190 protein-coding genes, 6 tRNA genes, 3 rRNA genes, 1 pseudogene and 1 riboswitch (2 of these 201 only partly in view) are annotated in these 230,686 nt (G+C 72.1%); of the genes and pseudogenes, 147 read left to right on the top strand and 53 right to left on the bottom strand.

The window, feature by feature from the left end; translation table 11 throughout:
- The 5 genes from Sdagh_RS12485 to Sdagh_RS12465 all read left to right on the top strand — a co-directional run.
- On the top strand, window positions 1-571 hold the end of the coding sequence (locus Sdagh_RS12485) for an urease subunit alpha (RefSeq protein WP_189419784.1). Its footprint begins 1,139 nt before the window's first position; 571 of the gene's 1,710 nt are visible here — the last part of the coding sequence; the start codon falls outside the window, past its left edge; it ends in the stop codon at window positions 569-571.
- A gap of 27 nt (window positions 572-598) precedes the next feature.
- Window positions 599-1,618 (top strand): agmatine deiminase family protein, encoded by a 1,020-nt coding sequence (locus Sdagh_RS12480; protein WP_190077434.1) that lies wholly within the window; start codon window positions 599-601, stop codon window positions 1,616-1,618.
- Between the two features lie 20 nt (window positions 1,619-1,638).
- The gene (locus Sdagh_RS12475) at window positions 1,639-2,235 is read left to right on the top strand and encodes a TetR/AcrR family transcriptional regulator (RefSeq protein ID WP_189419779.1); all 597 of its coding nucleotides are present in this window, start codon (window positions 1,639-1,641) and stop codon (window positions 2,233-2,235) included.
- Between the two features lie 282 nt (window positions 2,236-2,517).
- A complete protein-coding gene (gene cimA / locus Sdagh_RS12470) occupies window positions 2,518-4,122 on the top strand; it encodes a citramalate synthase (protein ID WP_190077433.1) in 1,605 nt (534 codons plus the stop codon).
- 70 nt (window positions 4,123-4,192) lie between these two features.
- On the top strand, window positions 4,193-5,557 hold the full coding sequence (locus Sdagh_RS12465; protein WP_190077432.1) for a hypothetical protein: 1,365 nt from the start codon (window positions 4,193-4,195) through the stop codon (window positions 5,555-5,557).
- Window positions 5,558-5,565: 8 nt separating this feature from the next.
- Here Sdagh_RS12465 and Sdagh_RS12460 read toward each other — a convergent pair whose 3' ends face one another.
- Both Sdagh_RS12460 and Sdagh_RS12455 read right to left on the bottom strand, forming a co-directional pair.
- On the bottom strand, window positions 5,566-5,805 hold the full coding sequence (locus Sdagh_RS12460) for a DUF397 domain-containing protein (protein ID WP_190077431.1): 240 nt from the start codon (window positions 5,803-5,805) through the stop codon (window positions 5,566-5,568).
- Window positions 5,802-6,623: a helix-turn-helix domain-containing protein gene (locus Sdagh_RS12455; RefSeq protein ID WP_190077430.1), complete on the bottom strand. Its 822-nt coding sequence runs from the start codon at window positions 6,621-6,623 to the stop codon at window positions 5,802-5,804. The genes Sdagh_RS12460 and Sdagh_RS12455 overlap by 4 nt, the downstream gene beginning before the upstream one ends.
- A 112-nt stretch (window positions 6,624-6,735) precedes the next feature.
- Here Sdagh_RS12455 and Sdagh_RS12450 point away from each other — a divergent pair, with 112 nt between their 5' ends.
- Window positions 6,736-7,158: an ATP-binding protein gene (locus Sdagh_RS12450; RefSeq protein WP_226535075.1), complete on the top strand. Its 423-nt coding sequence runs from the start codon at window positions 6,736-6,738 to the stop codon at window positions 7,156-7,158.
- Here Sdagh_RS12450 and Sdagh_RS12445 read toward each other — a convergent pair.
- On the bottom strand, window positions 7,061-8,005 hold the full coding sequence (locus Sdagh_RS12445; RefSeq protein ID WP_372478443.1) for a DMT family transporter: 945 nt from the start codon (window positions 8,003-8,005) through the stop codon (window positions 7,061-7,063). The genes Sdagh_RS12450 and Sdagh_RS12445 overlap by 98 nt on opposite strands.
- 78 nt (window positions 8,006-8,083) lie before the next feature.
- On the opposite strand from Sdagh_RS12445, the gene Sdagh_RS12440 reads away from it, so the two are divergent.
- Window positions 8,084-8,677, top strand: a complete 594-nt coding sequence (locus Sdagh_RS12440) for a TetR/AcrR family transcriptional regulator (protein WP_226535074.1) — start codon at window positions 8,084-8,086, stop codon at window positions 8,675-8,677.
- Here the strand turns inward: Sdagh_RS12440 and Sdagh_RS12435 are convergent.
- Window positions 8,664-9,227 carry a YceI family protein gene (locus Sdagh_RS12435; protein ID WP_189419766.1) on the bottom strand — a complete coding sequence of 188 codons (564 nt, stop codon included), beginning with the start codon at window positions 9,225-9,227 and terminating at the stop codon, window positions 8,664-8,666. The two genes, Sdagh_RS12440 and Sdagh_RS12435, sit on opposite strands and share 14 nt — an antisense overlap.
- Window positions 9,228-9,487: 260 nt before the next feature.
- Here Sdagh_RS12435 and Sdagh_RS12430 point away from each other — a divergent pair, with 260 nt between their 5' ends.
- The 3 genes from Sdagh_RS12430 (at window position 9,488) to Sdagh_RS12420 (ending at window position 13,784) form a co-directional block, all read left to right on the top strand.
- Window positions 9,488-11,821 carry a polysaccharide lyase 8 family protein gene (locus Sdagh_RS12430; RefSeq protein WP_190077428.1) on the top strand — a complete coding sequence of 778 codons (2,334 nt, stop codon included), beginning with the start codon at window positions 9,488-9,490 and terminating at the stop codon, window positions 11,819-11,821.
- A gap of 154 nt (window positions 11,822-11,975) precedes the next feature.
- A complete protein-coding gene (locus Sdagh_RS12425; protein ID WP_189419762.1) occupies window positions 11,976-13,571 on the top strand; it encodes an acyl-CoA carboxylase subunit beta in 1,596 nt (531 codons plus the stop codon).
- An 18-nt stretch (window positions 13,572-13,589) separates the two neighbouring features.
- Window positions 13,590-13,784 carry an acyl-CoA carboxylase subunit epsilon gene (locus tag Sdagh_RS12420; RefSeq protein ID WP_190011657.1) on the top strand — a complete coding sequence of 65 codons (195 nt, stop codon included), beginning with the start codon at window positions 13,590-13,592 and terminating at the stop codon, window positions 13,782-13,784.
- 115 nt (window positions 13,785-13,899) lie between these two features.
- On the opposite strand, the gene Sdagh_RS12415 is transcribed toward Sdagh_RS12420, so the two are convergent.
- The 8 genes from Sdagh_RS12415 to Sdagh_RS12380 all read right to left on the bottom strand — a co-directional run bounded on the left by Sdagh_RS12415 (window position 13,900) and on the right by Sdagh_RS12380 (window position 24,714).
- Window positions 13,900-14,481, bottom strand: a complete 582-nt coding sequence (locus Sdagh_RS12415) for a GTP-binding protein (protein ID WP_030216560.1) — start codon at window positions 14,479-14,481, stop codon at window positions 13,900-13,902.
- Complete coding sequence (locus Sdagh_RS12410; RefSeq protein WP_189419758.1) at window positions 14,462-15,031, bottom strand: DUF742 domain-containing protein; 570 nt, start codon at window positions 15,029-15,031, stop codon at window positions 14,462-14,464. The genes Sdagh_RS12415 and Sdagh_RS12410 overlap by 20 nt, the downstream gene beginning before the upstream one ends.
- A 94-nt stretch (window positions 15,032-15,125) precedes the next feature.
- Window positions 15,126-15,539 carry a roadblock/LC7 domain-containing protein gene (locus Sdagh_RS12405; RefSeq protein ID WP_189419756.1) on the bottom strand — a complete coding sequence of 138 codons (414 nt, stop codon included), beginning with the start codon at window positions 15,537-15,539 and terminating at the stop codon, window positions 15,126-15,128.
- A 10-nt stretch (window positions 15,540-15,549) separates the two neighbouring features.
- Window positions 15,550-18,801 (bottom strand): sensor histidine kinase, encoded by a 3,252-nt coding sequence (locus Sdagh_RS12400; RefSeq protein WP_190077427.1) that lies wholly within the window; start codon window positions 18,799-18,801, stop codon window positions 15,550-15,552.
- Window positions 18,802-19,196: 395 nt separating this feature from the next.
- Window positions 19,197-19,772, bottom strand: coding sequence for a GTP-binding protein (locus Sdagh_RS12395; RefSeq protein ID WP_189419752.1), 576 nt, complete (start codon window positions 19,770-19,772; stop codon window positions 19,197-19,199).
- On the bottom strand, window positions 19,753-20,151 hold the full coding sequence (locus Sdagh_RS12390; RefSeq protein ID WP_003973454.1) for a DUF742 domain-containing protein: 399 nt from the start codon (window positions 20,149-20,151) through the stop codon (window positions 19,753-19,755). Before Sdagh_RS12390 ends, Sdagh_RS12395 begins: the two co-directional genes overlap by 20 nt.
- A 111-nt stretch (window positions 20,152-20,262) precedes the next feature.
- Window positions 20,263-20,676: a roadblock/LC7 domain-containing protein gene (locus Sdagh_RS12385; RefSeq protein ID WP_003973453.1), complete on the bottom strand. Its 414-nt coding sequence runs from the start codon at window positions 20,674-20,676 to the stop codon at window positions 20,263-20,265.
- 9 nt (window positions 20,677-20,685) lie between these two features.
- Window positions 20,686-24,714, bottom strand: coding sequence for a sensor histidine kinase (locus Sdagh_RS12380; RefSeq protein ID WP_190077426.1), 4,029 nt, complete (start codon window positions 24,712-24,714; stop codon window positions 20,686-20,688).
- 599 nt (window positions 24,715-25,313) lie between these two features.
- Between Sdagh_RS12380 and Sdagh_RS12375 the strand changes: the two genes are divergently transcribed.
- The 9 genes from Sdagh_RS12375 to Sdagh_RS12335 all read left to right on the top strand — a co-directional run bounded on the left by Sdagh_RS12375 (window position 25,314) and on the right by Sdagh_RS12335 (window position 29,267).
- On the top strand, window positions 25,314-25,505 hold the full coding sequence (locus tag Sdagh_RS12375; RefSeq protein WP_189419748.1) for a hypothetical protein: 192 nt from the start codon (window positions 25,314-25,316) through the stop codon (window positions 25,503-25,505).
- 105 nt (window positions 25,506-25,610) lie between these two features.
- Window positions 25,611-26,396, top strand: a complete 786-nt coding sequence (locus Sdagh_RS12370; protein ID WP_189419746.1) for a fumarylacetoacetate hydrolase family protein — start codon at window positions 25,611-25,613, stop codon at window positions 26,394-26,396.
- Complete coding sequence (gltX, locus tag Sdagh_RS12365) at window positions 26,389-27,882, top strand: glutamate--tRNA ligase (RefSeq protein ID WP_189419744.1); 1,494 nt, start codon at window positions 26,389-26,391, stop codon at window positions 27,880-27,882. Before Sdagh_RS12370 ends, gltX begins: the two co-directional genes overlap by 8 nt.
- A 78-nt stretch (window positions 27,883-27,960) precedes the next feature.
- A complete protein-coding gene (locus Sdagh_RS12360) occupies window positions 27,961-28,695 on the top strand; it encodes an HAD family hydrolase (RefSeq protein WP_189419742.1) in 735 nt (244 codons plus the stop codon).
- A 93-nt stretch (window positions 28,696-28,788) separates the two neighbouring features.
- Window positions 28,789-28,860 (top strand) — tRNA-Gln (locus Sdagh_RS12355).
- 39 nt (window positions 28,861-28,899) lie between these two features.
- A tRNA-Glu gene (locus Sdagh_RS12350) sits at window positions 28,900-28,972 on the top strand.
- Between the two features lie 29 nt (window positions 28,973-29,001).
- A tRNA-Glu gene (locus Sdagh_RS12345) sits at window positions 29,002-29,074 on the top strand.
- A 20-nt stretch (window positions 29,075-29,094) separates the two neighbouring features.
- Window positions 29,095-29,166 (top strand) — tRNA-Gln (locus Sdagh_RS12340).
- 28 nt (window positions 29,167-29,194) lie between these two features.
- Window positions 29,195-29,267: transfer RNA gene (locus Sdagh_RS12335), tRNA-Glu, on the top strand.
- Between the two features lie 165 nt (window positions 29,268-29,432).
- Here Sdagh_RS12335 and ndgR read toward each other — a convergent pair.
- Window positions 29,433-30,149 (bottom strand): IclR family transcriptional regulator NdgR, encoded by a 717-nt coding sequence (gene ndgR, locus Sdagh_RS12330; RefSeq protein WP_189419740.1) that lies wholly within the window; start codon window positions 30,147-30,149, stop codon window positions 29,433-29,435.
- A gap of 195 nt (window positions 30,150-30,344) precedes the next feature.
- Here ndgR and leuC point away from each other — a divergent pair, with 195 nt between their 5' ends.
- The 4 genes from leuC (at window position 30,345) to Sdagh_RS12310 (ending at window position 33,670) form a co-directional block, all read left to right on the top strand.
- Window positions 30,345-31,775 (top strand): 3-isopropylmalate dehydratase large subunit, encoded by a 1,431-nt coding sequence (gene leuC, locus Sdagh_RS12325; RefSeq protein WP_190011661.1) that lies wholly within the window; start codon window positions 30,345-30,347, stop codon window positions 31,773-31,775.
- A gap of 6 nt (window positions 31,776-31,781) precedes the next feature.
- The gene (leuD, locus tag Sdagh_RS12320; RefSeq protein ID WP_190077425.1) at window positions 31,782-32,375 is read left to right on the top strand and encodes a 3-isopropylmalate dehydratase small subunit; all 594 of its coding nucleotides are present in this window, start codon (window positions 31,782-31,784) and stop codon (window positions 32,373-32,375) included.
- 277 nt (window positions 32,376-32,652) lie between these two features.
- Window positions 32,653-32,883: an SCO5555 family protein gene (locus Sdagh_RS12315; RefSeq protein ID WP_189419734.1), complete on the top strand. Its 231-nt coding sequence runs from the start codon at window positions 32,653-32,655 to the stop codon at window positions 32,881-32,883.
- A 136-nt stretch (window positions 32,884-33,019) separates the two neighbouring features.
- Entirely contained in the window at window positions 33,020-33,670 is a 651-nt protein-coding gene (locus tag Sdagh_RS12310) for an HU family DNA-binding protein (RefSeq protein ID WP_190077424.1), read from the top strand.
- An 82-nt stretch (window positions 33,671-33,752) separates the two neighbouring features.
- On the opposite strand, the gene Sdagh_RS12305 is transcribed toward Sdagh_RS12310, so the two are convergent.
- On the bottom strand, window positions 33,753-33,965 hold the full coding sequence (locus tag Sdagh_RS12305; RefSeq protein WP_189419730.1) for a hypothetical protein: 213 nt from the start codon (window positions 33,963-33,965) through the stop codon (window positions 33,753-33,755).
- Between the two features lie 9 nt (window positions 33,966-33,974).
- Window positions 33,975-34,613 (bottom strand): 2-phospho-L-lactate guanylyltransferase, encoded by a 639-nt coding sequence (gene cofC, locus Sdagh_RS12300; protein WP_189419728.1) that lies wholly within the window; start codon window positions 34,611-34,613, stop codon window positions 33,975-33,977.
- 155 nt (window positions 34,614-34,768) lie between these two features.
- Between cofC and Sdagh_RS12295 the strand changes: the two genes are divergently transcribed.
- From Sdagh_RS12295 to Sdagh_RS12285, 3 genes are all read left to right on the top strand, one after another.
- Window positions 34,769-35,548: a lysophospholipid acyltransferase family protein gene (locus Sdagh_RS12295; RefSeq protein WP_190077423.1), complete on the top strand. Its 780-nt coding sequence runs from the start codon at window positions 34,769-34,771 to the stop codon at window positions 35,546-35,548.
- Entirely contained in the window at window positions 35,545-36,555 is a 1,011-nt protein-coding gene (locus Sdagh_RS12290; RefSeq protein ID WP_190077422.1) for an NAD(P)H-dependent glycerol-3-phosphate dehydrogenase, read from the top strand. The genes Sdagh_RS12295 and Sdagh_RS12290 overlap by 4 nt, the downstream gene beginning before the upstream one ends.
- 70 nt (window positions 36,556-36,625) lie before the next feature.
- Window positions 36,626-37,783 carry a D-alanine--D-alanine ligase family protein gene (locus tag Sdagh_RS12285; RefSeq protein ID WP_190077421.1) on the top strand — a complete coding sequence of 386 codons (1,158 nt, stop codon included), beginning with the start codon at window positions 36,626-36,628 and terminating at the stop codon, window positions 37,781-37,783.
- A 13-nt stretch (window positions 37,784-37,796) separates the two neighbouring features.
- Here the strand turns inward: Sdagh_RS12285 and Sdagh_RS12280 are convergent, their stop codons facing one another.
- Both Sdagh_RS12280 and Sdagh_RS12275 read right to left on the bottom strand, forming a co-directional pair.
- The gene (locus Sdagh_RS12280) at window positions 37,797-38,297 is read right to left on the bottom strand and encodes a DUF3515 domain-containing protein (RefSeq protein WP_189419722.1); all 501 of its coding nucleotides are present in this window, start codon (window positions 38,295-38,297) and stop codon (window positions 37,797-37,799) included.
- A 20-nt stretch (window positions 38,298-38,317) separates the two neighbouring features.
- Window positions 38,318-38,551, bottom strand: a complete 234-nt coding sequence (locus Sdagh_RS12275; protein WP_189419721.1) for an Lrp/AsnC ligand binding domain-containing protein — start codon at window positions 38,549-38,551, stop codon at window positions 38,318-38,320.
- Window positions 38,552-38,730: 179 nt separating this feature from the next.
- On the opposite strand from Sdagh_RS12275, the gene Sdagh_RS12270 reads away from it, so the two are divergent.
- Window positions 38,731-39,699: a thiamine-phosphate kinase gene (locus Sdagh_RS12270; protein ID WP_190011723.1), complete on the top strand. Its 969-nt coding sequence runs from the start codon at window positions 38,731-38,733 to the stop codon at window positions 39,697-39,699.
- Window positions 39,696-40,493, top strand: coding sequence for a bifunctional hydroxymethylpyrimidine kinase/phosphomethylpyrimidine kinase (gene thiD / locus Sdagh_RS12265; protein WP_190077420.1), 798 nt, complete (start codon window positions 39,696-39,698; stop codon window positions 40,491-40,493). The genes Sdagh_RS12270 and thiD overlap by 4 nt, the downstream gene beginning before the upstream one ends.
- Before the next feature lie 85 nt (window positions 40,494-40,578).
- Here the strand turns inward: thiD and rpmB are convergent, their stop codons facing one another.
- A complete protein-coding gene (rpmB, locus tag Sdagh_RS12260) occupies window positions 40,579-40,764 on the bottom strand; it encodes a 50S ribosomal protein L28 (RefSeq protein ID WP_004924906.1) in 186 nt (61 codons plus the stop codon).
- 286 nt (window positions 40,765-41,050) lie between these two features.
- Here rpmB and Sdagh_RS12255 point away from each other — a divergent pair, with 286 nt between their 5' ends.
- The 9 genes from Sdagh_RS12255 (at window position 41,051) to mutM (ending at window position 50,213) form a co-directional block, all read left to right on the top strand.
- Window positions 41,051-42,727 carry a DAK2 domain-containing protein gene (locus tag Sdagh_RS12255; protein ID WP_226535072.1) on the top strand — a complete coding sequence of 559 codons (1,677 nt, stop codon included), beginning with the start codon at window positions 41,051-41,053 and terminating at the stop codon, window positions 42,725-42,727.
- A gap of 135 nt (window positions 42,728-42,862) precedes the next feature.
- Window positions 42,863-45,076 (top strand): ATP-dependent DNA helicase RecG, encoded by a 2,214-nt coding sequence (gene recG, locus Sdagh_RS12250; RefSeq protein WP_190077418.1) that lies wholly within the window; start codon window positions 42,863-42,865, stop codon window positions 45,074-45,076.
- 44 nt (window positions 45,077-45,120) lie between these two features.
- The gene (rsmD, locus tag Sdagh_RS12245; protein WP_226535336.1) at window positions 45,121-45,741 is read left to right on the top strand and encodes a 16S rRNA (guanine(966)-N(2))-methyltransferase RsmD; all 621 of its coding nucleotides are present in this window, start codon (window positions 45,121-45,123) and stop codon (window positions 45,739-45,741) included.
- Window positions 45,742-45,767: 26 nt separating this feature from the next.
- Window positions 45,768-46,247, top strand: coding sequence for a pantetheine-phosphate adenylyltransferase (gene coaD / locus Sdagh_RS12240; protein WP_189419960.1), 480 nt, complete (start codon window positions 45,768-45,770; stop codon window positions 46,245-46,247).
- Between the two features lie 110 nt (window positions 46,248-46,357).
- A complete protein-coding gene (locus tag Sdagh_RS12235) occupies window positions 46,358-47,467 on the top strand; it encodes a F0F1 ATP synthase subunit B family protein (protein WP_190077417.1) in 1,110 nt (369 codons plus the stop codon).
- A gap of 156 nt (window positions 47,468-47,623) precedes the next feature.
- On the top strand, window positions 47,624-48,274 hold the full coding sequence (locus tag Sdagh_RS12230) for a YceD family protein (protein WP_189419708.1): 651 nt from the start codon (window positions 47,624-47,626) through the stop codon (window positions 48,272-48,274).
- Window positions 48,275-48,276: 2 nt separating this feature from the next.
- Entirely contained in the window at window positions 48,277-48,450 is a 174-nt protein-coding gene (gene rpmF / locus Sdagh_RS12225) for a 50S ribosomal protein L32 (RefSeq protein ID WP_003951102.1), read from the top strand.
- A gap of 7 nt (window positions 48,451-48,457) precedes the next feature.
- Window positions 48,458-49,264 carry a ribonuclease III gene (gene rnc, locus Sdagh_RS12220; RefSeq protein ID WP_370594921.1) on the top strand — a complete coding sequence of 269 codons (807 nt, stop codon included), beginning with the start codon at window positions 48,458-48,460 and terminating at the stop codon, window positions 49,262-49,264.
- Window positions 49,265-49,352: 88 nt separating this feature from the next.
- The gene (gene mutM, locus Sdagh_RS12215; RefSeq protein ID WP_189419706.1) at window positions 49,353-50,213 is read left to right on the top strand and encodes a bifunctional DNA-formamidopyrimidine glycosylase/DNA-(apurinic or apyrimidinic site) lyase; all 861 of its coding nucleotides are present in this window, start codon (window positions 49,353-49,355) and stop codon (window positions 50,211-50,213) included.
- Here the strand turns inward: mutM and Sdagh_RS12210 are convergent.
- Together Sdagh_RS12210 and Sdagh_RS12205 are read right to left on the bottom strand one after the other, a co-directional pair.
- The gene (locus Sdagh_RS12210; protein WP_189419704.1) at window positions 50,203-50,622 is read right to left on the bottom strand and encodes a winged helix-turn-helix transcriptional regulator; all 420 of its coding nucleotides are present in this window, start codon (window positions 50,620-50,622) and stop codon (window positions 50,203-50,205) included. The two genes, mutM and Sdagh_RS12210, sit on opposite strands and share 11 nt — an antisense overlap.
- 68 nt (window positions 50,623-50,690) lie before the next feature.
- Window positions 50,691-51,794: a CAP domain-containing protein gene (locus Sdagh_RS12205; RefSeq protein ID WP_189419702.1), complete on the bottom strand. Its 1,104-nt coding sequence runs from the start codon at window positions 51,792-51,794 to the stop codon at window positions 50,691-50,693.
- Between the two features lie 215 nt (window positions 51,795-52,009).
- Between Sdagh_RS12205 and Sdagh_RS12200 the strand changes: the two genes are divergently transcribed.
- The 4 genes from Sdagh_RS12200 (at window position 52,010) to Sdagh_RS12185 (ending at window position 58,321) form a co-directional block, all read left to right on the top strand.
- On the top strand, window positions 52,010-52,291 hold the full coding sequence (locus tag Sdagh_RS12200) for an acylphosphatase (RefSeq protein ID WP_189419700.1): 282 nt from the start codon (window positions 52,010-52,012) through the stop codon (window positions 52,289-52,291).
- Between the two features lie 378 nt (window positions 52,292-52,669).
- Window positions 52,670-52,873: a hypothetical protein gene (locus tag Sdagh_RS12195; protein ID WP_029384211.1), complete on the top strand. Its 204-nt coding sequence runs from the start codon at window positions 52,670-52,672 to the stop codon at window positions 52,871-52,873.
- Between the two features lie 247 nt (window positions 52,874-53,120).
- Entirely contained in the window at window positions 53,121-56,675 is a 3,555-nt protein-coding gene (gene smc, locus Sdagh_RS12190) for a chromosome segregation protein SMC (protein ID WP_189419698.1), read from the top strand.
- Between the two features lie 227 nt (window positions 56,676-56,902).
- Window positions 56,903-58,321, top strand: a complete 1,419-nt coding sequence (locus Sdagh_RS12185) for a sugar porter family MFS transporter (protein WP_189419695.1) — start codon at window positions 56,903-56,905, stop codon at window positions 58,319-58,321.
- 570 nt (window positions 58,322-58,891) lie between these two features.
- Here Sdagh_RS12185 and Sdagh_RS12180 read toward each other — a convergent pair.
- Window positions 58,892-60,337, bottom strand: coding sequence for a cytosine permease (locus Sdagh_RS12180; RefSeq protein WP_189419693.1), 1,446 nt, complete (start codon window positions 60,335-60,337; stop codon window positions 58,892-58,894).
- Between the two features lie 206 nt (window positions 60,338-60,543).
- Here Sdagh_RS12180 and ftsY point away from each other — a divergent pair, with 206 nt between their 5' ends.
- On the top strand, window positions 60,544-61,752 hold the full coding sequence (ftsY, locus tag Sdagh_RS12175) for a signal recognition particle-docking protein FtsY (protein ID WP_190077416.1): 1,209 nt from the start codon (window positions 60,544-60,546) through the stop codon (window positions 61,750-61,752).
- Window positions 61,753-62,047: 295 nt separating this feature from the next.
- Here the strand turns inward: ftsY and Sdagh_RS12170 are convergent, their stop codons facing one another.
- Window positions 62,048-62,713, bottom strand: coding sequence for a bifunctional DNA primase/polymerase (locus tag Sdagh_RS12170; protein ID WP_189419691.1), 666 nt, complete (start codon window positions 62,711-62,713; stop codon window positions 62,048-62,050).
- Between the two features lie 448 nt (window positions 62,714-63,161).
- Between Sdagh_RS12170 and nsdA the strand changes: the two genes are divergently transcribed.
- From nsdA to ftsH, 6 genes are all read left to right on the top strand, one after another.
- Window positions 63,162-64,661, top strand: a complete 1,500-nt coding sequence (gene nsdA, locus Sdagh_RS12165; RefSeq protein WP_189419690.1) for a transcriptional repressor NsdA — start codon at window positions 63,162-63,164, stop codon at window positions 64,659-64,661.
- A gap of 303 nt (window positions 64,662-64,964) precedes the next feature.
- A complete protein-coding gene (locus Sdagh_RS12160) occupies window positions 64,965-66,311 on the top strand; it encodes an ammonium transporter (protein ID WP_190077415.1) in 1,347 nt (448 codons plus the stop codon).
- The gene (locus Sdagh_RS12155) at window positions 66,308-66,646 is read left to right on the top strand and encodes a P-II family nitrogen regulator (RefSeq protein ID WP_189419686.1); all 339 of its coding nucleotides are present in this window, start codon (window positions 66,308-66,310) and stop codon (window positions 66,644-66,646) included. Before Sdagh_RS12160 ends, Sdagh_RS12155 begins: the two co-directional genes overlap by 4 nt.
- A 26-nt stretch (window positions 66,647-66,672) precedes the next feature.
- Window positions 66,673-69,135: a [protein-PII] uridylyltransferase gene (locus Sdagh_RS12150; protein ID WP_189419684.1), complete on the top strand. Its 2,463-nt coding sequence runs from the start codon at window positions 66,673-66,675 to the stop codon at window positions 69,133-69,135.
- 114 nt (window positions 69,136-69,249) lie between these two features.
- Window positions 69,250-70,800, top strand: a complete 1,551-nt coding sequence (gene ffh, locus Sdagh_RS12145; protein ID WP_189419681.1) for a signal recognition particle protein — start codon at window positions 69,250-69,252, stop codon at window positions 70,798-70,800.
- 104 nt (window positions 70,801-70,904) lie between these two features.
- Window positions 70,905-72,851, top strand: coding sequence for an ATP-dependent zinc metalloprotease FtsH (gene ftsH, locus Sdagh_RS12140; RefSeq protein ID WP_190077414.1), 1,947 nt, complete (start codon window positions 70,905-70,907; stop codon window positions 72,849-72,851).
- Between the two features lie 208 nt (window positions 72,852-73,059).
- Here ftsH and Sdagh_RS12135 read toward each other — a convergent pair whose 3' ends face one another.
- Window positions 73,060-73,914: an SAM-dependent methyltransferase gene (locus tag Sdagh_RS12135; protein WP_190077413.1), complete on the bottom strand. Its 855-nt coding sequence runs from the start codon at window positions 73,912-73,914 to the stop codon at window positions 73,060-73,062.
- Between the two features lie 565 nt (window positions 73,915-74,479).
- On the opposite strand from Sdagh_RS12135, the gene Sdagh_RS12130 reads away from it, so the two are divergent.
- The 17 genes from Sdagh_RS12130 (at window position 74,480) to Sdagh_RS12050 (ending at window position 87,945) form a co-directional block, all read left to right on the top strand.
- Window positions 74,480-75,076, top strand: coding sequence for a hypothetical protein (locus Sdagh_RS12130; protein WP_189419674.1), 597 nt, complete (start codon window positions 74,480-74,482; stop codon window positions 75,074-75,076).
- Between the two features lie 201 nt (window positions 75,077-75,277).
- Window positions 75,278-75,697, top strand: coding sequence for a 30S ribosomal protein S16 (gene rpsP, locus Sdagh_RS12125; RefSeq protein ID WP_189419672.1), 420 nt, complete (start codon window positions 75,278-75,280; stop codon window positions 75,695-75,697).
- 2 nt (window positions 75,698-75,699) lie between these two features.
- A complete protein-coding gene (locus Sdagh_RS12120) occupies window positions 75,700-75,939 on the top strand; it encodes an RNA-binding protein (protein ID WP_189419670.1) in 240 nt (79 codons plus the stop codon).
- A gap of 106 nt (window positions 75,940-76,045) precedes the next feature.
- The gene (rimM, locus tag Sdagh_RS12115) at window positions 76,046-76,591 is read left to right on the top strand and encodes a ribosome maturation factor RimM (RefSeq protein WP_189419668.1); all 546 of its coding nucleotides are present in this window, start codon (window positions 76,046-76,048) and stop codon (window positions 76,589-76,591) included.
- Window positions 76,591-77,424: a tRNA (guanosine(37)-N1)-methyltransferase TrmD gene (trmD, locus tag Sdagh_RS12110; protein ID WP_189419666.1), complete on the top strand. Its 834-nt coding sequence runs from the start codon at window positions 76,591-76,593 to the stop codon at window positions 77,422-77,424. The genes rimM and trmD overlap by 1 nt, the downstream gene beginning before the upstream one ends.
- A gap of 136 nt (window positions 77,425-77,560) precedes the next feature.
- On the top strand, window positions 77,561-77,911 hold the full coding sequence (gene rplS, locus Sdagh_RS12105) for a 50S ribosomal protein L19 (protein WP_020942488.1): 351 nt from the start codon (window positions 77,561-77,563) through the stop codon (window positions 77,909-77,911).
- 71 nt (window positions 77,912-77,982) lie between these two features.
- Window positions 77,983-78,726 carry a signal peptidase I gene (lepB, locus tag Sdagh_RS12100; protein WP_189419664.1) on the top strand — a complete coding sequence of 248 codons (744 nt, stop codon included), beginning with the start codon at window positions 77,983-77,985 and terminating at the stop codon, window positions 78,724-78,726.
- Entirely contained in the window at window positions 78,719-79,822 is a 1,104-nt protein-coding gene (gene lepB / locus Sdagh_RS12095) for a signal peptidase I (RefSeq protein ID WP_189419662.1), read from the top strand. The genes lepB (Sdagh_RS12100) and lepB (Sdagh_RS12095) overlap by 8 nt, the downstream gene beginning before the upstream one ends.
- Window positions 79,710-80,741 (top strand): signal peptidase I, encoded by a 1,032-nt coding sequence (gene lepB / locus Sdagh_RS12090; protein WP_189419660.1) that lies wholly within the window; start codon window positions 79,710-79,712, stop codon window positions 80,739-80,741. The genes lepB (Sdagh_RS12095) and lepB (Sdagh_RS12090) overlap by 113 nt, the downstream gene beginning before the upstream one ends.
- 253 nt (window positions 80,742-80,994) lie before the next feature.
- A complete protein-coding gene (gene lepB, locus Sdagh_RS12085; RefSeq protein WP_190077412.1) occupies window positions 80,995-81,765 on the top strand; it encodes a signal peptidase I in 771 nt (256 codons plus the stop codon).
- On the top strand, window positions 81,755-82,351 hold the full coding sequence (locus tag Sdagh_RS12080) for an NUDIX hydrolase (RefSeq protein WP_226535070.1): 597 nt from the start codon (window positions 81,755-81,757) through the stop codon (window positions 82,349-82,351). The genes lepB (Sdagh_RS12085) and Sdagh_RS12080 overlap by 11 nt, the downstream gene beginning before the upstream one ends.
- Before the next feature lie 56 nt (window positions 82,352-82,407).
- Window positions 82,408-82,716: a DUF2469 domain-containing protein gene (locus Sdagh_RS12075; protein ID WP_069765426.1), complete on the top strand. Its 309-nt coding sequence runs from the start codon at window positions 82,408-82,410 to the stop codon at window positions 82,714-82,716.
- Between the two features lie 133 nt (window positions 82,717-82,849).
- Window positions 82,850-83,212 (top strand): YraN family protein, encoded by a 363-nt coding sequence (locus Sdagh_RS12070; protein WP_189419656.1) that lies wholly within the window; start codon window positions 82,850-82,852, stop codon window positions 83,210-83,212.
- On the top strand, window positions 83,212-84,831 hold the full coding sequence (locus Sdagh_RS12065; RefSeq protein WP_189419653.1) for a YifB family Mg chelatase-like AAA ATPase: 1,620 nt from the start codon (window positions 83,212-83,214) through the stop codon (window positions 84,829-84,831). Before Sdagh_RS12070 ends, Sdagh_RS12065 begins: the two co-directional genes overlap by 1 nt.
- Before the next feature lie 164 nt (window positions 84,832-84,995).
- Window positions 84,996-86,126, top strand: a complete 1,131-nt coding sequence (dprA, locus tag Sdagh_RS12060; protein ID WP_190077467.1) for a DNA-processing protein DprA — start codon at window positions 84,996-84,998, stop codon at window positions 86,124-86,126.
- Between the two features lie 283 nt (window positions 86,127-86,409).
- Complete coding sequence (gene whiG, locus Sdagh_RS12055; RefSeq protein WP_189419651.1) at window positions 86,410-87,255, top strand: RNA polymerase sigma factor WhiG; 846 nt, start codon at window positions 86,410-86,412, stop codon at window positions 87,253-87,255.
- A gap of 132 nt (window positions 87,256-87,387) precedes the next feature.
- On the top strand, window positions 87,388-87,945 hold the full coding sequence (locus tag Sdagh_RS12050; RefSeq protein ID WP_190011762.1) for a TetR/AcrR family transcriptional regulator: 558 nt from the start codon (window positions 87,388-87,390) through the stop codon (window positions 87,943-87,945).
- 261 nt (window positions 87,946-88,206) lie between these two features.
- On the opposite strand, the gene Sdagh_RS12045 is transcribed toward Sdagh_RS12050, so the two are convergent.
- Window positions 88,207-88,779 (bottom strand): murein hydrolase activator EnvC family protein, encoded by a 573-nt coding sequence (locus tag Sdagh_RS12045; protein ID WP_372478442.1) that lies wholly within the window; start codon window positions 88,777-88,779, stop codon window positions 88,207-88,209.
- 353 nt (window positions 88,780-89,132) lie between these two features.
- Between Sdagh_RS12045 and rpsB the strand changes: the two genes are divergently transcribed.
- The 11 genes from rpsB (at window position 89,133) to Sdagh_RS11990 (ending at window position 100,496) form a co-directional block, all read left to right on the top strand.
- Window positions 89,133-90,050, top strand: a complete 918-nt coding sequence (gene rpsB, locus Sdagh_RS12040) for a 30S ribosomal protein S2 (RefSeq protein ID WP_189419647.1) — start codon at window positions 89,133-89,135, stop codon at window positions 90,048-90,050.
- Between the two features lie 96 nt (window positions 90,051-90,146).
- On the top strand, window positions 90,147-90,983 hold the full coding sequence (gene tsf, locus Sdagh_RS12035) for a translation elongation factor Ts (protein ID WP_189419645.1): 837 nt from the start codon (window positions 90,147-90,149) through the stop codon (window positions 90,981-90,983).
- A 177-nt stretch (window positions 90,984-91,160) separates the two neighbouring features.
- On the top strand, window positions 91,161-91,919 hold the full coding sequence (pyrH, locus tag Sdagh_RS12030; protein ID WP_189419643.1) for a UMP kinase: 759 nt from the start codon (window positions 91,161-91,163) through the stop codon (window positions 91,917-91,919).
- Window positions 91,920-92,049: 130 nt separating this feature from the next.
- Window positions 92,050-92,607 carry a ribosome recycling factor gene (gene frr / locus Sdagh_RS12025; RefSeq protein WP_189419641.1) on the top strand — a complete coding sequence of 186 codons (558 nt, stop codon included), beginning with the start codon at window positions 92,050-92,052 and terminating at the stop codon, window positions 92,605-92,607.
- Complete coding sequence (locus Sdagh_RS12020) at window positions 92,607-93,737, top strand: phosphatidate cytidylyltransferase (RefSeq protein WP_189419639.1); 1,131 nt, start codon at window positions 92,607-92,609, stop codon at window positions 93,735-93,737. Before frr ends, Sdagh_RS12020 begins: the two co-directional genes overlap by 1 nt.
- Before the next feature lie 75 nt (window positions 93,738-93,812).
- Window positions 93,813-94,553 carry a hypothetical protein gene (locus Sdagh_RS12015; protein WP_190077410.1) on the top strand — a complete coding sequence of 247 codons (741 nt, stop codon included), beginning with the start codon at window positions 93,813-93,815 and terminating at the stop codon, window positions 94,551-94,553.
- Window positions 94,554-94,573: 20 nt separating this feature from the next.
- Window positions 94,574-95,680 carry a dual-specificity RNA methyltransferase RlmN gene (gene rlmN / locus Sdagh_RS12010; protein ID WP_189419635.1) on the top strand — a complete coding sequence of 369 codons (1,107 nt, stop codon included), beginning with the start codon at window positions 94,574-94,576 and terminating at the stop codon, window positions 95,678-95,680.
- Window positions 95,681-95,706: 26 nt separating this feature from the next.
- Window positions 95,707-95,812, top strand: a riboswitch (TPP riboswitch).
- Window positions 95,813-95,890: 78 nt separating this feature from the next.
- A complete protein-coding gene (locus tag Sdagh_RS12005) occupies window positions 95,891-96,970 on the top strand; it encodes a thiamine ABC transporter substrate-binding protein (RefSeq protein WP_226535067.1) in 1,080 nt (359 codons plus the stop codon).
- The gene (locus Sdagh_RS12000) at window positions 96,946-98,610 is read left to right on the top strand and encodes an ABC transporter permease (protein WP_189419633.1); all 1,665 of its coding nucleotides are present in this window, start codon (window positions 96,946-96,948) and stop codon (window positions 98,608-98,610) included. The genes Sdagh_RS12005 and Sdagh_RS12000 overlap by 25 nt, the downstream gene beginning before the upstream one ends.
- 2 nt (window positions 98,611-98,612) lie before the next feature.
- Window positions 98,613-99,632 (top strand): ABC transporter ATP-binding protein, encoded by a 1,020-nt coding sequence (locus Sdagh_RS11995; protein WP_189419631.1) that lies wholly within the window; start codon window positions 98,613-98,615, stop codon window positions 99,630-99,632.
- 60 nt (window positions 99,633-99,692) lie between these two features.
- The gene (locus tag Sdagh_RS11990; protein WP_189419629.1) at window positions 99,693-100,496 is read left to right on the top strand and encodes a maleylpyruvate isomerase N-terminal domain-containing protein; all 804 of its coding nucleotides are present in this window, start codon (window positions 99,693-99,695) and stop codon (window positions 100,494-100,496) included.
- A gap of 84 nt (window positions 100,497-100,580) precedes the next feature.
- Here the strand turns inward: Sdagh_RS11990 and Sdagh_RS11985 are convergent, their stop codons facing one another.
- From Sdagh_RS11985 to Sdagh_RS11955, 7 genes are all read right to left on the bottom strand, one after another.
- Window positions 100,581-101,294, bottom strand: coding sequence for an LAETG motif-containing sortase-dependent surface protein (locus tag Sdagh_RS11985; RefSeq protein ID WP_306888880.1), 714 nt, complete (start codon window positions 101,292-101,294; stop codon window positions 100,581-100,583).
- A 164-nt stretch (window positions 101,295-101,458) separates the two neighbouring features.
- Window positions 101,459-102,589, bottom strand: coding sequence for an LOG family protein (locus Sdagh_RS11980; protein ID WP_226535064.1), 1,131 nt, complete (start codon window positions 102,587-102,589; stop codon window positions 101,459-101,461).
- 26 nt (window positions 102,590-102,615) lie between these two features.
- Window positions 102,616-103,023, bottom strand: a complete 408-nt coding sequence (locus Sdagh_RS11975) for a VOC family protein (protein WP_189419627.1) — start codon at window positions 103,021-103,023, stop codon at window positions 102,616-102,618.
- 131 nt (window positions 103,024-103,154) lie between these two features.
- The gene (locus tag Sdagh_RS11970) at window positions 103,155-104,600 is read right to left on the bottom strand and encodes a hypothetical protein (RefSeq protein ID WP_190077409.1); all 1,446 of its coding nucleotides are present in this window, start codon (window positions 104,598-104,600) and stop codon (window positions 103,155-103,157) included.
- Window positions 104,582-105,367: an ABC transporter ATP-binding protein gene (locus Sdagh_RS11965; RefSeq protein WP_190077408.1), complete on the bottom strand. Its 786-nt coding sequence runs from the start codon at window positions 105,365-105,367 to the stop codon at window positions 104,582-104,584. The genes Sdagh_RS11970 and Sdagh_RS11965 overlap by 19 nt, the downstream gene beginning before the upstream one ends.
- Window positions 105,368-105,562: 195 nt before the next feature.
- Entirely contained in the window at window positions 105,563-106,948 is a 1,386-nt protein-coding gene (locus tag Sdagh_RS11960; protein ID WP_189419621.1) for an aspartate aminotransferase family protein, read from the bottom strand.
- Window positions 106,933-107,448, bottom strand: coding sequence for an Lrp/AsnC family transcriptional regulator (locus Sdagh_RS11955; RefSeq protein WP_190011745.1), 516 nt, complete (start codon window positions 107,446-107,448; stop codon window positions 106,933-106,935). The genes Sdagh_RS11960 and Sdagh_RS11955 overlap by 16 nt, the downstream gene beginning before the upstream one ends.
- A 166-nt stretch (window positions 107,449-107,614) precedes the next feature.
- Between Sdagh_RS11955 and Sdagh_RS11950 the strand changes: the two genes are divergently transcribed.
- Window positions 107,615-109,054, top strand: a complete 1,440-nt coding sequence (locus Sdagh_RS11950) for a gamma-aminobutyraldehyde dehydrogenase (protein WP_189419617.1) — start codon at window positions 107,615-107,617, stop codon at window positions 109,052-109,054.
- Between the two features lie 164 nt (window positions 109,055-109,218).
- Here the strand turns inward: Sdagh_RS11950 and Sdagh_RS11945 are convergent, their stop codons facing one another.
- Together Sdagh_RS11945 and Sdagh_RS11940 are read right to left on the bottom strand one after the other, a co-directional pair.
- Window positions 109,219-110,001, bottom strand: a complete 783-nt coding sequence (locus Sdagh_RS11945) for a glycerophosphodiester phosphodiesterase (protein ID WP_190077407.1) — start codon at window positions 109,999-110,001, stop codon at window positions 109,219-109,221.
- 37 nt (window positions 110,002-110,038) lie between these two features.
- Window positions 110,039-111,297, bottom strand: a pseudogene (locus Sdagh_RS11940) (adenosine deaminase).
- 490 nt (window positions 111,298-111,787) lie between these two features.
- On the opposite strand from Sdagh_RS11940, the gene Sdagh_RS11935 reads away from it, so the two are divergent.
- Window positions 111,788-112,723: a DUF4190 domain-containing protein gene (locus Sdagh_RS11935; protein ID WP_226535062.1), complete on the top strand. Its 936-nt coding sequence runs from the start codon at window positions 111,788-111,790 to the stop codon at window positions 112,721-112,723.
- 63 nt (window positions 112,724-112,786) lie between these two features.
- Here the strand turns inward: Sdagh_RS11935 and ybiA are convergent, their stop codons facing one another.
- Complete coding sequence (gene ybiA / locus Sdagh_RS11930) at window positions 112,787-113,527, bottom strand: riboflavin biosynthesis intermediates N-glycosidase (protein WP_372478441.1); 741 nt, start codon at window positions 113,525-113,527, stop codon at window positions 112,787-112,789.
- Between the two features lie 172 nt (window positions 113,528-113,699).
- On the opposite strand from ybiA, the gene Sdagh_RS11925 reads away from it, so the two are divergent.
- The 7 genes from Sdagh_RS11925 to Sdagh_RS11895 all read left to right on the top strand — a co-directional run bounded on the left by Sdagh_RS11925 (window position 113,700) and on the right by Sdagh_RS11895 (window position 121,699).
- Window positions 113,700-115,271, top strand: coding sequence for a gamma-aminobutyraldehyde dehydrogenase (locus tag Sdagh_RS11925; protein WP_190077405.1), 1,572 nt, complete (start codon window positions 113,700-113,702; stop codon window positions 115,269-115,271).
- Window positions 115,272-115,335: 64 nt separating this feature from the next.
- Window positions 115,336-116,583 (top strand): polyamine ABC transporter substrate-binding protein, encoded by a 1,248-nt coding sequence (locus Sdagh_RS11920; RefSeq protein ID WP_189419608.1) that lies wholly within the window; start codon window positions 115,336-115,338, stop codon window positions 116,581-116,583.
- A 5-nt stretch (window positions 116,584-116,588) separates the two neighbouring features.
- Window positions 116,589-117,728: an ABC transporter ATP-binding protein gene (locus Sdagh_RS11915; RefSeq protein ID WP_189419937.1), complete on the top strand. Its 1,140-nt coding sequence runs from the start codon at window positions 116,589-116,591 to the stop codon at window positions 117,726-117,728.
- Window positions 117,728-118,651, top strand: coding sequence for an ABC transporter permease (locus Sdagh_RS11910; RefSeq protein WP_189419606.1), 924 nt, complete (start codon window positions 117,728-117,730; stop codon window positions 118,649-118,651). Before Sdagh_RS11915 ends, Sdagh_RS11910 begins: the two co-directional genes overlap by 1 nt.
- Window positions 118,651-119,454 carry an ABC transporter permease gene (locus Sdagh_RS11905; RefSeq protein WP_189419605.1) on the top strand — a complete coding sequence of 268 codons (804 nt, stop codon included), beginning with the start codon at window positions 118,651-118,653 and terminating at the stop codon, window positions 119,452-119,454. Before Sdagh_RS11910 ends, Sdagh_RS11905 begins: the two co-directional genes overlap by 1 nt.
- Before the next feature lie 20 nt (window positions 119,455-119,474).
- Window positions 119,475-120,893, top strand: coding sequence for an NAD(P)/FAD-dependent oxidoreductase (locus Sdagh_RS11900; RefSeq protein ID WP_190077404.1), 1,419 nt, complete (start codon window positions 119,475-119,477; stop codon window positions 120,891-120,893).
- 341 nt (window positions 120,894-121,234) lie between these two features.
- Complete coding sequence (locus Sdagh_RS11895; RefSeq protein ID WP_189419603.1) at window positions 121,235-121,699, top strand: hypothetical protein; 465 nt, start codon at window positions 121,235-121,237, stop codon at window positions 121,697-121,699.
- Between the two features lie 18 nt (window positions 121,700-121,717).
- Here the strand turns inward: Sdagh_RS11895 and Sdagh_RS11890 are convergent, their stop codons facing one another.
- Both Sdagh_RS11890 and gabT read right to left on the bottom strand, forming a co-directional pair.
- On the bottom strand, window positions 121,718-122,305 hold the full coding sequence (locus Sdagh_RS11890; RefSeq protein WP_372478440.1) for a phosphatase PAP2 family protein: 588 nt from the start codon (window positions 122,303-122,305) through the stop codon (window positions 121,718-121,720).
- Window positions 122,306-122,732: 427 nt separating this feature from the next.
- Window positions 122,733-124,067 (bottom strand): 4-aminobutyrate--2-oxoglutarate transaminase, encoded by a 1,335-nt coding sequence (gabT, locus tag Sdagh_RS11885; protein ID WP_189419600.1) that lies wholly within the window; start codon window positions 124,065-124,067, stop codon window positions 122,733-122,735.
- Window positions 124,068-124,304: 237 nt separating this feature from the next.
- On the opposite strand from gabT, the gene Sdagh_RS11880 reads away from it, so the two are divergent.
- From Sdagh_RS11880 to Sdagh_RS11870, 3 genes are all read left to right on the top strand, one after another.
- Window positions 124,305-126,761 carry a type IV secretory system conjugative DNA transfer family protein gene (locus tag Sdagh_RS11880; RefSeq protein ID WP_372478439.1) on the top strand — a complete coding sequence of 819 codons (2,457 nt, stop codon included), beginning with the start codon at window positions 124,305-124,307 and terminating at the stop codon, window positions 126,759-126,761.
- 116 nt (window positions 126,762-126,877) lie between these two features.
- Window positions 126,878-128,449: a PucR family transcriptional regulator gene (locus Sdagh_RS11875; RefSeq protein ID WP_189419595.1), complete on the top strand. Its 1,572-nt coding sequence runs from the start codon at window positions 126,878-126,880 to the stop codon at window positions 128,447-128,449.
- A gap of 436 nt (window positions 128,450-128,885) precedes the next feature.
- Entirely contained in the window at window positions 128,886-130,331 is a 1,446-nt protein-coding gene (locus tag Sdagh_RS11870) for an aldehyde dehydrogenase family protein (RefSeq protein WP_189419593.1), read from the top strand.
- Window positions 130,332-130,398: 67 nt separating this feature from the next.
- Here Sdagh_RS11870 and Sdagh_RS11865 read toward each other — a convergent pair whose 3' ends face one another.
- The gene (locus Sdagh_RS11865; RefSeq protein WP_190077402.1) at window positions 130,399-133,224 is read right to left on the bottom strand and encodes a glycoside hydrolase family 3 C-terminal domain-containing protein; all 2,826 of its coding nucleotides are present in this window, start codon (window positions 133,222-133,224) and stop codon (window positions 130,399-130,401) included.
- Between the two features lie 441 nt (window positions 133,225-133,665).
- Here Sdagh_RS11865 and Sdagh_RS11860 point away from each other — a divergent pair, with 441 nt between their 5' ends.
- Genes Sdagh_RS11860 through Sdagh_RS11835 form a run of 6 tightly spaced genes read left to right on the top strand, consistent with a single transcriptional unit; the run spans window position 133,666 to window position 142,253 of the window.
- Window positions 133,666-135,360, top strand: a complete 1,695-nt coding sequence (locus Sdagh_RS11860) for an extracellular solute-binding protein (RefSeq protein ID WP_189419588.1) — start codon at window positions 133,666-133,668, stop codon at window positions 135,358-135,360.
- Between the two features lie 29 nt (window positions 135,361-135,389).
- A complete protein-coding gene (locus Sdagh_RS11855; RefSeq protein ID WP_189419586.1) occupies window positions 135,390-136,415 on the top strand; it encodes an ABC transporter permease in 1,026 nt (341 codons plus the stop codon).
- Window positions 136,412-137,341 (top strand): carbohydrate ABC transporter permease, encoded by a 930-nt coding sequence (locus tag Sdagh_RS11850; RefSeq protein WP_189419584.1) that lies wholly within the window; start codon window positions 136,412-136,414, stop codon window positions 137,339-137,341. The genes Sdagh_RS11855 and Sdagh_RS11850 overlap by 4 nt, the downstream gene beginning before the upstream one ends.
- On the top strand, window positions 137,338-139,320 hold the full coding sequence (locus Sdagh_RS11845) for a beta-galactosidase (protein WP_189419582.1): 1,983 nt from the start codon (window positions 137,338-137,340) through the stop codon (window positions 139,318-139,320). Before Sdagh_RS11850 ends, Sdagh_RS11845 begins: the two co-directional genes overlap by 4 nt.
- Entirely contained in the window at window positions 139,317-141,506 is a 2,190-nt protein-coding gene (locus Sdagh_RS11840; RefSeq protein ID WP_189419580.1) for a glycosyl hydrolase family 95 catalytic domain-containing protein, read from the top strand. Before Sdagh_RS11845 ends, Sdagh_RS11840 begins: the two co-directional genes overlap by 4 nt.
- Before the next feature lie 33 nt (window positions 141,507-141,539).
- Window positions 141,540-142,253: a glycoside hydrolase family 12 protein gene (locus Sdagh_RS11835; protein WP_189419578.1), complete on the top strand. Its 714-nt coding sequence runs from the start codon at window positions 141,540-141,542 to the stop codon at window positions 142,251-142,253.
- An 18-nt stretch (window positions 142,254-142,271) separates the two neighbouring features.
- Here Sdagh_RS11835 and Sdagh_RS11830 read toward each other — a convergent pair whose 3' ends face one another.
- Entirely contained in the window at window positions 142,272-143,291 is a 1,020-nt protein-coding gene (locus Sdagh_RS11830; RefSeq protein ID WP_189419576.1) for a LacI family DNA-binding transcriptional regulator, read from the bottom strand.
- Window positions 143,292-143,568: 277 nt separating this feature from the next.
- On the opposite strand from Sdagh_RS11830, the gene Sdagh_RS11825 reads away from it, so the two are divergent.
- The 7 genes from Sdagh_RS11825 to Sdagh_RS11795 all read left to right on the top strand — a co-directional run bounded on the left by Sdagh_RS11825 (window position 143,569) and on the right by Sdagh_RS11795 (window position 153,059).
- Entirely contained in the window at window positions 143,569-145,548 is a 1,980-nt protein-coding gene (locus tag Sdagh_RS11825; protein WP_190077401.1) for an acyl-CoA dehydrogenase family protein, read from the top strand.
- Between the two features lie 93 nt (window positions 145,549-145,641).
- Entirely contained in the window at window positions 145,642-146,898 is a 1,257-nt protein-coding gene (dxr, locus tag Sdagh_RS11820) for a 1-deoxy-D-xylulose-5-phosphate reductoisomerase (RefSeq protein ID WP_189419571.1), read from the top strand.
- Window positions 146,895-148,199 (top strand): M50 family metallopeptidase, encoded by a 1,305-nt coding sequence (locus tag Sdagh_RS11815; protein WP_502362250.1) that lies wholly within the window; start codon window positions 146,895-146,897, stop codon window positions 148,197-148,199. Before dxr ends, Sdagh_RS11815 begins: the two co-directional genes overlap by 4 nt.
- Before the next feature lie 170 nt (window positions 148,200-148,369).
- Complete coding sequence (gene ispG, locus Sdagh_RS11810) at window positions 148,370-149,527, top strand: flavodoxin-dependent (E)-4-hydroxy-3-methylbut-2-enyl-diphosphate synthase (RefSeq protein ID WP_226535056.1); 1,158 nt, start codon at window positions 148,370-148,372, stop codon at window positions 149,525-149,527.
- Between the two features lie 232 nt (window positions 149,528-149,759).
- Window positions 149,760-150,608: a GNAT family N-acetyltransferase gene (locus Sdagh_RS11805; protein WP_190078420.1), complete on the top strand. Its 849-nt coding sequence runs from the start codon at window positions 149,760-149,762 to the stop codon at window positions 150,606-150,608.
- A 131-nt stretch (window positions 150,609-150,739) separates the two neighbouring features.
- Window positions 150,740-151,273 (top strand): GNAT family N-acetyltransferase, encoded by a 534-nt coding sequence (locus Sdagh_RS11800; protein WP_189424171.1) that lies wholly within the window; start codon window positions 150,740-150,742, stop codon window positions 151,271-151,273.
- 82 nt (window positions 151,274-151,355) lie between these two features.
- Entirely contained in the window at window positions 151,356-153,059 is a 1,704-nt protein-coding gene (locus Sdagh_RS11795; protein ID WP_189424174.1) for a proline--tRNA ligase, read from the top strand.
- Between the two features lie 13 nt (window positions 153,060-153,072).
- Here Sdagh_RS11795 and Sdagh_RS11790 read toward each other — a convergent pair whose 3' ends face one another.
- The 3 genes from Sdagh_RS11790 to Sdagh_RS11780 are packed head-to-tail and all read right to left on the bottom strand — an operon-like array spanning window position 153,073 to window position 155,033.
- Window positions 153,073-153,972, bottom strand: coding sequence for an aminoglycoside phosphotransferase family protein (locus Sdagh_RS11790; RefSeq protein ID WP_189424176.1), 900 nt, complete (start codon window positions 153,970-153,972; stop codon window positions 153,073-153,075).
- Window positions 153,973-154,014: 42 nt separating this feature from the next.
- Window positions 154,015-154,485, bottom strand: coding sequence for a ferritin-like domain-containing protein (locus Sdagh_RS11785; protein ID WP_189424178.1), 471 nt, complete (start codon window positions 154,483-154,485; stop codon window positions 154,015-154,017).
- Window positions 154,482-155,033 (bottom strand): hypothetical protein, encoded by a 552-nt coding sequence (locus Sdagh_RS11780; RefSeq protein WP_226535054.1) that lies wholly within the window; start codon window positions 155,031-155,033, stop codon window positions 154,482-154,484. The genes Sdagh_RS11785 and Sdagh_RS11780 overlap by 4 nt, the downstream gene beginning before the upstream one ends.
- A 227-nt stretch (window positions 155,034-155,260) precedes the next feature.
- Here Sdagh_RS11780 and rimP point away from each other — a divergent pair, with 227 nt between their 5' ends.
- The 9 genes from rimP to Sdagh_RS11735 all read left to right on the top strand — a co-directional run bounded on the left by rimP (window position 155,261) and on the right by Sdagh_RS11735 (window position 167,376).
- Window positions 155,261-155,797, top strand: coding sequence for a ribosome maturation factor RimP (gene rimP / locus Sdagh_RS11775; RefSeq protein ID WP_190078421.1), 537 nt, complete (start codon window positions 155,261-155,263; stop codon window positions 155,795-155,797).
- 2 nt (window positions 155,798-155,799) lie between these two features.
- Window positions 155,800-156,792, top strand: a complete 993-nt coding sequence (nusA, locus tag Sdagh_RS11770) for a transcription termination factor NusA (RefSeq protein ID WP_189424183.1) — start codon at window positions 155,800-155,802, stop codon at window positions 156,790-156,792.
- 130 nt (window positions 156,793-156,922) lie between these two features.
- Window positions 156,923-157,204, top strand: coding sequence for a YlxR family protein (locus Sdagh_RS11765; RefSeq protein WP_189424185.1), 282 nt, complete (start codon window positions 156,923-156,925; stop codon window positions 157,202-157,204).
- 175 nt (window positions 157,205-157,379) lie between these two features.
- Entirely contained in the window at window positions 157,380-160,457 is a 3,078-nt protein-coding gene (gene infB, locus Sdagh_RS11760) for a translation initiation factor IF-2 (RefSeq protein ID WP_189424187.1), read from the top strand.
- A 152-nt stretch (window positions 160,458-160,609) separates the two neighbouring features.
- Entirely contained in the window at window positions 160,610-160,903 is a 294-nt protein-coding gene (locus tag Sdagh_RS11755) for a DUF503 domain-containing protein (RefSeq protein ID WP_189424190.1), read from the top strand.
- 39 nt (window positions 160,904-160,942) lie between these two features.
- On the top strand, window positions 160,943-161,413 hold the full coding sequence (rbfA, locus tag Sdagh_RS11750) for a 30S ribosome-binding factor RbfA (RefSeq protein WP_189424192.1): 471 nt from the start codon (window positions 160,943-160,945) through the stop codon (window positions 161,411-161,413).
- On the top strand, window positions 161,410-162,315 hold the full coding sequence (gene truB, locus Sdagh_RS11745) for a tRNA pseudouridine(55) synthase TruB (protein WP_190012158.1): 906 nt from the start codon (window positions 161,410-161,412) through the stop codon (window positions 162,313-162,315). The genes rbfA and truB overlap by 4 nt, the downstream gene beginning before the upstream one ends.
- 254 nt (window positions 162,316-162,569) lie before the next feature.
- Window positions 162,570-166,298 carry a trypsin-like peptidase domain-containing protein gene (locus Sdagh_RS11740; RefSeq protein WP_226535052.1) on the top strand — a complete coding sequence of 1,243 codons (3,729 nt, stop codon included), beginning with the start codon at window positions 162,570-162,572 and terminating at the stop codon, window positions 166,296-166,298.
- Window positions 166,299-166,419: 121 nt separating this feature from the next.
- Window positions 166,420-167,376, top strand: a complete 957-nt coding sequence (locus Sdagh_RS11735) for a bifunctional riboflavin kinase/FAD synthetase (RefSeq protein WP_189424196.1) — start codon at window positions 166,420-166,422, stop codon at window positions 167,374-167,376.
- Between the two features lie 65 nt (window positions 167,377-167,441).
- Here the strand turns inward: Sdagh_RS11735 and Sdagh_RS11730 are convergent, their stop codons facing one another.
- The 4 genes from Sdagh_RS11730 to eccE all read right to left on the bottom strand — a co-directional run bounded on the left by Sdagh_RS11730 (window position 167,442) and on the right by eccE (window position 173,478).
- Window positions 167,442-170,507, bottom strand: a complete 3,066-nt coding sequence (locus Sdagh_RS11730) for an SCO5717 family growth-regulating ATPase (RefSeq protein ID WP_373301926.1) — start codon at window positions 170,505-170,507, stop codon at window positions 167,442-167,444.
- Window positions 170,508-170,764: 257 nt separating this feature from the next.
- On the bottom strand, window positions 170,765-171,082 hold the full coding sequence (locus Sdagh_RS11725; RefSeq protein ID WP_189424200.1) for a DUF397 domain-containing protein: 318 nt from the start codon (window positions 171,080-171,082) through the stop codon (window positions 170,765-170,767).
- 216 nt (window positions 171,083-171,298) lie between these two features.
- Window positions 171,299-172,126 (bottom strand): hypothetical protein, encoded by an 828-nt coding sequence (locus Sdagh_RS11720; protein ID WP_189424202.1) that lies wholly within the window; start codon window positions 172,124-172,126, stop codon window positions 171,299-171,301.
- Window positions 172,126-173,478, bottom strand: coding sequence for a type VII secretion protein EccE (gene eccE, locus Sdagh_RS11715; protein WP_190078423.1), 1,353 nt, complete (start codon window positions 173,476-173,478; stop codon window positions 172,126-172,128). Before eccE ends, Sdagh_RS11720 begins: the two co-directional genes overlap by 1 nt.
- Before the next feature lie 193 nt (window positions 173,479-173,671).
- Between eccE and eccB the strand changes: the two genes are divergently transcribed.
- The 20 genes from eccB (at window position 173,672) to Sdagh_RS11615 (ending at window position 194,278) form a co-directional block, all read left to right on the top strand.
- Entirely contained in the window at window positions 173,672-175,231 is a 1,560-nt protein-coding gene (gene eccB, locus Sdagh_RS11710; protein ID WP_190012161.1) for a type VII secretion protein EccB, read from the top strand.
- 351 nt (window positions 175,232-175,582) lie between these two features.
- Complete coding sequence (locus Sdagh_RS11705) at window positions 175,583-175,891, top strand: DUF6317 family protein (protein ID WP_190078424.1); 309 nt, start codon at window positions 175,583-175,585, stop codon at window positions 175,889-175,891.
- Window positions 175,888-176,640 carry a hypothetical protein gene (locus Sdagh_RS11700; protein WP_226535042.1) on the top strand — a complete coding sequence of 251 codons (753 nt, stop codon included), beginning with the start codon at window positions 175,888-175,890 and terminating at the stop codon, window positions 176,638-176,640. Before Sdagh_RS11705 ends, Sdagh_RS11700 begins: the two co-directional genes overlap by 4 nt.
- Before the next feature lie 22 nt (window positions 176,641-176,662).
- Window positions 176,663-178,180 carry a putative T7SS-secreted protein gene (locus tag Sdagh_RS11695; protein WP_190078425.1) on the top strand — a complete coding sequence of 506 codons (1,518 nt, stop codon included), beginning with the start codon at window positions 176,663-176,665 and terminating at the stop codon, window positions 178,178-178,180.
- A 67-nt stretch (window positions 178,181-178,247) separates the two neighbouring features.
- A complete protein-coding gene (locus tag Sdagh_RS11690) occupies window positions 178,248-179,381 on the top strand; it encodes a hypothetical protein (RefSeq protein WP_190012163.1) in 1,134 nt (377 codons plus the stop codon).
- Between the two features lie 235 nt (window positions 179,382-179,616).
- On the top strand, window positions 179,617-179,937 hold the full coding sequence (locus Sdagh_RS11685) for a WXG100 family type VII secretion target (protein ID WP_189424222.1): 321 nt from the start codon (window positions 179,617-179,619) through the stop codon (window positions 179,935-179,937).
- 65 nt (window positions 179,938-180,002) lie between these two features.
- Window positions 180,003-180,296 carry a WXG100 family type VII secretion target gene (locus Sdagh_RS11680; protein WP_189424224.1) on the top strand — a complete coding sequence of 98 codons (294 nt, stop codon included), beginning with the start codon at window positions 180,003-180,005 and terminating at the stop codon, window positions 180,294-180,296.
- 133 nt (window positions 180,297-180,429) lie between these two features.
- Complete coding sequence (mycP, locus tag Sdagh_RS11675) at window positions 180,430-181,722, top strand: type VII secretion-associated serine protease mycosin (RefSeq protein ID WP_372478438.1); 1,293 nt, start codon at window positions 180,430-180,432, stop codon at window positions 181,720-181,722.
- 2 nt (window positions 181,723-181,724) lie between these two features.
- Window positions 181,725-182,039: a DUF2563 family protein gene (locus tag Sdagh_RS11670; RefSeq protein WP_189424226.1), complete on the top strand. Its 315-nt coding sequence runs from the start codon at window positions 181,725-181,727 to the stop codon at window positions 182,037-182,039.
- A gap of 37 nt (window positions 182,040-182,076) precedes the next feature.
- Entirely contained in the window at window positions 182,077-183,486 is a 1,410-nt protein-coding gene (locus Sdagh_RS11665; RefSeq protein ID WP_190078426.1) for a WXG100 family type VII secretion target, read from the top strand.
- A gap of 96 nt (window positions 183,487-183,582) precedes the next feature.
- On the top strand, window positions 183,583-184,890 hold the full coding sequence (gene mycP, locus Sdagh_RS11660; RefSeq protein WP_226535040.1) for a type VII secretion-associated serine protease mycosin: 1,308 nt from the start codon (window positions 183,583-183,585) through the stop codon (window positions 184,888-184,890).
- Window positions 184,891-186,645: 1,755 nt separating this feature from the next.
- Window positions 186,646-186,999: a WXG100 family type VII secretion target gene (locus Sdagh_RS11655; protein ID WP_190078427.1), complete on the top strand. Its 354-nt coding sequence runs from the start codon at window positions 186,646-186,648 to the stop codon at window positions 186,997-186,999.
- Window positions 187,000-187,018: 19 nt separating this feature from the next.
- Window positions 187,019-187,396 carry a hypothetical protein gene (locus Sdagh_RS11650; protein WP_189424232.1) on the top strand — a complete coding sequence of 126 codons (378 nt, stop codon included), beginning with the start codon at window positions 187,019-187,021 and terminating at the stop codon, window positions 187,394-187,396.
- A 76-nt stretch (window positions 187,397-187,472) separates the two neighbouring features.
- Window positions 187,473-189,053: a WXG100 family type VII secretion target gene (locus Sdagh_RS11645; protein WP_189424243.1), complete on the top strand. Its 1,581-nt coding sequence runs from the start codon at window positions 187,473-187,475 to the stop codon at window positions 189,051-189,053.
- 16 nt (window positions 189,054-189,069) lie between these two features.
- On the top strand, window positions 189,070-189,558 hold the full coding sequence (locus Sdagh_RS11640) for a protease inhibitor I42 family protein (protein ID WP_189424245.1): 489 nt from the start codon (window positions 189,070-189,072) through the stop codon (window positions 189,556-189,558).
- A 156-nt stretch (window positions 189,559-189,714) separates the two neighbouring features.
- Window positions 189,715-190,476: a hypothetical protein gene (locus Sdagh_RS11635; RefSeq protein ID WP_226535038.1), complete on the top strand. Its 762-nt coding sequence runs from the start codon at window positions 189,715-189,717 to the stop codon at window positions 190,474-190,476.
- A gap of 126 nt (window positions 190,477-190,602) precedes the next feature.
- Window positions 190,603-190,890 carry a WXG100 family type VII secretion target gene (locus Sdagh_RS11630; protein WP_189424248.1) on the top strand — a complete coding sequence of 96 codons (288 nt, stop codon included), beginning with the start codon at window positions 190,603-190,605 and terminating at the stop codon, window positions 190,888-190,890.
- A 78-nt stretch (window positions 190,891-190,968) separates the two neighbouring features.
- Window positions 190,969-192,246: a putative T7SS-secreted protein gene (locus Sdagh_RS11625; RefSeq protein WP_189424250.1), complete on the top strand. Its 1,278-nt coding sequence runs from the start codon at window positions 190,969-190,971 to the stop codon at window positions 192,244-192,246.
- Window positions 192,247-192,251: 5 nt separating this feature from the next.
- The gene (locus Sdagh_RS11620; protein WP_190078428.1) at window positions 192,252-193,370 is read left to right on the top strand and encodes a hypothetical protein; all 1,119 of its coding nucleotides are present in this window, start codon (window positions 192,252-192,254) and stop codon (window positions 193,368-193,370) included.
- A 23-nt stretch (window positions 193,371-193,393) separates the two neighbouring features.
- Entirely contained in the window at window positions 193,394-194,278 is an 885-nt protein-coding gene (locus Sdagh_RS11615) for a hypothetical protein (protein WP_190078429.1), read from the top strand.
- A 30-nt stretch (window positions 194,279-194,308) separates the two neighbouring features.
- On the opposite strand, the gene Sdagh_RS11610 is transcribed toward Sdagh_RS11615, so the two are convergent.
- The 5 genes from Sdagh_RS11610 to eccCa form a co-directional block, all read right to left on the bottom strand.
- Window positions 194,309-194,911, bottom strand: coding sequence for a hypothetical protein (locus Sdagh_RS11610; RefSeq protein ID WP_190078430.1), 603 nt, complete (start codon window positions 194,909-194,911; stop codon window positions 194,309-194,311).
- A gap of 23 nt (window positions 194,912-194,934) precedes the next feature.
- Window positions 194,935-195,648, bottom strand: a complete 714-nt coding sequence (locus tag Sdagh_RS11605; protein WP_190078431.1) for a hypothetical protein — start codon at window positions 195,646-195,648, stop codon at window positions 194,935-194,937.
- Window positions 195,645-196,940 carry a hypothetical protein gene (locus tag Sdagh_RS11600; RefSeq protein ID WP_190078432.1) on the bottom strand — a complete coding sequence of 432 codons (1,296 nt, stop codon included), beginning with the start codon at window positions 196,938-196,940 and terminating at the stop codon, window positions 195,645-195,647. Before Sdagh_RS11600 ends, Sdagh_RS11605 begins: the two co-directional genes overlap by 4 nt.
- Window positions 196,937-197,248 carry a DUF6317 family protein gene (locus Sdagh_RS11595; protein ID WP_190078433.1) on the bottom strand — a complete coding sequence of 104 codons (312 nt, stop codon included), beginning with the start codon at window positions 197,246-197,248 and terminating at the stop codon, window positions 196,937-196,939. The genes Sdagh_RS11600 and Sdagh_RS11595 overlap by 4 nt, the downstream gene beginning before the upstream one ends.
- Before the next feature lie 76 nt (window positions 197,249-197,324).
- A complete protein-coding gene (gene eccCa, locus Sdagh_RS11590) occupies window positions 197,325-201,263 on the bottom strand; it encodes a type VII secretion protein EccCa (protein ID WP_190078434.1) in 3,939 nt (1,312 codons plus the stop codon).
- Window positions 201,264-201,524: 261 nt separating this feature from the next.
- On the opposite strand from eccCa, the gene eccD reads away from it, so the two are divergent.
- The 6 genes from eccD (at window position 201,525) to Sdagh_RS11560 (ending at window position 208,695) form a co-directional block, all read left to right on the top strand.
- Complete coding sequence (gene eccD, locus Sdagh_RS11585; RefSeq protein WP_264201188.1) at window positions 201,525-202,988, top strand: type VII secretion integral membrane protein EccD; 1,464 nt, start codon at window positions 201,525-201,527, stop codon at window positions 202,986-202,988.
- Between the two features lie 254 nt (window positions 202,989-203,242).
- Window positions 203,243-203,530 (top strand): 30S ribosomal protein S15, encoded by a 288-nt coding sequence (gene rpsO, locus Sdagh_RS11580; protein ID WP_004924725.1) that lies wholly within the window; start codon window positions 203,243-203,245, stop codon window positions 203,528-203,530.
- A 294-nt stretch (window positions 203,531-203,824) separates the two neighbouring features.
- Window positions 203,825-206,044 carry a polyribonucleotide nucleotidyltransferase gene (locus Sdagh_RS11575; RefSeq protein WP_189424269.1) on the top strand — a complete coding sequence of 740 codons (2,220 nt, stop codon included), beginning with the start codon at window positions 203,825-203,827 and terminating at the stop codon, window positions 206,042-206,044.
- Entirely contained in the window at window positions 206,041-207,420 is a 1,380-nt protein-coding gene (locus Sdagh_RS11570; protein ID WP_189424271.1) for a M16 family metallopeptidase, read from the top strand. The genes Sdagh_RS11575 and Sdagh_RS11570 overlap by 4 nt, the downstream gene beginning before the upstream one ends.
- A 32-nt stretch (window positions 207,421-207,452) precedes the next feature.
- The gene (dapB, locus tag Sdagh_RS11565) at window positions 207,453-208,205 is read left to right on the top strand and encodes a 4-hydroxy-tetrahydrodipicolinate reductase (protein ID WP_190012173.1); all 753 of its coding nucleotides are present in this window, start codon (window positions 207,453-207,455) and stop codon (window positions 208,203-208,205) included.
- Between the two features lie 25 nt (window positions 208,206-208,230).
- Complete coding sequence (locus tag Sdagh_RS11560) at window positions 208,231-208,695, top strand: tetratricopeptide repeat protein (RefSeq protein ID WP_189424275.1); 465 nt, start codon at window positions 208,231-208,233, stop codon at window positions 208,693-208,695.
- A gap of 81 nt (window positions 208,696-208,776) precedes the next feature.
- Here Sdagh_RS11560 and Sdagh_RS11555 read toward each other — a convergent pair whose 3' ends face one another.
- Window positions 208,777-209,334 (bottom strand): SCO5741 family PH domain-containing membrane protein, encoded by a 558-nt coding sequence (locus Sdagh_RS11555; protein WP_190078435.1) that lies wholly within the window; start codon window positions 209,332-209,334, stop codon window positions 208,777-208,779.
- A gap of 112 nt (window positions 209,335-209,446) precedes the next feature.
- On the bottom strand, window positions 209,447-209,686 hold the full coding sequence (locus tag Sdagh_RS11550) for a hypothetical protein (RefSeq protein ID WP_189424280.1): 240 nt from the start codon (window positions 209,684-209,686) through the stop codon (window positions 209,447-209,449).
- A 202-nt stretch (window positions 209,687-209,888) separates the two neighbouring features.
- On the opposite strand from Sdagh_RS11550, the gene thyX reads away from it, so the two are divergent.
- The 8 genes from thyX to Sdagh_RS11510 all read left to right on the top strand — a co-directional run bounded on the left by thyX (window position 209,889) and on the right by Sdagh_RS11510 (window position 220,085).
- Window positions 209,889-210,629: an FAD-dependent thymidylate synthase gene (gene thyX / locus Sdagh_RS11545; RefSeq protein ID WP_189424282.1), complete on the top strand. Its 741-nt coding sequence runs from the start codon at window positions 209,889-209,891 to the stop codon at window positions 210,627-210,629.
- A 202-nt stretch (window positions 210,630-210,831) separates the two neighbouring features.
- A complete protein-coding gene (dapA, locus tag Sdagh_RS11540) occupies window positions 210,832-211,731 on the top strand; it encodes a 4-hydroxy-tetrahydrodipicolinate synthase (protein ID WP_189424284.1) in 900 nt (299 codons plus the stop codon).
- 138 nt (window positions 211,732-211,869) lie between these two features.
- Complete coding sequence (locus Sdagh_RS11535; protein ID WP_190012176.1) at window positions 211,870-213,555, top strand: ribonuclease J; 1,686 nt, start codon at window positions 211,870-211,872, stop codon at window positions 213,553-213,555.
- A 487-nt stretch (window positions 213,556-214,042) separates the two neighbouring features.
- A 16S ribosomal RNA gene (locus Sdagh_RS11530) occupies window positions 214,043-215,567 on the top strand.
- Window positions 215,568-215,848: 281 nt separating this feature from the next.
- Window positions 215,849-218,969: ribosomal RNA gene (locus Sdagh_RS11525) — 23S ribosomal RNA — on the top strand.
- 77 nt (window positions 218,970-219,046) lie between these two features.
- A 5S ribosomal RNA gene (gene rrf, locus Sdagh_RS11520) occupies window positions 219,047-219,163 on the top strand.
- Together the 16S, 23S and 5S rRNA genes form the textbook arrangement of a ribosomal RNA operon.
- Before the next feature lie 115 nt (window positions 219,164-219,278).
- Window positions 219,279-219,938, top strand: coding sequence for a DegT/DnrJ/EryC1/StrS family aminotransferase (locus Sdagh_RS11515; RefSeq protein ID WP_190077976.1), 660 nt, complete (start codon window positions 219,279-219,281; stop codon window positions 219,936-219,938).
- A gap of 74 nt (window positions 219,939-220,012) precedes the next feature.
- A tRNA-Thr gene (locus Sdagh_RS11510) sits at window positions 220,013-220,085 on the top strand.
- A 49-nt stretch (window positions 220,086-220,134) separates the two neighbouring features.
- Here the strand turns inward: Sdagh_RS11510 and Sdagh_RS11505 are convergent.
- Window positions 220,135-222,888 carry a SpoIIE family protein phosphatase gene (locus Sdagh_RS11505; protein WP_189420796.1) on the bottom strand — a complete coding sequence of 918 codons (2,754 nt, stop codon included), beginning with the start codon at window positions 222,886-222,888 and terminating at the stop codon, window positions 220,135-220,137.
- Between the two features lie 394 nt (window positions 222,889-223,282).
- Here Sdagh_RS11505 and Sdagh_RS11500 point away from each other — a divergent pair, with 394 nt between their 5' ends.
- From Sdagh_RS11500 to Sdagh_RS11490, 3 genes are all read left to right on the top strand, one after another.
- Window positions 223,283-228,784, top strand: a complete 5,502-nt coding sequence (locus Sdagh_RS11500) for a HAMP domain-containing protein (RefSeq protein WP_190011111.1) — start codon at window positions 223,283-223,285, stop codon at window positions 228,782-228,784.
- A 343-nt stretch (window positions 228,785-229,127) separates the two neighbouring features.
- Entirely contained in the window at window positions 229,128-229,799 is a 672-nt protein-coding gene (locus Sdagh_RS11495) for a response regulator (RefSeq protein WP_190011112.1), read from the top strand.
- A gap of 148 nt (window positions 229,800-229,947) precedes the next feature.
- Window positions 229,948-230,686, top strand: the beginning of a protein-coding gene (locus tag Sdagh_RS11490) for a DNA translocase FtsK (protein ID WP_190077944.1). It continues 1,985 nt past the right edge of the window; 739 of the gene's 2,724 nt are visible here — the first part of the coding sequence; its start codon is at window positions 229,948-229,950; its stop codon lies off the right edge, out of view.

The raw sequence follows: 230,686 nt of genomic DNA, 5'->3' as shown, positions 1-230,686 counted from the left end.
CCGCACCTTCGCCCTGGCCGGGAAGATGAAGGCCGAGACCGGCGCGGACGGCGACGACGACAACGAGCGCGTCCTGCGGTACATCGCCAAGCTGACGATCAACCCGGCGATCGCGCACGGACTCGCCCACGAGGTCGGCTCCGTCGAGGTCGGCAAGCTCGCCGACCTGGTGCTGTGGCGCCCCGAGTACTTCGGCGCCAAACCGCAGCTCGTCCTCAAGTCCGGCTTCCCGGCGTACGGCGTCACCGGTGACCCCAACGCGGCCACCGACACCTGCGAACCCCTCGTCCTCGGACCGCAGTTCGGCGCGCACGGCGCGACGCCCGCCGAGATCTCGGTGGCCTTCGTCGCGCGGGCCGCCCTCGACCGGGGCGGCGACCTGATGCCGACCCGCCGCCGCCGGGTCGCCGTGCGCGGCACCCGGGGGATCGGCCCGGCCGACCTGTGCCGCAACTCCCGTACCGGACAGGTCGACGTCGACCCGCGCACCGGACTGGTCACTCTCGACGGCGAACCGCTCCGCTCGGCGCCGGCCGACTCCGTCTCCCTCAACCGCCTGTACTTCCTCTAGTCCGCCCGTACTTCCCCAGGACCGCCCATGACCTACCGCATGCCCCCCGAGTGGGCCCCGCACGAACGCACCTGGATGGCCTGGCCCGGCCCCAACCCGACCTTCGCGACCGCCGGGGAACTGGCCGCGGCCCGGACCGCCTGGGCGCGGGTCGCCCGTGCCGTGCGCCGCTTCGAGCCGGTGACGGTGGTGCACGGCCCCGGCCAGCGGGACTCCGCGCGCGCCCTGCTCGGCCCGGACATCGACCTGGTGGAGCGCCCGCTCGACGACGCGTGGATGCGGGACACCGGACCGACCTTCGTCACCGACGGCGCGGGCGGACTGGCCGCCGTGGACTGGGTGTTCAACGGCTGGGGCGCGCAGGAGTGGGCCCGCTGGGAGCACGACGCGCAGATCGCCCGGCAGATCGCGGACCTCGCCGGGGCACCGGTGCTGAGCAGCGCACTTGTCAACGAGGGCGGCGGCCTGCACGTCGACGGCGAGGGCACCGTCCTGCTCACCGAGACCGTCCAGCTCGGCTCCGCCCGCAACCCCGGCTGGACCCGCGAGCGCGTCGAGGCGGAGGTCCACGCCCGGCTCGGCACCCGCAAGGCCATCTGGCTCCCGCACGGCCTGACCGGTGACTACGGCACGTACGGCACCCAGGGCCATGTCGACATCGTCGCCGCCTTCGCCCGGCCGGGCACCGTCCTCGTCCACACCCAGCGCGACCCCGCCCACCCCGACCACGCCCGCTCGCTCACCTACCTGGAGATCCTCCGCGCCGAGACGGACGCCGCGGGCCGTCCCCTGGAGGTCGTGGAGGTCCCCGCCCCCACCGTCCTCAAGGACGAGGACGGGGACTGGGTCGACTACTCCTACATCAACCACTACCTCTGCAACGGCGGTGTCGTCCTCTGCGCCTTCGACGACCCGCACGACGAGGTGGCCGCGGACCTCTTCCGCCGGCTCTTCCCCGACCGCGCGGTGGTGCCGGTGGACGCCCGTACGATCTTCGGAAGCGGTGGCGGCATCCACTGCATCACACAGCAGCAGCCCAAGGTGTGAAGGATCTGGAGGAGCCCGGGATGGCTGGTGGGCGCAGACAGGCCCCGCCGCGCGAGGACGTCCTCGCCACCGCCATGGCGATGATCGCCGAACGCGGTCTGGAGCGGCTCACCATGGCGGCGCTCGGCCGCGAGGTCGGCATGAGCAGCGGCCACCTCCTCTACTACTTCCGCACCAAGGACGAGCTGCTGCTGCGCACCCTGGAGTGGAGCGAGAGCCGCCTCGGCGCCGAGCGCGCCCGGCTGCTCGCCGCGCCCGCGCCCGCGCGCGACCGCCTCGACTCCTACGTCTCCCTCTACGTCCCCGGCGGCCACCGCGACCCGCACTGGACGCTGTGGATGGAGGTCTGGAACCGTTCGCGCGACGCCGCCGACGACGCCCGCGACCGGCAGGCCGCCATCGAGGGCGCCTGGCACCGCGACCTGGCCGCCCTGCTCGCGGAGGGCGTCTCCCGCGGCGAGTTCCGGCCCGTCGACCCCGACCGCTTCGCCACCCGGCTGCGCGCCCTGCTCGACGGCTTCTCCGTCAACGTCGCCGTCGGACTGCGCGGCAGCGACCGGGCCACCGCGCTCGGCCACGTACGGGAGTTCCTGGCCGAGACCCTGCTCGCATCCTGAGACGGACGGTGAGCGCGGGGACGCGTTGTGCCAGACTGCCCCCGTGCTCTCGTTCGCCACGATTATTGGCAGCAGGCGCGCCGGTCCGCAGTGACCGCCACGTACGACCACGTACGGGCGGACACCGTCGTCCTCGACCCGCGCGCAGACCTCTCGCACCCGCGAGGGGTTTTTCTGTTTCCTGGCCCACCCCCAGCCGGGAGAGGAGCGCGAGGGATCATAGACGGACGGTGGAGCCGGTCATTCCGGTTGACCGCATCCCCTACAGGAGCCTTGAAGATCATGACCGCATCCAGCGAGCTCGACGATTCGTTCCACGTCTTCGACACCACCCTGCGCGACGGCGCGCAGCGCGAGGGCATCAGCCTGACCGTCGCGGACAAGCTCGCCATCGCGCGCCACCTCGACGACTACGGCGTGGGCTTCATCGAGGGCGGCTGGCCCGGCGCGAACCCGCGGGACACCGAGTTCTTCGTCCGGGCCCGCACGGAGATCGACTTCCGGCACGCCCGGCTCGTCGCCTTCGGCTCCACGCGTCGGGCGGGCGCGAAGGCGGCCGAGGACCCGCAGGTCAAGGCGCTGCTGGACTCGGGTGCCGAGGTGATCTGCCTGGTCGCCAAGTCGCACGACCGGCACGTCGAACTCGCCCTGCGCACCACCCTCGACGAGAACCTGGAGATGATCCGGGACACCGTCTCCCACCTGCGCGAGCAGGGCCGCCGGGTCTTCCTGGACTGCGAGCACTTCTTCGACGGCTACCGCGCCAACCCCGAGTACGCCAAGGCGGTCGTCCGTACGGCCGCCGAGGCCGGCGCCGACGTCGTCATCCTCTGCGACACCAACGGCGGCATGCTGCCCGCGCAGATCGGCGCCGTGGTCGCCACCGTGCTCGCCGACACCGGCGCCCGGCTCGGCATCCACGCCCAGGACGACACCGGCTGCGCGGTCGCCAACACCCTCGCCGCCGTCGACGCGGGCGCCACGCACGTGCAGTGCACCGCCAACGGGTACGGCGAGCGCGTCGGCAACGCCAACCTCTTCCCCGTGGTCGCCGCGCTGGAGCTGAAGTACGGCAAGAAGGTGCTCCCCGAGGGCCGGCTCCGCGAGACCACCCGGATCTCCCACGCCATCGCCGAGGTCGTCAACCTCACCCCCTCCACCCACCAGCCCTACGTCGGTGTCTCCGCGTTCGCGCACAAGGCCGGGCTGCACGCCTCCGCCATCAAGGTCGACCCGGACCTGTACCAGCACACCGACCCCGCGCTGGTCGGCAACACCATGCGGATGCTGGTCTCCGACATGGCCGGCCGGGCCTCCATCGAGCTGAAGGGCAAGGAACTCGGCGTCGACCTCGGCGGCGACCGGGAACTGGTCGGCCGGGTCGTGGAGCGGGTCAAGGAGCGTGAGCTGAAGGGCTACACGTACGAGGCCGCCGACGCCTCCTTCGAGCTGCTGCTGCGGGCCGAGGTAGCGGGGTCCCGGCTGACGTACTTCTCCGTCGAGTCCTGGCGGGCGATCGTCGAGGACCGGCCCGACGGGACCCACGCCAACGAGGCCACGGTGAAGCTGTGGGCCAAGGGCGAGCGGATCGTCGCCACGGCGGAGGGCAACGGCCCCGTCAACGCGCTGGACCGGGCGCTGCGGGTCGCCCTGGAGCGGATCTACCCGCAGCTGGCCAAGCTGGAGCTGGTCGACTACAAGGTCCGCATCCTGGAGGGCGTGCACGGCACGCAGTCCACGACCCGGGTGCTGATCAACACCTCGGACGGCTCGGGCGAGTGGTCGACGGTCGGGGTCGCGGAGAACGTCATCGCGGCGTCGTGGCAGGCGCTGGAGGACGCGTACACGTACGGGCTGCTGCGGGCGGGGGTCGAGCCCGCCGAGTGACTACCGACGGGCGGCCGTTTCTGTTCGACTTCCGTTCGGTTTGGGCTGGTTTTTGAGGTACGTTCGATGTATGAGGACCGCACTGGCGCGCACACTCGTCCGCCTTCTGATCGTGCCGGTCGTCGCCGTACTGGCGGCGCTGACGGTGGGTGCGTCGGGGGCGCACGCGGCCACGGATGTGTCCGAGATCGCCCAGGCCCTGCGGGAGAGCCCTGTCTACGTGGACCCGGCCGCCTCCGACCAGCTCTCCGAGGCGGACGCGGAGGCGCTCGCCGACAAGATCGAGGACGCGGACAAGCCGGTCTTCGTCGCGGTCCTGCCGGCGGACCAGCCGACGACGAATCTGTTCCAGAACCTGCGCACCGAGACCGGGGTGACCGGGCTGTACGGCATCCGGCTCGGTGACCGGTTCGACGCGCGTGCCGACAGCAGTGTCATGAGTCAGCAGGGCGTGGCGAACCTGGTGTCCGCGGTCCAGGGCGCGGGGGACGCGAAGGCGCAGCTCAACGACTTCGTGGACGACGCGCTGCGGAACACGGGCGGGGCCGCGCCGAACGGCTGGAGCGACGGCGGGGGCGGGGGCGGCGTGCCGGTGGGCGGGCTGATCGCCACGGGCGCGGTCGTGGCCGTGGGTGGTGCGGGTGTCTACGCGCTGTCGCGGCGCAACCGGCGGCGGCACGAACAGGAGCAGCGGGCCGCGCTGGAGAAGCTGCGGGTGGTGGTGGACGAGGACATCACCGCGTTCGGTGAGGAACTGGACCGGCTGGACTTCAGCCCCGGCGAGCCGGGCGCGGACGACGCGATGCGGGCCGACTACGAGCGGGCGCTGGACGCCTACGACCGGTCGAAGAGGCTGATGGCGGACGCGCGGCGGCCGGAGGACGTACGGGCGGTGACGCAGGCGGTGGAGGACGGGCGGTTCTCCCTGGCGCTGCTCGCCGCGCGACGGGAGGGCAGGCCGTTGCCGGAGCGCCGGCCGCCGTGCTTCTTCGATCCCCGGCACGGTCCTTCGGTGGCCGACGTGGCCTGGACCCCGGCGGGCGGGGCCACGCGGGAGGTGCCGGTGTGCGCGGCGGACCGGGCGCGGCTGGCGGACGGGCTCGATCCCGTGGTGCGGGAGGTCGACACCGAGTACGGGCGGCGGCCGTACTGGGAGGCGGGTCCGGCGTACGGGCCGTGGGCCGGCGGGTACTTCGGCGGCGGCATCCTGCCCGGCCTGCTGGTCGGGACGATGCTCGGGGGCATGATGGCGGGGCCGGCGTACGGGGCGGACTACGGGTCCGGGTACGGGGACTTCGGCGGCGGCTTCGAGGGCGGTGACGTCTCCGGCGCGGACTTCAACTCCGACGACTTCGGCGGCGGGTTCGGCGGCGGGGACTTCGGCGGGGGCGGCGGGAACATGGGTGGGGGCGGGGACTTCGGCGGAGGCTTCTGAGCCGCCGGTCAGATGAGAGAGAGGAAGCCGGCCCAGGCGGATGTGGAGACGCTGAGTATCGGTCCAGCGGGGTTCTTGGAGTCTCGGACGTGGATGACGGTGGGGGCGGCAGCTACTTCCACGCAGTTGCCACCCTCGTCGCTGCTGTATGTCGACTTGCGCCAGGTGTAGGCGAGTTCCACGCAGTCACCGCCCTCGCTCCCGCTGTAGCTGGACTTGAACCATGTCAGGTCGGCTGCGGTGTTCATGTGACTCCTAGCAGTCCCTTCAGAAGGCGCACGCTCTCGTCCGGGGAGAGAGCCTGTGACCGCAGCATTCCATACTTGTGGTGATAATCGCTGGCCTCCTCCGGGTCATTGATGAGGAAGCTCGCACGCTGCACTTCCAGGTAGACGAGGCGCTCGTGGTCGGGCGTCTCCAACAAGACCATGGGGCCGTCGAGACCGGCATGTGGTGTGCGCTCCATGGGCATCACCTGAAAGCTCATGTGCACCGGCTCGGTGTACTCCAAAATCTGGCGGATCTGCTCCCGCATCACCTCCGGCCCGCCGACTTCCCTGCGCAGGATGCTCTCCTCCAGGATGAAGTGCCCCACGGGCGGCCTGTCCCGCTTCCAGATCAGCTGCCGCTCCATGCGCGCGCTCACCCACTGCTCGGCCGTCTCGCTGCCGAGGGCCGGATACCTGTAGTCGAAGACGGCACGGCAGTAATCCCGCGTCTGCAGCAGCCCCGGAACCACAAGACTCTGGTACGAGAGGATGCTGGTCGCCTCCTGCTCGTGATCGACCAGACCCTGCGCGAACTGGACGATCTTCTCCCGCACCGGCATCTTCTCGACCAGGACCTTCAGGACGCCACCCGTCTCCAGCAGGTCGTCGAACTGCTCGGCCCGGTCCGGCTGGAGGGCCAGACGGCCCTGCTCGATGGAGCGGACCGTGTCCACGTGCAGGCTCGCCAGCTCCGCGAACTGCTCCTGCGTGAGGCCCCGTTGCTTGCGGTAGTGGGCGACCACCGCGCCGACCGCGTGCCACGATCCGACCTTCTTGGGCTTCCTCGCCACCTGCATGGCTGGTCCTTTCCCCCGCGCGTACCCGAAGTCGTCGTACCGAGGTCGTAGTCATCAGAACTACGACCTCACTCACTGCCCCACTCTAGTGACCCACAGTGACACTGGGCTCGTGAACCCGGAATCCCAAGCTCCCCTTGCCCGCTGGGCGTTCTACCGGCGCGACCGCAGGTCGGTCCGGCACGCCCGCGCGTACGCCTCCGCAGCCCTTGATGAGTGGGGCCTGTCCGCCCGGCGGGACGACGTCCTGCTCTGTGTCAGCGAACTGGCCACCAACGCCCTGCTCCACGGCGTCCCCCCGGGCCGGGGCTTCGCGCTGGGGCTGCTGCTCCACCCGGACGGGGTCCTCCGCGTCGAGGTGCATGACAGCGGTGAGGGTGAGGTGCGCCCCCCTGACCCGGCGCCGGAGGGCGAGGGCGGACGGGGGCTGCTGCTCGTCAGCGTGCTCGCGGACAAGTGGGGGGCCGGTCCACGGAACCCCGGGAAGATCGTGTGGGCGGAGTTCGGGACGGGCGGTCCGCGCGGTGGACGATGACGACGGCGGCCAGACCGGCCGCCAGGCCGACCGCGGTGGTGGCGCCGAAGTGCTCGCCGAACATCAGGGCGCCCCAGACGGCCGTCACCGGGGCCATGAGGAACATCAGGGTGTTGACCCGGGTGACCCCGAAGCGGCGCAGGATCAGCCAGTACAGGCCGTACCCGCCGAAGGTCGGCAGCACCACCAGCCAGGCGGTCGCCAGCCAGAAGGACGGGGCGGCGGGCGGGGCCGCGGTGCCGGTGCCGAGGGCCAGGGCGGAGAAGAGGACGGCGCTGGTCAGGCAGTGGACGGTCAGGGCGGCGCGGGGGGCGGGCGGCGTGGGTGAGCGGCGCTCCAGGAAGGTGGCGGTGACCAGGGACAGCATGCCGAGGAAGGGGACGAGGTAGGCCCAGGCGGGCACGCCCCCGCCGGCCGAGCCGGCGTCCGCCAGTGTGACCACGGCGACGCCGGCCAGGCCCAGGCAGAGGCCGAGCCACTGGCGCCGGGAGACGTACTGCCGCAGCAGCGGTCCGGCGAGCGCGCCGGCCACCAGCGGCTGGACCCCGTCGATGAGGGCGGTGGTGCCGCTGGAGACACCGAGCTGGATGGCGTAGTAGACGCTGAGCAGGTAGCCGCTCTGGGAGAGCGCGCCGACGGCCGCCTGGCGGGCGATGTCCCGGACCGTCAGCGCGCGCCACACGGTGCGCGACGCGACGGCCGCGACGACGAGCAGCACCACCGCCAGGGGCAGGAAGCGCCACATCAGGATCGTCGTCGCGGGGGCCGTGTCCGCGCCGAGCCGCGCGCCGATGAAGCCGGAACTCCAGCACAGGACGAAGGCGACCGGGAGAAGGGCGGCGGTCATGCGGATCATCCCCAGAGGAGTAGACAGATCTGTTTACTGGGTCGGGTGTCCACTATACAGATCGGTATACTTGGGGACATGGAGCTGACTGGTGGGCGGGTGCGGATGACGCCGGGGGCGCGGCGGGTGGTCGAGGCCGCCGAGCGGCTGTTCTACGCGCACGGCATCCATGCGGTGGGCGTGGACCTGATCGCGGCCGAGGCCGGGGTGACGAAGAAGACGCTCTACGACCGGTTCGGGTCGAAGGAGCAGATCGTGGTCGAGTACCTCGCCGGGCGGGACGGGCGGTGGCGGGCGTTCCTCGCCGAGCGGCTGGAGCGGCTGGAGCGGCCGGCGGCGGAGGCGCGGGTGCTCGCCGTCTTCGACGCCTCCCGGCAGTGGTCCGGGGAGTTCGGGGCGAAGGGGTGCGCCATGGTCAACGCCCATGCCGAGATCAGCGACCCCGGCCACCCCGCGTACGCGGTCATCGCCGCGCAGAAGACGTGGATGCTGGAGCTGTTCACCGGGCTCGTGCGGGAAGCCGGCGCCGAGGACGCGGACAGCACGGCGCGCGCCCTCATGCTGCTGCACGAGGGCGCGTTGGTGGCGCACGGCCTGGGGATGTTCCCCGACCCGTTCGCAGCCGCCCGCGACCAGGCGCGGGCGCTGCTCGGCGGCGTCAGGCGTTCTTGATCGCGGAGATGTCGAAGACCAGCTTGATCTTGTCGGAGACCAGCACGCCACCCGTCTCCAGGGCCGCGTTCCAGGTCAGGCCCCACTCGGAGCGCTTGATCTCGGCCTTGCCCTCGAAGCCCACGCGGTCGTTGCCGAAGGGGTCCTTGGCGGCGCCGTTGAACTCCAGGTCGATGGAGAGCGGCCGGGTGGTGCCGAGGACCGTCAGGTCGCCGGTGATCCGGTAGTCGTCGCCGCCGAGGGACTCCGCCGAGGTGGAGCGGAAGGTCATCGTCGGGAACTCGTCCGTCTTGAAGAAGTCGGCGCTCTTGAGGTGGCCGTCGCGGTCGGCGTTGCCGGTGTCGATGCTGTCCATCGTCACGTCCAGGGTGGCGGTGGATTTGGCCGGGTCCGAACCGTCCAGGTGCAGCGATCCGCTGAACTCGCGGAACTGCCCCTTCACGTTGGTGACCATGGCGTGCCGCGCGACGAAGCCGATGGTGGTGTGCGCCGGGTCGAGGGTGTAGTCGCCGGTCAGGGCGGCGAGCTGCGGGTTCGTGGGCGTGCTCATGGGAGTCTCCTCGGGGACGGGGGCGGCTCGCGCCGTCCCTTCGTTGAATCTTCAATGACCTCTAACGGTGATGACCGTAGACCTATTCCGCCCCGATTCCAAGACCGGGGGCGGGACATCGCGCCGTGATTCACTCCGGTGGAGTCGGATGTCGCCCGCCGTACCGCCGCCCGGCGCACGCCGGGGCATCCGAGGGTGCCCGTGCACCGGGCCGACGCGTCACCTTCCCCGGCCGCGGGGGAGCTGGTAGACGGCATCCCATGACCCCGCCGTCCGCCCCCTCCCGCCGCGCCCTCCTCCTCGCTGCCGCCCTCACCGCGGTGCCCGCCGCCCGCGCGCGGGCCGCGGACGGCGACCCCTACGACGCCCTGCGCCGGCGCTGGCTCGACCTCGCCCTCGGCACCGGCTACGACCCCGCCGCCGAGCCGTACGCCGGCCGCCTCGCCGAGACCGGCGCCCGCGCCCGCGCGCACCTGGCCGGCATGGCCCCCGGCCCCGCCTCGCTCTGGCCCGGCCACCCCTTCGACCCGCCCGCCGGGATCACCGCGAGCTACGGCCGGCTGTGGACCATGGCCCAGGCGTACGTCCAGCCGGGCACCGGCTCCACCGGCGACGGCACGCTCCTCGCGGGCGTCCTGCGCGGCCTCGACCACCTCGCCGCCACCGTCTACCACCCCGGCACCACCCGGTACGGCAACTGGTGGGAATGGCAGATCGGCAGCCCCCGCCTGCTCACCGACGTCACCGCCGCCCTCCACGACCACCTCGGCGCCGACCGGATCGCCGCCGCCTGCGCGGCCGTCGACCACTTCGTGCCGGACGCCATGCTGGGGGAGTACACCGGCACCTCCACCGGCGCCAACCGCGTCGACCTGTGCCGCTCGGTCGCCCTGCGCGGCATCCTCGGCCGCGCCCCGCAGAAGATCGCCCTGGCCCGCGACGCCCTCTCCCCGGTCTTCCCGTACGTCACCGAGGGCGACGGCCTCCACGCGGACGGCTCGTTCGTGCAGCACACCTGGGTCGCGTACTCGGGGACGTACGGGCAGGTCCTGCTCGACGGGCTCGGCCGGCTGCTCACCCTGCTCGCCGGGTCCGCGTGGGAGGTGCGCGACCCGAACCGGCAGATCGTCCTCGACAGCGTCGAGCACGCCTGGGCGCCGCTGATCCACGACGGACTGGTCGTCGACTGCGTCAGCGGACGGGCCATCAGCCGGGGCCTGTCCACCGGCGACGGGGCCGTCCTGCGCGGCGACCACTACCACGGGCAGCAGCTCATCGCCGCGATCGCCGTCCTCGCGGGCGCCGCGAGCCCGGCCGGGCGGGACCGCTGGCACGCGCTGATCAAGGGCTGGATCGCCCGGGACACCGTCTCCCCGGTCCTCACCGCGCCCCAGTTCACCGTCGCCGACCTGGCCCGGCTGCGCGCCGTCGCGGACACTCCCGGCGACCCCGCGCCCGAACCCCTCGGCCACCGCCTCTTCCCCGGCATGGACCGGGCGGTCCACCGCCGCCCCCGCTTCACCGCCGCGCTCTCCATGGCCAGCGACCGCATCGCCCACTACGAGTGCGGCAACGGCGAGAACCCGCGCGGCTGGCACACCGGCGCCGGCTGGCTCTCCTGGTGGCCCACCGGGCGCCACGGCGGCCAGGCCGCCCAGGCCGCCCAGTACACCGACTGGTACTGGCCCACCGTCGACTGGTACCGCCTCCCCGGCACCACGGTCTCCACCCGCCGCCTCGCCGACCGGGCGGGCGGCGAGTGGGGCGAGCCCAAGCCCGACGTCCGGTGGGTCGGCGGCACCACCGACGGGGAGTACGCGGCCGTCGGGCAGCATCTGAAGGGCCTCGGCTCCACCCTCGACGCCCGCAAGTCCTGGTTCTTCCTGGACGACACCGTGGTCTGCCTCGGCGCCGGGATCACCTGCGCCGACGGCGTCCCCGTCGAGACGGTCGTCGACAACCGCAACCTCGGCGCGGACGGCACCGCCGCCCTCACCCGGGGCCCCGGCTGGGCGCACCTGGAGGGTCACGGCGGCTGGCTCGTCCTGGACGGGGCCGCGCTGCACACCCTGCGCGAGGACCGCACCGGCGCCTGGTCCGACATCGGCACCGGCTCCCCCGAGCGCCGCACCCGCCGCTGGCAGACCCTCTGGCTGGACCACGGCACCGACCCGGCCGGCGCCACCTACGCCTACGTCCTGCTGCCCGGCGCCGGCCGCGCGGACGTCGCCCGCCGCGCCGCCGGCCGGCCCGGCCTGACGGTCCTCGCCAACGACGCCGCCTGCCAGGCCGTGAGCGTCCCCGCGCTGGGCCTGACCGCGGCCACCTTCTGGCGGGCCGGTACGGTGGGACCGCTCACCGCCGGCGCCGGGGCGAGCGTGCTGGTCCGCCGCCGGGGCCGTACGGTCACCTTCCACATCGGCGAACCGACCCGTACGGGCGAACCCCTGGACATCGTCTGGGACCACCCGGTGGGCGCCCCCGTCCGGGCCGACGAGACGGTGGAGATCCTCGCCACGGGCCGCCGTCTGCGGCTGCGCGTCACTCCGGGGACGGTATGCGCACCGCACGGATGTGAGATGACTCTCAGGTGACGCCTTTGTGCGACCCCTACAACAAGGTGCCCCCCTGAGCAGTCGAAACGGCTGCATGCCCTGCCGGTTCTGTTCAAGAGCACCAGGAAAACCCGTCCGAGACTGTGAGGAGTCGACGGCGTGCTTTCCTCGGCGCGCTTCGTAAGGTCACTACATGACCGTTTTGGATGAGGCGCCGGGTGAGTCGACGGGCGAGCCCGCGGACGCGCGCGGCCGGGTGGCGGAGCTGCACGAGATCCGTGCGCGGGCGCTGGCCGGACCGAGCGAGAAGGCCACGGCGGCGCAGCACGCCAAGGGCAAGCTGACGGCACGCGAGCGGATCGACCTGCTGCTGGACCCGGGCACCTTCCGCGAGGTCGAGCAGCTGCGCCGGCACCGGGCGACCGGCTTCGGCCTGGAGGCGAAGCGGCCCCACACGGACGGCGTGATCACCGGCTGGGGGACGGTCGAGGGCCGCACGGTCTTCGTCTACGCGCACGACTTCCGGATCTTCGGCGGCGCGCTCGGCGAGGCTCACGCCACCAAGATCCACAAGATCATGGACATGGCCATCGCGGCCGGCGCGCCCCTGGTCTCCCTGAACGACGGCGCCGGCGCCCGCATCCAGGAGGGCGTCTCCGCCCTCGCCGGGTACGGCGGCATCTTCCAGCGCAACACCAAGGCGTCCGGCGTCATCCCGCAGATCAGCGTGATGCTCGGCCCCTGCGCGGGCGGCGCGGCCTACAGCCCCGCCCTCACCGACTTCGTGTTCATGGTCCGCGACACCTCGCAGATGTTCATCACCGGCCCGGACGTGGTCAAGGCGGTGACGGGCGAGGAGATCACCCAGAACGGCCTGGGCGGCGCGGACGTGCACGCCGAGACCTCGGGCGTCTGCCACTTCGCCTACGACGACGAGGAGACCTGCCTCGCCGAGGTCCGCTACCTCCTCTCCCTCCTCCCGCAGAACAACCGGGAGAACCCGCCGCGCACCGAGTCCGCCGATCCCGTCGACCGGCGCTCCGACGTCCTGCTCGACCTGGTCCCGGCGGACGGCAACCGGCCGTACGACATGACCAAGGTCATCGAGGAGATCGTCGACGACGGCGAGTACCTGGAGGTCCACGAGCGCTGGGCACGCAACATCATCTGCGCGCTGGCCCGCCTCGACGGCCAGGTCGTCGGCATCGTCGCCAACCAGCCGCAGGTGCTGGCCGGCGTCCTGGACATCGAGGCCAGCGAAAAAGCTGCGCGTTTCGTCCAGATGTGTGACGCTTTTAACATCCCGATCGTCACCTTCCTGGACGTCCCCGGCTTCCTTCCGGGCGTCGACCAGGAGCACGGCGGGATCATCCGGCACGGAGCGAAGCTGCTGTACGCGTACTGCAACGCCACCGTGCCGCGGATCTCCCTGATCCTGCGCAAGGCGTACGGAGGTGCCTACATCGTCATGGACTCCCAGTCGATCGGCGCCGACCTGACCTACGCCTGGCCGACCAACGAGATCGCCGTCATGGGCGCGGAGGGCGCCGCGGGCGTCATCTTCCGGCGGCAGATCGCCACGGCGGAGGACCCCGAGGCGATGCGGCAGAAGATGGTCAAGGAGTACAAGTCCGAGTTGATGCATCCGTACTACGCGGCCGAGCGCGGCCTCGTGGACGACGTGATCGACCCCGCGGAGACCCGCGAGGTGCTCGTCAGCTCGCTGGCCATGCTCCAGACCAAGCACGCCGACCTGCCCTCCCGCAAGCACGGCAACCCCCCGCAGTGACCCCGAGGAGCCTGACGTATGTCCATGCCTGACATCCGTGTCGAGAAGGGCCATGCCGGGCCCGAGGAAGTCGCCGCCATCACGGCCGTCCTGATGGCCCGCGCGGCGGCCCACCCCACCGAGAGCGCGCCGTCCCGCGGCGGCAGCGTCCGAGCCCACTGGCGCCGCCTGGAACGAGAGCCGGGCTTCCGCGCCCCGCACAGCTGGCGCTGAGTACGACGAAGGGCCCCTCCGCCGAGGAGGGGCCCTTCGTCATGCCCTCAGGGGAGCGTCCCCAGGGGCGCGGGGGAACTGCGCGACCGGCCACAGCCCACCCGCACCCGGAGACCTACCGCAACCGCGCCATCAGCGCGTGCTCGACCAGGGTGATCAGCGCGGACTTGGCGTCCGCCCGGTGCCGGGCGTCGGTCGTGATGATCGGGGTGTCGGGCCCGATCTGGAGGGCCTCGCGCACCTCGTCGGGCTGGTACGGCTGCTGCCCGTCGAACCCGTTCAGCGCGATCACGAACGGCAGCCCGCTGTTCTCGAAGTAGTCGACCGCCGGGAAGCAGTCCGCCAGCCGCCGCGTGTCGACCAGCACGATCGCGCCGATGGCGCCGCGCACGAGGTCGTCCCACATGAACCAGAAGCGGTCCTGGCCGGGCGTGCCGAAGAGGTAGAGGATCAGGTCCTGGTCGAGGGTGATGCGGCCGAAGTCCATGGCGACCGTGGTGGTCGTCTTGTCCCCGGTGTGGGTGAGGTCGTCGATCCCCGCTGACGCGGATGTCATGACGGCCTCGGTGCGCAGCGGGTTGATCTCCGAGACGGCGCCGACGAACGTGGTCTTGCCCACGCCGAAGCCGCCTGCCACCACGATCTTCGCGGACGTGGTGGAGCGGGAAGGCCCTCCGCTAGAGCTTGCGAAGTCCACTGAGCACCCTTTCGAGCAGTGTCACGTCTGGCTGGCCGCCGGCGCTTTCGTCGCCGCCGGGCTGATGGATGGCGACCAGTCCCGCCTCCGCCAAGTCGGCGACGAGAATCCTGGCCACACCGAGAGGGATGGTCAGCAGGGCCGAGATCTCGGCCACCGACTTGATCTCCCGGCAGAGTTGGCAGATCCGCTGATGCTCGGGCAACTGGCCCTGCATCTGGTGCGGCTGCGCGGTGGTGTGCACCAGCGCCTCGATGGCGAGCTGGTAGCGGGGGCGGGTCCGGCCGCCGGTCATGGCGTACGGACGCACCAGGGGGTTGTTCGCCGCCCCTGCGGGCGCGGGCTCAGGGGCGCGGCGCTGCGGCTGCACGGGCTGGATGCGCGGGGCCTGCGGCTGGTCGTACGGCGAAGGGCCGGGGCCCTGCGGCGCGTACGGCTGCCGGTGGCTGGGCGTGGAGGGGAAGCCGTACGGGTTCGCACCGTCGCCGTGGCCCTGTGCGGGGCCGTACGACCAGTTGCCCGATGACGGACCGCCTGGGGGTGTTGCCACTTTCTCCTCCTCCGACTGTGCCTGGCACCCGACGCTGTGGAGCCGCGTCCCGAAACCTTACGGCCCCGGGACGCCAAAACGCACCGTCTGCCCGTTAGTTGAGAAGGCTCCCCTGAAGCTCGGCGCGCAGGTCCGGTGTCAGGACCGTACCGGCACGGTCGACCAGCAGGGCCATCTCGTACCCAATGAGACCGATGTCCGCTTCGGGGTGTGCGAGAACCGCGAGCGAGGAACCGTCGGAAATGGACATGATGAAGAGGAATCCCCGCTCCATCTCCACAACCGTCTGGTTCACGTGGCCGCCCTCGAAGATGCGCGACGCACCCGCGGTCAGCGAGGTCAGGCCGGAGGCGACGGCCGCGAGCTGGTCGGCGCGGTCGCGCGGGAAGCCTTCGGACATCGCCAGAAGGAGTCCGTCGGCGGAGACCACCACCGTGTGGGACACCCCCGGGGTGTTGTCCACGAAGTTGGTGATCAACCAGTTCAGGTTCTGTGCCGCCTGGCTCATCGGGCTCACACTAACGCTCCTGGTCGTAGGTGCTGTCAGGACCACCGGGACGGGTCCCCGGGGCCTGGCCGTTGTTCGTTTCACTGCCCGCGTTGCGGCCTCGCTCGACGCCGCGCCGCAGGTTGCTCAGCCTGCCCCGGACATCCTCCGGGGCGCGGGAGACCTGGGGGCCTCCCTGAGGGGTGGTCTCGGCGGCTCCCTCGACCAGGTTGGCCTTCGGCACCCGCCGCGGCAGGCCCGAGGAGGTCACCCCGCCCGCCTTCGGCTGCTTCAGCCGCGAAGCCTGCTGCCAGCGCTCGTCGTTGGCCGACCGCCAGCTGCCCTCGCCGCGGCCCTCGCCCTCGGGGGCGGACGCCGGCGACTCCGGGGACGCGCGGTGCGCGCCGCCCGCGGCGGAACCGCGGCGCGGGAGCCCGGCGTCGGTCAGCTCGTGGGCGGCGGACGGAGCCGGCCCCGGACGGTCGAAGCCTACGCGGTCGGCTTCGCCCACGTCGGTGGCCTGCGCGGGCTGCGCATCGGGGGTCTGAGCAGGGTACTGGGCCGGGTAGCCGTTCTGGTAGCCGTCCTGCCGCGGCCAGTCGTCCTGGACCCCGCCGCCGCGCACCGGACGCTCCGGCAGACCGGCCTCCGTGTACCCGGCCTGCGGGTAACCGGCGTCGGGGGAGGTGCCGTAGGCGTCGCCCTGCGGCAGACCGCCGTCCGGCGCGTAGTACCCCTCGCCGTACGCCGCCGGCTGCTGGGCCGGGTCGTACGCGGGCTGCTCCTGGCCGGGGTACGGCGTCTGCTGGGTCTGCTGGCTCTGCTGGTCGTAACCCTGGTCGTACCCCTGCGGGTAGCCCTGGTCGTACCCCTGCCGCGCCCCCGCGTACGGGTCCTGGTACGGCGCCGGCTGGCCGTCGGCGGGCTGCTGCCCGGTGCCGGGCTGGGCCTGGGACTCCCGTGCGGCGCGGCGCTCCTCGCGCATCAGGGAGCGGCCGACCGGGTCCAGGCCGCGGATGTCGTCGGGGACCTCCGCGTACCGGCTGTCGTCGAAGCCCAGCTCGGCGGCGGTGCGCAGCGGCTGTTGCTGCTGCCCGCCGAAGTTCTCGCCCTGGAACTGCTGCTCGGGGATGATCTGCGAGACGGTGAAGTCGTCGCGCTGCACCGGGGTCTCGCCGCCGCCGCCGTGCGTGATGGCGTCCGGGAGCATGACCAGCGAGGTGGTGCCGGCCTGCTCGCCGGAGGGGCGGAGCTGGACCCGGATGCCGTGCCGGTCGGAGAGCCGGCCGACCACGAACAGGCCCATGCGCTGGGAGATCGCGGCGTCCACGGTCGGCGGGTTGGCCAGCTTGTGGTTGATGTCGGCGAAGTCCTCGGCGGTCAGACCGATGCCCTTGTCGTGGATCTCGATCATCACGCGGCCGTCGGGCAGCCGGGTCGCGGTGACCCGGACCTTGGTCTGCGGGGAGGAGAACGTGGTGGCGTTCTCCAGCAGCTCGGCCAGCAGGTGGACGAGGTCGGTGACGGCGCGGCCGTGGATCTCGGCCTCCGGCACCCCGGACAGCTCGATGCGCTCGTACTGCTCCACCTCGGAGGAGGCGGCGCGCAGCACGTCGACCAGCGGGACCGGCTGGTCCCAGCGGCGGCCGGGCTCCTCGCCGGCGAGGACGAGGAGGTTCTCGCCGTTGCGCCGCATGCGGGTCGCCAGGTGGTCCAGGCGGAAGAGGCTCTCCAGCTGGTCCGGGTCGGCCTCGTTGTTCTCCAGGTCGGTGATGAGGGTCAGCTGGCCCTCGATCAGCGACTGGTTGCGGCGCGAGAGGTTGGTGAAGATCGCGTTGATGTTGCCCCGCAGCAGGGCCTGCTCGGAGGCGAGCCGGACCGCCTCGCGGTGCACCTGGTCGAAGGCGCGGGCGACCTCGCCGATCTCGTCGGTGGTGGTGATCGGGATGGGCGTCACACGGGTGTCGACACGGCCGGGGTCGGTACGGGAGAGCTGGTCGACCAGCATCGGCAGCCGCTGCTCGGCGACTCCGAAGGCCGCGTTGCGCAGCTGGCGCATGTTGCGGCTCATCTGCCGGGCGACCATGCCGGCCAGGATGAACGCGGCGAGCAGCGCGATCACCACGATGGCGCCGGTGATGTAGGCGTCCTGCTCGGCGTCGTCGGCGATGGCGGACGCCTCGCTCACGGCCTTGTCGGCCATGTCCGACTCGATCGCGCGGTAGGCGTCGAACTTGAGGGTGTTCACCGCCCACCAGTTGGCCGGCGTGATGCCCTGCTGGGCGAGGGCGGCGCGGGCCGAGGCGTCGGTGGAGTCGAGCTGGGCCAGCTCGGAGACCATCGTGGTCGGGTCGGTCGGCGGTGCCACGTAGTCCGGGTCCTTGGCCGCGGCCTCCTTGGCGAGCGCCGCGCCGTCCGCCGTGATCCGCGCCTCGGCGTCCTCCAGCTTCTTGGCGTCCGCCTCGGTGCCGCCGCCGATGTACTCCTCGACGGCGATCTTCTCCAGGTAGGCGTAGGAGGAGAGCGCGACGCGCTGGCTGGCCAGGTGGCTGGGCTCCGGGCCCGGCTTGGTCAGCATGTGCATACCGATGGAGCGTTCCAGCGAGAGCGACGCCTTGGTCAGGCCGATCGCGTAGACGGTACGGCCGTAGGAGGTGATGTTGCCGGTGCCCAGGCCGAGTTCGTTGGCGAACTCCATCAGCGGGTGGGCGACGGCGACGTAGCCCTCCTCGGTCTGCACGCCCTTGAGCTTGGCGGTGTACGCCGCGGCGCGCAGCGTCTGGAGGTCGGGCTCGACCTCGCGGAACTGCTCCAGCCGGCGTTCGAGCCCCGCCTTGGCCGGCATGTTCCGGGCCGCCGTGTCGAAGGTGTCGGCCGCCCGGTCGGTGGCCTTGCGCGCCTCGGTGACGGCCTCGTCGTCGTCCTTGCCCTGGAGCAGCGGGGCGGCGGAGACGTCCCGCTCGTTGTAGAGGGCGTTGGCGTAGGTGAGGGAGGACTGGACCAGCTTCGCGGTGCTCTCGGCGTCCTCGGCGTCCTGCCAGGTGTCGATCGAGCCCTTCACCTGGAAGCCGCCCATCACGAGGCCGACCAGGACGGGTATGAGCAGGATGGCGTTGAGGCGCGTGCGCACCCGCCAGTTGCGGGGCGAGAGCCGGCCGCCGCTCGGCGCCGGGGCGGGCGTGGGGTGCGGACCGGGCACGGGGGCGGGCGCCGCTGTGCGCGGCGGCGGGGTGAAGTTGCCCCGGGCCGACGACGGCTCGGGACTGTTCTTGCTTCGCCTCACTCGACCAACAACCTCTCGGCGGTCGGCACCTGACTCGTGCCGCATCGTCTCAGAACCCAGTACGTCTCCTACTCATCACGTACGTATTACTGATGAGTACGTCCATGACCATTGGGCAGTTCTGGCATTCCAGCACGACGACCAGCGCTCTTCCAAACAGTGTGACGGGACGATTACCTGTGATGTAAGCCCCAGATAAAACGGTCATAAAGAGCGAGGGGCGTCAAAAGCCGGAACGTTCGTGCGCACAGTGAGACCGGATGTGCGCGACGCGTGGCCGTGTCACCCGATTCCTCTGCCGAAACGTTATGAACGCCGGAGCCGGTCGTGTGCAAGGACACAACCGGCTCCAGCGGGCCTACGGCAACTTCCGTATGCCGTTGTCGACTTGATCGTTACCGCAACCGGGCCATCAGCGCGTGCTCGACCAGGGTGATCAGCGCGGACTTGGCGTCCGCCCGGTGCCGGGCGTCGGTCGTGATGATCGGGGTGTCGGGCCCGATCTGGAGGGCCTCGCGCACCTCGTCGGGCTGGTACGGCTGCTGCCCGTCGAACCCGTTGAGGGCCACGACGAAGGGGAGCCCGCTGTTCTCGAAGTAGTCGACGGCCGGGAAGCAGTCGGCGAGCCGGCGGGTGTCGACCAGCACCACCGCGCCGATGGCGCCGCGCACGAGGTCGTCCCACATGAACCAGAAGCGGTCCTGGCCGGGCGTGCCGAAGAGGTAGAGGATCAGGTCCTGGTCGAGGGTGATGCGGCCGAAGTCCATGGCGACCGTGGTGGTCGTCTTGTCCCCGGTGTGGGTCAGGTCGTCGATGCCCGCGCTGGCGGACGTCATGACGGCCTCGGTGCGCAGCGGGTTGATCTCGGAGACGGCGCCGACGAACGTGGTCTTGCCCACGCCGAAGCCGCCGGCCACCACGATCTTGGCGGAGGTCGTCGCCCGACCCCCGTCAGAGCTTGCGAAGTCCACTGAGCACCCTTTCGAGCAGTGTCACGTCCGGCGCGCCGCCGTTGTTCTCGTCGCCGCCCGGCTGATGGATGGCGACCAGGCCCGCCTCCGCGAGGTCGGCGACCAGGATCCTGGCGACGCCCAGCGGCATGGCCAGCAGGGCCGACACCTCGGCCACCGACTTGACCTCACGGCACAGGTGGCAGATGCGCTGGTGCTCCGGGAGCAGCCCCATCAGCGCTGCCGGGTCGGCCGTCGTGCTGATCAGCGCCTCGATGGCGAGCTGATAGCGGGGCCGGGTCCGGCCGCCGGTCATCGCGTACGGACGTACCAGCGGCTGGTCGCCCTCGTCCTCGTACGGTTCCGCGTACGGATCATGAGAGGCGGTGGGCGGGGTCATGGGTCCTCCGGGCGGGGCGGCATGTCGATAAGTCAAGCCGTCTGGGGTGGCCGGTGGGGGGATTGTGGCGGCCGGACGGTGATTTGGTGAGACGGGTGGTGCCGGGGCCGATCAGTGGAGCAGACTTCCTTGGAGTTCGGCGCGCAGGTCGGGGGTGAGTACCGCGCCCGCGCGGTCGACCAGGAGCGCCATCTCGTAGCCGACCAGGCCGATGTCGCACTCCGGGTGGGCGAGCACCGCCAGGGACGAGCCGTCCGAGACGGACATGAGGAAGAGGAACCCGCGTTCCATCTCCACGACCGTCTGCGCCACGTTGCCGCCCTCGAAGATCCGGGAGGCCCCGGCCGTGAGTGAGGTCAGCCCCGAGGCGACGGCCGCGAGCTGGTCGGCGCGGTCGCGCGGGAAGCCTTCGGACATCGCCAGAAGGAGTCCGTCGGCGGACACGACGACGGTGTGGGACACCCCGGGGGTGTTGTCCACGAAATTCGTGATCAACCAGTTGAGGTTCTGTGCCGCCTGGCTCATCGGGCTCAACTAACGCTCCTGCTGGTGAGTGGGCCTCGGGAAGTTGCCGGTCTGGCCGCTTCCCGCCTGACGGCCCTGTGCGATACCCCGACGGAGATTGGTCAGCCGGCCGCGTACCTCGTCGGGTGCGCGCGAGACCTGCGGACCGCTCTGGTGAGTCTGCTGCTGAGCCGTGCCCGGGACGAGGTTCGCCCGGGGCACCCGGCGCGGCAGGCCGGAGGTGGTGATGCCGCCCGCGGCCGGCTGCCGGACACGCTCGGCCTGCCGGACCAGCTCGTCGTTGGGCGAGCTGCGCCAGGAAGAGGCGACGGGACGCTGGGGGGCCGCGGGCTGCGGCGCCTCCGGGGACTGCCGCTGCTCCGGCGCCTCGGCGGCCTCGGCCCGCAGCCGCTCCCGCCGTTCCCCGCGGAACCAGTTGGTCTCCAGCGTGTCGAACAGCGGCGTACGGCCGTCACCCGGGCCGGTGGCCGGGGGCAGCGCCTCCGGTTCCTGGCGCGCGGCGCGCTGCGGCAGCGGGCCGCCGAAGTCGCCGCCGGGCTGCGGCCGCTCGAACTGGCCGGTCGCGGCCGGGTTCTGGCGGTCGTAGGCGCCGGGACCGGCCTGGCCCTGCTGGTCGTACTGGCCGGCGGGCGCCGGGTACTGACCGGTGCCGGAGGGGTCCCGCTGGTCGTACTGGCCCGGCCGGGACAGGTCCTGGCGGTCGTAGCCCTGGGACGCGTACGCGTCCTCGGGGGCCTGGCCCCGCTGGTCGTACTGGCCGGCGGGGACCGGGTACTGACCGGTGCCGGAGGGGTCGCGCTGGTCGTACCGGCCGGTGCCGGCCTGGCCCTGCTGGTCGTAGTGACCGGGACCCGCCTGGCCCCGCTGGTCGTACCCGGCCGGCTCCTGGGGGCGGCCCGGCAGACCGTGCTGCCCGGTGGAGCCGTCGTCGTAACCCTGCGCCGGGGCGTACCGGCCCTGGTCGGCCGGAGCGGCCGGCGTGCCGAAGACGTCGGACCGGACGAAGCCGCCGTTGTCCTGGGCCCCGTTCTGGCCGCCGGGGCGGCCGAAGCGGTCCCCGGGGGCGTCGAAGTCGGGGCGGGCGAACTCGGAGGTGGTGGCGGGGTTCTCGCGCTCGTCGAACCGGCCGATCACCGGCATCTCGGCGGTCGCCGCCGGGCCCTGCCGGTCGTCGACGCGGGGGACCGGCGCGGTCCGGGCGACGTCCGGCTCCTCGTGGCCGCGCGGGGCGTCCAGCGAGGCGCGGTCCACGGCCGGCCGGGCGTTCTCGTCGCTCCAGCTCGGCACGCGGGGCTGCGGGGTGCCGCCGGGCAGCTCGGCCCGGGGTCCGCCGCGTGGCGGCAGCTGCGGACGACGGCCCTGTCCGGCGTCGCCGCCGGAGCCGCCCTTGCGGTGCCCGCGCTGCGGGGCCGCCGGCCCCTGCTGGCGGTTCTGCCCGTCCTCGGGGGAGGGGCGGCCGCCGCCGAAGACGTCCTGGCCCTGCGGCGCGTCGAGGCCCGCGGCCTGGAGGCCCTGCGGGGCGCCCGGCACCTGGCCGGCACCCGCGCCCGCCGGGGCCGGACGGCCCTGCGGGGACTGGGGCTGCGGGGACTGCTGGGGCTGGGGGGACTGCGGTCCGCGCGCGCCGACCGGAGCGCCGGAGCCGCCCGGCCCGCCGGGGCGTCCGCCGTCCCGGCCGGGGAGCGCGGCCCGCGGGCCCGCTCCGGTGGCGAGCCGTCCGGCACCGGGGGCACCCGCGCCGGGCACGCCGCCGCCGGGACCGCCCTGACCACCGCCCGTCCGCCGGGCCGCCGCGGCACCGGCCGCGGCCTGCGCGGCGGCGGGACCGCCCACGCCGGGCTGACCGGGCTTGCCCTGCGGCTTGCGGCCGCCCTGGGCGACATCGACGGGCAGCATGACCAGCGCGGTCGTACCACCGGAGTCGGACGGGCGGAGCTGGATGCGGATGCCGTGCCGCTGCGACAGCCGGCCGACCACGAACAGGCCCATGCGACGGGAGACGGAGACGTCCACGGTCGGCGGCGAGGCCAGCCGCTCGTTGATCGCCGCGAGGTCCTCGGGGGAGAGGCCGATGCCGGTGTCGTGGATCTCGATCAGGACCCGGCCGTCGGGCAGCGCGTGACCGGTGACCTTGACCTTGGTCTGCGGGGAGGAGAACGAGGTCGCGTTCTCCAGCAGCTCGGCGAGCAGGTGCACGAGGTCGTTGACGACCCGGCCGGCCACCTCGGTGGTCGGCACCGAGGCCAGCTCGATCCGCTCGTACTGCTCCACCTCGGAGGCGGCGGCGCGGAGCACGTCGACCAGCGGGACCGGCCGGGTCCAGCGCCGGCCGGGCTCCTCACCGGCGAGGACGAGGAGGTTCTCACCGTTGCGGCGCATACGCGTCGCCAGGTGGTCCAGCTTGAACAGCGAGGAGAGCTGGTCCGGGTCGGCCTCGCGGGACTCCAGTTCGGAGATGAGCGAGAGCTGACGCTGGATGAGGCCCTGGGAGCGGCGCGAGAGGTTGGTGAACATCGCGTTGACGTTGCCCCGCAGCAGGGCCTGCTCGGCGGCGAGGCGGACCGCCTCGCGGTGCACGTCGTCGAAGGCCGCGGCCACCTTGCCGATCTCGTCCCGGGAGTGCACACCGACCGACTCCACGGAGGTGTCCACGTCCTGGGGGTCCGACTCGGAGAGCTGCTTGACCAGCTCGGGCAGGCGGTCGGAGGCGACTTTGGTGGCGGTCTCCTCCAGGCGGCGCAGCGAGCGGATCATGGAGCGGGCCACGACGAACGCGCCGACCAGCGAGACGCCGAGCACGATCAGGATCAGCGCGCCGGAGAGGATCGCCTCCCGCTCCGACTCGCTGCGCAGCTCGCGCGCCTTCTGCTCCATGTCCTCGAGCAGCGTGTGCTCGATCTTGGTCATCTGCTCGATCTTGGTCGAGCTGTCGTCCAGCCAGTCCTGGTAGGACTGCTTCTCCATCTCCTTGATGGCGTCCTGCTGGGCCAGGACCCGGCCGGCGTACTTGTCCGCCGACTCGATGGTCGGGTTGCCCTCCTGGATGGGCTGGAGCAGCTCGTCCGCGTCGTCCCCGTAGATGCTGGTGAAGCTCAGCAGCTCGGACGCCTGGCTGTCGGACGCCGCCTGGGCGTACAGCCGGTCGTTCTCGGAGAGGTCACCGGGCGTGGTGTTGCTCGCGGGCAGCGCCGCCGCGATCACGGCGCGCTGGACCGAGGCGTACTCCTTGGCGGAGGAGAACGCGGCCAGCGCGCGGGTGCGCTGGATCATGTCGGGGTTGCTGGTCGCCTCGGCCATGTCCTGGGAGAGGTCCAGGAGGCTGGTGATCAGCCGGTGGTAGGCGTCGACGGTCTGCGTCGAGTTGTCCTGCGACTCGTAGGCCGAGTTGCGGATCTTGCTCAGGTTGTTGAGCTGGCTGGCGAGACCGACGACGGTGTCGCGGACGCCCAGCAGGTTGCCGTCCTTGCTCGCCGCGTCGATGTCCTCGGAGCCGTCGAGGAAGGTGGCCAGGGCCCGGTCGGTCTTCTCCCGGTCGCCCTTCACCGCGGTCGCGCTGGAGGTCGAGTGGTGCGCCAGCGGACCGGCGGACTTGTCGCGCTCCTCCTGGAGGGCGGCGGCCAGCTCGGTGGCGCGGGCGGTCATCTCGGTCAGCAGCTTCATGTTGTCGAGCTGCTGGATGTCGTCCATGGACTGGGTGATGCGCAGGGCGCCCAGTGAGGTGGCCGCGACCACCGGGAGCGCCAGCAGCGACACCAGTCGGGTGGAGATCCGCCAGTTGCGCAGCGCCATGCGCGACCCCGGCCCGCTCGGCCCCTTGGGCGGTTTCGCCGCGGGCGCCTGGCTCTCCGCGGCGGGCGCCGCCGACGGTCCGCCGCGGCCGGTGCGCTCGCCGCCGGCACCGGACGCGGCCGGGCCCGGGGCAGCCTTTTGGGCGTGCTGGGCGTGCTGGGGAGAGGAGCTGCCTGTCATGGGGCCAGTCCCACCCTGCGGCTCCGGCTCCGCCGAAGCGCTGCCATCCCTCTTGAAACGTCCCTGCACTAGCGTCGCAACCTCTGGACCAGGCGCCCCACCGCGTGAACGGCGGGGCACGGTGTCGGCGTCTTGGGAGCGCCCTGAATACGCCCCCTGATGGTCGTGAGTAACCGGCGCCGGCTCCCCCTCTCGCCGCCACGCGGCGCTTCGCTGCGCCCCCTGTGCCGGCTCGATCCCGCGGCGGTCCGTGGAATTCCAGCACAGTGCAGGATCTCCAACAAGGGCCATGGGACAGCCCGTGACCGGCGTGACAGCTTGTGAGGGCCGGATCACCGGACGTAGAGAGTGCTCGGTGGCAAAACGGACGTATGGCCACGAGTCATCGGTCCGTGACGGGTGTCCCAGTCGCCATGATCAGGAGCGGAATGGGCGCTTCAAGGGGACAATGTCCGTTTCATGGTCACCGGGTGCCGGCCTGCTTTGACCGCTTTGCCCCTTGCTCAGTGAGCAAACTCACACGGAGATCATGAGTCCTCCACGGCTCCGCCGGGAATGGCGTGCATAGCCTGAGGCTTTACAGAGAAGGCAAATCCGACAACCCGCGCCCCCGTGAGGCCCGTTCGACGGCCCGCCCGGCGCCCGCACCCGACGAGGCTCGTACGACCGTGAAGACGACGATGATGTTCCACAAGATCGCCAACCCGCGCCGCACCACGCTGGTCCACCTGAAGGACGCCGGCGAACTGCAGGCGGCGGAGCGCCCGGAGCACCCCGTCGAGCTGCCGGCCCAGACGGCCAACCCCAAGCGCACGATCCTCATGGAGATCCCCGCCTCGGCCAAGGCGCCCGCCGAGTAGCACGCGCCGCCGCGGCGCGGAAGCGCCGCGCGAGGCGCGGCCCCCTTGCCGCGTTAGCCTGGAGCGTCAGACTCCAGCCGTATCAGTCAAGGGGCCAAGCAACCCGTGCGCATCGCCAGGTTCTCCATCGACGGGAACGTCGCCTTCGGCGCGGTCGAGGGCGACCAGCCGGACCAGCTCGTCCTCGACATCATCAAGGGCATCCCCTTCGCGGACTTCGAGCTGTCCGGCACGAAGGTCCCGCTGAGCAAGGTCCGGCTGCTGCCGCCGGTGCTCCCCAACAAGGTCGTCGCCTTCGGCCGCAACTACGCCGAGCACGCCCGGGAACTGGGCAACGAGGTGCCGGACGCGCCGTTCGCCTTCTTCAAGCCGTCCACCTCGGTCATCGGCTCCGGCGACCAGATCCAGTACCCCTCCTTCTCGCAGGAGCTGCACCACGAGGCCGAACTGGCCGTGGTCATCGGCCGCATGTGCCGCGAGGTCCCGCGCGACCGGGTCGCGGACGTCATCCTCGGCTTCACCTGCGCCAACGACATCACCGCCCGCGACGTCCAGCGCCGCGAGAAGCAGTGGGCCCGCGCCAAGGGCTTCGACACCTCCTGCCCGCTGGGCCCCTGGGTGGAGACGGACATCGACCTCGCCCGCGCCGCCGACCTGACCATCCAGCTCACCGTCAACGGACAGCAGCGTCAGCTCGGCCGCACCAGCGAGATGATCCACTCCATCGAGGACCTGGTCGTCAACGTCACCGAGGCGATGACCCTGCTCCCCGGCGACGTGATCCTCACCGGCACCCCGGCCGGGGTCGGCCCCCTGAACGTCGGCGACGAGGTCGCCGTCACCATCGAAGGCATCGGCACTCTCACCAACAAGGTTGTCAAGCGTGGCTAGCGCACCCGGCTCCCCCGTACGCGTCCGTTTCTGTCCCTCGCCCACCGGTAACCCCCACGTGGGCCTGGTCCGCACCGCCCTGTTCAACTGGGCCTTCGCGCGCCACCACCAGGGCAGCGGTGCTCGTTTCGTGTTCCGCATCGAGGACACCGACGCCGCCCGCGACAGCGAGGAGTCCTACCACCAGCTCCTGGACTCCATGCGCTGGCTCGGCTTCGACTGGGACGAGGGCCCCGAGGTCGGCGGCCCGCACGCCCCGTACCGCCAGTCGCAGCGCATGGACCTCTACAAGGAGATCGCCCAGAAGCTCCTGGACGCCGGCCACGCCTACCGCTGCTACTGCTCCCAGGAGGAGCTGGACACCCGCCGCGAGGCCGCCCGCGCCGCCGGCCGGCCCTCCGGCTACGACGGCCACTGCCGCGACCTCACCGCCGCGCAGATCGAGGAGTACGAGGCCCAGGGCCGCACGCCCATCGTCCGCTTCCGGATGCCGGACGAGACGATCACCTTCACCGACCTGGTCCGCGGCGAGCTGACCTTCACCCCGGAGAACGTCCCGGACTACGGCATCGTCCGCGCCAACGGCGCCCCGCTGTACACGCTGGTCAACCCGGTCGACGACGCCCTGATGGAGATCACCCACGTCCTGCGCGGCGAGGACCTGCTCTCCTCCACCCCGCGCCAGATCGCCCTCTACAAGGCGCTGATCGAGCTGGGCGTCGCCAAGGAGATCCCCGCCTTCGGCCACCTGCCGTACGTGATGGGCGAAGGCAACAAGAAGCTCTCCAAGCGCGACCCGCAGTCCTCCCTGAACCTCTACCGGGAGCGCGGCTTCCTCCCCGAGGGTCTGCTCAACTACCTCTCCCTGCTCGGCTGGTCCCTCTCGGCCGACCAGGACATCTTCACCATCGACGAGATGGTCGCCGCCTTCGACGTCAAGGACGTCAACCCCAACCCGGCGCGCTTCGACCTCAAGAAGTGCGAGGCGATCAACGGCGACCACATCCGCATGCTGGAGGTGAAGGACTTCGCCGAGCGCTGCCGTCCCTGGCTGAAGGCCCCCGTCGCCCCCTGGGCCCCGGAGGACTTCGACGAGACCAAGTGGCAGGCGATCGCCCCGCACGCGCAGACCCGCCTGAAGGTGCTCTCCGAGATCACCGACAACGTCGACTTCCTGTTCCTCCCTGAGCCGGTCTTCGACGAGGCGAGCTGGACCAAGGCGATGAAGGAGGGCTCCGACGCCCTGCTGCGCACCGCCCGCGAGAAGCTGGACGCGGCGGACTGGAGCTCCCCGGAGTCCCTCAAGGAAGCCGTCCTGGCCGCCGGCGAGGCCCACGGTCTCAAGCTCGGCAAGGCCCAGGCGCCGGTCCGCGTCGCCGTCACCGGCCGCACGGTCGGCCTGCCGCTCTTCGAGTCCCTGGAGGTCCTGGGCAAGGAGAAGGCGCTGACCAGGATCGACGCGGCGCTCGCGCGACTGGCCGGGTAGCCCGCCCGGCAAGGGGCAGCCCACCGTGACGTTCCGGTGTGCTGCCCCTTCGCCGTACCCCCGGGTACCGTCGAGGACATGACGATCGAAGCCGTGGTCTGGGACGTCGACGACACCCTCTTCGACTACACCACCGCGGACCGCGAGGGCCTGCGCGCCCATCTCGTGGCCGAGCGGCTGCTCGACCGGCACGGGAGCGCCGAGGAGGCCCTCGCCCACTGGCGGACGATCACCGACGCCCAGTGGGCCCGGTTCGCGGCCGGCGAGGTGGACTTCCTCACCCAGCGGCGCGACCGCACCCGCGTCTTCCTGGACCGCCCGGAGCTGACCGACGCCGAGGCCGACGACTGGTTCGACCGGTACCTCGTCCACTACGAGGCCGCCTGGTCGCTCTTCCCCGACGTCCTGCCCGTGCTGGACACCCTGGCGGCCACCCACCGGCACGCCGTCCTCTCCAACTCCAGCCTCACCGTCCAGGACCGCAAGCTGCGCGTCCTCGGCGTCCACGACCGCTTCGAGGCCGTCCTCTGCGCCGCCGAGCTGGGCGTCTCCAAGCCCGCCGCCGACGCCTTCCTGGCGGCCTGCGACGCCCTCGCCCTCGCCCCGCACCAGGTCGCCTACGTGGGTGACCACCCGGAGATCGACGGCCGGGGTGCCGCCGAGGCCGGACTGCTGTCGGTCTGGATCGACCGGGGCGGCGCGTACGCGACCGTCGACCCGCCGGCCGGCCCGCGCCGCATCGCGTCCCTCGCGGAACTCCCCTCGGTCCTCGGCGCCGATACTCGTTTTGGAGCCCCGTCCACCTTCGGGTAATGTTCTTCCTGCGCCGCCGGGGAACGGGCCGAAAGGCCGGAGCCGGAAGCGTAGAACTAGAACAAGATCCCCGGCACGGGGCTTGCGTTCCAGTGGCCTATGGTGTAATTGGCAGCACGACTGATTCTGGTTCAGTTAGTCTTGGTTCGAGTCCAGGTAGGCCAGCTCGCAGAGCTCATCTGCGTCGCGGAGACCATCCGCAAAGCCCCCGTTGTGTAGCGGCCTAGCACGCTGCCCTCTCAAGGCAGTAGCGCCGGTTCGAATCCGGTCGGGGGTACGGTGATCCACTTCATGGTGATCGCTAGGGCCCCCGTTGTGTAGCGGCCTAGCACGCCGCCCTCTCAAGGCGGTAGCGCCGGTTCGAATCCGGTCGGGGGTACTGTCTGGTCTAAACCACATTGGTCTATGGTGTAATTGGCAGCACGACTGATTCTGGTTCAGTTAGTCTTGGTTCGAGTCCAGGTAGACCAGCTCGGACCTGCGGAAACGCAGGCTCCACGCCCCCGTTGTGTAGCGGCCTAGCACGCCGCCCTCTCAAGGCGGTAGCGCCGGTTCGAATCCGGTCGGGGGTACAGAACGAATGGCTCCCCGCCGCAGCGGAAACGCTGCGGCGGGGAGCCATTTCGCTGTAGCGCGGGTGCGGGTCCGTCGTGGTCGATCGCGCAGTTCCCCGCGCCCCTTTCCGGGGCGTCGCACTCAGGTCGGCCGCGGCGCTGGGGCCGACCTTCGCGGCGTCGTCAGCTGGAGCGGCGCAGGGCCTCCGAGAGGCGGCCGGCGGCGTCGATGACGGCCTGGGCGTGCATCCGGCCCGGGTGGCGGCTGAGGCGCTCGATGGGGCCGGAGACGGAGACGGCGGCCACCACGCGGTTGGACGGGCCGCGCACCGGCGCCGAGACCGAGGCGACACCCGGCTCGCGCTCCCCGATGGACTGGGCCCAGCCCCGGCGTCGTACGCCCGACAGGGCCGTCGCCGTGAAACGGGCGCCCTGGAGGCCGCGGTGCAGGCGCTCCGGCTCCTCCCAGGCCATCAGGATCTGCGCGGAGGACCCCGCCTTCATCGTGAGCGTGGAGCCGACCGGGACCGTGTCCCGCAGGCCGGACAGCCGCTCCGCCGCGGCGACGCAGATGCGCATGTCGCCCTGGCGGCGGTAGAGCTGGGCGCTCTCGCCCGTCACGTCACGGAGGTGGGTGAGCACCGGGCCCGCCGTCGCCAGCAGCCGGTCCTCGCCGGCCGCCGCGGCCAGCTCGGCCAGGCGCGGGCCGAGGATGAAACGACCCTGCATGTCCCGCGCCACCATGCGGTGGTGCTCCAGCGCCACGGCCAGCCGGTGGGCCGTGGGTCGTGCCAGTCCGGTGGCAGCGACCAACCCAGCGAGGGTGGCCGGACCGGACTCCAGAGCGCTCAGGACGAGGGCCGCCTTGTCCAGAACGCCGACGCCGCTACTGTTGTCCATGCAACGATACTCGCGTCTCACTCTGTGAAACGCAAGTTCAATTTTCCGTGGAACGCGCCACTCTGGAAGACACCAAGTCACAACGGCCCGTGACGTAAGGGCCTGGTGGCGGCTGCCCGGAACCGGGGCGTCGGGCGCCGCCTCCTCAAGATCTCTAGTTGGGCCGGCGAGCCGTCGCCGGCCGGAGGGAAAGCGATGGGTAGGACACTCGCGGAGAAGGTCTGGGACGACCATGTCGTCCGGCGCGCCGAGGGCGAGCCCGACCTCCTCTTCATCGATCTGCACCTGCTGCACGAGGTGACCAGCCCACAGGCCTTCGACGGCCTCCGCAAGAGCGGGCGCACGGTGCGCCGGCTCGACCTGACCATCGCCACCGAGGACCACAACACCCCGACCCTCGACATCGACAAGCCCATCGCCGACCCGGTCTCCCGGGTCCAGCTGGAGACGCTGCGCAAGAACGCCGCCGAGTTCGGCGTCCGGCTGCACTCGCTGGGCGACGTCGAGCAGGGCGTCGTGCACGTCGTGGGCCCGCAGCTCGGCCTGACGCAGCCCGGCACCACCGTGGTCTGCGGTGACTCGCACACCTCGACGCACGGCGCGTTCGGCGCGCTGGCGTTCGGCATCGGCACCTCCCAGGTCGAGCACGTGCTGGCCACCCAGACGCTGCCGATGGCCCGCCCCAAGACGATGGCGATCACCGTCAGGGGCGAGCTGCCCGACGGCGTCACCGCCAAGGACCTCATCCTGGCGGTCATCGCGAAGATCGGCACCGGGGGCGGCCAGGGCTACATCCTGGAGTACCGCGGCGAGGCCATCGAGAAGCTCTCGATGGAGGCCCGCATGACCATCTGCAACATGTCGATCGAGGCCGGCGCCCGCGCGGGCATGATCGCCCCCGACGAGACCACGTTCGCCTACCTCAAGGGCCGCCCGCACGCCCCCGAGGGCGCGGACTGGGACGCGGCGGTGGAGTACTGGAAGACGCTGAGGACGGACCCGGACGCCGAGTTCGACGCCGAGGTCGTCATCGAGGCCGCCGAGCTGTCGCCGTTCGTCACCTGGGGCACCAACCCGGGTCAGGGCGCGCCGCTCTCCGCCGCCGTCCCCGACCCGGCCTCCTACGAAGACGCCTCGGAGCGCCTCGCCGCCGAAAAGGCCCTGGAGTACATGGGGTTGGAGGCCGGTCAGCCGCTGCGTTCCATCAAGGTGGACACCGTCTTCGTGGGGTCCTGCACCAACGGCCGCATCGAGGACCTGCGCGCCGCCGCCGAGATCGTCAAGGGCCGCAAAGTCGCCGACGGCGTACGGATGCTGGTCGTCCCCGGCTCCGCGCGGGTCGGTCTCCAGGCCGTCTCCGAGGGCCTGGACGTCGTCTTCAAGGAGGCCGGGGCCGAATGGCGGCACGCGGGCTGCTCGATGTGCCTGGGCATGAACCCCGACCAGCTCGCCCCCGGTGAGCGCTCCGCCTCCACCTCCAACCGCAACTTCGAGGGCCGGCAGGGCAAGGGCGGGCGTACCCACCTGGTGTCCCCGCAGGTCGCCGCCGCGACGGCCGTCACGGGGCACCTGTCCTCCCCGGCCGACCTCGCCGCCGCCGACGCCCTCACGCCCGCTGGAGTCTGATCAGCCATGGAAGCATTCACCATCCACACCGGCCGGGCCGTCCCGCTGCGCCGCAGCAACGTCGACACCGACCAGATCATCCCCGCCCACTGGCTCAAGAAGGTGACCAGGGACGGGTTCGAGGACGGGCTGTTCGAGGCCTGGCGCAAGGACGGGACGTTCATCCTCAACCAGCCCGAGCGCAAGGGCGCCACCGTCCTGGTGGCCGGCCCCGACTTCGGTACCGGCTCCTCCCGCGAGCACGCCGTCTGGGCGCTCCAGAACTACGGCTTCAAGACGGTGATCTCCTCCCGCTTCGCCGACATCTTCCGCGGCAACTCGCTGAAGAACGGCCTGCTCACGGTGGTCATCGACCAGAAGATCGTGGACGCGCTGTGGGAGCTGACGGAGCGGGACCCGCAGGCCGAGATCACGGTCGACCTCCAGGCCCGCGAGGTGCGGGCCGAGGGCATCACCGCCTCCTTCGAGCTGGACGAGAACTCCCGCTGGCGGCTGCTGAACGGGCTGGACGACATCTCCCTCACGCTCCAGAACGAGGAGGACATCGCCGCGTACGAGGCGAAGCGTCCGTCCTTCAAGCCGAGCACCGTCCAGGTCTGACCCCGCCCCGGGCCTCATAGCCCCACGGGCCCGGCACGAGGTCGACTTTCGGCCACCCCCGCACACCCCCCGTACCCCCGATCGGACCGATCGGGGGTACGGCTGTGTCCGGGCCCGGACGGGGCGCGGCGACGCCGTAACTTCCCACGTTACGCAGGTGGTTGACGGGGTAGGTGGGTCGTGGACGCACGGTCGGGAAAGGTGCCGGAAGGGGCGTGGGAGACCACAGTTGCCCCCTGCGCAGGCGACAACTCGCCCCAGATGGCACAATCTGTGCATGGAACACGACGGCCAACTCCAGCTCTATACGGCGGTCGCGTCCCGGCTCAAGGAAGCGCACACAAGGGTGCGCGCACTGCAAGTCCCGGAGGGCGTACGGATGGCGCTGACCCGGAAGCTGCTGGTCATTACGGCCGCGGCCAAACACGATCTCGCCGGTGCGGCAAGGCGTCTGGAGCGGTTCACCGAGGATCTCGACGAAGGTCGGTATCCGGACGGGCGGCGCTGAACAGGCCGGGACAGCCGAGTCCGTTGCGGCACAAGGGTGATTAGCCCGTTTCGTGTTTGATTTGCGGTATATATCTGCCTAACGTGCGAAAAAGCTTGAACATTCTCGTTCTGGCGAGGTCTCCGAAGGGGAAGACGTGAACAAGGCGCAGCTCGTAGAAGCGATTGCCGACAAGATGGGCGGGCGGCAGCAGGCCGCCGACGCCGTCGACGCGGTCCTGGACGCCATCGTCCGCGCGGTCGTCGCGGGCGACCGGGTCTCGGTCACCGGATTCGGTTCCTTCGAGAAGGTCGACCGTCCGGCTCGCTATGCCCGTAACCCCCAGACGGGCGAGCGGGTTCGGGTCAAGAAGACCTCCGTGCCGCGCTTCCGTGCCGGTCAGGGCTTCAAGGACCTGGTCAGCGGGTCCAAGAAGCTGCCGAAGAACGACATCGCGGTCAAGAAGGCCCCCAAGGGCAGCCTCTCGGGCCCGCCGCCCACCATCGCCAAGGCCGCCGGCAAGAAGGCCGCGGCGAAGAAGACCACGGCCGCGGCGACCAAGAAGGCCACCCCCGCCAAGAAGACCACGGGCGCGGCGAAGAAGACGACGGCCGCGGCGACCAAGAAGGCCACCCCCGCGAAGACCGCCGCCAAGAAGGCCCCCGCGAAGAAGGCGACCGCCACCACGGCGAAGAAGGCCACCGCCCAGAAGGCGCCCGCGAAGAAGGCCACCGCCAAGAAGGCCCCGGCCAAGAAGTCCACCGCGCGCAAGACCACCGCCAAGAAGGCCACCGCCCGCAAGAAGTAACAGGCGCCGGCCCCCGGGGGCACTCACACGCCGGGCCGGACTCCCTCGGGAGTCCGGCCCGCGGTCCGTCCCGGGACGCCGGCTACAGCGTCTGCAGCGTCACCAGCGTGATCCGCAGGCCCTCGCTTGCCCCGGCGGCCCCCTCGGTCTCGATCCGCACCCGCTGCCCGGGACGCAGCAGCCGAAGGCCGCCCGCGTCGAACGCCGCCGCGTCGAAGGGCACCGGGGTGCCGTCGTCCAGCAGTACCTGTCCGCTGCGGCTGTCGGGGTCGTACGTGTAAGCGGTCGCCTGCATACGGGCAGCCTACTGCTCCGCGATCAGCAGCCGCGCGACGGCGGCGGCCGTGCGCGGACCCACCCCCAGCGCCAGCGCCGCCCGCAGATCCGCCCCGGTGTCGACGTCCTGCCGTACGGAATCCACCGCCGCGAGACGCAATTCCACCGCGCCCGACGTGCGGTGCGCGCGGCGGGAACCCGGGCCGAAGAAAGGGCGCAGTTCCCGGCCGGGGGCGGCGGCCAGCAGGGTCGTCCCGGTCGCCGCCGCGTCCGGGAGGAAAGCGCGCGGGAATTCCGCGGCGTTTTCCAGGACCCGGGTCAATTCCGTCGGCCGCAGTGCCGGGAGATCGGCGTTCAGCGCCGCCACCGGAGCGTGCGGACGTACGGCCCGTACGGCCGCCACCGCGTGCGCCAGGGCCGCGTTGAGGCCGCCGCCCGGCTCGTCCGCGACGACCCGGGCGCCGAGCGCGGCCAGCTCCCGACCCGCCCGGGGGTCGTCCGTGACGACTGCCACATCGGCCACCGCCGGACCGGCCAGCGCCGCCGCCACGGTGTCCAGGGCGAACGCCAGCGCCAGGTCCGGACGTACCGCGTCGTCCGCCGTGTCCGACAGCCTGCTCTTCGCTCGGGCCAAGGTCTTCACGGGCACGACCAAGCTCCACTGCACAGGCGAACCGTCCCTCTCTTGTCGCGCTCATTGTCACCCGGGGGCTCCGGGCGCCGGATGGGCGGGGCGTACCGTGTCCTCGACAGACCGGCGGCCCGGGGCGACACTTGTGCGGCTCCCCTGGCCCCGCCCAGGCCCTAGAGGAAGGTGTCCGCGTGCCCCGCCGCAGAATCGGCTTCTGGTACCGCTTGGCCGCGGTGATCTGCAAACCGCCGCTGGTGATACTGCTCAAGCGAGACTGGCGGGGAATGGAGAACATTCCGGCCGAGGGTGGATTCATCACCGCCGTGAACCACAATTCGTACATCGATCCCCTCGGATACGCGCACTACCAGTACAACACCGGACGCGTTCCTCGTTTCCTCGCCAAGAGCGGCCTTTTCAGGCAGGGATTCGTCGGGGCCGCCATGCGCGGCACCGGGCAGATCCCCGTCTACCGGGAGAGCACGGACGCGCTCAGCGCCTTCCGGGCCGCCATCGACGCCGTGGAGCGCGGAGAGTGCGTGGCCTTCTACCCCGAGGGCACCCTCACCCGCGACCCCGACGGCTGGCCCATGACCGCCAAGACCGGCGCCGCCCGCGTCGCCCTGCAGACCCGGTGCCCGGTGATCCCGGTCGCCCAGTGGGGCTGCAACGAACTCCTGCCGCCGTACGCCAGGAAGCCGCGCCTCCTGCCCCGCAAGACCCACCGCGTGCAGGCCGGCCCGCCCGTCGACCTCTCCCGGTTCTACGGCAAGGAGATGACCGCGGAGGTGCTGAAGGAGGCCACCGAGGTGATCATGGCCGCCGTCACCCGCCAGCTGGAGGAGATCCGCGGCGAGAAGGCACCCGACACTCCCTACGACCCGCGCCGCGAGCGGATCGAGCAGCGGCTCCGCACCCAGGCGCAGACGCGCCGGACGCTCGGCAAACAGGCAGAAGGACAAGGCACGTGATCAAGCCCGTCAAGGCGGCCGTCTTCGGCACCGGGTCCTGGGGCACCGCGTTCGGCGTCATCCTCGCCGACGCCGGCTGCGACGTCACCCTGTGGGCCCGGCGCCCCGAGCTGGCCGACGCGGTCAACTCCACCCGCGCCAACCCGGACTACCTGCCGGGCGTCGAACTCCCCGAGAACGTCCGGGCCACCGCCGACCCGGCCGAGGCCGCGGTCGGCGCCGACTTCACCGTCCTCGCGATCCCCTCCCAGACGGCCCGCGCCAACCTCGCCGCGTGGCGCCCGCTGCTCGCGCCCGACACCGTGCTGGTCTCCCTGATGAAGGGCGTCGAACTCGGCTCCGCGATGCGGATGAGCGAGGTCATCGAGGACGTCACCGAGGTGGGCGCCGACCGCGTCGCCGTGGTCACCGGACCCAACCTGGCCCGGGAGATCGCCGCGCGGATGCCCGCCGCAGCCGTCGTCGCCTGCACCGACGAGGCCGTCGCCCGGCGGCTCCAGGCCGCCTGCCACACCCCGTACTTCCGCCCGTACACCAACACCGACGTCATCGGCTGCGAACTCGGCGGCGCGGTGAAGAACGTGATCGGGCTGGCCGTCGGCATCGCGGACGGCATGGGCCTCGGCGACAACGCCAAGGGCTCCCTCATCACCCGCGGCCTCGCCGAGACGACCCGGCTCGGCGTCGCGCTCGGCGCCGACCCGCTGACCTTCTCCGGACTCGCGGGCCTCGGCGACCTGGTGGCGACCTGCTCCTCGCCGCTGTCCCGGAACCACACCTTCGGCACCAACCTCGGCAGGGGCATGACCCTGGAGGAGACCATCGCGGCCACCCAGCAGACCGCCGAGGGCGTCAAGTCCTGCGAGTCGGTGCTGGATCTGGCCCGCCGGCACGAGGTCGACATGCCGATCACCGAGACGGTCTTCGAGATCGTGCACGAGGGCAAGCCCCCGGTGGTCGCCGTCAAGGAGCTGATGTCGCGCAGCGCGAAGCCCGAACGACGCTGAGCCACCCTCGCTCGTTTGCCCGGGGCGGACGCTGTGACGCCGCCAGGAGGGCGGGTACTCTCAACGCGATATGAGCACCGAGAACCTCCCCCAGAGCCCCGAGCAGCCGCCGCGCAAGCCGCGGGTGGCCGTCGTGTTCGGCGGGCGCAGCTCCGAACACGGGATCTCCGTGGTGACCGCCGGCGCCGTCCTCGCCGCCATCGACCGGACGAAGTACGACGTCCTGCCGATCGGCATCACCACCGACGGCCGCTGGGCGCTCACCGCGGACGAGCCCGAACGCATGGCGATCACCGGCCGCCGCACCCCCAGCGTGGAGCAGCTCGCCGACTCGGTGGAGGGCGCCGTGGTGCTCTCCGTCGACCCCGCCAACCGTGAGGTCGTCTACAGCGAACCGGGCTCGGTGCCCAAGGTCCTCGGCGAGGTCGATGTCGTCTTCCCCGTCCTGCACGGCCCCTACGGCGAGGACGGCACCCTCCAGGGCCTGCTGGAGCTGTCCGGTGTGCCCTATGTCGGCTCGGGTGTGCTCGCCTCGGCGGTCGGCCAGGACAAGGACTACATGAAGCGGGTGTTCACCTCCTTCGGGCTCAAGGTCGGCCCGTACATGGTGATCCGGCCCCGCGAGTGGGAGCGGGACGCCCCCGCCGCCCGGCAGAGAATCGTCGACTTCGCCGGCGAGCACGGCTGGCCGCTGTTCGTGAAGCCCGCCCGCGCGGGTTCCTCGATCGGCATCACCAAGGTCGACGGCCTCTCCGGGCTCGACGAGGCGATCGCCGAGGCCCGCCGGCACGACCCGAAGATCCTGGTCGAGGCCGCGCTCACGGGCCGCGAGATCGAGTGCGGGGTGCTGGAGTTCGAGGACGGCCCGCGGGCCTCCGTACCCGCCGAGATCCCCCCGCCGAGCGCGCACGCCTACTACGACTTCGAGGCGAAGTACATCGACTCCACGCCCGGTCTGGTGCCCGCGCCGCTCACCGACGAGGAGACGGCCGAGGTGCGGCGGCTCGCGGTCGAGGCGTTCGAGGCGGCGTCCTGCGAGGGACTGGTCCGCGCGGACTTCTTCCTCACCGAGGACGGCGAGTTCGTCATCAACGAGATCAACACCCTGCCCGGCTTCACGCCGATCTCGATGTACCCGCAGATGTGGCAGGCCAGCGGGGTCTCCTACCCCGAACTGGTGGACCGCCTGGTGCAGGCCGCGCTGAACCGGCCGACGGGACTGCGCTGACCGCGGGGGCGGGTCAGAGGGCGATCCCTTCGGGGATCGCCTTTTTCACGGCCGCGGCCAGGTCGATCAGCACGCTGGAGCTGTCCCGGCCCGCGGGCACGGTGACCTCGACGTACGCCTCCCGGTTGGCGGTGGTGAACCGGTACGCCCCGTCGTCCTCCTTCTCCATCAGCCAGTCCACGCCGTTCACCCCGCCGGCCACCGCGTCCGCGTCCCGGCCCTCGGCCACCTCGGGGTCGGCCATCTTCGGCGGCCGTTCGACACCGCAGCGCAGTATGATCAGCGGGTTTCCCCAGCCCGCCGTCAGCTTCGAGGCGGGCTCGGGGTCCTTGCGGCTCAGGCCGTCCACCTTCGGCGGCACGGCCTCGTCCAGGTCCTCGCAGAGCGCGACCACCTTCGCGTCCGGGCTGGGAACCGCCGCCGAGGGCCCGTCGTCCGTCGCGGAGCAGCCCGCGACGGCGGTCAGCAGGACGAGCAGGGGCAGACCGAGGAGCCGGTGACGCGAGGAGTTCACCGGCACAGGGTAGACGGGGACTACAGATGGACGACCGGGCAGGTCAGGGTGCGGGTGATGCCGTCCACTTTCTGGACCTCGGCGACCACCATGCGGCCCAGCTCGTCGACGGTGTCGGCCTGCGCCCGCACGATCACGTCGTACGGCCCGGTCACGTCCTCGGCCTGGATCACCCCCGGCAGTCTGCTGATCGTGCCGGCGACGGACGACGCCTTGCCGACCTCCGTCTGGATCAGGATGTACGCCTGTACCACGGAACCTCCAGGGCGGCCACGAGGATCATGTGGGGAAAAGGAACGCCACGGTATCGCGTCGTCCGGCGCCACGGGGAGACCCGCGTGGCACGGCCCCGCGTGCCGGAGCACCCCGGGCACCCTGGTACACACAGACGACGCGCGACCGGGCACGGACCGGGACGGAAGGGGAGTAGGGCATGAAGGGCACTGTTGGTGAGCTCGGGGAGTTCGGGCTCATCAGGGAGCTCACCTCCCGTCTCACCACCACCCCGGCGGTCCGGATCGGCCCCGGCGACGACGCCGCGGTGGTCGCCGCGCCCGACCGGCGGGTGGTGGCCACCACCGACATACTCGTGGAGGGCCGGCACTTCCGCCGTGACTGGTCCACCGCCTACGACGTCGGCCGCAAGGCCGCCGCCCAGAACCTCGCCGACATCGCCGCCATGGGGGCCGTGCCGACCGCGCTGCTGCTCGGCCTGGTCGTCCCCGCCGAATGCCCCGTGACCTGGCCGACCGAGCTGATGGACGGGCTGCGCGACGAGTGCCAGGTCGCCGGTGCCGCCGTGGTCGGCGGTGACGTGGTGGGCGGCGACACCATCACCGTGTCCATCACCGCCCTCGGCGACCTGCGCGGCCAGGAACCGGTGACCCGGGCCGGCGCCCGCCCCGGCGACCTGGTCGCGGTGATCGGCTGGCTCGGCTGGTCCGCGGCCGGGTTCGCCGTGCTCTCCCGGGGGTTCCGCTCGCCGCGCGCCTTCGTGGAGGCCCACCGGCGGCCGGAGCCGCCGTACCACGCGGGGCCGGCCGCCGCCGGGCTCGGGGCGAGCGCGATGTGCGACGTCAGCGACGGGCTGATCGCGGACCTCGGGCACATCGCGGAGGCCAGCAAGGTCCGCATCGACATCCGCTCCGCGCAGATCGACATCCCGTCCCAGATGAACGACATCGGCCAGGCCGTCGGCGTCGACCCGCTCCAGTGGGTGCTGACCGGGGGAGAGGACCACGCGATCGTGGCGACCTTCCCGCCGGACGTGAAGCTGCCCGCCCGCTGGAAGGTCATCGGCGAGGTCCTGCACCCCTCGGCGCTGCCCCAGGTCACCGTCGACGGGGCGCCCTGGACCAGCAGCGGCGGCTGGGACCACTTCGGCGGGGAGATCGAGGGATGAGCGCGCCGCCCAGGGTCCTCACGGTCGCCGGCTCCGACTCCGGCGGCGGCGCCGGCGTGCAGGCCGACCTGAAGACGATGCTCGCGCTCGGCACCCACGGGATGAGCGTGCTCACCGCGGTGACCGCGCAGAACTCCCTCGGGGTGCAGGGCGCCTGGGAACTGCCCGCCGAGGCGGTCCGGGCGCAGTACCGCAGCGTCGTCGACGACATCGGCGTCCAGGCGGTCAAGACCGGCATGCTGGCCTCGGCGGAACTGGTCGAGACCGTCGCCGAGCTGATCTCCGGCACGGACGCCCCCGCGGTGGTCGACCCGGTCGGCGTCTCCAAGCACGGGGACGCGCTGCTGGCCGCCTCCGCCCTGGACTCCGTACGGACCAGGCTGCTGCCGGTCGCCACCGTCGCCACCCCGAACCTGGACGAGGTGGCGCAGATCACCGGCGTACGGGTCACGGCGGAGGGCGATCTGCGCCGGGCCGCCGGGGCGCTGCTGGAGTTCGGGCCGCGCTGGGCGCTGATCAAGGGCGGGCACCTGCCGGGGGAAGCGGTCGATCTGCTCACCGACGGCTCGGAGGAGCACTGGCTGCGCGCCCCGCGCCACGACAACCGGCACACCCACGGCACCGGCTGCACCCTCGCCTCGGCGATCGCCGCGCACCTGGCGCACGGCCTGTCCGTGCCGGCGGCGGTGACGGCGGCCAAGGAGTACGTCACCGGGGCGATCGCGGCCGGGTTCCCGCTCGGCGGGGGGATCGGGCCGGTGGATCACGGGTGGGCGCTGCGGCGCCGGACCTGAGGGCGTACGGCGAAAAGCCGGCCCACCGTGAGGTGGACCGGCTTTTCGCAGCGAACCGACAGTGGCCGCGCGCTGGTGCTGAGCGTCAGCGCGAGACCTTGCCGGCCTTGATGCACGAGGTGCAAGCGTTCACGCGCTTCGGCGTCCCGCCGACCACGGTACGCACACGCTGGATGTTCGGGTTCCAGCGACGGGGCGTACGGCGGTGCGAGTGCGAGATGTTGTTGCCGAAGCCCGGCCCCTTGCCGCAGACGTCGCAGTTGGCAGCCACGGGTCACTCCAAAGACTTCAGATGCACTTACGGTTGACCCCGGCATGCCGGGGTCGAGAACTCGGGGCTTCCGGGGAAGCGGCCGCGATCTGAGTGGCGTTGCCAGGGGGGAATGGCCCGATCAGGATCGGGCAACCGGAGCAGCATACAACGACTGCGTCCGTACAACGAAACTACCATGGCAGCTCAGGGGCCCTGTCCCCGGCTCCGTCCCGGCCCTCTTCCGGTGGGCGCCACGCCCGGGGTCTACGCTGCGTGCCACGTCCAGCAGCTCAGGGAGGCGCAGGTGCCGCAGAGGTTCTTCGACGCCCCGGCGGTGCGCGTCTGGTGCGGTCGGGCGCTGAGCGCGCTGGGACGGGCGCGCGAGGAGATCGACGCGATCAACGTCTATCCGGTCGCGGACGGGGACACCGGCACCAATCTGTACCTGACGCTGGAATCGGCGGCGGCGGCCGTGGAGGCCGTCTTCTCGGGGCACGAGGCCGGCCGCACCGGCACCGCCCCCTCGCTCGCCGAGGCGATACGGGCGATGGCGCACGGCGCGCTGATCGGCGCGCGCGGCAACTCGGGGACGATCCTGGCGCAGCTGCTGCGCGGCATGGCCCAGGTGCTGGCGGCGGAGGAGCGGGGCGAGCGGGACACCGGGGGACCGGGGCTGCGGCGCGCCCTGCGGCACGCGGCCGACTCCGCCCGGCAGGCCGTCGCCCACCCCGTCGAGGGCACCGTCCTCACCGTGGCCTCGGCCGCCGCCGACGCGGCCGGCCGCGTCGAGGGCGGCTGCGACGCCGTGGCCCGGGCCGCCTACGAGGGCGCCCGCACGGCGCTCGCCGCGACCCCGGGGCAACTGCCCGCCCTGGAGCGGGCCGGTGTGGTCGACGCCGGCGGACACGGCCTGGTCACGGTGCTCGGGGCCCTCGTGGAGACGCTCACCGGGGAGACGGCCCCGGCGCTCCCGGCCGAGGCCGAAGTGGAGCACGCGCGCGTACCGGAGGAAGCGGCGGAGAGCGCGGACGCCGGCGAGTGCCCGCCCGGCGAGGGCGGCCCCGCCTTCGAGGTGATCTACCTCCTGGAGGCCGGGGAACCGGCCGTGGCCCGGCTGCGGCGGCGGCTGGACGCCCTCGGCGACTCCCTGGTGGTGGTCGGCGGCGACGGGCTGTGGAACGTCCACGTGCACGTGGACGACGCCGGGGCCGCCGTCGAGGCGGGCGTCGAGGCGGGCCGGCCGTACCGCATCCGCATCACCCACTTCGGGCAGGGCGACGCGCACACCGGCGGCGCCGGGCGCCCGCCCCGCGAAAGGGTCCAGCGGGCCGTGGTGGCCGTCGTGCCCGGAGAGGGGCTGGCCGGGCTCTGCGCGGAGGCCGGGGCCACCACCGTGCTGGCCCGCCCCGGGGAGCCGCCCGCCAGCGCCGAACTGGCCGAGGCGGTCCGTCGCGCCCACGCGCGCGAGGTCGTACTGCTGCCCAACGACGCCGAACTGCGCCAGACCGCCGCCGCGGCCGCCGACCAGGCCCGGCAGGCCGGGGTCCGGGTCGCCCTCATCCCCACCCGCTCCGCGGTGCAGGGCATCGCCGCGCTCGCCGTGCACGAGCCCGGCCGGCGCTTCGACGAGGACGTGGTGGCCATGACCTCCGCGGCCGGCGCCACCCGCTACGCCGAGGTCACCGTCGCCGAACGCCAGTCGTGGACCACGGCCGGCATCTGCCAGGCCGGCGACGTCCTCGGACTGGTCGACGGGGACGTGGCGGTGATCGGCTCCGACGTGGCGGCCACCGCCCGGGCCGTCCTGGACCGGATGCTCGCGGCCGGCGGCGAACTGGTCACCCTGGTCCTGGGCGACGACGCCCCCGAGGACATCGCCGACCGCCTGCGGACGCGGGTCAGGGAGGCATACCTCGCCGTGGACACGGTGGTCTACCGGGGCGGGCGGCAGGGCTCGCTGCTGCTCATCGGCGTGGAGTAGGGCGCTCACCGGGCCTTCTCCCGGCCGTCCCGGGCCCTTCTCCCGGCCGTCCCGAACTTTCTCCCGGCCGTCCCCGGAGCTTTCTCCCGGCCTTCCCCGGGCCGCGCGCGGCCATTGTCAGTGGCGTGGTGTGCAATGGATCTCGTGCCCGCATCGCAAGAACCGCTGCATCAGTCCCTGAAGTCGGTGCTCGGCCCCGCCACCGCGAAGGTGATGGCCGAGCACCTCGGCCTGCACACCGTCGGCGACCTCCTCCACCACTATCCGCGCAGATACGAGGAGCGCGGCCAGCTCACCCACCTCGCCGACCTCCCCATGGACGAGCACGTCACGGTGGTCGCCCAGGTCGCCGACGCCCGCCTGCACACCTTCGCCTCGTCGAAGGCCCCGCGCGGCAAGGGCCAGCGGCTGGAGGTGACGATCACCGACGGCAGCGGCCGGCTGCAACTGGTCTTCTTCGGGAACGGCGTCCACAAGCCCCACAAGGAACTCCTGCCGGGCACCCGCGCGATGTTCTCCGGCAAGGTCTCCGTCTTCAACCGGAAACTGCAACTGGCCCACCCCGCCTACGAACTGCTGCGCGGCGACAGCGAGGAGACGGTGGAGAGCTGGGCCGGCGCCCTCATCCCGCTCTACCCCGCCACCGCCAAACTGGAGTCCTGGAAGCTCGCCAAGGCGATCCAGACGGTGCTGCCCGCCGCCCAGGAGGCCGTCGACCCGCTCCCCGGGTCACTGCGCGAGGGACGCGGCCTGGTCTCCCTCCCCGAGGCCCTGCTCAAGATCCACCGCCCGCACACCCAGGCCGACGTCGCCGCCGCGCGCGCCCGCCTGAAGTGGGACGAGGCGTTCGTCCTCCAGGTCGCCCTCGCCCGCCGCCGCCACGCCGAGACCCAGCTCGCCGCCGTCCCCCGCAGGCCCCGGCCCGACGGCCTGCTGACCGCCTTCGACGACCGCCTGCCCTTCACCCTCACCGAGGGCCAGCGGAAGGTCTCCCGCGAGATCTTCGACGACCTCGCCACCGACCACCCGATGCACCGGCTCCTCCAGGGCGAGGTCGGTTCGGGAAAGACACTGGTGGCCCTGCGGGCCATGCTCGCCGTCGTGGACGCCGGGGGACAGGCGGCGATGCTCGCGCCCACCGAGGTGCTGGCCCAGCAGCACCACCGGTCGGTCGTGGAGATGATGGGCGAGCTGGCCGAAGGCGGCATGCTGGGCGGCACCGAGCACGCCACCAAGGTCGTGCTGCTGACCGGCTCGATGGGCACCGCCGCCCGCCGCCGGGCCATGCTCGACCTGGCCACCGGCGAGGCCGGCATCGTCATCGGCACCCACGCGCTCATCGAGGACAAGGTCCAGTTCCACGACCTGGGCCTGGTCGTCGTCGACGAGCAGCACCGGTTCGGCGTCGAGCAGCGCGACGCCCTGCGCGGCAAGGGCAAGCAGCCGCCCCACCTCCTCGTCATGACCGCCACGCCCATTCCGCGCACGGTCGCCATGACCGTCTTCGGCGACCTGGAGACCTCCGTCCTGGACCAGCTCCCCGCGGGCCGCTCACCCATCGCCAGCCATGTCGTCCCGGCCGCCGACAAACCCCACTTCCTCGCCCGCGCCTGGGAACGGGTCCGCGAGGAGGTGGAGAACGGCCACCAGGCCTACGTCGTCTGCCCCCGCATCGGTGACGAGGAGGACGCCCCCAGGAAGGGCAAGGGCGCACCCCGGGACGACGGGGACAGACGCCCGCCGCTCGCCGTCCTCGACCTCGCCGACCAGCTCGCCAAGGGCCCGCTCAGCGGGCTCACGGTCGAGGTGCTGCACGGCCGTATGCACCCCGACGACAAGGACGCCGTCATGCGCCGCTACGCCGCGGGCGACACCGACGTCCTGGTCGCCACCACCGTCATCGAGGTCGGGGTCAACGTGCCCAACGCCACCGCCATGGTGATCATGGACGCGGACCGCTTCGGCGTCTCCCAGCTCCACCAGCTGCGCGGCCGGGTCGGCCGCGGCTCCGCGCCCGGACTCTGCCTGCTGGTCAGCGAGATGCCGGAGGCGAGCGCGGCCCGCCGGCGGCTCGACGCCGTCGCCTCCACCCTGGACGGCTTCGAGCTGTCCCGCATCGACCTCGAACAGCGCCGCGAGGGCGACGTCCTCGGCCAGGCCCAGTCCGGCGCCCGCACCTCCCTGCGGGTCCTGGCCGTCATCGAGGACGAGGAGATCATCGCGGAGGCGAGACAGGAGGCGGCGGCGCTGGTGGCGGCCGACCCGGAACTGACGACCCTCCCCGGCCTGCGCACGGCCCTGGACGCCCTCTTGGACGAGGAGCGGGAGCAGTACCTGGAAAAGGGGTGACGGCGGTTTCCCCGGAGGCGCGGCGCACCGCGCGACCAGCCACACTGAAACCGTCAGCCGCCAACCACCAAGGACCACACATGACCCGCGTGATCGCCGGCGAAGCCGGCGGACGCCGCCTCGCAGTGCCGCCGGGCAACAGCACCCGCCCCACCTCCGACCGCGCCCGCGAGGGCCTCTTCTCCACTTGGCAGTCCCTGCTGGGCGGCCCGCTCGACGGCGAACGGGTCCTCGACCTGTACGCCGGCTCCGGCGCCGTCGGCCTGGAGGCCCTCTCCCGGGGCGCGGGCCACGTCCTCCTCGTGGAGGCCGACGCCCGCGCCGCCCGTACCGTCCGGGACAACGCCAGGACCGTCGGTCTCCCCGGCGCCGAGGTCCGCGCCGGCAAGGCCAGGCAGATCGTCCAGGCCCCGCCGGACGACCCGTACGACCTGGTCTTCCTCGATCCCCCGTACGCCGTCTCCGACGACGATCTTCGGGAGATCCTGCTCACACTCCGTACGCAGGGGTGGCTCGCGGACGAAGCCCTCGTCACCGTGGAGCGCAGCACCAGAGGCGGGGAGTTCCGGTGGCCGGAGGGTTTCGACGCGCTCCGGTCCCGTCGCTACGGCGAGGGAACGTTTTGGTACGGTCGCGCCGCCTCCACGTGCGAAGACGCACGATGACCGGACTCGAGAGCGAGGGATCGCAAGTGCGCCGCGCCGTCTGTCCCGGGTCGTTCGACCCGATCACCAACGGACATCTGGACATCATCGCCCGGGCCTCCAGGCTGTACGACGAGGTCTATGTCGCCGTGATGATCAACCAGTCCAAGAAGGGCCTGTTCGCGATCGAGGAGCGCATCGACCTCATCGGCCGGGTCACCGCCGAGTACGGCAACGTCCGCGTCGAGTCCTTCCACGGCCTCCTCGTCGACTTCTGCAAGGAGCGCGAGATCCCGGCCATCGTCAAGGGCCTGCGCGCGGTCAGCGACTTCGACTACGAACTCCAGATGGCCCAGATGAACAACGGCCTCTCCGGCGTGGAGACCCTCTTCATGCCCACCAACCCCACCTACAGCTTCCTGTCGTCCTCGCTGGTCAAGGAGGTCGCCACCTGGGGCGGCGACGTCTCCCACCTGGTGCCCCCGCTGGTCCACGACGCCCTCGCGGACCGGCTCCGCCGGAACTGACCCCGCCCCCGGGGCCGGTACCACCGCACCCGGATTCCGGCGGGCGCCCCGGAGCCGTACAGTCGTCCCGTCCGTCTCCAACACCAGCTGTAGAGAGTGGCGAGCACACGGTGGACGTGCAGAAGAAGCTCGACGAGATCGTCTCCACGGTCTCCGGCGCCCGATCCATGCCCATGTCGGCCTCGTGCGTGGTCAACCGCGCCGAACTGCTCGCCCTGCTGGAAGAGGTGCGCGCCGCGCTGCCCGGCTCCCTCGCGCAGGCCCAGGAGCTGATCGGCGACCGCGAGCAGATGGTCGAGCAGGCCCGCCAGGAGGCGACGCGGATCATCGAGAGCGCGCACGCCGAGCGCGGCTCCCTCATCTCCGACATGGAGGTCGTCCGCCGCTCCCAGGCCGAGGCCGACCGCATCCTCGCCGAGGCCCGCCGCGAGGCCGAGGAGATCCGCGCCGAGGCCGACGACTACGTCGACTCCAAGCTCGCCAACTTCGAGGTGGTCCTCACCAAGACGCTCGGCTCGGTCGGCCGGGGCCGCGAGAAGCTCCTCGGCACCGGCCCGGGCACCGACGAGAACGGCTACGAGGACGAGGACGCCCCCGAGCGCAGCCACGACCCGGAGACCCTGCGCCGCGACGCCGACGCCTACGTCGACGTCAAGCTCGGCGCCTTCGAGGCCGTCCTGGCCAAGACCCTGGAGGCGGTCGGCCGCGGCCGGCAGAAGCTGCACGGCCGGATCGCCACCGACGACCTCGGCGCCCTCGCCGACGACACCACCACCCGCCGGCACTCCAGCGACGCCGACTACCTCGCCGACCTGGCCGCCCTCGCCGACAGCGACGCCGCCGCCGAGCAGGCCCGCCGGCAGGACTACGCCGACCAGCAGCAGCCGGCCGCGGCCCAGGCGGTCCCCGACGACCAGACCGCGTACGGCTACGCCCAGCAGCCCGACCCGTACGGCGGCTACCCGCAGCAGCCCGACCCGTACGCCGGGCAGCAGGACGCCTACGGCTACCAGGCCGACCCCTACGGCTACCAGGGCTACGTCCCCCAGCAGGCGTCCTACGACGCCCAGCAGCCCGCGTACGACGCGCAGCAGGGCTACGCCCCCGAGCAGTCGCAGCAGTCGCAGCAGTCGCAGGCGCTGGACGAGACCAGCCTGTTCGACACCAGCATGATCAGCGCCGAGCAGCTCAGGGCCTACGAACAGGGCCGGGGGCTGTAGTCCCGCCCGGCCCCGGGCCGGATTGGGCCGTGGGCGGAAGGTCCAGTACCCTGGTTCTTCGGTCGTGTGTAGCCACGCGATCAGCGCTGCCCGCACCACCAGGGGCGGTGCCCCCTCGGTAACACTCAGTACCCCGCTCGAAGATCGAAAGTTGGAATGGCTCTGAACGCCCGCCTCGACCACCGCAACCCCCTCGTGTTCGACACGCACGAGCTGGGACGGCGGCCCGGTGCGCTGCAGCGCCTGTCCCGCACGGTCGACGCTCCCCAGGACCTCGGTATCGCGGGAGTCATCGGAGTGCCGGAAGGCGCCCCGGTGGAGCTGGACCTCCGCCTGGAGTCGGTCATGGAAGGGGTGCTCGTCACGGGCACCGCCCGTGCCGCCGCCAAGGGGGAGTGCGTAAGGTGTCTGGAGCCGGTCGAGCTCGAGCTCGAAGCGGACTTCCAGGAACTCTTCTCGTACCCTGACGCCGACGACCGGGGCCGCGTGATCGCGGAACCGGGCGACGACGCCGAGGACGACGAGGAGAGGTTCTTCCTCGAGGACGGCCTGTTCGACCTCGAACCCGTGCTGCGTGATGCGGTGGTGCTCGCACTGCCGATGCAGCCGGTGTGCCAGGAAGACTGCCCGGGACTGTGCGCCGAGTGCGGCGTGCGCCTGGCGGACGACCCGGACCACCACCATGACGCCGTCGACATCCGTTGGGCGGCTTTGCAGGGACTCGCCGGTTCACTCGGAGACGGCGAGAAGGACGAGATCAGCGGCGCCGAAGCGGAAGCGGGCGTCGACGAGAAGCAGGAGAAGTAGCCGTGGCTGTTCCGAAGCGGAAGATGTCGCGCAGCAACACGCGCCACCGCCGGTCGCAGTGGAAGGCTGCGGTCCCCACCCTGGTTGCGTGTGAGCGCTGCCACGAGCCCAAGCAGCAGCACATCGCGTGCCCGTCGTGCGGCACCTACAACAAGCGCCAGGTCCTCGAGGTCTGAGCGGCTGGTGAGAGGCACTGTGTCCACGCCGAAGAAGAACTCTGCGGAGCACCAGGCCTCGTCCCACACGCTTCTGGAAGGGCGGCTCGGCTACAAGGTCGAGTCCGCCCTTCTGGTGCGTGCGCTGACCCACCGTTCCTACGCGTACGAGAACGGCGGTCTGCCGACGAACGAGCGGCTGGAGTTCCTCGGGGACTCCGTGCTCGGTCTCGTCGTCACCGACACGCTGTACCGCATCCACCCCGACCTGCCCGAAGGCCAGCTGGCCAAGCTGCGGGCCGCGGTGGTCAACTCGCGTGCGCTGGCGGAGGTCGGTCGCGGCCTGGAACTGGGCTCCTTCATCCGGCTGGGCCGCGGTGAAGAGGGCACGGGCGGCCGGGACAAGGCATCCATCCTCGCCGACACCCTCGAAGCGGTGATCGGCGCGGTCTATCTCGACCAGGGCCTGGACGCGGCGGCGGAGCTGGTGCACCGCCTGTTCGACCCCCTGATCGAAAAGTCCTCCAACCTCGGTGCCGGCCTGGACTGGAAGACCAGTCTCCAGGAGCTGACCGCGACCGAAGGGCTCGGCGTCCCCGAGTACCTGGTCACGGAGACCGGCCCCGACCATGAGAAGACCTTCACTGCTGCCGCCCGCGTCGGAGGCGTCTCGTACGGCACCGGCACCGGCCGCAGCAAGAAGGAAGCGGAGCAGCAGGCCGCGGAATCCGCGTGGCGGTCCATCCGGGCCGCGGCGGACGAGCGCGCCCGGGAGGCGGCCGAGGCCGCCGCCGCGCAGGAGGAGAGCGCCGACGTGTCGTCGGCCTCCGCCTGATCCGCTTCGACCGGCACAGCAGGACCCGAGCGCCCGCCCCGTCCCCGGGGCCGGGCGCTCGGTTCGTCACACCGTCACGGGGGAGCGCATGCCCGAGTTGCCCGAGGTCGAGGTCGTCCGGCGCGGACTGGAACGGTGGGTCGCCCACCGGACCGTCGCCGACGCCGAGGTCCTGCACCCCCGCGCCGTACGCCGGCACCCGGCCGGCGGCGACGACTTCGCCCGCCGGCTCCAGGGGTACCGCGTCGGCGTGCCCAGCCGGCGCGGCAAGTACCTGTGGCTGCCGCTGGCCGACAGCGGCCAGGCGGTCCTGGCCCACCTCGGCATGAGCGGCCAGCTGCTGGTCCAGCCGCACGAGGCGCCCGCCGAGAAGCACCTGCGCGTCCGGGTCCGCTTCGCCGACGCCCTCGGCACCGAGCTGCGCTTCGTCGACCAGCGCACCTTCGGCGGACTCTCGCTGCACGACACCTCGCCCGACGGACTGCCCGACGTCATCGCGCACATCGCCCGCGACCCCCTCGACCCGCTCTTCGACGACGAGGCGTTCCACCGGGCGCTGCGCCGCAAGCGCACCACCGTCAAACGGGCCCTGCTCGACCAGTCCCTGATCAGCGGCGTCGGCAACATCTACGCCGACGAGGCCCTGTGGCGCTCCCGCCTGCACTACGACCGACCGACGGCTGCCCTCACCCGGCCCCGCACCGCCGAACTCCTCGGGCACATCAGGGACGTCATGAACGCCGCCCTCGCCGTGGGCGGCACCAGTTTCGACAGCCTGTACGTCAACGTCAACGGGGAGTCCGGCTACTTCGACCGCTCACTGGACGCGTACGGCCGCGAGGGACTGCCCTGCCGGAGGTGCGCCACCCCGATGCGCCGCCGGCCGTGGATGAACCGGTCCAGCTACTACTGCCCCCGGTGCCAGCGCCCGCCGCGCGTCACGCCGTAGCGGACCGCCCGGCGGGGGTCCGCGCGGCGTCGTAGCGCTCGCGGGCCGCCAGCACCTCGTCCATGCTGCCTTCGAGGTACTCGATGAGGGCGACCAGCCGCCGGGCGGTCTCCCGGCCCAGCGCGGTCAGCTCGTAGTCGACGCGGGGCGGGTTGGTCGGCTGGGCCTCGCGGTGCACCAGGCCGTCGCGCTCCAGCGCGTGCAGGGTCTGGGCGAGCATCTTCTCGCTGACGCCGTCCACCCGGCGGCGCAGCTCGTTGAAGCGGAAGGACCCGTGGGAGAGGGCGCCGAGGGTGAGCGCGCCCCAGCGCCCGGTGACATGCTCCAGCGTCGCCCGCGACGGGCAGCCCCGGGAGAACACGTCGTACGGAAGGTCCCGCCCCTGCGGGCACTCCTGCGAGGTCGACATGCCCTCCAGGTTACGCCCGCGCCGCGCCACCCGTCAGGCGGCGCCGCCCCGGGGAAAGCGGGCTAGTTCTAGTAGCCGAAGTCCTGCGTCCACCAAGGGCCGCCGGAGCCGAAGTGGACGCCGACGCCCAGGGTCTTGAAGTCGCAGTTCAGTATGTTCGCCCGGTGGCCCTCGCTGTTCATCCAGGCGTCCATCACCGCGGCGGCGTCCGCCTGGCCGCGGGCTATGTTCTCGCCGCCGAGACCGGATATCCCGGCCGCCTCCGCGCGGTCCCACGGAGTGGCGCCGCTGGGGTCGGTGTGGTCGAAGAAGCCCTGCGCGGCCATGGCCGCGCTGAAGTCCTCGGCGAGGCCGGTCAGCGCGCTGTCGGCGGCGAGCGGGGTGCAGCCGACCTTGGCCCGCTCGGCGTTGACGAGCCGGAGCACCTCCGCCTCGGCGGCGGCCTCCCCGGACACCGCGACGGTCCCGCCGGACGGCTGCCCGGTCTTCTCCGGCTCCTCGGTCACCGTCCGCGACGGAGCGGGCGCCGCCTTCTCGCTCGGGGGCGCCGAGGTCTTCTTCCGCTCGGCGGGGGTCCTCGACGGCGTGGGCGAGGCGGACGCGGAGGGCTTCCCGGAGGCGGACGCGGAGGCGCTGGGGGAGGAGGGCGAGGCCGAACGGCCGGTACCGGACCCGGCGGACTCCTCGCCGCCGACCGCGCCCGAGGTGCCGCCCTGCCCGCTGGGGGTGTTGGCCGGCGAGTCCGCCGCCCGCACGGTGTCGCCGCCGCCCTGGCCCTGGCCGACGCGCAGGCCGTCCAGGCCGGGCACCGCGCCGGTGGCCACCGCCACCGCGCCGAGCGCCACGGCGGCCGAGACGCCGAGCAGTCCCGTACGGACCGGGACGGACGCCGCCTTCTTCCGCCGGCGCCTGCGGGACCCCGCGGGCCGGGGCGCGCCCCCGGCCCGCGCGGAGCCCTCGGGGCCGGCCGCGTCCTCCGGGCCGGCGCCGAACAGGTAGGCGTCGCTCCGGGCCCGGACGTCGGCGTACGCCTCGGGGTTCGGATAGGGCGCGGTCCCTCTGACGGGCGTGTCCCCCGGGGAGGCCAGCGGGTCGTGGTCCTGTGCCCCGGTGCCACCCGGCTGGGCGGCACCGGGGACGCGGCCGGCGGCGGAGCGTCGGTGGCGTCCCATGTACTGGCCTTCCTCGTCCTCGCGGTCGACTCGTCTTCTCGTCTTCGAGGCCGACGCCTGATGCGATCGGCGTCTTCGGCGGTCAACGTCTCTTGATCAATACGAAACTCACACGATCGAGTGAGTTTCGTATGAGATTCATTGGATCGGGACGGTACCGCATGGCGCTGGGGGAGGGTGTGACCATCGGGACATCGGCCCGTTAGGTTGCGGTCATGAGCGAGGATGTACGGCTGGTCGCCTGGGTGCGCGGACGCGTCCAGGGCGTGGGTTTCCGCTGGTTCACCCGGGCGCGCGCCCTGGAGCTGGGCGGCCTGAGTGGTTTTGCTCTCAATCTGGGCGACGGACGCGTCCAGGTGGTCGCGGAGGGGCCCCGGGAGCGGTGCGAGGGGCTCCTGGACTGGCTGCGCGGCGCCGACACGCCCGGCCGCGTGGACGGTGTCACCGAGATCTGGGACACACCCCGCGGCGGCTACGACGGCTTCGCCATCCGCTGACCCCGCCCCTCCGGGTGGCACCCGGGGGACCCGTGCGACCGCCCTGTGGGAGCCGCCCGGAGGGTAAAGAAGCAGGTGGTTGCCGAGAATCGCTTGCCATGGGCGGCTCCGCACGGCAGGATCAGCGCCACGCCCCCAGGGGCCCGCAGAGGTCGAAGCGCCGCCGTTCCGAGGCCGCGCTCCCCGGGTCGTGCGTCGATACGGGGCGTGATCGTGTTGACCGTCAAACTTTTTGGTGAGACTCTGAAAGCCCCGCGCACCTTAGCTGTTTGGCATGGTTGAACGGCAGCAAAAACGCATATGCCAAGCACCGCGGGTGCGAATCCCTCACGACCCACACCGCATCGGTCGGTCACTCATTGTGGAGGACCATCCATCATGGCAAAGGCGCTTCTCGGTTACGTCGGCGGCTCCGACCCGCGACTCCTCGCCGAGATGCGACGGCTCCAGCAGCGTGTCCAGGACCTGGAATCGGAGCTCGTACGAATCCAGGCGGAGAACGACGCACTGGCAGCTGCCGCGTCCCACGACAGGATCATGGAGAGCGTTGACGCACACCAGGCGGAGCCTGCGCTCACCTGATCACTGCCACCGCACCACGACACAGCACGGGCAGCGGTTGGCTGCCCGTACGACCGCCAGGTTGCTCAGAGTTGCAAGGGACGCTTCGGCGTCCCTTCTTTCTTGCCCTCCCGCGTCGTCGCGCCGCTCTCCCCCGCGACCTTTCACCTTCTTCAACGTCTGATGTGCCCTGCGCGTTCAGTGGTGAAACCGCGGGCGCCTCGGCGTTCATGGAGTGGGACGGACCCGGGAGGTAATGTCGGGCGGCGTGCACCTGAAGGCCCTGACCCTGCGCGGGTTCAAGTCGTTCGCCTCCGCGACCACGCTCCGGTTCGAGCCGGGGATCACCTGCGTCGTCGGACCCAACGGCTCGGGCAAGTCCAATGTGGTGGACGCGCTCAGCTGGGTCATGGGCGAACAGGGCGCCAAGTCGCTGCGCGGCGGCAAGATGGAGGACGTCATCTTCGCCGGCACCACCGGCCGCCCGCCGCTCGGCCGGGCCGAGGTGTCCCTGACCATCGACAACTCCGACCGGGCGCTGCCCATCGAGTACGCCGAGGTCACCATCACGCGGATCATGTTCCGCAACGGCGGCAGCGAGTACCAGATCAACGGCGACACCTGCCGCCTCCTCGACATCCAGGAACTCCTCTCCGACTCCGGCATCGGCCGCGAGATGCACGTCATCGTCGGCCAGGGCCAGCTCGACTCCGTCCTGCACGCCGACCCCATGGGCCGCCGCGCCTTCATCGAGGAGGCGGCCGGCGTCCTCAAGCACCGCAAGCGCAAGGAGAAGGCGCTGCGGAAGCTGGACGCGATGAGGGCCAACCTCGCCCGTGTGCAGGACCTCACCGACGAACTGCGCCGCCAGCTCAAACCGCTCGGCCGGCAGGCCGCCGTCGCCCGCCGGGCCGCCGTCATCCAGGCCGACCTGCGCGACGCCCGGCTGCGCCTCCTCGCCGACGACCTCGTACGGCTGCGGGAGGCACTCGCCGCCGAGATCGCCGACGAGGCCGCCCTGAAGGAACGCAAGGAGGCCGCCGAGGAGGACCTCCGCCGGGCGCTGCGCCGTGAGGCGCTGCTGGAGGACGAGGTGCGCCGGCTCGCCCCGCGCCTGACGCGCGCCCAGCAGACCTGGTACGAGCTGTCCCAGCTCGCCGAACGGGTGCGCGGCACCGTCTCGCTCGCCGAGGCCCGGGTCAAGAGCGCCACCTCGGCGCCCGAGGAGGAACGGCGCGGCCGGGACCCGGAGGACCTGGAACGCGAGGCCGCCCGGGTCCGCGAGCAGGAGGCCGAGCTGGAGGCCGCCCTGGAAGCGGCCCGGCGCGCCCTGGAGGACACCGTCGCCCACCGCGCCGAGCTCGAACGCGAGCTGGCCGCGGAGGAACGCCGCCTCAAGGACGCCGCCCGCGCCCTCGCCGACCGCCGCGAGGGCCTCGCCCGGCTCAGCGGCCAGGTCGGCGCCGCCCGCTCCCGGGCCGCCGCCGCGCAGGCGGAGATAGAACGGCTCACCGCGACCCGGGACGAGTCCCGGGAACGCGCCGCCGCCGCCCAGGAGGAGTACGAGGCGCTCCAGGCGGAGGTCGACGGACTCGACGCCGGCGACCACGAACTCGCCGCACGGCACGAGACGGCCAAGCGGGAGCTGGCCGGGGCCGAGTCCGCCCTGAACGCCGCCCGCGAGGCGACCGGCGCGGCCGAACGCACCCGCGCCGCTACCCGGGCCCGGCACGACGCCCTGGCACTGGGCCTGCGCCGCAAGGACGGCACCGGCGCGCTGCTCGCCGCCCGCGACCGGCTGACCGGGCTGCTCGGCCCGGCCGCCGGTCTGCTCACCGTCACACCGGGCCACGAGGTTCCGCTCGCCGCCGCGTTCGGCGCCGCCGCCGACGCCCTCGCCGTGTCCTCCCCGGCCGCCGCCGCCGACGCCCTGCGCCTGCTGCGCAAGCAGGACGCCGGGCGGGCCGCGCTGCTGATCGCCGGCGCCGCCGAGGACGTACCGCACGCTTCCCGGGGCGACGGGCCGCCGTACGCCGCCGAGCTGGTGCGGGGGCCGGCGGAGCTGATGCCCGCCGTACGGCGGCTGCTGCGCGGGATCGTCGTCGTGGAGACGCTGGAGGACGCCGAGGAGCTCGTGTACGCGCGGCCCGGACTGACCGCCGTCACCGCCGAGGGCGACCTGCTCGGCGCGCACCTCGCGCAGGGCGGTTCGGCCGGGGCGCCCAGCCTCATCGAGGTACAGGCCTCCGTCGACCAGGCCGCCGCCGAGCTGGCGGAGCTGGACGTGCGGTGCGCGGAGCTGGCGAGCGCCCAGGAGGCCGCCGGGGAGCGGCGCCGGGAGTGCGCCGCGCTCGTCGAGGAACTGGGGGAGCGGCGCCGGGCCGCCGACCGGGAGAAGTCGGCCGTCGCCCAGCAGCTCGGCCGGCTCGCCGGACAGGCCCGGGGCGCGGCCGGCGAGGCGGAACGCGCCGCCGCGGCGGCCGACCGGGCGCAGGAGGCACTGGACAGGGCCCTGACGGAAGTGGAGGAACTCACCGAGCGGCTGGCCGTCGCCGAGGAGATGCCGGTCGACGAGGAACCCGACACCTCCCGCCGGGACCGGCTCGCCGCCGACGGGGCCAACGCACGGCAGACCGAGATGGAGGCCCGCCTCCAGGCCCGTACGCACGAGGAACGGGTCAGGGCCCTGGCCGGCCGGGCCGACTCGCTGGACCGCGCCGCCCGCGCCGAACGCGAGGCACGCGCGCGTGCCGAGCAGCGGCGCGCCCGGCTGCGCGATGAGGCGTCCGTCGCCGGGGCCGTCGCCTCGGGCGCCCGCCAGCTGCTGGCGCACGTCGAGGTCTCCCTCGCCCGCGCCGAGCGGGAGCGGGCCGCCGCGGAGGAGGCGAGGGCACGGCACGAGCGGGAGCTGGAAGCGGCCCGGACCGCGGGCCGTGACCTCAAGGCCGAGCTCGACAAACTCACGGATTCAGTTCACCGGGGTGAGGTACTCGGCGCCGAGAAACGGCTGCGGATCGAGCAGCTGGAGACCAAGGCGCTGGAGGAACTCGGTGTGGAACCGACAGCACTGGTGGACGAGTACGGGCCGCACCAGGCGGTGCCGCCCTCGCCCCCCGCCCAGGGCGAGGAACTCCCCGACGACCCGGACCACCCGCGCAACCGGCCCCGGCCGTACCGGCGGGACGAGCAGGAGAAGCGGCTGAAGGCCGCCGAGCGGGCCTACCAGCAGCTCGGCAAGGTCAATCCGCTGGCGCTGGAGGAGTTCGCGGCGCTGGAGGAGCGGCACCAGTTCCTCAGCGAGCAGCTGGCGGACCTGAAGAAGACCCGCACCGATCTGCTCCAGGTCGTCAAGGAGGTCGACGAGCGCGTCGAGCAGGTCTTCACCGAGGCCTTCCGGGACACCGCCCGAGAGTTCGAGGGTGTGTTCGGCCGCCTGTTCCCCGGCGGCGAGGGCCGGCTGGTGCTGACCGACCCCGGCAACATGCTCACCACGGGCGTGGACGTCGAGGCCAGGCCGCCGGGCAAGAAGGTCAAGCGGCTGTCGCTGCTCTCCGGCGGGGAGCGTTCGCTGACCGCGGTGGCGCTGCTCGTGTCCATCTTCAAGGCGCGGCCGAGCCCGTTCTACGTCATGGACGAGGTCGAGGCGGCGCTGGACGACACCAACCTGCAACGGCTGATCCGGATCATGCAGGAACTCCAGGAAGCGTCCCAGCTGATCGTGATCACGCATCAGAAGCGGACGATGGAGGTCGCCGACGCGCTGTACGGCGTGTCCATGCAGGGTGACGGCGTGTCGAAGGTCATCAGCCAGCGACTGCGGTAGGCCGAGCCCTCATTACCTTCAAGAAGTGAATGCTCCTGATCTTTCCTCCCTCGCCATCCTTCGCTTGTTTCGGGGTAGAACGTCTCGTAGCTCACACCTACTGTCCTATTGACTTCGAAACTTGAAGGCATAGTCTCTGCAACGTTGCTTTTACCTTCAGGAACCTTCCGACGGTCCTCGAAGGGTGATCCACCCCGGCAGCGTTGCCGGTGGCCCGAGGAGTACACGTGACCAGCACCGCTGAGGCACCCAAGTCAGGAGCCAGAACGGCTCACCCCGATCATCTCGGGCACGTCATCTTCATCGCGGCGGCGGCCGCGATGGGCGGTTTCCTCTTCGGCTACGACAGCTCCGTCATCAACGGCGCCGTCGAGGCCATCCGGGACCGCTACGACGTCGGTTCAGCGCTGCTGGCCCAGGTCATCGCGATCGCGCTGATCGGCTGTGCCATCGGCGCGGCCACCGCCGGCCGCATCGCCGACCGCATCGGCCGCATCCGCTGCATGCAGATCGCCGCCGTCCTGTTCACCGTCAGCGCCATCGGCTCGGCGCTGCCGTTCGCGCTGTGGGACCTGGCCATGTGGCGGGTCATCGGCGGCTTCGCCATCGGCATGGCCTCGGTGATCGGCCCGGCCTACATCGCCGAGGTCTCCCCGCCCGCCTACCGCGGCCGGCTCGGCTCCTTCCAGCAGGCCGCGATCGTCGTCGGCATCGCGGTGTCGCAGCTGGTCAACTGGGGTCTGCTGAACGCGGCCGGCGGTGACCAGCGCGGTGAGCTGATGGGCCTGGAGGCCTGGCAGGTCATGCTCGGCGTCATGGTGATCCCGGCCGTCCTCTACGGCCTGCTGTCCTTCGCCATCCCCGAGTCGCCCCGCTTCCTGATCTCGGTCGGCAAGCGCGACAAGGCCCGCAAGATCCTCGAAGAGGTCGAGGGCACCAACGTCGACTTCGACGCGCGCATCAACGAGATCGAGACGGCGATGCACCGGGAGGAGAAGGCCAGCTTCAAGGAACTCCTCGGCGGCAGCTTCTTCTTCAAGCCGATCGTCTGGATCGGTATCGGCCTGTCGGTCTTCCAGCAGTTCGTCGGCATCAACGTCGCGTTCTACTACTCCTCGACGCTGTGGCAGTCGGTCGGCGTCGACCCCACCGACTCGTTCTTCTACTCCTTCACGACGTCGATCATCAACATCATCGGCACCGTGATCGCGATGATCTTCGTGGACCGGGTCGGCCGCAAGCCGCTCGCCATCATCGGCTCCGTCGGCATGGTCGTCGGCCTGGCGCTGGAGGCCTGGGCGTTCTCCGCCCACCTGGTCGACGGCAAGCTCCCGGCCACCCAGGGCTGGGTCGCCCTGATCGCCGCCCACGTCTTCGTCCTCTTCTTCGCCCTGTCCTGGGGTGTCATCGTCTGGGTCATGCTCGGCGAGATGTTCCCCAACCGGCTCCGCGCCGCCGCGCTGGGCGTGGCCGCCTGCGCGCAGTGGATCGCCAACTGGGCCATCACGGCGAGCTTCCCGTCGCTGGCCGACTGGAACCTCTCCGGCACGTACGTGATCTACACGGTGTTCGCCGCGCTCTCCATCCCCTTCGTCCTGAAGTTCGTCAAGGAGACGAAGGGCAAGGCCCTGGAGGAAATGGGCTGACCGCCCTCCCCGAGTTCGAGGAGAAGGGCCAAGTCCCCGCTGCCCCTCTCCTCGTGCCGTACCGCCGCCCCCGTCCCGGTTCCCGCCGGGACGGGGGCGGCGGTTCTTCGGAGGCGAAGGCTGGTCCGGAGGGCCGCATCGACGGCCCCGGACGCCGGGTCCGCGTCCGGGCCCGCCCGCGGGGCACGCGCTCGGTGGCGTCAGGGGCCCGGCACCGACGTGTCGGCCGGCCTCTTTCCGACCGGCGCGGTCGCTGCCGGGCCCCAGGAACGCGCCCCGGACCGGACATCGGCCCGCGCCCGCCCTCCCCGGCCGACGGGGACGCGCCCCCGCCAGGGGTCTCGGGTCACCGTTCACGGGCACCGTCCGCGGCCAGGGGTCTCGGGGCACTGTTCACGGGCACCGTCCGCGGCCAGGGGTCTCGGGTCACCGTTCACGGGCACCGTCCGCGGCCAGGGGTCTCGGGTCACCGTTCACGGGCACCGTCCGCGGCCCCCGGTCGGCATCGGGCCCGCCCGCGTCGTGCGAGAGCGACGGGTGCGGGGAGAGGGGCGCGGAGGAAAGGGGCCGTCAGGCGCTCGGCGGCTCGGGCTCCTCGGTCCGGGGCCGCGCCGGCGGGACCGCCGGCTTGGGCAGGGTCAGGTACAGGAGGCCGGAGAGCAGGACCGTCGCCACCCAGCCGAGGCCGTACTCCCCGACCACGTTGTTGCCGGCCAGCGGGCCGGTGAACCAGTCCGACGTGGTGAACAGCAGGCCCGCCGCCAGCCCCGCCGCCCAGGCGGCCACCGCGGCGGGGGAGAAGCCTCCCCGGTACCAGTAGGCACTGCTCCGGGTCGTGTCGGCCAGGGCCGTCCCGTCGTACTCCCGGCGCCGCAGCATGTCCGCGCCGAACACGCCGACCCACGCGGAGAAGGCGACCGCCAGCAGCGACAGGAACGCGGTGAAGGAGCCGAGGAAGCTGGTCGCGGCCAGCATCAGCACCCCGCCGAGGACCAGCGAGATCACCGCGTTCACCGAGACCGCCCAGTGGCGCGGCACCCGGAAGCCGAGGGTCTGCGCGGTGAACCCCGCCGAGTACATCGACATCGCGTTGATCAGCAGCATGCCGATCAGCGCGATCAGCAGGTACGGCACCGCGATCCAGGTCGGCAGAATCTCACCCAGGAAGGACACCGGGTCGGCGGCGGAGGCCAGGTCGGGCGTGGAGACCGCCATCACCGAGCCCATCAGGACCATCGGCAGCACGACGATGCCCGCGCCGCCGACCGTCACCCCCACGATCCCCTTCGCGGACGCCGTACGCGGCAGATAGCGCGTGAAGTCAGGCGCGGTCGGGATCCAGCTGACGCCGCCCGCCGCGATCAGCCCGACACCCGTGACCATCGCGGCCACCGTCCCCGCGGGCCGCCCGAACACCGCCGACCAGTCGGTCTCCGCGACCAGGTACCCGAGCACCAGCACCGAGAAGGCGCCGAAGAGGTAGGCCGCGTACGTGTTGCACTTCCGTACGGCGTTGATGCCCAGCCCCGAGATCACGAACGTCGCGGCCACGAAGGCCAGCAGCGTCACGATGTCCCAGGCCGCGTCGGCCCGTACGCCGAAGAGGATGTCGAGGACCGAGAGCAGCGCGTACGCGCCGGTCACCGCGTTGATCGTCTCCCAGCCCCAGCGGGCCACCCAGATCAGGGCGCCCGGCAGCAGATTGCCCCGCTGCCCGAACACCGCCCGGGACAGCGCCATCCCCGGCGCCCCGCCCCGCTTCCCGGCGATGCCGACCAGCCCCACCAGCCCGTACGAGACGACGGGCGCGCACACCCCGACCACCACCGCCTGCCAGAAGCCGAGCCGGTAGGCGACGACCAGACTCGCGCCCATCGTCAGCAGCAGCACGCTGATGTTGGCGCCGACCCAGGTCGGGAAGAGCCCGCGGACGCGGGCGGTGCGCTCGTGGTCCGGCACCTGCTCGATGCCGCGGGTCTCCAGGGCGCCGTCGGTCGCGGCGGCGGTTTCGCTCATGTGGGGGGTCCGTGCCTCGAAGGGCCCGTGCCTCGTGGGGGAGGGCGGGCGGCGGTCGGGGTTCTACGCGCGTCGCTGCGGGCCCCGCCATCGTACTTTGCTCCCATCGCGCCCCTCCAGTGACCTTTGTCCCTTGGAGGAAGTGCCGGACGGGGTGTGCCGCGGGTCCCTGACCGGCGGGGGCCATGACTGATACTGGAGCCGTTATGGACATCCTCATCCTTGCTGTAGTCATCGCCGTGGTCGTGATCGGCGCGCTCAGCGGGCTGGTCGTGGGCAGCCGCCGCAAGAAGCAGCTGCCGAAGCCGCCGCCCGCCGCCCCCGACATCACCGCCCCTCCGACCGAACCGCACGTCGGCGAAGAGGCCGAGACACCGCGCGACGAAACGCGCCGGACGATAGAGGAGGTCGACCTCCCGGACGGCGGCGGCGCCACCGTCGCCGAGCCGCCCGTCGTCGAAGAGCTCGAAGTACCCCGCCTCGAGGTGCCCGAGCCCACCGCCGGCCGCCTGGTCCGGCTCCGCTCCCGCCTCTCCCGTTCGCAGAACGCGCTGGGCAAGGGCCTGCTCACGCTGCTCTCCCGAGAGCACCTCGACGAGGAGACCTGGGAGGAGATCGAGGACACCCTGCTCACCGCCGACGTCGGCGTGCAGCCCACCACGGAACTGGTGGACCGGCTGCGCGAGCGCGTCCGCGTCCTCGGCACCCGCACCCCCGAGGAACTGCGCACCCTGCTGCGCGAGGAGCTGATCACGCTGGTCGGCCCCGAGATGGACCGCGTGGTCAGGACCGAGCCCGCCACCGGCAAGCCCGGCATCGTCATGGTCGTGGGGGTCAACGGCACCGGCAAGACCACCACCACCGGCAAGCTCGCCCGGGTCCTGGTCGCCGACGGCCGCAGTGTCGTCCTGGGCGCCGCCGACACCTTCCGCGCCGCCGCCGCCGACCAGCTCCAGACCTGGGGCGAGCGGGTCGGTGCCCACACCGTGCGCGGCCCCGAGGGCGGCGACCCCGCCTCCGTCGCCTTCGACGCGGTCAAGGAGGGCAAGGAGATCGGCTCCGACGTCGTCCTCATCGACACCGCCGGCCGGCTCCACACCAAGACCGGCCTCATGGACGAGCTGGGCAAGGTCAAGCGGGTCGTGGAGAAGCACGCGCCGCTGGACGAGGTGCTGCTCGTGCTCGACGCCACCACCGGCCAGAACGGCCTCATCCAGGCCCGGGTCTTCGCCGAGGTCGTCGACATCACCGGCATCGTGCTCACCAAGCTCGACGGCACCGCCAAGGGCGGCATCGTGATCGCCGTGCAGCGGGAGCTGGGCGTGCCGGTGAAGCTGATCGGCCTGGGCGAGGGCGCCGACGACCTGGCGCCGTTCGAGCCGGAGGCGTTCGTCGACGCGCTGATCGGTGACTGAACCGGCTCCCCGCAGCCGCACGCCGGAAGCGCCCGCCCCCAGCACCGGGGGACGGGCGCTTCCGGCATCTCACACGGAGGCCGTGCCCGCGACCGCCGCGGAGGTCATGCCCGTCACCGCAACGGGGTCACGTCCGTGACCGGAACGGGGGCTGTGCCCATGACCGGTCCCGGGGTCGCGCTCGCGACCGGCACCGGGGCTGCGTCCATGACCGGAACGGGGGCTGTGCCCATGACCGGCCCCGGGGTCGCGCCCGCAGCCGGCACCGGGCTGCGCCCGTGACCGGAACGGCGGGCTACGCCCGTGACCGGTGCGCCACGTACGCCAGGGTGCCCAGCAGAAGTCGCGCCTCGGGGGGCCGTGTCGCCGAGTCCAGGCCCGGCGGGCGCAGCCAGCGCGCCGGGCCCCGGCCGCCGTGGTCGGAGGGCGGGGCGGTGATGTACCTGCCCCGGCCGAGGCCCCGCAGGTCGAGGGCGGACGGGGCGTCCCAGCCCATCCGGTAGAGCAGCCGGGGCAGCTCGGCGGCGGCGCCGACGGCGACGAAGAAGTGGGCGCGGCCCTGCGGGGTCGCGGTGACCGGGCCGACCGGCAGCCCCATGCGCTCCAGCCGGGCCAACGCCCGGCAGCCCACCGACTCCGCCACCTCGATCACGTCGAAGCTCCGGCCCACCGGCAGCAGCACCGAGGCCCCCGGGAACCCCGCCCACGCCTCGGTCACCTCGTCCAGCGTCGACCCGGCGGGCACCTCCGGCGCGAAGTCCAGCGGGTGCGCGCCCGGCGCCCGGCAGTCGGCGCGCCCGCAGGAGCAGACGCCCTCGGCGGCCCGCGCCCCCGGCACCACGTCCCACCCCCACAGACCGGTGAACTCGGCCACGGCGGTGCACTCCGAGGAGCGGCCGCGGCGCCGAGCGACGGTCCGGAGGTCACGCATTCCCCGACTGCTGCCGATCGTGAAGCCCATGCCCCCTCCAACGGGTCGGGCGCACCGCTGGTTACGAAACGGACGCGCGCCGTGACTCTCTGTACCCCACCTCCCCAGCGCCGGACGTTTCAGACGGCGTCTGGAAGCACGCAGGGTGGTGCACTCGACGCCGCACGCCCCTGACGCACGCCGTTGCATCCGTTCCCGGGTGGCCTGCGTCAAGTGAATCGTGAGGTCGCCACCGGGAGTTCACGCGAAGGGGTGGCGAATCGTGGCGTTTGCCGAATCGCCATGGCCGCGTGCGTGATCGTAGGATTACTTTGTGTGCATGCTGCCTGGGGGCACATGCGCCGGTGCCTATGCCGGAGGCAAGTCGGCTTTCCGTTCGAAGAGTGACAACTGTGGGACGGACGGTCCGAACACCGGCATTCTGGTAAGGCTTGGCGCACTCGGCGACAGGCGGTCTTGAAGGAATGGGGGCGTTCCCGTGAGCGGCAACGGCGGTGGCGGAACGGGCGCTGGGCACCCCGGACCCCCAGGACCCACCGAGAAGCGCCCCAACGAGCTGCTCACCTCCTGGTTCGTGCGCAGCGGCTGGTCCAAGGGCGAGCTGGCCCGGCAGGTCAACCGCCGGGCCCGCAGGCTCGGCGCCAGCCACATCTCCACGGACACCTCCCGCGTCCGCCGCTGGCTGGACGGCGAGAACCCCCGCGAGCCGATCCCCCGCATCCTGTCCGAGCTGTTCTCCGAGCGCTTCGGCGTCGCCGTCTCCGCCGAGGACCTGGGCCTGCGCGCCTCCCGCCCCACGCCCTCCGCTACCGGCGTCGACCTGCCCTGGACCGGCCCGCAGACGGTGGCCCTGCTCAGCGAGTTCTCGCGCAGCGACCTCATGCTGGCGCGCCGCGGCTTCCTCGGGACCTCGCTGGCCCTCTCCGCGGGCCCGTCCCTCATCGAGCCCATGCAGCGCTGGCTCGTGCCCAACCAGCCCGCCGCCGCCCCGGAACCCGAACCGGCCGCGGGCCGCGCCCGCGGCCGGCTCTCCAAGCCCGAGCTGGACCTGCTGGAGACCACCACCGTCATGTTCCGCCGCTGGGACGCCCAGTGCGGCGGCGGCCTGCGCCGCAAGGCCGTCGTCGGCCAGCTCCACGAGGTGACCGACCTCCTCCAGGAACCCCAGCCGGGCGCCACCCGCGCCACGCTGTTCAAGGTCGCCGCCGAGCTGGCCGAACTGGCCGGCTGGATGTCGTACGACGTCGGACTCCAGCCCACCGCGCAGAAGTACTTCGTGCTCGCGCTGCACGCCGCCAAGGAGGCCGGTGACCGGCCGCTCGGCTCGTACATCCTCTCCAGCATGAGCCGCCAGATGATCCACCTCGGCCGGCCCGACGACGCGCTGGAACTGATCCACCTCGCCCAGTACGGCAGCCGGGACTGCGCGAGCCCGCGCACCCAGTCCATGCTGTATGCGATGGAGGCCCGCGCCTACGCCAACATGGGGCAGCCCGGCCGGACCAAGCGGGCCGTGCGGATGGCCGAGGACATCTTCGCCGAGGCCGACGAATGGGACGAGCCGGACCCCGACTGGATCCGCTTCTTCTCCGAGGCCGAACTGCACGGCGAGAACAGCCACTCCTACCGCGACCTCGCCTACGTCGCCGGCCGCAGCCCCGCCTACGCCTCGCTCGCCGAACCCCTGATGAAACAGGCCGTCGACCTCTTCGCCGAGGACGACGAGCACCAGCGGTCCTACGCCCTCAACCTGATCGGACTGGCCACCGTGCACCTGCTGCGCCGCGAGCCCGAGCAGAGCGCGGCCCTCGCCACCGACGCCATCGGCATCGCCAAGAAGGTCCGCTCCGAACGCGTCAACACCCGCATCCGCAAGACCGTCGACACGGCCGTACGCGACTTCGGCGGACTGGCCGAGGTCGTCGACCTCACCGACCTGCTCGCCAAGGAGCTGCCCGAGACCGCCGAAGCCGTCTGACCCCCGAAGACCCCGGCCGCGGCCGGCCCTCCCGAACCGCCCGACTCGGCTCCCCCATGCCAGGTCACCGGAGGGCCGCCGCGGCCGGCCCGCGGCAGGTTGCGCCACGATAACGATCGGGCGCGGCGAGATCAGGCAGTTCACCGGCACGTAACACGCACGACCTCTTCGTCACGGCGGCGAAACAACGAGGGGCGCCCACCGAAACCGCGCTGCGCCAATCTCATGGCGCATAACCGGCCCACCCCTCATTCCGCCCAGGCTTCGCCCGCACGGGGCCGTACCAACGACGAGGAGACGCCGATGGCACCAGCCATCACCCTTGCCGCAGAGGCGCCCACGCTCTCTGCCGCCAACACAGGGTTCATGCTCATCTGTTCCGCCCTGGTGATGCTCATGACCCCCGCCCTGGCCTTCTTCTACGGAGGCATGGTCCGGGTCAAGAGCACCCTGAACATGCTGATGATGAGCTTCATCAGCCTCGGCATCGTCACCGTCCTGTGGGTGCTCTACGGCTTCTCCATGGCGTTCGGCACGGACTCCGGCTCGCTCATCGGCTGGAACTCCGACTGGGTGGGTCTGAGCAACATCGGCCTCACCGAACTCTGGGACGGCTACACGATCCCGGTCTTCGTCTTCCTGGTCTTCCAGATGATGTTCGCGATCCTCACGCCCGCCCTGATCAGCGGCGCCCTCGCGGACCGCGTCAAGTTCACCGCCTGGGCGCTTTTCGTCGCCCTGTGGGTCACCGTCGTCTACTTCCCGGTCGCGCACTGGGTCTGGGGCGCCGGCGGCTGGGCCTTCGAGCTGGGCGTCATCGACTTCGCCGGCGGTACGGCCGTGCACATCAACGCCGGTGCCGCGGCCCTCGGCGTCATCCTCGTCATCGGCAAGCGCGTCGGCTTCAAGCGGGACCCGATGCGCCCGCACAGCCTGCCGCTGGTCATGCTCGGCGCCGGGCTCCTCTGGTTCGGCTGGTTCGGCTTCAACGCCGGCTCCTGGCTCGGCAACGACGACGGCGTCGGCGCGCTGATGTTCGTCAACACCCAGGTCGCCACCGGCGCCGCCGTCCTCGGCTGGCTCGCCTACGAGAAGATCCGGCACGGCGCCTTCACCACCCTCGGCGCCGCCTCCGGCGCGGTCTCCGGCCTGGTCGCCATCACCCCGGCGGGCGGCGCCGTCTCCCCGCTCGGCGCCATCGCCATCGGCCTGATCGCCGGCGTCGTCTGCGCCATGGCCGTCGGACTGAAGTACAAGTTCGGCTACGACGACTCCCTCGACGTCGTCGGCGTCCACATGGTCGGCGGCATCCTCGGCTCCCTGCTCATCGGCTTCTTCGCCACCGGCAAGGGCCAGTCCGACGTCGCGGGCCTCTTCTACGGCGGCGGCCTGGACCAGCTCTGGAAGCAGTGCGCCGGCGTCTTCGGCGTCCTCGCCTACTCCCTGGTGGTCTCCGCCGTCCTCGCCTTCCTCCTCGACAGGACCATCGGCATGCGGGTGTCCGAGGACGTCGAGGTGACCGGTATCGACCAGGCCGAGCACGCCGAGACCGCATACGACTTCAGCGGAGCCGGCGGCGGCGCCGCCCGCACCGGCACCCTGCCCGCCACCCCCGTCGCCGGCGCCCAGAGCAAGAAGGTGGACGCATGAAGCTCATCACCGCCGTCGTCAAGCCGCACCGGCTCGACGAGATCAAGGAAGCCCTCCAGACCTTCGGCGTGCACGGCCTGACCGTCACCGAGGCCAGCGGCTACGGCCGCCAGCGCGGACACACCGAGGTCTACCGGGGCGCCGAGTACACCGTCGACCTCGTCCCCAAGATCCGCATCGAGGTGCTGGTCGAGGACGACGACGCCGAACAGCTCATCGAGGTCGTCGTCAAGGCGGCCCGCACCGGCAAGATCGGTGACGGCAAGGTGTGGTCGATCCCGGTCGACACCGCCGTCCGGGTCCGCACCGGCGAGCGCGGCCCGGACGCGCTCTGACACGACGGACGAACAGGAGTCGCTGGGTGACACGCACGGACGTGACGACGACAGAAGCAGAGGACTCGGGACCCAGCGGCTACGCGGCGGCCCGGCTGCGCCTCCTCACCGAGGGGGCGCGGTCCGGGCCGCCGCGCCGTTCCGCCCTCTCCGCACTGACGGACGAATGGCTCACCGGCCTCTTCGACACCGCGGCCGGCGAACTGGGCCTGCGGGGCGTGTCCCTGGTCGCGGTCGGCGGATACGGCCGCGGCGAGCTGTCCCCGCGCAGCGACCTCGACCTGCTCCTGCTGCACGACGGCCACGACGACAAGGCGGTCGCCGCGCTCGCCGACCGCCTCTGGTACCCCGTCTGGGACCTCGGCCTCGCCCTCGACCACTCGGTCCGCACCCCCGCCGAGGCCCGCCGGACCGCGGGCGAGGACCTCAAGGTCCACCTCGGTCTCCTCGACGCCCGCCACCTCGCCGGCGACCTCGGCCAGACCGCCGCGCTGCGCACCACCGTCCTCGCCGACTGGCGCAACCAGGCACCCAAGCGCCTCCCCGCACTCCAGGAACTCTGCGCCGAACGCGCCGAACGCCAGGGCGAACTGCAGTACCTCCTCGAACCCGACCTCAAGGAGGCCCGCGGCGGACTGCGCGACGCCACCGCCCTGCGCGCCGTCGCCGCCTCCTGGCTCGCCGACGCCCCCCGCGAGGGCCTCGCCGCCGCCCGCCGCCTCCTCCTCGACGTCCGCGACGCCCTCCACCTCGTCACCGGCCGCGCCACCGACCGGCTCGCCCTCCAGGAACAGGACCAGGTCGCCGCCGAACTCGGCCTCCTCGACGCCGACACCCTGCTCCGCCAGGTCTACGAGTCCGCCCGCCTCGTCTCCTACGCCAGCGACGTCACCTGGCGCGAGGTCGGACGCGTCCTGCGGGCCCGGTCGGTACGGCCCCGGCTGCGCGCCATGCTCGGCGGCGGCAAACCGGCCCCCGAACGCTCCCCGCTCGCCGAGGGCGTCGTCGAACAGGACGGCGAGGTGGTGCTCGCCCGCGCCGCACGCCCCGAACGCGACCCCGTCCTCCCGCTGCGCGCCGCGGCCGCCGCCGCGCAGGCCGGACTCCCGCTCTCCCTGCACGCCGTGCGCCGCCTCGCCGCCACCGTGCGCCCCCTGCCCACGCCCTGGCCCGCCGAGGCCCGCGAACAGCTCGTCACCCTGCTCGGCTCCGGCCGGCCCACCGTCGAGGTCTGGGAAGCCCTGGAGGCCGAGGGACTGGTCACCCGGCTGCTGCCCGACTGGGAGCGGGTGCGCTGCCGCCCGCAGCGCAACGCCGTGCACGTCTGGACCGTCGACCGGCACCTCATCGAGACCGCGGTGCGCGCCGCCGCGTTCACCCGCCGCGTCCACCGCCCCGACCTGCTGCTCGTCGCCGCCCTGCTGCACGACATCGGCAAGGGCTGGCCCGGCGACCACTCGGTGGCCGGCGAGATCATCGCCAAGGACGTCGCCGTCCGCATCGGCTTCGACCCCGCCGACGCCGCCGTCCTCGCCACCCTCGTACGCCACCACCTGCTGCTCGTCGACACCGCCACCCGGCGCGACCTGGACGACCCGGCCACCGTACGGGCGGTCGCCGAGGCGGTCGGCACCCAGAGCACCCTGGAACTGCTGCACGCCCTCACCGAGGCCGACGCCCTGGCCACCGGCCCCGCCGCCTGGTCCGCCTGGCGCGGCTCGCTCGTCGCCGACCTGGTCAAACGGGTCTCCGCGGTGCTCTCCGGGGACCCCCTGGAGGACCCGGAGGCCGCCGCGCCCACCGCCGAGCAGGAACGGCTCGCCCTGGAAGCCTTCCGCACGGGCGGGCCGGTCCTGGCCCTGCGCGCCCAGACGGAACCTCCCGCCGAGGCGCCCGCGCAGGCGCCGGGCGAGCAGGAACCGCTCGGCGTGGAGCTGCTGATCGCCGTACCCGACCAGGCGGGCGTGCTCCCCGCCGTCGCCGGGGTCCTCGCCGTGCACCGCCTCACCGTCCGCACCGCCGAACTGCGCGCCCTGCCGCTGCCGGACGGCGTCGACGGCTCCGCCCTGCTCCTCGACTGGCGGGTCGCCGCCGAGTACGGCTCGCTGCCGCAGGCCGCCCGGCTCCGCGCCGACCTGGTCCGCGCCCTGGACGGCTCCCTGGACATCGCCGCCCGCCTCGCCGAACGCGACGCCGCCTACCCGCGGCGCCGGGGCGTGGTCGCGCCCCCGCCCCGGGTGACGGTCGCCCCGGCCGCGTCCCGCTCCGCGACCGTGTTCGAGGTCCGCGCCCAGGACGCGCCGGGTCTGCTGTTCCGGATCGGCCGGGCGCTGGAGGAGGCGGGCGTACGGGTGCGCAGCGCACACGTCTCGACGCTGGGCGCCAACGCCGTCGACGCGTTCTACGTGACGCCGGCCGAGGGCGGACCGCTGCCGCGGGAGGAAGCGGTGTCGGTGGCGCGGACGCTGGAGGAGATGCTCCGGGGGTGACCCTGCACCGCCCCGCCCGCTCACTCGTCCGGTGGGTGGGGACGATTTGCTCGTCAGGACGGATACCCTGGAGGGCAGCCCGAAACGCCCCCGACTCCGAGGACCGACGCCGCCGTGTTCGATACACTCTCCGATCGCCTCTCAGCGACTTTCAAGAGCCTGCGCGGCAAGGGGCGGTTGTCCGAGGCGGACATCGACGCCACGGCCCGCGAGATCCGCATCGCGCTCCTCGAGGCCGACGTCGCCCTCCCGGTGGTCCGCGCGTTCATCAAGAACGTCAAGGAGCGCGCGCTCGGCGCCGAGGTCTCCAAGGCACTCAACCCCGCCCAGCAGGTCCTCAAGATCGTCAACGAGGAACTGGTCACCATCCTCGGCGGCGAGACCCGGCGCCTGCGGTTCGCCAAGAACCCGCCGACCGTGATCATGCTGGCCGGCCTCCAGGGCGCGGGCAAGACCACCCTCGCCGGCAAGCTCGGCCGGTGGCTGAAGGAGCAGGGGCACTCCCCGCTGCTGGTCGCCTGCGACCTCCAGCGCCCCAACGCCGTCAACCAGCTCAGCGTCGTCGCCGAGCGGGCCGGCGTCGCCGTCTACGCGCCCGAGCCGGGCAACGGCGTCGGCGACCCGGTCAAGGTCGCCAAGGACTCCATCGAGTTCGCCAAGGCCAAGGTCCACGACATCGTCATCGTCGACACCGCCGGCCGCCTCGGCATCGACGCCGAGCTGATGCGGCAGGCCGCCGACATCCGCGACGCCGTCTCGCCCGACGAGATCCTCTTCGTCGTCGACGCGATGATCGGCCAGGACGCGGTCAACACCGCCGAGGCGTTCCGCGACGGCGTCGGCTTCGACGGTGTCGTCCTCTCCAAGCTCGACGGCGACGCCCGCGGCGGCGCCGCCCTGTCGATCGCCTCGGTGACCGGCAAGCCGATCATGTTCGCCTCCAACGGCGAGAAGCTCGACGACTTCGACGCCTTCCACCCGGACCGGATGGCCTCCCGCATCCTCGACATGGGTGACCTGCTCACCCTGATCGAGCAGGCGGAGAAGACGTTCAGCCAGGAAGAGGCCGAGAAAATGGCCTCCAAGCTGGCGTCGAAGAAGGGCCAGGACTTCACCCTGGACGACTTCCTCGCCCAGATGGAGCAGGTCCGCAAGATGGGCAGCATCTCCAAGCTGCTCGGCATGCTGCCCGGCATGGGCCAGATCAAGGACCAGATCAACAACCTGGACGAGCGGGACGTCGACCGCACCGCCGCGATCATCAAGTCGATGACTCCGGGCGAGCGCCAGGACCCGACGATCATCAACGGCTCGCGGCGCGCCCGTATCGCCAAGGGCTCCGGAGTCGACGTCAGCGCCGTGAAGAACCTGGTCGAGCGGTTCTTCGAGGCCCGCAAGATGATGTCCCGCATGGCCCAGGGCGGCGGCATGCCGGGGATGCCGGGCATCCCCGGCATGGGCGGCGGCCCCGGCCGGCAGAAGAAGCAGCAGAAGAAGGCCAAGGGCAAGCAGCGCTCCGGCAACCCGATGAAGCGCAAGCAGCAGGAGCAGGAGGAGGCCGCCCGCCGCGCCGCCGCCGCGCAGAACGGCGGCGCGTTCAACCTGCCGCAGCAGGGCGGCCAGGACTTCGAGCTGCCCGACGAGTTCAAGAAGTTCATGGGCTGACGGATTCCCCGTCGGCACGTCACCGGGGGCGCCCCTCGCACGGGGGCGCCCCCGGTGACGTACACGCGACTGCGGGCGTGGCCTTCCTGTCGTAACGTCCGGATATGACCCATCCCGCTCCGCCGCGCAAGGCCCCCGAGCCGCCCTGGCGCACCGAGGGCACGCCCGACGAGCCGCCCGGGCCGCCCGGGGGCGGACGCCGGCCGCGCGGCGGCTGGTGGAGCCTGGTCCTCACCGCGCTCGTCGTCTACCTCATCGCCAACCTCGTACTGTCCTTCTTCGACGGCGGCGACGAGCCGACGATCTCCTACACGGAGTTCAGCAAGCAGGTCGACGACGGCAACGTCAGCAAGATCTACGCCAAGGGCGACGCCATCCAGGGCCAGCTCAAGAAGGCCCGGGACAACCCCGAGGGCGACGGGACCTACACCAAGTTCCAGACCGAACGGCCCACGTTCGCGGACGACCGGCTGTGGGCGGACCTGACCAAGAACGGTGTCACGGTGACCGCCGAACCGGTGGTCCAGCACCGCAGCTTCCTCGCCAACCTGCTGATCTCCCTCGCGCCGATGCTGCTCCTGGTCGTGCTGTGGGTGGTCATCGCCCGGCGGATGCGGGGCGCGCTGGGCGGCGGCGCGGGCGGCATGCTGGGCCGCAAGGCACCGCCGAAACCGGTGGAACTGGAACCGGGCAAGCAGCGCACCACCTTCGCGGACGTGGCCGGGATCGACGAGGTCGAGGGCGAGCTGAACGACGTCGTCGACTTCCTGAAGCACCCCGACGCCTACCGCCGCCTCGGCGCCAAGATGCCCCGCGGCGTACTGCTGTCCGGGCCGCCCGGCACCGGCAAGACGCTGCTCGCACGCGCCGTCGCGGGGGAGGCGGGCGTGCCGTTCTTCTCCGCCTCCGCCTCCGAGTTCATCGAGATGATCGTCGGCGTGGGCGCCTCCCGGGTGCGGGAACTGTTCGCCGAGGCCCGCAAGGTGGCCCCGTCGATCATCTTCATCGACGAGATCGACACCATCGGCCGGGCCCGCTCCGGCGGCTCCGGCGTCGGCGGTCACGACGAACGCGAACAGACCCTCAACCAGATCCTCACCGAGATGGACGGCTTCTCCGGCGCCGAGGGCGTCGTCGTCATCGCCGCCACCAACCGCGCCGACATCCTCGACCCGGCACTGACCCGCCCCGGCCGCTTCGACCGCGTCGTCACCGTCTCCCCGCCCGACCGGGGCGGCCGGGCGGCCATCCTGCGCATCCACACCCGCGAGATCCCGCTCGCCGACGACGTCGACCTCGAACAGCTCGCCGCCACCACCCCGGGCATGACCGGCGCCGAACTCGCCAACCTCGCCAACGAGGCCGCCCTGCTCGCCGTCAAGCGCCGCCAGGACCGGGTCACGGCCGCCGACCTCTCCGACGCCCTGGAAAAGGTGCAGCTCGGCGCGGAACGCCCCCTGGTGATGCCCGAGGAGGAACGCCGGCGCACCGCCTACCACGAGAGCGGGCACGCCCTGCTCGGCATGCTGCAACCGGGCGCCGACCCCGTCCGCAAGATCACCATCGTGCCCCGCGGCCGCGCGCTGGGCGTCACGCTGTCCACCCCGGACGCCGACCGGTACGCGTACACCGAGGAGTACCTGCGCGGCCGCATCATCGGCGCGCTCGGCGGCATGGCGGCCGAACACGTCGTCTACGGCGTCGTCACCACCGGCTCCGAGAGCGACCTCGAACAGGTCACCCGGCTCGCCCGCGGCATGGTCGGCCGCTGGGGCATGAGCGAACGGGTCGGCCGGCTCTCCGCCCTCCCCGACGACGCCCAGCAGGCGTACGGCCTGGCCGCCGCCCCCGGCACCCTGGACGCCATCGACGCCGAGATGCGACGGATCGTCGACGCCTGCTACGAGGAGGCGTGCCGCAAGCTGCGCGAGAACCGCGGCCGGCTCGACGCCCTCGCCGGGGCGCTGCTCGACGGCGAGACCCTCGACGAGGCCGACGCCTACCGCATCGCCGGCGTCACCCGGCTCCGCGTGGACACCCCGCGACCCTGAGCCCCGGGTCCGCGACGTCCCTCCGTCCGCCCGGAGGGCGGCTCACGCGGCGTCCGGCGCGTGCTCCCGCCGTGCCGGAGGCAGTCCCTCGCCGGGCGTGCCCCGGACTGCGTCCGGCACGGCGAGAGGGCGTGCCAGGCATCGCGGGAGGGACTTCGCGGACACGACCTGGCCCGGGAGCGCCCCGGGGCGGTGCGCCCGGCCCGGCTCAGGGCACGCGCGCGATCAGGTACCGGAAGACGTTCGGCATCCACACCGTGCCGTCCGGCCGCCGGTGCGGATGCAGCGCCTCGGTGACCTCCTTGTCCACCTGGGCCCGGTCGGTCGCGCCGATGGCCGCGTCGAACAGCCCGGTCGACAGCAGACCGCGGACCGCGCTGTCCACGTCGGCGTACCCGAAGGGGCAGGCCACCCGGCCCGAGCCGTCCGGCCGCAGCCCGGCCCGCCCGGCGACCTCCTCCAGGTCGTCGCGGTGCGCGGGACGCCAGCCGCGCGGACCGCGCAGCGGCTCGGCGAGCCGGGCGGCCACCCGCAGCACGGACGTCGTGGCGCACCGCTCCGGCGGTCCCCAGCCGGCCAGCACCACGGCCGCCCCGCGCCCGGCGAACGGCACCGCCTCGGCGAGCAGCTCACCCAGGCCCTCCGCGTCACCCGCGCGGCACCCGACCGGCTCGAAGACCGTCACCAGGCCGAACGCCGGTACGCGCGCGTGCCGCAGATCCCGCGGCGAGCCCTCGACGATCCGGGCCGCCGCGGCCGGCCGCGCGTCCCCCGACCGCGGGAGCAGCCGCTCGCGCGCGAGGTCCAGCCGCTCCGCGCAGCCGGTGTCCACACCGGTGACCACCGCGCCCCGGGAGGCCGCCATGAGCAGCGCGAGCCCGGAACCGCAGCCCAGCCCCAGCAACCGGGTGCCGGGCCCCACACCGAGCCGTGCGTAGACGGCCTCGTAGAGCGGTACGAGCATCCGCTCCTGGATCTCGGACCAGTCACGCGCGCGTGAGCCTTCCACGCGGGGTCGCGCATCCGCGCGAGGCAGGTTCTGCCGCACGAGCGTAGGAGTCATAGGTAAGCGCCCCAATCGCCGAGTAGTGCCGCTGTGCCGATGCGTCGCCCCCGTGAGTCGCGCTCGCTCTCCCCCCGTATGCCAGGTAACTCCCGGCCCGCCGTGGCGTCCAGTGGTAGGGGGCCCCGATCGGCCCGATCCCCGGGGAAGTGGCGAGAATTCACATTCCGGTAACCGGCGCCCGTACCGGGCACGGCTTCCGGTAACCGGCGCGGTACCGGGCACGGGCCGGGCGAGGCGGCCGGGGCGGTGCCGGGCGCCGGGCACCGACCCGGTAACGTCCTGTGCGTCGCACGCCTGCGGGGTGGCGTCCCCCTCCGTCGCAGGGCGGCCGAAAGGGCACTTGCGCCCGCGCGCACCCCACGCACACCGGCGCCCGGACAGGGGCTACGCGCCGACACGTACGGTGGCCTACGCACCACCTTGCGGTGAGCTGTGAGGCTTCTCCGCAGATCAGCGCACCCGCCCTCGTCGGGACGCATCAACGGAAACTGACGGGTACGAGCAAAATATTTGGGATGCCCCGGAATAGGAACACAGGGGCACCTCGGCTCGTTGTCATTACGTGAGCACGACACCACCTGTTCTCGCCGCAGAGCTGGCGCAGGCGTGGGCCGATATTCAGCGGCACCACCCCGAGCTGCCCGATCTTGCCGCCCCCGAGTCCCTGATCGGAGAGTCCTCGTCCGCCTGCGGGCACGAACTCTCCTTCGAACGACTGCTCCATGAGGCAGTCCACGGCATCGCCGCGGCGCGCGGCGTCCGCGACACATCCCGCGCCGGCCGGTACCACAACCGGCGATTCCTCGCGATCGCCGAGGAGCTGGGCCTGGACCACCCCGAGGAACCGCATCCCAGCAGCGGTTTCTCCCTGGTCACGCTGACTCCCGACGCCAAGCGCCGCTACCGCCCGACCATCGAGCGCCTCCAGCGCGCCCTGAAGGCGCACACCGCGGCGACCGCGACCGACTCCGTCCGCACCTTCCGCGGCCCGGCCGCCCGGCACGGCTCCTCCGGCGGCGGCGTACGGGTCAAGGCGGTCTGCGACTGCGGGCGCAACGTACGGGTCGTCCCCTCCGTACTGGCCCAGGCCCCGATCGTGTGCGGCGGCTGCGGCAAGCCGTTCCGGATCCCGGAGGTGGTGGGCGCGGCGGCCGGCTGAACCCCGTACGGCCGCTTCCGGCCCGGCACCCCCGGCCGGAAGCGGCCCTCGGGGTGTGGCACAATGGCTAGCTGTACTCGACAGCCGCACAGGACCCCTCTCTCCTCCGGCTGACGCGTCCGTCGGGCACTCGGGTACCGCAACCCCACGCGGCATCTCCGCCGTGCCCAACCCACGTCAATTCCAGGAGAACCCACTCCCGTGGCAGTCAAGATCAAGCTGAAGCGTCTGGGCAAGATCCGTTCGCCTCACTACCGCATCGTCGTCGCCGACTCCCGCACCCGCCGTGACGGCCGTGCGATCGAGGAGATCGGCAAGTACCACCCGACGTACAACCCGTCGGTGATGGAGGTCGACGCCGAGCGCGTGGCGTACTGGCTCGGTGTCGGCGCCCAGCCGACCGAGCCCGTGCTCGCCATCCTGAAGAAGACCGGCGACTGGCAGAAGTTCAAGGGCGAGCCCGCCCCGGCGCCGCTGCTCCAGCCGGCCGAGAAGGCGGCCCGTCCGTCCTTCGAGGCGCTCGGTGGCGACGACGAGGGCAAGGGTGAGGCCATCACCCAGAAGAAGAAGGCCGACAAGAAGGACGACGCCGCGGCCGAGTCCTCCTCGTCCGAGGCCTGAGCATGCTCGAGGAGGCTCTCGAGCACCTCGTGAAGGGCATCGTCGACAACCCCGACGATGTGCAGGTGGCCTCGCGCACCCTGCGTCGCGGTCGTGTGCTCGAGGTCCGGGTCCACCCGGACGACCTCGGCAAGGTGATCGGCCGCAACGGCCGCACCGCACGCGCCCTGCGCACCGTCGTGGGCGCCATCGGCGGTCGCGGCATCCGCGTCGACCTCGTCGACGTGGACCACGTCCGCTGACGTCACGCAGCACCGGCTCGGGCCGGGGAGGGCCACTGGGCTCTCCCCGGCCCGCAGTCGTATCCGGCCATCACCAGTCGAATCCGACATCGGGAGAACAAGCACAGTGCAGCTGGTAGTCGCTCGCATCGGCCGTGCCCACGGCATCAAGGGCGAGGTCACCGTGGAGGTCCGCACCGACGAACCGGAGCTGCGGCTCGCACCCGGCGCCGTCCTGGCCACCGACCCCGCCGCCACCGGGCCGCTCACCATCGCCACCGGCCGCGTCCACAGCGGCCGGCTCCTGCTGCGCTTCGAGGGCGTCACCGACCGCACCGGCGCAGAGGCACTGCGCAACACCCTCCTCATCGCCGACGTCGACCCCGACGAGCTGCCCGAGGAGGAGGACGAGTACTACGACCACCAGCTGATGGACCTCGACGTGGTCCTCGCCGACGGCACCGAGGTCGGCCGGATCACCGAGATCTCCCACCTGCCCACCCAGGACCTCTTCGTCGTCGAACGGCCCGACGGCAGCGAGGTGTACGTGCCGTTCGTCTCCGAGATCGTCACCGAGATCGACCTGGAGCAGCAGCGCGCCGTCATCGACCCGCCGCCCGGACTGATCGACGACCGCGCCGAGATCGCCTCCGCACGCGAGGAAGAAGCCTGATGAGGCTCGACGTCGTCACGATCTTCCCCGAGTACCTGGAACCGCTCAACGTCTCCCTGGTCGGCAAGGCACGATCCCGCGGACAGCTCGACGTCCACGTCCACGACCTGCGCACCTGGACGTACGACCGGCACAGCACCGTCGACGACACCCCCTACGGCGGCGGCCCCGGCATGGTGATGAAGACCGATCCCTGGGGCGAGGCGCTGGACACCGTCCTGGCCGACGGCTACGAGACCGGCTCCCACGCGCCCGCCCTCATCGTGCCCACGCCCAGCGGCCGGCCCTTCACCCAGGAACTCGCCGTCCACCTCTCCGAGCGCCCCTGGCTCCTCTTCACCCCCGCCCGCTACGAGGGCATCGACCGCCGCGTCATCGACGAGTACGCGACCCGGATGGACGTCTACGAGGTCTCCATCGGCGACTACGTGCTGGCCGGCGGCGAGGCCGCCGTCCTGGTCGTCACCGAGGCCGTCGCCCGGCTGCTGCCCGGCGTCCTCGGCAACGCCGAGTCCCACCGGGACGACTCCTTCGCACCCGGCGCCATGGCCGGCCTCCTCGAAGGCCCCGTCTACACCAAGCCCCCGCACTGGCGCGGACGCGAGATCCCGGACGTCCTGCTCAGCGGCCACCACGGCAGGATCGCCCGCTGGCGCCGCGACGAGGCCCTCAAGCGCACCACCACCCACCGGCCCGACCTGATCGAGGGCGCGGACCCCGCGGGCTTCGACAAGAAGGACCGGGAGATGCTCTCCATCCTGGGCTGGGAACCGGACCCCGCCGGGAAACCGTACGGCCGATTTTGGCGCAGGACACCCGGCGTGGAAGAATAGGCGGCTGTTGTGCGCCCGGCCGGCGTGCGCCCCTGCCACAGGGGGAGACGACGCCCGCCCGGCCCGCACGGCACTCACTCATCGAACACCTAGTTTCCGCTGATGACCTGTGGCATCAGCGAGGAAAGCAGACGAAATGTCCCACCTGCTCGACACCGTCGACGCCGCGTCGCTGCGCAGCGACATCCCCGCCTTCCGCCCGGGCGACACGGTCAACGTGCACGTCCGCGTCATCGAGGGCAACCGCTCCCGCGTGCAGCAGTTCAAGGGCGTCGTCATCCGCCGCCAGGGCTCCGGCGTGCGCGAGACCTTCACGGTCCGCAAGGTCTCCTTCTCCGTCGGCGTCGAGCGCACCTTCCCGGTGCACACCCCGATCGTGGAGAAGATCGAGCTCGTCACCCGCGGTGACGTCCGTCGCGCCAAGCTGTACTACCTCCGTGAGCTGCGCGGCAAGGCCGCGAAGATCAAGGAGAAGCGCGACAGCTGAGTCGCCTCGGGACCTCACGACGAGGTTCGCGCCGAGATCCACATCGGAGCCGGATAGCATCGGGCTCCGATATGGACGACGAAGCACAGCAGACGGAGCGCGACCGCTCCTCCCGCCCCTCCGGCCCCGGGTCACCCCCGGAACCGGAGCCCCGGGAGGGACGGTCGCGTTCCGCGTATCCGGGCGCGGTCGCCGCGTGGATCCCCGGCGGCTGGATCACCGTGACCCTGCTGGTCCTCCTGCTGTTCCTGCTGCTGCTCTCCGCCTTCGTGATCCAGCCCTTCCGCATCCCCAGCGGCTCCATGGAGCGCGGGCTGAGGGTCGGCGACCGGGTCGTCGTGAACAAGGTGGCGTACCGTTTCGGTGCCGGACCGCGGCGGGGCGACATCGTGGTGTTCGACGGCACCGGCACCTGGGGGGACGGTGACTACATCAAACGGGTCGTGGGGGTCGGAGGGGACCACGTGACCTGCTGCGACGACGAGGGGAGGGTCCAGGTGAACGGACGGCCGGTGGACGAGTCGGCGTTCCTGTACCCGGGCGACAGCCCCTCCACCGTCGCCTTCGACGTCGTGGTGCCGGCCGGCACCCTCTTCGTCCTCGGCGACCACCGCGCCGACTCCAGCGACTCCCGCGACCACCTCGGCTCGCCCGGCGGCGGCATGGTCCCGGTGGACGACGTGGTCGGCCGCGCCGACTGGATCGTCTGGCCCTTCGGCCACGCCACCGTCCTGGACCGGCCCGGCGCCTACGCGTCCGTACCCGCCGCGAAGGGCGCGAAGGACGCCAAGCACGCGAAGGACGCGGATGGGTAGCCGCGGCAAACCCCGGGGCACGCCCAGCAGCCCCGCGGAGAACCTCCTGCCGACCGGGTCACGGCGTACCGCAGGACCCGCCGGCGGCGCCTCCGGACGCGGACGCACCCGCGCGGAGCGGCGCAGACTCCAGCGCAAGGTCAAACGGCGCCGGCGGCGCGGCGCCGTCAAGGAGATACCCCTCCTCATCGGCGTCGCCGTGGTGATCGCCCTCGTACTGAAGACGTTCCTCGTGCAGGCGTTCGTGATCCCGTCGGGCTCGATGGAGCAGACGATCCGGATCGGCGACCGGGTCCTGGTGGACAAGCTCACCCCCTGGTTCGGCTCCGAACCGCAGCGCGGCGACGTCGTCGTCTTCCGCGACCCCGGCGGCTGGCTCCAGGACGAACAGCCCACCGGCGGCGGAGACGACCCCGTCGTCGTCAAACAGGTCAAGGAAGCACTCGTCTTCATCGGCCTGCTCCCCTCCGACGACGAGAAGGACCTGATCAAGAGGGTCGTCGGGGTCGGCGGCGACCGGGTCGAGTGCTGCGACACCCAGGGCCGCGTCACCGTCAACGGCACCCCCCTGGAAGAGGACTACCTCAACCCCGGGGACGTCCCCTCCGAGACCCGGTTCGACGTGACCGTCCCGCAGGGCCGGCTGTGGGTGATGGGCGACCACCGCTCCAACTCCGCGGACTCCCGCTACCACCAGGACACCGACTTCGGCACCGTCTCCGAGGACGAGGTGGTCGGCCGCGCCATGGTGATCGCCTGGCCGTTCGGACACTGGACCACCCTGAACGAGCCGGACACCTACGCCTCCGTGGCCGACCCGGGCGCCACGGCGTCCGCCGCCCCGGCCCCGTCGCATAGTGTGGCCCCCGAAGATTCGAACGAGATGATCCAGCTCCCGATCCCTGCGGAACTCCCGCTCGTTATGGGAGTGGTGGGCCTGCGCCGTTCGAGGGGCAGGCGGCGGCACGGAGTAAGGAGATGGCGTGGGGGATGTGGCGGTGGGCGCACGGTCCGGGCACGACGGCGAGGAGGGCCCCGGGCGCCCGGTGGACGCGGCCGGCCCGGCCGTGAACGGCGCCCCGGCCCCCGGGAGTGACGCCGGGACGGACCGGGAACGGGGCCGGGACGGAGACGGCGCGATGACAGGCGGACCCGACGGCCCCGGCGGCCCGGACGGAACAGACGGCCGGCGGCCGGGGGGCGCACCGCCCCCGCCCGCCCGGCCGGCGAGGAAACAGCGCTCCTTCTGGAAGGAACTGCCCCTCCTGATCGGCATCGCGCTCGTGCTCGCGCTGCTGATCAAGACCTTCCTGGTGCAGGCCTTCTCCATCCCGTCCGCGTCGATGCAGAACACGCTCACCATCAACGACCGCGTCCTCGTCGACAAGCTCACGCCCTGGTTCGGCTCCGAACCCGGGCGCGGCGAGATCGTCGTCTTCCACGACCCGGCCGACTGGCTGGCCGGCGAGCCGACGGCCCAGCCCAACGCCCTCCAGAAAGTCCTCAGCTGGGTCGGTCTGATGCCGTCCGCGGAGGAGAAGGACCTCATCAAGCGCGTCATCGGCGTCGGCGGCGACACCGTCGAGTGCAACGGCACCGGACCCCTCAAGGTCAACGGCAAGGCCCTGGACGAGGCGTCGTACGTCTACCAGGGCAACACCCCGTGCAGCGTCGACGACCAGGGCGGCCAGTTCAAGGTCAAGGTCCCCGAGGGCTACCTCTGGGTCATGGGCGACCACCGGCAGAACTCCCGGGACTCCCGCTACAACCAGGCCGACAAGAACAACGGCATGGTCCCGGTCAAGGAAGTCATCGGCCGCGCGATCGTCGTCGCCTGGCCGGTCAACCACTGGAGCACGCTGCCCGTCCCGGACACCTTCGACCAGGCCGGACTGAACGACCAGGCGTCGGCCGCCGGCGCCCTGTCCGTGGCACCCCAGGGACTGGCCCTCGCCGGTGCCGTGCCGTTCGTGCTGTGGCGGCGCCGGCGGAACCCGGCGGTGGGCACGCGCTGAGCGGGATGGGTTCGCGGGGCGGTGCCTTCGCGGGTGCCGGGAGCGGTGCCTTCGCGCGTACGGGCCGGTGGTTTCGCGCGTACGGGTCCACGCCTTCGCCATCGCCTTTGCCTTCGCCTTCGCGAGTACGGGGGCCGATGCCGGCGTCGGGGTCGCGGAGGTTCGGTGCGGCCGTCGGTGGCGGGACCGCCGCGTGATCTCCGGGCCGATGAGGGCTGACCAGGCAGGGTGACGCCCGGTAAGGTGCGGCCTCATGGGTGGCGAGAGCACGACTGGTACGGCCCCGCGCGGGCGCGGCGCGACCACCGGACCGGCGGCCGGCCGGACCGCCCGGCGGCTGTCCGGGCTCGCCGTCGCCCTCGGCATGGTGCTGTTCCTCGGCGGTTTCGCCTGGGGCGCCGTGCTCTACCGGCCGTACACTGTGCCGACCGACTCCATGACCCCGACCATCGGCGCCGGCGACCGGATACTCGCCCAGCGCGTCGACGGCGCCGACGTGCGCCGCGGTGACGTCGTCGTCTTCAAGGACGCCGCCTGGGCCGACGCACCCATGGTCAAGCGCGTCGTCGCGGTCGGCGGCGACACCGTCTCCTGCTGCGAGGACGGCAAGCTCGAGGTCAACGGCAAGGAGATCGACGAGCCGTACCTGCCCGCCGGGAAAGCGGCCGAGGCCAGCGGCTTCGCCGGCGTCACCGTCCCCGAGGGCCGCCTCTTCCTGCTCGGCGACGAGCGCCGCACCTCACTGGACTCCACCGCCCACCTGACCGACGCGGCCGGCGGCACGGTGGCCCGCTCCGCCGTGGACGCCCGCGTCGACGCCGTCGTCTGGCCCCTGGACGGCATGCTGCCCCGCCCGTCCGGCTTCGCGGAACTCGGCGCCCTGTCCTCCCCCGGCCCCCTGCGGCTCCTCGTCCGGGCCGTGGTCGCCGGCGTCGTCCTGATCCTGGGCGGAGCCGCCTACGCACCCCTGGCCGAGCGGGCCGCGCGCACCCGCGCCCGGAAGGGGGTCACCGGTGTCCGCTGAGACGGCACGGGCGGACGAGGACGGCCGCGCCGACCGCCCGGACAGGACCGGCGGGCCGGACGCGCACGGCGAGACGGACGGGCCGGCCGCGTCCGGCGGGCCGGACGGACTCCGCAAGGTCGCCCGGGTCGTCCTGCTCGACCCCGAGGACCGCATCCTGCTGCTCCACGGCCACGAACCGGACGACCCGGCCGACGACTGGTGGTTCACCCCGGGCGGCGGCGTCGAAGGCGACGAGACCCGCGAGGAGGCCGCCCGCAGGGAACTCACCGAGGAGACCGGCATCACCGAGATCGACCTCGGGCCCGTACTGTGGCGGCGCCGCTGCTCCTTCCCGTTCGCCGGCCGCCGCTGGGACCAGGACGAGTGGTACTACCTGGCCCGCACCACCCGGACCGAGACCGCGCCCACCGCCCTGACCGAGCTGGAGCGGCGCAGTGTGGCCGGAGCACGCTGGTGGACCTGCGGGGAACTGGCCCGGGCCCGTGAGACGGTGTATCCGACCAGACTCGCCGAGCTGCTGCGCACGCTGCTCGACGAGGGTCCACCGGCCGGGCCGGTGACCCTTGACACCGAAATCGTCTAGCGGCTCACGGACCTGGCGCACAATGGTGGGATCGCACGGCTGAAGGGGAACATGCCATGAGCGCCGAGGACCTCGAGAAGTACGAGACCGAGATGGAGCTGAAGCTCTACCGGGAGTACCGAGACGTCGTCGGTCTGTTCAAATACGTGATCGAGACCGAGCGGCGCTTCTATCTGACCAACGACTACGAGATGCAGGTGCACTCGGTCCAGGGTGAGGTGTTCTTCGAGGTGTCCATGGCGGACGCCTGGGTCTGGGACATGTACCGGCCGGCTCGTTTCGTGAAACAGGTCAGGGTTCTCACGTTCAAGGACGTGAACATCGAGGAGCTGAACAAGAACGACCTGGAGCTCCCCGGCGGATGAGCCGGCCCGGTGCCGGCCCGCCCACGAACTCACCCGCAAGAGTGACGGGGTTATCCACAACCGGTGAGTAGTCCACCGCGGCCGACGCGACCGGCCGGCCTGCGTGACCGTGAGCGCCGGAGGTGGTGCCCACATGAACGCACGAAGCGCCATGGGCAAGTACGGCGAGACCCTCGCCGCCCGCAGGCTGGCCGAAGCCGGAATGACCGTCCTGGAGCGCAACTGGCGCTGCGGCAGGACCGGCGAGATCGACATCGTCGCCCAGGACGGCGACACCCTCGTCGTCTGCGAGGTCAAGACCCGCAGGGCAGGTCCGTTCGAGCACCCGATGGCCGCGGTGACCCCGGAGAAGGCCGAGCGGCTCCGTGACCTCGCCCAGCGCTGGACCCAGACCCACGGCGGAACACCGCCCGGCGGTGTCCGCATCGACCTCGTCGGCGTGCTCCTGCCGCGACGCGGCGCACCCGTCGTGGAACACGCGCGGGGGGTGGCGTGATGGCGTTCGCCCGCACCTGCTCGGTGGCCCTCGCCGGAGTCGAAGGAGTCGTCGTCGAGGTCCAGGCCGACCTGGAACCCGGCGTCGCGGCCTTCACCCTGGTCGGCCTGCCCGACAAGAGCCTCACCGAGAGCCGGGACCGGGTCAGGGCCGCCGTGGTCAACTCCGGCGTGCAGTGGCCGCAGAAGAAACTGACCGTGGGCCTCAGCCCGGCATCCGTGCCCAAGAGCGGCAGCGGCTTCGACATGGCCGTCGCCGCGGCCGTCCTCGGCGCAGCCGAGCGGATCGACCCCCGGGTGCTCGCCGACATCGTCATGATCGGGGAACTCGGCCTCGACGGCCGGGTACGGCCCGTACGGGGCATCCTCCCGGCGGTGCTGGCCGCAGCCGACGCCGGATACGAACAGGTGGTCGTGCCCGAGAGCGCCGCCGCCGAGGCGTCCCTGGTGCCCGGCGTCTCCGTGCTCGGCGTCCGCAGCCTGCGCCAGCTCATCGCCGTACTCGCCGACGAACCCGTACCCGAAGAGGAACCCGACCAGCAGGGCCGTCCCGACCCACTGCTGGCCGGACTGCGCGTCCCCGGCACCGGCGCGGCCACCGGCATGCCCGGCGCGGCCGCCTACGACCCCGGACACGACCTCGCCGACGTCGTGGGCCAGCCGGCGGCCCGCACAGCCGCCGAGGTCGCCGCGGCCGGCGGCCACCACCTGTTCCTGGAAGGCCCGCCCGGCGCCGGCAAGACCATGCTCGCCGAGCGGCTGCCCGCCCTCCTGCCCCGGCTCACCCGCCAGGAATCCCTGGAGGTCACGGCCGTGCACTCGGTCGCCGGCCTGCTGCCCCCCGGCAGGCCCCTCATCGACACCGCCCCCTACTGCGCACCCCACCACTCCGCGACCATGCAGTCACTGGTCGGCGGCGGCCCCGGCATCGCGCGACCCGGAGCCGTCTCCCTCTCCCACCGAGGCGTCCTCTTCCTGGACGAGACCCCGGAATTCAGCGGCCAGGCCCTCGACGCCCTCCGGCAGCCACTGGAGAACGGCCACGTCGTCATCGCACGCAGCGCCGGCGTCGTCCGCTTCCCCGCCCGGTTCCTGATGGTCCTCGCCGCCAACCCCTGCCCGTGCGGACGCTTCTCCCTGAGGGACCACCTCTGCGAGTGCTCACCCGCCGCGATCCGCCGCTACCAGTCCCGGCTCTCCGGCCCCCTGCTCGACCGCGTCGACCTCCGGGTCGAGGTCGACCGCGTCACCCGCACCGAACTGGCCGCCTGCGGCACACCCGGCGAATCCACCGCCACCGTCGCCGACCGGGTGCGCGCGGCACGGGAACGCGCCGCCGCCCGGCTCGCCGGCACCCCCTGGCGCACCAACAGCGAAATCCCCGGACGCGAACTGCGCAGCCGCTGGTACGCCGTACCGGGCGCACTCGACGAAGCCGAACGCAGCCTCGACCGCGGCGCCCTCACCGCCCGCGGCCTCGACCGGGTGCTGCGCGTCGCCTGGACCGTCGCCGACCTCACCGGCCACGACCGGCCGGACGCCGGGGACGTCGCCCTGGCCCTGCACCTGCGCACCGGGGTACCGCGCGGCACGCCCATGACGATCGGGGCGATGACGTGAGCGCGGAGGAGGAGAAGGGCGGCCCGGCGGCCCAGGCGCCGGCCCGGGCACCGACCGGGCCGGACGGCGCGGGGCGACTCGGGGGAGCGCGGGGGTGGACCGGGGGAGAGGCGGGGCGGACCGAGGAAGAAGCAGGGCGGACCGAGGAAGAGGCGGACGAGGCGCTGCTCGACCGCGTCTTCCTCACCCGCGTCATCGAACCCGGCGACGAGACCGGCGGGCGGTGGATCAGGGAATACGGCACACGAGAGGTGGTCCGCCGGCTGACCTGCGACGGACCCCCGCCGCCGGGCACGACCGAGCGGCGCTGGGCCGGACTGCGAGCCCGCGCCGAGCGGGCCGACCCCGTCCGGGACCTGGACACCGCGCGGGCCGCGGGCGTGCGGTTCGTGGCACCGGGCAGCCCCGAATGGCCCGGACAGCTCGACGACCTGGGGGACGCCCGGCCCCTCGGGCTGTGGGTCCGCGGCCGGGCCAGCCTGCGGATGTGGGCCCTGAGATCCGTCGCCCTGGTCGGCGCCCGCGCCTGCACCGCGTACGGGGCGCACATGGCGGCCGGACTCGCCGCCGACCTCGCCGAGCGCGGCTGGGTCGTGGTCTCCGGCGGCGCCTACGGGGTGGACGGCGCCGCCCACCGGGGCGCCCTCGGAGCCGGCGGGGCCACCGTCGCCGTCCTCGCCTGCGGCGTCGACCGGCCCTACCCCCGCGGCCACACCGAGCTGATCAGGAGAATCGCGGACCAGGGCCTGGTGGTCGGGGAACTGCCACCCGGCGAGCACCCGACACCCAGCAGGTTCATCCTCCGCAACCGGGTGATCGCCGCGCTGACCCGCGGCACGGCCGTCGTGGAGGCCGCCCACCGCAGCGGCTCCCTCGTCACCGCACGGGCCGCCCGCCGCCTGGGCCGGCACGTGATGGGCGTGCCCGGCCCGGCCACCAGCGCCCTCTCCGCCGGAGTCCACGAACTGCTGCGCGCCGACGCCGTCCTCGTCACCGACGCCGCGGAGATCGTCGAGCTGGTCGGCGACATCGGCGAACTGGCCCCGGACCGGCGCGGCCCCGTCCTCCCCACCGACCTCCTCGAACCCGGCGCCCGGCAGGTCCTGGCAGCCCTGCCGGGGCGCGGCAGCGCGACACCCGCCGGGATCGCACGCCGCGCACAGACCTCACAGGACGACGCCATCGCGAGGCTGTACGAGCTTCGAGCACTCGGTTACGTCGAACGACACGACGACGGCTGGAAGTTGACACGCCAGGCGATGATCTCGACCCGCACGGCCCACGACCCATGCTGACCGAGCGTGTTCGGCCGTCCGGGGGAACCCCTACGCCCTTGGGAATTCCCGCAGTTGAGGTATTCGAGTGATCACACAGAGCGATCGGCGGGTATCGGGAGAGCGTCCGACGGAACGTATCTGCGCACCCTTCGACGCCCTCTCTTCGCACACCGCGACAGTCCAGTCACGCTACGCTCACGAAGACCCCCGTGAAGACCCCGCGCAGACAGGCACCATCCAGACACCGGACCGACAGTCCGCAGACGGCACCAGAACACGGCAGAACGGCACAAGGCGACGAATGCCCCAGCACACCTCCGGGCCCGGACGGGCGGCGGTCCCCCCAGCCGCCCGCGACGGTGGCAGCGTGCGGCCGCCCGCCCCCTCGACGCTCGACGAGCTGTGGCGGTCGTACAAGACGACGGGGGACGAACGGCTGCGGGAACAGCTGATCCTGCACTACTCGCCCCTGGTGAAGTACGTGGCGGGCCGGGTGAGCGTGGGTCTGCCGCCCAACGTCGAACAGGCGGACTTCGTGTCGTCCGGAGTGTTCGGGCTGATCGACGCGATCGAGAAGTTCGACCTCGGCCGCGAGATCAAGTTCGAGACGTACGCGATCACCCGCATCCGGGGCGCCATGATCGACGAACTGCGGGCCCTGGACTGGATCCCGCGCTCCGTCCGGCAGAAGGCCCGCAGCGTGGAACGCGCCTACGCCACCCTGGAGGCACGCCTGCGCCGTACCCCCACGGAAGGGGAGGTCGCCGACGAGATGGGCATCGCCGTCGAGGAACTGCACGCGGTCTTCAGCCAGTTGTCCCTGGCCAACGTGGTGGCGCTGGAAGAACTGCTGCACGCCGGCGGAGACGGCGGCGGTGACCGGCTCAGCCTCATGGACACCCTGGAGGACACCGCCGCCGACAATCCGGTGGAGGTGGCCGAGGACCGGGAACTGCGCCGCTTCCTCGCCCGCGCGATCAACACCCTCCCGGAACGCGAGAAGACCGTCGTCACGCTCTACTACTACGAAGGGCTCACCCTGGCCGAGATCGGCCACGTGCTCGGGGTGACCGAGAGCCGGGTCAGCCAGATCCACACCAAGTCCGTACTGCAACTGCGGGCGAAGCTGGCCGGATTCGGACGCTGACCCCCGTCCCGCCGACCGAGGCCCGCCGGGGCGCCGAGGAGCCGTCCCGGACAGCCGTCCCGGGACGGCGTCTCCCGTCCGGGGCGACGCGTCCGTACAGTGGTTGACGTGCCAAGGATTCGAGCGGCCTCTGTGGCCGAGCACCGGTCGATGCAGCGTGCCGCCCTGCTGGACGCGGCACGCTCCCTGCTGTCCGAAGGCGGGACGGAGGCACTGACCTTCCCCGCCCTCGCCGAGCGGACGGGCCTCGCGCGGTCCTCCGTGTACGAGTACTTCCGGTCGCGCGCCGCGGTCGTGGAAGAACTCTGCGCGGTCGACTTCCCGGTCTGGGCGGCCGAGGTGGAAGCCGCCATGGCCGCGGCCGACCGGCCGGAGGACCAGGTCGAAGCCTACGTACGCAAGCAACTGGAACTGGTCGGCGACCGGCGGCACCGCGCCGTCGTCGCCATCTCCGCCAGCGAACTGGACGCCGGCGCCCGGGAGAAGATCCGGGCCGCCCACGGCGGACTGGTGGCCATGATCGTCGAAGCGCTCGGAGCCATGGGACACGACCAGCCACGGCTGGCGGCGATGCTGCTCCAGGGCGTCGTCGACGCGGCGGTACGGCGGATCGAACTGGGCGCGGCGGAGGACCCGACCGTGATCACCGAGGCGGCGGTGTCGATGGTGCTGCGGGGGGTGGGGGGCTGAGGGAGGCGGGACCGGGCGTCGGGGAGCTTCCTCGGGGGAGGGTCCCTCCCCCTCCCCCTCCCCCCACCCACCCCTCCCCGCCACCCGCCCCACCCCAGCCGTCAGCGCACAGGCCCGCCCCGCCACCCCTCCCGGTCACCCCGAACCGGCCGTCCGCACCGCCCGCCGGCCGTCCACCGGCCGTCCGCACCGTCCGCCGGCCGTTCCCACCCCCTACCGGGCGTCTCCCCCCCTCCTCCCACCCGCTCCGGCCGCCCCCCGTCATGGCAGTGGAACCCCCAGCACCGGCAGCAGCCGGGGTGGGGCGCCCCCGAGGAGCCAGGGCGGGAGCAGGGACAGGGGGTTCAGGTAGGCGCTGCCGCTGCGCAGGCCCCAGTGGAGGCAGCCGTCCGGGCAGTGGGCGGCGGAGGGCTCCAGGGTGCCGACCGGGGTGCCGGGGTTCACCGTGTCGCCCTTCCGGACGGAGGCCCGTACCGGCTCGTAGGTCGTGCGCAGGGGTGGGTCGGTGCCCGTGTCCGCCAGTTCCACCGAGATCACGCCCCGGCCCGCCACCCGGCCGGCGAAGGTCACCCGGCCCGCCGCCACCGCCCGTACCGCCGTCCCCGGCGCGGCGGCCAGGTCCACTCCGCGGTGGCCCGGTCCGTAGGGCGTCGCCGGTGGGGACCAGCCCCGCAGGACGGTGGGCCGTCCCGCGAGCGGCCAGGTCCGGGCGACGGCCGGGACCAGCGGGTCGGAGGCCGCGGCCGGCCGTGGCGGGGGGTGTGGCGGCACGGGGGCCGGGATGAGCGCCGGCAGCAGCGCGGCCGGCACCAGCAGCGCCGGCCAGGCGCGCACTCGTATCCCGGTGCGGCGCCGTGCCGCGCGGCGCCGGTGCGGTTCCGTACGTGACGGTCGTCGTCGTGGCTGTTCTCGCATGGGGGAACCGTGCCGCGGAGGGGCCTGTGCCTGCTCGGGGCTGTGGACAACTCGCGGGTTGTGGATATCGGCGTCACCCGGTGCTCTCCGGGTCCCGTACACTTCTGGTGGCGACCCGGGTCACCGGGTCGACTTCGCACGCCCCGGCGCGAGACAGCACCACGTCTTGCGTCAGCGCCCCTCGGTCCTCAGTGGCACGGCGCAAGCGGGCGTCAGGCGCGGGAGCCGTCCGGTTCCCGCGGCACAACCGAGAACTTCAAGGAGATACGGCCATGGCCGTCGTCACGATGCGGGAGCTGCTGGAGAGCGGCGTCCACTTCGGTCACCAGACCCGTCGCTGGAACCCGAAGATGAAGCGCTTCATCTTCACCGAGCGCAACGGCATCTACATCATCGACCTGCTCCAGTCGCTGTCGTACATCGACCGCGCCTACGAGTTCGTCAAGGAGACCGTCGCCCACGGCGGCACGGTCATGTTCGTCGGCACGAAGAAGCAGGCGCAGGAGGCCATCGCCGAGCAGGCCACCCGCGTCGGCATGCCCTACGTCAACCAGCGCTGGCTGGGCGGCATGCTCACCAACTTCTCGACCGTCTACAAGCGTCTGCAGCGCCTCAAGGAGCTCGAGCAGATCGACTTCGAGGACGTCGCCGCGTCCGGTCTGACCAAGAAGGAGCTTCTCGTGCTCTCGCGCGAGAAGGCCAAGCTGGAGAAGACCCTCGGTGGTATCCGCGAGATGTCCAAGGTTCCCAGCGCCGTCTGGATCGTGGACACCAAGAAGGAGCACATCGCCGTTGGTGAGGCCCGGAAGCTGAACATTCCGGTCGTCGCGATCCTCGACACCAACTGCGACCCCGACGAGGTCGACTACAAGATCCCGGGCAACGACGACGCGATCCGCTCCGTCACCCTGCTCACCCGTGTGATCGCGGACGCGGTCGCCGAGGGCCTCATCGCCCGCTCCGGTGTCGCCACCGAGGGCAAGGGCGAGAAGGCCGCGGGCGAGCCGCTGGCCGAGTGGGAGCGCGACCTGCTCGAGGGCGAGAAGAAGGCCGAGGAGACCCCGGCCGCCGCCGAGGCCGAGGCCGAGAAGCCCGCCGAGGCCCCCGCCGCCGAGGAGGCGCCGGCTGCCGAGGCCGCCGCCGAGGCTCCGGCCGCCGAGGCCCCCGCCGCGGACGCCGAGCAGGCCTGACCCCTCACACCCTTCGGGTTCTGGACGGCGGGGGCCCACGAAGCCCCCGCCGTTTCGGCCCGTAGATCTTCAGACTTCGAGAGAGATTCCTGAATCATGGCGAACTACACCGCCGCCGACGTCAAGAAGCTCCGTGAGCTCACGGGCGCCGGCATGATGGACTGCAAGAAGGCGCTGGACGAGGCCGAGGGCAACGTCGAGAAGGCCGTCGAGGCGCTCCGCATCAAGGGCCAGAAGGGCGTCGCCAAGCGCGAGGGCCGCTCCGCCGAGAACGGCGCCGTGGTCTCGATCATCGCCGACGACAACTCCTCCGGTGTCATCGTCGAGCTGAAGTGCGAGACGGACTTCGTCGCCAAGGGCGAGAAGTTCCAGGCCGTCGCCACCACGATCGCCGAGCACGTCGCCAAGACCTCCCCGGCCGACCTCGACGCGCTGCTCGCCTCCGAGATCGAGGCCGGCAAGACCGTCCAGGCGTACGTCGACGAGGCCAACGCCAACCTCGGCGAGAAGATCGTCCTGGACCGCTTCGCGCAGTTCGCCGACGGCTACGTCACCGCCTACATGCACCGCACGATGCCCGACCTGCCCCCGCAGATCGGTGTCCTCGTCGAGCTCGACAAGCCGAACGCCGAGATCGCCAAGGGCGTCGCCCAGCACATCGCCGCCTTCGCGCCGAAGTACCTCTCCAAGGAGGACGTGCCGGCCGAGGTCGTCGAGTCCGAGCGTCGCATCGCCGAGGAGACCACCCGCGCCGAGGGCAAGCCCGAGGCCGCCCTGCCGAAGATCGTCGAGGGCCGCCTCAACGGCTTCTTCAAGGACGCCACGCTCCTCGGCCAGCCGTACGCGCTGGACAACAAGAAGTCCGTCCAGAAGGTCCTGGACGAGGCCGGTGTCACCCTGAAGCGCTTCTCGCGCATCAAGGTCGGCATCTGAGTCCGCACCGCGACGGACACCCGGCCCCGGTAGGGTCGGCAGCAGTCGTCCGCGCACCCGCGCGTCGCGGACGACAGCAGATCTGACGAGGAGGCCATTGCCGCGCAGGGATGAGAACCACCCCCCGGCAATGGCCTCCTTCGTATGTGTGACCCACGTAAAAGAGGCGAGATCTCCATGACCACCAAGGCCGAGAAGAGCGACGACGGCAAAGTAAGCGGCCGGTTTCTGCTGAAGCTGTCCGGAGAGGCCTTCTCCGGCGGCGGGGGCCTGGGCGTCGACCCCGACGTGGTGCACGCCATCGCGCGCGAGATCGCGGCCGTCGTCCGGGACGGCGCGCAGATCGCGATCGTCATCGGCGGCGGGAACTTCTTCCGCGGCGCCGAACTGCAGGTGCGCGGCATGGACCGGGCCCGCTCCGACTACATGGGCATGCTCGGCACCGTCATGAACTGCCTCGCCCTCCAGGACTTCCTGGAGAAGGAGGGCGTCGACTGCCGCGTGCAGACCGCCATCACCATGGGCCAGGTCGCCGAGCCCTACATCCCGCTGCGCGCCGTGCGCCACCTGGAGAAGGGGCGCGTGGTCATCTTCGGCGCCGGCATGGGCATGCCGTACTTCTCCACCGACACCACCGCCGCGCAGCGCGCCCTGGAGATCGACGCCGAGGCGCTGCTGATGGGCAAGAACGGCGTGGACGGGGTCTACGACTCCGACCCGAAGACCAACCCGGACGCGGTGAAGTTCGACGCCCTCGGGTACGGCGAGGTCATCACCCGGGACCTGAAGGTCGCCGACGCCACGGCGGTCACGCTCTGCCGTGACAACAAGCTGCCCATCGTGGTCTTCGAGCTCCTGAAGGAGGGCAATATCGCCCGCGCCGTCAAGGGTGAGAAGATCGGCACGCTCGTGGGGGACCAGAACAGCCGTGACTGACCCCCTGGCCGGGGGATGGACAATGTCCTGCCGGTCGGGAACCGTGCAGGAAGAAGACGCGACGCAGCCGGCCGCCACCCCTCGCGGGGGAACAGCGGCCGGGCCTACTCAAGACACGCAGGAGCAAGTGGTGATCGAAGAGAGCCTCCTCGAAGCCGAGGAGAAGATGGAGAAGGCCGTCGTGGTCGCCAAGGAGGACTTCGCCGCGATCCGCACCGGCCGTGCGCACCCGGCGATGTTCAACAAGATCGTGGCCGACTACTACGGCGCGCCGACGCCGATCAATCAGCTGGCCTCGTTCTCCGTGCCCGAGCCGCGGATGGCCGTGGTCACGCCGTTCGACAAGACCGCCCTGCGCAACATCGAGCAGGCGATCCGTGACTCCGACCTCGGTGTCAACCCGAGCAACGACGGCAACATCATCCGCGTGACGTTCCCCGAACTGACCGAGGAGCGCCGCCGCGAGTACATCAAGGTCGCCAGGAGCAAGGGCGAGGACGCCAAGGTCTCCATCCGTTCCGTGCGCCGCAAGGCCAAGGACGCCATCGACAAGCTCGTCAAGGACGGCGAGGTCGGCGAGGACGAGGGCCGCCGCGCGGAGAAGGAACTCGACGACACCACCGCGAAGTACGTCGCCCAGGTGGACGAGCTCCTCAAGCACAAGGAAGCGGAGCTGCTCGAGGTCTGATGAACGACTCTTCCTGGGGGGCGCCGCCACAAGCCGGGTACTGGGGCCCGTCCGAGCAGGGACCTGTCCAGGGGGCTGCCCCGGCGGGTCCCGCGTACGATGCGCCGTACGCGCAGCAGACTCGCCCCATGCCCATCGTGCCCGACGTACCCGACTTCGGCGGAGACCAGGATGAGGGGCGGGGGGCCGCTCCGCGGGGCGGACCCCCGTTCCGAGACGAGACCTCGCCGGCGCGGCCGCAGCCGTACGCGGCCGTGCCGGGGAATCCGGAGCCCATGCACGACGCCCCGCAGCCGGCGCCCCCGCCGCAGAAGAAGACCGCGGGGCGCGACCTGGGTGCCGCCATAGGGGTCGGGGTCGGGCTCGGCGTGGTCATCATCGCGTCGCTGTTCGTGGTCAAGGCCGTCTTCGTCGGCGTGATCGTCGTCGCCGTCGTGGTCGGGCTGTGGGAGCTGACCAAGCGGCTGGAGGAGCGCAAGGGCATCCGCGCGCCGCTCGTCCCGCTCGCGGTCGGCGGTGCGGCCATGATCGTCGCCGGTTACGCGCGGGGCGCCGACGGGGCGTGGGTCGCCATGGCGCTGACGGCGCTCGCGGTCCTCGTCTGGCGGATGGCACAGCCGCCGCAGGACTACCTGCGGGACGTCACGGCGGGCGTCTTCGCCGCGTTCTACGTGCCGTTCCTGGCCACGTTCGTCGCCATGATGCTGGCCGCGGACGACGGGCCGTGGCGGGTGCTGGTCTTCCTGATACTGACCGTCGTCAGCGACACCGGCGCGTACGCCGTCGGCTGGCGCTTCGGCAAGAAGAAGCTGGCCCCGCGGATCAGCCCCGGCAAGACCCGCGAGGGCCTGGTCGGCGCGGTGACGTTCGCGATGGCCGCCGGCGCGCTGTGCACGCAGTTCCTCATCGACGACGGCGCCTGGTGGCAGGGCCTCCTCCTGGGCCTGGCCGTCGCCGTCAGCGCCACGCTGGGCGACCTCGGCGAGTCGATGATCAAGCGCGACCTCGGCATCAAGGACATGGGCACCCTGCTCCCGGGCCACGGCGGCATCATGGACCGCCTGGACTCCCTGCTGCCGACGGCACCGGTGGTCTGGCTCCTACTGGTGATCTTCGTGGGGTCGGGCTGACCGTCCCCCAGCGCTCGACGGGCCCCGTCCTCCTGCAAGGACGGGGCCCGACGCCGTCCGTCTACCCTGCGGTGCATGACTGATCTCTTGGAGCACGGGCCGGTCGACGACCCGGCGTACGAGGACGCCTACCGCACCTGGCGGTCCTCGCTGACGACGCTGCTCGCGGACGCCGCACTGCTGGCGCAGTGGCAGGAGCGCCGCTACCGGTTCGCCCACCGGGTGGCGGCCCTGCTGACCAGCGCCGGCGAAGGCCGCTCCGCCGTGATCGGCCCGGTGCTGTACGGGGTGTTCGCCTCCGGGGCAGGGCTCTGTTACGTGGGCCAGACCCAGGAGGCCGAGCGCCGGCTTCGAGACCTTCCCGTGGGCGAGAGCCACCACCTGGCCAACACGGTGCCGCCCGAGGTGTGGGAGAGGGTGGTGGTGATCCGCTGGCCGCTGCTGCTCCCCGCAGCCCCGGAGGCCGAGCAGGCGGCGGTCGAGCGGATGGGCCTCGACGTGTGCGGCCTGGCGCTGGAGCACACGCTGCAGGTGGCGACGGCTCCGCCACTGAACAGCCGCCGTCGCCGGACGTCCGGTGACTGGCAGCCGCGTGATCTCGCCCGCAGCCGTTCCCGTGGCGCCGTCCATGCGCAGCACATACCGGAACTGGCCCGGCTCGCCCTCGGTGCCTGGCAGGCACTCGCCCGCACCGAACCCCCGACCGGTCCGGCGGTCGTGGATGACCGGGTCGGCCGGGTGGTGTTCCCGACGGCCCTGCACGAACCGTCCCGCGACGACCAGGGGTCTCCTCGCGCCCCGGGGCACGGGATTTGATCTGCGACACTGGTAAGGCCATGCCTAAGCCCGGAGAACTCATCTTTGTCGCGCCGCGCGGAGCCAAGAAGCCGCCGCGGCATCTCGCCGATCTTTCGCCCGCCGAGCGCAAGGAGGCGGTCGTCGCGGCCGGTGAGAAGGCGTTCCGGGCGAAGCAGCTGTCGCAGCACTACTTCGCGCGGTACGCGCACGAGCCGGAGCAGTGGACCGACATCCCCGCCGGTTCGCGGGAGCGGCTGCGCGACGCGCTGCTGCCCGAGCTGATGACCGTCGTGCGGCACCTGGCGACCGACGAGGGCACCACCCGCAAGACGCTGTGGCGGCTGTTCGACGGGACGCTGGTCGAGTCGGTGCTCATGCGGTACCCGGACCGGGTGACCATGTGCATCAGCTCCCAGGCGGGCTGCGGGATGAACTGCCCGTTCTGCGCCACCGGGCAGGCCGGCCTCGACCGGAACCTGTCGACCGCGGAGATCGTGCACCAGATCGTCGACGGCATGCGGGCGCTCAGGGACGGGGAGGTCCCCGGCGGGCCGGCCCGGCTCAGCAACATCGTGTTCATGGGGATGGGCGAGCCGCTCGCCAACTACAACCGGGTCGTCGGCGCCATCCGGCGGCTCACCGACCCCGAGCCCGACGGCCTCGGGCTGTCGCAGCGGGGGATCACCGTGTCGACGGTCGGGCTCGTCCCGGCCATCCACCGGTTCGCCGACGAGGGCTTCAAGTGCCGGCTCGCGATCTCCCTGCACGCCCCCGACGACGAGCTGCGCGACACCCTCGTGCCGGTCAACACCCGGTGGAAGGTGCGCGAGGTGCTCGACGCCGGACTGGAGTACGCGGCCAGGTCCGGGCGCCGGCTCTCCATCGAGTACGCCCTCATCCGCGACATCAACGACCAGGCGTGGCGCGGTGACCGGCTCGGGCGGCTGCTCAGGGGCAAGCCCGTGCACGTCAACCTCATCCCGCTCAACCCGACGCCCGGCTCCAAGTGGACCGCCTCGCGGCCCGAGGACGAGAAGGCGTTCGTGGAGGCGATCGCCGCCCACGGCGTGCCGGTGACCATCCGGGACACGCGCGGGCAGGAGATCGACGGGGCGTGTGGCCAGCTCGCCGCCAGCGAGCGGTAACCTGACCGACGTAAGAACACATCTTCATATTCCGACAGGGGAGCGCCACAGCGCTGAGAGTGCGGCACCGGCCGCAGACCCTCCGAACCTGGCCCAGGTCATTCTGGGTAGGGAGATCGGTCACCACTCGAGCTGTTGCGCCCTGCCCGGCACCCCGCGAGGGGCTCCGGGCAGGGCCGCGTCTTCTCCTGGACGTCCCAGGAGGAATCAGTGAGCATCACCAAGAAGGGCATGGCCGCCGCGGTCGTCGGACTGGGCCTGGTCGCCGTGTCCGCGTGCGGGTCCTCGTCCGGCGACGAGACGGCCGGGGACAGCGGAACCGTCACCCTGGTCAGCCACGACTCGTGGGCCGCGTCGAAGAACGTCATCGCCGCCTTCGAGAAGAGCTCCGGCTACAAGGTCAGGGTCCTGGAGGACGGCGACGCCGGGCAGGCCGTCAACAAGGCCGTCCTCACCAAGGACAACCCCCAGGGCGACGTCCTCTTCGGCGTCGACAACACCCTGCTCTCCCGCGCCCTCGACAACGGCCTGTTCCAGCCGTACGCGGCGAAGGGACTGGACGGCATCGACCGGCGCTACCGGCTCGACGACCGGAACCGGGTCACGCCCGTCGACTACGGCGACATCTGCGTCAACTACGACAAGGCCTACTTCGCCGAGCACAAGCTCGACCCGCCGAAGACCTTCGCGGACCTCGCGGAGCCCGCGTACAAGGACCTGCTGGTCACCGAGAACGCCGGGACCTCCTCGCCCGGCCTCGGCTTCCTGCTCGGCACCGCCGCCGCGTACGGCGACGGGGGCTGGGAGGCGTACTGGAAGAAGCTCAAGGCCAACGGGGTGAAGGTGGTCGACGGCTGGGAGCAGGCGTACAACGAGGAGTTCTCCGGGTCGGCCGGCGGCAGGAAGACCGGCGGTGACCGGCCGCTCGTCGTCTCCTACGCCTCCTCACCGCCCGTCGAGGTCGTCTACGCCGACCCGCAGCCCGACACCGCGCCCACCGGCGTCGCCACGGGCACCTGCTTCCGGCAGACCGAGTTCGCGGGCCTGCTGAGCAATGCCAGGAACCCCGAGGGCGGCAAGGCGCTCCTCGACTTCCTGATCAGCAGGACGTTCCAGGAGGACATGCCGCTGAACATGTTCGTCAACCCGGTGCTCGGCGACGCGAAGCTGCCCGCCGTGTACACCGCCAACATGCCGGACGTCACCGATCCGGAGACCATGGACCCGGCGAAGATCGCCGCACACCGTGACGACTGGGTCAAGTCGTGGACCTCGCTCGTACTGAAGTAGCCGCCCGGCGGCGGGCGGGCGCCGCGCGGCTCGGCCTGGTCGCCGGGCCCGTGGCGTTCTTCGCCGTCTTCTTCGCCTACCCGGTCGCCGCGATCGTCGCCCGGGGACTGAAGGACGGCGACGGCTGGCACCTCGGGCGGATCACCGAGGTGGCCGCCTCCGCCGACGTACGGCACGTGCTGTGGTTCACCACCTGGCAGGCGCTCGCCTCCACCGCCCTCACCCTGCTGATCGCCCTCCCCGCCGCGTACGTCTTCGCCCGCCTCGACTTCCCCGGCAAGCAGGTGCTGCGGGCCGTGGTCACCGTGCCGTTCGTGCTGCCGACCGTGGTGGTCGGCACGGCGTTCCTGGCCCTGGTCGGCCGGGGCGGGCTGCTGGACGACCTGTGGGGCGTACGGCTGGACACGACCGTGTGGGCGATCCTGCTCGCGCACGTCTTCTTCAACTACGCCGTCGTCGTCCGCACCGTCGGCGGCCTGTGGGCGCAGCTCGACCCCCGGCAGGAGGAGGCCGCGCGGATGCTCGGCGCGTCGCCCTTCCGGGCCTGGCGGCGGGTCACCCTGCCGGCGCTCGCACCCGCCGTGGCCGCCGCCGCGCTGATGGTGTTCCTGTTCACCTTCACCTCCTTCGGCGTCGTGCAGATCCTCGGCGGACCCACCTTCGCCACCCTGGAGGTGGAGATCTACCGGCAGACCTCCCAGCTCTTCGACCTCGGCACCGCGGCGGTGCTGACCCTGGTCCAGTTCGCCGCGGTCGCCGCGATCCTCGCCGTGCACGCCGCGACCGTACGGCGGCGGGAGACCGCGCTGAGACTGGTCGACGCGGCGGCGACCGCGCGCCGGCCGCGCGGCGGCGGGCAGTGGGCGCTGCTGGGCGGAGTGCTGCTCACCGTGCCGGTGCTGATCCTGCTGCCGCTGGCCGTGCTGGTACAGCGGTCCTTCGGGGACGGCGGGTTCGGCTACTACCGGGCGCTCACCCGTGAGGACGGCGGCACGTTCCTCGTCCCGCCGATCGACGCCGTCGGCACCTCGCTGACGTACGCCCTCGCCGCGACCGGGATCGCCGTGCTGATCGGCGGGCTCGCGGCCGCGGCGCTGGCCCGGCGGGACGCGGGCCGGCTGGTGCGGGGCTTCGACGCGCTGCTGATGCTGCCGCTCGGGGTGTCCGCGGTGACCGTCGGCTTCGGGTTCCTGATCGCGCTGGACGAGCCGCCGCTGGACCTGCGCTCCTCCTGGGTCCTGGTGCCGCTCGCGCAGGCACTGGTCGGGGTCCCCTTCGTCGTACGGACCATGCTGCCGGTGCTGCGGGCGGTGGACGGACGGCTGCGGGAGGCGGCGGCCGTGCTCGGCGCGTCGCCGTGGCGGGTCTGGCGGGAGGTGGACCTGCCGCTGGTGCGGCGGGCACTGCTCGTCGCGGCCGGCTTCGCCTTCGCGGTGTCGCTGGGCGAGTTCGGGGCGACGGTGTTCATCGCGCGGCCCGACAACCCGACGCTGCCGGTGGCCGTGGCCCGGCTGCTGGGCCGGCCGGGGGACATGAACTACGGCCAGGCGATGGCCCTTTCGACGATTCTGATGATCGTGTGCGCGGTGGCGCTGCTGGTGCTGGAGCGGCTGCGGACCGACCGGAGCGGGGAGTTCTGAGGATGCTGAGCCTGGAACGGGCGACCGTCCGCTTCGGCGGCCGGGCCGTGCTCGACGCCGTCGACCTCACGGTCGCCGAGCACGAGGTGGTGTGCGTCCTCGGACCCAGCGGCAGCGGCAAGTCGACACTGCTGCGGACGGTCGCCGGACTCCAGCCGCTGGACGCCGGACGGGTGCTGCTCGACGGCCGGGACCAGACCGGGGTGCCCGCGCACCGGCGGGAGGTCGGCCTGATGTTCCAGGACCATCAGCTCTTCCCGCAGCGGGACGTCGCCGGGAACGTCGCCTTCGGACCCCGCATCCGGGGCGCGTCCCGCGGGGAACAGCGGGCGCGGGTCGCGGAGCTGCTGGAGCTGGTCGGGCTGCCCGGCGCCGGACGGCGGTCGGTGGCCGCGCTCTCCGGCGGCGAGCAGCAGCGGGTCGCCCTCGCGCGGGCGCTGGCCCCCCGGCCCCGGCTGCTCATGCTGGACGAGCCGCTCGGCCAGCTCGACCGCTCGCTGCGGGAACGGCTGGTGGTGGAGTTGCGGGAGCTGTTCGGCCGGCTGGGCACCACGGTGCTCGCCGTGACCCACGACCAGGGCGAGGCGTTCGCGCTGGCCGACCGGGTCGTGGTGATGCGGGACGGGCGGATCGCCCAGCAGGGCACACCGTCCGAGGTGTGGCAGCGGCCCGCCGACGCGTTCGTCGCCCGGTTCCTCGGCTTCGACAACGTCGTCGAGGCGACCGTCGCCGGGGACGCCGCCGACACCCCCTGGGGCAAGCTGCCGGTCCCGGCGGGCAGCCCGCAGGGCACCCGGCCGGTGCTGGTCCGCCCGGCCGGCGTCCGGCTCGTCGCCCCCGGCGAGGGCCTGCGCTGCACGGTCGCCGCCCGCACCTTCAAGGGCACCCACGTCGCCGTGCGCCTGCGCCCCGAGGGCGACGCGCCCCCGCTGGAGGCGGCCTGCGTGCTGCGGGACGCGCCGGAGGCCGGGGAGCGGGTCGGCGTGGAGTTCGACGGGGCGGACGTGGTCGTGCTCGGGTGAGCGTTCCGCCGGGAGCGGACGCTGCCGCGCCGGGTGACCCGCTGCTCGTAGGGTGAGCGCATGACGACGCCGCTCGCGCACGACCGCTACTGCGACGAAATCCTCGCCCAGGCAGAGAAGTTCAGGGCGTTGCCGGCCGCCGGCGCCGACCCCGGGGCCCGGGTGCCGACCTGCCCGGACTGGACGCTGGAGGACCTGGTCCGGCACGTGGGCCGGGCGCTGCGCTGGACGGAGCACATCGTCCGCACCCGCGCCACCGCCGAGATCCCCATGGACCAGGTGCCCGGCGTCGAAGGCCCCGAGGAGCGCGGGGACGCCGACGCGCTGGCCCGGTGGCTGGAGGAGTCCGCCTCGGTGGTCGCCGGCGCGCTGCGGGCGGCCGGCCCCGACGCGTACGCCTGGTCCTGGGCGGGCCGGCACGACGCCGGGTTCTGGGCCCGCCGGATGTGCCACGAACTGGTCGTCCACGGCGCCGACGCGGCGCTCGCGGCGGGCCGCGCCCCCGAGCCGGTCGCGCCCGACGTGGCGGCCGACGCGCTGGAGGAGTGGCTGGAGATCGTGCGGTTCGTGCAGCGGGCCCTGCCGGACGGGCCGGCGAAGGACCTGCGGGCCCCCGGCCGCACCATCCACCTGCACGCCACCGACACCGACCCCGCCCTGAACGCCGAATGGGTCATCGAACTGCCCGACGCGGGCATCACCTGGCGCCGGGGCCACGAGAAGGCGACGGTCGCGCTGCGCGGCCCGCTCACCTCCGTGCTGCTCGTCCTCTACCGGCGGCTGCCGCTGGACACCCCCGAGGTGCAGGTCCTCGGCGACCGCGCGGTGCTGGAGTTCTGGCTGGAGAAGGCGAGCTTCGGCTGACACGGCGACGGCCCGCCCCCGGGAAGGGGACGGGCCGCCGCACCGGCCGCCGACGGATCGCCGGCCGGTACTGCCGACGGATCGTCAGCCGTTGCTCCTCGCGCCACGGCGGCGCATGCCGAAGAACACCGCGCCACCGCCGACGACGACCAGGGCCGCCGCGACACCGGCGATCAGACCGGTGTTGGAGTTGGCACCGGTCTCGGCGAGGTTGGAGTCACCGGCCGCCGGGGACGGGGCGTTCTCCCCGGTGTCCGTCGCCGGAACGGTGGACTCGCTCGCGGAGGCCGCCGGCGTCGACGGAGCCGGGGCCGGGGTCTCGGACTCCTCCTCCGCCGGGGTGGAGGACGATTCGGACGGGGTCGGCGTCGGAGTCGGGGACTCCTCCTCCTCGCCGCCGCCGCAGGCGGTGGCCGGGGTGGTGACGCCGCCCTTGATGTCCTCGTCCACGTACGGCTTCGCCAGCACGTGGACGCGGTACGTGGTGCTGGGCTTCCAGTCCTCGGCGAAGGTGATGGTGGTGCCCTCGCGGGAACCCTCCACCTCCTGCGAACCGACCTCGACCTCGCCGCCGTCGGTCTGGCGGAAGACGGTCACCGTGGCCTTGACGCCGGCGGCGTCGACATCGGTGACCGTGATGACACCCTTGTCGCCGTCGCACGAGGCGGCGGCGGAGAACTCGCCGATGTTGCAGGCGAGCGCGTTGCCTGCGGCGCCGATGGCGAGGGCGGCCGTGGCGGTCGCCACGCCGAGGGCGCGGACGCTGCGGCGGGAGGCCGCGCTTCTGAGTATGGGCAGGGGCACGTTGGTCCTTTACAGGATGCGCGGATGCGGGGGGTTCACCCGGGGCCGGTGCACACACTTTCGTGACACTGCGGTCCCAGGAGACTCACAGGTCTATTGGTATTGCCCGACCGGTGTCAACGCACATGTCGGGTAAGGGCGTTGACTTTGCCCTCTTATTAACCTCGGATAAGTTTCAGCGCCGCCGGCGCGTCATCGATCCGGTCGACCAGAGTGATCCGCGCCTCCATCGACCGGCCCCGCGCCAGCGCCCGCAGCAGCGGCCACGCCGGCAGCCGCTCCGTCCAGTGCGCCTCGTCCACCAGCACCATGGGCGTGGGCTCACCGCGCGAACCGTAGTAGTTCGGCGTCGCGTTGTCGAAGATCTCCTGTACGGTCCCGGCGGCGCCCGGCAGGAACACCACACCGGCGCCGGACCGGGCCAGCAGCCCGTCCTCGCGGGTGGCGTTGGCGAAGTACTTCGCTATGTGCGAGGCGAACGCGTTCGGCGGCTCGTGGCCGTAGAACCAGGTCGGGATGCCGACCGAGGAACCACCGCCCGGCCAGCGCTCACGCACTTCGAAGGCGGCGCGCGCCCACGCGCCGACCGACGGCGTGAAGGACGGCGCCTTCGCGAGCAGCAGCAGCGCCTCGTCCAGCATGGCGTCCCCGAACGGGGCCGCGTAGGCGCCGAGGTTGGCCGCCTCCATGGCGCCGGGGCCGCCGCCGGTGGCCACGGTGAACCCGGCGCGGGCCAGCTCCCGGCCGAGGCGCGCGGCACCGGCGTACTCCTCGGTGCCGCGGGCCATCGCGTGACCGCCCATGACGCCCACCACCCGCGCCCCGGCGAGGAGTTCGTCGGTGGCGTCGGAGACGGAGTCGTCGTGCACGGCGCGCAGCATGGAGGCGAAGACGTCACCGTCCGCCTTGGTCCGCTGGAACCAGGCGTAGGCCAGGGCGTCCGGGGTCGCCTCGTACCCCTCGGCGAGGGAGGCGTACAGCTCGCCGGGCGAGTAGACGGCCGCGCGGTAGGGGTCGAAGGGCAGCCCCGGCACCGGCGGGAACACCAGTGCCCCGGCGGCCCGTACGGCGGTGGCGGCCTCCTCGGCCATCGGGCAGCCGAGGAAGACGGCGCCGGTGGCGTCGACGCCGAGCAGCACCTCCGTACGGGCCGTCAGGTCGACGGCCTGGACCCGGCGGTGGGCGAGGCTCCCCTCACGGGCGAGGACCTCGTCGAAATCGGCGAGGGACTCGATCTCCCGGTCGTGGGCTGCGTGATACGGCTGAGCGGGCGTCGCTATGTCATCCACCCGCTCATGCTAGGCGCGCCCCGCTGTCAGCCCTGCACCGCCGCCGGGTCCATCCAGACGACCTCCCAGGTGTGGCCGTCCACGTCGTCGAAGGCACGGCCGTACATGAAGCCGTGGTCCTGGGTCTCGCCGGTGACCGAGCCGCCGGCCGCGACCGCCTTCTCCACCAGCTCGTCCACCTTCTCGCGGCTCTCGGCGCTCAGCGCGAGCAGCACCTCGCTGTGCTTGCGGGAGTCGACGATGTCCTTCTGCGTGAACTGCCGGTACTTCGCCGGGGTGTGCAGCATGACCACGATGGTGTCGCTGAGCGGGATCGAGGCGGTGCTGTCATCGCTGAACTGGGCGTTGATCGTGTACCCCAGCTCGGTGAAGAACCTCTTCGACGCGTCCAGGTCGGTGGTGGCCAGGTTCACGAAGATCATCTGCTGGTACATGGGGCCTCTCCCGTATCGGTGTCATGCCGTTCGCAGGAGTAGACCGGGGGGCGGGCCGTAACTCATCGCCGGTCGGCGAGCTTTCTCGATGTTTCTCACGAGTCTTCCGGCGAGGCTCCTCGCGGGGTGTCTCACGAGCGGGCCAGCGGCAGTGCCGCCAGCTGCGCCACGGCGAGGGTCAGCGGGCCGAACACGGCCGGCAGGACCGCCGCGCGCAGGACGGCCGCGCCGCGCAGCACACCGGCGGGCGCCCCCAGGCGCAGCAGCGCGGCCGTGGCGGCGGCGCGGGCCTGTTTGGCCTCGACGGCCGTGGTGAGCAGGGTGGCCACCGCGCAGCCCGCCACGAGGACGGCGCCGAGCGTCCGCAGCGGGCCGAACGACGCCGCGTCGGCCCCGTGCGCCGAGGCCGCCGCGTACGCCGCCGAGGCCACCGCGCAGACCACGCCGAGGGGCCGGCCGATGCGCTGCGCCTCCGCCATGAGGACCCGGCCGGCCAGCAGGCGCACGGCACCGGGCCGCACCGCCTGGAGCAGGCGCCCGCACAGGTGGGTGAGGCCGGGTCCGGCGAGGGCCAGACCGAGGGCGGTCAGCGCCCAGCCGGACAGGACGCCGGCGGACGTGCCGCCGGATCGGTCCGCCAGGGTCGTCTCCATCGCCAGCCCGGCGGCCAGCACGGCGACGCCCCAGGGCAGGGAGCCGGTGGCCGGGCGGGAGCCGGGCGAGGCCACCGGGGCCGCGCCGTCGGCCAGGGCGGGGACGAGGGCCGCCTCCCCCAGGGCGGTGGCCGTGGCGCCGGGGGTCGGAATGGCGGCCGTGGCGCCGGGGGTGTGTCCGGACGTGCCGTCGCCGCTCTGGCCGGAGGCCGCGGCGGTGGTGCTAGAAGGGGTGGCGGCGGTGGCGGCGCCGGGCGTGCCGGCCCCCGCCCGGCCGGAGGCGGCGGCGCGGGCCGTGGCCCGGCGGGCGCCGAAGCGGCCGTACGCACCGAAGGTCTCCCGGGCCGCCAGGCCGTACGCCCCGAAGCGCCCGTACCGGCGCCCGGTGCCGGCCGTCGGCGCGGTCCGGGCCGTCTCGCGCGGGCGCAGGGAGAGCGCCACCGACGCCGACGCCGCCGCCGGGACCAGGGCCAGCAGCGTCAGGACCGCCGGGAGCGGCAGCGGCAGGCCCACGGCGAGGGCACCGGCGGCCGGGCCGGCGGCGGGCCTGCCGGTCAGGTCGCCGCGCAGCAGGAGGAAGAGCAGCAGCGCCAGCAGGGAGCCGAGGGCGCAGGACGCGGCCGTGGTGGCCGCCGAGACGGCCCGCAGCCGGCCGGGGCCGAGGCCGGCCGCGAAGAGCCCGCCGCGCGGCCGGGTGCCCGGGTCCGTCCGGGCCACCGCGAGGGCCAGGTACACGGTGGCGGCGAGCGGGGCCGCGCACCAGGCGAGGCGGAGCGCGGAACCGCCGGCGCCGGCCGGGTGGGCCAGCGCGTGGCCGAGGGCGCACAGCAGCAGGAAGCCGGTGCCCGCCGACGCGGCCACGACCAGCAGGCGGCGCAGCTGGACGGCGGGACGGGCGGCGCGGGTCAGGCGGAGAGCGAGCACGCGGGCCGGCCCTCCGTTCCGGCGGAACCCGCGGGCTCCGCTCCCTCGGCGGGCCCGGCCGGTCCGGCGACCGGGGGCAGGTGCAGGGTCCGCACCCGGCGGCCGTCCAGCAGCGTCACCGTACGGTCGGCGAGGCCGGCGCGGCGCGGTCCGGCGCAGGCGAGGACGACGGTGACACCGTGCGAGCGGGCCGCCGCGGTGAGCGTGCGCAGCACCTGGGCGCTCTCGGCCCGGTGCAGCGGGGCCGTCGGCTCGTCGGCGAACAGCACCGAGGGGACGACGGTGAGCGCGCGGGCGATGCAGACCCGCTGCCGCTCGGAGTGCCGCAGCTCGTGGGGGCGCGAGCGCGCCCGGCCGTCGACGTCGAGGCGTTCCAGCCACTCCAGGGCGGCCCGCCGGGCGCGGCGCCGGCCGGTGCCGCGCAGCATCAGCGGCAGCGCGGCGTTCTCCCAGACGGTCAGCTCCGGGACGAGCACCGGGACCGGGTCGATCCAGCCGAACCGGTGGCGGCGCAGCCGCGCACGGGCGAGCGCGCCCAGCGTGTGCACGGCGACACCGTCGAACCACACCTCGCCGCGCTGCGGCCGGTCCAGCCCCGCCAGGCACCGCAGCAGCGAGGTCTTGCCGCTGCCGCGCGGGCCGGTCACGGCGAGGACCTCGCCCTCACGGACACCGAGGGAGACACCCTGGAGCGCGGGGGAGCCGTCGTGGTGCTGGAAGTGCAGGGCGCTTGCCCGGAGCACGTCGTTGTCCGGCGGGGCCACCATGGGCGTACACCTCGTTCTGATCCGTATCCCCGCCACCCGTCCCCCTTCCGGGCGAGCGAGGGCGGGGCCCATCGGTCAGTGGCACGCTAGGGACTCGGCGGAGCCGGGCCGGACAGCACGCGGCCCCGGGCCGCCGTTTCTCACTCGAACGGCCGGCACCGGGGCCGTTGATCAGGAAGTCGTGAGGTCAGCCGATCACAGCTTCGTCCACGCCTCCGTGAGCGTCGCGCGCAGGATCTGCTCGATCTCGTCGAACGTCTCCTGGTTCGAGATCAGCGGCGGGGCGAGCTGGACGACCGGGTCGCCGCGGTCGTCGGCACGGCAGTACAGGCCGTTGTCGAAGAGGGCCTTCGACAGGAAGCCGTACAGCACGCGCTCGGTCTCCTCGTCGTCGAAGGACTCCTTGGTGTTCTTGTCCTTCACCAGCTCGATGCCGTAGAAGAAGCCGTTGCCGCGGACGTCGCCGACGATCGGGAGGTCGAGGAGCTTCTCCAGGGTGGCGCGGAAGGCGCCCTCGTGGTCGAGGACGTGCTGGTTGAGGCCCTCGCGCTCGAACAGGTCGAGGTTGGCGAGGCCGACCGCCGCGGAGACCGGGTGGCCGCCGAAGGTGTAGCCGTGCAGGAAGGTGTTGTCGCCCCGGTAGAACGGCTCGGCCAGGCGGTCGGAGATGATGCAGGCGCCGATCGGGGAGTAGCCCGAGGTCATGCCCTTGGCGCAGGTGATCATGTCCGGGACGTAGCCGAACTTGTCGCAGGCGAACGTCGTGCCCAGGCGGCCGAAGGCGCAGATGACCTCGTCCGACACGAGCAGCACGTCGTACCGGTCGCAGATCTCGCGCACCCGCTGGAAGTAGCCGGGCGGGGGCGGGAAGCAGCCGCCCGCGTTCTGCACCGGCTCCAGGAAGACGGCGGCGACCGTGTCCGGGCCCTCGAAGAGGATCTGCTGCTCGATCTGGTCGGCGGCCCAGCGGCCGAAGGCCTCCGGGTCGTCGCCGAAGAGCGGGGCGCGGTAGATGTTGGTGTTCGGCACCTTGTGCGCGCCCGGCACGAGCGGCTCGAAGGGGGCCTTCAGGGCGGGCAGGCCGGTGATGGACAGGGCGCCCTGCGGGGTGCCGTGGTAGGCCACCGCGCGGGAGATCACCTTGTGCTTGGTGGGCTTGCCGACCAGCTTGAAGTACTGCTTGGCCAGCTTCCACGCGGTCTCCACGGCCTCGCCGCCGCCGGTGGTGAAGAAGACCTTGTTCAGGTCACCGGGGGCCTCGTGGGCGAGGCGCTCGGCCAGCTCGACGGCCTTCGGGTGGGCGTAGGACCACACCGGGAAGAACGCCAGCTCCTGCGCCTGCTTCATCGCGGTCTCGGCCAGCTCGGTCCGGCCGTGCCCGGCCTGCACCACGAAGAGGCCGGCGAGGCCGTCGAGGTAGCGCTTGCCCTTGTCGTCGTAGATGTGGGTGCCCTCGCCACGGACGATGGTGGGGACGGGCGCGTTCTCGTACGACGACATGCGGGTGAAGTGCATCCACAGGTGGTCGTACGCGGTCCTGCTGAGGTCCTTGTCGGTGCTCACGGTTATCGGGTTCCCCACATGTAGGTCTGCTTCTTGAGCTTCAGGTAGACGAAGCTCTCGGTGGAGCGCACGCCGGGGACGGCCCGGATGCGTCGGTTGATGACGTCCAGGAGGTGGTCGTCGTCCTCGCAGACGATCTCCACCATCAGGTCGAAGGAGCCCGCGGTCATCACGACGTACTCGCACTCGGACATCGCGGCCAGCGCGTCGGCGACCGACTCCGCGTCGCCCTCGACGTTGACCCCGACCATCGCCTGGCGGCGGAAGCCCACGGTGAGCGGGTCCGTCACGGCGACGATCTGCATCACGCCCTGGTCGAGCAGCTTCTGCACGCGCTGGCGCACGGCCGCCTCGGACAGGCCGACGGCCTTGCCGATGGCGGCGTACGGCCGGCGGCCGTCCTCCTGGAGCTGCTCGACGATCGCGAGGGAGACGGCGTCCAACTGGGGGGTGCCGCTCCGGGACTCGCGGGAGCCCTTCTGGTCTGCGCTTCGACTGGCCACGGCTTCACTGTGCACGACGGATCGACGGTTTCGCAAGGTCGGTTCGATGAAATCCGTTGTCCTTGCGCTCATAGTCTGCGGATTTCGCAACTTCGCGGGGCGCGGGGGTGTTGAAAACGTCAGTCGTCCGACTAGGGTGGGTGTCTCAGTCTTTGGACATCCACGACTTGGAGGGCCGGCAGTGAGCACCGAACTGCGTCGTCTGCGCAATTACATCGACGGGGAGTTCCGGGACGCCGCCGACGGACGGACCACCGAGGTGGTCAACCCCGCCACCGGCGAGGCGTACGCGACCGCGCCGCTGTCCGGGCAGGCGGACGTGGACGCCGCGATGGCGGCCGCCGCGGCGGCCTTCCCGGCGTGGCGGGACACCACCCCGGCCGAGCGGCAGAAGGCCCTGCTGAAGATCGCGGACGCCTTCGAGGAGCGGGCCGAGGAGCTCATCGCGGCGGAGGTGGAGAACACGGGCAAGCCGGTCGGGCTGACCCGCACCGAGGAGATCCCGCCGATGGTCGACCAGATCCGCTTCTTCGCCGGTGCGGCGCGGATGCTGGAGGGGCGCGGCGCCGGCGAGTACATGGAGGGGCTGACCTCCTTCGTGCGCCGCGAGCCGATCGGTGTCTGCGCGCAGGTCGCGCCGTGGAACTACCCGATGATGATGGCGGTGTGGAAGTTCGCCCCGGCGCTCGCGGCCGGCAACACGGTGGTGCTCAAGCCCTCCGACACCACCCCGGCCTCCACCGTCCTGATCGCCGAGATCATCGGCTCGGTGCTGCCCAAGGGCGTCTTCAACGTCCTCTGCGGCGACCGTGACACCGGCCGCCTGATGGTCGAGCACCCGACGCCCGCGATGGCCTCCATCACCGGTTCGGTGCGGGCCGGCATGTCGGTCGCCGAGTCGGCGTCGAAGGACCTCAAGCGGGTCCACCTGGAGCTGGGCGGCAAGGCGCCGGTCGTGGTCTTCGACGACGTCGACATCGCCAAGGCCGTCGAGGACATCTCCGTGGCGGGTTTCTTCAACGCCGGGCAGGACTGTACGGCGGCCACCCGGGTGCTGGTGCAGGAGTCGATCCACGACGAGTTCGTCGCCGCGCTCGCCAGGGCCGCGTCCGAGACGAAGACCGGGCAGCCGGACGACGAGGACGTGCTCTACGGGCCGCTGAACAACCCCGACCAGCTCAAGCAGGTCGCCGGGTTCATCGAGCGGCTGCCCGCCCACGCCAAGGTCGAGGCCGGCGGCCACCGGGTCGGCGACAAGGGGTACTTCTACGCGCCGACCGTCGTCTCGGGCCTGAAGCAGGACGACGAGATCGTGCAGCGGGAGGTCTTCGGACCGGTCATCACCGTGCAGTCCTTCCGGGACGAGGAGCAGGCGGTGGAGTGGGCCAACGGCGTGGAGTACGCGCTGGCCTCCTCGGTGTGGACCAAGGACCACGGGAGGGCCATGCGGCTGTCCCGGCGGCTGGACTTCGGCTGCGTGTGGATCAACACGCACATCCCGCTGGTCGCCGAGATGCCGCACGGCGGGTTCAAGAAGTCCGGCTACGGCAAGGACCTGTCCGCGTACGGCTTCGACGACTACACGCGGATCAAGCACGTGATGACGTCGCTGGACGTCTGACGGGCGGGTGCCCGTTCCGCGGGGGGCCGGTGGACCCGGCGTCCCGCGGACCGGGCCGTGCCGGGCGTCACCCGGCCGGCTCGGCGCCCGGGCCGGCCGGAGCCGGAGCGCGGTGCTCGGTTGAAGGGTGAACCTGCGGCGTGTCGCCGTGCGCCCGGTCCCGGCTACCGCTCCGCGGAGGCGGCCACGCGTCCCTTCGTGAGCGTCCGCCCGCGCACCGCGCACAGGACGTCGACGCGGTTGGTGGTGATCGAGTCGACGCCCAGGCCGATCAGCCGGCGCATGGAGCGGCCGGTGTCGGGTGTCCACACCGACAGCGCGTACCCGTCGCCGTGGACCCGCTCGGCCAGCGCCCGGTCCACCAGCCCGAAACGGTAGTTGAGCCAGCGCGGCCGGACCGCGGCCAGCAGCGCGGGACGCGGCGGGGCCACCGTCGTCCAGGTCAGCGCGATCTCGGCGGCCGGGTCGGCCGCGCGGACCGCGAGCATGGCGGCGGCGCCCGCGCAGTAGTACGCGCGGTCACCGGCGCCGCACCCGCGCACCACCTCCACGATCCGGCGCACCGCCCGGTCGCCGGGCGCACCGGGCAGGTCCAGCATCACCCGGTGCCCCTCGGTCGCGGCCAGCGCCTCGGCCAGCGTCGGCACCCCGCCGTCCGTCAGCTCCCGCACCTCGGCGGCCGACAGCGCCGCCACCGGCCGGTCCCGCTCCCACAGCCGCGTCAGCGTCGCGTCGTGCAGCAGCACGGGCACCCCGTCCCGGGTCAGCCGTACGTCGATCTCCACCGCGTCGGCGCCGTGGCGCAGCGCGGAACGCAGCGAGCCGAGCGTGTTCTCGCGGACGCGGTACGGGTCGCCCCGGTGCGCGACGGCGGTCACGGGGGCCGTGGGGGAGGGGACCGCGGTGGTCGAGGCGGTCGGGCCGGTCGGGTCGGTCGGGTCGGTCATGGGGGCGGGGTCTCCGGATCTCGCGGGCGGCGGTGGCTCAGCGGGTGAGCCAGGCCATGGTGTAGGCGTCGATCTCGTCCGCGATACGGGCCTGGCCCGGCCCGTCGAGGAAGGACGCGCGCACCGCGTTCTTCGCCAGGTCGGCCAGGCCGCGCTCGTCCAGGTCCAGCAGCCGGGCGGCGACCGCGTACTCGTTGTTCAGGTCGGTGCCGAACATCGGCGGGTCGTCGGAGTTGACCGTCACCAGCACCCCGGCACGCACGAACTCCCTGATCGGGTGCTCGTCCAGGGAGCGGACCGCGCGGGTGGCGATGTTGGAGGTCGGGCACACCTCCAGCGGCACGCGGTGCTCGGCGAGGTGGGCGAGGAGCTTCGGGTCCTGGGCGGAACTGGTGCCGTGCCCGATGCGTTCGGCGCGCAGGTGGGTCAGCGCGTCCCAGACCGTCTCCGGGCCGGTGGTCTCGCCGGCGTGCGGCACCGAGCGCAGCCCGGCGGCGATCGCCCGGTCGAAGTACGGCTTGAACTGCGGGCGGGGCACGCCGATCTCCGGGCCGCCCAGCCCGAAGGAGACCAGTCCCTCGGGGCGGACGCGGTCGTCGGTGGCGAGCCTGGTGGTCTCCTCGGCAGCCTCCAGACCGGCCTCGCCGGGAATGTCGAAGCACCAGCGCAGTACGGTCCCGAACTCCGCCTCCGCCGCCTTGCGGGCGTCCTCGATCGCCTCCATGAAGCCGCGCTCGTCGATGCCGCGCCGGGTGGAGGAGAAGGGGGTGAGGGTCAGCTCGGCGTACCGGACCTGCTGGCGGGCCAGTTCCCGGGCCACCTCGTACGTCAGCAGCCGGACGTCCTCCGGGGTGCGGATGAGGTCGACCACGGACAGGTACACCTGGATGAAGTGGGCGAAGTCCGTGAACGTGAAGTAGTCGACCAGGGCCTCGGGGTCGCTGGGGACCGCGGAGTCGGGGTGGCGGGCGGCCAGTTCGGCGACGATCCGGGGGGAGGCGGAGCCCACGTGGTGGACGTGCAGCTCGGCCTTGGGGAGCCCGGCGATGAAGGCACGCAGATCGCGGGGGACACCGGGCGCGACGAGGTGCTCCGGGTTCTCCGGGCGTCCGGTGGGCGCGGAGTGCTCACGGCGCTCGCCGTGTGCGATGTGCTCGGTCAAGGGGTCCTCCCCACAACGGGGCGCCCACCGGCCGGATGGGGCCGGCGGGGCGCGGGTGATCGGCTGATCGGTGACTCGGGGTCATCGTAGGCCGGGGGCCCGCCGAGCTGGGACCCGCCGTAGCATGACGGCACGTTTCGAACAGAGGGGGACCCGCGCATGTCCGACGACGCGCAGACGCCGGAAGCCGGTGCGCACCGACCGGGGCCCGCGCCGTCCGGGGCGGGGGGCGAGGACGCGGTGGGTACCGGGGTGCCCGGGGTCGGGCAGATACCGGCGGGTCCCCGGCTGACCGAGGGGTCGACGGCACGGGGGGCAGGGGAAGGCTCCGGTGGCGCGGCGGGCCCGGCGGCCGGGCGGGGCTCCGATGGCGCGGCGGGCCCGGGGGCCGGGGCCGGGCGGGTGCCGACGGGGCCCCGGCTGACCAAGGGACCTGCGGGCCCGGGGCAGGGTTCAGGTGGCGCGGCGGGTCAGGGACTCGCCGAGGGTCCGGCGAGCCAGGGAGCCGGGGAAGGCTCCGGTGGCACGGCGGACCGGGCGCCCCGCGAGGGTTCCGGCGGCGGGCTGTGGCCGCCGCCCGTCAACGAGGGCCCCGGCGCTTCCGACGGCGCCACGCAGGTCGTCGTGCCCGAGGCCGTCGCGGACGCCGTACCGGAGACGCCCCCGGCCGCGTGGCCCGCGCCGTCCGTGCCCGAGGCCGACCACCAGACGGTCACCTCCATACCCACCCTGGGCGACCAGGCCGCTGCCTCGGCCCTACCGCCCGCCTCCGCGACCGTACCCACGCCGGGTGGGCCCGCCCCCTCGGCGTTCGCGCCGCCGTCCCCCCGGCCCGCCCCCTCGGCGTCCACGCTCCCGCCCGCCCGGCCCGCCCCCTCCGCGTCCACGCCACCGCCCGCCCAGCCCTGGGCGGCACCGTCCGCCACCCCGGTCGGCCCGGGCGGCGCGGGCACCGCCGATCCCTTCGCCCCGCCGGGCAGCGGCACCGGGGCTCCCGCCGCCCCCGCCAACCCCTTCGCCCCGCCGAGTGCCGGGACCCCGGCCGGTGGCGCCCCCGCCAATCCCTTCGCCCCGCCGAGTGCCGGGACCCCGGCCGGTGGCGCCCCCGCCAACCCCTTCGCCCCGCCCGGTCCCGCCGCCCCGGCCCCGCACGGGCACGCCGTGCCGCCGCCGCCCCTCGCCCCCGACGGGCCCGGCCGGGTCCCCTACGGCTACCCCGGTACCCCCGCGTACGGGTATCCCGGGCACGCCGGCGGCTACGGCGGCGGCCCGCAGCCGTACGGCTCGTACGGCTGGGCGGGGGCGGGGCCGGTGCCGCCCCGGAACGGGATGGGCACCGCCGGTCTCGTCCTCGGCATCATCGCGGCCGTCGGCTTCTGCATGTGGCCGGTCGCCATCCTGGCCGGCCTCCTCGGCGTCATCTTCGGCGTGGTCGGCCGGGTGCGGGCCCGCAAGGGCGAGGCCACCAACTCCGGGCAGGCGCTGGCCGGCATCATCTGCGGGGCGTTCGGCCTCGCCCTGGCCCTCGGCCTCGGCATCCTGCTGATCGTGAACGCCTAGTCCCCCCGGGGCCTGCCCCGGTCGACGCCGTCGTGCCGTGCGCCCGGCCCCTCACAGCGCCCCTCACACCGCCCCGCGCAGCACCCCCCGTGCCGCCATCAGCGCGAAGCCGAGCAGATTGGGCCCCCGCCACCGCGCCGGGTCGGTGGCCGCCGGGTCGTCCGCGGCGCGGCCGATGCCCCACACCCGGTCCACGGGACTGGCCTCCACCAGGACCCGCTCGCCCGTGCCCAGCAGGAAGGCCCGCAGCGCCGCGTCGGACGCGAACTTGTGCGCGCTGCCCTCGACGACGATCCGGAACCTCTCCCGCTCCCACACCTCCTCGTCGAATCCCCGCACCAGCCGCCCGGCCTTCTTCGCCTCGGCCGGATGCCCCGCCGCCAGCACCCGGCGCTCCGCCTCCGCGTCCCGGAACAGACGGGCCTTGGCCGCCATCATCCAGTGCTCGGCGGTCGCGTACTCCACCCCGTCCACCGTGAACGGCGACGGCCACCACTGGCTCAGACAGCCCGCGCCGATCCTGCCGTCCGGCGGCGGCCGGTGCCCCCAGAAGAAGAGGTACCTCACCCGCGTCCCCGCCCGTACCGCCGCGAGCACCGCCTCCCTGCTGTCCGGCACCGCGGCCCCCGCTCCCGCCGCCGTCTCCCCGCCCGCCACAGCCCCCGTTCCCGCCGCCGTCCCCGTTCCCGCCGCTGCCGTCATGCTCGTCCGCGCCTTCACTCCCACCCCGTCCTCTCCCGTCCTCTCCCGTGCCCTCCCGTGCTCTGCCCCCATGCACGCCACTGTGGCACGCACCACTGACACTCCGTCCCGGCTTTTCCACGGTCACTCGACACTCGGTCGACAGATTCCGTCGCGTAACCAAAAGGCAACAACGGAATCACTTGTTGGAGGTGGGAGGCTCTGTCAGGATCGGCACTCCCATCGAGTTCGAGCCACGCCGGACCCCGTCACGGGGACACCGAGGAGAGCCGACATGCACCGACCGGACCACCGTCGGGACCCCCACCGGGACCCCCGTCCGGGCACGGCCCAGCAGGACCGTTTCCCCGCCGCGGACCGCTTCGCGGACGGCGCCCAGTACATCGCGGGCCGCCTCGCGTGCGGCACCTCCGGCCGTACGCACACCGTCGTCGACCCGGCGACCGGCGCCGGGGTCCTCACGTACGAACTGGCCGGGACGGACGACGTGGACGCCGCCGTCGCCGCCGCCCGCGCCGCCTTCCCCGGCTGGGCGGGCGCCACCCCGGGCGAACGCTCCGACGCCCTGCACCGGTTCGCCGCCGTCCTCGGCGCCCAAGCCGAGGACCTGGCCCGCGCCGAGTCCCTCCAGTGCGGCAAACCCCTCAAGCTGACCCGCGAGTTCGACGTGCCGGGGACCGTCGACAACACGGCGTTCTTCGCGGGCGCGGCCCGCCACCTCCAGGGACAGTCGGCCGGCGAGTACTCCGGCGACCACACCTCGTACGTGCGGCGCGAGCCCATCGGTGTCGTCGGCTCGATCGCCCCCTGGAACTACCCGCTCCAGATGGCCGCCTGGAAGATCCTCCCGGCGATCGCCGCGGGCAACACCATCGTGCTCAAGCCCGCCGAACTCACCCCGCTCACCTCGCTGATGTTCGCACGGGCGGCGACCGAGGCGGGCCTGCCGGACGGGGTGGTCAACATCGTGACCGGCGCCGGACGCGAGGCCGGTGAGCACCTCGTCGGGCACCCCGACGTCGCCATGACCTCCTTCACGGGCTCCACCGCCGTCGGCCGGCGCGTCGCCGGCATCGCCACCGCCACCGTCAAGCGCCTCCACCTCGAACTCGGCGGCAAGGCCCCGTTCGTGGTCTTCGACGACGCCGACCTGGAGGCCGCCGCGCACGGCGCGGTCGCGGGCGCCCTCATCAACACCGGCCAGGACTGCACCGCCGCCACCCGCGCGTATGTGCAGCGCCCGCTGTACGAGGCCTTCGTGGAGCGGACCGCCGCCCTCATGGAGACCGTCCGGCTCGGCGACCCCTTCGCCCCCGGCACCGACCTCGGGCCGCTGGTCAGCCACGCCCAGCGGGACCGGGTCGCCGGGTTCGTCGACCGGGCGCGCGGCTACGCGCGGGTGGTGACCGGCGGCGAGGCGCCCGGCGGCGACCTGAAGGACGGCGCCTACTACCGGCCCACCCTCATCACCGGCGCCGCCCAGGACAGCGAGGCCGTGCAGTCCGAGATCTTCGGCCCGGTGCTGGTCGTGCTGCCCTTCGACACCGACGACGAGGGCATCCGGCTCGCCAACGACACCCCGTACGGACTCGCGGCCTCCGCCTGGAGCCGGGACGTCTACCGCGCGCACCGCGCCACCCGCGAGATCAGGGCCGGGTGCGTGTGGGTCAACGACCACATCCCGATCATCAGCGAGATGCCGCACGGCGGGTACCGGGCGTCCGGCTTCGGCAAGGACATGTCCATGTACTCGTTCGAGGAGTACACCCAGCTCAAGCATGTCATGTTCGACAACACCGCGGTCGCCGCGAAGGACTGGCACCGCACCGTCTTCGGGGACCGGTAGTACCGGTAGCCGTCACCGCAGGCCGCCGACCACGGCCGACCGCAGCCGAAAGGGCACCCCACGTATGGAGCAGTACGAGCCCGACCGTCTCACCCCGGTCCAGCTGGCCGCCGTACGGCGCAGTGCGCGCGGCGGCCGGGCCGCCCTGACCCGCCGCTCGCTGCTGCGCGCCTCGGCCGCGGGCGCGCTCACGGCCGGCGGCGCCGCCGCGCTCGGCGCCTGCGGCATCCCCGCCGCCGGCCGCACCGAGGGCGGCACCTCCGCGACGGACCACTCGGCGAAGGAGAAGAGGCTCGCCTTCTCCAACTGGACCGAGTACATGGACGTCGACGACAGCGGGAAGACCCACCCGACCCTGGACGCGTTCACCGCGCGCACGGGCATCAAGGTCACCTACACCGAGGACATCAACGACAACAACGAGTTCTTCGGCAAGATCAAGCCCCAGCTCGCCGCCGGACAGGACACCGGGCGGGACCTGATCGTCCTCACCGACTGGCTCGCCGCGCGCCTCATCCGCCTCGGCTGGGCGCAGAAGCTCGACCCGTCGAACCTGCCGCACGCCTTCGCCAACCTCTCGCCCCAGTTCCGCACCCCCGACTGGGACCCCGGCCGTGCCTACTCCTACCCCTGGCAGGGCATCTCCACCGTCATCGCCTACAACAGGAAGGCGCTGGACGGCATCGAGGTCACGACCCTCTCCGACCTGTTGGACCACCCGAAGCTCAAGGGCCGCGTCGGTCTGCTGACCGAGATGCGCGACACCATGGGCATGGCCCTGCTCGACATGGGCAAGGACCCCGGCCGGTTCACCGACGACGACTACGACGCCGCCGTCGCCCGCCTCCAGCGGGCCGTCGACAAGGGCCAGATCCGCCGCTTCACCGGCAACGACTACACCTCCGACCTCAGCAAGGGCGACTTCGCCGCCTGCCTCGCCTGGGCCGGCGACGTCGTCCAGCTCAAGGCGGACAACCCCGACGTCGACTTCCTCATACCGGACAGCGGCTACCTCACCTCCAGCGACAACCTGCTGGTCCCCAGCAAAGCCCGGCACAAGACCAACGCCGAACGGCTCATCGACCACTACTACGAGCCGAAGGCCGCCGCCGAACTCGCCGCCTACATCAACTACGTCTGCCCCGTCGACGGAGTGAAGGACGAACTGGCGAAGATCGACCCGGACGCGGCGGCGAATCCGCTGATCCTCCCTGACCAGGCCATGCAGGCCAAGTCCCGCTCCTTCCGCTCGCTCAGCGCGAAGGAAGAGACGGACTACGAGGCCAAGTTCGCGAAGCTCACTGGGGCGTGACCACGATGACCGACGACCACGGCGGCGACGTCCGCCTCACCGGCATAGCCAAGACCTACGGCTCCTTCACCGCCGTGCACCCGCTCGACCTGACCGTCCCGCAGGGCTCCTTCTTCGCCCTGCTCGGCGCCTCCGGCTGCGGCAAGACCACCACCCTGCGCATGATCGCCGGACTGGAGGAACCCTCCGCCGGGACCGTGCGCCTCGGCGACCAGGACGTCACCCGCCTCCCCCCGTACAAGCGGCCGGTGAACACCGTCTTCCAGTCGTACGCCCTCTTCCCGCACCTCGACGTCTTCGAGAACGTCGCCTTCGGACTGCGCCGCCGTGGTATCAGGAGCGTGAAACGGCAGGTCGGCGAGATGCTCGACCTCGTCCAGCTCGGGGAGCAGGCCCGGAAGAAGCCCCACCGGCTCTCCGGCGGCCAGCAGCAGCGCGTCGCCGTCGCCCGCGCGCTGATCAACCACCCCAAGGTGCTGCTCCTCGACGAACCGCTCGGCGCCCTCGACCTCAAGCTGCGCCGCCAGATGCAACTGGAGCTCAAGCGCATCCAGACCGAGGTCGGCATCACCTTCGTGCACGTCACCCACGACCAAGAGGAGGCCATGACCATGGCCGACACGGTCGCCGTGATGAACGCCGGCCGTGTCGAACAGCTCGGCACCCCCGCCGGCCTGTACGAGAACCCGCGCACCACCTTCGTCGCCAACTTCCTCGGCACCTCCAACTTCATCGAGGCCGGGGTGGACGGCCGCAGCGGCGCGGACCTCGTGGTGAAGGCGGGCGGCGGCAGGCTCACCCTCCCCGCCGACCGGTGCGGCACCGCCCCGGCCCCCGGCGGCACGATCCTGGTCGGTGTCCGCCCGGAGAAGATCGCCCTCACCCCCGCCGCCGACGCCGGCGCGGTCCCCGAGGGCCGCAACCGCATCACCGGCACCATCAGGGACGCCAGTTTCCTCGGTGTCTCCACGCAGTACGTCATCGACAGCCCGGTCTGCCGCGACTTCGCGGTCTACGTCCAGAACGTCGAACGGGACCCCCGGCTGGTGCCCGGCGCCGAGGTCGTCCTGCACTGGAGCCCCGCCCACACCTTCGGCCTGGACGCCGCCCAGGACGCCGAGGCGGGCGTGGAAGAGGCCGCCTGATGACCGCCACCCTCACCGAGGCGCCCCCGACCGCGCCGGCGGCGGGCGAACCCCCACGCCGCCGCGGCCGCCTCACCCCGTACTGGCTGCTGCTCCCCGGCATCCTCTGGCTGATCGTCTTCTTCGCGCTGCCGATGATCTACCAGGCGTCCACCTCCGTGCAGACCGGCTCCCTGGAAGAGGGTTACAAGGTCACCTGGCACGTCGCCACCTACTGGGACGCCCTGTCCGCGTACTGGCCGCAGTTCCTGCGCTCGGTCGCCTACGCCGCCGCCGCGACCGTGCTCTGCCTGCTGCTCGGCTACCCGCTGGCGTATCTGATCGCCTTCCGCGCGGGGCGCTGGCGGAACCTGATCATGATCCTGGTGATCGCGCCGTTCTTCACCAGCTTCCTGATCCGCACCCTCGCCTGGAAGACGATCCTGGCGGACGGCGGCCCGGTCGTCGGCGCCCTGAACACCCTGCACGTCCTGGACGTCACGAGCTGGCTCGGCTGGACGGCCGGCGACCGGGTGCTCGCCACCCCGCTCGCGGTGGTCTGCGGTCTGACGTACAACTTCCTGCCGTTCATGATCCTGCCGCTGTACACCTCCCTGGAGCGGATCGACGGGCGGCTGCACGAGGCCGCCGGGGACCTGTACGCCACGCCCTTCACGACCTTCCGGAAGGTCACCTTCCCGCTGTCGACGCCGGGCGTGGTCTCCGGCACCCTGCTGACCTTCATCCCGGCCACCGGCGACTACGTCAACGCCGACCTGCTCGGCTCCACCGACACCCGTATGGTCGGCAATGTCATCCAGACCCAGTTCCTGCGGGTCCTGGACTATCCGACGGCCGCCGCGCTCTCCTTCATCCTGATGGCCGCGATCCTCGTCATGGTCACGCTCTACATCCGTAAATCCGGCACGGAGGACCTGGTGTGATGACGCCCTTCGTCACCTGGCTCAAGCGCAATCTGGTCGTCCTCGCCGGACTGCTGACGCTCGCCTATCTCCTGCTGCCGAACATCGTCGTCACGGTGTTCTCCTTCAACCGGCCGGCCGGCCGTTTCAATTACGAATGGCAGGAATTCTCGACGGACGCCTGGCAGGACCCGTGCGGAGTCGCCGACCTGTGCGGCTCCCTCACCCTCAGCCTCCGGATCGCCTTCTGGGCGACGCTCGGCGCGACCGCGCTGGGCACCGCGATCGCCTTCGCGCTGGTCCGCTACCGCTTCCGGGCGCGCGGCGCCGTCAACTCGCTGATCTTCCTGCCGATGGCGATGCCGGAGGTCGTCATGGCCGCCTCGCTGCTCACCCTGTTCCTCAACATGGGCGCGCGGCTCGGTTTCTGGACGATCCTCATCGCCCACATCATGTTCTGCCTGAGTTTCGTCGTGACGGCCGTGAAGGCCCGCGTCATGTCGATGGACCCCACACTGGAACAGGCCGCCCAGGACCTCTACGCCGGCCCTTTCCAGACCTTCCTCCGGGTCACCCTGCCCATCGCCGCCCCCGGCATAGCGGCCGGGGCGCTGCTGGCCTTCGCGCTCTCCTTCGACGATTTCATCATCACCAATTTCAACGCGGGCTCGACCGTCACCTTCCCCATGTTCGTCTGGGGCTCGGCACAGCGCGGCACGCCCGTACAGATCAACGTCATCGGGACGGCCATGTTCGCCGTCGCCGTCCTGCTCGTCCTCGTCTCGATGGCCGCCGGCCGTCGCCGGACCCGACCGAAAGCATGATTCCGTAGGGAGTTGACATCATGGCCCCGAGCGCCATGACCCGTTGGACCACGTCTCTTTCCGACGCCCAGCCGGTGCCGTACTGGCTGGACGACCCCGGCCGCCCCCGCGCCGAGTCCGCCCTCACCGGTGCCGAGACCTGCGACCTGCTGGTCGTCGGCGGCGGCTACAGCGGGCTGTGGACCGCGCTGCTCGCCAAGGAACGCGACCCCGGCCGGGACGTCGTCCTGGTGGAGGGCCGGGAGACGGGCTGGGCCGCCTCCGGCCGCAACGGCGGCTTCTGCGCCGCCTCCCTCACCCACGGCCTGGCCAACGGACTCGCCCGCTGGCCCGGCGAGATCCACACGCTGGAGGAGCTGGGCGCCCGCAACCTCGACGCCATCGAGGAGGCCGTCACCCGGTACTCCCTGGACTGCGACTTCGAGCGCACCGGCGAGATCGACCTCGCCACCGAGCCCTACCAGGAACGCGAACTGAGGGACTGGTACGAGGAGATCCACCGCGCGGGCCTCGCCGACGGCATCACGTACCTCGACGCCGACGCCGTACGGGAACAGGTCGCCTCCCCCACCTTCCGGGCCGGCCTGTACGACCGCCGGGGCGTCGCCCTGCTCAACCCCGCGCGGCTCGCCTGGGGCCTGAAGCGGGCCTGCCTCGCCCTCGGCGTCCGGGTCTACGAGCACACCCCCGCGCTCACCCTCCGGCCGTACGGCGCCGGGATGGCCGTCCGCACCCCGTACGGCTCGGTCCGCGCCCGCGCGGTCGCCCTCGGCACCAACGTCTTCCCCAGCCTGGTCCGCCGGACCCGCGCCTACACCGTCCCCGTCTACGACTACGCCCTGATGACCGAGCCGCTCACCGAGGCGCAGCTCGCCTCGGTCGGCTGGCGGGGCCGCCAGGGCCTGGCCGACAGCGCCAACCAGTTCCACTACTTCCGGCTCTCCGCCGACAACCGCGTCCTGTGGGGCGGCTACGACGCGGTCCACCACTACGGCGGCCGGGTCCGCGCCGAGTACGACGACCGGCCCGCGACCCACGCGAGGCTCGCCGCGCACTTCTTCACCTGCTTCCCGCAGCTGGAGGGCGTCCGCTTCACCCACGCCTGGGGCGGGGCCATCGACACCTGCTCCCGCTTCTCGGCGTTCTTCGGCACCGCCCACCGGGGCCGGGTCGCCTACGCCGCCGGGTACACCGGCCTCGGCGTCGGCGCGACCCGGTTCGGCGCCGAGGTGATGCTCGACCTGCTGGCGGGGGAGCGGACCGAGCGGACCGAGCTGGAGATGGTCCGCCGCAAGCCGCTGCCGTTCCCGCCCGAGCCGTTCGCCTGGACCGGGATCGCGCTGACCAAGTGGTCGCTGGCCCGCGCGGACGCCCACGACGGCCGGCGCAACCTGTGGCTGCGGACGCTGGACCGGTTCGGGCTCGGCTTCGACAGCTAGGGCCGGTCGTTCGGATCACGCCGCGGACGCGGGGCCTGGTGCGCGCACCTGCCGCGTTGTCGTCACTCGCCGGCGCTCCGCGGCGGCTCCCTCCTCCGCATCGCATCCGCACGCACCAGGCCCCGCTCACCGGCGCGAGGAAGACGCAGACGATTCCCCGCGACCTGATCGAACGACAGGCCCTGGTCCGTGCCCGGCACGCGGGGGAGTGCGCGCCGGTGGCCCCGGCTGTGACCCGCTTCACCCCCGCGGGGTGCCGCGACCCGCGTAATGCCCGGCGGGTGACCTCCCTCTCTCCCGTGACGCACCCGCGTCCACGAAGAGAAGAGGGAGGTCTTCACATGCCTGGGGCGAAGACGGCGGCGGAGTGGCTGGCAGCTGTGGCACCGGACCCGGAGGTCTGCCGTCTGGAGTGGGAGCGCAACCCCTTGGGGACCGCCCTGCTGCCGGCCGGGCGGGCCTGGGACGTCCTCATCCTGCCGGGCCGGCTCGGCTACCCCACCCTCGACGTCCTGACCCGGGTCCTGGACCGGCCCGGCCCGGTGCTCGCCGACTTCGGCGACGCCCGCGTCGGGTTCCTGGTGCCGCCGGGCACCGCGGCGCGCTGGCTCGGCACCGGGGTGCGCACGGCCGGGGCCGGCACCTGGATCGTCGTGCCCCACCCCGGCCGGCTCCCGTCCGGCGGTGTGCGCTGGCTGATCCCGCCGGACGGCTCCGGCACCCTCACCGACCCGGCCCTGCTGGAACTGGCGATGCACGAGGCGGTGGCCGGGCCGGCGGGAGGGGAGGGGCGCTGGAGGGGATAGAGGCGGGCGGACCTCGCCTCAGCGGGGCCCGCGGTCCTCGCGTCGGCGGGGACGGCGGTGGCCGGGCAGCAGCCGCAGGCCGCACAGGCCCGCGCCGAACAGGCACCAGCTGGCCGCGACATCCAGCGGCCAGTGGTAGCCCCGCCGGACCAGCCCGTAGGAGACGGCGAGGACGAGGACCGTACCGGCCAGGACGAGCCACCGGCGGGCGGCGGCCGGGCGCAGCAGGGGCAGCAGCACCACCACCGCCGCGCCGTAGGCGACGACGGCGGTGGCGGTGTGGCCCGAAGGGAAGTAACCGGTGCCCGGCGCCACCGCCGGGGTGCCGGGCCGGCCGGTCCAGAGCTTGAGCGGCACCACCAGCGCCGGGACCAGAGCCATCAGGGCCGCGCCGGCCACGGGCGGCAGCCACCACCGGGGCCGGCCGGCGGCCCGTCCGCGCCAGGCCGCCCAGCCCAGCGCCACGCCGAGGACGGGCACCGCCACCGGGATGTTGCCGAGGTCGGAGAGCCACTCGGAGAACCGGTCGGGGCGGACCAGGGCCCGGCTCAGCCGCTCGTCCGCCCCGATCAGCGGCCCGTCCACGCGCACCTGCCAGGTGAGCACCGCGAAGAGCGCCAGCAGCAGGCAGGGCAGGAGGAGGAAGAGGGACGGCCGCCCCGGAACAGGGGGGGTGGTTCCGGGGCGGCCGTTCGGACCGGAACGTCGCCCGCCCCGGGGGGTCTGGGGCGTGCGACCGTCCGATCGGTGAGGAGACCCGGAGCCGGAGGCTCCGGTGGTGTGCGCGAGGGCACGACCAGGCCGTAGCTGGGGAGGCCCCGGCCTGGAGTCGCCCGCAGTTCCCTGCGGACGGGGTGTATCTCTCATCTGCGTAGAACCTACGTCAGGGGGTGGGCCGGCGACAGGGACATCGGCGTCCTGCCATCCACCCCGCACACCTTCTTCACACGCTCTGCCGCTCGCGGGAGCAGGCGAGCGGCGGACGGCTCGGATGCGCGGGGCGGGCCGGGCATGGCGGGGCCCGGCGGGGACCTCAGACGCCGGCGAAGGCCTGCTCGATGATGTCGAGGCCCTCGTTCAGCAGCTCCTCGCCGATGACCAGCGGCGGCAGGAAGCGGAGCACGTTGCCGTAGGTGCCGCAGGTCAGGACCACCAGGCCGGCGGTGTGGCAGGCCTTGGCGAGCGCGGCGGCCGCCTCCGGGGCCGGCTCCTTCGTCGTACGGTCCTTGACCAGCTCCACGGCGATCATCGCGCCGCGGCCCCGGACGTCGCCGATGACGTCGAACTTCTCGGCCATGGCGGTGAGGCGTGTCTTCATGACCTCCTCGATGCGCCGGGCGGCGGCGTTGAGGTCCAGCTCCTTCATCGTCTCGATGGCGCCGAGCGCGCCCGCGCAGGCCACCGGGTTGCCACCGTAGGTGCCGCCGAGGCCGCCCGCGTGGGCGGCGTCCATGATCTCGGCGCGGCCGGTGACGGCGGCCAGCGGCAGGCCGCCCGCGATGCCCTTGGCGGTGGTGATCAGGTCGGGGACGATGCCCTCGTCCTCGCAGGCGAACCACTGGCCGGTGCGGCAGAAGCCGGACTGGATCTCGTCGGCTACGAAGACGATGCCGTGGTCGGCGGCGAACTGCCGGATCGCCGGCAGGAAGCCCTTGGCCGGCTCGATGAAGCCGCCCTCGCCGAGCACCGGCTCGATGATGACCGCGGCGACGTTCTCCGCGCCGACCTGCTTGGAGATCTGGTCGATCGCCTGCGCGGCGGCCTCCGGGCCGGCGTTCTCCGGGCCGGTCGGCCAGCGGTAGCCGTAGGCGACCGGGACGCGGTACACCTCGGGCGCGAACGGCCCGAAGCCGTGCTTGTACGGCATGTTCTTCGCGGTCAGCGCCATGGTGAGGTTGGTCCGGCCGTGGTAGCCGTGGTCGAAGACGACCACCGCCTGCCGCTTGGTGTACGCGCGGGCGATCTTGACGGCGTTCTCGACGGCCTCGGCGCCGCTGTTGAACAGCGCCGACTTCTTGGCGTGGTCGCCCGGCGTCAGCTCGGCCAGCGCCTCGGCGACGGCGACGTACCCCTCGTACGGCGTCACCATGAAACAGGTGTGGGTGAAGTCGGCGAGCTGCGCGGACGCCCTGCGGACGACGGCCTCGGCGGAGGCGCCGACGCTGGTCACGGCGATGCCGGAACCGAAGTCGATCAGGCGGTTGCCGTCGACGTCCTCGATGATGCCGCCGCCGGCGCGGGTGACGAAGACCGGCAGCGTGGAGCCCACGCCCCGCGCCACCGCGGCGCTGCGGCGAGCCTGGAGCTCCTGCGACTTCGGTCCGGGGACGGCGGTGACGAGACGGCGCTCCTGCGGAAGTGCGGTCATGCGGGGCTCCTGGTGGGTTTTGCGGACGCTTGCGTTCTTTTCCCGCAGGCTAGGTGCGGACGGCGGAGCGGGGCATGCTCCATGTGGGCGGTGTCGGCCGGTCCGATTGTCCGCGGTGGACAGACCCCTGTCCCACCCCGGCCGCACCCACCCGGCCGCGTAAGCGGTGAACGCCCGTGCGGGGGCGTTAGATTGGCCCGCGACGACGGACGGAACGGCTGGTCAGGGGGCAGGGCGATGGATGGCGACGGGAAGCGGGAGACGTGGGCTGATCCGGTGCCGCCCCCGATGCCGCCGACGCGGCCCGCGGCACCGCCTCCGCCGCCCGGCGTACCGCCCTTCCCCGGGGGGCAGCCCCCCGTGCCGGGTGCGCCGCCGCCCGCGTCCGCCGCGCCGGGCGTGCCCCCGCAGGTGCCCCGGTCGGCGGCGTCCTCCGTCGCCGCCTGGTTCGACGCCGAACGGCCCGCCGCCCGGCCGGGGATCTGGCGGTACGGGTACCGCCCGCTCAAGGCGGCCGAGGAGAAGCTCGCCCCGGTGACGGTTGTCGGCATGCTCGTCCCGCTCGTCCTGGCGCTCGGGGTGTGGTCGTTCTGGCGGCGCGGCGTCGTCCCGTGGCAGTTCGTGCTGCTGCGCATGTTCACCCCGGACGACTGGTGGTGGGGCGGCACGAAGGCCACGCCCAAGCCGGTCGAGGGCCAGACGGTGGTGCTGCCCGGTGAGCACGCCGCGCTCGCCTACGACGGTCTCTTCTTCGTCGTCCTCGTCGTCGCGGTGGCCGTGCTGGGCAGCTGGCCCGCCATCGTCCGCCACTACGTGGGCCGCCGGCCGCAGCCGGCCCGGGCCCTGGTCTCCCTCCTCCTCGCCCTGGTCGTGCTCAGCTTCGTCTTCCCCGAGGCGTTCCCGGTGGGCTGGGACCCGGTGCCGGTCGTGGGTCCGTTGCTCTCCCTGACCGTGCTGGTCAGCGGCGGTTACGACCTGATGGCCTCGCAGCTCTACACCGACGCCCTGTACACGGTCGTCACCCTGCTCGTGCTGTGGCCGTTCGCCCGGCTCGGCGGCTGGCTGCCGTACGCGCGCCGGCTGCTCGCCGCCCGCCGCCCCGCCGAGGACGCCGGCCCCCACGCCCCGGAGCGCCCCCGCTCCCAGTGGCCCGCCCTGCGCGACAGCGGCCAGCACGAGGCCGCCGAACTGCTCACCGCCGAGGTCGCCGGCGGGCGGATGAACGATGTCGACTGCACCCGCGTCGAGCACGCCTTCCACGCCGCCCGTGGCGGAGCAGGCCTCGCCGCGTTCCGCGACACCGTGCTGCGGTACGGCGGCGCCGCCTGGACCCACCCGTCCGGCGCCCGAGACCTGCCCCACCGCGCCGCCCGCCACGACCTGCTCGCCGGCCAGGTCCGCATCGGTCGCTGGACGGCGGGCGAGCGCGCCCCCCAGCCCTACCACGACGCCGGGGCGGCCCTCGGCCCCGAGGTGCTCGGCACCTCCCTGCTGGCCGTCGGCCCCTCCGGGTCCGGCAAGACCCGCGCCCTCGTCGAACCGGTCACCGAGGCCCTGGCCCTCCAGGCGCTCACCGGACGCGTCGCCGTCGTCGCCGTCTCCGCACCCGGCCGTCCCCTCGGCCCGGACGGCTCCTTCGACGTGATCGTGCGCGTCGGCGACCCCTCTTCCACACACGACCTCGACCCGTACGCGGAGTCCGACGACCCCGACGAGGCCGCCGCCCTCCTCGCCGAGGCGCTGACCGGCGACCTCGACCCGGCCGGCGGGCCGGGCGCCGCCACCGCGCTGGCACAGCTGCTCGGCCCCTTCCGCGCGGTGCACGGCCGCTTCCCGGCCCTTCCGGAGCTGCGCGAACTGCTGGAGGGTGACACGGGGGCGCTGACCGCGCTGCGGGAGACGCTCACCGCGAGCGGTGACGACGTCATGGTCCGCGAACTCGACGCCCGCTTGCGGCAGACCGGCACGCCCGGCGACCCGGGCCGGGCCCTCGCCGACCGGCTCGGCCTGCTGAACCGTCCGGTCTTCGCGGACTTCTTCGGTGGGGGCGGCGCCACCCGGCCGTTCTCCCTGCGGGCCGTCGCCCACCACCCGCTGCGGGTGCGGATCGACCTGCCCGAGCACGGCCACGAGGAAGCCGGCCGGCTGATCACCCGGCTGGTCATGGCCCAGTTCCACGCCGTCGTCCAGCAGAGCGGGCGCCCCCACTTCGCCTGCCTGGTGCTGGACGACGCGACGGGCACGGTCACCGCCGGCTCGGTCCGCCGCATCCAGCGGCTGCGCGGCCAGAACGCGGGTGTGCTGCTCACGCTGCGCACCGTCGCCGACGTCCCCGAGGCCCTGCACGGGCCGCTGTACGGCGCGGTCGGCTGCCGGATGGCCTTCTGCGGCGTCACCACCTGGGACGGCAGCCGGTTCGCGCAGGCCTGGGGCACCGAGTGGGTGGAGACCACCGAGGTCGCCAAGCACACCGTCTTCGCCGACCAGCCGATGACCCGCGCCCTGCACGCCCTGCGCAAACTGGTCACCGGCAAGGCGGTGACCACGGACGCGGTGACCGTGAAGCAGGTCGAGCGTGAGCGCTGGTCCGCGTCCGAGTTGGCGCACGGGGTGCCGGCCGGGCATGCCGTGTTGTCGCTGACCACCGTCACGGGGGAGCACGCGCCGCCGCTGCTGGTGGATCTGCGGGGCTGAGCGTCCCGGCGGGGGCGGGGCGACCGTACAGTGAGTAAGAATCGATGGAGGCCGTTCATACGCGGCGGCCAAATCATCGCCGGTTGCCCATCCACCCCCGCGGAGCTGACGGACCCATGCCCCCGACCCTCGCCTCGCTGGTCCACCACACCGCGCTGAAGCTCACCGTGCGGGCGGGCGGGGACCGGCTGGACGCGCCCGTGCGCTGGGCGCACGCCAGCGAGCTGGCCGACCCCGTGCCCTACATGGAGGGCGGGGAGCTGCTGCTGATCACCGCGCTGAAGTTGGACGCCGAGGACCCGGAGGCGATGCGCCGGTATGTGAAGCGGCTGGCCGGCGCGGGGGTCGTCGGGCTCGGTTTCGCCGTCGGGGTGCACTACGAGGACATCCCGGACGCCCTCGTCGACGCCGCCGAGCAGGAGGGGCTGCCGCTCATCGAGGTGCCGCGCCGCACCCCGTTCCTCGCCATCAGCAAGGCCGTCTCCGCCGCGATCGCCGCCGAGCAGTACCGGGCGGTGACCGACGGGTTCGCCGCCCAGCGCGAATTGACCAAGCGGGCCCTCGACGACGGGCCCGAGGGGCTGCTGGCCGTGCTGGCCGGGCAGGTCGACGGGTGGGCGGCGCTCTACGACGCCTCCGGCGAGGTGGTGGCCGCGGCACCCGAGTGGGCCGGCCGCCGCGCCGCGCGCCTCACCGCCGACGTACGCCGGCTGCGGGAGCGGCCCGCCCCCGCCTCCGCGGTGGTCGGCGACGGGGAGACCGACCGGGTCGAGCTGCACTCCCTCGGCACCTCCCGCCGCCCCCGCGCCGCCCTCGCCGTCGGCACCGCCGCCCCCCTCGGCACCGCCGAGCGCTACGCCCTGCACTCCGCCGTCGCGCTGCTGACCCTGACCACGGAGCGCTCCCGCTCCCTGCACGCCGCCGAGCAGCGCATCGGCACGGCCGTCCTCGCCATGCTGCTGGCCGGCGAACCCGACCACGCCAGGGCCGTCGCCGGCGACCTCTACGGTGCGCTGCTCGACGCGCCGTTCCGGCTGGTCGTCGCCGAGTCCGCCACCGCCGGCGGCGCGGCGCCCGGTGCCCTCGCCGAGGTCGTGGAGGCGGCGGCGGCCCGGGCCGGCGAGGCGGTCCTCGTCGTACCGCAGGGGGAGCGGCTGGTGGTGCTGGCCGCCGACGCGGGCGCGGCGGTCACCGCCTGTGCCGACTACGCGGCGGCCCAGGAGGCCGGCCGCACCCTGCCCGACGCCCCGGCCGGCGGCGCGGCGGAGCCCTGGGTCGCCGGACTGTCGGAGCCGTCCGGGCCGGCCGGTGCCACGGCCGCGTACCGGCAGGCCGAACAGGCGCTGTCGGTGGCCCGGCGGCGCGGCCGGGTCTGCGTGGAACACGAGCGGGTCGCGGCCGGCTCGGTGCTGCCGCTGCTCGCCGACGACGCGGTGCGCGCCTTCGCCGACGGCCTGCTGCGGGCGCTGCGGGAGCACGACGCGACCGGCCGCGGCGACCTGGTCGCCAGCCTGCGGGCGTGGCTGTCCCGGCACGGCCAGTGGGACGCCGCCGCCGCCGACCTCGGCGTCCACCGGCACACTCTGCGCTACCGGATGCGGCGCGTGGAGGAGATCCTCGGCCGTTCCCTGGACGACCCGGACGTGCGGATGGAACTGTGGCTCGCCCTCAAGGCGACCGCCCGCTGAGAGAGCCCGGCCGCGTCACCGGCCTCCCCGGACCGCGCACCTGGGCCCGGACGCGCACCTGTGCCGTCCCGTCCTACCGTCAGACCGTCCCGTCCTACCGTCGGGCCCTTCCGGCGTACCGCCAGGCCGTTCCGTCCTACCGTCGGGCCGTTCCGTCGTACCCCCAGGCCGTCCCGTCCTACCGTCGGGCCGTTCCGGCGTACCCCCAGGCCGCCCCGTCCTACCGTCAGGCCGTTCCGGCGTACCGCCAAGCCGTTCCGTCCTACCGCCAGGCCCTTCCGTCGTACCCCCAGGCCGTCCCGTCCTACCCCCAGGCCATTCCGTCGTACTGCCGGGCCGTACTGCTACACCCCGGACAAACGCCCTCCCCCCGCCCCGCCCCTACCGTGGACCCTGCATTCCACGTACACCCGAACGGGAAGGGCCGGAACCCGACATGACCGCACCCCACGCCTTCTGGCTCGCCGGCCGCCAGGCCACCGGCGAGGACACCTTCGACGTCACCTCCCCGTGGGACGGCCGGACCGTCGCCGCGGTGAGCGTCCCCACCGACACGCAGGTCGAGGAGGCCGTGGCCGCCGCGCACGCCGTACGGGACGCGTTCGCCGCCACCCCCGCGCACGTCCGCGCCGCCGCCCTCGACCACGTCGCCCGGCGTCTCGCGGAGCGCGCCGAGGAGATCGCGCGGCTCATCTCCGCCGAGAACGGCAAGCCGGTCAAGTGGGCGCGCGGCGAGGTCGGCCGGGCGGTCTCCGTCTTCCGGTTCGCGTCCGAGGAGGCCCGCCGGTTCAACGGCGGCGAGGCCCAGCGCCTGGACACCGACGCGGGCGGCCAGGGCCGGCTCGCCCTCACCCGCCGCTTCCCGAAGGGTGCCGTGCTCGGCATCGCGCCGTTCAACTTCCCGCTGAACCTGTGCGCCCACAAGATCGCCCCCGCGATCGCCGCCGGCGCCCCGATCATCCTCAAGCCGGCCCCGGCCACCCCCCTGTCCGCCCTGGTCCTCGGCGAACTGCTCGCCGAGACCGAGCTGCCCGCCGGGTCCTGGAGCGTCCTGCCGGTCCCCAATGACCGCATGCCCGCCCTCGTCCAGGACGAGCGGCTGCCGGTCATCTCCTTCACGGGCTCCGAGCGGGTCGGCTACGCGATCATGGACTCGGTACCGCGCAAGCACTGCACGCTGGAGCTGGGCGGCAACGGCGCGGCCGTGGTGCTGGCCGACTGGTCGAGCGACGAGGACCTGGACCTGGCCGCGGCCCGCATCGCGACCTTCTCCAACTACCAGGGCGGCCAGTCCTGCATCTCCGTGCAGCGGGTCATCGTCGACGCCGCCGTCCACGACCGGCTGCTGCCGCGCATCGTCGCCGCCGTCGAGGCCCAGGTCACCGGCGACCCGGCCGACGACAAGACCGACGTCGGCCCGCTGGTCAGCGAGGACGCGGCGCGGCGGGTCGAGTCCTGGGTGGCGGAGGCCGTCGGGGCCGGCGCCACGCTGCGCACCGGCGGCGAGCGGGACGGGGCCTCGTACGCGCCGACCGTCCTCACCGACCTCCCGGCCGGCACCACCCTCGCCCGCGAGGAGGTCTTCGGACCCGTCCTCAGCGTGCAGAAGGTGCACGGCGAGGCCGAGGCGTTCGCCGCCGTCAACGACTCCAAGTACGGCCTCCAGGCGGGCGTCTTCACCCACGACCTCCAGGCCGCCTTCCGCGCCCACCGCGCCCTGGAGGTCGGCGGCGTCGTCATCGGCGACGTCCCCTCCTACCGCGCCGACCAGATGCCGTACGGCGGCGCCAAGCAGTCCGGCGTGGGCCGCGAGGGCGTGCGGTTCGCGATGGAGGACTACACCTACGAGCGGGTGCTGGTGCTCACCGGCCTCGCCCTCTGACGGCGACGGCGGGCGGGCGGCGGCCCGGACCCCCGGGAAGGGGGTCCGGGCCGCCGCCCGTTCGGCCCTACCCGGCGAAGCCGATGCGCGCCAGCCGCACCGCCCCCCGCAGCCCGACCCGCAGGTCGTGCACGCCCTCGGCGGCCAGGCCGGTGGTGAGGGTGACGTAGTCGTACGGTCCCGCCGTGGGCGTCTCCGTCGACAGCACGGCCCGCGCCGGGCCGCCGTCCAGGGCCAGTTCCACCGTGCCCTCGCCCGCGACCGCGACGGTCACGGAGGCGATGCCGGAGCCGAAGTCGCAGGCCCGGAAGAGGAGTTCCCCGGACGTGCCCGCCGCCGGCGTCACCGCGTCCCCGGACGTCCTGGCCCGGTCCACGATCTCCGTGCCGCTCTGCTCGTCGAAGTCGGCCGCCTCAAGACCGCGTTCGCGCACCGGGCGCGGCGCCCCGGGCTCCCCGGCGAGGACGACCGTCGTGGACAGCCGGACGTCCTCGCTGGAGGCGCCGGCCAGCAGCTCGTACGGCCCCGGCTCCACCCGCCACCGGCCGTGCGCCACGTCCCAGAACGCGAGCGCGTCCAACGGGACCTCGAAGGCCACCTCCGCCGTCGCGCCCGGCGCCAGGGTGAGCCGGCGGTGGGCGAGCAGCTCGCGGCGCGGACGCGGCACGGACGGCTCACCGGCCCGCCCGTACAGCTGGGCCACCTCGTCGGCGGTGACCCCGCCGGTGTTGGTGACCGTGAAGGAGACCCGGACCGCCGACTCCCCGACGCGGGCGGCGAAATCCGCGTAGGCGAACGACGCGTACGACAGGCCGTGCCCGAACGGGAACAGCGGCGTCCCCTCGAAGTACTGGTACGTCTGCCGGGAGCCGATCACGTCGTAGTCGAGCAGACGGGGCAGGTCCCGGTCGTCGGCGTACCAGGTCTGCGGCAGCCGCCCGGCGGGGGAGACGTCCCCGGCGAGCACCCGGGCCAGGGCGGTGCCCGCCGCCTGGCCGCCGTGCGCGGTCCACAGCACCGCCGGCAGCGGCCCGGCGTCGACCGCGTAGGGGTAGGACGACACCAGCGCCAGCACCGTGTCGGGGTTGGCGTCCCGGGCGGCGCGCAGCAGCCGTTCCTGCTGGCCGGCGAGGCGCAGGGTGGTGCGGTCCTCGGTCTCCCGGCCGTTGATGTGCGGGTCGTTGCCCGCCACCACCAGCACCACGTCGGCGCGCGCGGCGGCCCGTGCCACCGCGTCCTCGCCGCGCTCGGTGACGACCACCTCGAAGACCGACCCCGGCTCCTCGGCAACCTTCACGCCCCCGGCGGTCACGGAGACATGGCGGCCCGTGCCCAGATGCCTCAGGAGGTGACCGTCCCCGTGCGGCTCCAGCCGGAACGTCTCCCGCACCACCCAGCCCCCCGGCTGGTCCGCCGAGGCGCGGACGTACCCGTCCTCGGCGACCGACAGGTACCGCCCGTCCGGCGCGCGCAGCGTCAGCACGCCCCCGCCCCAGTCGACCAGGGCGAGTTCAGTGCCGTCGGCGTCCGTGGCCAACGGCGGCAGATCGGTGCGGCCGGCCAGCAGCGCGGGGTCGAGGGCGGCCTCGGCACCGGCCGCGGGGGCGTCCTCGACGGCCGGCAGCACGTGCAGGAACGCTCCGTCGGCGGTGCGCAGCCGGACCCGGTCCACGCCCTCGGCGAACTCCACCCGCTCGGCGCCGAACCGCTCGTACAGGCCCTCCAGCGGGGTGACCCGGTGCAGCAGCGAGCCGCTGTACCAGTCGAGCTTGCACTCGTCGGCGAGGAGCCCGACCACGGCGAGGCGGATGCCGGGGGCCAGCGGCAGCAGGCCGCGGTCGTTCTTCAGCAGCACCACGGCCTGCTCGGCCGCCTCCCGGGCGAGCGCCCGGTGCTCCGGGGTGTCGTAGGCGCCCGCCTCCTCGTGACCGTCGAACTCGCCCAGCCGGAAGCGGACCGAGAGCTGGCGGCGCACCGCCGTGTCGACGTCGGCCTCGGTCAGCAGCCCGCCCTCCAGCGCGCCGCGCACCCGGGCGGTGATCTTCGTCGGGTCGGTGCCGTGGTCGGTGAAGCTGTCGACCCCGGCCTTCAGCGCGGCGGCCGTCGCCTCCTCGTGGGTGTCGAAGTAGTGCTCGGAGTCGACCAGGTTGGAGGGGGCGCCCGCGTCCGAGCAGACCAGCAGCTCCTCACCGGTCCAGGTGCGCAGGTGCTCGGCGAGGTACGGGGAGACGTGGTTGGGACGGCCGTTGACCAGGTTGTAGGCCGGCATCACCCCGGCCGTCGCGCCCGCCTCGACCGTCGCCCGGAAGGCCCGCAGGTCGTACTCGTGCAGGACGCGCGGGCGGACCGAGGAGGACGCGGTGTCCCGGTCGGTCTCGTTGTTGTGGGCGAGCCAGTGCTTGAGCACCGGGGCGGTCCGCCAGTAGATCGGATGACTGCCGCGCAGGCCGCGGGTGTAGGCGGTGGCGAGGGCCGAGGTCAGTCGGGGGTCCTCGGAGTAGCCCTCCTCGTTGCGGCCCCACAGGGGGTGGCGCAGCAGATTGACGACCGGGGCCCAGACGTTGAGGCCGACCCGGTCGTCGCGGGCGCGCATCGCGCGGACCTCCGCGGCGACGGCCTCGCCGACGCGGCGCACCAGCTCCTCGTTCCAGGTGGCGCCGAGGCCCACGGCCTGCGGGAACACCGTCGCCGGGCCCATCCAGGCCACACCGTGCAGGGCCTCCTGTCCGGTGCGGAAGGGGGCGACGCCCAGACGGTCGACGCCGGGCGCGAACTGGTGCAGAAATCCGATCTTCTCGTCGAGCGTGAGCCGCGACAGCAGGTCGTCGACGCGCTGCGCGACCGGTGTCTGCGGGTCGCGGAAAGGCGGTGTGGGCGGCGTGGGTGCGGTCACGTGGGATTCCCCTTGCGATGTGCGGCGATGCGCTTTCGAAGCGCTTCGATGCTCAGTCGGCGGCAGCCGGGTGTCAAGACGCGGCGGGGCATCCCGTACGCCGTCGAGGCCCCTGCGAGGGGACGGGGACAGGCGGCGCGCGGCACCGCACACATCCGAGGAATCTTGGGAACGAGTCTTGTGCCGCCCCTTGGGTTCACTTAACCTCGCTGCAACATCGAAGCGCTTCGACGCACTTCGGACGTACTCCGGCGTACGCGGACCTGTCCCGACGTACGCCGGCCGGTGAGCACCGCCTCCCGCACCTCCGCACCGCCTCCGCACCGCCTCCGCACCGCTCCGGATCCACCCGCCCCACCCCCAGCTCAGCGAGTTCCACTCAAGACACCGCAGCCGACGGCCACCGCCGGGTGTCCTGGTGCGCCATGAAGGGTTGACGCAATGACGCCGAACGCCGCCTCCGCCGCCTCCGCGCCGAGCCGGAGAAGTTTCCTCGCCTCCTCGGCGGTCGCCGCCGCCGCGGTCGCGGGCGGAATGCCCCTGCTCAGCGCCTGCGGCGCGGCCGACAGCGGGTCCCGCGAGGGCACCACCTCCGGCAAGGACGCCAAGAAGCTGCTGCCGGCGTACGTGGCCAGCGACGTGGTGACCCCGGACATCCCGTCCAGGAACGGGTCGGCGGTCGGCTTCACCGGCAAGCTCGCCCCGGCCGACCTGAAGACCTCGGTGCCGAAGAAGCTCGGCAAGGGCGGCAAGGTGACGATCATGTCGCCGTTCTGGGGCTCCCCGCCCAAGTCGGACAACGCCTACTACCGGGCGATGAACGACATGATCGGCGTCGACATCCAGTGGCAGAACCAGGACGGCAACACCTACGAGCAGAAGCTCGGCGCGGTCCTCGCCTCCAGCGACGTCCCCGACGTCGTCGTGGTCCCGAGCTGGAACCTGAACGGCAAGATACCCAGCGCGATCATCTCCAAGTTCGCCGACCTCGGCCCCTACCTGTCCGGCGACGGCGTCAAGGACTACCCGAACCTCGCCGCCGTCCCCACCGACGCCTGGCAGCGCTCGATCTTCGGCGGCAGGCTCCTCGGCCTGCCCCAGCCGCAGCCGTACGTCACCGGACTCGTCCCCCTCTACCGGCAGGACGTCTTCGAGAAGGAGGGGTACGAGGTCCCCACCTCCTGCGACGAGTTCATGGCGCTGGCCAAGGACATCACCGACGCCAAGGCCAAGCGCTGGGCCTGCCTGGACATGAAGTGGACCGCCTTCCAGGCGTTCGGCGTGCTCTCCGCCAACGAGAAGCCGCTCGGCTGGAACCTGGTCGACGGCAAGATGATCTGCCGCTTCGAGACCGACGAGTACCTCGAAGCCCTGGAGTGGACCCGCAAGCTGTTCGCCGCCGGCGTCGTCCACCCCGACGCCGAACTGGGCAAGAGCCAGGCCACCGACCCCGGGCCGAAGTTCGCCAAGGGCGAGTTCCTCATGTACGTCCAGAACATCAGCCAGTGGTGGAGCCGCACCGCCGAACAGGCGACCCAGAACCCCGAGTTCAAGATCTGGGGCATGGACGTCTTCGGCCACGACGGCGGCGACCCCGTGCTCTGGGCCGAACAGCCCGCCGGCATCTGGGCCTTCGTCAACAAGAAGGCGTCCGAGTCGGTGATCAGGGACGTGCTGGCCGCCGCCAACGTCACGGCGGCCCCGTACGGCACCAAGGAGTACATGGCCACCAACTACGGTGTCGAGGGCACCCACTACACCGTCAAGGACGGCGTCCCCACCAAGACCGACCAGGGCAACATCGACGTGATGAACGCCTACGTCATGCTGGCCGGCCCCGCCCCGACCGTCGCCCACCCCGACTTCCCCGAGGTCGCCAGGGGACAGGTCGAGTGGCAGCAGCGGATGGGCGCCTTCACCCGGAAGTCCTCCTTCTACGGCATGCAGGTCACCGAGCCCTCCCGGTACACCAACCTCTCCAGCGACTTCGAGCAGATGGAGGACGACTTCGTCCGGGGCCGCAAGAAGATGAGCGAGGTCCAGCAGGCCGTCTCGGAGTGGCGCAGCAAGGGCGGCGACAAGCTCCGCGACTGGTACAAGAAGCTGCTCGACGAGAACGGCTCGGCGGCGAGCTGACCGGCGCGGGCGAGGCGAGGAGAACGGCCGTGTCGAACAGCACGGTGCCTCGGAGCGGGACCGAGGCCCAGAAGAAGTCCCCGGCGGCGCCCGACGGCACCACCGGCCCCGAGAAGACCCCCTCCGGGAAAGTGAGCCTGCGCCTGCGCTTCAGACGCGACCGCGTCCTGCTGCTGATGACGCTGCCGGCCGTGCTGCTGCTCCTGGTCTTCAACTACTTGCCGATCCTCGGCAACGTCGTCGCCTTCCAGGAGTACGACCCCTACGTCAGCGACAACGGCATCGTCTCCATCCTGCACAGCCCCTGGGTGGGCCTGGAGAACTTCGAGCGGATCTTCGCGGACTCCGACTTCTGGAACGCCGTCCGGAACACGCTGATCCTCTTCTTCTTCCAGCTCGTCCTCTTCTTCCCGGTCCCGATCCTGCTCGCGCTGCTCATCAACAGCGTGGTCCGGCCCCGGGTCCGGGCGGTCTCCCAGGCCATCCTCTACCTGCCGCACTTCTTCTCCTGGGTGCTGGTCGTCGCCGTCTTCCAGCAGCTCTTCGGCGGCGCCGGCATCTTCTCCCAGCTGCTGCGCGAGCACGGGTACGACGGCCTGGACTTCATGACCGACCCGGACACCTTCGCCCTGCTGATCACCGCGCAGAGCGTGTGGAAGGACGCCGGCTGGGGGATCATCGTCTTCCTCGCCGCGCTCGCCTCGGTCAGCCCCGACCTGTACGAGGCCGCCGCGATGGACGGCGCGAGCCGCCGGCGCCGCATGTGGCACGTCACCCTGCCCGCGCTGCGCCCGGTGATCGCCCTGCTGCTGGTGCTCCGCGTCGGCGACGCGCTCACCGTCGGCTTCGAACAGATCCTGCTGCAACGCGACATGGTCGGGCCGGGCGCGGCCGAGGTGCTGGACACCTTCGTGTGGTGGAACGGCGTACGCAACCAGGACTTCGGCTACGCGGCGGCCGCCGGACTCGTCAAGGGCGTGGTCAGCCTCGGCCTGGTCCTCGCCGCGAACAAGGTGGCCCATCTCATGGGCGAGCAGGGGGTGTACAAGAAGTGACCGCGGTCATCGAGAAGACGACCCGGGGCCGCTGGTCGGCCCCGCCCCGGCCGGCCTGGGAGGAGAAGCCCGGCCCGGCCGGGGTCGCGGGCAAGGGCCTCGCCCTGACCCTGGCCTGCCTCGCCATCCTCTTCCCCCTCTGGATCGTCGTCGTCACCAGCCTGTCGTCGCGGAAGACCATCGACGAGGCCGGCGGCCTGGTGATGATCCCGAAGGACGTCACCTTCGTCGCCTACCGGGAACTCCTCGGCGGCGGCCAGGTGACCCGCGCCGCGCTGGTCAGCATCGGCATCACCCTCGTCGGCACGCTGTTCTCGATGGCGGTGTCGGTGCTGTGCGCCTACGGCCTGTCCCGCACCGGCTCCTTCGGCCACCGCTGGATCCTCATGCTGCTGCTGGCCACCATGTTCTTCAGCGCCGGCCTCATCCCGACGTACCTGCTGGTGCAGTCCCTCGGGCTGACCGACACCTATCTCGCGCTGATCCTGCCGAGCGCCCTCAGCGTCTTCAACATCCTGGTGCTGCGCGGCTTCTTCATGGGCATCTCGCAGGAACTCATCGACAGCGCCCGCATCGACGGCGCCGGCGACTTCCGCATCCTGTGGCGGATCGTCATGCCGCTCTCCCGCGCGGTCCTCGCGGTGATCACCCTGTTCTACGCCGTCGGCTACTGGAGCGCCTGGTTCAACGCCTCCCTCTACCTGAACGACCAGGACATGATGCCGTTGCAGAACGTCATGATCCAGCTCGTGCAGAAGCAGGAGGCGCCGGTCGGCCTCGGCCAGGCGATCAAGACGGGGGAGCTGTCCGGACTGGCCGTGCAGATGGCCGTGATGGTGATGGCGCTGCTGCCGGTCGCCGTGCTGTCGCCCTTCGTCCAGCGGCACTTCAAGAAGGGCATGCTGACCGGGGCGGTGAAGGGGTGAGCCCCGGCCTCGCCACCGTCACCCGGGGCCGTCTGCTGTTCGGCGGCGACTACAACCCCGAGCAGTGGCCGGAGGAGACCTGGCAGGAGGACGTACGCCTCATGCGGGAGGCCGGCGTCACCTCCGTCACCGTCGGCGTCTTCTCCTGGTCCCGGCTCGAACCCCGGCCCGGCGTCTTCGACTTCGGCTGGCTCGACCGGGTCATGGACCTGCTGCACGCCCACGGCGTCGGTGTCGTCCTCGCCACCCCGACCGCCTCGCCCCCGCCCTGGCTGGGCCGGCTGCACCCGGACACCCTGCCCGTCGACGAGGACGGGCGCACCGAGTTCTGGGGCGGCCGGCAGCACTTCTCGCACTCCAGCGCCGTCTACCGGCGGCACGCCGCCACCGTCACCGAGGCCCTCGCCGCCCGCTACGCCGGGCACCCCGCGCTGACCATGTGGCACATCAACAACGAGTACTGCACCTACGACCACGGCGACGAGGCCGCCGCCCGCTTCCGCACCTGGCTCAAGCGCCGCCACGGCACCCTCGACGCCCTCAACACCGCCTGGGGCACCGCCTTCTGGAGCCAGGGCTACGGCGACTGGCAGGAGATCCTGCCGCCGCGCCGCACCCACTACCTCAAGAACCCCGCCCAGGTGCTGGACTTCCGGCGCTTCACCTCCGACATGCTCCTGGAGTGCTTCACCGCCGAGCGCGACATCGTCCGCCGGCACACCCCGCACCTGCCGGTCACCACCAACTTCATGCCGCTCTTCTTCGGCCAGGACGGCTGGCGCTGGGCCGAGGAGGAGGACGTCGTCTCCGTCGACCTCTACCCGGACCCGCGCGACCCCCTCGGCGGCCAGGAGGGCGCCCTCGTCCAGGACCTCACCCGCTCCCAGGCCGGCGGCGGCCCCTGGATGGTCATGGAACAGGCGACCGGCGCGGTCGGCTGGCGCGACGTCGACCGGCCCAAGCCGCGCGGCCTCGACCGGCTCTGGTCGCTCCAGGCCGTCGCCCGCGGCGCGGACGCCGTCTGCTACTTCCAGTGGCGGCAGTCCCGGCAGGGCGCCGAGAAGTTCCACTCCGCGATGGTCGGCCACGCCGGTCCCGAGGGCCGTGTCTTCCAGGAGGTCAAGCGCATCGGCGCCGCCCTCGCCGCCCTCGCCCCGCACGTCACCGGCGCCCGGGTCACCGCCGACGTCGCCGTCCTGCACGACTGGCACTCCTGGTGGGCCGGCACCCAGCAGGCCCGCCCCTTCGACCGGGCCGACCTGCCCGTCGTCCTGCGCGCCTGGCACCGCGCCCTGTGGGAGGCCCACCTCACCACCGACTTCGCCCACCCCGAGCACGACCTGAGCCGCTACCGGCTGGTCGTCGTCCCGCAGCTCTACCTCCTCACCGACACCGCCGTCGACAACCTCCTCTCCTACGTCCACGGCGGCGGCACCCTCGTCTGCGGCTTCCTCACCGGCGTCGCCGACCAGGACGACCGGGTCCGCCCCGGCGCCCTGGACGCCCGCCTGCGCGCCCTCTTCGGCATCCGCACCCTGCACGCCTGGTGGCCTCTGGCCGACGGGGAGCGCGTCGGCTGCGACGGCTTCGACGGCACCCTGTGGTCGGAGGAGCTGGAACCCGACGGCACCGCCGAGGAGACCGTCCCCTACCGGGGCGGCGAACTGGACGGCCTGCCCGCCGTCCTCGGCAAGGGCCGCGCCTGGTACGTCTCCACCCTGCCCGTCCCCGAGGCGCTGCGCGGGCTGCTCGCGGGCATCGCCGCCGACGCCGGTGTGCGCCCGGTGCTGGACCGCGTCCCGCCGGGCGTCGAGGCGGTCCGCCGCGGCGATCTGCTCTTCCTCCTCCACCACGGCCGCGACCCGGTGACCGTCGACGTCCCCGGCACCCACCGCGACCTGCTGACCGGGGAGACGCTCACCGGCCGCGCCGAGCTGGGCCGGTACGGCGTCCGGGTGCTGCGGGCGGAGCCCGCGTGAGCACCGGCCCGGTCCACGGCACCTGGGAGCCCGCCCCCGCCGCCCGCTGGGAGGACGCCTTCCTCACCGGCAACGGCCACCACGGCGCCCTCGTCCTCGGCGACCCGTACGACGACCGGGTCGTCGTCACCCACCACACCCTGGTCCGCCCCAACGGCGGCGAGCACGCCCGCCCCCCGGAACTGGCCACCGCCCTGCCCGACGTCCGCCGGCGCCTGCTGGCCGGGGACACCACCGCCGCCGAGGAGTTCACCGACCACCGCCCGCTGCAATGGGTGCAGCCCTTCCACCCCGGCTTCCAGCTCCGGCTGCGCCGTCCGCCCGGCCCCGCCGCCCCCTACCGGCGGAGCGTCGACTTCACCACCGGCGAGACCACCGCCACCGCCGGCGACTGGACCAGCCGCGTCTTCGTCTCCCGCGCCGACGACGTGATCGTCCAGCAGGTCACCGACCCCGACCTCACCCTCGACCTCGCCCTGGACCACCGCCTGCCCGGCGTGCCCGCCCGACTCGGCGTCGGCCACGGCGCCGTCCGCACCCCCGAGGGCGCCGTGCTCAGCCTGCGCGCCCGCTACCCCGGCAGCGACCGCGCCTACACCGGCGTCACCGTCGCCGCCGTCACCGGCGGCAGCGCCGCGATCGCCACCCCGGGGCTGCGCGTCGAGCACGCCCGGACCCTGCTGCTCCTGACCCGGGTGCACCGGCACCCGGGGGAGTGGGACGTGCACGCCGAGTCCCGCGCCCTGCGCGACCTGCTGACCGAGCGGACCTACGACGACCTCCTCGCCCGCCACCTCGACCGGCACCGCACGGCCTACACCCGGGTCACCCTCGACCTCGCCGCCGACCCGGCCGACCGCGCCCTGCCCGGCTCCGCGCTCCTCGCCCGCCCCGGCAGCCCGGCCCTGCCGGAACGCCTCTTCGCCGCCGGCCGCTACCACCTGCTCTCCGCCTCCGGCCTGCTCCCGCCCCGCCTCACCGGCCTGTGGACCGGCGACTGGGACACCGCCTGGTCCGGCGCCTTCACCACCAACGCCAACCTCAACCTCCAGACCGCCTCCGCCGCGGCCGCCGCCCTCCCCGAGGTCACCGAGGCGCACGCCGCCCTGGTCCACGGCCAGCGCGAGCACTGGCGGGAGAACGCCCGCGCCCTCTTCGGCGCCCGGGGGATCGTCGCCCCCTCCCACACCGACGGCGAGAACGGGCACACGTACCACTTCAGCCGCGAGTACCCCCTGCACCTGTGGACGGCCGGCGCCGACTGGCTGCTCAAACCCCTCGTCGACCACGACGAGACCCACGGCACCCGCGACCCCCGCACCGCCGAGGCCCTCGCCGAAGTCGCCCTGTTCTACGAGGACTTCCTCACCGGGACCGAGGACGGCCACCTTGTCGTCGTCCCCTCCTACTCGCCGGAGAACCGCCCCGCCAACGCCGGCTGGGGCACGGTCGACGCGGCCATGGACCTCTCCGCCGCCCGGCACGCCCTGCGCACCGCCGCCGCCTACCACCCCGAGCACGCCGACCGCTGGCGCGCGCTCGCCGACCGGCTGCCCCCGCACCGGATCAACGCCGACGGCGCGCTCGCCGAGTGGGCCCGCCCCGGCCTCGACGACACCTACGACCACCGCCACCTCAGCCACCTCTACGGCGTCTGGCCGCTGGAGGAGATCACCCCGTACGACACCCCCGAGCTGGCCGCCGCCGCGCACCGTGCCCTGGAACTGCGCGGCGCCGAGAACGACTCGGCCCACGGCCACCTGCACCACGCCCTGGTCGCGGCCCGGCTGGGCGACGGCGACCGGGTCGCCCACGCCCTCGACGCGGTGCTCGGCGGCGACTACTTCCACGCCTCCCTGATGAGCGCGCACTACCCGCGCCGCGACGTCTACAACGCCGACGCGGCGCACACCCTGCCCGCCGTGCTCATCGAGATGCTGGCGCAGTCCACCCCGGGACGCCTGGTGCTGCTGCCCGCGCTGCCCGCCGCCCTCCCCGCCGGCCGGCTGAGCGGCGTGCGCACCCGGTTCGGCGCCACGCTCGACCTCACCTGGGCCCCCGGGGGCGCCACCGCCGTCCTCCGTCCCGGCCGCACCGCGCACATCGAACTGCGGACCCCCTCCGGCACCGAGCCGCTCGACCTCACCGCCGGGGAAGACCGCGTCCTCCACCTGGAGGCCCGGTGACCGCACGATCCCCCCACCCATGGAAGGACGACCATGGCACTCCGCACCCCCCGCAGGCTGACCACGGCCCTGCTGGCCCCCGCGCTCGCCCTCGGCGCCGCCGTCGGCCTCGCCGCCGCCCCCGCCCAGGCCGCCGTCTGGAACACCTGCGACCAGTGGGGCAACACCACCCTGAACGGCTACACCCTCTACAACAACATCTGGGGCTCCGGCGCCGGCAGCCAGTGCGTCTGGGCCGACTCCGGCACCAACTGGGGTGTGTGGGCCGACCACCCCGACACCGGCGGCATCAAGTCGTACCCGAACAGCAAGAAGGTGATCAACAAGCCGATCACCTCGCTGACCTCGCTCAGCAGCAGCTACAACGTCACCGTCCCGGCGTCCGGCGCGTACAACACCTCGTACGACATCTGGGACACCGACTACGACTACGAGATCATGCTCTGGGTCAACCACAACGGCGCCGTCGGCCCGCTCGGCACCTCCCAGGGCAGCGTCACCCTCGGCGGCCACACCTGGAACGTCTACAAGGGCAACAACGGGGCCAACGAGGTGTACAGCTTCCTGCGCACCTCCGACTCCACCGCCGGCACCGTGAACATCCTCCCGGTCCTGAAGTGGATCAAGGACACCAAGGGCTGGATGGGCAACGAGACCATCGGCGACGTGCAGTTCGGCTACGAGATCACCTCGTCGGCCGGCGGTCTCGACTTCGTCACCAACAACCTGACGGTCAGCGGCGGCTGAGCGCCGGGCACACCGGGGTCAGGGGCCGGCCCAGCCCGGGGCCGGCCCCGAACTCGCCCGGACCGTCAGCTCCGGCGGCAGCAGCACCACCTCGTCGCTGCCCCGCCCGCCGAGCTTGGCGACCAGCTGCTCGACGGCGTGCCGCCCCATCTCCTGCGCGGGCACGGCGACCGACGTCAGCCGCACCGACGCCTGCGTGGCGACCTGCTCGGGGCAGACCGCCACCACCGACACGTCCTCGGGCACCGCCCGCCCCTGCTGCCGCAGCAGCGCGAGCAGCGGCTCCACCGCCGCCTCGTTCTGCACGACGAACCCCGAGGTGCCGGGCCGCTCGTCGAAGATCCGGGACAGCGTCAGCGCCATCGCGTCGTACCCGCCCTCGCACGGCCGGTGCAGCAGCCGCAGCCCCAGCTCAAGCGCCCGCCCGCGCAGCCCCTGAAGCGTCCGCTCGGCGAACCCGGTGTGCCGCTCGTAGACCCCGGGCGCCTCCCCTATGACAGCGATGTCACGATGCCCCAGCGAGGCCAGGTGCTCCACGCACAGCGCGCCGGTCGCCCGGAAGTCGAGGTCGACACAGGTCAGCCCGGAGGTGTCGGCGGGCAGCCCGATCAGCACCGACGGCCGGTCCGTGCCGCGCAGCAACGGCAGCCGCTCGTCGCGCAGTTCGACGTCCATGACGATCATCGCGTCCGCCAGCCCGCTGCCGGTGACCCGGCGCACCGCGTCCGGACCCTCCTCGCCGGTGAGCAGCAGGACGTCGTAGCCGTGGGCGCGCGCGGTGGTGGCGACCGCGATGGCGATCTCCATCATCACCGGCACGTACATGTCGGTGCGCAGCGGGATCATCAGCGCGATGATGTTGGAGCGGCTGCTGGCCAGGGCGCGGGCACCGGCGTTGGGGTGGTAGCCCAGCGTCCGGATGCTCTCCTCGACCCGCTGCCGGGTGGTGGTGGAGATGGACCGCTTGCCGCTGAGGACATAGCTCACCGTGCTCGCCGACACTCCGGCGTGCTGGGCGACCTCGGCGAGGGTGACCATCCGGCTCTCCAAAGGGTGTGAAGCGCTTCGACAGACGCGTATGGCGGGCGGCAGCGGGGCGAGGGTGGTCCGACAGTAGCCCCAGCGGGGGTGGGTGTCCATACTCGTCGAAGCGCTTCGACAGGCCGGCCGGGACCCGCGTACGCCCCCGCGCTTTCTCGGCCGAACGGCCGTACGAAGGGTGGCCGGGGTGCCCGGGATCGGGTACCAACGATCGGGTAGCACCGATGAGTACGCACATCCCCGATCCGTGCCGATACGCGGCGAGGTGACCCTCATGTCCGCACCAGCCACCCCCTCTTCGTCCTCTTCGTCCTCCCCTTCGTCCGCTTCCCCCTCCTCCCGGCCCGCCGTCACCGAGCGGGAGGCCCGGCAGGTGGCGGAGGACGCCCGGCAGCGGGACTGGCGCAGGCCCAGCTTCGCCAAGGAGCTGTTCCTCGGCCGCTTCCGTCTCGACCTCATCCACCCCCACCCGCTCCCGGACGACGAGGCGAGCCGCCGCGGCGAGGCGTTCCTCGCCCAGCTCCGCGACTTCTGCGAGACCCGGATCGACGGCGCGGCCATCGAGCGGGACGCCCGCATCCCCGACGACGTCATCACCGGGCTGAAGGAACTGGGCGCCTTCGGCATGAAGATCGACACCAGGTACGGCGGCCTCGGCCTGACCCAGGTGTACTACAACAAGGCCCTCGCCCTGGTCGGTTCCGCGAACCCCGCGATCGGCGCGCTGCTCTCCGCCCACCAGTCGATCGGCGTGCCGCAGCCGCTGAAGATGTTCGGCACCCAGGAACAGAAGGACGCCTTCCTGCCGCGCTGCGCCCGCACCGACATCTCCGCGTTCCTGCTGACCGAACCGGACGTCGGGTCCGATCCGGCCCGCCTCGCCACCACCGCCGTCCCCGACGGCGACGACTACGTGCTGGACGGCGTGAAGCTGTGGACCACCAACGGGGTCGTCGCCGACCTGCTCGTCGTCATGGCCCGCGTCCCGAGGTCGGAGGGGCACAAGGGCGGCATCACCGCCTTCGTCGTGGAGAGCGCCGCCGAGGGCGTCACCGTCGAGCACCGCAACGCCTTCATGGGCCTGCGCGGCCTGGAGAACGGCGTCACCCGCCTCCACCGGGTCCGCGTCCCCGCCGCCCACCGCATCGGCCCCGAGGGCGCCGGCCTCAAGATCGCCCTCACCACCCTCAACACCGGCCGCCTCTCGCTGCCCGCGATGTGTGTCGGCGCCGGCAAGTGGTGTCTGAAGATCGCCCGCGAGTGGTCGGCCGCCCGCGAGCAGTGGGGCAAGCCGGTCGCCCTGCACGAGGCGGTCGGCGCCAAGATCTCCTTCATCGCCGCCACCACCTTCGCTCTCGAAGCCGTCCTCGACCTCTCCTCCCAGATGGCCGACGAGGACCGCAACGACATCCGCATCGAGGCCGCCCTCGCCAAGCTCTACGGCTCCGAGATGGCCTGGCTGATGGCGGACGAACTGGTCCAGATCCGCGGCGGGCGCGGCTTCGAGACCGCCGCCTCCCTTGCCGCCCGCGGCGAACGCGCGGTCCCCGCCGAGCAGGTCCTGCGCGACCTGCGCATCAACCGCATCTTCGAGGGCTCCACCGAGATCATGCACCTGCTCATCGCGCGCGAGGCCGTCGACGCCCACCTGTCGGTCGCGGGCGACCTGATCGACCCGGAGAAGTCCCTGTCCGACAAGGCGCGGGCGGGTGCCCGGGCCGGCGCCTTCTACGCCGGGTGGCTCCCGAAACTGATCGCAGGACCCGGCCAGCTCCCGACCTCCTACGGCGACTTCAAGCACGAGGTCGACCTCTCGCCGCACCTGCGGTACGTGGAGCGCACCGCCCGCCGGCTCGCCCGCTCCACCTTCTACGCCATGTCCCGCTGGCAGGGCCGGATGGAGACCAGGCAGGGCTTCCTCGGCCGGATCGTGGACATCGGCGCCGAACTCTTCGCCATGTCCGCCGCCTGCGTCCGCGCCGAGCTCCTCCGCTCCCGCGGCGAGCACGGCCGCGAGGCGTACCAGCTCGCCGACGCCTTCTGCCGCCAGGCCCGCCTCCGCGTCGAGGAACTCTTCGGCCGCCTGTGGTCCAACACCGACGGTCTCGACCGCACGGTGGTCAAGGGCGTCCTGTCCGGTACCTATGAATGGCTGGAACACGGCATCGTCGACCCCTCCGGCGACGGCCCGTGGATCGCCGACGCCACCCCCGGCGCCAGTACGAGAACGAACGTCCACCGTCCCATCAGGTGAGATCCACCTGGGCGCCGCCCCGGGCGGACACCGCGCCACCCGCCCGAGGGACGCGCTGTCCTCCCGGACAGCCGTTGAGGCAACAATGGGGGGATGACCGACAGCCCTGCCCCCCTCGCCGACCCGCACCTCGTCCACGACCCCCTCGCGGGAGACGGCGCGAAGGACGTGGTGATCCTCGGCTCCACCGGGTCGATCGGGACCCAGGCCATCGACCTCGTCCTGCGCAACCCGGACCGCTTCCGGGTCACCGCCCTGTCCGCCCACGGCGGCCGGGTGGCGCTCCTCGCCGAGCAGGCGTACCGGCTGCGGGTGCGCACCGTCGCCGTGGCCCGCGAGGACGTCGTCCCGGCGCTGCGGGAAGCCCTGCGGGCCCGGTACGGCACGGGGGAGCCGCTCCCCGAGATCCTCGCCGGACCCGACGCCGCCACGCAGGCCGCCGCCTCCGACTGCCACACCGTCCTCAACGGCATCACCGGTTCCATCGGCCTCGCCCCCACCCTCGCCGCCCTGGAGGCGGGCCGCACCCTCGCGCTCGCCAACAAGGAGTCGCTCATCGTGGGCGGCCCGCTGGTCAAGGCCCTCGCCAAGCCCGGACAGATCATCCCCGTCGACTCCGAGCACGCCGCCCTCTTCCAGGCCGTCGCCGCCGGCACCCGCGCCGACGTGCGCAGACTGGTCGTCACCGCCTCCGGCGGCCCGTTCCGCGGCCGGACCCGGGAGCAGCTCGCCGCCGTCACCGTCGAGGACGCCCTCGCGCACCCCACCTGGGCCATGGGCCCGGTCATCACCATCAACTCCGCGACCCTCGTCAACAAGGGCCTGGAGGTCATCGAGGCCCACCTCCTCTACGACATCCCCTTCGACCGCATCGAGGTCGTCGTCCACCCCCAGTCCTACGTCCACTCCATGGTCGAGTTCACCGACGGCTCCACGCTCGCCCAGGCCACGCCCCCCGACATGCGCGGCCCCATCGCCATCGGCCTCGGCTGGCCCGAGCGGGTACCGGACGCCGCTCCCGCCTTCGACTGGAGCACGGCGTCCACCTGGGAGTTCTTCCCGCTCGACAACGAGGCGTTCCCCGCGGTGAACCTGGCCCGCCGGGTCGGGCAGCTCGCGGGCACGGCCCCGGCGGTGTTCAATGCGGCCAACGAGGAGTGCGTCGAGGCCTTCCGCGCCGGGACGCTGTCCTACCTCGGCATCATGGAGACCGTCACCCGGGTGGTCGACGAGCACGGCACCCCGTCCACGGGAACTTCCCTGACCGTCGCGGACGTCCTCGAAGCGGAGACCTGGGCGCGCACCCGGGCCCGGGAACTGGCGGCACAAGCGGCGGAGGCCCGTGCATGACGACCCTGATGTTCATCCTCGGCATAGTCGTCTTCGCGGTCGGCCTGCTGTTCTCCATCGCCTGGCACGAACTGGGCCACCTGTCCTGGGCCAAGCTGTTCGGCATCCGGGTGCCGCAGTACATGGTCGGTTTCGGCCCGACCCTCTTCTCCCGGAAGAAGGGCGAGACCGAGTACGGCATCAAGGCCATCCCGTTCGGCGGCTACATCCGCATGATCGGAATGTTCCCGCCCGGCCCCGACGGCAAGCTGGAGGCCCGCTCCACCTCCCCGTGGCGCGGCATGATCGAGGACGCCCGCTCGGCCGCCTTCGAGGAACTGCGCCCCGGCGACGAGAACCGGCTCTTCTACACGCGCAAGCCCTGGAAACGGGTCATCGTCATGTTCGGCGGCCCGTTCATGAACCTGATCCTCGCGGTGGTGCTGTTCCTCATCGTCCTGATGGGCTTCGGCATCTCCCAGCAGACCACCACCGTCAGCTCGGTCTCCCAGTGCGTGATCTCCCAGTCCGAGAACCGCGACAAGTGCACCGACGCCGACGCCCCCTCCCCGGCCGCCGCGGCCGGGCTCAAGGCCGGCGACAAGATCGTCTCCTTCGACGGCGTCCGCACCGACAAGTGGGACGAGCTGTCCGACCTGATCCGCGCCCACCCGGGCGAGACCGTCCCGATCGTCGTCGAGCGCGACGGCGAGGACGTCACCCTGCACGCCGAGATCGCCACCAACAAGGTCGCCAAGAAGGACGGCAGCGGCGGCTACGTCCAGGGCGAGTACGTCACCGCCGGCTTCCTCGGCTTCAGCGCCGCCACCGGCGTCGTCAAGCAGGACTTCGGCGACTCCGTGGTCTGGATGGGCGACCGGATCGGCGACGCCGTCGACTCCCTCGCCGCCCTGCCCGGCAAGATCCCGGCGCTGTGGGACGCCGCCTTCGGCGACGGCCCCCGCGAACCGGACTCCCCGATGGGCGTCGTCGGCGCCGCCCGCGTCGGCGGCGAGATCTTCACCCTGGACATCCCGCCCACCCAGCAGCTCGCCATGGCCGTGATGCTGGTCGCCGGCTTCAACCTCTCCCTCTTCCTGTTCAACATGCTCCCGCTGCTCCCGCTCGACGGCGGGCACATCGCGGGCGCCCTGTGGGAGGCGCTGCGCCGCAACGTGGCGAAGGTCCTGCGCCGCCCCGACCCCGGCCCGTTCGACGTGGCGAAGCTCATGCCGGTGGCCTACGTGGTGGCGGGCGTCTTCGTCTGCTTCACACTGCTGGTGCTCGTCGCCGACGTGGTCAACCCCGTGAGAATCTCCTAGCCATCCACGGTTCACGGCGGCCCGGCACGCTTGTGCCGGGCTGCCTTCCTTCGAGTGCCATCACGGCGCAGGAATGTGCCGGGCGCCGACCCGGTGCCGTAATCTCGAATGATCGGAGCCCGCCGCTGACGGGACCGGGCCTTGATCCACGACTTGGGGTTGCACAGCAGATGACTGCGATTTCTCTCGGCATGCCGTCCGTTCCGACCAGGCTCGCCGAACGCCGGAAGAGCCGGCAGATCCAGGTCGGCTCGGTCGCGGTGGGCGGCGACGCCCCGGTGTCCGTGCAGTCGATGACCACCACCCGCACCTCGGACATCGGCGCCACCCTCCAGCAGATCGCCGAGCTGACGGCCTCCGGTTGCCAGATCGTCCGCGTGGCCTGCCCCACCCAGGACGACGCCGACGCGCTGCCGGTCATCGCCAGGAAGTCGCAGATCCCGGTCATCGCGGACATCCACTTCCAGCCGAAGTACGTCTTCGCCGCCATCGAGGCCGGCTGCGCCGCGGTCCGCGTCAACCCCGGGAACATCAAGCAGTTCGACGACAAGGTCAAGGAGATCGCCCAGGCCGCCAAGGACCACGGCACCCCGATCCGCATCGGCGTGAACGCGGGCTCGCTGGACCGCCGCCTGCTCCAGAAGTACGGCAAGGCCACCCCCGAGGCGCTCACCGAGTCCGCGCTGTGGGAGGCGTCCCTCTTCGAGGAGCACGGCTTCCGGGACATCAAGATCTCCGTGAAGCACAACGACCCGGTGGTCATGGTCGAGGCCTACCGCCAGCTCGCCGCACAGTGCGACTACCCCCTCCACCTCGGCGTCACCGAGGCCGGCCCCGCCTTCCAGGGCACCATCAAGTCGGCCGTCGCCTTCGGCGCCCTGCTCTCCCAGGGCATCGGCGACACGATCCGGGTGTCCCTGAGCGCGCCGCCCGTCGAGGAGATCAAGGTCGGCATCCAGATCCTGGAGTCCCTCAACCTCCGCCAGCGCGGCCTGGAGATCGTCTCCTGCCCGTCCTGCGGCCGGGCCCAGGTGGACGTCTACAAGCTGGCCGAGGAGGTCACCGCAGGACTGGAGGGCATGGAGGTGCCGCTGCGGGTCGCCGTCATGGGCTGCGTGGTCAACGGCCCCGGTGAGGCCCGCGAGGCCGACCTCGGCGTCGCCTCCGGCAACGGCAAGGGACAGATCTTCGTCAAGGGCGAGGTCATCAAGACCGTCCCCGAGTCCAAGATCGTCGAGACCCTCATCGAGGAGGCGATGAAGATCGCCGAGCAGATGGAGGCGGACGGCGTCGCCTCGGGCGAGCCGTCGGTGGCGGTGGCCGGCTGAGCGCTTCTCCGGTGCCTTCCCGGCACAGGCCGGCTGCCTCCGGCCCGTCCGGCGTTCGAGGACGAGACCCGTTCAGGGCCGAGGCGGGGGACCGGGGGCGGCAGCCCCCCCAGACGGCCCGGGAGCCGGCGGCCACCGGCGGGGCAACGGCGAGGGGAACGCGGGGCGACGCCGCCGAGCCTCCGCGGGTACAGTGCGGAGATCCAGCAGACCCCAGGGTGAGGCCCCGCACGTGTTGACGCAGACCACCTCCCGGGTCCTCGAACCGAGCGACCTGAACGCCGCGCTCGCCGTCCTCGACCGCGAGCCGGTCACGAACGCCTTCGTGACCTCCCGCGTCCAGGTCGCCGGCCTCGACCCCTGGCGGCTCGGCGGCGAGATGTGGGGCTGGTACGAGGACGGCATGCTGACGTCCCTGTGCTACGCGGGCGCCAACCTCGTCCCCATCTGCGCCGGCCCCCGCGCGGTGCGCGCCTTCGCCGACCGCGCCCGCCGGGCCGGCCGCCGCTGCTCCTCCATCGTCGGCCCCGCCGACGCCACCAGCCGGCTCTGGCGGCTGCTGGAGCCGTCCTGGGGCCCGGCCCGCGAGGTCCGGCGCCGCCAGCCCCTCATGGTCACCGACCGGATGTCCGACCGGGTCGCCCCCGACCCGCACGTCCGCCGCGTCCGCAAGGACGAGATGGACGCGATCATGCCGGCCTGCGTGGCGATGTTCACCGAGGAGGTCGGCGTCTCCCCGCTGGCCGGCGACGGCGGCCTGCTCTACCAGGCCCGGGTCGCCGAACTCGTGGGCACCGGCCGCTCCTTCGCCCGCTTCGACGCCGACGGCAGGGTCGTCTTCAAGGCCGAGATCGGCGCCGCCACCGACCGCGCCTGCCAGATCCAGGGCGTCTGGGTCGCCCCCGAGTACCGCGGCCGGGGCCTCGCCGCCCCCGGCATGGCCGCGGTCCTGCGCTACGCCCTGACCGACATCGCCCCGGTCGCCAGCCTCTACGTCAACGACTTCAACACGGCCGCCAGGAGGACGTACCACCGCGTCGGCTTCGAAGAGGCCGGCGCCTTCATGAGCGTCCTGTTCTGACCGGCGCCCAGGCGCTCCGCGCCCGCCAGGGGCGCGGCTGTTCCGCAGCGCGGCTCCGCCGCGTGAGCGCGACCGCCCGCGACGCCCCCGCCCCCCGGAAAACCACGCGAACCCCCCTGTAGGCTCCCCGCATGGACGCAGTGATCGGCCCCCTCGACCTCGCCGCCCACGTCGACGAAGCCCTCGCGGTTCAGGCCGCCGCCTTCGGTCTCGGCCCCGACGAGGTCGCCGTCCGCCGGCAGATCGTCCTGCGCCACATGACCCACCCCGGCGCCCGCGCCCTCGGCGCCACCACCCCCGACGGCCGCCTCGCCGGCTTCGTCTACGGCATGCCCAACGACCGCGCCCACTGGTGGTCCACGATCGTCGAGCCCTATCTGCGAGCCCAGGGCAACGACGGCTGGCTGGACGACTCCTTCGTGATCACCGAACTCCACGTCCACCCCGCCCACCAGAACCGGGGCGTGGGCCGCGCGCTGATCACCACCATCACCGACGGCGCCGCCGAGCCCCGCTCGATCCTCTCCGCGATCGACACCGACAGCCCCGCCCGCGGCCTGTACCGCTCCCTCGGCTACCAGGACCTCGCCCGCCAGGTCCTCTTCCCCAGCGCCCCCAAGCCGTACGCCGTGATGGGCGCCCCGCTCCCGCTGCTGCGGCGATGAGGCGATAACCGATTTCCACCACCCAGGACCGCCCGGCTAACCTCGTGGCCATCACCCTCACCTCGCAGGAGACACGAGAACCATGGCGAACGCACCGGTCCAGCGCATGTCCAAGTTGTTGGCGAAGACGTTGCGCGACGACCCGGCCGACGCCGAGGTCCTCAGCCACAAGCTGCTGGTCCGCGCCGGCTACGTCCGCCGCACCGCCGCCGGCCTGTGGAGCTGGCTGCCGCTCGGCAAGAAGGTCCTCTCCAACATCGAGCGCATCGTCCGCGAGGAGATGGACGCCATCGGCGCCCAGGAGGTCACCCTCCCCGCCCTGCTGCCCCGCGAGCCCTACGAGGCCACCGGCCGCTGGGAGGAGTACGGCCCCGAGCTGTTCCGCCTCCAGGACCGCAAGGGCGGCGACTACCTGCTCGGCCCCACCCACGAGGAGATCTTCACCCTGCTGGTGAAGGACCAGGCGTCCTCCTACAAGGACCTGCCCGTCATCCTCTACCAGATCGCCAACAAGTACCGCGACGAGGCCCGCCCCCGGGCCGGCATCCTGCGCGGCCGCGAGTTCCTGATGAAGGACTCCTACTCCTTCGACACCGCCGACGAGGGCCTCGCCGAGTCCTACGCCCTGCACCGCCAGGCGTACCAGCGCATCTTCGAGCGCCTCGGCCTGGACTACCGCATCTGCGCGGCGACCGCCGGCGCGATGGGCGGCTCCAAGTCCGAGGAGTTCCTCGCCCCCGCCGAGGCCGGCGAGGACACCTTCGCCGACTGCCCGAACTGCGACTACGCCGCCAACACCGAGGCGATCACCTTCGAGCTGAAGCCGGTCGACGCCTCCGGGGTCCCCGCGCTGGAGGAGATCCCCACCCCGGACACCCCCACCATCGAGACCCTCGCCGCATCCCTCGGCGTCCCCGCCTCCGCCACCCTGAAGAACCTCCTGGTCAAGGTCGACGGCGAGATCGTCGCCGTGGGCGTCCCCGGCGACCGCGAGGTCGACCTGGACAAGGTCGAGGCGCACTTCGCCCCCGCGAGCGTGGAACTGGTCACCGCCGAGGACTTCGTCGGCCGCCCCGACCTGGTCCGCGGTTACGTCGGCCCGCAGGGCCTCGGCGAGAAGGTCACGTACATCGCCGACCCGCGCGTCGCGCCCGGCACCGCGTGGATCACGGGTGCCAACAAGGAGGGCACGCACGCCAGGAACGTGGTCGCCGGCCGCGACTTCGAGGCCGACGCCTACGTCGACGTCGTGGTCGTCGAGGAGGGCGACCCCTGCCCCAAGTGCGGCACCGGCCTCAAGCTGGACCGCGCCATCGAGATCGGGCACATCTTCCAGCTCGGCCGCAAGTACGCCGACGCCCTCAAGCTCGACGTCCTCGGCCAGAACGGCAAGCCCGTCCGCGTCACCATGGGCTCCTACGGCATCGGCGTCTCCCGCGCGGTGGCCGCCCTCGCCGAACAGCACGCCGACGACAAGGGCCTGATCTGGTCCAAGGAGGTCGCCCCCGCCGACGTGCACGTGGTCGCCGCCGGCAAGGCCCTCCAGACCGAGCTGGCCCTCGACGTCTCCGAGAAGCTGTCCGCCGCCGGCGTCCGCGTCCTGGTCGACGACCGGGCCGGGGTCTCCCCGGGCGTGAAGTTCACCGACGCCGAGCTGATCGGCGTGCCCCAGATCCTGGTCGCCGGGCGCCGCTCCGGCGAGGGCGTGGTCGAGCTGAAGGACCGCCGCACCGGCGAGCGCGAGGAACTGACCGTCGAGGAAGCCATCGCCCGCCTCACCGCCTGAGCCGGGGGCGGCGCTACAGCCAGCCCGCGAACTCCAGCAGCAGTTCCGCGTCCTGCGGGCGGCCCACCCGGGCCGCCCGCACCCCGGACTCCACGGCCCGGAACAGCGTCCAGCCGCGCAGCCGCTCCCGGTCGACCTCCAGCGACTCCGCGAGCCGCTTGATCCGCCGCCGGACCGTCGACGCCCCGGACGGCTGGGCGATCAGGTCCTCCACCCGGTCCCGGACCAGCCGGGCCAGGTCGAAGGCCGGTTCGCCCACCACCGGGTCCGGGCCCACCGCCAGCCACGGCACCCGGTCCCCGGCCAGCACCTTGCTCTGCCGGAACGTGCCGTGCAGCAGCCGTTCCCCGGGCGGCGCGGCCAGCAACTCCTCGCGCACCGCCAGCGCCGCGTCCACCAGCGGCGCCACCGCCGGATCGGCCCCGGCGCCCGCGCGCATCGCCGCCGCCTGCCGCCCGGTCCGCCCGGCCACCGTCTCGAAGGGATGCCCGGCGGGCGGCTCCACCCACAGCCGGCGCAGCGTCCCCGCCGCCTCCAGCAGCGCCCGCGCCTCCGGCAGCGACCGCACCGACACGTCCGGGTGCAGCCGCTCGAGGAGCAGTACCCCCTCGTCGGCCCGCTCCTCCAGCAGCCGTACGGCACCCCGGCCGCCCCAGTGGGCCAGCGCCGCCCGCTCGCTCTCCGGGCGCGCCCGGGGCGGGGCCAGCTTCAGCACCGCGGGCGTCCCGTCGGCGGTGTGCGCCAGCACCACCAGGCTGCTGCGCCCGCCGGGCACCTGCACCCGCTCCACGGTCAACCCGCGTAGAGCGACGGCCCGGTGAGCCGCCTCGGGCAGGGCCGCGAGCCACGCGTCACCGTCCGGTGCCGTCTCACCGAGCGCCCTGACCAGACGCCGGGGCGGTTCGAAAGCCATGCGCGAGCCGTTCCCTTCCCGTACGGGTGCTCCCCGTACGTGTCACGCGGTCGGTGCCGCCGGTGCCGACGCGGTACCGGACCGCTCGGCGAGCCCAGGGAAGGCTACGCTGCCGCCCCGCCAGCGCACCGCGCGGACCGCCGCCTCCCGCAGCGCCTCCGCCGCGGCCCTGCGGCGCTCGCCGCCGGCCGCGCGCACCAGGTCCGAGTAGACCCCGGCCAGCCGTTCCTCCAGCTCGGCGGCGAGCCGCGCCGCCGAGGCCGCGTCCGGCACCGGGAAGGGCAGCGCGTACCCGGCCCGCGCGGCGACCGGGGCCGCCCCGAGGGCGCGCACCTGGCGCCCCAGCGTGTCCCGCCGGGCCCGGTGGGCGTCGTACGCCGCCCGGGCCTCCGCGCGCCGCTCCTCGCCGACCCGGCCGCCGACGACGCCGTAGCCGTAGACCGCCGCGTGTTCGGCCGCCAGCACCGCCTGGAGCGCCTTCAGTTCGCGCCGCTTCCCGTCCTTCTCGCTCACCGGTCGCCCTCCGTCAGCAGATACACATGGCCCGCCCCGGCCGCCGCCACCGAGGCCAGCAGCCGGGCCAGCTCGCCCGGTACGCCGTCCAGGGCCGCGATCCGCCGGTCGGCCAGCTCGCGTTCGGCGGCGGCGAGCCGGGCCAGCGCGTCCCGCTCGTCCGCCGGCACGTCGTCCGCGGTGGTGCCGTCCGGGCCGGCGGCCCGCGCCGAGCCGGACGGGGAGGCCGCGGCGGACGGGGTGCCCGCGCCGAACGCCGCCGCGTGCCGCACGACCTCCGCCCGCAGCGGACGCAGCCGCTCCGCCAGCGCCGGGTGCGCGGCGATCACCGCGGCGTACCGCCCGGCCAGCGCGGCGCTGTCCCGGGCCGCCCGCGCGCGGGCCCGGTCACCGGCCCGTACGGCGGCGGCGTCCGGCCCGTCCGGGCCCGACGACCCGGTGCAGCCCGCCAGCAGCGCCGCCCCGGCGGCCGTGACGAGCAGGCTCCTGCGGCGGGGCCGCCCGGGCGGGCGCGGCGATGCGGGCAACGACGACACGGCAGACGACACGGCAGACGTCCTCGGCAGGCTCGTACGGAAGCGGGAAGGGGGGCGGACACCGCCCAGGCGGCACGCCGTGATCACCGTACCCGGCAGGCCGCCCCGCGCCGCTCAGCGGCACCGCCCGGGGGCGCCGCCGGGGCCGGGTGGACGGCAACACCCTCCGCGACCGGATACCCTTTGACCAGACACGCGCACCGTCCCACAACAGCACACGCGGCCGAGGAGTCACCCGGATGAGCACCACCCAGAGCGAGAGGCTGCGAGAACTGCTGGAACCGCTGGTCGCCTCCCAAGGGCTGGATCTCGAGGAGATCGCGGTGGACTCCGTCGGACGCAAGCGGGTGCTGCGCGTCGTCGTCGACTCCGACGACGGCGCGGATCTGGACGCGATCGCCGATGTGAGCCGCGCGCTCTCGGCGAAGCTCGACGAGACCGACGCGATGGGCGAGGGCGAGTACACCCTGGAGGTCGGCACCCCGGGCGCCGAGCGCGAACTGACCGAACACCGCCACTACGTGCGTGCCGTCGACCGCCTGGTGAGGTTCCGGCTGACCGAGGGCGGCGACCTGGTCGCCCGCATCCTGACCGTGGACGACGAGGGTGTGGACCTGGAGGTGCCGGGCGTGAAGGGCCGCAAGGCCACCGCCCGCAGGCTCGCCTTCGACGCGATCGCGGGGGCCCGGGTCCAGGTCGAGTTCAACCGCAAGGACAAGCAGGACAAGCAGGACGAGCAGGACGACAGCGAGATGAAGGAAGAGGAGGAGGCGTAGCCGTGGACATCGACATGAGTGCCCTCAGGGGCTTGGTGCGGGAGAAGGAGATCTCCTTCGACCTGCTGGTCGAGGCGATCGAGTCGGCCCTCCTCATCGCGTACCACCGCACCGAGGGAAGCCGCCGGCACGCGCGCGTGGAACTCGACCGCACCAGCGGACACGTGACCGTGTGGGCGAAGGAGGACCCGGCCGACCTCGAGGAGGGCCAGGAGCCCCGCGAGTTCGACGACACACCGTCCGGTTTCGGCCGGATCGCCGCGACCACCGCCAAGCAGGTCATCCTCCAGCGGCTGCGCGACGCCGAGGACGACGCCACGCTCGGCGAGTACGCCGGCCGCGAGGGCGACATCGTCACCGGCGTGGTCCAGCAGGGCCGCGACCCGAAGAACGTGCTGGTCGACATCGGCAAGCTGGAGGCCATCCTGCCGGTGCAGGAGCAGGTCCCCGGCGAGAGCTACCCGCACGGCACGCGCCTCAGGTCGTACGTCGTCCGGGTGGCCAAGGGAGTGCGCGGTCCGTCCGTGACCCTCTCGCGCACCCACCCCAACCTGGTGAAGAAGCTGTTCGCGCTGGAGGTCCCGGAGATCGCCGACGGCAGTGTCGAGATCGCCGCGATCGCCCGTGAGGCCGGTCACCGCACCAAGATCGCCGTCCGTGCCACCCGCTCCGGACTCAACGCCAAGGGCGCCTGCATCGGCCCCATGGGCGGCCGGGTCCGCAATGTGATGGGCGAGCTGAACGGTGAGAAGATCGACATCGTCGACTGGTCGGACGACCCGGCCGACATGGTGGCCAACGCGCTCTCGCCGGCCCGGGTCACCAAGGTGGAGGTCGTCGACCTGGCCGCCCGGTCCGCCCGGGTGACCGTCCCCGACTACCAGCTGTCGCTGGCCATCGGCAAGGAGGGCCAGAACGCCCGCCTCGCCGCCCGCCTGACCGGCTGGCGCATCGACATCCGCCCGGACACCGAGCTGCAGCAGTCGGGGGAGTGAGATCCCCGGACCGTGGTACGGGGAATAGATCCAAGCCGTCCGGCGCTGAGATCACGACAGCTTCCGGGCGGTGAGTGCTCCGATTCTCGCCCCACAGGGGTGAGGTCGCCGCGGGGAGGTAGACTTAGAAGTGTCTGGCCGGACGCCTACTCGTGCATGCCCTGAGCGCACCTGCGTGGGGTGCCGGGAGCGAGCGGCCAGGACGGCGCTGCTGCGGATCGTGGCGGTCGAGGGCGAATGCGCCCCCGATCCACGCGGTACGCTGCCCGGCCGGGGTGCGTACGTTCACCCCACCCAGGTCTGTCTCGACCAGGCGGTACGCCGCCGGGCGTTCCCGAGGGCACTGCGCGTCCCGGGACCGCTCGACGTAAAGGCGTTGCGCCAGTACGTCGAGCAGACACAAGGTTGCTGACCGGAGAGTTTCCGGTGGGGCGACCGGCACGACGTGCCGCACGGAACCCCGTGCGGCTTGGTACCTCGCGAGTCGAAAGCAGGTCGAGATTGCGATGAGCACTCGATGAGTACGCGATGAGTACGCCCATGAACTAGCGACGGTCCGGACGCAACCCGGACCTCAAAGGAGCGAAGTGGCTAAGGTCCGGGTCTACGAACTCGCCAAGGAGTTCGGTGTGGAGAGCAAGGTCGTCATGGCCAAGCTCCAGGAACTCGGTGAATTCGTCCGTTCGGCGTCTTCGACGATCGAAGCGCCTGTCGTACGCAAACTGACTGACGCCTTCCAGCAGGGCAGCGGCAACGGCCGCGCCGCCGGCAAGCCCGGCGCCCCCCGCAAGGCAGCCCCCAGGCCCCCGGCGCCCTCCCCGGCGCAGTCGGCCCCCCGTCCGGGTCCGGCCGCGCCGCGCCCGGCGACCCCCAAGCCCGCGGCCCAGCAGCCGCAGGCCCCCGCGGCCCCGTCGGCGCCCGCGCCGGCCGCCGCCCCCGGCCCGCGTCCGACGCCGGGCCCCAAGCCCGCGCCGCGTCCGGCTCCGGCCGCGCCCGAGTTCACCGCGCCGCCGGCGGCTCCCGCCGCCTCGGCCTCCGCGCCGGCCCCGGCCGGTCCGAGGCCCGGCGCGCGTCCCGGTGCCCCGAAGCCCGGTGGCCGTCCGGCCGGCGGTCCCGGCCAGGGCCAGGGCCAGCAGGGTGGCGGACAGGGCCGTTCCGGCGGTCCCCGTCCCGGCGCCCCCGCGCCGCGCCCCGGTGGCCGTCAGGGCGGTCCGCGCCCGGGCAACAACCCCTTCACCTCCGGCGGCAACGCCGGTATGGCCCGTCCGCAGTCGCCGCGCCCGCAGGGCGGCGGCCCGCGTCCCGGTCCCGGCGGTCCCGCCGGCGCCGGTCCGCGTCCGCAGGCCCCCGGCGGCCAGGGCGGCGGCCCCCGTCCCCAGGCTCCGGGCGGCAACCGTCCGACGCCGGGCGGGATGCCCCGTCCGCAGGGCGGCGCCGCTGGTCCGCGTCCCGGCGGCCCGCGTCCCAACCCCGGCATGATGCCGCAGCGTCCCGCTGCCGGCCCGCGTCCCGGCGGCGGCCCCGGCGGCCGCGGTCCCGGCGGTGCGGGCCGTCCCGGCGGCGGCGGTCGCCCCGGCGGCGGCGGCTTCGCCGGCCGTCCCGGTGGCGGCGGCGGTGCCGGTCGTCCCGGTGGCGGCGGCGGTTTCGCCGGCCGTCCCGGTGGTGGCGGCGGTTTCGCCGGCGGCGGTGGCCGTCCCGGCTTCGGCGGTCGTCCCGGCGGTCCCGGTGGCCGTGGTGGCACGCAGGGCGCCTTCGGCCGTCCCGGCGGTCCCGCGCGTCGCGGTCGCAAGTCGAAGCGGCAGCGGCGCCAGGAGTACGAGGCCATGCAGGCCCCGTCGGTCGGCGGCGTGATGCTGCCCCGCGGCAACGGCGAGACCATTCGCCTGTCGCGTGGTGCGTCGCTCACCGACTTCGCGGAGAAGATCAACGCCAACCCGGCGTCGCTCGTCGCGGTCATGATGAACCTCGGCGAGATGGTCACGGCCACGCAGTCCGTCTCCGACGAGACGCTCCAGCTCCTCGCCGACGAGATGAACTACACGGTTCAGATCGTCAGCCCGGAGGAGGAGGACCGCGAGCTGCTCGAGTCCTTCGACCTGGAGTTCGGCGAGGACGAGGGCTCCGAGGACGACCTGGTCGTCCGCCCGCCGGTCGTCACCGTCATGGGTCACGTCGACCACGGCAAGACCCGGCTGCTCGACGCCATCCGCAAGACCAACGTCATCGCGGGCGAGGCCGGCGGCATCACCCAGCACATCGGTGCCTACCAGGTCACGACCGAGGTCAACGAAGAGGATCGCAAGATCACCTTCATCGACACCCCGGGTCACGAGGCGTTCACCGCCATGCGTGCCCGCGGTGCGAAGTCGACCGACATCGCGATCCTGGTCGTCGCGGCCAACGACGGCGTCATGCCGCAGACGGTCGAGGCGCTCAACCACGCCAAGGCGGCCGACGTCCCGATCGTCGTCGCGGTCAACAAGATCGACGTCGAGGGCGCCGACCCGACCAAGGTGCGCGGTCAGCTGACCGAGTACGGCCTGGTGGCCGAGGAGTACGGCGGCGACACCATGTTCGTCGACATCTCCGCCAAGCAGGGTCTGCACATCGACTCGCTGCTCGAAGCGGTCATCCTGACCGCCGACGCCTCGCTCGACCTGCGGGCCAACCCGACGCAGGACGCGCAGGGCATCTCGATCGAGTCCCGTCTCGACCGCGGCCGCGGTGCCGTGGCGACGGTCCTCGTCCAGCGAGGCACCCTGCGGGTCGGCGACACGATGGTGGTGGGCGACGCCTACGGCCGCGTCCGCGCCATGCTCGACGACAACGGCAACAACGTCGCCGAGGCCGGTCCCTCGACGCCGGTCCAGGTCCTGGGCCTGACCAACGTCCCGGGCGCCGGTGACAACTTCATCGTGGTCGACGAGGACCGTACGGCCCGCCAGATCGCGGAGAAGCGCGCCGCCCGTGAGCGGAACGCCGCGTTCGCCAAGCGCACGCGCCGCGTCTCCCTGGAGGACCTGGACAAGGTGCTCAAGGCCGGCGAGGTCCAGCAGCTGAACCTGATCATCAAGGGTGACGCTTCCGGTTCGGTCGAGGCCCTGGAGTCCTCGCTGCTCCAGCTGGACGTCGGCGAAGAGGTCGACATCCGCGTCCTGCACCGCGGCGTCGGCGCGGTCACGGAGTCCGACATCGACCTGGCCATGGGCTCCGACGCCATCGTGATCGGCTTCAACGTCCGCGCGGCCGGCCGCGCGGCGCAGATGGCCGAGCGCGAGGGTGTGGACGTCCGGTACTACTCGGTCATCTACCAGGCGATCGAGGAGATCGAGGCGGCCCTCAAGGGCATGCTCAAGCCGGAGTACGAAGAGGTCGAGCTGGGCACGGCGGAGATCCGCGAGGTCTTCCGCTCGTCCAAGCTGGGCAACATCGCGGGTGTGCTCATCCGCTCCGGCGAGGTCAAGCGCAACACCAAGGCGCGCCTCATCCGCGACGGCAAGGTCATCGCGGAGAACCTCAACATCGAGGGTCTGCGTCGCTTCAAGGACGACGTCACCGAGATCCGCGAAGGCTTCGAGGGCGGTATCAACCTCGGAAACTTCAACGACATCAAGGTCGACGACGTCATCGCGACGTACGAGATGCGCGAGAAGCCGCGGGTGTAACAGCCCCGACTTCGAGACGGTGCGGTTCCGGGGCCGGTCGGCGGAGAGCAATATCCGTCGATCGGCCCCGGCCGTTCGTTGTACGGTTCTGATGTCCCCGCCCATGGATGGCGGGGCCATCGATCCCGGACCGGCGGGTGAACCGGTTGCACATGTATGTGGGGACGCTGTCCTTCGACCTTCTCCTCGGCGACGTACATTCGCTGAAGGAGAAGCGCTCCGTCGTCCGTCCGATCGTCGCCGAACTCCAGCGGAAGTACGCGGTGAGCGCGGCGGAGGTGGATCACATGAACCTCCATCGCCGGGCCGTCATCGGCCTGGCCCTGGTGTCCGGCGACGCCGGACACCTCAGCGACGTGCTCGACCGGTGCGAACGGCTGGTGGCCGGCCGGCCCGAGGTGGAGCTGCTGTCCGTCCGACGGCGGTTCCACGGCGAAGACGACTGACCCACGAATCACAGCGAAGAAAGAACGGGAGACGGACCAGTGGCCGACAACGCGCGGGCCAAGAGGCTGGCGGACCTCATCCGGGAAGTGGTGGCCCAGAAGCTGCAGCGCGGGATCAAGGACCCGCGGCTCGGCTCCCACGTCACCATCACGGACACCCGGGTCACGGGTGACCTCCGGGAGGCGACCGTCTTCTACACGGTCTACGGCGACGACGAGGAGCGGCAGGCCGCCGCGGCGGGCCTGGAGAGCGCCAAGGGCATCCTGCGCTCCGAGGTCGGCAAGGCGGCCGGTGTGAAGTTCACCCCGACCCTCGCCTTCGTCATGGACGCCCTGCCGGACACCGCCAAGAACATCGAGGACCTCCTCGACAAGGCGCGGCAGTCCGACGCCAAGGTGCGCGAGGCGTCCGCGAACGCCCGCTACGCCGGCGAGCCGGACCCGTACCGCAAGCCGGGCGAGGACGACGAGGACGACCCGGCCGACGAGACGGACGACACCGCTAAATGACCGACAAGCACACCACGCCCGACGGCCTTGTCATCGTCGACAAACCGTCGGGCTTCACCTCGCACGACGTCGTCGCCAAGATGCGCGGCATCGCCCGCACACGGCGCGTCGGGCACGCCGGCACGCTCGACCCGATGGCGACGGGCGTCCTGGTCCTCGGCGTGGAGCGGGCCACCAAGCTCCTCGGGCACCTCGCCCTCACCGAGAAGGAGTACGTGGGGACCGTCCGGCTCGGCCAGACCACCCTGACCGACGACGCCGAGGGCGAGATCACGGGGTCCACCGACGCCTCGAAGGTCACCCGGGAAGCGGTCGACGCGGGCATCGCCGAGCTGACCGGCGAGATCATGCAGGTGCCGTCCAAGGTCAGCGCCATCAAGATCAACGGAGTGCGCTCCTACAAGCGGGCGCGCGAGGGCGAGGAGTTCGAGATCCCGGCCCGCCCGGTCACCGTCTCCTCGTTCACGGTGTACGACGTCCGCGAGGACACCGCCGAGGACGGCACCCCGGTGCTCGACCTGGTGGTGTCGGTGGTCTGCTCCTCCGGCACGTACATCCGGGCGCTCGCCCGCGACCTCGGCGCCGGGCTCGGCGTCGGCGGTCATCTGACCGCGCTGCGCCGCACCCGGGTCGGGCCGTACAAGCTGGAGTCGGCCCGCACCCTGGAGCAGCTCCAGGAGGAGCTGACGGTCATGCCGGTCGCCGAGGCCGCCGGTGCCGCCTTCCCGCGCTGGGACGTCGACGCGCGGCGCGCCCGGCTGCTCACCAACGGGGTGCGGCTGGAGATGCCCGAGGAGTACGCGGGGGCCGGCGCGGTCGCCGTGTTCGGCCCCGCCGGCGAGCTGCTCGCGCTGGTCGAGGACCAGCGGGGCAAGGCCAGGAGCCTGGCCGTCTTCGCCTGATACGGGCCGGTCGCGGCACCTGCCCGTGGAGCGGCGGACACGGGGATGCCTCGCCGCCGCTCCACGGTCCCCCCTCGGTTCCCCCACCCCTAGGGTGTATCCAAGGCACCCCTCCTGTTCACCCGTCCGGGCAGGCGCTCGGAGTGAAGCGGGGGAGTGGAAGGGGGCGCGTTCGCCGAGCGATCTTTCCCGGCGATCATCATCCGCCTACCGTCGGACGCAGAGCACGGGTGTATGGCGGGGGAGGTCCGGCGATGACGCCGACGTCGCGGAACCGGTTCCGGGAGACGTCCGGGGACACGGACGAGGTCCGGGGCGCGGCCGAGGCCGCGGGCGCCCCGCCGGGCGAGCGGGCCCCGGAGCCGGACGGTCCGCCGCCCGCCCCGGCCGGCCCCGCCCTGGTCCGCGTCCACGACCTGGCCGGACGTCCGCGCGGCACCGGCTTCCTCGCCGACCACCACGGCACGGTCGTCACCAGCCACGAAGCCGTCGACGGCCTGCCCCGGCTGGTCCTGCACGGCGCCCGCGACCGGTGCTGCACCGTCACCGCCGACGCCGTCATCCCGCTGCCCGGCCTGAACCTCGCCCTGGTCCGCACCGAGGGCCTCGGCCTGCCCCCGCTGCCGCTGACCACCGGCGACGGCCCCGCCGCCGGGAGCTACGTACGGATCGCCGCCGGCGGCTGGCGCGAGGCCCGCGTGCTGGGCACCGCCGATGTCACGTACACCTCCACCGAGGGCTTCCACTTCCTCGGCGGCGCCCTGGAACTGGCGGTCGGCACACTGGGCCGGGACGCCCTGCGGCTCGGCGGCGGAGCGACGGGCGGGCCGGTGCTGGACGCCGCCACCGGGGCCGTCCTCGGCGTCCTCGGCACCGCCCTGCGGTCCGCCCACAGCGACGTCGGTTTCGCCGTGCCGCTGCGCCGGGCCGACGCCCCCGGCCCCCTCGCCGAGCTGTTCGCGGAGAACGCGGCGACGGTCCCGGCGTACGGCCCCGACCTCAATCCGGCGGGCGTACGGGAGCTGACGGCGGCCTCGGGCCGGCCGGACCGCACCCGGGGCGCCGGGCCGGCGGGCCGGGCCGGCGCGCCGCCGCCGGTCGAACGGGCGGCCCCGGCGGCGGAGTTCGCCGCCTTCGCCGACAGCCCGGCGTACGTCCTCGGGCTCGTCGGTGCCCCCGGCAGCGGCCGTACGACGGAGCTGGCGGCCCTCGCCGAGCGGCGCGGTCGGGGCCGGCGCCCGGCCCCGACCCTGTGGCTGCGCGGCGCCGACCTGCGCGCCGAGGACGCCTCGGTGGCCGACGCGGCGGGCCGGGCCCTGGAGCGGGCGGCCCGGACCGTCGGCGCGTCGGGAGGGCCGGCCGGGCCGAACGGGTTCGGCGGGGTGGGCGGCCGGGCGGCGGAGGCCGGGGGAGCGGCGACGGAGGCCGTGGGCCCCGCGTCCCCCGGGCCCGGCGGCGACGCACCGGGCGGTGCCGCGGGGCTCGGTGACGTGACCCCCGGGCGGGTGGCCGGACTGGCCCGGGACGCCGGACGCCCGCTGCTCCTGCTGCTGGACGGACCGGAGGAGATGCCGCCCGGCCTGGCGCACCGGCTGGCCGAGTGGAGCGAGAGCACGGCGGCCTGGCTGCGGCGGACGGGGTCCCGGCTGATCGTGGCGTGCCGCCCCGAGCACTGGGAGCGGGCGGGCGCGGCGTTCCCCCGCGAGGTGCTGTACCGGCCCGGCACGGCCGCCGTCCCCTGGCTGCCGCCGTGCGTGCCCCTCGACGACCTGACGGAGGACGAGGCCCGGCGGGCACGGACCCGCCTCGGCGTCCCGGACGGGACGCTGGCGGACGCCGACGCCCGCCACCCCCTCACCCTCCGCCTGCTCTCCGAGGTCCGCGCCGCCCTGGGCGAGCCGCCCCGCCCCGCCGGCGGGGTGCCGGCGCTGCCGGGCGGACCACCGGAGCCCGGCCCCGCCCCCGCCGCCGTACTGGGCCGGGACGAGGTCCTCGCCGCCCACCTCGACCTCGTCTGCCTGCGCGTCGCGGCCCGCCTCGCCACGGAGAACGGCCTGCGCGGCACCGCCGTACGGCGGCTCGCGGCGAAGGTGTCCGGGCAGGTCCACGAGGCCGCCCGGCGCAGCCTCGCCCCCGGGCAGGGCGAACTGGACCCGGCGGCGTTCGAGGAGGTCTTCCCCCGCGATCAGGCCCCCGCCCGGCTCGGCGGCGGCACCGGCTGGGCCGCCGCCGTCCTCGCCGAGGGCCTGCTGGTGCCCGCAGGCCGCGGCTACCGCTTCGCGCACGAGGAGCTGGCCGACTGGCTCCAGGGCTTCCACCTCGACCTGGACGGGGCCCTGAACGCCCTCGTCCACCGGCACGGCCCGCTCGGCACCGGGCCCGCCGCCGACGTGCCGCACCACCGCATCGGCCCGGTCGTCGAGTCCCTGCTCCACGTCGCCCGCCAGCACGGCTCCGACCGGCTCGCCGCACGCCTGGCGGAGCTGGCGCAGGCCCTCGACGCCGAGCCGCCCTCCTGGTGGACCGCCCGGCTCCTCACCGGAGTCCTGTCCCGTGTGCCCGACCCGGTGCCGTACGCCGGCGTGCTCCGGCGGCTCGCCGACGCGGCCGCCGCCCGGCGCGAGGAGGGGCGGCCGGTGCCGCGCGAGTTCGGGCCGGCCTTCTGGGCGGCCCTGCCGGTGCCGGACGACCTCCGCCTCGACCTGTTCCGCCGGCTCGTCCGCGCCGACGGACCCCCGCACGAGCCGGGCCCCCGCCACCTGGACACCGTCGCCTCCCTCCTCACCGACCGCCCCGCGGCTGTACAGCCCTGCCTCGTCCGCTGGTTCGACGACGAACGGCCCCTGCCCGCCGCCCCGCACGCCACCGTCGCCACGGCCGCGCAGGCCCTGCTGCACACCCACCGCCACCACGCCCCGGACGACCTCGTCGAGACCCTCGTGGACAGCGCCCACCACCGCGCCGGCGAACTGCTCGCCGTCCTCGCCGAGGAGGAGCCCTCCGCCGTCTGCCGCGCCGCCGACCGGTGGGCCCGCGACGAACGGCCCGAGCGGCGCGCGGCGGCCGTGACCTACGCCCTGCGCGCCGCCGAGCACGTCCGCACCGAGACCGACCGCCAACTGCTGCGCTACACCGCCCTCGCCCTGCTCGTCCGCTCCGCCGACAGCCCGCTGCACGGCGCCGCCCTCGCCCTGCTCGTCCGCGATCCGGACAGCCGCGACCGCCACCTGGAGCGGGCGCTGCGCCACTTCGCGGCCGGCGACCCCTACCTCCCGCCGAGCGCCCTGGCCGCCGCCCTGCCCACCCACCCTGGGCCCGTCCTCGACGCCTTCCGGGCCCGGCTGCGCGGCCCGGACGCCGGGGAGGCCCTGCGCCGGCTCGCCGACGCGGCCACCCCCGAGCTGGCGCCCCGCGTCGCCGAGGTCCTCGCGGAGACCGCCGCCCAGCACCCGGAGACCGCCGGGCAGGTCGCCGGGTACGTGGAACGGCGGCTCGGCCGGGACCCGGCCGCCGCCGACGACGTACTCCTGCCGCTGGCCGGCGGACTCCTCACGATCGGACCCGTGCCGGTGCGCACGGCGCTCGCCACGGTGCTCGGCGCCCCCGGCCGCGCCCCGCTGCGCGGCGCCCTGCGGGACGTCCTCCTGGAGCACGAACGCGACCCCGCGGTCCTCGACGCGCTGCTGCGCGCGGCGGTCCTGCCGGTCCACGCCGGCGAGGGCGGCGGCCACGGCGACGCCCTGCGCCCCCTCGTCCGCCGCGTCGGGCTGCTGCTGGTCCGCACCCCAAAGGGCGCCGCCCGCTTCGACGGCACCCTCGTCGCCCTGGCCCGGCAGGCCCCCGGCTTCGCCGCCCGCCTGGCCGGCTGGCTGGCCGGCGCGCCCCAGGAGTGGGCGGCCCTGATCGGCCCGGGCACCCGCCGGACCGTCGAGAGCCTCGCCGGCCAGGGCATCCCCGTACGAGGGGGCGGGCGCGACCGGTGAGCCGGCCGCGGTGACCGGCCACATCCCATGCCGATGCGGGCCGGGCGCGGGCGGCATGGCACCCTTAGACCTGCGACAAGAGGCAGGGTTCTCGACGAGTTTGCGACAAGGAGCAGACACAGTGCAGCGCTGGCGTGGCTTGGAGGACATCCCCGAGGACTGGGGACGCAGCGTCGTCACCATCGGCTCCTACGACGGCGTCCACCGCGGGCACCAGCTGATCATCCGGCATGCCGTGGACCGGGCCCGCGCCCTGGGCGTCCCGGCCGTCGTCGTCACCTTCGACCCGCACCCCAGCGAGGTCGTCCGCCCCGGCAGCCACCCGCCCCTGCTGGCCCCGCACCACCGCCGTGCCGAACTCTGCGCCGAGCTGGGCGTGGACGCCGTCCTCGTCCTCCCCTTCACCAAGGAGTTCTCGAACCTCTCCCCGGCCGACTTCGTCGTCAAGGTCCTGGTCGACAAGCTGCACGCCAAGGCGGTCGTCGAGGGCCCCAACTTCCGCTTCGGCCACAAGGCCGCCGGGAACGTCGGCTTCCTCACCGAACAGGGCCGCGTCTACGACTTCGAGGTCGAGGTCGTGGACCTGTACGTGAGCGGCGACGCGGGCGCCGGCCAGCCCTTCTCCTCCACCCTGACCCGCCGCCTGATCGCCGAGGGCGACGTCCGCGGCGCCGCCGAGATCCTCGGCCGGCCGCACCGCGTCGAGGGCGTCGTCGTCCGCGGCGCCCAGCGCGGCCGGGAACTGGGCTTCCCCACCGCCAACGTCGAGACCCTCCCGCACACCGCGATCCCCGCCGACGGCGTCTACGCGGGCTGGCTGCACGCGGCCGGCGAGGCGATGCCGGCCGCGATCTCGGTCGGTACCAACCCCCAGTTCGACGGCACCGAGCGCACGGTGGAGGCGTACGCCATCGACCGCGTCGGCCTCGACCTGTACGGCCTGCACGTCGCCGTCGACTTCCTGGCCTTCGTCCGCGGCCAGGCCCGCTTCGACACGCTGGACGCCCTGCTGGAGCAGATGACCGAGGACGTGAAGACGTGCCGGGAGCTGGTGGCGGAGGCGTCGGGGCGGGGCTGAGGCGGAGCGGTTGCCCCGTGACGAAGGGCCGGCACCTCCGGGGTGCCGGCCCTTCGCCGTGGTCCTTACTGCTGCGGCGGCATGTGCCCCGGCGGCATCCCGGCCCCGGGGTGGCCCGGCTGCTGGTACGGAGGCTGCGGGTACCCCTGCTGCGGACCGGACTGCCAGGGCTGGCCCGGGTGCGCGCCGGGAGGGCCCTGGAAGGGCGGTCCGGCCGGAGCCTGCTGACCCGGCATCGGGGGCGCCATGGTGGGCGGCGGGTTGCCGTCCGAGGTCCACAGCCCCTGCTCCTGCTGGGCCCGCGCGAAGTCCTCGGCGACCTTCACGGCCAGGTCGAAGTACGCCTCGCGGACCTTCGGCCGCATCATGTCGAGGTCGACCTCGGCCCCCGCCGCCAGATGCTCGTCGAAGGGCACGACGATCACGCCGCGGCAGCGCTGCTCGAAGTGGGTGACGATGTCCTCCACCTTGATCATCTTGCCGGTCTCGCGCACGCCCGAGATCACCGTGAGGGACCGCGAGACCAGGGACGCGTACCCGTGCGCGGACAGCCAGTCCAGCGTCGTACTGGCGCTGCTCGCGCCGTCCACCGAGGGCGTCGAGATGATGATCAGCTGGTCGGCGAGGTCGAGCACTCCGCGCATGGCGCTGTAGAGCAGTCCGGTGCCCGAGTCGGTGAGGATGATCGGGTACTGGCGGCCGAGCACGTCGATCGCGCGCCGGTAGTCCTCGTCGTTGAAGGTCGTGGACACGGCCGGGTCCACGTCGTTGGCGATGATCTCCAGTCCGGACGGCGCCTGTGACGTGAAGCGGCGGATGTCCATGTACGAGTTGAGGTACGGGATCGCCTGCACGAGGTCGCGGATGGTGGCGCCGGTCTCCCGCCGCACCCGGCGGCCGAGCGTGCCGGCGTCCGGGTTGGCGTCGATGGCCAGGATCTTGTCCTGCCGCTCACTGGCCAGCGTGGCGCCGAGCGCGGTGGTCGTGGTCGTCTTGCCCACGCCGCCCTTGAGGCTGATCACCGCGATCCGGTAGCAGGAGAGCACCGGGGTCCGGATGAGGTCGAGCTTGCGCTGCCGCTCCTGCTCCTCCTTGCGGCCACCGAGCTTGAACCGCGATCCGCCCGGCGTGGGGCGGCTGCTCCTGGCCTTCTGCTTCCTGCTGTTGACCAGCCGGTCGGAGGTCAGCTCGACGGCCGCGTTGTACCCGAGCGGCGCACCCGGGCTGACCTGCTCGCGCTGGTCGTGCTGCATGGCCTGCGGGTAGGCGGCACCGGTACGGGGGTCCACGCCGGGCCGGGCGGGCGGCTGGCCGTAGGGGTACGGGGGCTGCGGGGGCTGTCCGGGCACGGCCGGAGCGGGCTGGCCCGGCTGCGGCTGCGGCTGTGCTCCGGGCCCGGGCTGACCGGGCTGGGCGGGGGGCTGCTGGGGGTAGCCGTAGCCCTGCGGGGTCGGCTGCGGGAAGCCGTAACCGCCCTGCGGAGGCTGGGGCTGCTGGGGGTAGCCGTACGCGCTCTGCGGAGGCGTCGGCGCCGACGGGTGCGGGAAGCCGTAGCCCGCTTGCGGCGGGGCCGGAGGCGCGGGCTGCTGGGGCGGGAAGCCGTAGCCCGGCTGCGGAGGCTGGGGTGCGCCGAAGGCGCCCTGCGGGGCGGCCGGCCAGCCGGGCGGTGCTGCCTGCGGGGCCTGCGGCTGAGCCGGGTCCGCGGTGGGCTGGGCGGGCGTGGCCGGCTCGCCGGGCCGGGGCTGAGGGACCTGTCCGTCCGTGGCCGGCCACGCCTGGGCGGCGGCCGGCGCGGGTGCGGCCGGCGGCATGGGCGTGCCTCCGGCCGCGGCGGACGGGAACTGCGGCGGAAGCGGCGGAACGGCTCCTTCCGGTGCCGGCGGGGGCCGCCAGCCGGCCGCCACGTCCTGCTGGGCGCCCCGCTCCGGCTCCGGGGCCGAGTGCTCGGCCGCCTGGGTCTCGGCGGACGGGGCGGCGCCGTCGCCCTCGGTTTCGCCGTCCGCCGCCGTGTCCGCGGTTATGTCACCGGCGGTACGGGACTCCTCGCGGACCTCCGTGCCGGCGGCGTCCTCGGCGTCCTCGACTTCGTGGTCCGGTGTCGCCTCCGGGCCGGTCCCGGGGGCGGACGGCGCGTCGTCGGGGGCGGGGCTGTCCTGCGCGCGGAGCTCGGTGGACGCGCCGGTGTCCGGCGAGGCGCCGGGGGACGGGGCGGTGTCGCTCTCCGGCGTACTGCCGGGAGCGGTGGGTGACGCCTCGTCGGACGCGGCCGAGGCGTCCGGCGCCGGTTCGGCCGGGCTGCCCGCGGCGGGCGGAGGCGTGGGAGTGGAGGCAGACGCCGACGGGGCGGACGCCGGGACCGTCGGGTAGGGCGTGCCCACCGGCGGCGGGGGCGTCACCGGGGTCGCACCCGGGGGCGGTGGCGGAGGGGTCACCGGCGACGCCACGGGGGGCGGTCCGAAGCCCGGCACCGCGGCGGGCGGCCCGTCGGGTCCGGAACCGGAGCCGGGAGCGGCCTGGGGGACGGTGAACGGACCCGGTCCCGCGGCGGCTCCCTGACCGGGCGTGGCCGGCGGACCCGGGAAGGACGCTCGGCCGTGCGCCGGGGCCTGACCGGGAGCGGTGCCCTGACCGGCGCCCGCGCTCTGACCGGGGCCGGCGTCCTGGCCGGGGAAAGCCCCTTGTCCGGGGAAAGCTCCCTGGCCGCCGGGGAAGGCGCTCTGACCGGGGAAGGGGCTCTGGCCAGGAGCCGTCCCCTGCCCGGGAGTTGCCGGCTGCCCCGCGGCCACCGGCGTTCCGGGTGCCCCCGGTGCCGTGCCGTGGGCGGGGTTGGGTGCCTGGCCCGGGACCGTCCCGGAGCCGGGAGGCGTGGACGCGGGGGTGGAAGGGTCGGCGGGAGGGTTCTGCGCAGGGGCGGGAGCGGGCGGTGTCTGCTCTCCGCCGGCCGCCGCGGTCTGGGTGTACCAGGCAGGCGCGGCATAGTCGATGGTGAACTCGCCCGTCACCTCGACGGCCGATTCCGCGTCGGACTGGTCATCGCTGGGCGTGGTCCAGCCCACGCGCATCCCGTCCCGATCGCTGTGCACAGTTCCTCCTGGTGTGGTCGAGCACCCTCGTGCCGTACGGGCACTCATGTGCCGGGCTGGGGGCGACCGTACCTGTCGTCCGATCCGTCTCGTTTCCCCCCGGACGCGTGCGATCCGTCCGTAGGTTCCGACGCCGCACCCGCATCAAGCGTAAACGCCATGACGCCCGGCGGGGCAGGCCCGTCCGCCGTGCGTCCGGGCCGTCGCGGGGGCCGTCTCCCCGAGGAGCCGTCCACCCCGCCGGCGGCGTCTCCTCCGGACGCGGTGCGCCGCGCCGAACCCCGGGCAGAACCGGACGGGTGCGCCTATTCCGCCGGGGTGCCGCCGTTGTGCGGGGCCGGCTCCAGGTCGAACTCGCCGTCGCGGGCCCCCAGTACGAACGCCCGCCACTCCGCCTCCGTGTACCGCAGGACGGTGTCCGGGTCGAGCGAGGACCGCATGGCCACCGCCCCTTCCGGGAGATAGGCGATCTCTACGCGCTCCTCGTGCTCCTCGGTGCCGGGCGCGCTGTGCCATTCGACGTCCGAGATGTCGAGGGCGTACAGCTCGTCCCGCTCCCTCTCCTTGCGGGCCTTGACGTCCTCGTCCCGCGTCTCCGTGCTGCTGTCGTGTGCGTCGGCCATGGTCGAAGGGCCCCTTCCGGTGAGCGGACGACGTGCACGGTCACCATACTTGCCGCCCGGACGCCCGCACGGACGAACGGCCCGCTCCCAACCCCCGCGCCGGGCGCCGCCGTTCGCCGTGGGACCGCCTCGGCGCGGCCGGCCGCGTCCACCCACTGCCGAGGGCGTTCATCCTCAGGGGTGGGGGACGTGGGCACGCCGTACGCCCTGGTCGCCTCAGTCCATGCGGCGCGGTGCGCCGAGGAGCCCGGTCTCCGCGTCGGTGGGCTGGGTCATCACGTACTGCCGGTGTTTCTGCGTGCACCACAGCGCCACGCTGTCGGAGAGGGACGGCAGGGACGTGACGTCGTCCCGGCCCAGCCGCATCACCCTGCCGACGATGTCGGACTCCTGAGGGGAGATCCGCTGGATGCCGACGACGTCGGCGGTGGACAGCAGCCGTGGCGCGGTGGGGCCGAGATAGGGGAGCAGCGTCAGCACCGACTGCCACGGCTGAGTGGTGAGGCGGCTGCGCGGCGGGCGGATGCCGAGGTCGCGGATGATGAGCACCGGGCTCGCCGGGGACGGCCCCTGGGGAGCGATCCGCCCCACGGGGTGCACCGTCACGCACTGCTGGCCGCCGCCGGCCGCCTGCGCCATCGGCGACCACAGCTGGGGGCGGGCCGTCTCCACGGCCACCCGGGCGCCGATCGCCGCCGCGCGCAGGGCGATGACCTGGGCCAGCCAGGTGCCGCCGACCAGCACGACGTCCAGCCGGGTGGGCCGGCACAGGCCCAGGATCGCCGGCTGGTTGTCCGGGTCTATTCCGAGGACCATGCCGTCGTCGCCCACGGGCAGGGAGAGCTGCGCCAGCGAGCCGGCGTCCACGAGGTGGCGCTCGCGCCGGGGGCCGAGCAGGCCGAACGCGGCGCGCAGCCGGCGCTGGGGTCCGTGCCGGGAGGGGGCGGGGGTGCGGGGCAGGTGGCCCGCGCGCTGCCCGGGGAAGCCGGAGGCCGACGAGCCGAAACCGGGGCGGCCGGCGGCCGGAGCGGTCGGGGCGGACATCAGCGGGTACCTCCCAGCGGCAGGGTGGCCAGGACTCCGGGGAGCTGCTCACGGTCGAGCCGGACCAGACCGACCCGGAAGGCGGCCGCCGAGCGCTCCAAGTGCTGGGCGGCCTCGTCGAGTTCGTTCTCGCCGCGGCCGGTCAGGCGGACGTGGCCGGACAGGGCGAGGAGGCCGCCCCGCCGCTTGCCGATCGTCAGCGAGAAGGTGCTGGCCAGCGCCGGGGACGAGGTGAGCGCGCCGACCAGCTGCGGAAGCGTGGACGTCCCGCCGCCGACCTGCGGCCAGCGGGAGATCCAGTACGTGGTGTGCCAGCGGTCGTCGCAGCGCCAGGCGCGGGACGTCTCGGCGGTGCGGCGGCTGGAGCGGCTGCCGTCGAGCGCCGCGCCGCCGGTGGTGGCCAGTGGGTTGACGCAACTGGACGTGGCGATGGCCGCGTTGATGTCCGACTCGCTCAGCACCTTGGCCTTCAGACCGGCCCCCATCAGCCGGCTGGCCAGCTGGTCGGCGACCCGCAGCAGCGCTCGCCGGGCCCCCTGCATGCCGCCGCCGCGGGCCTGGACGGCCTCCGGGCACAGCTCCGGGTCGAGCTTGAGCGCGACCCACGTCAGCCGCAGGCCGGGCGTCATGCTCTGGGCCTGCAGCGGGCCGTAGGAGCGGACCGCCATGGCCTGCGGGGGCAGGTGCGGGGCCGGCGCGGGCTGGGTGTGCTGGACGACCTGGACGGAGGCGAGCCGGATGTCGTCCACCTCCAGCAGGCCCTGCAGCAGGTCGAGGGGGATGTCCCGGGTGCCGGCGGCGGGGCGCAGCGGGAGGTCGGCGGCCTCCACCTGTACCAGGGCGCTGAGGAAGGTGCCGTCACCGACCATGCCGATCTCGCGCTGCTGGCGGTCGTGGAAGGAGTAGGTGCGCAGCGCCGGGTCGCACTCGACGGCCGGGGCGAAGCCGGGGTCCGTGCCGGGCGGCACCGGCTCGGAGTTGCGCTTGCGTCGGTCCCGCAGGGCGCGGGCGGTGCCGAACCACTCGGGCAGCGGCCGGCCGCGCCGGCGCAGCAACCCGGCCAGGACCAGCGGAACGGCCAGCACGATGCCGACCGTGAGCCCGATGGGGCGCAGCAGCCAGCCGATCAGGAGCACGGCGGCGGCGAGTTCGAAGCCGACCAGCTGCTGGACCCGGATGGGGCCGATGCTGCCGGGACGCCGGGCGAGGGTGGGTGCGGCCGGGGCCGCCGGGGCGGTACGGTCGGAGGCCGCGGGCGGTGACTGCGCCGGCTCCGGCGGCCCTTCCGGCCGCTGGTTCTCCCGTGTGCGACGGCCGCCGTTTCGGCGCCGAGACCTGGTCGCAGTGCTCATCCCCCGGAACAACCCCTTTGCATTGTCTGGCCGCGACTTGAGCTGGCGGCGCACCACGGTACCCCGTACCGTACGGTGCGATCGTCACACGGCATAGTAGGGGCCCCTGCAGGAGCAAACGCCGCGGATCGGCGGGTGGCCCGGGGGTTCTCGTAAACGGCAGCAAAGTGAAAAACGGGGAGTTGACCGATCGATGGCGACACGTAGGGATGAGCTGAACGCCTATTCCTTCGCGCGCAAGCGCACGGTGGCGGCGTTCTTGCAGCCGTCCCCGCACGGTTCGGAGGAAGGCGCCCCGCGCCCCTTCAAGACCGTCCTGCCGAGTCTCGGCGTGGCCACGCTCATCGTCATCGGTTTCGGCGCCTGGGGCATGCTCAGCCCGACGGCGCCGAAGGGCTGGGACAGCGAGGGCAAGAACATCCTCGTCGGCAGCGAGTCGACGACGCGCTACGTCCTGGTGCGCACCAAGGGCGAGGAGAAGCCCAGCCTGCACCCGGTGCTCAACCTGGCCTCCGCCAAGCTGCTGCTCAAGGGCGACAACCCGCAGGTCATCAAGATCAAGGAGTCGGTGCTCGACGAGAGCAAGTACGCGATGGGCGCCACCGTCGGCATCCCGTTCGCACCGGACCGGCTGCCCTCCCCGAAGGACGCCGAGACGGTCAAGGTGTGGGCGCTGTGCGAGGCGCCGGGCAAGGGCGAGGACCAGCAGCCGGTCAAGGCGACGTACGTGCTCGACCAGTCCGACTACACCTCCCTGCTGCACAAGGGCGGCAACGAGCTGCGGCAGAACGAGGCCCTGTACGTGGAGGGTCCCGCCGAGGGCGGCGCCACCCCCCGCTACATGGTCACCTCGGACGGACGGGCCTACCTGATGGGCGGCAGGGACTGGAAGCTCCGGTCGGAGTCGGGGCTCAAGACGCTGGAGCGCGCCGTGTTCGGCGACGGCGTCTCGCCGCAGAAGGTCAGCGCCGAGTTCATCAAGACGCTGAACGTGGTGGGGGCGCTCGACTTCCCGAGCCTCGGCTCCGACGTCGGCACGCAGGCCCAGGTCGACGGCCTCGACCCCGGCCTGTCCAAGGTGGGGCTGATCGTCGAGGCGCCGTCGGGCCTCGGCAGGCAGAAGTACATCGTGCTGAAGGACCGGGTGCAGCCCGTCTCCGACTTCACGGCCCAGCTGTGGCTGCGCAGCCCCTGGGTGGAGGGCGTCTACGGCGCCGAGAACCCGGAGCCGGTGGAGGTCACCTTCAACGACATCCAGCCGGCCGACGGCGAGTGGATGTCGCAGGCGAACTTCCCCAAGGAGCCGGTCGCCCAGGTCAACACGCACTGGGAAGAGGGCGGCAACAAGGTCTCGTGCAGCGTCTGGCACGGCAAGGACGACCAGTACACCGGCCTTCCGAAGATGACCGTCTGGAGCGGCCGGGAGTACCCCAAGGACGTGGCCCAGAGCGGTTCCAGCACCTATGTCTCGCCCGGCAGCGGCCTCCTCTTCAAGCGCCTGACCGGCACCGACGCCGGCGGCGGCAGTGTCTACCTGGTCACCGACACCGGCCTGCGCTACTCGGTCCCCGCGACCAACGACAGCCAGGTCACCGGCGGTGAGAAGGCCGAGGGCGAGAAGACCAACACGGCCCAGGTCCGGCTCGGCTACGACAAGATCACCCCGGTCTCCGTTCCGGCGGCCTGGGCCGACCTGCTGGCCGCGGGGCCCGAACTGAGCAGCGGCAACGCCGAGCAGGCACAGGGGTCCTAGAGCCTGTCGTCCGGATCACGCCGCGGACGCGGGGCCTGGCACGCGCACCTGCCGCGTTGTCGTCACTCGCCGACGCTCCGCGTCGGCTTCCTCCTCCGCCTCGCGTCCGCACGCACCAGGCCCCGCTCACCGGCGCGAGGAAGGCGCAGCCGATTGCCCGCGACCTGATCCGAACGACAGGCCCTACGCGGGCGCCGGCCGCCGCGTCCGTGCGGGACGCGGCGGTGAAGAGGCTGTGTACATCCCTCCACAACCGGCTGCCGCCTCCGGCCCGCGCGCGGCCCGTCGCTACCATCACGGAGAAATCCGGCCCATGAGCCGGCAGAAACACAACGGGGGAGTACGTCGGCGATGACCGGCTACTACAAAGTCGAACTCCAGGCGCTCGCGCAGCTCGTCGCGCAGCTCGGTGAATGCGCGGACGACATGCGCGCCGCGATGAAACAGCTCAAGGACATCGGCCCCAAGAATTCCGGATACGCCGAACTGGAAGCGGCCTGCGACGAATTCCAGGAAAAGTGGGGGTACGGCATCGGCCGTATCGCCGACGCCGCGAGCGGTGTCACGGAGGGCCTTTCCGAAACACGGAAGGTGTACCAGGAACTGGAGGACCGGGTACGCGAGTCCTTCACGGCGTCCGGAAAGGCGGGCGGCGCGTGACAGCGATATCCGGCAGCGCCGCCGACGCGGCCCCGGTCACCGACGCGGCGGGCGGCGCCGCGGACGACGGAAGCGCGCCGGCCGCCTTCCGCTTCCAGGTCCAGCCGGAGTTCCAGCCGGTCCCGCTGGACCCTGGGGCCGGCGCGGCGGCCGGTGACGAGGTCCTCGACGAGCGGATGCGGGACTTCGCCCGCGCCTACTGGGGCGAGGCCGAGGAACGCGAACCGCTCCGCGCGTTCACCGCCGCCCTGTACGGCGTCAACTCCGCGCAGCTCGCCGCCGACGGCACCGTCTACCACGCCCTCGGCTTCTTCCCCGTCGGCGGCACCGCCGACGGGTCGCAGCCCCCCGAGCGGGTCAGCCGCTGCACCCTCACCGTCGGCGTCCGCGACCTCGACAACCCCGACCCGCACCTGACTGCCGCCGGCATCGCGGAGACGCTCGACCGGGCCGGGGACGGCGGCGAGGTCCAGCTCGTCACCCTTCCCGCGGGCCCGGCCGTCGTCCGCGTCGCGGGGTCGCGCGCGGTGTGGCAGCTCCCCGACGGGGAGCAGGAGCGCTTCTTCCTGCGCGTCGAGGTCTGGCTGCCCTTCCCCGAGGACGACCGGCTCCTGCTGCTGTGCCTGAGCACGGCCGACATCCAGGACCTCTACCGCTACCAGGCGATTCTCGCCGACATCGCCGACACGGTGACCTTCGGCGACGAGCCCGCGGCGGACGCCGCGGCGCAGCCCCGCCCCTTCGGATGACCGCGTCGAGGAGGACGTACGCATGAGCACACAGACCTACGACGCGCTCGGATTCGACCCGGCACCCGGCGAGCCGGCCTCGCTCCAGCGGATCGTCACCACCCTCACCGGAGTGGGCAGCCGGCTCGACGCGGCGCACGGCACCCTCACCCGCGTGGGCAAGGCCGACGGTGTCTGGGAGGGTGACGCCGCCTCGGGCTTCGCCGAGAAGATCGGAGAGCTGCCGCGCTATCTCGCCGACGGCCACGGCTCGCTGCTCGAAGCCGCGCGGGCCCTGCACGGCTGGCAGGCGCGGCTGACCGACTTCCAGGCCCTCGCCGCCCGTTACGAGCAGGAGGCGGAGGAGGCCCGCCGCGCGCTGAAGCGGGCGGAGGCCGATCCCGACCTGGGGCTGGCGGGCCGGACCTTCGACACCGAGGCGGCCCTGGACGACGCCCAGCGGCGCCTGGACCGCGCCGCCCGGCGGGTCGACGAGGCCGGCGCCGCCCTGGACGCCGTCATCCGCAAGGCCCAGGACCTGCTCGGCGACCACGAGGAGGCGGCGCGCGCCGCCGCGGAGGCCGTCCGCCGGGCCGCCGAACGCGCCCCCGACGAACCCGGCCTCTTCGACCGCTTCATGGACGGGCTCAAGGGGCTCGGCGACGCCGTCAAGGAGCTGGCGGGGGACATCTGGGAGTGGGTCCAGCAGCACGCCGACACCATCTACAAGATCGGCGACTGGCTCGGGTACGCCAGCGCCGCCTGTGACGTGCTCGCCGTCGTCTTCTCCGAGACCATCATCGGCGCCGTCGTCTTCGAGGCGATCGGCATGGTCCTCAACGGCGGCGCGCTCGCCGCGCACGCCGTCGGCTGGGCGGCCGGTGCCAAGAAGGGGAACTGGCTCGACATCGGGCTGGACATCGCCGGGTTCGTGCCGTTCGGGGACCTGGCGCGGGTGGGCAAGGTCGGACTCGGCGCCTTCAAGGGCGTCAAGATCCCGCTGAACGTCCTGGAGGCGGGTTCGAAGGCCGCCGACTCCCTCAAGCGCGCCGACGACATCGTCGAGGCGGTCGGCGGCGGCGCCGTACGGACCGTCGAGGAACAGGGCATGCGGGCGTTCGGCGTCGTCGGCGGCAAGATCGACGCCGTCAAGATCACCGCGGACACCTTCAAGGACCGCCTGGGCGTCGCCGTGGCCCGCCACTTCGGTGACGCCAACCTCTACCAGGCAGCGAGCGGACGCCTCGGCGGCGTACTCGACCACGTGGTGCCCAAGCTCGTCGAGAGCACCCCGCTGGGGCGGATCCCCGCCCTCGCCGACTCGGTCAGGTCGGTGGCGGACGACGCGGGCAACGTCCGGCAGTACGTGGACCCCCGGTCCTGGACGGCCCGCGGTTACGAGGCGGTCACCGGCGCCCACAACCTGTACAAGGAAGGCGTCCGGCACGTCACCGAGGACATCCAGTACGGGTCGGAGAAGTTCCACGAGTCCGTCGACACGGCGCGGGAGAAGGCCGGCGAGTTCACCGGCCGGCTGGCCGCCGCCAACCCCTTCGGATGAGCCGCCCCGGAGCCGGGGGTAGGGTCACCGAGCGCATCAGCAGCAACGTCAGAGTCCGGGGTTGACCATGAACCAGGCAGATCCGGCGTGGGGACCCCGTCGGCCGAAGTCGGCGTTCCGGCTGTGGAGCCGCTACGTCTTCCAGTGGTTCTGGGGCGTGCTGTACGCGCTCGGCCTGTTCGTGCTGCCGGTCGTCAGCGCCCTGCTCGACGCCCTCCACGACGCCTCCGGGCGTCCCCGGTCGCGCCCGCCGCGGCGGGTCTGGCTGAGTCTCGCGCGGCTGCGGCGGGAACGGACCGCTGACGTCGCCCGGGTCGAGGCGCGGCTGCGCGAGCGGATCACCGGTCATCCGGACAGCGCGGACATCCTCCAGATCGACGACAGCCACTACCGGCAGATCGGTGCGACGAGGGCGTTGCAGATCGCGGGGGAGTACGGCTGGCACCTGCCGGAGGACTCCCTGCGCCATGCCCCCCGGTGGCTGGTGCTGCGGCGGGGCGCGCAGCCGCCGGACCACCGGGCGCCGGCGCACGGGCGGGTGACGCAGTCACCGGCGCACGCCCTGGCCGCGGACGGCGCCCCGTACACGCCGATCCCGGTGGAAGAGCACGCCGTAGCGGGTGAGATGGGCCCGTCGATCCGCCTCTGGGGCGGTGACCGGCGGCAGCCCCCCGTCGCCCGGATCGGCGTCGAGCCGAGGCAGCCCGGCACGACCGGCCGGACGTCCCGCGAGCCGTTCACGCTCTACGGCGGTCCCGACGGCGGGCCGCTCTGCTCGGTACGGCCCGCCGGCCCCGGGTCCTACGACGTGCTCGCCGCGGACGGCACGGCGCTGGCCCGCGTCACGCGCCGCCCCGGCCGTCTCCTGCTGGGCCCGCGCCGGGTCCGGTGGACGGTGGAACCGGCGGGCTCGGCACCGCCGTTCACGGGGCGGGTCGGCACCTGGTACGCGTGGGGCGGGTACTACGTGACCTTCCCGCTGTGGGCGGTCGTCTGGGTCTGCGCGGCGGTGTACTCGCTCGTCAACGGAGAGGGTGACGACATCGCCGTCACCGGCCCGAGCCGCACCCGCTGGCGCGCTCCCGGAACGGGCACCGCCATGGAGTACCGGGGGCTCAACAAGGTCTACCGGATCGACCCGCGACACCTGGACGCCAGGATCGCCTACGCCCAGGCGTACCTCCACGCGCGGGACCGCTGACCATTCCACGCGGGGCGAAACCGGGCGAGCCGCGCGGATCGCGCGAACTGACTTGTGGACGAGTTGCGTTGGGTTCATCGCGATTCCACTACGTGCCTTATCCACTGTTCGCTCTGTCAGTGGTTGCGACTAGAGTGGACCCGGATCAGATGGGACACGAGTGCTGCCGGAAAGCGGCGGGCATTCCGTGTCCGTGGATCTAACCAGTACTTCTACGTCTCATGGGGGACACAGCATGGCTGGACAGCAGTTCACCATGACCGAGGAGGAGATGGTCGCGTTCAGCGGTCGCATCTCCTCGGTCAACTCCTCGATTCAGTCCGAGATCCGTCGGCTGCAGACCGTGATCGACACCATCACGGGCGGCTGGAAGGGCTCGGCGGCCACGGCCTACAACAACCTGCAGTCGCAGGTGAACCAGGATGCGAACAAGATCAACCAGATCTTGAACGACATCAAGGAAGCCGTCGACCAGAGCACCAAGGCTTACGCGGCTTCGGAAGAGGAGCAGCGCTCGTCCATCCAGAGCATCGCTGCCCAGTCCCCGTTCGGATGATCGGCCCCGTGCGCCGCGGCGCACGGCCGTGACCGACCATCTACACAACTGAGGAGACACAAGACATGTCCGGGCAGATCCTCGTCAATTTCCAGACGATCTCCCAGGCCGCCCAGGACGTCCGCTCGACGGCGAACAACATCCGCCGTCAGCTGGACGAACTCGAGGCCGGCGTGAAGAAGATCGCGACCACCTGGGAAGGTTCCGCGCAGGAGGCCTACCAGGCCAAGCAGACCGAGTGGGACCAGCGCGCCAACTCCATGCAGCAGACGCTGGAGGCCATCGCGAAGGCTCTCGACGGCGCCGCGCAGAACTACCAGGCCACGGAGCAGAAGAACGCCTCCATCTGGGGCGGCTGACGTGATCGCTTGATGGGGGCGGGCACGCGACGGCGTGCTCGCCCCCATCGGCGGTTGACGGAACGTACGGATCCTCCGGCCGGGGGCCGGCCCGTACGTCCCGAGCAGGGAACTAACGGGAGGACGTAAGACAGTGGGTTCCGGGGCATCGCACGCCGCGCGTCGGACGGCCGCAGGCACCGCCACCCTGGCGGTCCTCGCCTGCGCGCTGCCCTTCGCGGGCGCGGTACCGGCATCCGCCGCGGACGGCGTGCGGACCGCCTTGACCGACGACGACGTGCGGTTCCAGATAGACGACACCAGTTGCTCGTTCCCTTCCGATCCGATCAAGGGAACGCCCTGGTCCCTGCAGCGCGTCGTACTCGACCAGCTGTGGCAGGACACCAAGGGCAAGGGTGTGAAGGTCGCCGTCATCGACACCGGCGTCGACGCCGTCAACAGCCAGCTCGGGTCCGCGGTCGTCGGCGGCAAGGACTTCCTGTCCAAGGGCGGCAACGGCAAGACGGACGAGGTCGGTCACGGCACCAAGGTCGCGGGCATCATCGCCGCCCGCAAGTCCGCCGAGAGCGGCTTCATCGGCCTGGCCCCGGAAGCCACGATCATCCCGATCCGGCAGAACGACGACCAGGGCAGTGGCAACGTCGGCACGATGATGCAGGCCATCAAGTACGCGGCCGACGCCGGCGCCGACGTCATCAACATCTCGCAGGACACCGCGTCCACCATGAACGCGACGGTCCACACCGCCTTCCGGGCGGCCGTCGAGTACGCCCAGAGCAAGGACGCCCTGATCGTCGCCGCGGCCGGCAACGACGGCGCGGACGGCAAGGTCAAGGAGACCTACCCGGCGGCCTACCCGGGCGTCCTGGCGGTCGCCGCATCCGACCGCAACAACGCCCGTGCGCCGTTCTCCCAGTCGGGAAGCTTCGTGGGCGTCGCGGCACCGGGCATCGACATGGTCTCGACGGTGCCGGCGGGAGGCCACTGCGTCGACCAGGGCACCAGTTTCGCGGCGCCGTACGTCTCGGGGGTCGCCGCCCTGATCCGCGCCAAGCATCCCGACTGGTCGTACCGGCAGGTCATCACCCAGATCGAGCAGACGGCCGACCGGACCAAGGCGGACCGCGACGACTTCGTCGGCTGGGGAGTCGTCGACCCGGCCGCCGCGCTCAACGAGGACACGGCGGAGCCCTCGGAGGACGGTCCGACCCCCGATCCGGTCGGCCCGGCGGGCGCCGCCGCCGACGTCCAGGCCGCGACCCTGGTCCTGGGCGAGTCCGAACAGGAACGAACGGAACGGTACGCACTGTACGTACTGGCGGCCGGCTTCGCCGCGGTGCTCCTGCTGTTCGGGGGCGGCCGGGTCCTCAGCGACTGGCGGCGGAAGCAGGGTGCGGGTAACAACGTGGAGTCAACGGGGAGCTGAGCATGGCTGAGCAGTACAAGGTCGATCTGAGTGAGATCGAGGGCACGATCACGAAGCTGAATCGTGTTCTGGCGGACATGGGGACGTCTTCGTCCAACTGCAGGAACAAGACGTATCTGCCGCAGAGCGCTCTCGGGACGGGCTTCGAAGAGGCCAGGGCGCTGTACAGCGCCCACGAAACGATGAAGGAGCGCCTGTACGAGATCGTCCAGCACCTGGAGCAGGTGCTGGACGACTTCGGCCAGAAGACGAAGAAGACGCATGACGCGTTCGCCGACGCCGAGGCGCAGAACTACGCCGCTTTCAACCGGAAGTGACGATGTTCGGCTACGTGGGAAAGAGGGGGCAGCAGCCGTGAGCGAGAAGAGCATCGACAACTTCGAGTACGTGCCGGCGGATCAGTGCTTCGCAGCGAAGCACACCACGCCGTTCGGACTCAACTACGACATGGACCAGATGAAGGACATGGTCCGGAACGCCGATCCGGCCACGGTGAAGTCGGTGTCGGAGGCCTGGGCGGACCTGAGCAAGGACCTCGTCGGCGGCGGAGGCATCAAAGAGACCCTGGAAACCGCCGTTCAGCATGTTCTCTCGCACTGGGAAGGCGCGAGCGCGGACCTTTTCCGGGAACGGGCGCAGGTCATCAGCCAGAAGATCACGGACAGCGCCAAGTACGCGGACAACACCTCCCAGTCCCTCAAGGGCGCTGCCGTCGTCCTCGACAAGATCAAGGACGAGGTCCTGGCGATGGAGAAGCCGAGCGGCCTCTCCAGCGCGATGGACTGGGCAGGCGACCTCGGCGACCGAGACGCTTCGGGCGCGGACAACGCCCTGAAGAACGGGGCCAGCGCGGACGACGCCCGCAACGACAACGAGGGCAGCCTGTCGGCGGGGCGCGAAGCGCAGCTGAAGATGGCCGCGAAGATGGAGATCCTCGGGGCGGCTTACAACAGTCGGGCTGCGGAGATGGGGTCGTGGAACCGGCGGCGCGGCATCGACGACTCGGAGAGCTTCCCGGGTGATCCCGGCGGCATCCCGCCCGCTGCTGTGGTCATTCCCACGAGCCCGACCCCTCGTAGCCCGCAGGGAGCGACTTCCGGCACCGCCCGTGGAGCACAGACAGGCACGATCAATTCCTCCAAGCCTGTGGCTCCCCCGGCAGGTATCACGGGTGGAGCGCATAAACCGCCTGCACCCACACAGCCTCAGATCGGTACTGCGATCGATGGTGTCACCGGTGGCCGAGTCGATACGCCGACAGTGGGACACCCTGGGACAGCCAACGCCGGGTCCACCGGGAACGGCTCGCCTGGGGGCGGCAGCCCGATCGGAGGTACTCCCGGTATCGCAGGCAGGGCTGGAACAGGTGCCGGTCGAGGCGGCGTGGCAGGCCGCGTCGGCGCTGGGGGCACGGCCGGCAGAGGAAGCGCGGGTGCGGGTGCAGGTATCGCCAAGGGAGGCGCATCGGCACGTGCTGGTGCGGCGGCACGTCAGCCCGGCGGCGTAGTAGGTGGCGCGCCCCGTGCGGGTGCTGGCGCGGGAGCGGGCCGGGGCACAGCCGGTGGCTCGGGACTGCATCGCAGCCGCGGAGCTGCGGGAGGCGCTGGTGCTGTCCGCAAGGGCGGCATGGCAGGTGTCCCCGGTGGTCGAACCAATCGCCCGAAGGACCAGGAAAGCCGTGAGAGCGAGAGGCCGGACTACCTGGTCGAGGACGAAGAGACCTGGATGCCGCAGACCAATGCGGCGCCTCGAGTGATCGAGTAGTCGCCGCGCTTCTGTGTCTACTGGCACATGACAGGATGTGTGGGCGTGGCCTCACGAGGGCCACGCCCACATTGTTATCGGGAGAGGGAAGATGGCATGGCCTTCATGCGATCGATGAGTGCGCTGGGCGCTACGACCCTGGCTGGTGCGCTGATTCTGTCAGCGGCTCCCGTTGCGTCAGCGGACGAAGCGAGAAGTGCCCAGTGGGCCCTCGAAACTCTGCAGGCTGAGCAAGCCTGGTCCATCTCCAAAGGCGAAGGCGTGACCGTCGCAGTGATCGACGATGGCGTCAACGCGAGCCACATCGATCTCCAAGGCAACGTGCTTGAAGGACATGACTTCGTCGATGGGGGGTCCGCTACCCCAGACGCCGGCGATGACCACGGAACGGCCATGGCTTCCATCATTGCTGCCCACGGTCACGGTGAGGGGGAAGGAGTGATCGGCTTGGCTCCCGAAGCGAAGATCCTTCCTATCCGCGACTTCGAAGCGAACAGTAACGGGCTCCCGACCTCGATCCGATACGCGGTTGACCAAGGAGCATCCATCATCAACGTTTCCCAATGCTTTGGTTCCAGTAGCGCCGCAGTGATTTCTGAGGTTACCAATGCTGTGCAGTACGCTTTGAGTCGGGATGTGTTGGTGATTGGTGGGTCGGGCAATGATGGTGACTCAGCTGAATGCTATCCAGGGGCTTCTCCGGGAGCCCTCGGTGTGGGTGCTGTCACTAGCGATGGAACCGTGTGGGAGAAGTCGAATCATAATCCTCAGGTGGCTTTGACGGCTCCAGGTGTGAAGATCGTCGCGGCAGCTGGCGCTGGAAACCGATACAGGATGGGCTCCGGGACCTCCGATGCCACTGCTTATGTCTCGGCAGCCGCAGCTCTCATTCGCTCTGCGTTCCCGGACTTGACCGCCGGGCAAGTGGCGAATCGCCTTGTGAAAACCGCATCCCTTCCGGATTCTGCGCAAGGGTTGAGGTTGCCTGATGAGAAGTACGGGTATGGCGCAATCCGTCCGTACGATGCCTTGGCGGATGACATCCCTGCTGGCTCCAAGTATGGACCGCTCAAGACCTCGGGAAGCCAGGGGTCTTCCGTAGGTCCAGGTGTTGGAAAGACTGACAGTGACTATGCCGCAGAAAACAAGAAAGCAGATCAGAAGCGCCTGCTTGTATTCGGGGTCCTCGGGCTCATTGGCTTGGTGGTGGTCGGCCTCATCGTATGGTTGATCGTCAGGTCGGCCCGGCGTAACAGGAACGGCCCGGGTGGGCCCGCGTCGCCCGGTGGCTACCCGCAGTACGGACAGCAGTCGGCTCCGCCGCAGTACAACCCGTATCAGCAGCCGGCGCAGCCGCAGCAGAATCCGTATCAGCAGCAGCCACCGTCCCCGCCTCAGGGGTAACTCGTGAGGCAGGTGTCGCCGCCGCCGTCATGACGTCCCGGTGTCGTGGCCCCGCCGGCCTCACCGGTAGAGGGCGATGGCCGCCTCCTCCGGCGGGAGGCCCGGGGCCGGACGGAGACGGGAAGACCGGGTGGATCAGGTAGCCGGTGTCGAACTCCTCGGCCGGCGGGGGGACTTCCGTGCTGTCCGGCAGCCGGGGCAGGGCGTAGCGGCTGTCGGACGATGGACGGGGCCTCCTCGGGACTCATGGTCGGGGTCCAGTCGGTGGTGGACAGAGTGACCGGGGAGCAGGCCTCCTCGTCCAGGACGGACGGTTGCGGGCGCGCCCCCCCGGGAGGCGTGCAGCCGGTCCCTGTGCCCGTAGGGCCGGGCGTGCATGGCCACGCCGGCGCCGAGGTCGTCCGGGTGCTCGACGACTGCTCAGCGGGCAACGTTCTGGGCGTTCGCCTCCAGCGGGTCCCGGGTCCAGGGTCCCTGCCGCTGCCGCTGCCGCTGCCGCTGCCGCTGCCGTTGTCCGTGCGGTGCAGAGGACGCGGTCGTCGTCGGACGTGTGCACCGGGAAGTACTGCCGGAACTCCGCTTATGCGCTTCCCCGGAGCTGCTTGCCCGTGTCGGGGCCGTACGCGGCCAGAATCTCGTGACTCTTCGCCCCGGCCGCGCTGATGGCGAAGGTGCCACCGCAGGCCCCCGCCTCCGATCGGGAAGTACCGTTCGCCGGAACTGCCGCCGGAGAGGCTGAGGCGGTAGAGCATGCGGGTCTGGCCGGTGGCCGGGCCGGCCGAGGCGACCTCATCCCGCTCCGTGCAGGAATCCGCCTCGTCGAGGTCCCCGACCACGCAGGTACGCACCCTGATCAGCGCTTTGCCGCCGGTGAGCCGGCCGCTGCCGCACTCGTCGGTCACCAACCGCTCCGGGGGCGAGGCCGGCGACCGTCCGACGCCCTGAGCGCCGGGTCGGTCCGCCCGGCGCTGATGACCACCACCTCCCTCGTCGAGCGGTGGCACGCGGCGCGGACCCGACCCCCGCCCCTTCCGGCGCCGCGCCGGCCGTGCCGCCGAGCCGGGATGCACGAGGCGCGGAGTGACGCCGGGACCAGGGCGGTCACATCCCCCCTCGCCCCGTCCGCACGGCCCGGTCCCGTCGCGGCGCGCGATGCCCTCGATGCTGCCGCTCGCGCCCGGGGACTCTCCGGACGCGGCGGCCGTCCTCGGTCACCTCTCCTGGTCACCTCCCCTCCCGCCAGGGTGCGGCAACCCTCGTCGAATCCGGCCAGGGCCGCCGAGTCCGTTCCCACGGCCGCGGCGCGCAGCGGGGCGGCACGCTCGGTGCTGTCCGCGGACCGCGCCGCCGGCGTGGCCATTCACGCCCGGCCCCACTGGCACGGGGACCGGCTGTACGCCTCCCGGGGGGCGCGCCCGCAACCGTCCGTCCTGGACGAGGAAGCCTGCTCCCCGGTCACTGTCCACCACCGACTGCACCTCGACCATGCGCCGCACGCCGCCACACCGGGCGGAGTCTGCCGGGCACGGGGAGGCGTTCGTCGACGAGTACGGCCGTGGGAGCGGGCCCGATGCGGCGTGCCAGGACGTGCAGCAACGTGCGCCGGGTGAGACAGGGGAACAAGCGACCGACGCACCACCCCTGCCGGGCCGGTGAGAGGTGTGCGCACAAGATCGCCCGTCGGCGATCCGGCTTGATAAGGTCACGCCAATCGGCGAGTGGGCAGCACTCGAACACATGACAGACGGGGGCCATGTGTCGACCTATTCGGTTGACTCCAGCGGGTATCAGGAGAACGTCCGGCACCTGGACGCCGCGGCCGAGGGCATCGGCACGGCCGCGTCCCAGATGCCCGGCGAGCAGTGCTCGCTCCACGACGTCTACGGCGGCGAGGACTCGGGCCCCGCCTTCGAACGGTGTGTCACCGCGTGGCACGACGAGGCGGGCGTCCTGCGCTCCGCCCTGGAGGAGATCGCCGGCAAGCTCCGGATCACCGGCACCAACTACGGCGCGGCGGAGGACTCCGCCCTCCAGCGGGTGCAGGGCGCCGCGCGCACCGGCGGGCAGCCCCCGGTCCCGGCGGCGTCCGAGCCCTCCCCGTTCGGCTGACACACGAGGTCCTTGACGCATGAGCACCGAAGAACAGATCCTCCGGCTCGACCTGCCCACCCTCCTGCGGTACGGCATCGGTCCGGCCGCCACCCGGCGCGGCGTCCTGTTCGGCGAGGGCGCCGTCGCCGCGGCCGTCACCCTGGACCGGCTGGGCGTCCAGCCGCGTGCCGTGGCGTTCCTGGCCAAGATCGTGCGCAGCGGCGGTACGCGGTACGCGGCCGGCCTCCCGGAGCCCTTCCCCGTCGCCGACGCCTCCCGGACCGCCACCGACTGGCTGGCGAACGCCGCTGCCGTGGCCCGGAGCACGGACGACGACGAGACCGTGGCGCGCTGGTTCGAGGCCGTCGCCGAGATCCTCGCGCTGCGCCACCGCACGGCCGGCGCGCGTCGGTGACCGCCCGCCGGACGGCACCGGCGGGACCCGTATCCGTACACGCACACGCACACGCACAAGGAAAGAGAGCCCGGGCATGGCGGGGGAGTCCACGACGTCACGGCGTTCCGAACTGGCCGGCCTGAAGGGCCGCATCGAGGGAGCCGGCGACAAGAACGATCTCATCGAGGCCATCGACAAGGCGCTCGCGGTCGAGGCGCCGGTGGGTGACCCCGGCGCGATCGAGACGGCGTCCAAGCAGTTCAAGCAGGCCAGCAGCACGGTGGACGAGGCCTCGGGTCGGATCGGCGACGCGGCCTCCGGGCTGCCCGAGGTGTGGACCGGCACGACGCAGGTGGCCGCGACGGACGTGGTGGCCGCCGCGCAGCGGGCCGCGGACCGGATGCGCGAGGCGTTCGAGGGCAGCGCCAAGGCGCTCGTCGCGCTGGCGGACGGCGTGGAGGAAGCCCAGCGGCAGGACCGTACGGGCCGTGAGATCCTCACCGAGGCGCGCTCCTCGCTCGGCGGTGAGGACGGCTTCTTCGACGGCATGTGGGACAGCGACGACGAGGACGCCGTCGTGGAGCGGGCGAGGACGAAGGCGCTCGACGGCGTGGAGCGGCGCCACCAGGCCGCGGTCGTGGCCGACGACGCGGCGCGCGCGGCGGCCGGCGAACTCAACCGCTGGGCCTCCGAGGCCCGTTCGGGCAAGCTCGACGCGCAGGGCCTGACGGCCGCGGACAAGCTGATGCTCGCCGACACCAGCAGCGTCGACGAGAACAGCGCGGACCGCGAGTACAACGAGATCCTCAGCGCCGGCGACCTCGAACGCTCCGCGCGGTTCATGAACGAGATGGACGCCGGGGACCGCGCGGAGCTGGAACGGATGCTCAAGGAGTCCAAGTCGCCGGAGGAGCGCGCCTATCTGATGAAGGCCGTCGCCGCCGGATACGACGTCGACGCCGTGCGGGAGTTCCGCGGGAAGATCCACGCGCACGGCGACGACGAGGCGTGGCTCCAGCGGCACCTGTCGCCCGCGGTCACCGAGGCCGGCAGCGTGGACCAGCCCGGCGTCACGGACTCGCTCACCTTCGACGGGGAGAACTGGTCGCAGAAGGGCAACACCTGCGTACCGGGCTCCACGATCGGCGCCCGTGCCATGGTCGACCCCGTCTACGCCCTCGAACTCACCGGCGGGCCCTCGGGCCAGGAGGACGACGGCGCCGCCTTCCGGGCGCGCCTCGACGATGAGCTGACCCGGGTGCACGAGGAGGGCGACGGCGACTACGAGCACTTCTGGGGCGGTGCCCCGGACGGTATGGACGCCGACGGCCAGCACGAGGTGGCCAACGCCGAGATCAGCCCGCACACCGGCGCGGAGTACGAGTACCACGAGCTGCGCGAGGGCGCGGACGCCCGGCGCGAGGTGCTGCCGGACATCGAGCGGGCCGTCGCGGACGGCAGGCCCGTCCCCGTGGAGGTCGAGGGCAAGGACGCCGACGGCAACCGGGTCGGCCACCAGATGATGATCATCGGTCAGGAGGGCGACATGCTCCAGATCTACAACCCCTGGGGACACACCACCTGGGTGAGCGAGGACGACTTCGTCAACGGCCACATGGACAAGGCATCGGACGAGCGGCTGCCCGACGCCTTCGCCGTGCACGTCCCCCAGTGACGCGAGGAGTCCACCGGTGAACACCCACCAGACGACCGTACGGCGGCGGCTCGTCCGCCTCACGGCGTCCGTGCTGCTGTGCGGCGCGGCCGGCACCCTGACGGCCTGCGGCTCCTCCGCCGACCGGCGGGAGTACGGCACCGGCCAGCGCTCCATCGAGGCGGAGGCGGGGGAGGAGTTCACCCTCTCCTTCCCGATGGCTCCCACCCAGGGCGAGTGGTGGTACGTCGTCCCGCCCGAGCCCGACGGCAAGGTCGTCCGCGGCGAGGGCGACCGCGAGGAGTACGAGGGCTCGGACGGCTCGGGCGGCGGCGACGGCACCCAGTACTTCGACTACGAGGCCGTCGGCGCCGGCACCACGGAGATCCGCGTCCTGCACTGCCCGGTCGGCACCTGCGTGGGCAAGGGCGCCACGGCGTCCCCCCGGCCGGACGCGGAGTCCACCAACTCCGACCAGGCGAAAAAGGCGCGGTACTACACGTTCGAGGTGACCGTACGGGGCTGAGGGCGGGACCCGGGCCGTGCGGGAGCCGGCCGCACGGCCCCGGTCGTGGTGTCCGGGCGGCGCCTGAAGGAGCGCGGGCCCGCACCGCGACACACGCCGACGGCGTCTGAGATTCTGTCGGGCGTCATCGTCAACCGCAGCGACAGTGGGGCGGCCATGCAGCAGAGCAGTCAGGGATCGGCTTCGCGGGGGGAGCGGACGGGCGGAACTCCGCAGCCGGGGCCGCGGCAGCACGACACCACCGCCGGCCCGGCTCCGGAGACGCTGATCGAGATCCCCAACCGGAGACTGCACAGGCACACCCGGGTGAAGCCGGGGGAGCAGACCACGACCATCCGGCAGGCGGGACCCGGCACACGGGGCGAGCCGCTCGCCCACGTGCACGTACCCCAGGACGCCCCGAAGGGCGGACGCATGGCCCGGCCGCCGTTCACGGTGACCGGCGTGGACGGGGCGACGCTCTGCTCGGTCCGCTCGGCGGGCACCGGGCGGTACGACGTGTACGGCGCCGACGGCGCCCCGATCGGCCGGATCACCCGGCACCCCGGCCGGCTCCTGTGGCCCCGCCGGGTGCGCTGGAGCGTGCGGCCCGCGCACGGCGGCCCGGAGCTGGCCGCGGAAGTCGGCCCCGTCAGGACCTGGGTGGTGCTCTGCGTCATCTCCCCGCTCTACTTCGTGTGCTGGGCGATCATGGCCGTCTACGGCTCCCTCGCGCTGCTGTTCGGCGACAAGGAGAGCGCGAAGGAGGACGCCAAGTGGGAGATGGAACTCCCGGCCTGGACCCGGTGGCGGACGCCGGACGACGCGGACGCCGCCCTGGAGTACAAGTCGGACCGCGTGTACCGCCTCGTCCCCTCCCGCGTCGACTGGCGCCTGGCGTACGCCCAGGCCGTCCTGCACGTGTGGGACCGGGGCTGACCGGACCCGTGCGACGACTTGGTGAGGGTCCCCGCGGACGCGTGGGCCCCCTGGTGTCGTTCCGATAACCTGACTCGCCAGTGACTCGGCACGTTCTCGATCACGCTCACGGGGAGACGAACAGGGATGTCGGACTTCAAGATCGATATCGACCGCATGCAGAGCCTCATCAACAGGCTGGACCAGGTCGACGACCGCATGCGCGGCGCGCAGCAGCGGTTGAACAAGGTGGGCCCGAAGGGACTGGGCACCGACGGCCTGGACAACGCCTGCGACGACTTCCAGGACGCCTGGGGCGACGGCATCAAGCGCATCGCCGACGGTGCCAAGCAACTGCACGAGGGCCTGCGGAAGACGGTCGAGTCCTACCGGACCACCGACCAGGACCTGCAGAAGGGCTTCAGCCAGAAGTAGCCCCGGCCGGACGCTCCGCTCCCGCGGACGGCACGACCCGTCCCGCGCACATCATTCGTACACAACGGGGAGAAGACGATGGGAATCTTCGACGACGCCGACTGGCCCGGACTGACGTTCAACCCGGCCAAGGGCGACCTGCACACGATCCAGTCGCTGGCCTACGACGTCAAGACGGTCGGTGACGAACTCGACGAGCTGCGCCAGATGCTGGTCACCATCGGCAGGACGGACGGCGCGTGGGAGGGCGAGGCGGCCCAGAAGTTCCAGCAGAAGGTCGGCGAACTTCCCAAGTACCTGCAACAGGGGCACGAGTCGATGAACGCCTGCTCGCAGGCGCTCAAGAGCTGGCACAGCGAGCTGGAGACCATGCAGCGGCAGGCCAAGTCGCTGGAGGCCGAGGCGGTCGAGGTCCGCAAGCAGCTGGAGCAGAGGAACGACGCCGTCGACCAGGTCAACAGCAAGATCGCGCAGTCGAGGTTCCGCCAGCTCACCCAGCAGGAGGCCGACGCCCTCACCGAGGAGGCCGACTCCGCGTCCAGGGCGGCCCAGGACGCCGCGTCCCACCTGGAGCGGGTCATCGAGAACGGCGAGGCGCTCCGCAAGTACTGGGAGGAACAGGCCGCGAAGGCCGAGAAGGCCATCCGGGAGGCCGCGGAGAACCGCCCGCCGGACATCAGCATCTGGGACAAGATCACGGACGGCCTCAAGGGCGCCTGGGACGGCTTCAAGGACTTCCTGATCGACAACGCGGACCTCTTCTCGACGATCTCCGCCGCGCTCGCCGCGGCCGCGATCATCGTCAACGTCGTCCCGATCGGCGGCCAGGTCGCCTCGGCGATCCTCGGCGCCGGCTCGGTCGCGTTCGCCGGCGCGGCCATGGCCGGCCACTGGATGGGCGGAGCGCCGATGTGGAAGGTCGGCCTGGACGCCCTGGGGGTGATCCCGGGCGTGGGCGGCGCGGCCAAGGGGCTCTTCGTCGGCGGCAAGGCGCTCCTCACCGGCGGCCGGGTGGCCTCGGGCGTCACGGCGGGCGCCAAGACCATGATCGGGCAGATCACCAACCCCATGAGCACCAAGGCGATCACCTGGGGACTGAGCAAGTTCGGCAAGCAGGTCGACCCCGCGCTCATCACGGTGGGCGTCAAGGGCTTCTCCACCGGCTTCGGCCTCGGCCACCTCCTCGGCGGCGGCGACGGAGGCGGCACCGGCACGCCGCCCGTGTCCACCCAGCCCGCCCCGGTCACCCCCGGCAGCCCGGAGGACCGGCTCCTGGACAGCAGCACCCCGCCCGTGCGGACCATGCCGTACCCGGCGGCCACGGGTGACAAGTTCCACCACACCCTGGCGGCCTGAGACCGATGTCCGAACTCACCACCGTACGCTCCGACACCACCGAGAAACCCGGCCTCCACGTCGGATGGGTCATGCCGCCGTTCTTCCACGAGATCCCCGTGGACACCGACGACGCCGAAGAGGCCGCCGAGCGGCTCTACGAGACCGTCCATCAGGTGCTGCCGGGCGGCACGGACGACGACCGGCTGCGCATGTTCGTCACCTACGCGGCGATGCTCGACGAACTGCGCGGCGCCGGCGCGGTGTACGCCGGCTTCTGCCTCATGGACATGGACGGCCGCCCCAGCACCGCCAACGTCGCCGTCTACCGGATGCCGCTCCCGGACATCACCACGGAGGACGCCCTGCCGGAGGCACTCGCCGCTCTGCGACGGGCCTACCCCGCCGACGACGTCCGCCTCGCCGCCCTCCCCTGCGGCCGGGGCGAGTCCCGGGCCGTCGTACGGATCGGCGACGCCCCCTTCGAGCTGGCCGCCGAGGGGTCCCCGACGGGGCAGCCGGTGACCGTGCCGCGCGGCCAGATACAGGTCTACGTCCCCCTGCCCAACGACGCCGAGATGCTCGCCTTCGAACTGTCCACGCCCTCCATGGAGGACTGGGACTTCTACTCCGAGCTGTTCGCGACGATCATCCGCACCCTGGACTGGGCCACGGAGGAGGAGGCCGAGATGGCCGCCGCGCTCTCCCAGGCCCAGCCGGTCAGCGCGACGGCACCCGATCCGGAGGCCGTCCAGCGGCTCTACGCCCACTCCAGCCGTGTCCTGGACGTGCTCGCCGTACGGGGCCGGATGGACGAGGGCAACGCGGTGTCCGCCGTGACCTGCGCGGACTGCTGGGCCAAGGGGCTGACCTCGGCCTGTACGGCCCGCCACCAGTGGCAGGTGGACGACGTCGAGGACACGCTCCTGGCCGCCGCCGTCACCCGGCTCGACGAGGTGCTGCAGGCGCAGGGCTGGTTGAAGTTGTCCGGCACTCCGGGCCAGAGCGTCGCCCTCGCCGCGGACGGCGGCACCGGGACCCGTGTCAGCGCCACCCTCCTCGCCGGCCGGCGCCGGCTCGTCGTCGAGGTCGTCGCCCCCTGCACCCGTACGGTGCGGGCCACGGGCGACTCCGTCTTCGGATAGCCGACCGCAGGAAGCAGCCACTCATGACCCGTCCCGCACCCGCCCTCCTGCCGGTCAGCGCGGCGGCACTGTCCGCGGACCCCCGGCTGCTGGAAGCCGTACGGGAATACGGCCGTGCCCACGGCTACGACTACCTCGACGACACGGCCGTCCGGCGCGGGCTGGCCGAACACCGGGCCGCCCTGCACCGCACCGCCCACGGTGCCCCCGTGTGGGCCGCGTCCCTCGTGGGCACCGCCGGCCTCGCCTGGCTGCTGTGGGCCGCGCTGAGCGGGCCGGGGAACATCGCGCTCGCCGTCGTACCCCCGGCCCTCCTGCTCGTCCTGGCGGTGGCCGCGTTCGTACGGGTCCACCGGCAGGGCAGGCGGCAACTGCGGCACCCCTTTCTGGAGGGCTACCGGCACGTCCTCGCGGCGGCGCTCGCGCACGGCGTGCCGGTGGCCGTCGTCCCCGCCTGGCTGACCGGCCGCGGGGGCGGGGACATCGAGGTCGCCCCGCTGCCGCCGTACACCGCACCCGCCGGTGGTCCGGCCCCCGCCCGGAGGCCGCAGACCCCCGTCGGCACGGCCGCCCCGCTGCCGGCCAGGACCGCCGCGGTCAAGGAGTACGAGCGGATCGCGGAGCGCGGCGGCTGGCACGACGAGGCGGGCTGGGTCCTCGTCGTGGCCGGCGCCCTCGGTGTCGGCTACGCCGTGACGCGGGACACGCCCGCGGCGTACGCGGCCGTCCTCCTCACCGTCCTCGGCATCTGGACCTGGCTCGCCGGCCACCGCCTGGGCAGGCGCCGGGCCGAACTGGCCGCGGAAGCGCGCCGCTACGTCGACGAGCTGGCCAGGGCCCAGGCCGCCGGAACGGCCGTCCCGGAACTGTCCCCGCCCCTGCGCAAGCTCTTCGACTCCCGCCTCTGACGGACGCCGCGTCCCACCACGACCGCCCCCTCACCCGACCCGTGCCCCCGCCGCCCTGGCCCGCTCCCGGGCCTCGGGACTCACGCCACGCCTGCGGGCGGCCGTCCGGTCGTCGACGGCTTCCTTCTGCGCCACCGAGAGCAGTCGGCGAGGCCCGGGAGCGGCGACGACTCCGAGGAACCGGGGGTCGCCGGCGAACCAGATCTCGCCGACCCCTCCGGCCTTGACCTCGCGGACCCAGAAGGTGACGCCGCTCCCCAGCCAGTCCCCCCACTTCAGGGTGATCCGGCGGTCCGGCGCCTCCGGATCGGCGAGGGTGAAACGGGTGGTGCCGTTCTTGGCGATGGAGGCCGCGCCGGGACAGGACTGCCAGGGGTAGACCTTCAGCACGCGCCGCAGCCGGTTCACCGTCAGGACGAGCACAAGCGCCTGGAGAGCGATGTGGATCAGCACGAACAGAACGGGCATCCAGATCCACAGAGCCCAGACCGGCGTCAGCACCACCGCGTACAGCCACGCCACGAAAGACGCCAGGGAGAGCAGGACCACACCCAGCCGGAACGAGGCGGCACGGCGCCAGGCCCATCGTGTCGCCGGGTCCTCGTACGCGGTCCTGACAGCGGGAACAGTCATGGTGATCGGCTCCGTCACCGTGATCAGCCGAACACGGCGCGCACGGACGCCGCGACATCGGATTCGGGGGCCCGTGCCTTCAGGGCTTCGGGCAGCGGATTGTCGAAACTCACCGATTCCGCGATGGCACGGTGGACGTCGCGGAAGAACTCCCGGGCGTCGACAGCGGTGCTGGTCAAGGTCAGCACGGCCAGTCGTCCGCCGTCGGGGTACGGCAGGTAGGCCGTGGCCTGGTAGAGGGAGCGGCACCGGGTGTCCGCCTCGGCCGGCAGCTCCATCACCGCTTCGGTGAACGCCGCCGGACCGCACGGCAGGTGCGGCACGGCCACAGGCAGTGCGCTCTGCCGGGCGGTGGCCGCACGCGCCGCCATGAGGTTCCGCGGACCGTGAGGCATCTCCCCGCGGTTGAGGGTGAGGACCGACTCCAGTACGCGCCCGTCGTCGGCCTCGTGCGCACCGAGCGAGAGATGGATCAGCCCCTCCCTGATCAACAACCCCACCGTGGCGTGCGCCTCACTCAGACGAGTGAGGAGGTCCGCCAGCTTCTCCTCCGGTACGAGGTCGAGAAGCGCGTCGATCGCGGCACGCGCACGTCCGCCCTCGGGTGACCCGGAATCGTGGAAGAGGCTCGCGAACGGCAGCTCCGTGAACCCCGGTGGCACGGCGAACCACAGGTCGCAGTCGGAACGCATCGCCGATTCGTCGACGGCGTACTCAAGGGTCGATTCGTCCGTCATCCTGCCAACGGCCTGATCGTCGTCATGAGGGTGGAGCCGTGTGCCGCCCCGTCGAACGTGCCGGCACGGGCACCGTCCATGCCGGTGGAGACCTCCTCGGCGGCCGGCTTCCTGATCTCGTCCCAGACGTTCTTGGCGACACCGTAGGTGCCGGTCAGCGCGCCTGCCCCCGCCACACCCGTGTCGATGGCGCTCGCCACCGCCCGCGGGTCGCCGGCTCCCTTGACCAGCCACGTGGTCAGCGGATTCTCGGCCGTGCGGATCTTTTCGGCGACGGTCATGGTCTTGCTGCCCGCACTGGCGAGTTTCTGGCCCAGTGTGAGCGCCTCGGCACTCGCGTTCGCAGCCCGCACCGCCCCGTTCACGCCGCGCAGCACCGACGCCGCACCCGGTACGACACCCAGGGCGTCCCCCACCACGCCGACGGCGTTGCTCCTGAAATCGGCGTCGAACTCCCCCTTGGCGAAGCCGTCCTTGAGCGACGCCCGCACCACCGGGTCGGAGAACCGGCTGACCAGCGTCGCCGTGCTCGCCGCCGCTGCCACCAGCAGCAGGACCGGGCCGACCGGTACGGCGAAGAACAGGGCGGCCAGGCCGGCGACGGCCGCGATCGCGCCGAGGACGTCGGTGAGGTTGTCGCCCACCCAGTCCATGGCCGACTCGAACCAGTTCGGCTCCTCGGGCGCCAGCTTGTCCGTGGCGTCCCGCAGGACGCGCGCCGTGCCCCGGGCACCGGTGCCGTGTTCCTCCGCCAGCTCCCGGGCCCGCTTGATCACGTCGTCGTACGCGGTCCGGGCGCCGCTCACCGCCTCGCGGGCCCGCGTCAGCTCCTCGGTCGCCCGGTCCAGCCGCGCCTGCGCGCGCCTCAGCTCGGCGTCGTCGGTGAACGTCCTGCCCGCGAGCCCGAGGTCGGGATCGGCGGCGGCCTCCTTCTCCTGGCGCTCCGCCCTGGCGATGTTCCCCTTCGCCTCCTCGGCCTGGCCGTCCAGCGTCCGTGCCCGCTCCTGGTAACCGTCGAGAGCCTTCTGCCACTCGGCCAGTGCGGTGGCGGCCCGGGTGATGGAGGCGTGCGCGTTCTTCAGGTTCACCGGCAGCGCACCGTCGAGCTGCTCACGGAAGGCGACCGCCGCGTCGCCCTCCCAGGAACTGCCCGACCGCAGGTTCTCGATCATCTTGTGGGCGTCGGCGATCGTCCGTGCCGACTTCTGAAGCTTCGCCGTCAGGCCGGAGACGACGGAGACGTCACCCGGCACCGGATCGAAGCCGAGGTGCCGATAGGGGTGGGCCGTCACTTTCCGCCTCCCTGCGCGGCCGCCTTGCGGAACCCCTCTTCCAGGGCCCGGTCGACCTCCTCGTAGTCGGCCCTGCTTTGGTTCACACCCTCCGCGAACTTGCCCGTCAGCTCCGCCAGCTGCTCGGAGCCGTACGTCCAGTGCTCGTGGAACTCGGCGCAGGCGGCGTCCAGCTCCTTGGTGCCGATGCCCTCCGCGGACACGTCCCGCATCCAGGTGCGGACGTTGTCCAGCTCGGCCCTGGCGTTCTCCAGCGTCGTTCTGAAACGGGCCAGTTCGGCGGTGTCGGTCTTGAAGTAATCGGTCACGGGGGCAATATGCCAGGAAAGGGCGGGAGGGGTGGGCCGCGTGCGGCCCACCCCTCCCCTTCCCGGTCCGGCCGGCTCAGCTCTCCGGCAGATATCCGGTCTGCACCAGCGTCCCGCTGGACCGCCGGGAGATGAACTGCCCTCGGCCCTGCGGCATCGGCGCCGCCTTGACGTTGTTGAAGACGGGGCCCTCCGAGGGGTCACCGGAAAGGACGATGCCCTGGGCGCCCAGTTCCTTGATCCGGGTGAGGACCGGCTCGAAGGAGGAGCGCGAGGCACCCGACGTGGTACGGGCCAGGACGATGCGCAGGCCCAGGTCGCGGGCGAACGGCAGGTACTCCATGAGGACCGACAGCGGGTTGCCCATCGACGTGGCGACCAGGTCGTAGTCGTCGATGAAGATGAACGCGTCGGGCTCGGTGTACCAGCTGCGGTTGCGCAGCTGGTCGGGGGTGACGTCCGGGCCGGGCATACGGCGGCTCATCGAGCCGGCCAGCGACTCCATGACCTCCTGGAGCTGCGGCCCCGAGGCGCAGTACTTGTACATGTGGCTCTCGGGCATCTGGCCGAGCAGCGCGCGCCGGAAGTCGGAGACCACGAACAGCGCCTTGTCGGGGGCGTACCGCTCCGAGACCTGCTTGGCCATGAACCGCAGCAGCGAGGACTTGCCGGACTCGCTCTCGCCGTAGACGACGAACAGCGGGTCGGTCTCGAAGTCCACGAACACCGGGGAGAGTGTGAGTTCGTCGACGCCGATGGCGACGCCCCGGCCGGCGAAGTCGCCGCCGGCGGGGAGTTCCGCGGCCGGCAGCAGGGTCGGCAGCATCCGCACCCGGGGAGCCGTGGGGCCCTGCCAGGCGCTGTTGACGCCGGTGACGAGGTTCGCCATGCCGTCGGCCAGGTCCTCCACCGCCGTCGATCCGTCGATCCGCGGCGTGGCGGCGAGGAAGTCCAGCTTGTCGGGGGAGAGACCGCGGCCGGGCTTGCCCATCGGCACGTTCTCGGCCCGCTTGCGGTCGAACTCCGACTCCATCGCGTCGCCGAGCCGCAGCTCCAGCCGGCTGAGGATCTGATCGCGCAGCGCCGGCCGCATCTCGGTGTACCGGGTCGCCGTGATGATCAGGTGGATGCCGAAACCGAGACCCCGGGTAGCGATGTCCGCGATGACCGGGTCGAGCATCTCGTAGTCGGTCTTGAACGTCCCCCAGCCGTCGATGATCAGGAAGACGTCCCCCCACTGCTGGTCGGGGTAGTGGCCCTGTGCACGGCGGTTGCGGAAGGTCGCCATCGAGTCGATGCTCTTGGAGCGGAAGAACTCCTCGCGGGCGTTGAGGATGCCGTGCACCTCGGCCACCGTACGGCGGATCTTCTCCTGGTCGAGGCGGGAGGCGGCGCCGCCCATGTGGGCCAGGCCGTCCAGCGCGAGCATGCCGCCGCCGCCGAAGTCGAGGGCGTAGAACTGCACCTCGGCCGGGGTGTGGGTGAGCGCGAACGCCGCGATCATCGTGCGGACCAGCGTCGACTTGCCGGACTGCGGACCACCGACGATCAGGGCGTGACCGGCGGACCCCGACAGGTCGGCGTACATGACGTCACGACGCTGCTCGAAGGGCTTGTCGACCAGGCCGACCGGGACGACCAGCTTGCTCTGCGCGTGGTAGCCCTCGGCGTGCAGCCCGCGCTCCGGGCTGATGCCCAGGACCGGCAGCACCTGGTCCAGGCTGAACGGCTCGTCCAGCGGCGGCAACCACACCTGGTGGGCCGGCGGGCCCTGCCCGTCCAGGCGGCTGACGATGACATCCAGCACCGTGTCGGCGAGCGCGTCGTCGATCTGGTCCCGGCGGGTCTCCGGCTCGGGGTCGGCGAGGATGCGCACCGGCACCGGCGCGGCCGTGAACAGCACCGGCGACCGGTCGATCCGGCCGCCGCCCTCGGCCACCGGCCCGTTCGGCCGGTAGGTGCCGGACACGTAAGCCGCCTTGAACTGCACCATCGTCTCGGTGCCGTACTTCAGGATGCCCGCGCCGGGGACGTTCGGCAGGTGGTAGGCGTCGGGCACACCGATCGCCGTACGCGACTCCGCCGCGGAGAAGGTCCGCAGACCGATGCGGTAGGAGAGGAAGGTGTCCAGGCCGCGCAGCTTGCCCTCTTCGAGGCGCTGAGAGGCGAGGAGCATGTGGACGCCCAGCGAACGGCCGATCCGGCCGATCTGGATGAACATCTCGATGAAGTCCGGCTTGGCGGCCAGCAGTTCGCTGAACTCGTCGATGATCAGGACCAGCGAGGGCAGCGGATCGAGCGGGGCACCGGCCGCGCGGGCCTTCTCGTAGTCGGTGATGTTGGCGTAGTTGCCGGCCTGCCGCAGCAGCTCCTGGCGGCGGGTCAGCTCACCGGTGATGGAGTCGCGCATGCGGTCCACCAGCGTCAGCTCGTCGGCCAGGTTGGTGATCACCGCGGAGACGTGCGGCATGTTGCCCATGCCGGTGAAGGTCGCGCCGCCCTTGAAGTCCGCGAGGACGAAGTTGAGCGTCTCGGAGGAGTGCGTCACCGCGAGCCCCAGCACCAGCGTGCGCAGCAGCTCGGACTTGCCCGAACCGGTCGCGCCGACGCACAGCCCGTGCGGGCCCATGCCCTCCTGCGAGGCTTCCTTGAGGTCCAGCATGACCGGCTCCCCGCTCTCCCCGAGACCGATCGGGACACGCAGCCGCTCGTGCAGCGTGCGCGGCCGCCAGGTGCGGGAGACGTCCACGCTCGCCGCGTCGCCGATCTGCATCAGGTCGGTGAAGTCCAGGTTGGCCAGCAGCGGTTCGTCCGCGTCCGCCGCACCGAGACGCAGCGGCGCCAGCTGACGGGCCAGCGACTCCGCCTGCGCCTGCAACAGCACATCCGGCGTACCGGTGAACACGCCCGTACCCGCCTCCAGTTCGAGGGCGTCGGGCACCACCCGGACCGACAGTGAACCCCGCGGCTCGTCCAGCTCGCCGGGGACCACCTCGAGGATGGTGACGCCCTGCAGGCCCTCCGCCGAGGCGAGCACCGAGTCGGCCGGCACGCCACCGCCGTCCAGGACGACGACCAAGTGGGGCTGGTCCAGGACCGGCTGGCCGTCCCGGCTCCACCGGGGCCGGCCCTCCAGCTGCTGGGCGAGCATCTCCTCCAGCTCACCGAGGTCGAAGCAGAGCAGCCGTCGCGTCCCCGCGCCGTCGGACTCCTTGTGCTGCATGTGCGGCAGCCACTTGGTCCACTCCCACTCCACCGCCGCGCCCGGCGCGGCCACGACCGCGATCACCACGTCCTCGGGGGAGTGCAGCGACGCCAGCTGGCCGAGCACGGCCCGGGTCTGGCCGTACACCGTCTCGGTGTCACCGGAGACCGTCACGTGGTAGAAGGAGCGCAGGTTGACGGCGAGCGGCAGCTCGTTCAGCGTGCCGTGCCCGGCGATGAACTGCTGCATCGCGTGCGCGGTCAGCGGCTCCAGCTCGTCCACGGGCGCGGTCTCCGGCGCCACCAGGGGCGTCGCCAGCTGCTGCGGTCCCAGACCGATGCGCACCTGGACGAAGTCCGGATCGCTGGAACGCCGTTCCCACAGCCGCGACCCCTCGGCGACCAGGGCCCACAACTGCTCGGGCGCCGGGTGCAGATAGTGCTGCGCGTCGCGCTGCTTCAGCGCGGTGCGGCGCACCTCCCGCCGCTTCTGCGCCAGGTACTTGAGGTAGTCGCGCCGGGTCTCGGCCATCTGCCCCGACGACCCCTTGCGGGCCCGCACGAGCTGGGCGATGACCATGGCGATCGTGGACGCCAGCATCAGCATGCCCATGATCTTCATGAAGCCCTGCGCGCCCGGCATGAAGAAGAACGCCGCGGACGAACCCATGCCCAGCATGGGCAGCAGGTTCATCAGCAGACTGTCGTCCTCGGTCCTGGGGAGTTCCGGTGGAGATTCGAGCTTGACCTCCTCACTCGGCACCTCCGGCGGGAACACCCGCGGCGGGCGCTTGACGATGACGACGCTCACCGATGCACCAGTCCTTCACGCGATCGCAATCTCGAACCGCCCCCGTTGTGACGGCCCCCGTATGTACGTCAACTCGCCGGTCTCTGCCGGGCCCATGAGTCGGGCGTTGATCCTACTGTTCTGCGGGCCTTCCGGGCCGGGAGGGGATGAGGGGAGAGCGGGCCGGGACGGTAGGGTGACGCACCGAATGAGGCGCGGTCAGGGAATCACCCGGGCAAACCGCGCCGGATCACCGAACACTGGACGAGGGGGAACCGTCAGGTGAGCACGGTTTCAGCAACCGGATTCTGCAGAGTCACGGTGGCGGCGCCGAACAGCCGGATCGACGTGGCACTCCCGGAGGACGTGCCGCTGTCGGACGTGTACCCGGAGGTGCTGAGGCTGTCGGGCCAGACACCCGAGGAGGCCGCGCCCACCGGGTACAACCTGGTCCGCCGGGACGGTTCCGTCCTCGACGACGGCCGGTCGCTGGCCGAGCAGCAGATAAGGGACGGTGAACTGCTGCTGCTGCGGCCGTTCGCGGACTCCCTGCCGCCGGCCGTCTTCGACGACGTCGTGGACGCCGTGGCCGCAGCCGTCGAGACCGACCGGCGCAGCTGGAACGACGGCATGATGCGCGGGGTCGGCCTCGCCGCCGGCGGGCTGCTGCTGACCATGATGGCGCTGGTCCTGTGGTTCTCCGAGCCGCTCGCCCACGACATGCACGGCCTGCCCGGTGTCATCGCCGGCGTCACCGGCGTCGTCCTCGTCGCCCTGGCCGCCGTACGGGCCCGGGTCTACGACGACCATCACGCGGCCGTCGCCCTGGGGCTGGCCTCGCTGCCGCACCTGATGGTGGGCGGCTCCGGCGTCCTGGGCGTCCCGGCGGGGGAGGGGCCCGGGCGGCTCCAGCTCCTGATCGGCCTCTCCGTCGTCCTGGTCGCCGGGGTCCTGCTCGTCCTGATGCTGCCGCAGCGCGACGCCCCGTTCATCGCCGCCGCGTTCGCCGCCGGCGTCGGCGTCCTCGCCACCTTCGGCACCATCGTCAGCGAGTCCGAGCCGCGGGAGGCCGCCGCCGTCACCGCGGTGATCATGGCCGCCGCCATCGGCTTCCTCCCCGGCTGGTCCGCCCGGTTCGCCAAGCTCCCGATCGGCTTCCGCTCACCCGACCAGATCGCCAAGCGCGGACGCGCCGACGACCAGCAGGAGCAGGAGCCCGTCGACTTCCAGCTCATCGCCGACCAGGCCCGCCGCGGCCACGAGCTGCTGCTCGGCCTCGTCGGCGGCTGCGCGGTGGCCGGCGTCGCCGCCGCCGGCGTGGTGCTCGGCTTCTCCTCCAACGGCTGGGCCCAGCTGCTCTCCCTGGCGGTCGGTCTCGCCATGCTGATGCGGGCCCGCCTCTTCCTCTACACGTCCCACGTGGTGACGCTGATGATGTCCGGCATCGTCACGGTCTGCCTGCTCGCGCTGGGCCTGGCCCTGAACCCGCCCGCCGACGTCATCAAGGAACTGCTGTACAACCACAACAGCGCCCCGCTCGACTTCCGCACCATCTGGCTCTCCGCCGCCGTCGCCTTCGGCGCCGTGCTCCTGCTGGCCATCGGCCTGATCGTGCCGCGCAAGGGCGTGACTCCGTTCTGGGGCCGCATGCTCGACCTGAGCGAGGGCGCCGTCCTGCTCTCCCTCGTCCCGCTCTGCCTGGCCGTCCTCGACCTGTACGCGGCGGCCCGGGGCATGACCAGCTGACCGGCCCCCGGTTCCGCGCGGCACCTCGGCCGCCACCCGCACGGGTGGCGGCCGATACCGTGAGCACAGGCGGGGCAGGCCCCCCGGCCGTACCCTGCTAAGCTGACCGACGGCCGTTTGTGTACGCACCCCCGGAGCCGCCCTCGGCGCCTGGAGGCCGCGCCCAGCGGACCCCCGCCTTCCGAGTCACGGAAGATCCCCCGAGAAGCAGACCGGGGGCACTCGGAGGCCCATCAAGACCAAGAGGAGCACGCGTGTCTCTCGACGCCGCAGTGAAGAAGCAGATCATCTCCGAGTTCGGTACCAAGGAGGGCGACACCGGCTCCCCCGAGGTCCAGGTCGCCCTGCTGTCCCGTCGGATCTCCGACCTGACCGAGCACCTCAAGACCCACAAGCACGACCACCACTCCCGTCGTGGTCTGCTGATCCTGGTCGGTCAGCGGCGCCGCCTGCTGCAGTACCTGGCCAAGAAGGACATCCAGCGCTTCCGCGCGCTGGTCGACCGCCTGGGCATCCGCCGCGGCGCGGCGGGCGCCAAGTAAGACGCCGTGAAGGGAGCGGTTCCCCTCTTTCGGGAGCCGCTCCCTTTGCCGTACGTGCACAGTGTCACTGCTGCTTTGTAGTGTGTTAGGCACAGGCACGAGCAGGTAACACGAGAAGGAGAGCGTCACCGCGCCGCCGCCGGTCCTCGGTAGTGGCCCCCGGGGAAGAGATACGCCGGGGGCTTCGATCGAAGACCGGCCCGCACCGGACGCTTCTCCGCACCGTCCCCCCGCCACACGGGCGCGGCGGGACGAAAAGACGACATGTAACTGAATGTAACGGAGAAGACCATAGTGGAGAACGAAACCCACTACGCCGAGGCTGTCATCGACAACGGCCCCTTCGGCACCCGCACCATCCGCTTCGAGACCGGCCGCCTCGCCAAGCAGGCCGCCGGTTCCGCCGTGGCCTACCTGGACGACGACACCATGGTGCTGTCGGCCACCACCGCCTCCAAGAACCCCAAGGACCAGCTCGACTTCTTCCCCCTCACGGTGGACGTCGAGGAGCGGATGTACGCCGCCGGCAAGATCCCCGGCAGCTTCTTCCGCCGTGAGGGCCGTCCCTCCGAGGACGCCATCCTCACCTGCCGCCTGATCGACCGCCCGCTGCGCCCGTCCTTCAAGAAGGGCCTGCGCAACGAGATCCAGGTCGTCTGCACGGTCATGGCCCTCAACCCCGACCACCTGTACGACGTCGTCGCGATCAACGCCGCGTCCGCGTCCACCCAGCTGGCCGGCCTGCCCTTCTCCGGCCCGATCGGCGGCGTCCGCGTCGCGCTGATCCGCGGCCAGTGGGTGGCGTTCCCGACGCACACCGAGCTCGAGGACGCCGTCTTCGACATGGTCGTCGCGGGCCGCACCCTGGAGGACGGCGACGTCGCGATCATGATGGTCGAGGCCGAGGCCACCGAGAAGACCATCCAGCTGGTCGAGGGCGGCGCCGAGGCCCCCACCGAGGACGTCGTCGCCGCCGGTCTCGAGGCCGCGAAGCCCTTCATCAAGGTGCTCTGCCGCGCCCAGGCCGACCTCGCCGCCAAGGCCGCCAAGCCCACCGGCGAGTTCCCGGTCTTCCTCGACTACCAGGACGACGTCCTGGAGGCGCTCACCGCCGCCGTCCGCCCCGAGCTGGCCCAGGCGCTCACCATCGCCGCCAAGCAGGAGCGCGAGGCCGAGCTGGACCGCGTCAAGGCGCTCGCCGCCGAGAAGCTCCTGCCGGAGTTCGAGGGCCGCGAGAAGGAGATCTCCGCCGCGTACCGCGCGCTGACCAAGACCCTGGTCCGCGAGCGCGTCATCAAGGAGAAGAAGCGCATCGACGGCCGCGGCGTCACGGACATCCGTACGCTCGCCGCCGAGGTCGAGGCCATCCCGCGGGTGCACGGTTCCGCGGTGTTCGAGCGCGGCGAGACCCAGATCCTGGGCGTCACCACGCTGAACATGCTCCGCATGGAGCAGCAGCTGGACACCCTCTCCCCGGTGACCCGCAAGCGCTACATGCACAACTACAACTTCCCGCCGTACTCCACCGGCGAGACCGGCCGCGTGGGCTCCCCCAAGCGCCGCGAGATCGGCCACGGCGCCCTCGCCGAGCGCGCCCTCGTGCCGGTCCTGCCGACGCGCGAGGAGTTCCCCTACGCGATCCGCCAGGTCTCCGAGGCGCTGAGCTCCAACGGCTCGACGTCCATGGGCTCGGTCTGCGCCTCCACCATGTCGCTGCTGAACGCCGGTGTGCCGCTGAAGGCCCCCGTCGCCGGTATCGCCATGGGCCTGATCTCCCAGGAGATCGAGGGCGAGACCCACTACGTCACCCTCACCGACATCCTCGGTGCGGAGGACGCCTTCGGCGACATGGACTTCAAGGTCGCCGGCACCAAGGAGTTCGTCACCGCGCTCCAGCTCGACACCAAGCTGGACGGCATCCCGGCCTCCGTCCTGGGCGCCGCCCTCAAGCAGGCCCGTGACGCCCGCCTCCACATCCTCGACGTGATGATGGAAGCGATCGACACCCCGGACGAGATGTCCCCGAACGCCCCGCGGATCATCACCGTCAAGATCCCGGTGGACAAGATCGGTGAGGTCATCGGCCCCAAGGGCAAGATGATCAACCAGATCCAGGAGGACACCGGCGCCGAGATCACCATCGAGGACGACGGCACCATCTACATCGGTGCCGCCGACGGCCCCTCCGCCGAGGCCGCCCGTACGACGATCAACAGCATCGCCAACCCGACGATGCCCGAGGTCGGCGAGCGCTACCTGGGTACGGTCGTGAAGACGACGACGTTCGGCGCCTTCGTCTCCCTCCTCCCCGGCAAGGACGGTCTGCTGCACATCTCGCAGATCCGCAAGCTCGCCGGCGGCAAGCGCGTGGAGAACGTCGAGGACGTCCTCGGCGTGGGCGCCAAGGTCCAGGTCGAGATCGCCGAGATCGACTCCCGCGGCAAGCTCTCCCTGATCCCCGTGATCGAGGGCGAAGAGGCCGCCGAGGACAAGAAGGACGACGCCGACCAGTGACGTCCCGTAGCTCGAAGGCGACGGCCCGCACCTCCTCGGAGGCGCGGGCCGTCGCCCGTACCCAAACCCTGATCAAGGGCGAGAACGGCATCGGTACGGTCCGCCGCACCACCCTCCCGGGCGGCCTGCGTATCGTCACCGAGACGCTGCCCTCGGTCCGCTCCGCCACCTTCGGCATCTGGGCGCACGTCGGCTCCCGCGACGAGACCCCGTCGCTGAACGGCGCCACGCACTACCTGGAGCACCTGCTCTTCAAGGGCACCGGCCGCAGGTCCGCCCTGGACATCTCCGCCGCGATCGACGCGGTCGGCGGCGAGATGAACGCGTTCACGGCGAAGGAGTACACGTGCTACTACGCGCGCGTGCTCGACACCGACCTGCCGCTCGCCATCGACGTCGTCTGCGACATGCTGACCGGCTCGCTGATCCGGGAGGAGGACGTCGACGTCGAGCGCGGCGCCATCCTCGAAGAGATCGCCATGACCGAGGACGACCCGGGCGACTGCGTGCACGACCTGTTCGCGCACACCATGTTCGGCGACACCGCCCTCGGCCGCCCGGTCCTCGGCACCGTCGACACGGTCAACGCCCTCACCGCCGACCGCATCCGCCGCTTCTACAAGCGGCACTACGACCCCACCCACCTGGTCGTCGCCTGCGCCGGCAACGTCGACCACAACAAGGTCGTACGGCAGGTCCGCGCCGCCTTCGAGAAGGCCGGCGCCCTGAGGAAGCCGGACGCCGTGCCGATCGCCCCGCGCGACGGCCGCCGCACCCTCCGCACCGCCGGCCGGGTCGAGCTGATCGGCCGCAAGACCGAGCAGGCCCATGTCGTCCTCGGCATGCCGGGCCTGGCCCGCACCGACGAACGCCGCTGGGCGCTCGGCGTGCTGAACACCGCCCTCGGCGGCGGCATGTCCTCCCGCCTCTTCCAGGAGGTCCGCGAGAAGCGCGGCCTGGCCTACAGCGTGTACTCGTACACCTCGGGCTTCGCCGACTGCGGCCTCTTCGGTGTCTACGCGGGCTGCCGGCCCTCCCAGGTGCACGACGTGCTGAAGATCTGCCGGGACGAACTCGACCAGGTCGCCGAGCACGGACTGCCCGACGAGGAGATCGACCGTGCCATCGGCCAGCTCCGCGGCTCCACGGTCCTCGGTCTGGAGGACACCGGCGCGCTGATGAACCGTATCGGCAAGAGCGAGCTGTGCTGGGGGGAGCAGTTGTCGGTCGACGACATGCTGGCCCGGATAGCCTCGGTCACCCCGGACGACGTCCGTGAGGTCGCCCGCGACATCCTGGGACGGCGGCCCTCGCTGTCGGTCATCGGCCCGCTGAAGGACAAGCAGGCGGCCCGGCTGCACGACGCCGTCGCCTGATCCCTGTCAGCTCTCGGTTAAGGAACTGGAAGATGAGCAAGCTGCGCGTGGCCGTCCTCGGCGCCAGGGGCCGGATCGGCTCCGAGGCGGTACGGGCGGTCGAGGCCGCCGAGGACATGGAACTGGTCGCCGCGCTCGGCCGTGGCGACAGCCTGGACACGCTGGCCGAGACCGGCGCCCAGGTCGCCGTCGAGCTGACCACGCCCGCCTCGGTCATGGACAACCTCGACTACTGCGTCGGCCACGGCATCCACGCCGTCGTCGGTACGACGGGCTGGACCGAGGAGCGCCTCGCGCGGCTCACGGGCCGGCTGGAGCGGTCCCCGGGGACGGGTGTCCTCATCGCGCCGAACTTCTCCATCGGCGCCGTGCTGACCATGAAGTTCGCGCAGATCGCCGCCCCCTACTTCGAGTCCGTCGAGGTCGTCGAGCTGCACCACCCGAACAAGGTGGACGCCCCCAGCGGCACCGCCACCCGCACCGCCCAGCTCATCGCCGAGGCCCGGCGGAAGGCAGGCGCCGCCCCGGCGCCCGACGCCACCGCCACGGCCCTGGACGGCGCCCGCGGCGCGGACGTCGACGGCGTCCCGGTGCACGCGGTCCGGCTGCGCGGGCTCCTCGCCCACCAGGAGGTCCTGCTGGGCGGCGAGGGCGAGACCCTCACCGTCCGGCACGACTCCCTGCACCACAGCAGCTTCATGCCGGGCATCCTGCTCGGCGCCCGCCGTGTGGTGACCACTCCGGGCCTCACCTTCGGCCTGGAACACTTCCTGGACCTGAGCTGAGACCGGAACCGAGCCCCTGACCCCCATGCGCGCCAAGATCACCTACGCCGTCACGGCCCTCGTCCTGGTCTTCTACTTCGTCCTGGTCGGCAGCCGCGGCGTCCTGCTCATCGAGGCCGGCAGCCCCGTCACCGTCGCCTTCGGCGTCGCGGTGCTGGTGCTGCCGGTGATCGGGGTGTGGTTCCTGTGGAAGAACACCCAGTTCGTCCGCAAGGCCAACCGGCTCGCCGCCGAGCTGGACGCCGAGGGCGCCCTCCCCGTCGACGAGCTGAAGCGCACCGCCAGCGGCCGGATCGACCGTGACTCGGCCGACGAGGTCTTCGCCCGGCGCAAGGCCGAGACCGAGGCGGCCCCCGACGACTGGCGCAGCTGGTTCCGGCTCGCCGTCGCCTACCACGACGCCCGGGACACCCCGCGCGCCCGCAAGGCGATGCAGCGGGCGATCAGGCTCCACGACGCGGGCACCGGCCCGCACACCGGGACGGCCTGACTCCCCGCTGCCCGACATGCCGGTGGCCCGGCCCCCGTCCGGACGGGGGCCGGGCCACCGGCATGTCGTCGCGCGGGCCGCTCAGCCGATCCGGTACTCCGCCGCCCACGCCTCCACGGCGTCGGAGGCCCGGTCGAACCCCTCCGGCCGGGCGAGGAAGTCCGCGTTGTGCGAGGTCAGCAGGGGCGGCAGGGCCTCGCCCGCACCCCGCCCCCGGCGCCGGAGCACCAGTGCCTGCCCCTGCACCGTCCGCGGCAGCCCGAGCCAGCGCACCGGCTGCTGCACCGTCCGCGCCTCGACGACCTGCTCCCACGGCACCGTACGGCTGACGAGGAAGCCCACCTGGCGCACGCCCCGCGCGCTCACCCACACGCCCATGCGCAACAGCCGCAGCGCGCAGGCGATGGCGACCAGGGCGACGCCGAAGACCGCTCCGGCCGAGCCCGCGGTCCCGGTCGCGGCGATGACCACCGCCGCGAACAGCACGAACGACGCCACCAGCAGCAACAGCGCGGACGCGCCGACGCGCCAGGGACCGGGGCGGTAGGGACGCTGCCAGCGGTCCCGGTCGTCGTGGGGCAGCGCGACGTCGTCGGCCGTGTCGAAAGCACGGTCGGCCGTCAGGAAGGTCAGGGGCACGGCTGGTCCTCACTCGCTCCATGCGTGGGCTGTGCCCGGTGAGGCTATCGACCTGTGTCCCCGGTCACCACCCTCGGGGCCCGGATGGAGCCGCCGCCGGCCGGGTGACGGCTCAGCGCCGGTCGGACGCCTGTGATTGCTGCGTCTGCTGCGTGGAGTGGTCGAGGGACAGCGCGGGCATCCCGATCACCAGCGACCCCACCAGCCCCGCGACTATGGTCAGCCCCAGCAGCCAGCGCCCGGCCAGCTGACCGAACGACATGCGCTCAGGGGGCGGGGGCGTGACATTGCTGCGGAACCTGTCGGCCTCGGCGACGAAGGCGAACGGGACGGGTTCACGCCGGCCAATCATGAGGACGTCTCCCTCCAGGACTCGAAGAACACCGGTCTGCGTACGAGAGGTGGGTGAGAACACCCGTCTGTACAGACGAACGGACTCCACGGAACGTGCCCTGTTTCACCGACTTCATCGCGGCACGGCCGTGAACGCCCCGTTTCGGGTCCGCCGTAGAGTGGCGTCCGCAAGACGACGAGACGGGAAGGCCCTCCACACCGTGACCGACACGCCCGAAGACGACTTCAAGATCGACCTGCGCAGCGACGTCACCGTCGAGCTGGTGAAACACACCGCCTCCGACGCCGACGTGCTCTTCGCCGCCCGGGTCTCCACGGTCGGCGAGCAGTCCCTGGCCGAGCTGGACAAGGACCCGGAGCGCTCCAAGGGCCTGATCAACTACCTCGTGCGGGACCGGCACGGCAGCCCGTTCGAGCACAACTCGATGACCTTCCTCATCAGCGCTCCGATCTTCGTCTTCCGCGAGTTCATGCGCCACCGCGTCGGCTGGTCCTACAACGAGGAGTCGGGCCGCTACCGCGAGCTCCAGCCGGTCTTCTACGTCCCCGACGCCTCCCGCAAGCTGGTCCAGGAGGGCCGTCCGGGCAAGTACCGCTTCGTCGAGGGCACCGAGGCCCAGCAGGAGCTGGTCGGCCGCGCGATGGCCGACAGCTACCGGCAGGCGTACGCGACCTACCGCGAGATGCTCGCCGCCGGTGTCGCCCGCGAGGTCGCCCGCGCGGTGCTCCCCGTCGGCCTGTACTCCTCGATGTACGCCACCTGCAACGCCCGCTCGCTGATGCACTTCCTCGGCCTGCGCACCCAGCACGAGCTGGCCAGGGTGCCGTCCTTCCCGCAGCGGGAGATCGAGATGGTCGGCGAGAAGATGGAGGCCGAGTGGCAGCGGCTCATGCCGCTGACCCACGCCGCCTTCAACGCCAACGGGCGGGTGGCGCCGTAACGCTCCGCGCACGGGTACGCATGTGCGATCAGCCGGGTGAAGTGTCCGTATTGCGGCATTTCATGAAGTTCATCTAGCCTGATCGAACGGACCCGGCACTGCTTGAACCCCCGAGCAGGCAGTGCCGGGCTCCGCCTCCGTCCCCGGGCGCCGCCTCCCCCGAGGGAAGACCCCGCTCCGAGCAACGAGTAGCGTGTAGCCCATGGCTCCGACCTCCACTCCGCAGACCCCCTTCGGGCGGGTCCTCACCGCCATGGTCACGCCCTTCACGGCGGACGGCGCACTCGACCTCGACGGCGCGCAGCGGCTCGCCGCCCACCTGGTGGACGCAGGCAACGACGGCCTGATCGTCAACGGCACCACCGGCGAGTCACCCACCACCAGCGATGCGGAGAAGGCGGACCTGCTGCGGGCCGTCGTGGAAGCGGTCGGCGACCGCGCCCACGTCGTCGCCGGGGTCGGCACCAACGACACCCACCACAGCATCGAGCTGACCCACGCCGCCGAGAAGGCCGGCGCCACGGGCCTCCTCGTCGTCACCCCCTACTACAACAAGCCCCCGCAAGAGGGGCTCTACCGGCACTTCAAGGCGGTCGCCGACGCCGCCGGCCTGCCGGTCATGCTCTACGACATCCCCGGCCGCAGCGGCGTCCCGATTAACACGGAGACCATCGTCCGCCTCGCGGAGCACCCGAGGATCGTCGCGAACAAGGACGCCAAGGGCGACCTCGGCCGCGCGAGCTGGGCCATCGCGCACTCCGGGCTCGCCTGGTATTCCGGTGACGACATGCTCAACCTCCCCCTGCTCTCGGTCGGCGCGGTCGGCTTCGTCTCGGTGGTCGGCCATGTCGTCACCCCCGAGCTGCGCTCCATGGTCGACGCCTATGTCGCGGGCGACGTGCAGAAGGCGCTGGAGATCCACCAGAAGCTGCTCCCGGTCTTCACCGGCATGTTCCGCACCCAGGGCGTCATGACCTCCAAGGCCGCCCTCGCCCTCCAGGGCCTGCCCGCGGGCCCGCTGCGCGCGCCCATGGTCGAGCTGACGTCCGAGGAAACGGAACAGCTCAAGCTCGATCTCGCCGCCGGCGGGGTACAGCTCTGACAACAGACTTCGCAAGACCCCACAACTGAACAAGCGGACCACCGGTGTCCGCGTCCCACAACAACCATCATTTCCGCACGAACGTCATGCGCGCCACGTGCCCCACCGGTACGTGGCGCGTGTGGTGAGGAGAGTCTTTTGAGTCATCCGCATCCTGAACTGGGCTCGCCCCCGCCGCTTCCCGAAGGCGGCCTGCGGGTCACACCGCTCGGCGGCCTCGGCGAGATCGGCCGCAACATGACGGTCTTCGAGTACGGCGGCCGTCTGCTGATCGTCGACTGCGGAGTGCTCTTCCCCGAGGAGGAGCAGCCCGGGATCGACCTGATCCTGCCCGACTTCTCGTCGATCCGGGACCGTCTCGACGACATCGAGGGCATCGTCCTCACCCATGGCCACGAGGACCACATCGGCGGCGTCCCCTACCTCCTGCGCGAGAAGCCGGACATCCCGCTGATCGGCTCCAAGCTGACGCTGGCCCTCATCGAGGCCAAGCTCCAGGAGCACCGCATCCGCCCCTACACCCTGCAGGTGGCGGAGGGGCACCGGGAGCGCATCGGCCCCTTCGACTGCGAGTTCGTCGCCGTCAACCACTCCATCCCCGACGCCTTGGCCGTGGCCATCCGCACCCCTGCGGGCATGGCCGTCCACACCGGCGACTTCAAGATGGACCAGCTCCCGCTGGACGGCCGGCTCACCGACCTGCACGCGTTCGCCCGGCTCAGCGAGGAGGGCATCGATCTCCTCCTGGCGGACTCCACGAACGCCGAGGTCCCGGGGTTCGTCCCGCCCGAGCGGGACATCTCGAACGTCCTGCGGACCGTCTTCGCGAACGCCCGCAAGCGGATCATCGTGGCCAGCTTCGCCAGCCACGTCCACCGCATCCAGCAGATCCTGGACGCGGCCCACGAGTACGGCCGCCGGGTCGCCTTCGTCGGCCGCTCGATGGTCCGCAACATGGGCATCGCGCGCGACCTCGGCTATCTGAAGGTCCCGCCGGGCCTGGTGGTCGACGTCAGGACCCTGGACGACCTCCCCGACCACGAGGTGGTCCTGGTCTGTACGGGCTCCCAGGGCGAGCCGATGGCCGCGCTGTCCCGCATGGCCAACCGCGACCACCAGATCCGCATCGTCCAGGGCGACACGGTCATCCTGGCCTCCTCCCTCATCCCCGGGAACGAGAACGCGGTCTACCGCGTGATCAACGGCCTGACCCGCTGGGGCGCCAACGTCGTCCACAAGGGCAACGCCAAGGTCCACGTCTCGGGCCACGCCTCGGCCGGCGAGCTGCTGTACTTCTACAACATCTGCCGCCCGAAGAACCTGATGCCGGTCCACGGAGAGTGGCGCCACCTGCGGGCCAACGCCGAGCTGGGCGCCCTGACCGGAGTCCCGCACGACCGCATCGTCATCGCCGAGGACGGTGTCGCCGTCGACCTCGTCGGCGGCAAGGCGAAGATCTCCGGCAAGGTCCAGGCGGGATACGTCTACGTCGACGGCCTGTCCGTCGGCGCGGTCGGCGAGCCGGCGCTCAAGGACCGTCGCATCCTCGGCGACGAGGGCATCATCTCGGTCTTCGTCGTCATGGACTCGTCCACCGGCAAGATCACCGGGGGCCCGCACGTCCAGGCCCGCGGTTCGGGCATCGACGACTCGGCCTTCGCGGACGTGCTGCCCAAGGTCGTCGAGGTGCTGGAGCGCTCCGCCCAGGACGGCGTGGTCGAACCGCATCAGCTCCAGCAGCTGATCCGCCGCACCCTCGGCAAGTGGGTCTCGGACACCTATCGGCGCCGCCCGATGATCCTCCCGGTCGTCGTGGAGGTCTGACGGACCGTCGGACGACCGTCCGCGCCAACCAGGAGCGGGGCGCCTCGATTTGCATCGAGGCGCCCCGCTCCAGTACGTTTACGACTCCGCTCAGGCGGGCACCCGACCCACTCGCGGTCCGGAGCCCGGGGAGCGGGAATTCCGACTCAGAACTTCTGATAAAGTCGGAGCCGCCGGAAAGGGAAACGCGGAAGCGGGAACCTGGAAAGCACCGAGGAAATCGGGTCGGAAAGATCTGATAGAGTCGGAAACGCAAGACCGAAGGGAAGCGCCCGGAGGAAAGCCTGAGAGAGTCTCTCGGGTGAGTACAAAGGAAGCGTCCGTTCCTTGAGAACTCAACAGCGTGCCAAAAGTCAACGCCAGATATGTTGATACCCCGTCTCCAGCTCTGCTGGGGCGAGGTTCCTTTGAAGAAAAATACAGCGAGGACGCTGTGAACGGTCGGATTATTCCTCCGGCTGTTCCGCTCCCGTGAGCTGTTGAAGCATTCACGGAGAGTTTGATCCTGGCTCAGGACGAACGCTGGCGGCGTGCTTAACACATGCAAGTCGAACGATGAACCACTTCGGTGGGGATTAGTGGCGAACGGGTGAGTAACACGTGGGCAATCTGCCCTGCACTCTGGGACAAGCCCTGGAAACGGGGTCTAATACCGGATAATACTTCTCCTCGCATGGGGAGGGGTTGAAAGCTCCGGCGGTGCAGGATGAGCCCGCGGCCTATCAGCTTGTTGGTGAGGTAGTGGCTCACCAAGGCGACGACGGGTAGCCGGCCTGAGAGGGCGACCGGCCACACTGGGACTGAGACACGGCCCAGACTCCTACGGGAGGCAGCAGTGGGGAATATTGCACAATGGGCGAAAGCCTGATGCAGCGACGCCGCGTGAGGGATGACGGCCTTCGGGTTGTAAACCTCTTTCAGCAGGGAAGAAGCGAGAGTGACGGTACCTGCAGAAGAAGCGCCGGCTAACTACGTGCCAGCAGCCGCGGTAATACGTAGGGCGCAAGCGTTGTCCGGAATTATTGGGCGTAAAGAGCTCGTAGGCGGCTTGTCGCGTCGGTTGTGAAAGCCCGGGGCTTAACCCCGGGTCTGCAGTCGATACGGGCAGGCTAGAGTTCGGTAGGGGAGATCGGAATTCCTGGTGTAGCGGTGAAATGCGCAGATATCAGGAGGAACACCGGTGGCGAAGGCGGATCTCTGGGCCGATACTGACGCTGAGGAGCGAAAGCGTGGGGAGCGAACAGGATTAGATACCCTGGTAGTCCACGCCGTAAACGGTGGGCACTAGGTGTGGGCAACATTCCACGTTGTCCGTGCCGCAGCTAACGCATTAAGTGCCCCGCCTGGGGAGTACGGCCGCAAGGCTAAAACTCAAAGGAATTGACGGGGGCCCGCACAAGCGGCGGAGCATGTGGCTTAATTCGACGCAACGCGAAGAACCTTACCAAGGCTTGACATACACCGGAAAACCCTGGAGACAGGGTCCCCCTTGTGGTCGGTGTACAGGTGGTGCATGGCTGTCGTCAGCTCGTGTCGTGAGATGTTGGGTTAAGTCCCGCAACGAGCGCAACCCTTGTCCCGTGTTGCCAGCAGGCCCTTGTGGTGCTGGGGACTCACGGGAGACCGCCGGGGTCAACTCGGAGGAAGGTGGGGACGACGTCAAGTCATCATGCCCCTTATGTCTTGGGCTGCACACGTGCTACAATGGCCGGTACAATGAGCTGCGATACCGTGAGGTGGAGCGAATCTCAAAAAGCCGGTCTCAGTTCGGATTGGGGTCTGCAACTCGACCCCATGAAGTCGGAGTCGCTAGTAATCGCAGATCAGCATTGCTGCGGTGAATACGTTCCCGGGCCTTGTACACACCGCCCGTCACGTCACGAAAGTCGGTAACACCCGAAGCCGGTGGCCCAACCCCTTGTGGGAGGGAGCTGTCGAAGGTGGGACTGGCGATTGGGACGAAGTCGTAACAAGGTAGCCGTACCGGAAGGTGCGGCTGGATCACCTCCTTTCTAAGGAGCACATGGCCGACTGCAAGCAAATGTCTTGCACGGTTGCTCATGGGTGGAACGTTGACTATTCGGCACACTTCAGTTGGATGAGAGCGCTAGTACTGCTTCGGCGTGGAACGCGGGTCTTGTCGACGGGGAGTGTCGGGCACGCTGTTGGGTGTCTGAGGGTACGGCCGTGAGGTCGCCTTCAGTTGCCGGCCCCAGTGAACTCGGGATGTTGTCCCGGGGTGGTGGGTGGTTGGTCGTTGTTTGAGAACTGCACAGTGGACGCGAGCATCTGTGGCCAAGTTTTTAAGGGCGCACGGTGGATGCCTTGGCACCAGGAACCGATGAAGGACGTGGGAGGCCACGATAGGCCCCGGGGAGTCGTCAACCAGGCTTTGATCCGGGGGTGTCCGAATGGGGAAACCCGGCAGTCGTCATGGGCTGTCACCCTTGCCTGAACACATAGGGCAAGTGGAGGGAACGCGGGGAAGTGAAACATCTCAGTACCCGCAGGAAGAGAAAACAACCGTGATTCCGGGAGTAGTGGCGAGCGAAACCGGATGAGGCCAAACCGTATGCGTGTGAGACCCGGCAGGGGTTGCGTATACGGGGTTGTGGGATCTCTCTTTCACAGTCTGCCGGCTGTGAGGCGAGTCAGAAACCGTTGATGTAGGCGAAGGACATGCGAAAGGTCCGGCGTAGAGGGTAAGACCCCCGTAGTCGAAACGTCAGCGGCTCGTTTGAGAGACACCCAAGTAGCACGGGGCCCGAGAAATCCCGTGTGAATCTGGCGGGACCACCCGCTAAGCCTAAATATTCCCTGGTGACCGATAGCGGATAGTACCGTGAGGGAATGGTGAAAAGTACCGCGGGAGCGGAGTGAAATAGTACCTGAAACCGTGTGCCTACAAGCCGTGGGAGCGTCGGGTGAGCACTTGTGCTTGCCTCGTGACTGCGTGCCTTTTGAAGAATGAGCCTGCGAGTTTGCGGTGTGTTGCGAGGTTAACCCGGGTGGGGTAGCCGTAGCGAAAGCGAGTCCGAACAGGGCGTTTGAGTAGCACGCTCAAGACCCGAAGCGGAGTGATCTAGCCATGGGCAGGTTGAAGCGGAGGTAAGACTTCGTGGAGGACCGAACCCACCAGGGTTGAAAACCTGGGGGATGACCTGTGGTTAGGGGTGAAAGGCCAATCAAACTCCGTGATAGCTGGTTCTCCCCGAAATGCATTTAGGTGCAGCGTCGTGTGTTTCTTGCCGGAGGTAGAGCACTGGATAGGCGATGGGCCCTACCGGGTTACTGACCTTAGCCAAACTCCGAATGCCGGTAAGTGAGAGCGCGGCAGTGAGACTGTGGGGGATAAGCTCCATGGTCGAGAGGGAAACAGCCCAGAGCATCGACTAAGGCCCCTAAGCGTACGCTAAGTGGGAAAGGATGTGGAGTCGCAGAGACAACCAGGAGGTTGGCTTAGAAGCAGCCACCCTTGAAAGAGTGCGTAATAGCTCACTGGTCTAGTGATTCCGCGCCGACAATGTAGCGGGGCTCAAGCGTACCGCCGAAGTCGTGTCATTGCAGCTATAGGGCCAACGCCTGCTGTGATGGGTAGGGGAGCGTCGTCTGCCGGGTGAAGCAGCCGTGTAAGCGAGTTGTGGACGGTTGACGAGTGAGAATGCAGGCATGAGTAGCGATACACACGTGGGAAACGTGTGCGCCGATTGACTAAGGGTTCCTGGGTCAAGCTGATCTGCCCAGGGTAAGTCGGGACCTAAGGCGAGGCCGACAGGCGTAGTCGATGGATAACCGGTTGATATTCCGGTACCCGCTGTGAAGCGTCAAACATCGAGCATCGTGATGCTAAGGCCGTGAAGCCGTTCCGGACCCTTCGGGGAATGGAAAGTGGTGGAGCCGCCGGCCCAAGCGGTTAGTAGGTGAGTGATGGGGTGACGCAGGAAGGTAGTCCATCCCGGGCGGTGGTTGTCCCGGGGTAAGGGTGTAGGACGTCAGGTAGGTAAATCCGCCTGGCAATAGTCTGAGACCTGATGCCGAGCCGATTGTGGTGAAGTGGATGATCCTATGCTGTCGAGAAAAGCCTCTAGCGAGTTTCATGGCGGCCCGTACCCTAAACCGACTCAGGTGGTCAGGTAGAGAATACCGAGGCGTTCGGGTGAACTATGGTTAAGGAACTCGGCAAAATGCCCCCGTAACTTCGGGAGAAGGGGGGCCACGTCTGGTGATGATCTTTACGGTCTGAGCTGGGTGTGGCCGCAGAGACCAGCGAGAAGCGACTGTTTACTAAAAACACAGGTCCGTGCGAAGCCGTAAGGCGATGTATACGGACTGACGCCTGCCCGGTGCTGGAACGTTAAGGGGACCGGTTAGCTCCATTTCGGTGGGGCGAAGCTGAGAACTTAAGCGCCAGTAAACGGCGGTGGTAACTATAACCATCCTAAGGTAGCGAAATTCCTTGTCGGGTAAGTTCCGACCTGCACGAATGGCGTAACGACTTCTCGACTGTCTCAACCATAGGCCCGGTGAAATTGCACTACGAGTAAAGATGCTCGTTTCGCGCAGCAGGACGGAAAGACCCCGGGACCTTTACTACAGTTTGATATTGGTGTTCGGTTCGGCTTGTGTAGGATAGCTGGGAGACTGTGAACTCTGGACGCCAGTTCAGGGGGAGTCGTCGTTGAAATACCAGTCTGGTCGTGCTGGATGTCTAACCTGGGTCCGTGATCCGGATCAGGGACAGTGTCTGATGGGTAGTTTAACTGGGGCGGTTGCCTCCTAAAGAGTAACGGAGGCGCCCAAAGGTTCCCTCAGCCTGGTTGGTAATCAGGTGTTGAGTGTAAGTGCACAAGGGAGCTTGACTGTGAGACCGACGGGTCGAGCAGGGACGAAAGTCGGGACTAGTGATCCGGCGGTGGCTTGTGGAAGCGCCGTCGCTCAACGGATAAAAGGTACCCCGGGGATAACAGGCTGATCTTCCCCAAGAGTCCATATCGACGGGATGGTTTGGCACCTCGATGTCGGCTCGTCGCATCCTGGGGCTGGAGTCGGTCCCAAGGGTTGGGCTGTTCGCCCATTAAAGCGGTACGCGAGCTGGGTTTAGAACGTCGTGAGACAGTTCGGTCCCTATCCGCTGTGCGCGTAGGAGTCTTGAGAAGGGCTGTCCCTAGTACGAGAGGACCGGGACGGACGAACCTCTGGTGTGCCAGTTGTTCTGCCAAGGGCATGGCTGGTTGGCTACGTTCGGGAGGGATAACCGCTGAAAGCATCTAAGCGGGAAGCCTGCTTCGAGATGAGGACTCCCACCCCCTTTGAGGGGTTAAGGCTCCCAGTAGACGACTGGGTTGATAGGCCAGATCTGGAAGCACCGTGAGGTGTGGAGGTGACTGGTACTAATAGGCCGAGGGCTTGTCCTCAGTTGCTCGCGTCCACTGTGTTGGTTCTGAAACCACGAACAGCCATGTAGTGCTGGTTGTTGTTTGTTTCATAGTGTTTCGGTGGTCATAGCGTTAGGGAAACGCCCGGTTACATTCCGAACCCGGAAGCTAAGCCTTTCAGCGCCGATGGTACTGCAGGGGGGACCCTGTGGGAGAGTAGGACACCGCCGAACAATTCTTATAAAAGGGTGGGACCCGGAACTTTCGTTCCGGGTCCCACCCTTTTTTGTTGTCTGTCACCTGGCGTTCACGTTCCGCAACCACCATCCAGCCATGGGTACTGCAGCAATGCTCAGGGCCGCCGGTGTCGGAATCGGTGACGAGGTCGTGGTGCCGGCCTTCGGGAACACCGAGGTCGCCGAGGCCGTCGCCCTCGCCGGTGCGATGCCGGTGTTCGCCGACATAGATCCGGTCACCTACTGCCTCGACCCGGCCGCCGTCGCGGCCGCCGTCGGGCCACGGACCGCGGCCGTCGTGGCCATACACCGCTTCGGACGGACCGCGGACCTGGAACGACTGCACGAGCTGGGGCAGCGGCACGGGCTGCTGGTGCTGCAGGAAGGTGAGCCGGCGCCGTACGACGAGATAGCGCGACGCAGGCAGCGGGCGGCGTACCTCGACGCGCGGCTGCGCGGAGTGCGGACACCGGACGGCGGGGACGGGCACACCTACGGGCAGTACGTCGTGCGGGTCCTGGGGAACGGGCGGCCCGACCGGGACGCCTTCGCTCGGGCCCTGCGCGGCCGGGGCGTGGACTGCCGGGTACCGGTGAAGACCCCCGTGCACCGGCTGCCCGAGTTCCGGCGCTGCGTGACGCTGCCGGAGACCGAACGGGCCGCCGACGAGACGCTCGCCCTGCCCGTCGACGGCTCATTGACCAAACGGGACATGCAGCGGATCGTGTCCGCGTGCAACGCCCTCGGCGGACTGCTTCAGACCGCCCTTTGAAGTGGTTGGGAGCACGGCTGTGTTCGGGGTATGATCTATTCCGTTGCCGCGAGGGAAACCTCGTAAAGCGACCGGCCCCTATAGCTCAGTCGGCAGAGCGTCTCCATGGTAAGGAGAAGGTCAACGGTTCGATTCCGTTTGGGGGCTCCGAAAAAAAGAAAGGCCCCGCCCACTCGGGCGGGGCCTTTCTCGTGCCTCAGTCGTGGTGCGGTTCCGGGACGCGCATCGCCAGAATGGCCATGTCGTCGGACGGGGCGTCCGACGCGAACCGCTCCACCGCGCGCATGATGCGGGCCGCCACCGCGCCGGCCGTCAGCCCCGTGCACGTGGTGAGGACATCGGCGAGACCGTCGTCTCCCAGCATGCGCGAGCCCTCACGGCGCTCGGTGACGCCGTCCGTGACACAGAGCAGGACATCGCCCGGGTCGAGGGTGACCGTCTCCTCGTACAGCTCCAGGTCGTCCATGACACCGAGCAGGGGCTGCGGTTCGGCCGCCGGTTCGACCGTGCCGTCCTGACGGAGGCGCAGGGGGAGCGGATGGCCGGCGCAGACCACCTTGAGTTCCGCCCCGCCCTCCGCCAAGGGGCGCATCTCGCCGTACAGGAGGGTGAGGAAACGGCTGCGCTCGCCTTCGTCGAGGATGGCCGCGTTGAGCCGCTCCAGGACCGCCGGGCCGCTGAGGCCCTCGCGGGCCAGAAGACGCAGGGCGTGCCGGGCGAGGCCCGTGACCGCCGCCGCGTTCGGGCCCGTACCGCAGACGTCGCCGATGGCGAAGCCGTACGCGCCGTCGCGGATGGGGAAGAGGTCGTAGAAGTCACCGCCGACCTCGTTGCCCTCGCCCGCCGCGCGGTAGATGACCTCGACCTCCACGCCCTGGATCTGCGGCAGTTCCGGGGGCAGCAGGCTGCGCTGGAGGGACTGGCTGATGGCCGTGCGCTCCGAGTAGAGGCGGGCGTTGTCCAGGGCCAGGGCGGCGCGGCGGGAGAGGTCCTCGGCCAGTTCGAGGATCTCCTGGCGGAAGTGCTCGTCGGCGGGCTTGCCGAGGGTCAGCATGCCGATGACGCGGTTACGGGCGACCAGGGGCAGCACCACCGTCTCACCGCCGACCGCGGAGGCCGTGGCGAGGGTCGGGCCGATGCCCGGGGTGACCTGGCGGGTGGGGGTGCTGCTCAGGCCGAGGCTGCGCATGGAACTGCGCAGCGCCGCCTGGTGGGCGCTCTCCGCGGGGATGGTCCAGACGCGGGCGCCGGGGGTCGGCACCGGGTCGGGCGGCGGGACCTTCGACAGGAGGGACTTGATGCCGTCGATCAGCTCCTCGTCCTCGTGCAGGACGTAGGAGAGATACGGCTCCGAGGCCTGGTCGGCGATGGTGTAGACGGCGCACCAGGTGGCCAGCGTCGGCACCGTCATCTGCGCCATCAGGGCGAGAGTCTGGTCCCGGTCCAGAGTGCCGGCGAGCAGGTCGGACGCCTCCACCAGGAAGCTGAGCGAGCCGCGGCGCAGCCGCTCCAGCTCGCCGAGGCGGGCCGACTCGACGGCCAGGGCGATCCGGTCGGCGGCGAACTGAAGGCGCAACGCCTCCTCGTTGGTGTAACGGCCCGCGGCCTCCGCGGCGACACCCAGGGAGCCGGTGAGGCGTCCCTCCACCTTGAGCGGGACGGTGACGACCGAGCGCATGCCCGTGCCGGCCAGCAGGGGGACCGCGCCCGGTACGGCGGCCAGATCGTCGTGGACGGCCGGCATGCGCGCCGAACCGTAGCGGCCGGGTCCGGCCTCCACGGGGACCCGGGCGAAGCGCTGGCGGGCGGAGGGCAGGCCGGTGGAGGCGCGGACCTCCAGCTCCGTCTCGTCGTCCGTGGCGAGGAGCAGGAACGCGGCGTCGCCGTCGAGCATGTCGCGGGCCCGCTCGACCGTGCGCTGGAGGAGGCCGTCGAGGTCGTCCGGGGCGGGGGAGCCGATGAAGACCTCGAAGGGATCGGTGCTCTGCCCCTCCGAGGAGGTGCCGGCGTCGGAGGCCGGGACGCGCAACGGGGTCTGGAGCACCGCGCGCTCATGGTCGCGGACGAGGAGGCAGACCGTGGACGGTTCCCCGCCGGTGTCGCGGACCCGCAGATGGGAGGCGTAGACCGGGATGACGCGGCCGTGGGCGCCGCGGATGCCGTAGCTGCCCTCCCAGCGGGACAGGCGCAGGGCCTCGACGATGCCGGTGCTGGTGCCCGGGGTGTGCGGCCAGGCGGCGAAGTCGGTCAGGGGCTTGCCGATGACCTGCTCGGCCGGGTAGCCGAACAACTCCTCCGCGTCCTCGTTCCAGGCCGTGAGGGTGCCCGAGCGGTCGATCTGGACGACGGCGACCCGGACGCGGCCGTCGGCGAGCGGCAGCAGCGCGGCCGGCAGGGCGGGCCCGGCGGCCCGGGTGCCGACGGGACGCTCGGGGAGGGTGAGGCGGAACCAGACGGTCTTGTGCGTCGGCGTGTACTCGACACCCCAGCGGTCGGCCAGCGCCGCGCAGAGCTGGAGGCCGCGGCCGCCCTCGCGGTCCGGGCTGCCCATGGCGGACGGCGAGGACTGGAGCGGAACCTCACGTTCGGGGTAGTGGTCGGCGACCTCGACGCGTACGCCCTCGTCGCTGCGGAGGCAGACCACGTCGGCGGAGGTGCCGGCGTGCACCACGGCGTTGGTGACGAGCTCGCTGGTCAGCACCACGGCGTCGTCGACGATGTCGGCGTAGCCCCAGCCCTGGAGGGTGTCCCGGACGAAGGAACGGGCGCTCGCGACCGATCGCCCGACGGGCTCGAAGCTGGCGGCCGCACGCGCGGTGATCACAGAACTCCTCGACCCTCTCTGTCCGTGCGGGACCGCGCCGTCGACCGGTTCCGGCCGCTGCCGCGGCAGGTCGTCCCTCGGCCGGGGTTCCGGGGGCTGTCCCCCCGGCAACAGTCCGGTGGTCATGTGTCGGCCGCCCCTCAGATGCCCGCTCGTCTCGTGCCACCGCCCAGGCCGGACGGGACCGGCATGGCTGGACAGCCGCATGCAAGGTTACTTACCTTCGCCGCCCGTGCGGATGCCGGTCCGCGGTGTTTCCGCCCCGGGGGTGTGCGGACGATGTGCGAAGCTGCCGAACTGTTATGGCCTGGTTCGGTACGGGTGAAACACTGGGCAGTCTTCCAGTGGAGGTTCCGGCGGGCCGAGTGCCGGGAGCCCAGGGTGGGCAGCAGCCCTGGAAGGAGCCCGGGGAACCGGGCCGGAATGCGCGGCAGTACAGGAAATACCAGGAAGTAACCGGTACGCCGGGACGTGGTACCCGGGCACGGCGGTAATGGTCGACCCCTGCGGGAGGGACACAGTGGAGTCTGGCGCAGCGACGCGGGGCACGAAGACGCGCGCGAAAGGCGGACAAGTCCCGAACAACCCGGGCAACCAGGGCAACCACGGCAGGAGGGGGCAGGGCACCACCGTCGTGGACACGGCCTCGCTGAACCGGCTGCTGGCCGCGCTGGTGACCATGCGGGACGGGAACTTCCGCAGGCGCCTGACGGTCTCCGGGGACGATGTGATGGCGGAGATCGCCGCCGTCTTCAACGAGGTGGCCGACCGCAATCTGCATCTCACGGGAGAGCTGGCGCGGGTGCGGCGGATGGTCGGACGTGAGGGAAAGCTCACGGAGCGGCTGGAGACGGGGGCGTGCGAGGGGTCGTGGGCCACCGCGATCGACAACTCCAACGCGCTGGTGGACGACCTCGTGCGCCCCGTCTCCGAGGTCGGCCGGGTGCTGACGGCGGTGGCCGAGGGCGATCTGTCGCCCCGCATGGAGCTGCGGACGCAGGCGCCGGAGGGGGCCGGGCACCCGCTGCGCGGGGAGTTCCTGAAGGTCGGGCGGACGGTCAACAACCTGGTCGACCAGCTGTCGACGTTCACCGACGAGGTCACGCGGGTGGCCAGCGAGGTGGGCACCGAGGGCAAGCTGGGCGGTCAGGCGCGGGTGCGCGGGATGTCGGGTTCCTGGAAGGACCTGACGGACTCCGTCAACACGATGGCGTACCGGCTGACCGCGCAGGTGCGGGACATCGCGCTGGTGACGACGGCGGTCGCCAAGGGCGATCTGTCGCGCAAGGTCACCGTGGACGTGGCCGGCGAGATGCTGGAGCTGAAGAACACCGTCAACACGATGGTCGACCAGCTCTCGGCGTTCTCGTCGGAGGTGACGCGGGTGGCGCGCGAGGTCGGCACCGAGGGCGAACTGGGCGGGCAGGCCAGGGTGCCCGGGGTGGCCGGCGTCTGGAAGGAGCTGACCGACTCCGTCAACACGATGGCCGGGAACCTGACCGCGCAGGTGCGCGGGATCGCCGAGGTGACGACCGCCGTCGCCAACGGCGACCTGTCGCGGAAGGTGACCGTGCCGGCGCGGGGCGAGGTCGCGCAGCTCGCCGAGACGATCAACCAGATGACCGAGACGCTGCGGATCTTCGCGGACGAGGTCACGCGGGTGGCCAACGAGGTCGGTGCCGAGGGGCAGCTCGGCGGGCAGGCGAACGTGCCGGGCGCGGCGGGGACGTGGAAGGACCTGACGGACTCGGTCAACACGGTCTTCCGGAACCTCACCACGCAGGTGCGGGACATCGCCGCGGTGACGACGGCGGTGGCCAACGGCGATCTGTCGCAGAAGGTCACCGTGGACGTGGCCGGCGAGATGCTGGAGCTGAAGAACACCGTCAACACCATGGTCGACCAGCTCTCCGCCTTCGGTGCCGAGGTGACGCGCGTGGCGCGTGAGGTCGGTGTCGAGGGTGAGCTGGGCGGGCAGGCGCAGGTGCCGGGCGCGGCGGGGACGTGGAAGGACCTCACCGACTCGGTGAACACCGCGTTCCGCAACCTCACCGGGCAGGTGCGCAACATCGCCCAGGTGACGACGGCGGTGGCCAACGGCGATCTGTCGCAGAAGGTCACCGTGGACGTCTCCGGCGAGATGCTCCAGCTGAAGAACACCGTGAACACGATGGTCGACCAGCTCTCCAGCTTCGCCGACCAGGTGACGCGGATGGCGCGGGACGTCGGCACGGAGGGGCGGCTCGGCGGTCAGGCGCGGGTGGACGGGGTGTCCGGGACCTGGAAGGAGCTGACCGACTCGGTCAACTTCATGGCCGGGAACCTCACCTCCCAGGTGCGGCAGATCGCCCAGGTGACGACGGCCGTGGCGCGCGGTGACCTGTCGCAGAAGATCGACGTGGACGCGCGCGGGGAGATCCTGGAGCTGAAGAACACCATCAACACGATGGTGGACCAGCTGTCGTCGTTCGCGGAGCAGGTCACGCGGGTGGCCCGCGAGGTGGGTACGGAGGGCCGGCTCGGCGGGCAGGCCCAGGTGCCCGGAGTCGCCGGCGTGTGGCGCGACCTGACCGACTCGGTGAACGGCATGGCGGGGAACCTGACCGCGCAGGTGCGCAACATCGCGCAGGTGGCGACGGCGGTGGCCCGCGGCGACCTCTCCCAGAAGATCACCGTGGACGCGCGCGGGGAGATCCTGGAGCTGAAGAACACCCTGAACACGATGGTGGACCAGCTGTCGTCGTTCGCCCAGGAGGTCACCCGCGTCGCCCGCGAGGTGGGCACCGAGGGCATCCTCGGCGGACAGGCCGAGGTCCAGGGCGTCTCCGGCACCTGGAAGGACCTCACCCAGTCGGTGAACGGCATGGCGAACAACCTGACCCTCCAGGTGCGCAACATCGCCGAGGTCACCACCGCCGTCGCCAAGGGCGACCTGTCGAAGAAGATCACCGTCGACGCCAAGGGCGAGATCCTCGAACTCGTCACCACCGTCAACACGATGGTGGACCAGCTGTCGTCCTTCGCCGAGCAGGTCACGCGGGTCGCCCGCGAGGTGGGCACCGAGGGCATCCTCGGCGGACAGGCGCATGTGCCCGGCGTCACGGGCATCTGGAAGGACCTCAGCGGCAACGTCAACCTGATGGCGAAGAACCTGACCGTCCAGGTGCGGAACATCTCCCAGGTGGCCGCCGCCGTCGCCAACGGCGATCTGACGCGGACGGTGACGATCGAGGCGCGCGGCGAGGTCGCGCAGCTCGCCGACACCTTCAACACCATGGTGAAGACCCTGAGTTCCTTCGCCGACCAGGTCACCAAGGTGGCCCGCGAGGTGGGCACCGACGGCATCCTGGGCGGCCAGGCGCACGTACCGGGCGTCTCGGGCACCTGGAAGGACCTCACCGAGTCGGTGAACCAGATGGCGTCCAACCTGACCGGGCAGGTGCGCAACATCGCCATGGTGACCACGGCGATCGCCAAGGGCGACCTGACCAAGAAGATCGACATCGACGCGCGCGGCGAGATCCTGGAGCTGAAGACGACCATCAACACCATGGTCGACCAGCTCTCCTCGTTCGCCGAGGAGGTCACCCGGGTCGCGCGCGAGGTGGGCACCGAGGGGCAGCTCGGCGGGCAGGCACGCGTGCGTGACGTCGACGGCACCTGGCGGGACCTGACCGAGTCGGTGAACGAGATGGCCGGGAACCTGACCCGGCAGGTGCGGGCCATCGCGCGGGTGGCGACCGCGGTGACCCGCGGCGACCTGAACCTGAAGATCGACGTGGACGCCTCGGGGGAGATCTCCGAACTCCAGGACTACATCAACAAGATGATCGCCAACCTGCGCGACACCACGATCGCCAACAAGGAGCAGGACTGGCTCAAGGGCAACCTGGCGCGCATCTCGGCCCTGATGCAGGGCCGGCGCGACCTCCAGGACGTCGCCTCGCTGATCATGAGCGAGCTGACGCCGGTGGTCTCCGCCCAGCACGGCGCGTTCTTCCTCGCCATGCCGCTGGTCGACGGCCAGGAGATCGCCGCCGCCCGGGAGGACCAGTACGAGCTGCGGATGCTGGGCTCGTACGGGTACTCGATGGGGTCGATGCCGACCTCGTTCCGGCCGGGGGAGGCGCTGGTCGGAACGGCCGCGCAGGAGAAGCGCACCATCCTGGTGGAGAACGCGCCCAGCGGCTACCTGAAGATCTCCTCGGGGCTCGGGGAGGCGCCGCCCGCGCAGGTGATCGTGCTGCCGGTGCTGTTCGAGGGCAAGGTGCTCGGCGTCATCGAGCTGGCGTCGTTCACACCGTTCACGCAGATCCAGAAGGACTTCCTCAACCAGATCGCCGAGATGATCGCCACCAGTGTCAACACCATCTCGGTCAACACCAAGACCGAGGTGCTGCTGAAGCAGTCGCAGGAGCTGACCGAGCAGCTGCGTGAGCGGTCGGAGGAGCTGGAGCAGCGGCAGAAGGCGCTCCAGGCGTCCAACGCCGAACTGGAGGAAAAGGCCGAGCTGCTGGCCCAGCAGAATCGTGACATCGAGGTGAAGAACACCGAGATCGAGGAGGCCCGGCAGGTCCTGGAGGAGCGCGCCGAGCAGCTCGCGGTGTCGATGCGCTACAAGAGCGAGTTCCTGGCCAACATGTCCCATGAGCTGCGTACGCCGCTCAACTCGCTGCTGATCCTCGCCAAGCTGCTCGCCGACAACGCCGAGGGGAACCTCTCCCCGAAGCAGGTCGAGTTCGCCGAGACCATCCACGGGGCCGGCTCCGACCTGCTCCAGCTGATCAACGACATCCTGGACCTGTCCAAGGTCGAGGCGGGCAAGATGGACGTCTCGCCGACCAGGATCGCGCTCGTCCAGCTCGTCGACTACGTGGAGGCCACCTTCCGGCCGCTGACCGCCGAGAAGGGCCTCGACCTGTCGGTGCGGGTCTCGCCGGAGCTGCCCGCCACGCTCCACACCGACGAGCAGCGGCTGCTCCAGGTGCTGCGCAACCTGCTGTCCAACGCGGTGAAGTTCACCGACTCCGGCTCGGTCGAGCTGGTCATCCGGCCGGCCCGGGACGACGTGCCGCAGCGCATCCGCGAGCAGCTCCTGGAGGCCGGTTCGCTGACCGACCCGGGGGCAGCGCTGATCGCCTTCTCGGTGACCGACACCGGCATCGGCATCGCGGCCAGCAAGATGCGGGTCATCTTCGAGGCGTTCAAGCAGGCCGACGGCACCACCAGCCGCAAGTACGGCGGTACCGGGCTCGGGCTGTCGATCTCCCGGGAGATCGCCCAGCTGCTCGGCGGCGAAATCCACGCGCAGAGCGAGCCCGGCCGCGGGTCGACGTTCACGCTGTACCTGCCGCTGCACCTCAGCGAGCTGCCGCCGCAGGGCTACCAGCAGCCGGCGGCCGCGCTGGAGGCCGGCGACCTGGTGTCCGCCGCCGCGCGGGACGAGGAGCAGCCGGAGCAGCCGGTCGAGACGCCCGCCGAGGTGAAGTCGTACCAGGAGACGCAGAACGGCCCCGCCGCGCTGTTCCGGCGCCGGCGCCGGGCGCTGCCGGAGCCGGCCGACGACGGGGCGCGGTACGCGGCGCCGGAGACCCGGCCGGCCATGGAGCCGGAGGCGCTGCCGCAGTCGGTGCGGGGCATCCGGTTCGGCGGCGAGAAGGTGCTGATCGTCGACGACGACATCCGCAACGTCTTCGCGCTGACCAGCGTCCTGGAGCAGCACGGCCTGTCCGTGCTGTACGCCGAGAACGGGCGCGAGGGCATCGAGGTGCTGGAGCAGCACGAGGACGTCGCCGTGGTGCTGATGGACATCATGATGCCCGAGATGGACGGGTACGCGACCACCACGGCGATCCGCCGGATGCCCCAGTTCGCCGGGCTGCCGATCGTCGCGTTGACCGCCAAGGCGATGAAGGGCGACCGGGAGAAGGCGATCGAGTCCGGCGCCTCCGACTACGTGACCAAGCCGGTCGATCCGGACCATCTGCTGACGGTCATGCAGGAGTGGATGCGCGGGGCCTGACCGCGGGGAGGGGGTGCCCGCGCGGCGGTGCCGGCGGGCGTGGGAACGTAGTACCGACGGTTGTGGCGGGACGGGTCGTGCCGCGCACGCGGTCGCTGACGCAGTGTGCCCGAAGCCGTGTAGAGGCGCGGGATCCGGGGAACCTTCTGGTCCCACGCCCCGTTTCCGCTACGTGCACAGTGACATCTCGGTGACAGGGTGTGGCGACGGGCGGGGTGCGGCTACGATGACCGGCACAAGGACGGGCGACGCAAGGGAGTCGTCCCCGGGGGCGGCACCGGTCGGTGCCACCCCGAGTCCTGCGGACAGGGGAGGCCCCACGCCGGGGCGAGGAGGGCGGGCCATGGTGCAGAAGGCCAAGATCCTCCTGGTCGATGACCGGCCGGAGAATCTGCTGGCGCTGGAGGCGATCCTCTCGGCGCTCGATCAGACGCTGGTGCGGGCATCGTCCGGGGAGGAAGCGCTCAAAGCACTGCTCACGGACGACTTCGCGGTCATTCTGCTGGACGTCCAGATGCCGGGGATGGACGGCTTCGAGACCGCGGCGCACATCAAGCGGCGGGAGCGGACCCGGGACATCCCGATCATCTTCCTCACCGCGATCAACCACGGACCGCACCACACCTTCCGCGGGTACGCGGCCGGTGCGGTGGACTACATCTCCAAGCCGTTCGACCCGTGGGTGCTGCGCGCCAAGGTCTCCGTCTTCGTCGAGCTGTACATGAAGAACTGCCAGCTGCGCGAGCAGGCGTCCCTGCTGCGCCTGCAGTTGGAGGGCTCCGGCGGCAAGCCGGCCGGCGCGGCCAGCGAGCCGGCCGGGCTGCTCGCCGAGCTGTCGGCGCGCCTCGCGGCCGTCGAGGAGCAGGCCGAGGCGCTCTCCAAGCAGCTGGGCGACGAGTCCACGGACGCCGCCGCCGTGGCCACGGCGGCGCACCTGGAGCGCAAGCTGACCGGACTGCGGCGGGCGCTGGACGCGCTGGAGCCGGGTTCGAGCGGGCAGACCGCCGCCAACTGAGCGCAGTACGGCGGTTGCGGCCCGCCATGAGCGCCTGTCAGCACCCCAGGCGGAAGCGTCAGTTCCGGGGTGGTCGGGGGAGCGACACGAACGGGTGAAGCGAGAGGCACACGTGTCCGTTGCCGTCTCCACCGGTAACCTCACACCTATGGCCTCACGTCCCTCCGCAGCCAAGAAGCAGCCCGCGAAGAAGGCGGCTCCCGCGAAGGTTCCGGCGAAGAAGGCCGTCGCGAAGAAGGCACCCCCGAGGAAGGCTCCCGCCCGGAAGGCCGCGGCGCGCAGACCCGCGCCCGCTCCGGCGCCCAACCCCACCAACGCCGTCTTCCGGCTGATCCGCGCCCTCTGGCTGGGTCTGGCGCACGCCGTCGGCGCCGTCTTCCGCGGCATAGGACAGGGCGCCAAGAACCTCGACCCGGCCCACCGCAAGGACGGCGTGGCGCTGCTCCTGCTCGCCGTCGCGCTGATCGTCGCCGCGGGCACCTGGGCCGACCTCGAGGGCCCGGTCGGCGACCTCGTCGAGATCCTGGTCACCGGCGCCTTCGGGCGGCTCGACCTGCTCGTGCCGATCCTGCTCTTCACCATCGCCGTGCGCTTCATCCGCCACCCGGAGAAGCCCGAGGCCAACGGCCGGATCGTGATCGGCCTCTCCGCGCTCGTCATCGGCGTCCTCGGCCAGGTCCACATCGCCTGCGGCTCACCGGCCCGGGACGACGGCATGCAGGGGATAAGAGACGCCGGCGGGCTGATCGGCTGGGCGGTGGCGACGCCGCTGTCCTACACCATGACCGACGTGCTGGCCGTGCCGCTGCTGGTGCTGCTCACCGTCTTCGGGCTGCTGGTCGTCACCGCCACGCCCGTCAACGCCATCCCGCAGCGGCTGCGGCTGC

Origin of the sequence: Streptomyces daghestanicus, from assembly GCF_020521275.1 — a bacterium.
GTDB lineage: Bacteria > Actinomycetota > Actinomycetes > Streptomycetales > Streptomycetaceae > Streptomyces > Streptomyces griseoviridis.
Note: the sequence above shows the minus strand (reverse complement) of the source record. Positions and strands in the feature narration are given on the sequence as shown.

Coding starts and splice junctions, on each gene's coding strand:
- Sdagh_RS12480 (WP_190077434.1), top strand. CDS start 599: ATGACCTACCGCATGCCCCCCGAGTGGGCCCCGCACGAACGCACCTGG.
- Sdagh_RS12475 (WP_189419779.1), top strand. CDS start 1,639: ATGGCTGGTGGGCGCAGACAGGCCCCGCCGCGCGAGGACGTCCTCGCC.
- cimA (WP_190077433.1), top strand. CDS start 2,518: ATGACCGCATCCAGCGAGCTCGACGATTCGTTCCACGTCTTCGACACC.
- Sdagh_RS12465 (WP_190077432.1), top strand. CDS start 4,193: ATGAGGACCGCACTGGCGCGCACACTCGTCCGCCTTCTGATCGTGCCG.
- Sdagh_RS12460 (WP_190077431.1), bottom strand. CDS start 5,805: ATGAACACCGCAGCCGACCTGACATGGTTCAAGTCCAGCTACAGCGGG.
- Sdagh_RS12455 (WP_190077430.1), bottom strand. CDS start 6,623: ATGCAGGTGGCGAGGAAGCCCAAGAAGGTCGGATCGTGGCACGCGGTC.
- Sdagh_RS12445 (WP_372478443.1), bottom strand. CDS start 8,005: ATGACCGCCGCCCTTCTCCCGGTCGCCTTCGTCCTGTGCTGGAGTTCC.
- Sdagh_RS12440 (WP_226535074.1), top strand. CDS start 8,084: ATGGAGCTGACTGGTGGGCGGGTGCGGATGACGCCGGGGGCGCGGCGG.
- Sdagh_RS12435 (WP_189419766.1), bottom strand. CDS start 9,227: ATGAGCACGCCCACGAACCCGCAGCTCGCCGCCCTGACCGGCGACTAC.
- Sdagh_RS12430 (WP_190077428.1), top strand. CDS start 9,488: ATGACCCCGCCGTCCGCCCCCTCCCGCCGCGCCCTCCTCCTCGCTGCC.
- Sdagh_RS12425 (WP_189419762.1), top strand. CDS start 11,976: ATGACCGTTTTGGATGAGGCGCCGGGTGAGTCGACGGGCGAGCCCGCG.
- Sdagh_RS12420 (WP_190011657.1), top strand. CDS start 13,590: ATGTCCATGCCTGACATCCGTGTCGAGAAGGGCCATGCCGGGCCCGAG.
- Sdagh_RS12405 (WP_189419756.1), bottom strand. CDS start 15,539: ATGAGCCAGGCGGCACAGAACCTGAACTGGTTGATCACCAACTTCGTG.
- Sdagh_RS12390 (WP_003973454.1), bottom strand. CDS start 20,151: ATGACCCCGCCCACCGCCTCTCATGATCCGTACGCGGAACCGTACGAG.
- Sdagh_RS12385 (WP_003973453.1), bottom strand. CDS start 20,676: ATGAGCCAGGCGGCACAGAACCTCAACTGGTTGATCACGAATTTCGTG.
- Sdagh_RS12360 (WP_189419742.1), top strand. CDS start 27,961: ATGACGATCGAAGCCGTGGTCTGGGACGTCGACGACACCCTCTTCGAC.
- ndgR (WP_189419740.1), bottom strand. CDS start 30,149: ATGGACAACAGTAGCGGCGTCGGCGTTCTGGACAAGGCGGCCCTCGTC.
- leuC (WP_190011661.1), top strand. CDS start 30,345: ATGGGTAGGACACTCGCGGAGAAGGTCTGGGACGACCATGTCGTCCGG.
- leuD (WP_190077425.1), top strand. CDS start 31,782: ATGGAAGCATTCACCATCCACACCGGCCGGGCCGTCCCGCTGCGCCGC.
- Sdagh_RS12315 (WP_189419734.1), top strand. CDS start 32,653: ATGGAACACGACGGCCAACTCCAGCTCTATACGGCGGTCGCGTCCCGG.
- Sdagh_RS12305 (WP_189419730.1), bottom strand. CDS start 33,965: ATGCAGGCGACCGCTTACACGTACGACCCCGACAGCCGCAGCGGACAG.
- Sdagh_RS12285 (WP_190077421.1), top strand. CDS start 36,626: ATGAGCACCGAGAACCTCCCCCAGAGCCCCGAGCAGCCGCCGCGCAAG.
- Sdagh_RS12270 (WP_190011723.1), top strand. CDS start 38,731: ATGAAGGGCACTGTTGGTGAGCTCGGGGAGTTCGGGCTCATCAGGGAG.
- thiD (WP_190077420.1), top strand. CDS start 39,696: ATGAGCGCGCCGCCCAGGGTCCTCACGGTCGCCGGCTCCGACTCCGGC.
- recG (WP_190077418.1), top strand. CDS start 42,863: ATGGATCTCGTGCCCGCATCGCAAGAACCGCTGCATCAGTCCCTGAAG.
- Sdagh_RS12230 (WP_189419708.1), top strand. CDS start 47,624: ATGGCTCTGAACGCCCGCCTCGACCACCGCAACCCCCTCGTGTTCGAC.
- mutM (WP_189419706.1), top strand. CDS start 49,353: ATGCCCGAGTTGCCCGAGGTCGAGGTCGTCCGGCGCGGACTGGAACGG.
- Sdagh_RS12210 (WP_189419704.1), bottom strand. CDS start 50,622: ATGTCGACCTCGCAGGAGTGCCCGCAGGGGCGGGACCTTCCGTACGAC.
- Sdagh_RS12205 (WP_189419702.1), bottom strand. CDS start 51,794: ATGGGACGCCACCGACGCTCCGCCGCCGGCCGCGTCCCCGGTGCCGCC.
- Sdagh_RS12200 (WP_189419700.1), top strand. CDS start 52,010: ATGAGCGAGGATGTACGGCTGGTCGCCTGGGTGCGCGGACGCGTCCAG.
- Sdagh_RS12195 (WP_029384211.1), top strand. CDS start 52,670: ATGGCAAAGGCGCTTCTCGGTTACGTCGGCGGCTCCGACCCGCGACTC.
- Sdagh_RS12180 (WP_189419693.1), bottom strand. CDS start 60,337: ATGAGCGAAACCGCCGCCGCGACCGACGGCGCCCTGGAGACCCGCGGC.
- ftsY (WP_190077416.1), top strand. CDS start 60,544: ATGGACATCCTCATCCTTGCTGTAGTCATCGCCGTGGTCGTGATCGGC.
- Sdagh_RS12170 (WP_189419691.1), bottom strand. CDS start 62,713: ATGGGCTTCACGATCGGCAGCAGTCGGGGAATGCGTGACCTCCGGACC.
- Sdagh_RS12160 (WP_190077415.1), top strand. CDS start 64,965: ATGGCACCAGCCATCACCCTTGCCGCAGAGGCGCCCACGCTCTCTGCC.
- Sdagh_RS12155 (WP_189419686.1), top strand. CDS start 66,308: ATGAAGCTCATCACCGCCGTCGTCAAGCCGCACCGGCTCGACGAGATC.
- ftsH (WP_190077414.1), top strand. CDS start 70,905: ATGACCCATCCCGCTCCGCCGCGCAAGGCCCCCGAGCCGCCCTGGCGC.
- Sdagh_RS12135 (WP_190077413.1), bottom strand. CDS start 73,914: ATGACTCCTACGCTCGTGCGGCAGAACCTGCCTCGCGCGGATGCGCGA.
- Sdagh_RS12120 (WP_189419670.1), top strand. CDS start 75,700: ATGCTCGAGGAGGCTCTCGAGCACCTCGTGAAGGGCATCGTCGACAAC.
- trmD (WP_189419666.1), top strand. CDS start 76,591: ATGAGGCTCGACGTCGTCACGATCTTCCCCGAGTACCTGGAACCGCTC.
- rplS (WP_020942488.1), top strand. CDS start 77,561: ATGTCCCACCTGCTCGACACCGTCGACGCCGCGTCGCTGCGCAGCGAC.
- lepB (WP_189419664.1), top strand. CDS start 77,983: ATGGACGACGAAGCACAGCAGACGGAGCGCGACCGCTCCTCCCGCCCC.
- lepB (WP_189419662.1), top strand. CDS start 78,719: ATGGGTAGCCGCGGCAAACCCCGGGGCACGCCCAGCAGCCCCGCGGAG.
- lepB (WP_190077412.1), top strand. CDS start 80,995: ATGGGTGGCGAGAGCACGACTGGTACGGCCCCGCGCGGGCGCGGCGCG.
- Sdagh_RS12075 (WP_069765426.1), top strand. CDS start 82,408: ATGAGCGCCGAGGACCTCGAGAAGTACGAGACCGAGATGGAGCTGAAG.
- Sdagh_RS12070 (WP_189419656.1), top strand. CDS start 82,850: ATGAACGCACGAAGCGCCATGGGCAAGTACGGCGAGACCCTCGCCGCC.
- Sdagh_RS12065 (WP_189419653.1), top strand. CDS start 83,212: ATGGCGTTCGCCCGCACCTGCTCGGTGGCCCTCGCCGGAGTCGAAGGA.
- whiG (WP_189419651.1), top strand. CDS start 86,410: ATGCCCCAGCACACCTCCGGGCCCGGACGGGCGGCGGTCCCCCCAGCC.
- rpsB (WP_189419647.1), top strand. CDS start 89,133: ATGGCCGTCGTCACGATGCGGGAGCTGCTGGAGAGCGGCGTCCACTTC.
- tsf (WP_189419645.1), top strand. CDS start 90,147: ATGGCGAACTACACCGCCGCCGACGTCAAGAAGCTCCGTGAGCTCACG.
- pyrH (WP_189419643.1), top strand. CDS start 91,161: ATGACCACCAAGGCCGAGAAGAGCGACGACGGCAAAGTAAGCGGCCGG.
- Sdagh_RS12020 (WP_189419639.1), top strand. CDS start 92,607: ATGAACGACTCTTCCTGGGGGGCGCCGCCACAAGCCGGGTACTGGGGC.
- Sdagh_RS12015 (WP_190077410.1), top strand. CDS start 93,813: ATGACTGATCTCTTGGAGCACGGGCCGGTCGACGACCCGGCGTACGAG.
- rlmN (WP_189419635.1), top strand. CDS start 94,574: ATGCCTAAGCCCGGAGAACTCATCTTTGTCGCGCCGCGCGGAGCCAAG.
- Sdagh_RS11995 (WP_189419631.1), top strand. CDS start 98,613: ATGCTGAGCCTGGAACGGGCGACCGTCCGCTTCGGCGGCCGGGCCGTG.
- Sdagh_RS11990 (WP_189419629.1), top strand. CDS start 99,693: ATGACGACGCCGCTCGCGCACGACCGCTACTGCGACGAAATCCTCGCC.
- Sdagh_RS11975 (WP_189419627.1), bottom strand. CDS start 103,023: ATGTACCAGCAGATGATCTTCGTGAACCTGGCCACCACCGACCTGGAC.
- Sdagh_RS11965 (WP_190077408.1), bottom strand. CDS start 105,367: ATGGTGGCCCCGCCGGACAACGACGTGCTCCGGGCAAGCGCCCTGCAC.
- Sdagh_RS11945 (WP_190077407.1), bottom strand. CDS start 110,001: ATGACCGACCCGACCGACCCGACCGGCCCGACCGCCTCGACCACCGCG.
- Sdagh_RS11925 (WP_190077405.1), top strand. CDS start 113,700: ATGCACCGACCGGACCACCGTCGGGACCCCCACCGGGACCCCCGTCCG.
- Sdagh_RS11920 (WP_189419608.1), top strand. CDS start 115,336: ATGGAGCAGTACGAGCCCGACCGTCTCACCCCGGTCCAGCTGGCCGCC.
- Sdagh_RS11915 (WP_189419937.1), top strand. CDS start 116,589: ATGACCGACGACCACGGCGGCGACGTCCGCCTCACCGGCATAGCCAAG.
- Sdagh_RS11910 (WP_189419606.1), top strand. CDS start 117,728: ATGACCGCCACCCTCACCGAGGCGCCCCCGACCGCGCCGGCGGCGGGC.
- Sdagh_RS11905 (WP_189419605.1), top strand. CDS start 118,651: ATGACGCCCTTCGTCACCTGGCTCAAGCGCAATCTGGTCGTCCTCGCC.
- Sdagh_RS11900 (WP_190077404.1), top strand. CDS start 119,475: ATGGCCCCGAGCGCCATGACCCGTTGGACCACGTCTCTTTCCGACGCC.
- Sdagh_RS11895 (WP_189419603.1), top strand. CDS start 121,235: ATGCCTGGGGCGAAGACGGCGGCGGAGTGGCTGGCAGCTGTGGCACCG.
- gabT (WP_189419600.1), bottom strand. CDS start 124,067: ATGACCGCACTTCCGCAGGAGCGCCGTCTCGTCACCGCCGTCCCCGGA.
- Sdagh_RS11880 (WP_372478439.1), top strand. CDS start 124,305: ATGGATGGCGACGGGAAGCGGGAGACGTGGGCTGATCCGGTGCCGCCC.
- Sdagh_RS11875 (WP_189419595.1), top strand. CDS start 126,878: ATGCCCCCGACCCTCGCCTCGCTGGTCCACCACACCGCGCTGAAGCTC.
- Sdagh_RS11870 (WP_189419593.1), top strand. CDS start 128,886: ATGACCGCACCCCACGCCTTCTGGCTCGCCGGCCGCCAGGCCACCGGC.
- Sdagh_RS11860 (WP_189419588.1), top strand. CDS start 133,666: ATGACGCCGAACGCCGCCTCCGCCGCCTCCGCGCCGAGCCGGAGAAGT.
- Sdagh_RS11835 (WP_189419578.1), top strand. CDS start 141,540: ATGGCACTCCGCACCCCCCGCAGGCTGACCACGGCCCTGCTGGCCCCC.
- Sdagh_RS11830 (WP_189419576.1), bottom strand. CDS start 143,291: ATGGTCACCCTCGCCGAGGTCGCCCAGCACGCCGGAGTGTCGGCGAGC.
- Sdagh_RS11825 (WP_190077401.1), top strand. CDS start 143,569: ATGTCCGCACCAGCCACCCCCTCTTCGTCCTCTTCGTCCTCCCCTTCG.
- dxr (WP_189419571.1), top strand. CDS start 145,642: ATGACCGACAGCCCTGCCCCCCTCGCCGACCCGCACCTCGTCCACGAC.
- Sdagh_RS11815 (WP_502362250.1), top strand. CDS start 146,895: ATGACGACCCTGATGTTCATCCTCGGCATAGTCGTCTTCGCGGTCGGC.
- ispG (WP_226535056.1), top strand. CDS start 148,370: ATGACTGCGATTTCTCTCGGCATGCCGTCCGTTCCGACCAGGCTCGCC.
- Sdagh_RS11800 (WP_189424171.1), top strand. CDS start 150,740: ATGGACGCAGTGATCGGCCCCCTCGACCTCGCCGCCCACGTCGACGAA.
- Sdagh_RS11795 (WP_189424174.1), top strand. CDS start 151,356: ATGGCGAACGCACCGGTCCAGCGCATGTCCAAGTTGTTGGCGAAGACG.
- Sdagh_RS11790 (WP_189424176.1), bottom strand. CDS start 153,972: ATGGCTTTCGAACCGCCCCGGCGTCTGGTCAGGGCGCTCGGTGAGACG.
- rimP (WP_190078421.1), top strand. CDS start 155,261: ATGAGCACCACCCAGAGCGAGAGGCTGCGAGAACTGCTGGAACCGCTG.
- Sdagh_RS11755 (WP_189424190.1), top strand. CDS start 160,610: ATGTATGTGGGGACGCTGTCCTTCGACCTTCTCCTCGGCGACGTACAT.
- truB (WP_190012158.1), top strand. CDS start 161,410: ATGACCGACAAGCACACCACGCCCGACGGCCTTGTCATCGTCGACAAA.
- Sdagh_RS11740 (WP_226535052.1), top strand. CDS start 162,570: ATGACGCCGACGTCGCGGAACCGGTTCCGGGAGACGTCCGGGGACACG.
- Sdagh_RS11730 (WP_373301926.1), bottom strand. CDS start 170,507: ATGAGTGCCCGTACGGCACGAGGGTGCTCGACCACACCAGGAGGAACT.
- Sdagh_RS11725 (WP_189424200.1), bottom strand. CDS start 171,082: ATGGCCGACGCACACGACAGCAGCACGGAGACGCGGGACGAGGACGTC.
- Sdagh_RS11720 (WP_189424202.1), bottom strand. CDS start 172,126: ATGTCCGCCCCGACCGCTCCGGCCGCCGGCCGCCCCGGTTTCGGCTCG.
- eccE (WP_190078423.1), bottom strand. CDS start 173,478: ATGAGCACTGCGACCAGGTCTCGGCGCCGAAACGGCGGCCGTCGCACA.
- eccB (WP_190012161.1), top strand. CDS start 173,672: ATGGCGACACGTAGGGATGAGCTGAACGCCTATTCCTTCGCGCGCAAG.
- Sdagh_RS11705 (WP_190078424.1), top strand. CDS start 175,583: ATGACCGGCTACTACAAAGTCGAACTCCAGGCGCTCGCGCAGCTCGTC.
- Sdagh_RS11695 (WP_190078425.1), top strand. CDS start 176,663: ATGAGCACACAGACCTACGACGCGCTCGGATTCGACCCGGCACCCGGC.
- Sdagh_RS11690 (WP_190012163.1), top strand. CDS start 178,248: ATGAACCAGGCAGATCCGGCGTGGGGACCCCGTCGGCCGAAGTCGGCG.
- Sdagh_RS11685 (WP_189424222.1), top strand. CDS start 179,617: ATGGCTGGACAGCAGTTCACCATGACCGAGGAGGAGATGGTCGCGTTC.
- Sdagh_RS11680 (WP_189424224.1), top strand. CDS start 180,003: ATGTCCGGGCAGATCCTCGTCAATTTCCAGACGATCTCCCAGGCCGCC.
- Sdagh_RS11670 (WP_189424226.1), top strand. CDS start 181,725: ATGGCTGAGCAGTACAAGGTCGATCTGAGTGAGATCGAGGGCACGATC.
- mycP (WP_226535040.1), top strand. CDS start 183,583: ATGGCCTTCATGCGATCGATGAGTGCGCTGGGCGCTACGACCCTGGCT.
- Sdagh_RS11650 (WP_189424232.1), top strand. CDS start 187,019: ATGAGCACCGAAGAACAGATCCTCCGGCTCGACCTGCCCACCCTCCTG.
- Sdagh_RS11645 (WP_189424243.1), top strand. CDS start 187,473: ATGGCGGGGGAGTCCACGACGTCACGGCGTTCCGAACTGGCCGGCCTG.
- Sdagh_RS11635 (WP_226535038.1), top strand. CDS start 189,715: ATGCAGCAGAGCAGTCAGGGATCGGCTTCGCGGGGGGAGCGGACGGGC.
- Sdagh_RS11630 (WP_189424248.1), top strand. CDS start 190,603: ATGTCGGACTTCAAGATCGATATCGACCGCATGCAGAGCCTCATCAAC.
- Sdagh_RS11625 (WP_189424250.1), top strand. CDS start 190,969: ATGGGAATCTTCGACGACGCCGACTGGCCCGGACTGACGTTCAACCCG.
- Sdagh_RS11620 (WP_190078428.1), top strand. CDS start 192,252: ATGTCCGAACTCACCACCGTACGCTCCGACACCACCGAGAAACCCGGC.
- Sdagh_RS11615 (WP_190078429.1), top strand. CDS start 193,394: ATGACCCGTCCCGCACCCGCCCTCCTGCCGGTCAGCGCGGCGGCACTG.
- Sdagh_RS11610 (WP_190078430.1), bottom strand. CDS start 194,911: ATGACTGTTCCCGCTGTCAGGACCGCGTACGAGGACCCGGCGACACGA.
- Sdagh_RS11605 (WP_190078431.1), bottom strand. CDS start 195,648: ATGACGGACGAATCGACCCTTGAGTACGCCGTCGACGAATCGGCGATG.
- dapB (WP_190012173.1), top strand. CDS start 207,453: ATGAGCAAGCTGCGCGTGGCCGTCCTCGGCGCCAGGGGCCGGATCGGC.
- Sdagh_RS11560 (WP_189424275.1), top strand. CDS start 208,231: ATGCGCGCCAAGATCACCTACGCCGTCACGGCCCTCGTCCTGGTCTTC.
- Sdagh_RS11550 (WP_189424280.1), bottom strand. CDS start 209,686: ATGATTGGCCGGCGTGAACCCGTCCCGTTCGCCTTCGTCGCCGAGGCC.
- dapA (WP_189424284.1), top strand. CDS start 210,832: ATGGCTCCGACCTCCACTCCGCAGACCCCCTTCGGGCGGGTCCTCACC.
- Sdagh_RS11515 (WP_190077976.1), top strand. CDS start 219,279: ATGCTCAGGGCCGCCGGTGTCGGAATCGGTGACGAGGTCGTGGTGCCG.
- Sdagh_RS11505 (WP_189420796.1), bottom strand. CDS start 222,888: ATGACCACCGGACTGTTGCCGGGGGGACAGCCCCCGGAACCCCGGCCG.
- Sdagh_RS11495 (WP_190011112.1), top strand. CDS start 229,128: ATGGTGCAGAAGGCCAAGATCCTCCTGGTCGATGACCGGCCGGAGAAT.